Raw genomic sequence first — 229,361 nt, forward strand, 5'->3', positions numbered from 1 at the left:
GTTGCTCTTGGGCACCCGCTTCGGCCGGGGTTCCGCGCACGCGTCGGCGCCCGAGCAGTACTTGCGGGAGATCTCCGTGTCGGGATAGGAGGCCCGCAGCCATGCCTCCGTCTCCTCCCGGGGGGCGCGGAAGTCCAGCTCGTACGAGATGCTCATCCACTGACCCGTCGTACACCGCCGGTCGTGCGTCCCCGCGGGCAGCTCGGCGGCGCGGACGAACTTGGCCGCCTCGTCGCACGGCACGCCCAAGGTGCCGACGAAGGCCGCCGACACCTGGTACGCGTACCAGCCTCCGAAGGCCAGTACGGCTGTCGTGGCGGTGATCGCAAGCCATATCGTGATGCGCTTGCGTCGTACGGACGTCATTTGAGAACCCCCTGGTCACATTCACTTGAACATGTTCAAGGATGCGTTCGGGGGGGTCCCCGGTTCCCTACATGTCGATCTTCAAGGCCGCCACGGAACGCGGTGCTCGGCCAGGTGGGCGAGTACCGAATGGTTCGCTTCCCAACCATCTGGGAATTTGACCGTCACGCCCAGCTGGACCGGTTCCGTCGAGGGATGGTCGTCCAGCAGTTCCGCTATGCCCGCCCGGGCCACCACCACGCACGCGTGCCGGTGCCGAGAGGCCAGCACGCACAGGCGGCCCGTCTCCAGGTGGAAGGCCGTCGCGTCCGGGCGGCCCGACAGCGGGTGGAGGACCACCGTGAGGTCGTACTCGCGGCCCTGGAGCCGGTTCGCGGTGTCCACGGTTACCCCCGTGACCCCGAGCGAGGCCAGCGCCGCGCGGACCGCGGCCGCCTGGTCCCGGTGGGCCGTGCCGACCGCGATCCGGTCCGCCGTCAGCGGGGCCGGCTCCGGGGACTGCTCGTCCGAGGTCACCGCCCCGCGGTCCAGGGCCCGGCGGACCACCAGGGCCACCGCCCGCACCGCCTCCGGGTCCGTGCGCGGGGTGTGCCGCGCGGGCAGCTCCAGCAACCCCCAGCCCGCCTCGGCCGCCTCGTCCAGCACCCGGTCCGGGCCCGACCCGTCCGAGGGCACCCCGTACGACAGCCGCCGCTCGCCCGGGCCCGTACCGCTGCGGAACTGCGTGTACGGGTAGAAGGCGCGGGAGACCAGCGGCGCCGCCGACGCCGGGAGCCGCCAGGACACCGGCAGCCGGTGCTGCGGCAGTTGCGGGTTGTGCGCGAGCAGGGTGCTCACCGCCGAGGCGGAGGGGTCGTAGGACAGGCCCGCCCACTGCTCCGCGCCGACCACGCTGAACGGGTCCAACTGCCCCGGGTCGCCCACGAACAGCGCCCGCTCGAACAGTCCGGCCACGGCCAGCAGCGCGTCCGAGCGCATCTGGTACGCCTCGTCGACGATGGCGTGCTGCCAGGGCTCGACGTCCTTGACGAAGGCCCACTTGGCCGCCGTGGAGATGGTGATCGGCAGCTCCGCGAGGTCCTTCGGCTTGGCCGACAGGGTGACCGAGGGCAGCTCGCGCAGCGCCGGGTCGTAGGCGTCCGCGTCACTGCTGTGCAGCCGGCCCACCTTCAGCTCCGGGTCCTTGTCGGCGAGGCGCAGCACCAGGTCGTCGACCTGCGCGTTGGTCTGCGCCACCACCATCAGGCGGCGTCCGGCCGCGGCCAGCTCCCGCGCCGCGCGTACCACGAGCGTGGACTTGCCGGCTCCGGGCGGGGAGTCGACGACCACGCCCCGCTCGGTCCCGTGCAGGGTGTCGGCCAGGATCGCGGCGGTCGCCCGGGCGGCCGCCGCGCCCGGGTCGAAGGGGGCGGTCGTGGTCACAGCAGGTCCTCGTCGGTCACGGAGTCGGGCAGGGGAAGGGCGCCCGCCGATCCCGGCGGGCCGCCGTGCGTCCACGGGGTCTGCTCGGGCTCCGGGAGCTTCGGGCCGCCGCGCGCATCGTGCTCGAAGAGCGTCCAGCAGAGCTGGTCGCCCTTCTCCGGGACCGTCCCCGGCTCGGGGTCCCGGCCGCGGCCCATCTTGTCGAGGAGCCGCAGCACCAGCCGCCCGTCCTCCTCGAAGCGGACGAACTGTGCGCTCTGCGGGCGCCCGTCCAGCGAGCGGAACACCTTCCCGCCGCCCTCGTCGGCGAGCTGCGGGCGGTCCTCCGTCACCACGGTCACCAGCGGGCGCGGGCTCGGCCGCTTCGACTCCGTCCACTCCATCACCACCTCGGTGACCTCACCGGCGAAGGCCTCGCCCGCGAGCCGCCGGCCCGCCATCACCAGGGGGTCGTCCAGCGCCTCCTGGGCGTCGAGCCGCACCTGTTCGGTCTCCCGCGTGGCCAGCTTCTGGGCGGCCGTCACTGCGTCGTCGCGGCGCGGCTGCGGCGGCTCGCCCGCCCGTACGCGGTCCCGGTGGCCGGTGTAGGACCAGCGGTCGCGCGTCCAGCGTTCCTCCGCGCGCTCGCCCGGCGGCAGGGAGCGCAGCAGGTCGATCGCCTCCCAGGTCTTCCGCCAGGTGCCCGACATCTGGGACTCGACCAGCCGGTGCACCTCCTGCTCGGCCGCCCGGACGTGCCGGTCGTCGTCGCCGGGGCCGGCCGCCAGGGCCGTGCGCGCGGCGTCGTAGCGGGCGACGGCGGGCGCCAGCAGCTTGTTGTCGAAGGCCGGGTCGGTGGCCGGACCGGCGGGCGGGCACAGCAGCTGGCCGTCCTTGTCGCGGCCCAGCTCGGCCCGGTGGGCCTCCTCGGCGCCCGACCGGCCCTCGGGCGGGGCGATCCAGCCCAGGAGCGCGCCCAGGTGCTGGTCCTCCAGGTTGCTCTGGCCGGTGGCCCAGTGCCGGGACAGCAGGTCGGTGGCCGACAGCAGCATCGAGGAGCCGGGCACCCGCGAACGCTCGGCGAGGTGGGTGAACCAGCGACCGAGCATCGGCACCTGGGAGGGCGCCGGATACGGATTGTCCGGGTCCTCCTCGGCGGTGCGCCGGAACCGCATCGAGCGCCCCAGCAGGCGCACGTACTCGATGCCCGCCCGGCTCGGCACGATCAGCTGCGGCGCGTCCACGCACAGCTCGGTCTCGACCTTGACCCGCTTGCCCGTCTCCGGGTCGGTCTCGCTGCGCTCGGCCGGCTCCACGACGTCCGCGTACGCGTCGATGTGGGCCAGCACCTGCACGGCCAGCTCCGCGAGGAAGGCCCAGCGCCGGTCGCGGTCGCGCGGCTGAGGTATCACGAACACCCGCGGATCGTGCCGGTCGGTGCCGATCATGGCGCCGAGCGGGGCGCCCGCCTCACCGGCCGTGGTCAGCGGCACGAAGACCATCGGGCGCTCGCTCAGGTGGCGGTGCCGCACGGTCACGAGCGGCTGGGCGCGGCCCGCGCGTACGGCCTCCAGCCGGGCCAGGGTGCTCAGCAGGGACATGCGGGGGTCTCCGGGGCGTGGTGCGGCGGACGGGCGGCGGCCCGTTCCAGGGCCTCGGTGCGCAGCCGCGCGGCGCGGTGCAGCGCGGCGGCGGTCGGATCCTCGGCGCAGCCGGCCCCGGCGGCCGCCGCGAGGGCGGCCTCGACGGTGGTCAGCGCGCCCAGTTCGCCCCGTACCGACCGGCCGAGCGCGGTGACCTGGTCGGCTGCGCGGGCCCGGTCGCGGCAGTGGAAGGCGAGCTCGCAGGCGGCCAGGCACTCGGGGGCGTAGGCGGCGTCGACCGCGGAGACCGCCTCGATCAGCTCCTCGGGGGTCCGCGTCGCCGGGTCGAAGCTGAGGCCCTCGGGCAGGGCGGCGGCCAGCTCCTCGACGCGGGTCAGCCGGTCCAGCTGGCGGCGGGTCACGGAGCGCTCGCGGCGGATGTCGACGGGGGCGGCGGTGGGCAGGTTGGAGAAGTCCTTGGGGCAGACCAGCAGCACGGTGTGCCCGACCTCGGCGCCGGGCAGTTTCCCGGCGGTCTTCTCCAGGGCCAGGACGTACACGGCGGCCTGCCGGGCGGCGGCGCCCACCTTCGCGGCGTCGGCCGCGCCGTCGACCATCGGGAACGACTTGATCTCCACGACGGTCCACCGGCCGTCGGGGTGGACGACGACGGCGTCGGGCTCCAGGTAGGCGGGGGAGCCGGCCACCTCCAGGGCGAGCATCGGGTGGTCCAGCAGCGTCCAGGCCCCGCTGTCCCGGCCGGCGGCGGTCGCCTCGCGCAGGGCGAGCGCGGTCCGGGCAGCACGGCCCTCGGGGCCGGCGGCGGTCAGGTCGGGGACGCGGGCGGCGGCCCCGGGGGACCCGGGCGGCTCGGCGGTGGGCGCGAGGTGCGCGTGGACCAGCCGCAGCAGCTCGGCTCCGCCGTCGCCCTTGACCTTGGCCTCGAAGGAGTTCCCGCGGACTATGGCGAACTGCGACTGCCCGAAGGAGGCGGGGGAGCCGAGCGCCGTGGCCAGGGCGGTCTTGTCCACGCCGGCGCCGTCGAGCAGGGCGCGTCTGCCGCAGCCGGGATTGGCGGCGAGGGCCGCCAGTGCCCGGGCGTCGAGCGGACGGGGCGGCACGGCGGGGCCGCGCAGACCGGCGAGCCGCTGCCGCAGGGTCGTCGGCTGCGCGGGGCTGCTGGGCGGGTAAGAGCTCACCCGCGGAAGTGTCCCATCCGCCACTGACAATCGTGGAGCTAGTGCGGAAACCGGTGGTGGGGGCGGGTGATGGATGATGGACGGACCTCGAACGAACCGGGAGAATTCACATGGCCCCCCGCATCCTGCTGGCCCGCCACGGCCAGACGGCGTGGTCCCAGCTCGGCAAGCACACCGGACGCACGGACGTGCCGATGCTGGAGGAGGGCAAGCTGGGCGCGAAGCTGCTCGGCGAGCGGCTGGCGCGTGACCCGTGGCGGGGGCTGCCGGGCGTGGAGGTCCGCACCAGCCCGCTGGTCCGGGCGAGCGAGAGCTGCGACCTGGCGGGCTTCGGGGCCCGGGCCGAGCCGTGGGACGCGCTGATGGAGTGGGACTACGGCGACTACGAGGGCATGACCCCGGCCGAGATCCAGGCCGTCCGGCCGGGCTGGCTGATCTGGCGCGACGGCGTTCCGGGCGGCGAGTCCGTGGCGGACGTCGCGGCCCGCGCGGACGAGGTGGTCGCCTGGGCCCGTGCGGCGGAGCGCGACGTCCTGGTCTTCGCGCACGGGCACATCCTGCGCACGCTGGCCGCGCGCTGGCTGGGCTTCGAGGCGTCCTTCGGCGCCCGCATCCGGCTGGAGCCGACCTCGCTGTCGGTCCTGGGCTGGGCCTATGGCGCGCCGGCGCTGGAACGCTGGAACGACACGGGTCACCTGGACGCCTAGCCGTCTGCCCTGCGGGCTCGCTCGGCGTGTCTGGCGGGTCCGGCCCCGCGCCTCAATCGCCGGCGGGGCTGGAAGGTGGGTGCTGCTCGGTGGTGTGCGGCGGGGGCCGGATCCGTACCGGGCTCCGCCCGGACCCGCGCCTCAAACGCCGGCGAGGCTGAAAGGGCGGGTTCGTGCCTCAGTGGGCGGCGGGGCGGGGTGGCTCGGTGGTGTGCGGCGGGGCGGGATCCGTGCCGGGCTCCGCCCGGACCCGCGCCTCAATCGCCGGCGAGGCTGAACGGGCGGGCCCGTGCCTCGAATGTCGGTGGGGCTGAACGGGCGGGTCCGTGTCTCGATCGTTGGTGGGGCTGAGAGTGCGGGCTTGGGGAGAGCTGTAGGTGGATGGGTTGGGGTGTCGGAGCGCTGCCGTGGGGTGGGGACACGTGGGAGGGTCCCCGCAGGACGAGCGCGCAACCCAGGTCGTCTGGCAGGACCGCGGCCGTCTGGCGCGAGCCGAGGAGATCCTCGTGCGGGGCACCGCCCCACCCTTTGAAGCCCCGCCGGCGATTGAGGCGAACCACCACGGCAGAAGGATCCGCGCCACCGAGCCGCACACCACCGAGCCCCCCGCAGGGGACCCGGCCGGCGATTGAGGCGAACCACCTCGGCTCGAGGGAACGCGCCACCGAGCCGCACACCGCCGAGCCGCCCGCAGGGCACCCCGCAGGGCTACCGCCGCGTCAGGAACGCGGCCACGCGGGGCGAGCGTTGGTGGGGGATCAGGGCTTCGGCCGTTTGCGTGAGCATGGACCGGACCCGGGTGGACTGGACCTCGGTCAGCAGGTCCAGTACGCGGCCGCCCGCCCACGCGGCTTCGTCCGGGGCGCCCGCGCGGGCCAGGTCGCCGGCCAGCTCGGCCGTGTAGAGGGCCACGTTCCGCGCGAAGTGCGGGTCCTGGAGGTCCGCCGCCCGCCGCGCGTGCCGGGCCGCGCGGGCGTGCTCGCCCAGCGCCGACCAGCAGCGCGCCTCCAGGGACTCCAGCTCCGCCTGCCCGAAGAAGGACATCCATTCGGGGTCGGCGTCCGACGCGCCCCGGGCGAATTCCGTGTGCGCCCGGGTCAGCGCCTCCTCGCAGGCCCTGCGGTCGGCCAGCCCCGCCCAGCCGCCCGCCTCCCGCAGCGCGAGCAGGGACAGCAGCCGCGGGGAACCGAGGGAGCGGGCGGCGCGGCGGCCCGCCTGGGCGGCCCGTACCGCCTCCCGGGAGCGGCCGCAGTCCCGGGCCAGGAAGGCCATGTTGCTGAAGGCGTGCGCCTCCAGGCCCGCGTCCCGCGCGACCCGGGCCGTCGCCAGGGCCTCCGCGTAGTGCGAGCGGGCGTCGTCGAAGCGGCCCGAGTCGTGGGCCAGCCAGCCGACGGAGACGGCCAGTTCACCGGCGCCCGAGTGCAACCGGTCCTCGGTGGACTGCCGGGTGGCTCCCGCGTCGAGCAGCGCGTAGGCGGTGCGCAGGGGTTCGGCGGCCCGCCGGTACAGGGAGTCGGCGCCGTGCCGGTCGTCCAGGAGGCGGATCTGGCGTACCGCGTCCTCGACGGCGGCGGCCTCGGACTCGCCGGCGCGGGTGGGGAGCCGGCGGGCGTCGCCGAGCAGGGTGAGGCTGAGCGTCGCGGCCGCCACGGTCGCGGAGCCGCCAGCCATGAACGCGCGACGCAGCACGTCGCTCTCCTTGGCACTGGAAGGGGAACGGGGGACGGGGACGGAGGCGGAGAGGGGATCGCGCTGGGCCGAGCGGCCCCGGACGCTCTCGCGGGGGGAGAAGCCCAGATCGGCCAGGGTGCGGCCGGGGAACATGTGGAGGAAGACCCGCTCGTAGGCGTAGTTGGGGCAGCGGATCTCGCCGGACTCGACCCGGCCGATGTAGCGCGCGTCGCAGGAAACCGTTTCTCCGATCTCCTTCGCCGCCCGGCGTACCAGGGCCGCGAACTCGGCCGGGGAGTGCTGCCCGCGCAGCTGCCGGAACGTGGAGTTGGGTGAGTGGGGGGACGCCGCCATGGACGTGACCTCTCTGGCAAGGAACGCAGCACCGGTGGTGTGACGGGGGTCCGGCGCGCACGAAAGTACCGCCAGCGAGGGGGTGTTCATGCAATGTTTGGCTACAAAAGGGATATCTCACCCGCGATCCGCCATGAACTGCCATCCTTTGTGGCGTCTTGCCGCCGCACCCGTTGACGTTCCCGTGCGTTGAACCCATGCGGATCCGGATCGAGGAGGGGTTCCCTTGGTGGAGGGCGGCATGGAGAGCACTGGAACGAATACCGCGTCCGAGTCCGGCGCGGCCCCGGACGTGGACCTGGACCTGGTGACCGTTCCCACGCGGCAGGGGCTGGAGGCGGTGGACATCATCCGTCGCGCCGCCAGCCAGGCCGGCGGGGTCGGACCCGTCCTGCACGACGGATCCGGCGACACCCTCGGCTTCCTCGTGCCGCCCGGCACTGCCGATGCGTGGGACCTGCCGGGCAGCGCGTGTACGCAGACCAACGGGCGCGGCATGCGCTTCGGCGACGCCGCCTCGCCCACTGCGGACGTCGCGGACGTCACCGGCTGGCTGCTCCCGCCGGAGGCCGTCGGGCCGGTCACCGACCCGGACGTGTTGCGGGCGGCGCTCGGCGAGGCGGCCCGGCTGATCGAGGCCGCGGACAACTGCCGCTGAAGCGTCCGGGCCGGGTCCTGCGCCGCCGCCCGTCACAATGGGGTGGTGGCAGGCAAGGACAGGAACAAGGGCAAGCAGCGCGGCCGCGGCAGCGCCGAGGCGGTCGTCGGGCAGGTGGACGGCGGCCGGGCGGAGCTGGAGCCGGACCGGGAGCGGTCCGGGGCCTGGACCCTGCTGATCGACGGGGCCCCGCAGTCGCACGTGGACCTGGACGATCCCGGGTACTTGGACTTCGCGTACCAGCGGCGGATCGGTCACCTGATCGACCTCGTCGCGCCCGCCCGGCAGCCCCTGAACGTGGTGCACCTGGGCGGCGGCGCCTTCACCCTCGCCCGCTACACCGCCGCCTCCCGTCCCCGCTCCACCCAGCAGGTCGTGGAGATCGACGCCGCCCTGGTGGCCTTCGTACGGGAACACCTGCCGCTGGACCCGCAGGCGCGGGTCCGGGTCCGGGCGGTGGACGCGCGGGCGGGCCTGGCCAAGGTCCCGGACGGCTGGGCCGACCTGGTGATCGCGGATGTGTTCAGCGGCGCGCGCACCCCGGCGCACCTGACGAGCACCGAGTTCCTGGACGACGTACGCCGCGTCCTCGCGCCCACCGGGTGGTACGTGGCCAATCTGGCGGACGGTCCGCCGCTGACCCATCTGCGGGGCCAGATCGCGACGGCCGCGTCCCGCTTCACGGAGCTGGCGCTGGCCGCCGATCCGGTGGTGTGGCGGGGGAAACGGTTCGGCAACGCCGTCCTGGTGGCCGCCGACCGTGAGCTGCCCGTCGCGGAGTTCACCCGCCGGGTCGCGAGCGACCCGCACCCGGGCCGGGTCGAGCACGGCCGGGCCCTGGCCGACTTCGCGGGCGGCGCGACGCCGGTCGTGGACGCCTCGGCGGTGGCCTCTCCGCAGCCGCCGCCCTCGGTCTTCCGCTAGAGGACCGTCTACCAAAGGGTCGTCCGGCGCCTCAGGGGTCGACGATCTCGACCAGCGGCGGGTGGTCGTGCCACGTGCAGAACACCGACACCTCACGGCCGTCCCGGGTGAAGGTGACCCGGATCCAGAAGTCCGTCTTCCACACCTGCATCCGCCAATCGGTCGCCGGCGTCGCCGAGACCAGCTCGGCCGAGGAGGCGCCCAGGGAGAAGACGACCCGGCCGCCGGAGACCGGATAGGCCTGCACCTTCCCCGCGTCCTGGCCCGTCCGCTGGTTCGGGCCGGGGGCGGTCGACGGCTTCGGGGAGTTCTCCGGGGAGGCCCCGGCGCTCGCCGACGCGTCCGGGGTGGGCGACGCGGAGGGCGACGCGGACGCGGTCGGGGACCCGGTCGGGGAGGGGGACGGGGACGCCTGCGCGCCGTGCGTCGACGAGGACAGCGGACGGTTGGTCAGGGGTACCGCGAGCGGCGGATCGTAGGCCGTTCCCGACATGACGGTGTGCACGCCCCACCACGACAGCGTCACCGCCGCGCCGGTCGCCAGCATCCAGGCCATCGCATGAAGAAGTCCTCGTCGCATCAGGGCACATACTGCACCACCCGCCACAAGAGTGGCCCGACACCCCGCCGAGTCGCCCGGATGGACTACGGTGCGGGCCATGGCAAGTGTGCTCGTGGTCGAGGACGACCAGTTCGTACGTTCCGCCCTCATCCGGCACCTGACCGAGGCCTCGCACACCGTGCGGAGCGTCGGCACGGCCCTTGAGGCGCTGCGCGAGGTCGCGCACCACCGCTTCGACGTGGTCATCCTCGACCTCGGACTGCCCGACCTGGACGGGTCCGAGGCGCTCAAGATGCTGCGCGGCATCACCGACGTACCCGTGATCATCGCCACCGCGCGCGACGACGAGGCGGAGATCGTCCGGCTGCTCAACGACGGCGCCGACGATTACCTGACCAAACCTTTCTCCGTGGAGCACCTCTCCGCCCGGATGTCCGCCGTCCTGCGCCGCGCCCGGGCCGCCGCCGGGGCCGAACCGCCCTCGCGCGTCCTGCGCGTCGGCGGGCTCGCCATCGACCCGCTGCGCCGTCAGGCCGAGCTGGACGGGGCGGTACTGGACCTCACCCGCCGGGAGTTCGACCTGCTGGCCTTCCTCGCCGGCCGCCCCGGGGTGGTCGTGGCCCGGCGCGAACTGCTCGCCGAGGTCTGGCAGCAGTCGTACGGGGACGACCAGACCATCGATGTCCACCTGTCCTGGCTGCGCCGCAAACTCGGCGAGACCGCCGCCCGGCCGCGCTACCTGCACACGCTGCGGGGGGTCGGGGTCAAGCTGGAGCCGCCGCGGTGAGCGCGCGATGAGATGGGCGCTCGTCAAGGTGTGCCTCGCGGTCACGGCCATGGTGGTCGTGGCCTTCGCCGTACCGCTGGGCCTCGTCGTCCAGGAGATGGCCAGCGACCGGGCCTTCTCCAACGCCGAACGGCAGGCCGCCAGCATCGGGCCGACGCTGTCCATCACCACCGACCCCGTGCAGCTGCGCAAGGCGGTGGAGTCCACTCAGATGGGCGCCGCCCGGCGGATGGCCGTCCACGTGCCCGCGATCGGCGACAGCCCGCCGGTGGACATCGGCCGGGGGCGGGCCGGGGAGCGCGCCGTCGCGGAGACCCGGCGGATGGGCCGGGGCACGACGGCATCGGTGCCGGGCGGCGGCTCGGCGCTGCTCCAGCCGACCGCGCTCGGCTCCGGGGACATCGCCGTCGTGGAGATCTTCGTACCGGAGAGCGAGGTCAGCAATGGTGTCGCGACCGCCTGGCTGGTGCTCGCGGGCGTCGGGCTGGCCCTGATCGTCGGCTCGGTCGGGGTCGCCGACCGGCTCGGCGCCCGGCTGGTCCGGCCCGCCGAACGGCTCGCGGACGCGGCGCACCAGCTCGGTGAGGGCCGGCTCGGCGCCCGGGTGCCCGAGGACGGGCCGAAGGAACTCCGATCGGCCGCCTCCGCGTTCAACGCGATGGCGGACCAGGTCGTCGAACTCCTCGCCAACGAACGGGAACTGGCGGCAGACCTCTCGCACCGGCTGCGCACCCCGCTGACGGTGCTGCGGCTCAACACGGCCTCGCTCGGCGACGGCCCCGCCGCCGAACAGACCCGCGCCGCCGTGGAGCAGCTGGAGCGCGAGGTCGACACGATCATCCGTACCGCCCGGGAGCAGCGCCCGGCCACCGGCCCGGGAGCCGGGGCGGGCGCGGGCTGCGACGCCTCCGAGGTGATCCGCGACCGGATGGCCTTCTGGTCGGCGCTCGCGGAGGACGAGGGCCGCGAGGTGCGGCTCGCGGGCGTGGACCGTACCGTACGGATCCCCGTGGCGCGGCCCGAACTCGCGGCCGCCCTCGACGCCATGCTCGGCAACGTCTTCCGGCACACCCCCGAGGGCACTCCCTTCGCGGTGGACGTCCACGACGCGGGCGACGCCGTCATCGTGCTGGTCTCGGACGCGGGTCCCGGCATCGAGGACCCGGACGCGGCCCTGCGGCGCGGCAACGACGGCGGCCGCGACGGGTCGACGGGCCTCGGCCTGGACATCGTGCGCCGGGTCGCGGAGTCGACCGGCGGCGACGTGCGGCTGGGCCGCTCGGTGCTCGGCGGGACCGAGGTCCGGGTCTGGATCGGCCTGGACGGGCGGAGCCTCGGCGGCCCCGGCGCGGGGCGGGCCGGGCGCGGCCGACGCGGCAACCGACGTAACCGGGGGCGCGCCTCGCAGGCGTGATGTCGCCGTCTCGGTACGGTCCGCGGCATGGACACCCTGATCTTCGGCGGGCTCCTCGCCACGCTGATCGCCCTGTACCGGGGCGCGTCCCGGACGGTCGTGCTCGGCGCGTGGTGGGCGGTGCTGATCGCCGTCACCCTGCTGACGGCGCACCACATCACCAGCGGCCTCGCCCTGAAGCTGAGCTACTGACCGTGACCGCCACCATGCACAGCCTCGTGCCCGACGCCCCGCCGGAGAGCGGCCTGCTGGGCCGGGTCCAGTACTGGTTCGCCTGCTTCTTCGTCCTCGGCTGGGCGGCGGTGGTCTGCGCCGGCCTGTACCACCAGTTCGGTCGCGGGGAGATCCCGTGCCCGCTGTGCGTCGTCCAGCGGATGTTCATGCTGCTGGCCGCCCTGGGCGCGGCGTACGTCATCCGCGCGGCGCTGCTCAGCGGCACCGTGCCGGCCCGCGTCTACATGACGGGTTGGGGGATGTCCCTGGTAGCGGCGATCGGGGGCTCCTTCACGTCCTGGCGGCAGACCATGCTGTACGTCCTGCCGGGGAACAAGGAGGGCGGCGAGGTGCTCGGCCTGCACCTGTACCACTGGGCGTGGATCCTCTTCCAGCTCTCGGTGGTCGCCATCGGCGTCGTCCTGGCCTTCGCCCACATGACGGCCGACCGCGCCGTCCTGGCGGTCCGTCCGGGGCCGCTGCGCACGGCGGGCATGTGCGCGCTGTGGTTCCTGGGCATGGTCATCGCCGTGAGCATGCTGGCGGTCTTCCTCCAGGAGGGCTTCCACTGGTTCCTGCCGGACGGCCCGAACCGGTACCGGTTCTTCTACGATGTCCGGATCTTGGGCTGACCGGGCCCGGGGTGGGCCGGGGCGGCCCGGCCTCCGTTCGACGAATGGATCTCCGCAATGCGCTACGCAGTCCTCGGCACCGGGATCGTCGGCCGTACGGTGGCCGCCCGGCTCGACGGCCTGGGCCACCAGGTGGTCATCGGCACCAGGGAACCGGCAGCCACCCTCGGCCGCTCCGAGTACGCGCAGTGGCAGGAGGCCCACCCCACGATCGGGCTGGCCACGTTCGCGCGGGCGGCGCGGGACGGCGAGACCCTGGTCAACGCCACCGGCGGGCAGGCCAGCATCGCCGCGCTGACGGAGGCGGACGCCGCCCACCTCGACGGCAAGGTCCTCATCGACATCGCGAACCCGCTGGACTTCTCGGGGGGCTTCCCGCCGGTCCTGGACCCGGTCAACGTCGACAGCCTGGCCGAGCTGATCCAGCGCACCTTCCCGCGGCTGCGGGTGGTCAAGACGCTGAACACGATGAACTGCCAGATCATGGTGGACCCGGGGCGGGTCGCCGGCGAGCACCACGTCTTCCTCTCGGGCGAGGACGCGGACGCCAAGAAGTCCGTGCGCGAACTGCTGTACGCCTTCGGGTGGCCGGAGGCGAGCGTCCTCGACCTCGGGGGCATCGAGACGGCCCGGGGCACCGAGATGCTGCTGCCCATCTGGCTCCGCCTGATGGGTGCGCTCGGCCACGCGGACTTCAACTTCCACGTCCAGGGCGCCTAGCCAGGAGCCCGACCCGGACGGGGGCGCACATGTTGCTGCGCCCCCGGCCCCGGCCGAGGGTGGGCGTGACGGAAGGAGCCACGCATGAGAGTCATGCTCAGGGCGCACATGGACACGGCCGCCACCAACGAGGGCATCAAGACCGGCGCGCTGCCCCAGGCGATCAAGACCCTGATGGAGAAGGTGAAGCCGGAGGCGGCCTACTTCGGCCTGCACGAGGGCGTGCGCTCCTGTTGGATGGTCTTCGACCTGCAGGACAGCGCGCAGATGCCGCCGCTGATGGAGGACCTGTTCCTGCAGTTCCACGCCGAGGTCGACGTCGCTCCCGTGATGAACGCCGAGGAGCTGGCGAGGGGCCTGGCGGCGATGAAGGCCTCCTGAGCCGCCCCTGAGCCGCCTCTGAGCCGCTCCTGAGTCACTCCTGAGGGCTCACCTCCGCTTCCGTACGCCGCCGCGGCCAGCACCGCGGAGGCGCCCCCCCCCACAGGATTCGGCGAGCGCGATGCGGGCGGCGGAAGCCCCTCGGGCACCTCCCGGCGGCGGGGCCCTCAGCGGAGGGAGTCGATCCAGCGTTCCAGGCGGCGGACCTCGGTGGCCATCAGCTCCGGGTCGCGGAAGGTGTTGGTGAGCAGTGAGATGCCCTGGTAGGCGGCGATCAGGGCGACGGCGAGTTCGCGGGCGTCGGCCCGGTCCATCTGCGCGAACTGCCGCTCGGCCCAGTCGAGCAGGACCTGCATGACGGCGGCGATCGAGCGGTCGAGGCCGTCGGTGCGCTTGTCGAGCTCCGAGGCGAGGGTGCCGGTGGGGCAGCCGTACTGGGCGGTGAGCTCGCGCTGTTGGGCCCAGCCGGCCAGCAGGGCCTTCAACCGCTCCTCGGGGGTGGGGAGTTCGTCGAGGGCGGCGATCAGGCCCCGGAGGGTCTGGGCGTGCGCGTCGATCGCGGCCTCGACGAGCTCGTCCTTGGTCTTGAAGTAGTAGTAGACGTTGCCCACCGGGACCTCGGCCGCCCGGGCGATGTCCGCGAGCGTGGTCGGGGCGACGCCCTGCGCGTGCAGGACCTGTGCCGCGGCGGCCGCCAGCCGTTCCCGCTTGCCGGACGTCCGCCGGGCCTTCTTTGAGTCAGTCACCTGACTCACTCTAGACGAGCGATCGGGTGAGGGGCTATGGTCGCAACTAAGTCAGTCGACTAACTCACAGGGGGATCATCATGATCGTAGTGACGGGTGCGACCGGGAACGTGGGGCAGGAACTCGTACGGATCCTCGCCGACGCCGGCGTGCGCGTGACCGCCGTCTCCCGGCGGCCGGCGGAGCTGCCCGAAGGCGTCCGCCACCACCGGGGCGACCTCGCCGAACCGCAGGGCCTCGGCCCCGCGCTCGAAGGGGCCGAGGCGCTGTTCCTGCTCGTCGCCGGCGAGGACCCGCACGGCATCCTGGAGCGGGCCGCGGCCGCCGGGATCCGCCGGGTCGTCCTGCTCTCGTCCCAGGGCGTCGGAACCCGCCCCGAGGTGTACGCCCACCCCGCGCGGTTCGAGGACGCCGTCCGCAGCAGCGGCCTGGAGTGGACGGTCCTGCGCTCCGGCGGCCTCAACTCCAACGCCTACGCCTGGGCCGAGGGCATCCGCACCCGGCGCACGGTCGCAGCGCCCTTCGGTGACGTCGGGCTCCCGACCGTCGACCCGGCGGACGTCGCCGAGGTCGCGGCCGCGGTCCTGCGCGAGCCGGGCCACGCGGGCCGGACCTACGAGCTCACCGGGCCCGCCCCGGTCACCCCGAGGGAACGGGCCGGGGCGATCGGCGCGGCCCTGGGCGAGCCCGTCCGCTTCGTCGAGCAGACCCGGGAGGAGGCCCGCGCCCAGATGCTGACCTTCATGCCCGAGCCGGTCGTGGAGGGCACCCTCGGGATCCTCGGCGAACCCCTGCCCGCCGAACGGGAGCCGAGCCCCGCCGTGCGGGAGGTCCTCGGTCGGGCTCCCCGCCCGTTCGCGGACTGGGCGGCCCGCACGGCCCCGGCCTTCCGCTAGGCCTCGTCCCCGTAGGCGTAGAAGCTCCCCTTCCGGGCCAGGCGGGCGTACCAGTGGGCGCTGGAGCGGGGAGTGCGGGCCTGGGTCTCGTAGTCGACCTGCACGATCCCGAAGCGCTTGCTGTACCCGTAGGACCACTCGAAGTTGTCCATCAGCGACCAGAGGAAGTAGCCCTCCACCGGGGCGCCGTCCGCCAGGGCGCGGTGGACGGCGGCGAGGTGCGCCTCCAGGTAGCCGATGCGCTGCGGGTCGTGCAGGTCCGGGGCGTACGCCGCGCCGTTCTCGGTGACCAGCAGCGGCAGCCCGGGCGCCTCGCGGGTGAAGCGCATCAGCAGGTCGTACAGGCCGGTGGGGTCGATCGACCAGCCCATGTCGGTCCGCTCGCCCGGGGGTTGGTGGAAGGCGACCGACTCCGCCGCGGGCCAGGGGGAGTGCACCGCCGCCCCGTGCCCATCGGCGCGCGGGCCGTTCCCGACGGGGGCGGCCGAGACCACCGCCGGCGTGTAGTAGTTCACCCCGAGGTAGTCCAGCGGCTGGTGGATCAGCGCCTCGTCGCCGTGGCGGACGAAGGACCAGTCGGTCACCGCGGCGGTGTCCGCGAGCAGGTCCTGCGGGTAGGCCCCGTGCAGCAGCGGGCCGGTGAAGACCCGGTTGGCCAGGGCGTCGATCCGGCGGGCCGCGTCCAGGTCGGCCGCCGAACCGGTCAGCGGCCGTACCGCGCTGGGGTTGAGCGCGATACCGGCCCGGGCCCCGGCCGGCAGGGCCGCCGCGGCCAGCCCGTGGGCCAGGTTGAGGTGGTGGGCGGCGCGCAGCGAGTCGGCGGGGGAGGTGCGGCCGGGGGCGTGGACCCCCGAGGCGTAGCCGAGGAAGGCGCTGCACCAGGGCTCGTTGAGGGTGGTCCAGAGCTCCACCCGGTCGGCGAGCGCCGCCGTGACCTGCTCGGCGTACCGGGCGAAGGCGTAGGCCGTCTCGCGCTCGGGCCAGCCGCCCGCGCTCTCCAACTCCTGCGGCAGGTCCCAGTGGTACAGGGTCACGCAAGGCCGGATGCCGTACGAGAGCAGCTCGTCGACGAGCGCGTCGTAGAAGCCGATCCCGCCGGCGAGGACCCGCGGCCAGGACACGGAGAACCGGTAGGCGCCGAGCCCGAGCGAGGCCATCAGCCGCACGTCCTCCCGCCACAGCCGGTGGTGGTCGACGGCCACGTCGCCCGTGTCGCCGCCGTGCACCTTGCCCGGCGTACGGCAGAAGGTGTCCCAGATGGACGGCCCGCGCAGGGCCCGGGCGCCCTCGATCTGGAAGGCCGCCGTGGCCGTTCCCCACAGGAACCCGTCGGGGAAGCGCAGTTCCCGCCCGCCGGTGTCCGCAGCCGTGTGCGCGGCCGTGCCCGTGTCCGCTTTCGCTTCCGCGTTCGTGTGCGTGTCCGTGTGCGTGTTGGTCGGGAGTTGGGTCATCCCTTCACCGCTCCTTGCATGATGCCGCCGACGATCTGCCGGCCGAAGAGGAGGAACACCAGCAGCAGCGGGAGCGTGCCCAGCAGCGCGCCCGCCATGATCACCGACTGGTCGGGGATGTAGCCCCGGCCCAGCCCGGTCAGGGCCACCTGCACCGTCGGGCTGCCGTTCTGGGTCAGCGCGACGATCGGCCAGAAGAAGTCGTTCCAGGCCATGACGAAGGTCAGCATCCCCAGCACCGCCATCGCGGGCCGGGCGGCGGGGAACACCACGTGCCACAGCACCCGCAGCGAACTCGCCCCGTCCGTGCGGGCCGCCTCCACCAGCTCCATCGGCAGCGCGTGCACCAGGTACTGGCGCATGAAGAACACCCCGAAGGCGCCCACCAGGGTCGGCAGGATCACCGCCTGCAGCCGGTCGGTCCACGACAGCTTCGCGATCAGCATGTAGAGCGGCACCACGCTCAGCTGCGGCGGGATCAGCATCGTCCCGATCACCAGCGCCAGCAGCGGCCGGCTCCCGCGGAAGCGGAGCTTGGCGAAGGCGAAGCCGGCGAGCGTGGAGAAGAACACGGTGCCGGCGGCGACCGTGCCCGCCACGATCACCGTGTTCAGCAGGGCGGTGCCCATGTTGGCGTCGGTCCACGCGAGCTGGAGGTTGCGCCCCAGGTTCCCGCCGAACCAGAACGGCGGCGGGGTCTGGGCCAGGCGCGTGTTGCTCCGGGACGCCGCGATCGCCGTCCACACGAGCGGGAAGAGCGAGCCGGCCGTGAACAGGGCCAGCACCACGTACGTGAACCGGCCCGCGCGCAGTGACCTCATCGGGAGTCCTTCCGTCCGCGCAGCAGCCGCGCCGCCCCGGCGATCAGCAGCAGGATCAGGAACATCGCCCACGCGATCGCCGAGGCCCGCCCGAGGTGCAGGTTCACCCAGCCCTGCTCGTACAGGTACAGCCCGAGCGTCTGGAACTGGTGGTCCGAGCCGCCCGTCGCGCCCGCCCCGCCGTTGAACAGCAGCGGTTCGCCGAACAGCTGGGTCGCCCCGATCGTCGACACCACACAGGTGAAGAAGATCGTCGGCCGCAGCGAGGGCACCGTGACGTGCAGGAACTGCTGGAAGCGCGAGGCCCCGTCCAGCGCGGCGGACTCGTACAGCTCGCCCGGTACGGCCTGCATGGCCGCCAGGTAGATCAGCGCGTTGTAGCCGGTCCACCGCCAGATCACGATGGTGGAGACGGCGAGTTGGGAGGCGAACGTGCCGTTCTGCCAGTCGACCGCCTCGAAACCGACCGCCGACAGCGCCCAGTTGACCATCCCGTAGTCCCGGCCGAAGAGCAGGACGAAGACGAGCGTGGCCGCCGCGACCGAGGTCGCGTACGGGGTGAGCACCGCGACCCGGAAGAAGGCGGAGCCCCGCAGCCGGTAGTTGAGCAGATGGGCCAGCCCCAGCGCGATCGCCAACTGCGGCACCGTGGACAGCAGCCCGATGGTCACCGTGTTGCGCAGCGCGTTCCAGAAGAACTCGTCGTCCCACAGCCGGGTGAAGTTCCGCAGCCCCACCCACGTCATGCTGTCGGGATCGGTCAGCTCCACCTGGTGCAGTGCCGCCCAGCCCGTGTAGAGCAGCGGGAACAGCCCGAAGGCGGCGAAGAAGAGGAAGAAGGGCGCCACGAAGGCGTACGGGCTCCAGCGCAGGTCCCAGCGGTAGCGGCGCGAGCGCCACGCCTGGCCCGGCCGGCTCCGGCCGCCCCCCTCCGCCGCCGGCCGCTCGGGGCCGACGGCGGAGGGGGACAGGAGTGCCGTCTCGTCCGTCACCGGTGCCTCACTGGTCCAGGGCGTTGTCGATCGCCTTCACCGCGGCCTCCCAGCCCTCCTGCGGGCTGCGGCCCTTCTGGTCGACCTGCAGCATCCCGATGTCCGCCAGGTTCTGCGCGATCACCAGGTCCTTCGGGCCGACCGCCGCCACCGGCACGCCCTCGGCGGCCTTCGCGAAGATCTCGCCGATCGGGGCGCCGCCGAAGTACGCGTGCTGCGCGCCCGACACCGTCGGCAGTTTGTACGCGGCGCTCGCGCTCGGGAAACTGCCGCGCTTCTCGAAGAGCTTCGCCTGCTGCGCCGGAGCCGTCAGCCAGGCCGCCAGCTTCGCGGCCTCCTCGGCGTGCTTGCCCGCCTTCGGCACCACCAGGAAGGAGCCGCCCCAGTTGCTGGGCTTCGGCGCCTGCGCCACGTCCCACTTGTCCTTGCCCGCCGGGCCGGCCTTGTCCTGGATGTAGCCGAGCATCCAGGCCGGGCAGGAGACCGTGGCGAAGGAGCCGTTGGAGAAGCCCTGGTCCCAGGCCGGGGTGAACTGCTGCAGCTTGGCGCTCAGCCCGTCGGTGGCGAAGGAGGCCGCCAGGTCGAAGGCGCCGCGCACCGCCGGGTTGGTCTTGTAGACGACCTTGCCCTGGTCGTCGTAGAAGCGCTGGGCGCTGCTCCCGGTCACCGCCGCCATCACGCCCGACGCCGAGTCCACGAAGGACTTCCCCTCGCCGGCCTTCGCCTCGTAGGTGCGGCCCGTCTCCAGGTACTTGTTCCAGTCGCCCGCCCACAGCGCCCCGACCGCCGTCCGGTCGGTGGGCAGCCCGGCCGCCTCGAAGAGGTCCTTGCGGTAGCAGATGCCCTGCGGGCCGATGTCCGTGCCGAGGCCGACCGTGGCCCCGCCCTTGGCCGCGGGCGCCGTGCCCTGGGCCCACTTCCAGGGCAGGTACGCGGCCTTGTCCACGCCGGGGGCCTTGGCCAGGTCCACCAGCTTGTCGGCCTGGGTGGCGGTGATCTCGGCGATGTTGTTGACCTCGACGGCCTGGACGTCGGCGAGCCCGCTGCCCGTGCCCAGGTGGGTGAGGAGCTGGGGGTAGTAGTTCTCGTTCCGCTCGATGGAGGTCTGCTCGATGCGGATCCCGGGATTCTGCGCCATGTACGCGTCGTAGAGTCCGGCCTCCTGGAGTCCGAAGGCCCCGAAGACCCCGACGGTGAGGGTGGTCTGTGCGCCGCCGCCGGAGGTGCCGGTGGAGGGGGAGCCCTGGTCGGGGCCCTCGTCGGGGTCCTGCGCGCACCCCGCGAGCAGCAGGGCCGCGGTTGCGACCGCGGCGACGGTCGTGACGAGGGTTCTTCGGACTCGGGCTCGGGCTCGGACGCGCATGTGCTTCCTCCCAGAAGGACGAAACGTGCCAGGTGTCGTGTGACACAGTGTGGGAGCGCTCCCACAGCCGTCAAGAGGTAGATTCACAACCGGGAGGAAGTCATGAACGGGCACGGGCGCAGTGGGGGACGACCGACCCTGGAGGAGGTCGCGGCGCGCGCCGGAGTCGGGCGCGGCACGGTCTCCCGGGTGATCAACGGATCCTCCAAGGTCAGCGAGCACACCAGGGTCGCCGTCGAGGCGGCCGTGGCCGAGCTGGGGTACGTACCGAACCGTGCCGCGCGCGCCCTCGCGGCCAACCGCACCGACGCCATAGCCCTCGTGATCCCCGAGCCCGAGGCCCGCTTCTTCGCCGAGCCCTACTTCTCCGAAGTGGTCCGCGGTGTCGGCGCCGAGCTCGCCGACACCGAGGTCCAGCTCGTCCTCACCCTGGCGGGCAGCGACCGCGAGCGCCGCCGGCTCGCGCAGTACCTGTCCGGGCACCGCGTCGACGGGGTGCTGCTCGTCTCCGTCCACGCCGGGGACCCGCTGCCGGAGCTGCTGGCCGAACTCGGCATCCCGACGGTGATCAGCGGCCGCCGCTCGGCCGCCGAGACCCTGCCCAGCGTGGACTCCGACAACCTGGCGGGCGCGGCCGAGGCCGTGAGCCACCTCCTCGACCGGGGCCGCCGCGCGATCGCCACGATCACCGGCCCGCTGGACGTGTACGGGGCCCAGTGCCGCCTCGACGGTTACCGGAAGGCCCTGGCCGCCGCCGGACGCCCCGTCGACGAGCGGATGATCGCGGTCGGTGACTTCACCGAGGAGGGCGGCCGGCGGGCCATGCGCGCACTGCTGGAGCGCCACCCCGGGCTCGACGCGGTCTTCGCCGCCTCGGACGTGATGGCGGCGGGCGCCCGGCGGGAGCTGCGCGCGGCCGGCCGGCGGATCCCGCGGGACGTGGCGCTGGTCGGCTTCGACGACTCGGTGGTGGCCCGGCACATGGACCCGCCGCTGACCAGCGTCCGGCAGCCGATCGAGGAGATGGGCCGGACCATGACGCGGATGCTGCTGGACCGGATCGCGGGGGAGGGGGGCGAGGCGGCCGCCGTGCTGCCGAACCGGCTGGTGGTCCGGGAGTCGTCCTGACGGCCCCGCCAAGGGGTCCCCGGTCATGCAGAAGGCCCCGGTCCGCTTCCGCGAACCGGGGCCTTCCCGCAGGGTGAGTGACGGGACTTGAACCCGCGGCCACCTGGACCACAACCAGGTGCTCTACCAACTGAGCTACACCCACCATGTCCGGTCGGAAAACCGACCGGCCGAAGAAAAGGGTACAGGGTCCGGGAGGGTGCTCGCTCCCCCCTTTCCCCGCGCCTCCCTCCGGAGGGGCCCGGCCGGAGCTACGCGCCCGGCACGACGTGCTTGGCGGCGATGCTGCGGGCCGTGTCCGAGTCGGGCCCGGGCTGCGGTACGAAGACCGCCTCCCGGTAGTAGCGCAGCTCGGTGATGGAGTCCTTGATGTCCGCCAGCGCCCGGTGGTTGCCGTTCTTCGGCGGGCTGTTGAAGTACGCCCGCGGGTACCAGCGGCGCGCCAGCTCCTTGACCGAGGACACGTCCACGATCCGGTAGTGCAGGTAGCTCTCCAGCGCGGCCATGTCGCGCAGCAGGAAGCCGCGGTCGGTGCCGACCGAGTTTCCGCAGAGCGGCGCCTTGCGGGGCTCCTTCACGTGCTCCCGCACGTAGGCCAGGACCTGCGCCTCGGCATCCGCGAGGGTGGTCCCGCCGGCCAGCTCGTCGAGCAGGCCGGAGGCGGTGTGCATCTCGCGCACCACGTCGGGCATGGTCTCCAGCGCGGCGTCCGGCGGGCGGATCACGATGTCCACGCCTTCGCCGAGCACATTGAGCTCCGAGTCGGTGACCAGTGCGGCCACCTCGATAAGTGCGTCGTCCGTCAACGAGAGCCCGGTCATCTCGCAGTCGATCCACACCATGCGATCGTTCATGTGTCCCACCTTATGCGGTCCCCCACGGCGCGGACCGCATATGCGGAAGGTCCCCCATCGGCGGTGACCGATGGAGGACCCTCGTGCGTCGTACTCAGCTCGCGGTCACGCGTGTTCCCGCAGGACCCGGCCCGGGGCGTACAGCTCCGTCACCGTGGGACCCGACGCGGCCAGGGCCGCCGCCGCCCGGTGGGGCTGCGGAGTGCGCTGGTGCGGAACCGGACCCGCGTTGATCTCGGCCACCTGCGCCACGTCGGCCTGCGGCCGGCGTGCCCGGTAGGCGGAGCGGTAGGCGGCCGGGGAGGACCCCAGCTGCCGGCGGAAGTGACCCCGCAGGGCGACCGGCGAGCGGAACCCGCAGCGTCCGGCGACCTCGTCGACCGAGTAGTCGGAGGTCTCGAGCAGCCGCTGTGCCTGGAGCACCCGCTGGGTGATCAGCCACTGGAGCGGAGCGCTGCCGGTGAGCGAGCGGAACCGCCGGTCGAAGGTGCGCCTGCTCATGTAGGCGCGGGCGGCCAGCGTCTCCACGTCGAACTGCTCGTGGAGGTGTTCCAGTGCCCAGGCGACGACCTCGGCCAGCGGGTCGGCGCCGATCTCCTCCGGCAGCGACCGGTCGAGATAGCGCTCCTGGCCGCCGGTGCGGCGCGGCGGTACGACGAGCCTGCGGGCCAGGGCCCCGGCCGCCTCGCTGCCGTGGTCCGTGCGCACGATGTGCAGGCACAGGTCGATTCCGGCCGCCGTGCCGGCGGACGTGAGCACGTCGCCGTCGTCGACGAAGAGTTCGCGCGGATCGACGTGGACGGACGGGTACCGCTTGGCCAGCGTCGGCGCGTACATCCAGTGCGTCGTCGCGGGCCGGCCGTCCAGCAGACCGGCGGCGGCGAGCACGAAGGCTCCCGTGCACAGTCCGACGATCCGGGCCCCCTCCTCGTGCGCCAGACGCAGTGCGTCGAGCGCCTCCGGCGGCGGCGGTGAAGTGATGGAGCGCCAGGCGGGAACGACGACCGTTCCTGCCCGGGCGATCGCCTCCAACCCGTACGGCGCGGTCAGTTCGAGCCCGCCGGTGGTCCTGAGCGGACCGTCCTCACCGGCGCACACGAGCAATCGGTAGCGTGGAACTCCCGCGTCCTGCCGGTCAATGCCGAACACGGAAAGTGGAATGGAGCTCTCGAAGATCGGTCCGCCGCTGAAGAGCAGCACCGCGACGATCTCCCTGCGGCGACGCCCCGCGAGCTTCCGGCCGGCGTCTGCTGTGACGACGGCGGTGGAATCCTGGCTCATGGCGCTAAGCCCCCCTTGGGTGTCGCGACTCCTTGGTCTGGTCGCACCTGCACGTTTCCCCTCGGCCTTGCACGTGGATCCCCCGCCGTAAATACATGATCGAATCTACTGCGTCCCGTGGTGTCGGCGTGACAAGTTCAGCACGCAGCGCTATGTCGACTTCTCAACTTGGCGAAAAGCATTCGATCAGTAAGCGTTCCACTCCGCTACCCGAACGGGAAGCGTGCCGCCCGGCCATGGCCAGTACCTGTAGGGCCGGAACGCCCCCCGAGGCCCGTCGTCGCTGGTGATGAGGGGGACGGGGGGACATTCCGGCAAGGAGGGCACCCTGCCGGGAAGTTGGCTGAAAACATGCGTGTGTGGGTGTGCGAATGAGTCAGTCGTGCGGGGAGACCGGGCCGGCACCCCGGCATCCGCGGTGCATCCCGCCGCCGGCGCGCGAGTGCCGGCCGCGGTGGGCGGGCGGAAGGGACTTCTCCATGGACACCCGGGCCGCGGCCCGCCGGTTCTTCTCCGAGTGGCGCAGCAGGACCCGGCAGGCGGCCGTGACGGCGAGCAGGCCGAGGGTGGCGACGGCGGCCCCGCCGAAGGAGGTTCCGTAGACGACGAGGACCACGGGGACGAGCAGGCAGCTGAAGGCGGCCCAGCGCACGACGTCACCCGCGGGGTCGTCGTGGGGGTGTCCGGCGGAACGCACGGACGGGTGAAGGGCCGAGCGGGGCGACGGGGTGAACTGCGGGGCGGGGTCGGCGTTCTGGCGGGACCGGGCGGACTGCGTCGGCTGAGCTGGCTGGACGGGGTGAACCGGATGACCGGGCACGGCGTGCTCCCTGCGGGCTCTTACCTGAAGGTCGGACGCATGTCCCAACGCCCGGCGGCGGGCTCGGTCACTGTGCCAACGGGTGGCGGTGGCGCGTCTCGTCACTGGCTGTAGGGGACAGCGGACATTGCCAAGGCGCGCTCGCTCCGGCATGCTCCCTGGGACGCTCTCCAAGGGCGGCATGCCCTGTGCAGGACAGGAGTGTCGCCGTACCCTGGTGGGTATGGGCTTGGGAAGATGCTTCCCGGACAGAGCTCCGTCACACTGCGTCGCCGATTTCGCCCCTGTTGCTTCCTCCAAGGACCTCTTCGCCGAGACACCCATGGCCGGTCACGAATTCTCCGAACCCGCGGACCGCAAGCGCAAACGCGTCGTCGACCCCGAGTCGGCCGCCGATCTGCGCGCGGTGGAACAGACACGTGTGCACTGCGATCCGGCCTTCCGGCACGGGGTCGTTGTGGGATTCGACGGATCCACGTCCAGTGAGCGCGCACTCGCCTATGCGATCGGCATGGCCCGCCGCTCCGGATCCGGTCTGATCATCGTCCATGTCGCCAACCGGCTGCCCACCACCGTGTGGGCCGGCTGCGAGCCCCCCGTCTTCGTCGACGTGCCGGACCACCGCACCGAGGTGCTCGGGCTGGAGCTCGCCTGCGCGGACTATCTGGCCGAAGTGCCGTGGATCCTGGTCGAGCGCGGTGGTGACATCTGCCACGAGCTGGAGGAAGTCGGCCGGGAGTATTCGGCCGACGCCATCGTCGTCGGATCCACGCACGGCATCGTGGGCCGCATCTTCGGTTCGGTCGCCGGCCGACTGGCCAAGCGCGCACAGCGACCGGTCGTCGTCATTCCTTGAGTGCTCCCCTCCCTCGGGTGGGCGATCGATCCGGTCGCCCACCGTTGTCGTTCCGTGACCGTTTGTTAAGTCGCTTGTGCGGTTGTGCCCCCGTGTAAAGGGTAGATAAGTGCTGCTGGGACGCAGCAAACAACTGCAGATCGAAGGGAGCCCGCCGTGGACAATGGTGTCTCTGCGGGAAGCACGGCCTCGACTTCGACCCTCGGGAACATCGCCCTGGGTCTCACCCTTCTCGCATTCGGTATCGGCCACACCGGTGTCATCGACGGCGTGTCCGCTGCCAACTCCGTGTCGCTCGCCATGTACGTCGGCGGCGCGGCCCTGTTCCTCCTCGGTCTCCTGGAGTACCGCGGCGGCAACGGGTTCAACGGCACCGCGTTCGCGGGCCTCGGCATCTTCTGGTTCACGTGGGCCAAGGGCGCGGGCGGTTCGGTCTCCGACGAAGCCGCCGGAACGTTTCTTGTCCTCTTCGCGATGCTCGCGCTGACCCTCACGGTCGCCGCCGCGAGCGGTCTGTTCAGCCAGGGCGTCTACGCCCTGCTGACCCTGTCGCTGCTCCTGCTGGCCATAGGCGCGTTCGTGGACAACGGCACGCTCGCGAAGGCGGGCGGCTGGGTCGCCGCCGTCTCCGGGCTGCTGGCCTGGTACGGCGCCACCGCGGCGCTGGCGCACTGGCCGATGGCCTTCGGCAAGGCCCGTAGCGGCGGCGCGGTCGCCGCGAGCTGACGGCCACCCCACCTGCGGCCCCCCGGACGATCCGGGGGGCCGTACGCGCGTGCCGGCGGGCGGCGCCGGCCCGTCAGGCGTCGAAGCGGCGCCGGGAGGCCTCGATGTCGCCGAGGAACCGGTGGGTCCAGTCGCACAGTCCCCCGATCGTCACGCGCAGCACCCGGCCCGGCTCGGTGAGGGTGTACTCGACCCGTGGCGGGACGACGGGGTGCACCGTCCGCTCCACCAGGCCGTTGCGTTCCAGCATGCGCAGGTTCTGGGTGAGCATCTTGTGGCTGATGCCCTCGATCGCGTCACGCACCTCGCCGAAGCGCAGGGTCTCGTCGCCCAGGGTCTCGATGATCAGCAGCGCCCATTTGTTGGCGACGTCCGAGAAGATCTCCCGCGCCAAGGAGTCGGCGCGCCTTAGATCGGCCTCGTCGGGCGAACCCGTGAACTGCTTGGTCACCATCAGGTTCCTCCGTCACCAAAAAGTGCGTTCTTCCATGTCAGAGCACACTCTCCTACGGTGCCTGAGTAACCACAAGAGAGCACCGGAGGCAGGAACATGGCCATCACCCTCGTGAACCCGACCGGCTTGCCGACGGTCGACGCCTACCGACAGGTGTCGATCGCCACCGGGTCGAAGCTGGTCTTCGTCGCCGGACAGGTCGCCTGGGACGCCGATGGGGCCACCGTCGGCGAGCGCGACCTCGCCGCTCAGGTCGAGCGGTGCTACCTCAACGTCTCCGCCGCGCTGGCCGCGGCCGGAGCCTCGTTCGACGACGTGGCGAAACTGACCGTGTACGTCGTCGACTGGACCCCCGACAAGATGCCGCTGCTGATGCGGGGCGTCGCCCGCGCCGCCGCGCAGCTGGGGACCACCCCGGCTCCGCCGGCCACCCTCATCGGCGTCGCGGCGCTGGACGTCCCCGAGCACCTGGTCGAGGTCGAAGCCACCGCCGTCGTCGACTGAACGCGGACGCCCCCGGGACCAATGGTCCCGGGGGCGTCCGCGTGCGGTGAGGGTGCGACTACTCGACCGTGACCGACTTCGCCAGGTTGCGCGGCTTGTCGATGTCCCGGCCCATGGCCAGGGCCGTGTGGTACGCCAGCAGCTGGAGCGGGATGCCCATCAGGATCGGGTCCAGCTCGTCCTCGTTCTTCGGCACCACGATGGTGTGGTCCGCCTTCTCCTGCTCGCGGTGGGCGACCGCCAGGATCCGGCCGCTGCGGGCCTTGATCTCCTCCAGCGCCGCGCGGTTCTTCTCCAGCAGGTCGTCGTCCGGGACGATCGCGACCGTCGGCAGCGAGGGCTCGATCAGCGCCAGCGGACCGTGCTTGAGCTCGGAGGCCGGGTAGGCCTCGGCGTGGATGTAGGAGATCTCCTTCAGCTTGAGGGAGGCCTCCAGGGCCACCGGGTAACCGCGCACCCGGCCGATGAACATCATCGACTTGGCCTCGGCGAACTCGGCCGCCAGCTTCTTGATGTCCTCTTCGCCCTCGAGGATCTCCTGGATCTGCGCGGGCAGCTTGCGCAGGCCCTCGATGATCCGCTTGCCGTCGGTGACCGAGAGGTCGCGGATGCGGCCGAGGTGCACGGCGAGCAGCGCGAAGGCCACGACCGTGTTGGTGAAGCACTTGGTGGAGACGACGCAGACCTCGGGGCCGGCGTGCACGTACACGCCGCCGTCGGCCTCGCGGGCGATCGCGGAACCGACCACGTTGACCACGCCGAGGACGCGGGCGCCCTTGCGCTTGAGCTCCTGCACGGCCGCGAGGACGTCGTACGTCTCACCGGACTGGGAGACCGCGATGTAGAGGGTGTCGGGGTCCACTACCGGGTTGCGGTAGCGGAACTCGGAGGCCGGCTCGGCGTCCGCGGGGATGCGGGCCATGCCCTCGATGAGGCCGGCGCCGATGAGGCCCGCGTGGTACGAGGTGCCGCAGCCCAGGATCTTGACCCGGCGGATGCCGCGCGCCTCGCGCGGGTCCAGGTTCAGGCCGCCCAGGTGCACGGTGTTGAAGCGGTCGTCGATCCGGCCGCGCAGCACGCGGTCGACCGCGTCGGGCTGCTCGGAGATCTCCTTGTGCATGTAGGTGTCGTGACCGCCCATGTCGTACGAGGCGGCCTCCCACTCCACGGTCTCCGGGGTGGCGTTGGTCGTCGTGCCGGAGGTCGTGTAGGTGCGGAAGTCGTCCGCCTTGATGGTGGCCATCTCGCCGTCGCCGAGGGTGACGACCTGGCGGGTGTGCGCGACCAGCGCGGCGACGTCCGAGGCGACGAACATCTCCTTCTCGCCGATGCCGAGGACCACGGGGGAGCCGTTGCGGGCGACGACGATGCGGTCGGCGAAGTCGGCGTGCATGACGGCGATGCCGTAGGTGCCGTCGATGACCTTCAGCGCCTCGCGGACCTTCTCCTCCAGGGAGTCGGCCTCGGAGCGGGCGATCAGGTGGACGATGACCTCGGTGTCGGTCTCCGAGATGAAGACGACGCCCTCGGCCTCGAGCTTGGCGCGCAGCTCGGAGCAGTTGTCGACGATGCCGTTGTGGACGACGGCGACCTTGTTCTCCGGGTCCAGGTGCGGGTGGGAGTTGATGTCGCTCGGGGCGCCGTGCGTGGCCCAGCGGGTGTGGGCGATGCCGGTGGTGCCGGCGAAGCGCTTGGGAACGCGGGACTCCAGCTCGCGGACGCGGCCCTTGGCCTTGACGACCTTCAGGGCCGGTGCCTTCGGGGTGTTGACCACGATGCCCGCGGAGTCGTACCCGCGGTACTCCAGCCGTGCCAGGCCCTCCAGCAGCAGCGGTGCCACGTCACGCTTGCCGATGTAACCGACGATTCCACACATACGGTTCTGCCCCTCCTGAAGTTCGGTTCTGTACTCGTCCGGAGCCGCGGGTGGCGGCGGCCGGCTCAGCCGTAGACGATGCGGCGCAACTGCCGGAGCGAGAGCTCCGGCGGCGCCACGGCGCGGTGCGGCAGCTCGGCCGCGATCCGCTCGAAGATCTCCGCGTTCACCGCTCCGCCGGACTGCAGTTCCCGGTGGCGGCGGCGGACGAACTCCTCGGTCGTCTCGTCGAAGTAGGCGAGCACGTCCAGTACCACCCGGGCCGCCTCGCCGCGCTGGAGCGCGGTGCTGCGCACCAGGTGGTCGACGAGGTCGTCATGCGACGGGCGGCGATCGAGCACTCGTAGATATTGGCGGCTAACAGCGACGAACGCAAAGATCCTGCCCGATTTCGGGCAGGATCTCTCTGGTCTGGACCAGTGAGGCGCTCGATGTGCCCTCCTTCGGATGATTTCCGCCCGCCCCGGATTCGCCCACCGGACGGGACGGCCCCCGTGGCCTATACCTGTGCGCATGAGAGTCCTGCGACGCACGCTCGGCACCCTCCTCGCCTTCGCCGCGGCCCCGGCCCTGGTCACGGCCTGCACCTCCGCCCACGGTGACGACGCCAGACCCGGGGACGACCCGCCGGTGGCCCTCGCCCCCTTCGAACGGCTGCTCCCCGTGCCCCTTTCCGCGCACGCCGAAGGCCCCGGGTACTCCTTCGGCGCGGGCACGGTCATCCGTACCGGCCGGGGCCCGGGCGAGGAGGTCCGCCGGGTGGGCGAGCTCCTCGCCGAGCAGTTGCGCGGCCCGAGCGGGCTGCCGCTGCCGGTGGTCGACGGGGCGCAGGGGGACGGGATCCGGCTCAGGATCGACGAGGGGGCGCAGGGGGTGGGCGAGGAGGGGTACCGGCTGGAGTCCGGCCCGACCGGGGTCACCCTCACCGCGCGGACCCCGGCCGGGCTCTTCCACGGGGGGCAGACGCTGCGCCAGCTGGTGCCGGTGGCGGGTCCCGGGACGGTGCCGGGCGGGACGGTCACCGACCGGCCGCGCTTCGCGTACCGGGGGGCCATGGTCGACATCGCGCGCCACCACTTCTCGGTGGACCAGGTGAAGCGGTACGTGGACCAGCTCGCCCAGTACAAGGTCAACACCCTGCACCTGCACCTGACCGACGACCAGGGGTGGCGCCTGGCGATCGACTCCTGGCCGCGACTGGCGGAGTACGGGGGCGCGAGCGAGGTCGGCGGCGGGCCCGGCGGCCACTGGACGAAGGCCGAGTACCGGGAGCTGGTGGCCTACGCGGGGCAGCGGTACGTGGACGTGGTCCCCGAGATCGACATGCCGGGGCACGTGAACGCGGCGCTCGCCTCCTACGCCGAGCTGAACTGCGACGGCAAGGCCCCGGAGCGGTACACCGGCGTCAAGGTGGGCTTCAGCTCCCTGTGCGTGGCCAAGGAGCGGACGTACGAGTTCATCGACGAGGTCCTCGGCGAGCTGGCGGAGCTCACCCCGGGCCGCTACCTGCACATCGGCGGCGACGAAGCGCACGCGACGCCCGCGGCGGACTACGCGGCCTTCATGGACCGGGCGCAGGCGGTGGTGGGGCGGTACGGCAAGACGGTGGTGGCCTGGCACCAGCTGGCGGCGGCCCGCCCGGCCCGGGGCGCGGTGCTCCAGTACTGGGGCCACGACAAGACCGCGGCCGCGGACAAGGCGGCCGTGGTGGCGGCGGCGAAGGCGGGACACCCGCTGATCCTGTCCCCGGCGGACCGGCTGTACCTGGACATGAAGTACGACCCGGCGACGAAGCCGGGCCTGGCCTGGGCGGGGTACGTCCCGGTGCGGCGCGCCTACTCCTGGGACCCGGGGGCGTACCTGGCCGGGGTGCCCGAGTCGGCGGTGCTGGGGGTGGAGGCCCCGCTGTGGACGGAGACCGTCGCGACGCGCGGCGACTGGGAACTGATGGCCTTCCCGCGGGTGTTGGGCCTGGCCGAGCTGGGCTGGTCGCCGGCGGTCGCGCTCGACTGGACCTCCTACAGCCGCCGCCTGGCCGCGCAGGCGCCCCGGCTGGAGGCGCAGGGCATCGCCTTCTTCCGGGCGCCGGACGTCCCCTGGCAGTGACCGGTGGGGGAGGGGGTCAGGGCGAGCAGGAGGTCTTGGCCCCGTCGGCCTCCGAGCCCACCGTTATCTCGAATCCGGCCCCCGTGGCGAACTCCGCGGCTGCCTCGGGACCGTAGAACTCGGTGAGGAAGCGGGCGGGCGGGAAGGAGAGGGCGAGCACCTTGGCCTGCCCGTCCTCGCCCTTCGTGAAGCACGATCCCCACGTTTCCTGACCGCGCACCGGTTCGGGCTCGAACCGCCAGCCGTCGGCCTCGGCAGCCTTGCGGTAGTGGTCGAGGACCTCCTGGCGGGTGCCGGGATACACGTAGGTGCGCCCTGCGGACAGCCAGGCGTCGCCGCTGTCGTCCGCGCACTCGGAGGAGACGCCGTCGAAGCTGCGGGGGGCGCTCGCGCCGGGCGGCGGCGAGGAGAGCAGGGGAAGCGACTCCAGTTCCTTCATCCGGGCCCCGGTCCCCTCGCAGGTCTTGAACGGGGACAGGAAGGAACAGCCGGACAGCCCCCCGGCCACGAACACGGCCGACAGGAGCAGGGCGGCCGTGCGGCCGGGGCGGATCCGGAACGGCATGGGGGCTCCCAGAGGCATGCGGGCCGCGCGCTCCGGCCACGGGAGCGGACACGCGAAGGCGTGACCGCGAAGAGGGCCATTGTGCTTCGCGGTCACGCCGTCGGGTCTTCGGGGGTGGGGAGAGGGAGGCATCGAGGGACCGTATCGATGCCTCCCCCGCCCCCGTGTGTCACCGCCGGGCGAAGGCCGCGACGGGGTTCTTGAGGTTGCCGATCAGCTGGAGGGCCGCCGCCGGGTCGGCGAGGTCGACCATCTGCTTGTTGTTGCGCAGCTGGAGGCGGTTCAGGCAGGACAGCTGGAACTCCTGCGCGAAGAGGTCGTACCGCTGGAAGCGCTCCGCGAGCTGCGGCATCGACTCCTGGTACTCGTGGCCGCAGTCCGCGACCGCCCGCCAGAAGGTGTCCTCGTCGCAGATGCCCTCGTCCGCCAGGATCGCGCCGAGGAAGCGGAAGAAGCAGTCGAAGACGTCGGTGAAGATCGACAGGAGCTTCATGTCCTCCGGGATGTCCGCCCGGACCCGCTCGACCGCGGGCGGCAGCACCGCGTCCGCGTCCATGATGACGATCTCCTCGGCGATGTCCTTGAAGATCGCCCGCTTCACCAGGCCGCCCTCGATGACGAGGATGGTGTTCTCGCCGTGCGGCATGTACGCGAGGTCGTACTGGTAGAAGCAGTGCAGCAGCGGCACCAGGTAGGCGCGCAGGTAGTGGCGCAGCCACTCGGCCGGGGTCAGGCCCGATTCCGCGATCAGCGCGCCGACGAAGGACTTGCCCTCGGCGTCCACGTGCAGGAGCGAGGCCATCGTGGCGAGGCGCTCGTCGCCCTCGATCGAGTTGACCGGGGACTCGCGCCACAGCGCGGCCAGCATCTTGCGGTACGGGGAGTACCGGTCGGTGGCGCGCTCGTACTGGCGGTGGTGGTAGCCGATCGCCGCGCGCTCGCGGATGATCGAGAAGTCGACCGACTTGAGGACCTCGTCGCCCTCGATCAGCTGGTGCAGCCAGTCGTTGATGGCCGGGGTGGCCTCCATGTACGCGGCCGACAGGCCCCGCATGAAGCCCATGTTCAGGACCGAGATGGCGGTCTTGACGTAGTGCTTGCGCGGCGCGCTCTGGTTGAAGAACGTGCGGATCGACTGCTGCGCGAGGTACGCGTCCGGGCCCTCGCCCAGCAGCACCAGGCGGCGGTTCGCGATCTCGGCCGCGAAGGTGACCGTGGTCTTGTTCCACCACTGCCAGGGGTGCACGGGGAAGAGGTGGAAGTCGGCCAGGTCCAGGCCCAGCGCGGTCATCCGCTCGGCGAAGACGCCGATGGTCTCGTCGCCGAGCTCCTCGCGCATGAAGGAGTCGTGGTCCAGGCCCGCGCCCGCCGTGAAGGTGGAGACGTCCTTGCGGGCGGCGACCCACACCAGGTGGACGGTGCTGGCGGTCTCCGGGGCGTAGGAGAGGTACTCGTGCACGCCGAAGCCGAGCCGGCCGTTGTTCGCGACGAAGCAGGGGTGGCCCTCGGTCATGCCCGTTTCGATGTCCTGGAAGGAGGACTTCGCGAGGACGTCGGAGGAGACCTGCGGCTTCGTGTACTTGTAGCCGGTGCCGGCCAGGGTGGAGGAGATCTCCTCCAGGTAGACGGGCAGCACCTCGGGGCTCAGGCCCAGGGCCCCGCGCAGCTCGATGTGGAAGTCGAGGGCGTCCAGCTCCAGCTCGGCTCCGCCCCGGTGGCGGGTGATGGCGTCCTCGTCGACCGACCAGTGGTCGAGGGCGTGCAGGACGGCCTTGAAGCGGTACTCCACGGTGGAGTCGTCGCTGAGGACCGAGTAGAAGCCCTCGCCCAGCGGCTTCGGGGTCAGCAGGCGCTCGTGGGAGAACTCCGCGAGGCCCTTGCGGACCAGGGCGCGGTTGGCGCGGGCCCACAGCTCGGGGGAGAGGTGGGCGACGGCGTCGGCGAGGCTCATATGGAGACCCCCTGGGCGGCCGTGGCGGCCTCGAACTGGGCGCGGGTGCAGAAGCTCAGCAGGGCTTCCTTCTCCGGCTTGGTGACCTGGCGCTCCGGCACGAAGCCGACGGCCTCGTTCAGGGCGTGCACGGCGGTGTTGGCGACGTCCGGCTCGACGACCACGCGCTCGGCGGCCGGGTCGGCGAAGATCGCGGCCATCACGGTGGTGATCACGGCGCGGGTGAAGCCGTGCAGCGGGGTGTCGCTCGGTGCGACGAGGAAGTGCATGCCGACGTCGCCGGGCTGGGCGTCGTAGAGGCCGACCAGCTCCAGCTCGGACGGGTCGTAGGTCTCCATCAGGAAGGCGGGACGACCCTCGTGCAGGCCGATGAAGGCCTGGTGGTGCTCGTGGGCGGCGATCCTCATGTACTCGCGCTCGACGTCCGGCAGGGACGCGTCCTGCATCATCCAGAACGAGGCCTTCGGGTGGGTGACCCAGCCGTGGAGCAGCTCCGCGTCGGCGAAGGGGTCCAGGGGGCGCACGGCGAAGGAACCGAGTTCTTTGTCGGTGCGGGAGAAGAGGAGTTCGGTGGTGCTCATCACAGGGTGCCTTCCGGGGCGGCGAACTGCTGGAACGCGATGGACTTCTCGACCTTGTAGTGCTCGCGGCCGAGGAGCTCACCGACGATGTACGCGTTCCGGTACGCCGCCATGCCCAGGTCGGGCGAGGTGAGGGAGTGGTTGTGGGTGGTGCCGTTCTGCAGGTAGACCCCGCGGCCCGTGGTGTCGATGCTGTAGTTGCGGGCGGCGTCGAGACGGCCGTGCCCGTCGAAGTTCAGGCGGTCGCGCACCGGGTTCAGGAACTCCGGGAACGTGTACTTGTAGCCGGTGGCCAGCACCAGGCCCTCGGAGGCGAGGGAGAAGTCCCGCTCCTGCTCCTCCTGGCGCAGCCCCAGCGTGTACGTGCCCGTGGTGGTGTCGTACGCGGTGCTGTTCAGGGAGGTGTTGGTCAGCAGGGTGGTCGGGACCTGGCCCGGCATGCTGATCTTCTTCTGGTAGAGCAGGTCGAAGATGGCGTTGATCAGGTCGCCGTCGATGCCCTTGAAGAGGTTCTTCTGCTGGGTCTCCAGCCGGTACCGGGTGTCCTCGGGGAGCGCGTGGAAGTAGTCCACGTACTCGGGGGAGGTCATCTCCAGGGTCAGCTTCGTGTACTCCAGCGGGAAGAACCGCGGCGAGCGGGTGACCCAGTTGAGCTGGTAGCCGTGGACGTCGATCTCGGCGAGGAGGTCGTAGTAGATCTCGGCCGCGCTCTGGCCGGAGCCGATGAGGGTGATCGACTTCTTCTTCTGCAGCTCCGCCTTGTTCTGCATGTAGGCGGAGTTGTGCAGGAAGTCGCCGCCCAGGCCCTCGCAGGACTGCGGGACGTGCGGCGGGGTGCCGGTGCCCAGGACCAGGCGGGGGGTCCGGTGGGTCTCGCCCTTGTCCGTGTGGACCTCGTACAGGCCGGCCTGCTCGTCGTAGGTGACCTCGGTGACCGAGGTGGACCACTGGACGTTGTCGAGGCGGTCGGCGGCCCAACGGCAGTAGTCGTTGTACTCGGCCCGCAGCGGGTAGAAGTTCTCCCGGATGTAGAAGGAGTACAGCCGGTCCTTGTCCTTCAGGTAGTTCAGGAAGGAGAAGGGCGAGGTCGGGTCGGCGAGCGTGACCAGGTCCGACATGAAGGGCGTCTGCAGGTGGGCGCCGTCCAGGAACATGCCGGCGTGCCACTCGAAGTGCGGCTTCGACTCGATGAAGAGACCGTCGATCTCGTCGAGCGGGGCGGTCAGGCAGGCGAGTCCGAGGTTGAACGGACCGACGCCGATGCCGATGAAGTCGTGGGTCTTAGCGGTGGAGGGCAAGGGATTCTCCCAGGAACTGCTCGGCATGTGCGGCGAGAAGGTCGAGGACGGCAGCGATGTCGGCCGTCGTGGTCTGCGGGTTGAGGAGGGTGAACTTCAGGTACTGCTTCCCGTCCACCTTGGTGCCGGCGACGACGGCCTCGCCGGAGGCGAACAGGGCCTTGCGGGCGTGCAGGTTGGCCTCGTCGACCAGGTCGCCGCGGACGTCCTCGCCCTGCGGTACGTAGCGGAAGACGAGGGTGGAGATCTGCGGCTTGACGACGACCTCGAAGCGCGGGTCGGCGTCGATGACGTCCCAGCCGGCCGCGGCCAGGTCGATGACCTCGTCGAAGAGCGAGCCGACACCGTCGGCGCCCATGACGCGCAGGGTCACCCAGAGCTTGAGCGCGTCGAACCGGCGCGTGGTCTGGATGGACTTGTCGACCTGGTTGGGGATGCGCTCTTCGGCCATGCGGCGCGGGTTGAGGTAGTCCGCGTGGTATGTGGCGTGCTTGAGGGTGTCGCGGTCGCGCACCAGCATGGCGCTGGAGCTGACCGGCTGGAAGAACGACTTGTGGTAGTCGACCGTGACCGAGTCGGCGCGCTCGATGCCGTCGAGGAGGTGGCGGCGGGTCGGGGAGGCCAGCAGTCCGCAGCCGTAGGCGGCGTCCACGTGCATCCACGCGGAGTGCTCGTCGGCCAGGCGGGCGATCTCGGGGAGCGGGTCGATGGACCCGAAGTCGGTGGTGCCGGCGGTGGCGACGACGGCCATCGGGAAGAGGCCCTCGGAGGCGCACTCCTCCAGTTCCAGGGCGAGTACCGCGGTGTCCATCCGGCGGTTGCGGTCGACCGGGACGGAGATGACGGCCTCGTAGCCGAGTCCGAGCATGGCGGCCGACTTCTGCACGCTGAAGTGGCTGGCCTCGGAGGTGAAGATGCGTAGCTTCGGCAGGAGTTCGGCCTTGGTGAGCTCGCGGCCCTCGTCGAGCGCCTTCTTCATGACCAGGCGGCAGGCCTCGTCACGGGCGAGGAGCAGCGCGTGGAAGTTGGACTGGCTGCCGCCGGAGGTGAAGATGCCGTCCGCGGCGGGGCCCAGGCCGATGCGCTCGGTGGTCCAGTCGATCAGGCGGCGCTCGATGAGCGTGCCGCCGATGGACTGGTCCCAGGTGTCGAGCGAGGAGTTGACGGCCGAGAGGATCGCCTCGCCGAGCACGGCGGGGATGACGACCGGGCAGTTGAGGTGGCCCAGGTAGCGCGGGTGGTGGAAGTACACCGCGTCGCGCAGGTAGACGTCCTCCAGCTCGTCCAGGACGGCGGTCGCGTCGGCGAGCGGCTTGTCCAGGTCGATCCCGTTGATGACCGGGGCGAGTTCGTCGACGGATATACCGGTGTGGGGCCGCTGCGTGGTCGCGAGTTTGGCGGCGACGCGGTCGACGCCCTCGGTGACGGAGCGCCGGTAGAGGTCCGCGGTCGTCTCGTTCAGCAGATGCGAGCGCATCAACTTTCCTCCGGGCAGGGGATGGAGAGGGGTGTGGGGTGTGGCGTGCGAGGATTAGGTTAGCCTAACCTTAGTATTTCGCCAAACGCAGATGGGCCCTGGCTGAAAAGCCAGGGCCCATCTCAAGTGCTCTACGGGGTAAGGAAGCTGACTACAGCTCGGACGCGGGGTCCTCGCTCGGAGCCTTGCCCGCGTACGCCTCGGCGAGGAGCTGCTCCTCGCTCGCGCCGAGCCGCCAGTAGCCGGTGAAGCGCACGGCGCGGCGGTCGACGGATCGTTCCTGCACGACGTGCCGGCGGACCGCGCGGATCGTGCCCGCCTCGCCCGCCAGCCAGGCGTACGGGGCGACGGCAGTGGTGGGGGCGGCTGCCCGCAGCGCGCCCAGCACCTGCTCGGTCCGCTCCCGGCCGCTGCTCTCGCGCACGATCCAGGTGATGTCCGCGTCGGCGGGCGCCCGGAGGTCGAGCCGGTCGTCCTCGTGCGGGACCTCGAACCAGGCCTTGACCCGGGTCCCGGCGGGGAGCCGGTCCAGGATCGCGCCCGCGGCCGGCAGCGCGGTCTCGTCCGCGTACATCCAGATCTCGTCGGTGTCGGCCGGCGGCTGGAAGCGTACGGACTTGTTCTCCGCGACGGCCGGTCCGATCGCCATGATCCGACGGCCGGTCACCGCCCGCCCCGCCCAGCGGGACGCGGGGCTGGAGTCCCCGTGGAGGACGAAGTCGATGTCGACCTCGTCCGCGCCCTCGGGCGTACGGCGCTGCTCGCGCACCGTGTAGGAGCGCATCACCGGCCGCTCCTCGTCCGGCATCGCGCGCCAGGCGGCGAACCAGGTGTCCTCGTCCGTGGACGGGAGCACCGTGTGCTCCTGGTCGGGCGCGGGCAGGAAGAGCGACAGGCTCTGGTCGAAGCCGCCCGAACGGAAGCCCGCGAGGGACTCCCCGCCGAACGTGACCCGCAGGAACGAGTGGCCCAGGCGGCGCGTGCGGAGCACTTCGAGCTCGAAGAACCGGAAGTGTGCGACGGCCGGGGCGTCGGATGCGGTGGCGGTCATGCGGAGAGGTCCCCCCTGGGAGTCGGTACGGCTTGCCTGGCGGCCGGGGTCACCGGGCGCCGAGGGTCAGCTGACCTTCTTGGCGTTCTGGATGGACTTCGCGAGGTCTTCCAGGATCTGCGCGCACTTGTCGTACGAGAAGATCGGCTCGGTCACGCGCGAGACGACCTGACCGGCCTTGACGGCGGGCAGCTCGTTCCAGGTCGGCTTGGCCTTCAGCTGCTCGGGCTGCAGGGTGCCGGTGCGGTTGTCGAGCAGGATGACGTCGGCCTTGTACTTGCCGGCGTTCTCCCAGCTGAGGCTCTCGAAGAAGCCGCCCTCTTCCAGCTTCTCGGGGGTGACGAACTCGACGCCGAGCTGCTTGAAGTACTTCAGGTCGGCAGCGGTGTCCGGGGAGGACGCGTAGAACAGGGCGTCCGCGCCGGAGCCCACGAGCACCTTGACGCCCGGGTTGGCCTTGGTGGTCTCGCGCAGCTTCGCGGTGGCGGCCTCGAAGCGGGCCTTGGAGTCCACGGTCTTCTTCGAGTTCAGGTCCGCGCCGAGGGACTTGGCGAGGTCCGCGGTGCGCTCCAGCGCCTTGTCGAGGGTGACGTCGCCGCCCACCTTGATCGCGGCGGCCGGGGCGAGCGAGAGGATCTTGTCCTTCGAGGCCTCGGGCAGGTACCAGTAGGTGCCGTCCCAGCTGTTGGTGACCAGCAGGTCGGGCTGGAGGGCCGCGTACTTCTCGACGTTGAACTCGTCGTAGACGTTGCCGAGGATCTCGACCTTGGAGATGTCCAGCGAGCCGGCCTGGACGTCGGCCTTGCCGTCGGCGGTCTTGGTCGGGCCGAACACGCCCTTGACCGGGACGCCGTAGTCGTAGAGCGCGGCGGCGGTGCCGGTGAAGGCGACGATGTTCTTCGGCTTGGCCTTCGTGGTGACGTCCTTGCCGAGGTCGTCCTTGAAGGTCCAGGCGGCGGACGCCGCGGCGCCGTTGTCCTTGCCGCCGTCACCCTTCGCCGAGTCGGTGCCGCCGCACGCGGCGAGGACCGCTACCAGGCCGAGGGCGCCACCTGCCGCGACGAAGCCGCGACGGGTGAAGGAGGAGGTTCGGGACTTGGGCATGTCGATGTCCGCTTTCGTGCGTGCAGGGTGGCCGCTGGGCCGTTCGGTGAGAAGGTTAGCCTAACCTAAGGGTTTGTCCAGGGGTCAACCAAGATCCGGTCGTGAGGTGGATCACCATCCTGGAATCCGGCCCGACGGGCCGGCACCCGTATCGCCCGCGGTGAGGGCCCGAGTTGGGGGACTTTGCGAACGGGTGAGGGGGACCGGCCAGGGTCGGGCTCCGTCCGCCCGAGGGTGCGACCGGGCCGCGCCCCGCCGTCCACCGATTTCGATCACGGGTGTGAATACTGAGCCGATGCGAAACAAATGGTGGATGGCCACAGGAGCGAACCTCGTGATGGGGGTCCCTGGCGTCGTGCCGGTCTGGCTCCTTTGGTACATCACCGTCAACGGGCCGCTCTCCGAACTCGGTTGGACCCAGCGGGAACCCACGGAGAACGACGGCATGCTGCTCTGGCTGGTGATCGTGGTACCGATCGTGACCGCGTTCGCACTGCTGTGGTGGCTCGTCAACCACTTCGTACGACGGTGGAACACGGCGGCCGCCCGGGTCTACTGGCCGGTGTGCGCCCTGGTGACCCTGGCTCCCACGGCCACGCTCGTGGTCTTCTCCTGACCGCCCGCCGACATGCCGAAGTCCGGCGCGGGCACGGGGCCCACGCCGGACGTCGTCATCGGGTGCCTCAGCCGGCGAAACCCAGCTCGCGCGCGATCAGCATGCGCTGGACCTCGCTCGTGCCCTCGCCGATCTCCAGGATCTTGGAGTCCCGCCACATCCGGGCCACCGGGTACTCGTTCATGAAGCCGTAGCCGCCGTGGATCTGGGTCGCCTCGCGCGCGTTGTCGACGGCGACCGTCGAGGAGTACAGCTTCGCGATCGCCGCCTCCTTCTTGAACGGCTCCCCGGACACCAGCCGCGACGCCGCGTCGCGCCAGCCGATGCGGGCCATGTGGGCGCGCATCTCCATGTCGGCCAGCTTGAACTGGATGGCCTGGTTGTCGCCGATCGCCTTGCCGAAGGCGTGCCGCTCCTTGGCGTACTTCACCGACTCGTCCACACAGCCCTGCGCGAGACCGGTCGCGAGCGCGGAGATGGCGATCCGGCCCTCGTCGAGGATCCGCAGGAACTGCGCGTAGCCGCGGCCCTCCTGGCCCACCAGGTTGGCCAGCGGGACCCGTACGCCGTCGAAGGACAGCTCACGGGTGTCCGAGGAGTTCCAGCCCACCTTGGAGTACGGCGCCGCCACCGTGAAGCCCGGGGTGCCGGACGGGACGATGATCGAGGAGATCTCCGGGCGGCCGTCCGCCTTGCGGCCCGTCACGGCGGTCACGGTGACCAGACCGGTGATGTCCGTACCGGAGTTGGTGATGAAGCACTTGGAGCCGTTGATGACCCACTCGTCGCCGTCCTTGACGGCGGTGGTGCGGGTGCCGCCCGCGTCGGAGCCGGCACCCGGCTCCGTCAGGCCGAAGGCGCCGAGGATCTCGCCGGAGCACATCTTCGGCAGCCACTGCTGCTTCTGCTCCTCGGAGCCGAAGAGGTAGATCGGCATGGCGCCGAGGGAGACCCCGGCCTCCAGGGTGATGGCGACCGAGGAGTCGACGCGGGCCAGCTCCTCCAGGGCGATGCCGAGGGCGAGGTAGTCCCCGCCCATGCCGCCGTACTCCTCCGGGAAGGGCAGGCCGAACAGGCCCATGCGGCCCATCTCGGCGACGATCTCGTAGGGGAACTCGTGCCGCTCGTACAGGTCACCGATCTTCGGGGCGACGACGTCGTGCGCGAACGCCTCCACGGTGCGGCGGAGTTCCTCGTGCTCAGGGGTGAGCCGGTGGTCGAGGGACATGGTGTGACTACTCCTTGTGGGAGAGGGCGCGGACGGTACGGGAGGGGCTGGGACGTCCCAGCCGTTCGGCCATCCACACGCTCGTGGCGGTGAGGGCGGACAGGTCGACCCCGGTTTCGATGCCGAGGCCGTCGAGCATCCACACCAGGTCCTCGGTCGCGAGGTTGCCGGTGGCGCTCTTCGCGTACGGGCAGCCGCCGAGGCCGCCCGCGGAGGCGTCGACGGTGCTCACGCCGTGCTGGAGCGCGGCGAGGGTGTTGGACAGGGCCTGGCCGTAGGTGTCGTGGAAGTGCACGCCGATGCGGTCGGTGGTGACGCCGGCCTCGTTCAACGCGGAGAGCAGGGCCTGGACGTGGCCCGGCGTCGCCACGCCGATCGTGTCGCCGAGGCTCAGCTCGTCACAGCCGAGGTCCAGCAGGGCCTTGGCGACGGAGACGACCTGGTGGACCGGGACGGCGCCCTCCCAGGGGTCGCCGAAGCACATCGAGAGGTAGCCGCGCACGTGCGCGCCACCCTCCTTGGCCCGGGCCACGACGGGCTCGAACATGGCGAGGGACTCGGCGACGGTGCGGTTGAGGTTGCGGGAGGCGAAGGTCTCGGTGGCCGAGCCGAAGACCGCGATGCGGGTGGCCCCGAGGGCGAGCGCGCGGTCGAGGCCGCGCTCGTTGGGGACGAGGACGGGCAGGTGCGCGTCGATGTCGGCGAGCTGCGGGAACAGCTCCTCCGCGTCGGCCAGTTGGGGCACCCACTTGGGGTGCACGAAGCTGGTCGCCTCGATGGTCGTCAGTCCGGCGGCGGCGAGGCGGCGGATGAACTCCGCCTTGACCTTCGTGGGTACGGCCGACTTCTCGTTCTGCAGGCCGTCGCGGGCGCCGACCTCGTGGATGCGGACCCGGGCCGGCAGGCCGGGGGCCGGGACGTTCATGGGCAGCCCGATCACGCGGCTCCCTCCTTGTCCTCGTTCGCGTCCTCGTCCGGGGTGACGACGGCCAGGATCTGGTCCATGGCGACCGTGGTGCCGGGGGTCACGTCCAGCTCGGTGACGGTGCCGGCGTGCGGGGCGGAGATGACGTGCTCCATCTTCATCGCCTCGACGACGAGGAGGCTCTGCCCGGCCGCGACCGTGTCACCGACGGCCACCTTCACCATGGTGACGGTGCCGGGCATGGGGGCGGCGAGGGTGTCGGCGCCGCCGCGTCCGGCTCCGCTGAGGTTGGCCACGACGGGGTCGTACGTCTGGACGTGCCAGCTGTCGCCGTCGCGCCCGAGCCAGGTCCCCTCCGGGGAGGCGGCGTGGCTGAACCGGTGCGTGACGCCGTCGAGTTCGATGGTGACGGTGTCGGGGGTGCGGGTGACGATCCGGCCGCGGGCCGGTGCGCCGGGGCTCTGCCCCGGACCCCGCGCCTCGAGCTCCCCCGGACTCCGTCCGGGGGTACCCCCTGGCGAGGCTGAGATTGGCGCGGCCGGGTCGGATACGAGCAGCTCGCAGTTCGTTCCGCGGAGGCGGGTGCGGACCTCGACCGGGTCCTGGCCGGGAAGGCGGAAGTGGTGCACCGTCCAGGCGGGTGTGCCGCCGAGGCGCCAGCCGTCGGCTGCGTCGAAGGGGTCGATCCACTTACCCAGCCCGTCCGGCGTTTGAGGACCGGGGTCCGGGGCGGAGCCCCGGTTTCGGGAAGGGGCGGGTCGGGGGACGTCCAGCAGCGCAGCCGCCGCGTACACCTCCGGCGGCACCCCCTCCGGCAGCAGCCCGGAAAGGTCGCGCTCGACCAGGCCGGTGTCCAGGTCGCCCGACACCACGTCCGGGTGCGCCAGCAGGCGACGCAGGAAACCGGTGTTGGTCTGCACGCCCAGGATCACCGTGTCGGCCAGGGCCCCGCGCAGCATGCGCAGGGCAGTGGCGCGGTCCGGGCCGTGGACGATGACCTTCGACAGCATCGGGTCGTACGTCGAGCCCACCGGCACGCCCGCCGTCAGCCCGGAGTCGGTGCGCACCGCACCGCCCGAGGGCTCGGACAGGGCCAGCACCGTGCCGCCGGACGGCAGGAACCCGCGCGCCGGGTCCTCCGCGCAGACGCGGGCCTCGATGGCGTGCCCGGTCAGCGTCACCTCGGACTGCGTGAAGTCGAGGGGGGTGCCCGCCGCGACCCGCAGCTGCTGTTCCACCAGGTCCAGCCCGGTGATCAGCTCCGTCACCGGGTGCTCGACCTGGAGGCGGGTGTTCATCTCCATGAAGTAGTAGGAGGAGGGGTCGCCGCCCGGCACGATGAACTCCACCGTGCCCGCGCCGACGTACCCGCAGGAGCGGGCCGCGTCGACGGCCGCGGCGCCCATCGCCGCCCGGGTCTTCTCGTCGAGCAGGACCGACGGGGCCTCCTCGATCACCTTCTGGTGCCGGCGCTGGAGCGAGCACTCGCGCTCGCCCAGGTGCACCACGTTCCCGTGGGCGTCCGCCAGCACCTGGATCTCGATGTGCCGCGGCCGGTCCACCCACCGCTCGACCAGCAGCGTGTCGTCGCCGAAGGAGGACCGCGCCTCGCGGCGGGCCGCCGCGATCTCCTCGGCCAGCACCGCCTCGTCGCGCACCAGCCGCATGCCCTTGCCGCCGCCGCCCGCCGAGGGCTTCAGCAGCACCGGCATGCCGATCTCCGCGGCCGCCGCGGCCAGTTCGGCGTCGGTCAGGCCGCTGCCCGAGGAACCCGGGACCACGGGCACGCCCGCCGCCTTCACGGTCTCCTTGGCCCGGATCTTGTCGCCCATCAGGTTGATGGCGCTCGCCGGGGGCCCGATGAAGGCGAGCCCCGCGTCGGCGCAGGCCTGCGCGAAGGCCGCGTTCTCGGCGAGGAAGCCGTAGCCGGGGTGGACGGCCTCGGCGCCGGTGCGCCGGGCGGCATCCAGCAGCCGCTCCACCGACAGGTAGCTCTCGGCGGCCGCGGCCGGGCCGATCCGGACGGCCGTGTCGGCCTCCCGTACGTGGCGGGCGTCCGCGTCGGCGTCGCTGAAGACGGCCACGGAGCGGATGCCGAGCTGCCGCAGGGTGCGGATGACCCGGACCGCGATCTCGCCCCGGTTCGCCACCAGAACAGTGCTGAACATCAGTGAGGTCCTCACGTCACATACGGAAGATGCCGAAGCCCGAGTCGCCCAGCGGGGCGTTCGCGCACGCGGTCAGGGCCAGTCCCAGCACCTGCCGGGTTTCCATCGGGTCGATGACCCCGTCGTCCCACAGCCGCGCCGTGGCGTAGTAGGCGTTGCCCTGTTCCTCGTACTGCGCGCGGACCGGGGCCTTGAAGGCCTCCTCGTCCTCGGCGGGCCACTCCTGGCCCGCGCCCTCGATCTGGTCGCGCTTGACCGTCGCGAGCACCGAGGCCGCCTGCTCCCCGCCCATCACGGAGATCTTGGCGTTGGGCCACATCCACAGGAAGCGGGGCGAGTACGCCCGACCGCACATCGAGTAGTTGCCGGCGCCGTACGAGCCGCCGACCACGACCGTCAGCTTCGGCACCCGGGTGCAGGCCACGGCCGTCACCATCTTGGCGCCGTGCTTGGCGATGCCGCCGGCCTCGTAGTCCTTGCCGACCATGAAGCCGGAGATGTTCTGGAGGAAGAGGAGCGGGATGCCGCGCTGGTCGCACAGCTCGATGAAGTGCGCGCCCTTCTGCGCGGACTCGGCGAACAGGATGCCGTTGTTGGCGATGATCCCGACCGGGTGTCCGTGGATCCGGGCGAAGCCGGTGACCAGCGTCTGGCCGAACTCGGACTTGAACTCCTGGAAGCGGGAGCCGTCCACGATGCGCGCGATGATCTCGCGGGCGTCGTACGGGGTGCGCGAGTCGACGGGGACCGCACCGTACAGCCCGTACGGGTCCACCTTGGGCTCTTCCGGCGCCTCGACCGACCAGGGCAGGGCCCCGCGCTCGGGCAGGGTCGCCACGATGTTCCGTACGATCCGCAGCGCGTGCGCGTCGTCCTCCGCGAGGTGGTCGGTCACGCCGGAGGTCCGGGAGTGGACCTCGCCGCCGCCGAGCTCCTCGGCCGTGACCACCTCACCGGTGGCGGCCTTCACCAGCGGCGGGCCGCCCAGGAAGATCGTGCCCTGGTTGCGGACGATGACGGCCTCGTCGCTCATGGCCGGTACGTACGCGCCGCCCGCGGTGCAGGAGCCGAGGACGGCGGCGATCTGCGGGATGCCGGCGCCCGACATGCGGGCCTGGTTGTAGAAGATGCGGCCGAAGTGCTCCCGGTCGGGGAAGACCTCGTCCTGCATCGGCAGGAAGGCACCGCCGGAGTCGACCAGGTAGAGGCAGGGGAGACGGTTCTCCAGGGCCACCTCCTGGGCGCGCAGGTGCTTCTTGACGGTCATCGGGTAGTACGTGCCGCCCTTGACGGTGGCGTCGTTCGCGACGATCACGCACTCGCGGCCACTGACCCGGCCGATGCCCGCGATGACCCCGGCGGCGGGGGCGGCGCCCCCGTACATGCCCTCGGCAGCCAGCGGGGCCAGCTCCAGGAAGGGCGATCCCGGGTCGAGGAGGGCGTCCACGCGGTCGCGCGGGAGGAGTTTCCCGCGGGCGGTGTGGCGGGCGCGGGCCTTCTCGCCGCCGCCGAGCCGGGCCGCGTCGAGCCGGGCGCGCAGGCCCTCGGTCAGCTCGCGGTGGGCGGCCTCGTTGGTCCGCCAGGCCTCGGACGCCGGGTCCGCGGCGCTCGTCAGCACTGGTGCCTGCTGCATCGGTCGAGCTCCCTTGCTCGTTCCACTTGCTCGGTGCACGCTGTTAGTGAGCGTTAACGTGTATGGGGCTTAGGTTAACGACCGCTAACGGCCCTGTCTAGAATGGTTTCCCATGAGCACCAGAGCGGCCGCACCCACCCGTCGCGAGCAGATCCTCAGTGAGGCCGCTCGTCTCTTCGCCGCGCGTGGATTCCACGGCGTGGGCGTCGACGAGATAGGGGCCGCCGTGGGCATCAGCGGACCCGGCCTGTACCGGCACTTCGCGGGCAAGGACGCCATGCTCGCCGAGCTGCTCGTCGGCATCAGCGAGCGGCTGCTGACCGGCGGCCGGCACCGCGTGGCGGAGGCGGCGGGCGACCCGGCCCGGGTGCTGTCCTCCCTCATCGACGGCCACATCGACTTCGCGCTCGACGACCGGGCGCTGATCACCCTGCACGACCGGGAGCTCGACCGGCTGCGGGAGGCCGACCGCAAGCTCGTACGGCAGCTCCAGCGCCAGTACGTGGAGCTGTGGGTGGAGGTCGTACGGGAACTGCACCCGGAGGTCGGCGAGGCGGAGGTACGGGTCGCCGTGCACGCGGTCTTCGGCCTGCTCAACTCCACCCCGCACCTGGCGGCCCTGGGGCGCGAGGCGGTGGAATCGCTCCTGCGGCGCCTCGCACACGGCGCGTTCGGGGCGCTGTCGGCGTGAGCCGGGGCGTCCGCCGACCGGAATGGACGCGCCGCCTCCGCCCCGGCGGCGGCAGAATGGCCCGTATGCCGAAGCCGATAGAGACGTCCGTACCTACCCGCGCCGAACTCATCGACCACCTGGTCCGCACGCGGATCGCGGGGCAGGTCGCCACGCCGCGCGACAACAACCTCAGTCACTACCGCAAGCTCGCCAACGGTGACCGGCACTACTGGCTCGGCCTGGAACTGGGCGACCGCTGGACGGACGAGCAGGACGTGCTCGCGGTGATGGCGGAGCGCTGCGGCGTCGTGGACGACCCCGAGTTCCGCTTCGGCCAGGACACCATCGACCCCGAACTGACCGTGGCCGGCCTGGACCGCCTGGCGGCGCGGCTGCGCAAGGCGGCGGCCGACCGGCAGAGCGTGCTCTTCGCCACCGGCCACCCGGGCGGCCTCCTGGACGTCCACCGCGCCACGGCGGCGGCCCTGCGGGCGGCGGGCTGCGAGATCGTCGTCATCCCGCGGGGGCTGGTGGCGGACGAGGGCTCGGTGTGGCAGTTCGCCGACGTCGCGGTGCTGGAGCGCGGGGCGACGCTGTGGCACACCCACTCGCCGGCGCCGATGGCCGCGATCCTGGACGGCCTGACCGCCGAGAACCGCCCGCTGCCGGACCTGGTCGTCGCCGACCACGGCTGGGCGGGCTGCGCGGCGCAGCGCGGCTTGGACGCGGTGGGCTACGCGGACTGCAACGACCCGGCCCTGTTCATCGGAGAGGCGGAAGGCACCCTCCAGGTGACGGTCCCCCTGGACGACCACGTCCGCGACCCGCGCTACTACGACCCGATGGTGGCGTACCTGCTGGACGCGGCGGGCCTGCGGGACGCGTAGCGCGACGGACGTGGACGGACGTGGAGGAGCCCGGCCGGTGCTCCTCCACGTCCGCGGTCGTGCCCCGCAGGCCCCGTGCCGATCAGCCCTGCGGCCCGGCCGAGCGCACGTACTGCCCGTGGACGTGGGGGAGGAAGCCCCTCTGCGAGCCGTCCTCGTGAGGGACGACCACGAGGTAGACCTTGCACGCCTCGCCGGTGGCGGGCCCCTGGTAGTCGAACCTGATCCCCGGCGTTTCGTCGGGGTAGGTGGCGAAGACCCACCGTGCCGCCCCGGTGTACGTACGGCCGTCCGCCCAGACGGACTTCCCGCAGTCCGGCCCGGGCTGCGTGACCCGTTCAAGGTCCGCCGAGCCGTCCGCCCGAACCGTCAGGCGACCGCCGTCCGCGCCCTGCCAGACCCCCTCCACGTCGGTGACCGCGAGCTCGACCTCGTGGTCACCGCCGAGGTCCGCCCGGAGGGCGGCCAGCACCGCAACGAAGAGCGCTGCCGCGCCCACGAACCACCAGACGGCCAGTAACAGGCGTCTCCTCACTGAGCAATCCCTTCTCTTGTCTGCTCCACGGGGACTCAGGTCGCGCAGTACATCCCCAGGTATACGCGCCCGTCCCAATCGGGAGAGTCTTGGATGAATGCCTTGTAGTCCACGAGACAGTGCCCGTTGTGCTCTCGCGACTTCCCGTTCTCCTTGTAGTCCAGCCCCTTGGTGAGCTTCCACCCTTCACGTTCTGGGCTTGCCAACCGGTCTACAGCGCTTGATTCGACGGGCATGAACCCTTCGGGGTGTATTTCGAGGCGTTCCAGGTACTCCTGAGAGTCTCCCGGGCTGCTCCGAAAGGTCAGGCGGGCCCAGTCCCCATCTGCGTCGGACCCTTCGCAGAACTGAATGTCGTCGGCCTTTGACAGCTCGGGGAGGGAGTATTTGTCGCGGATCGACGGTGAGAGGTCGGTGGCGGTGCAGCGCGTGTCCTGATCGAGGTCCAGCACGCATCCGACTGTGAGGAACGGCCCGGTCGAAAGGATCGCGACGGCCAAGATCCGGCGGTTTCGGGTGCGCATCGGAACTCTTTCGATTCGGTACTGCTCGTGCCGCGTGCAATTCAGTGGAGTGGACAGGGGGAAGGACCTTCGTACGAGGCTGGCGGCGGCCGACCCGGGCCGAGCGGTGAGGGCCGCCGGTTGTCAGTGGTGGTGGTTACGGTCGCTGCATGTCGAAGTCTCCGAAGGCGCGCAATCCGCTGTCCGTCCTGGCCGACGATCCTCAAGGGCGTTCCCTGGGGCTCGAGTTGCCGCCCGGTGCGCTCATCGAGAGGCCCGGTCGGCGGGGGTGGTGGAAGGCCCCCGATCCGTTGCTGTGGGTGTCCGACGAGGCCGTGGGGAGCGGTGCGCTCGCCGCGCACCGGACTCCCGCGCTCGCCGCCGCCGGGCTGCAGGCGGTGCTGTTCCAGGGGCGGCGCGGGCTGGAACGGTGGTGGCAGGAAAGGGAGTTCTCGCCGGAGCGGATGTCCGACCCCGACGACCACCACGTCGAGCCGGTGCTGCGCGAGTTCTGGAGCGCGGTGGTGCCCGACCCCGAGGAGGGGGCGGAGGGGGAGGAGCTCATCGCCCCCTTCGGCCGGGACTGGCCCGGGCTCGCGGAGGGCGGGACGGCTTCGGACGGTCCGGGCGGTCCGGACGCCGTGGCCTGTGGGCTCGCGGACGGGCTGATCGCGAGCGGCGTCCTGCCGAGCCCGCGGCTCGCCCTGGTCCCCGCGGCCCGAGGGGCCGACGTACCGACCGCGATGGGTTGGTGCGGTCCGACCAACCACGAGACCGACACCGCCCTCATCAGCACGGTCCTGCGCTCCTGGGAGGACCGCTTCGGTGCCCGCGTCGTCGCCCTCGGCTTCGACGAGCTCCACGTGTCCGTGGCGGCCCCGCCGCGTACGATCGCCCACGCGCTCCCCGTCGCGGCGGAGCACTTCGCCTTCTCGCCCGACAACGTCTGGCAGGGCTCCGGCAGCATCCGCGCCTACGCCGACGAGGCGGTCACCGGCAGCAACCACTGGGGATTCTGGTGGGACTGAGCGGACGTCACGCACGCGGGACGCGTACGACGCCCTCCTGGATGACCGTCACGGCCAGCCGGCCGTCCTGCGTCCAGATGCGGGCCTGGCCGAGGCCCCGGCCCGCGGCCGCCGAGGGCGACTCCTGGTCGTACAGCAGCCACTCGTCCGCGCGGAAGGGCCGGTGGAACCACATCGCGTGGTCCAGCGAGGCGCCGACCACGTCGCCCACCGCCCAGCCGCCCCGCCCGTGCGCGAGCAGCACCGAGTCCAGCAGGGTCATGTCGGAGACGTAGGTGGCCAGGCAGGTGTGCAGCAGCGGATCGTCGCTGTCCAGCTTGCCGGCCGTACGGAACCACACCTGCGAGCGCGGTTCCACCGGCTCGCCGATGCTGCCCCAGGGCGGGGTCGTGGCGTAGCGCAGGTCCACCGCCTCCCGCGTCTCGATCAGCCGCTCGACCGTGCCGGGGTCGCGGAAGATCTCGCGGTACGCGGGCAGCGACTCGGCCGCGGTGGGCAGGGACTCCGGGTCCGGGGCGGACGGCATGGCGACCTGGTGGTCGAGGCCGTCCTCGTACTTCTGGAAGGACGCGGAGAGGTGGAAGATCGGCTGGCCGTGCTGGACGGCGACGACCCGGCGCGTGGTGAAGGAGCGCCCGTCGCGGATCCGGTCCACCGAGTAGACGATGGGCGCGGAGGTGTCCCCGGTGCGCAGGAAGTAGGAGTGCAGCGAGTGCGCGGTGCGGTCCGCGGGGACGGTCCGGCCGGCCGCGACCAGGGCCTGGGCCGCGACCTGGCCGCCGAAGACGCGCGGTACCAGCGAAGGCCGGCTGGTACCGCGGAAGATGTTCTCCTCGATCTGCTCGAGGTCGAGCAGATCGAGGAGCGTCGTCAGTGCGTCGTTCATGGGGGAAGGGTAGGTGCCCGAAATCCTTACAGGCCCATGGACTTGGCGATGATGGACTTCATGATCTCGCTGGTGCCGCCGTAGATGCGGTTGACGCGGTTGTCGGCGTACAGGCGGGCGATCGGGTACTCGTTCATGTAGCCGTAGCCGCCGTGCAGCTGGAGGCAGCGGTCGATGACGCGGTGCGCGACCTCGGTGCAGAACAGCTTGGCGGAGGCGGCCTCGGCCGGGGTCAGCTCGCCGGCGTCCAGGGCCTCCAGGGCGCGGTCGGCGACGGCCTGCGCGGCGTCCACCTCGGCCTGGCAGGCGGCCAGCTCGAACTTGGTGTTCTGGAAGTGCGCGACGGGCTTGCCGAAGACGGTGCGCTCCGTGACGTACTGCTGGGCGAACCGGACGGCCGCGGCGGCCTGGGCGTACGCGCCGAAGGCGATGCCCCAGCGCTCGGAGGCCAGGTTGTGGCCGAGGTAGTAGAAGCCCTTGCCCTCCTCGCCGAGCAGGTCCTCGACCGGGACCTTCACGTCGACGAACGCCAGCTCGGCGGTGTCGGAGGTCTTCAGGCCCAGCTTGTCGAGCTTGCGGCCGATGGAGTAGCCCTCGGACTTGGTGTCCACGGCGAAGAGGGAGATGCCGAAGCGGCGGTCGTCCTCGCTCGGGGCGGAGGTGCGGGCGCAGACGATCACGCGGTCGGCGTGGACGCCACCGGTGATGAAGGTCTTGGAGCCGTTGAGGACGTAGTGGGTGCCGTCCTCGGAGAGCTTGGCGGTGGTCTTCATGCCCGCGACGTCGGAGCCGGTGCCCGGCTCGGTCATCGCCAGCGCCCACATCTCCTCGCCGGAGACGAACTTCGGCAGGAAGCGCTTCTTCTGCTCGATGTCGGCCAGCATCTTGATGTAGGGCAGGGCGAGCAGCACGTGCACGCCGGAGCCGCCGAAGTTGACGCCCGCGCGCGAGGTCTCTTCGTAGAGGACGGCCTCGAACTTGTGGGTGTCCAGGCCCGCGCCGCCGAACTCCTCGGGCACGTTGATGCCAAAGACGCCCAGCTCGCCGAGCTTGTAGTAGAAGTCGCGCGGCGCCTGACCGGCTGCGAACCACTCGTCGTAGACCGGGACGACCTCGGCCTCGACGAAGGCGCGGATGGTCTCGCGGAATGCCTCGTGGTCCTCGTTGAAAACGGTACGGCGCACAGCCGGCTCCCTTCGGTTGCGGCGGTCCGCCGCCATGCCTAAGCGCTTGCTCAGGCTAAGTTACCGGCCAGTCAAACTTGCTGTCCAGAGCGGAGGCGCCGGAGAAAGGGTGGGGTGGCTCACCCCCGGCCCTCCGTCGGCGACCCCGGTGGAGGGGATTCGTCCGCGCCGCGGTGGCCGGAATGTGCTCAAGAATGCCTTGTTCGTGGTCTCACGTACCGATTCGCGCTGCCCTAATCTGCCCGGCATGCCACTTTTCCGGAGAGCGAAAAAGGCCGGCGCGGGTGTGGGTGGGGGCGGGGGCGCTGGTCGGGGGCCGGGCGGGGCGGAGTCGTCCCCGGTACCGGCCTGGTGCGCGTGGTTCAGCCCCGCCGACTGGCACGCCTTTGAGGCGCTCCTCAACGACGTCTTCCTGGACGGGAACACGAGCGGGCCGCCCATGCGCTTCGGGGAACACCGCCACCTCTCGCTCGCCGCCGAGGGCCAGAGCGGCGCACCGCTGGACCTCGCGGAGATAGCCGAGCTGGTCCGCGCGCTGCCGCACGCGAACTGGCGGTCGGCCACCGTCTCCTTCCTGAACCAGAAGCAGCGGCTCGCCGAGCGCCGGCGCGAACTGGAGCGCGCGGGCTTCGCCGAGGTCCGCAACCGGCTCATGCCGCGGCTGGTGACCGTCGACGCGGTGACCGAGCGCCACGCGCTGGCGGTCGCCCTCACCGAGGAGCTCGCGGCCGTCGTGGTGATCCAGGTGGGCGGCTCCCTCTCCGCACCCGTCCCGCCGGAGCAGTTCGACTCCTGGCAGGTGGACGCCTCCGAGGTCTGGGCCGCGGCCATGGCCAACCTCGACGCCGCGCCGGTCTCGCTCCAGTACAACGACGACGAGAACCCGCTGGTGAACGTCGAGGCCGACGGCGGATGGACCTCCACCCACCTGCTGCGGGCCGCCGACCTGATCGACCGCCCGGCGCCGCTCGGCATCCTCGCGATGGTCCCCTTCCACGGTCACCTGATGCTGTGGGCCGTGGAAGGGCCGGAACTGCACACCTGCGTGATCGCCTACGGCCCGCTCGTACGGCAGATGTGGGAGGACGCCCCGGAGGAGTACCGACTGAGCTCGCGCCTGCTGTGGATCGGGGAGGACGGGATCGAGTCGATCGGGGTCGAGCCCGCTCCGCCCCGCACCAAGCAGCCCGGGGTGATCACCGGCTCCGCCCGCTTCCTGGAGATGCTCGCCTCCTTCCGCCCGCCGGACGACTACCCCGGCTGAGCGGTACCGGGGTCGGTGGTCCGCAGCGCGAACCACAGCTCCATCCGCACGTCCGGGTCGTCCAGGTCCCGGTCCAGCAGCTCTGCGGCGCGGCCGACGCGCTGGCGGACGGTGTTGCGGTGGACACCGAGGGCCGCGGCCGTGCGGTCCCAGTTGCCGTGGTGGGCCAGCCAGCCCCGCAGGGTCTGGCGCAGGGCGGGGGAGAGCGGTCCCAGCAGGGCCTCGGCATGGGCGCGCGCCTCGGCCTCACCGACCAGGCCCGCGAAGCCGGGGTCGGTGTGGTGGGCCAGCGGGGTACGGGCCGCCTCCGCCCGCCGCAGGGCCCGCGCGGCCTGGGCGTCGGCCGTGGCCAGGGAGGCGGGCGCGGCCGGTGCGCTCACCCCGAGCCGCCAGCCGGACTGCGCGGCGGGCTCCCGGTCCGTGAGCAGCCGTACGCCGTCCCCGGTCGGGTCCAGCAGTACGGTGCCCAGCGCGGCCGCGAGGGCCTGCGGATCCCCGGACCCGCGGGCGTGGACGGCGTACCAGGGCCCGGCCGCCAGGGCCGCGGCCGGATTCCCGTCGAGGAGCAGCCGGGTCAGGGCCGCCGCCTCCGCCCCGGCGGGCCGCTCGGCGGTGAGCAGGGTCAGGAGGACGGCGGCCACCGATGCCACGGTGTGGTCGCCGGGCGCGCGGGCCGGGGTCGCCGTGCCCAGTGCCGCCCGCCCGGCCAGGGCGTAGGCGGCCAGGTGGTGGCCGCCCGCCCGGTCGGTGGCGGTGGCGGGCCCGCCCTCGCGGCCGACCCGGGCCAGCAGCGCGGACAGGGCCTCCCACGCCGGGGCCGGCAGCTCCGGGCCCGCCGCCCGGCCGCCCGGCCACAGGGCCACCGACCCGCCCAGGCTCGCCGCGAGCCGGGCCAGCACCGCCGGGACCGGGTCGGGGCGGGCCGCAGCCGCCGCCAGCGCCTGCTGGGCCTCGGTGACCCGGCGCAGCTCCCGGGTCCGGGCCTCCGCCATCAGCCGCCCCACCGCGCGGGCGACCGCCGAGAAGGGGGTCCGCGGCGGGACCTCCAACAGCGGCAGCCCGTGCCGCGCACAGGCCTCGGCCAGTGCGGCCGGGACCTCCTCGTGCACCGGGGCCACGCCGAAGCCGAGGGCCGCCGCGCCCGCCCCGGCCAGCCGGGCCACGTACCCGTCGGGGTCGTCGGCGGGACCCGCCCCGGCGGTCAGCAGCAGCTCGCCGCCGAGCAGGTACGGGGAGGGGTCGGGCATCTCGGAGGCGTGCACCCCGTGCACCCCGGCGGTGGCCGGCCCGGCGAGGTGGCGCAGGCCGAGCTCCCGGTCGCCGAGCAGTGCGGCGAGGGGCACCGGCGGGGTGAGCGGCTCCCCGGCGGGGCCGTTGCCGTACTCCTGATCACGGGGAGGGCCGGGCATGGATACTCCGTATATTTCGGCTCTGCCAGATGGATGAAACGTACACTCCCCACCCCCAGGTGGCCCGCTTACGCTCGAAGTACCGCACACGTCAGGCCAGAGAAAGAGGCACAGCCATGAGCACGCAGCCGCGCGGCCCCGTCGACTCCTCCCGCATCCCGCGCTACGCGGGCCCGGCGACCTTCGCCCGTCTGCCCCGCCTCGACGAGGTCGGCTCCGCCGACGTCGCCGTCGTCGGCGTGCCCTTCGACTCCGGCGTGTCCTACCGCCCCGGTGCCCGCTTCGGCGGCAACGCCATCCGCGAGGCCTCGCGCCTGCTGCGCCCGTACAACCCGGCGCAGGACGCCTCCCCGTTCGCGCTCGCGCAGGTCGCCGACGCCGGTGACATCGCGGTGAACCCCTTCAACATCAACGAGGCCGTCGAGACGGTCGAGGCCGCCGCCGACGAGCTCCTCGGCGCCGGCTCCCGCCTGATGACCCTGGGCGGCGACCACACCATCGCCCTGCCGCTGCTCCGCTCCGTCGCGAAGAAGCACGGCCCGGTCGCGCTGCTCCACTTCGACGCGCACCTGGACACCTGGGACACCTACTTCGGCGCCGAGTACACCCACGGCACCCCGTTCCGCCGTGCCGTCGAGGAGGGCATCCTCGACACCGAGGCGCTCTCCCACGTCGGTACGCGCGGCCCGCTGTACGGCAAGCAGGACCTGGACGACGACGCCAAGATGGGCTTCGGCATCGTCACCTCGGCCGACGTCTACCGCCGCGGCGCCGACGAGGTCGCGGACCAGCTGCGCCAGCGCATCGGCGACCGCCCGCTGTACATCTCCATCGACATCGACGTGCTCGACCCGGCGCACGCGCCCGGCACCGGCACCCCGGAGGCGGGCGGCATGACCTCCCGCGAGCTGCTGGAGATCATCCGCGGCCTGTCCTCCTGCAACCTCGTTTCCGCCGACGTCGTCGAGGTCGCCCCGGCGTACGATCACGCCGAGATCACCTCGGTCGCGGCCTCGCACACCGCGTACGAGCTGACCACGATCATGTCGCGACAGATCGCGCAGGCGAAGGGCAAGTAAGCGAAGTGACGCACGACCACGACCTGGTACTCCGTCCCACCGAAGCCCAGAAGGCGGCCGCGCTCGCGCCGCCGCCGGGCCGGACGGGCGGGGACCTGGTCGTGGAAACGCTGCGCTCGCTCGGCGCGAACACCGTCTTCGGCCTGCCCGGCCAGCACGCGCTCGCCCTCTTCGACGCGGTCGGCCGCTCCGACCTGCGCTTCGTGGGGCTGCGCACGGAGAACAATGCGGGCTTCGCGGCCGACGCGTACGGCCGCATCACGGGCGAGGCGGTGCCGCTGCTGCTCTCCACCGGCCCGGGCGCGCTGATGGCGCTGCCCGCCCTGGCGGAGGCGGCGGCCGCCTCCGCCCCGGTCCTCGCGATCTCCTCCCAGGTCCCGGTGGCGGGCCTGGGCGGCGGGCGGCGCGGCCACCTGCACGAGCTGCGGGACCAGTCGGCGTCCTTCCGGGACGTGGTGAAGTCCGTCCACACGGTCCGCACCCCCTCCCAGATCCCCTCCGTGATCGCCGAGGCCTGGGAGTCGGCGCTCACCGCCCCGCACGGCCCGGTGTTCGTCGAGATCCCCGAGGACGTGCTGCGGGCCGAGACCGTCATCCCGCAGGTCACGGGCGTGGACGCGACCCCGCACGAGCTCGCGCCGCGCCCCGAGCTCACGGCGCTCGCCGCCCACTGGCTGGAGAACGCCACCCGCCCGGTGATCATCGCGGGCGGCGGGGTCGTCCGCTCGGACGCGGCGGGCAAGCTGAAGCAGCTCGCCGAGCGCCTGAACGCGCCCGTCGTCACCACCTTCGGCGGCAAGGGCGCCTTCCCGTGGACCCATCCGCTCTCCCTCCAGTCCTGGCTGGAGGACCGCCACACGACGGACTTCCTGGAGGACGCGGACGTCCTGCTGGTCGTCGGCTCGGGCCTCGGTGAGCTCTCGTCGAACTACCACACCTTCTTCCCGACGGGCCGGGTCATCCAGATCGAGGCGGACCTCGGCAAGCTGGAGTCCAACCACGCCGCCCTCGGCATCCACGCGGACGCCCGACTGGCGCTCCAGGCCCTCCTCGAGACGGTGTCCGAGCGCGCGGACCCGTCCGCCCCGGAGCGCGTGCGCCTGGTCCTCGCGGACATCGCGGCCCGCCTCGCCACCCAGGACGTGGCCCTCGAACAGGACCTCCTCCGCTCGATCCGGGCCGCGCTCCCGGCCCGCTCACCGTCCTTCTGGGACATGACGATCCTGTCCTACTGGGCCTGGTCCGCCTTCGATCCCAAGCACCCCAACACCATGCACTCGGCCCAGGGCGCGGGCGGCCTCGGCTACGCCTTCCCGGCGGCCCTCGGCGCGTGCGTCGCGGAACCGGACACCCCGGTACTGGCGGTGTCCGGCGACGGCGGCGCGATGTACTCCGTCGCGGACCTGGCCACGGCGAAGCAGCACGACCTCGACGTCACCTGGCTGATCGTGGACGACGGCGGCTACGGCATCCTGCGCGAGTACGGCTGCGACACCGGTACCCAGCTGGCCGGCCCCGACTTCGTGGCGCTGGCCGAGTCCTTCGGCGTCCCGGCCTCCACCACCACCCCGGAGTCCTTGAAGGACGACCTGAAGAACTCCCTCGGCACCCCTGGGCCTTCGGTGCTACTGCTTTCGGCCAACCTCAAGATGTTCGCCCCGACTCACCTTTAGGACGAACTGAACGGCGCAAGCGGTGTCACGAGCGGGTCCAACTCCACGCTGCTCGCCCGTCACGGCCCGGGCTGCTCGTCGTCGTTCTCGTAGGGGTGGAACAAGAGGCTGATCACGGCCACCCCGACCGCCGTCGCCAGCCGCGTCCACCCGTTGTCGGTCACCAGGCTCACGATCTTCGCCGCGAACAGCGCGACGAGGAAGGCGGTGACGAAGGGGACGACGGCACGGGCGGTCCGCTGCACGAAGGTGTGATCGCCCGGCTGCTCGTGAGTGGTCATGGCCCTGGTCCCTTCGGTCCCGCCGCCCCGGTCGGTGGTCGGCGGTCGGCGTCGGCTGTGCTTCCAGCATCGGGAGCACGGCCCGGGGGGCCCAGACCCGGAAAGTCGGGACTTGACAGGTCCCGGCGCCTCCCCCTCCCCGTCACTGCCCCGCCACCGCCTCGCCTTCCCGCCGCCTCCCGCCCCGTCCCCGACCCGGTCGGACGCGGTCCGCGCGCCCCCGCCGTACGGCAGTGCGATTGTTGCGGCGGGATGAAATCCGCCGGTCGGAGCGTTGGCGCTTCCGGCAGGACAGGACGAACGGGGAGGCCTCACGTGGCGGCGGCAGAGACAGCGGCTGGGGAGAAACAGGGCTGGGGCAGGCGGCTGGCGGCCTACACCTGGCGGTACAAGACCAATGTGCTGCTCGCGCTCGGCTCCTCGCTGGCCGGCATGGCCGTCATGGCGGTCGTCCCGCTGGTCACCAAGGTGATCATCGATGACGTCATCGGGGACGAGACCAAGCCCATGGCGCCCTGGGCCGGCATGCTCATAGCCGCGGCCCTGCTGGTGTACGTACTGACCTACATACGCAGGTACTACGGCGGGCGGCTCGCCCTCGACGTGCAGCACGACCTGCGCACCGACATGTACGGCACCATCGCCCGCCTCGACGGGCGGCGGCAGGACGAGCTGAACACCGGCCAGGTCGTCGGCCGCGCCACCAGTGACCTCCAGCTGATCCAGGGCCTGCTCTTCATGCTGCCCATGACGATCGGGAACTTCCTGCTCTTCGGGATGTCCCTCGGGATCATGCTCTGGCTCTCGCCGCTGCTGACCCTCGTCGCCCTGCTCATGGCCCCCGCCCTGTGGTTCATCGCCAAGCGCAGCCGCAAGAAGCTCTTCCCCGCCACCTGGTGGGCCCAGGGCCAGGCCGCGGCCGTGGCGACCGTCGTCGACGGGGCCGTGACCGGCGTCCGCGTCGTCAAGGGCTTCGGCCAGGAGGAGCAGGAGACCGGCAAGCTGCGCGAAGCCGGCCGCCGGCTGTTCGCCGGGCGGATGCGGACCATCCGGCTCAACTCGCGCTACACCCCCGCCCTCCAGGCCGTCCCCGCCCTCGCCCAGGTCGCCATGCTGGCCCTCGGTGGCTGGATGGCCACCAACGGCCAGGTCACCCTCGGCACCTTCGTCGCCTTCTCCACCTACCTCGCCCAGCTCGTCGGACCCGTCCGCATGCTCGCCATGGTCCTCACCGTCGGACAGCAGGCCCGGGCCGGCGTGGAGCGCGTGTTCGAGCTCATCGACACCGAGCCCGAGATCCAAGAGGGCACCCACGAGCTGCCCGCCGACGCGCCCGCCACCGTCGAGTTCGACGACGTCCGCTTCGGCTACGACCCCGAGCGGCCCGTCCTCGACGGGTTCTCGCTCTCCGTGGCGCAGGGCGAGACCGTCGCCGTCGTCGGGTCCTCGGGCAGCGGCAAGTCCACCGTCGCGCTCCTGCTGCCCCGGTTCTACGACGCCGACGGCGGCGCCGTCCGCGTCGGCGGCCACGACGTCCGCGAGCTGACGTACGACTCCCTGCGCGGCGCGATAGGCCTGGTCCCCGAGGACTCCTTCCTCTTCTCCGACACCATCCGCGCCAACATCGCCTACGGGCACCCCGGCGCCACCGAGGAACAGATCGAGGCCGCCGCCCGCGCCGCCCAGGCCGAGGGGTTCATCCGGGCGCTGCCCGCCGGGTACGACACCAAGGTCGGCGAGCAGGGGCTCACCCTCTCCGGCGGCCAGCGCCAGCGCATCGCCCTCGCCCGCGCCATCCTCACCGACCCCCGGCTGCTGCTCCTCGACGACGCCACCTCCGCCGTCGACGCCCGCGTCGAGCACGAGATCCACGAGGCCCTGCGCTCCGTGATGGCGGGCCGGACCACCCTGCTGATCGCCCACCGCCGCTCCACGCTCGCGCTGGCCGACCGGATCGCCGTACTCGACCGGGGGCGGCTCGCCGACATCGGCACGCACGAGCAGCTGGAGAACCGGTCCGCGCTCTACCGCCGGCTGCTCACCGACCCGGACGCGCTCGGCGCCGCCTCGCCGCGGACCCCGGACGCCCGGGTGATGACCGAGTTCGAGCGCGAGCTCGACCGGGACCTCGAACGCGGCATCGAGCTCGAGGCCGAGATCGACTCGGAGCCCGTCAACGCCAAGCGCCGGGTCGCCGGCGGGGTCACCCCCGAGCTCTGGCGCCGCCAGGACGAGCCCGACACGACCTCCGGCGCCGCCCCCGGCGCCGCCCTCGCGCCCGCTCCCGCCGGTGGCGCGCCCGGAGCCGGACATTCCATGGCCGGGTCCGTCTCCGGCATGCCCGCCACCCCCGAACTGCTCGCGCAGGTGGCCGCGCTGCCGCCCGCCGACGACCTGCCCGAGGTGGACGAGACCCGCGCCGCGGCCGCCGAGGAGAGCTACGGCCTGCGCCGCCTGCTCCGCGGGTTCTGGGCGCCGCTGGCCATCAGCCTCGGCCTCGTCGCCGCGGACGCGGGGGCCGGACTCCTGCTGCCGATCCTGATCCGGCACGGCATCGACCAGGGCGTCGAGCAGGCCGTGCTCGGCGCCGTCTGGGCGGCCGCCGGGCTCGCCCTCGCCGTCGTCGTCGCGCAGTGGGCCGCGCAGTTCGCCGAGACCCGCATGACGGGCCGTACCGGCGAGCGCGTGCTGTACGCCCTGCGCGTCAAGATCTTCGCCCAGCTCCAGCGACTCGGCCTCGACTACTACGAGCGCGAGCTGACCGGCAAGATCATGACCCGGATGACCACCGACGTGGACTCGCTGAGCTCCTTCCTGCAGACCGGGCTCGTCACCGCCGTGGTCTCCGTCTTCACCTTCTTCGGCATCCTGATCGCCCTGCTCGTCCTGGACGTCGAGCTCGCCCTGATCGTCTTCGCGACCCTGCCCGTCCTGGTCGTCGGCACGATCGTGTTCCGGCGCAGGTCCGTCGCCGCCTACGAGCTCGCCCGCGACCGGGTCAGCCTGGTCAACGCCGACCTCCAGGAGTCCGTCTCGGGCCTGCGCATCGTCCAGGCCTTCCGCCGCGAGGGCTCGGGCGCCAAGCGCTTCGCCGAGCGCAGCCACTCCTACCGTGAGGCCCGGGTCCGCGGCCAGTGGCTGATATCCGTCTACTTCCCCTTCGTGCAGCTGCTCTCCTCGGGCGCCGCGGCCGCCGTGCTGATCGTCGGGGCGGGCCGGGTGGAGGCCGGGACGCTCACCACCGGCGCGCTGGTCGCGTACCTGCTCTACATCGACCTGTTCTTCGCGCCCGTCCAGCAGCTCTCCCAGGTCTTCGACGGCTACCAGCAGGCCACGGTCGCCCTCGGCCGCATCCAGGGGCTGCTGCGCGAGCCCACCACCACCCCGCTGCCCGAGCGGCCGCGCGCACTGGAATCACTGGGCGGGGAGATCGCCTTCGAGGACGTCCGCTTCCAGTACGGGACGGCCGAGGAGCGGGGCGAGAAGGGCGAGGCCCTGGCCGGCATCAACCTGCGGATACCCGCCGGGCAGACCGTCGCCTTCGTCGGCGAGACCGGAGCCGGGAAGTCCACCCTGGTCAAGATGGTGGCCCGGTTCTACGATCCGACCTCAGGCCGGGTCACCGCCGACGGCACGGACATAAGGGAGCTGGACCTGACGGCGTACCGCCACCGGCTGGGTGTCGTCCCCCAGGAGGCCTACCTCTTCCCGGGGACCGTCCGTGACGCCATCGCCTACGGGAGCCCCGCGGCGAGCGACGCCGAGGTGGAGGCCGCCGCCCGCGCGGTCGGCGCACACGACATGATCGCCACCCTCGACGGCGGCTACCTGCACACCGTCGCCGAGCGCGGCCGCAACCTCTCCGCGGGCCAGCGCCAGCTGATCGCACTGGCCCGGGCCGAGCTGGTCGACCCGGACGTGCTGCTGCTCGACGAGGCCACCGCCGCCCTCGACCTGGCCACCGAGGCCCAGGTCAACCAGGCGACGGACCGGCTCGCGGGCAAGCGCACCACCCTGGTGGTCGCGCACCGGCTGACCACCGCGGCGCGCGCCGACCGGGTCGTGGTCATGGACCGCGGCCGGGTGGTGGAGGACGGCACCCACACCGAACTCCTGGCGCGCGGCGGCCGGTACGCCGAGCTGTGGCGCACCTTCGTCGGCGAGGACGAGCGCGCCGCGGCCTGAGCGGGCGGGCCCCGGGGGTCAGAACTCGCCGAAGAGCAGGTTCCCCGGGGCGTCCTCGTCGGTGCCGGTGTAGTACTCGCGTACCGCGGCGAGCAGTTCGTCGACGGTGAGGCGGCCGTCCCCGTTCGCGTCGATGCGGCGGAAGAGCGACTCGGTGTCGGCGGGGCTCAGCCGCGTGTCGAAGGCCTCCTGCGCCCGGTGGAACTCCTGCGGGCTGATGAGCCCGTCGCCGTCGGTGTCGACGATCGTCAGGATCGCGCTCATCATCGGGCGGAACGAGCGGTCGTAGGCGGGCCCGCCCTGCGCGTACAGGCGGGTCATGCCCTGCTTGTACTCCTCGGGCGTGACCTTGCCGTCCCGGTCGATGTCCAGCTCGGTGAACAGGTCCTGCCAGAAGTCCGCCAGGCCGCCCATCACCCGCTCCGCCTTGGGCGAGTCGGCCGGCTCCGCGAGGGCCGTCAGCAGCCGGGAGCCGAGCGCGATGATGTCGTCGGCGTCGATCGCGCCGCTCCTGTCGGCGTCCAGGTGCGTGAAGGCGCGCGCCAGCTTGCGGTCGAGCAGGTCGTTCGTCATCTCATGGCCTTTCACGGCTGCCGCCACCGGTGTGCTCACGGCGAGCGGGGTGCGGGTCACCTAGCGTAATCGCCCCCTCGGGTGCGAACTCCCGCTGTCCCGCCGGGGGATGGTGGATGCACCCGTACGGGGGAGGGTGGCCGGTGTTGATGGGTCGGGCCCTTGCGCGCGGCAACCATCCGGGGGGTTCGGGCGTCGTACGTGCGTGCGTGCACCGTACGTACGACCGATCGGGGGACAGGGTGTTGCAGGGGTGGAGGAGGCGGGGCCGCCGGGTCGCGTCCCTGGGGGTGTTCGCCGTGGCGCTGTGGCTCTGCGCGGGCGGGCTGGGTGCGCCACCGGCGGCGCAGGCCGCGACCGAGGGCTGCGGGGGCCGACTGGCCCGGACGGTGGTGTTCGAGACGGGCGAGGTGCGGGTCTACAAGAGCCGCAACCAGGCCTGCGCGATGACCGTGGCGCGGGTCTTCGGCGAGCGGCGCCGGATGGCGGTGAGCATTCAGCCGCGCGGCGGTGCCCCGGTGCGTGAGGTTGGGCGATTCACCCGATATGCCGGGCCCGTCACCGTGGGTGCGATCAACCGCTGCGTGTATGTAAAGGGGAGCGTGGGGGCCGGATCTGCGGATTCCGGCTGGATCCTGTGCTGACGGACAGGCCCAACTAGGTCTGGTCAGTGGAGCGTTGACCCGACTAGGTTCACGGCGACCGAAGTGAACTCAAGGGGAGGGTGAATGCGCAAGACGCTCGGATGGCTGCTGTCGCTCGTGGTGCTCATCGGCACTGCTGGTGCGGCCGGCTCCACGGCGCAAGCGGCCACCGCCGCACAGCCCGCGGCCGCCACGGACATCAAGGACCAGATCCTCGGCATTCCCGGGATGAGCCTGATCGAGGAGAAGCCGTACCCCGGCTACCGCTTCTTCGTACTGAACTACGAGCAGCCGGTGGACCACCGGCAGCCGTGGAAGGGCACCTTCAAGCAGCGCCTGACCCTGTTGCACAAGGACGTCTCGCGGCCGTCGGTGTTCTTCACCTCCGGCTACAACGTCAACACCAACCCGCGCCGCAGTGAGCCGACGACCATCATCGACGGCAACCAGGTGTCCATGGAGTATCGATTCTTCACTCCTTCCCGGCCCGACCCCGCCAACTGGTCCCACCTGGACATCTGGCAGGCCGCCAGTGACCAGCACCGCATCTTCACCGCCCTGAAGAAGATCTACAAGAAGAACTGGTTGGCCACGGGCGCCAGCAAGGGCGGCATGACGGCGACGTACTACGAGCGCTTCTACCCGCGCGACATGGACGGTGTCGTCGCGTACGTCGCGCCCAACGACGTCGTCAACCAAGAGGACTCGGCCTACGACCGGTTCTTCGCCAAGGTCGGCACCAAGGAGTGCCGCGACAAGCTGAACGCCGTCCAGCGCGAGGCGCTCGTGCGCCGCGAGCCGTTGGAGGCCAAGTACGCGGTCGCCGCCGCCGAGAACGGCTGGACCTTCACCACCATCGGCAACCTCGACAAGGCCTACGAGGCCGTCGTGCTCGACTACGCGTGGGCCTTCTGGCAGTACAGCCTGCTCGCCGACTGCGCCTCCGTCCCGGCTGCCGCCACCGCGAGCGACCAGCAGATCTGGGACACGATCGACACGATCTCCGGCTTCTCGGCCTACGCCGACCAGGGACTGGAGACGTACACGCCGTACTACTACCAGGCCGGTACGCAGCTCGGCTCCCCGGACATCAAGCAGCCGCACCTGAAGGGCCTGAGCCGCTACGGCTACCAGCCGCCGCGCAACTTCGTGCCCCGCGACATCCCCATGACCTTCCAGCCGGGGGCGATGGCGGACGTGGACAAGTGGGTGCGCGACAACGCCCACCAGATGCTCTTCGTGTACGGGCAGAACGACCCGTGGGGCGCCGAGCCGTTCCGCCTCGGCTACGGGGTGCGCGACAGCTACGTGATGATCGCGCCGGGCGCCAACCACGGGGCGAACGTCGCCAAGCTGATGGACGGCGAGAAGGCCCTCGCCACCTCGAAGATCCTGCAGTGGGCCGGGGTGGCCCCGGCCGCCGCGCTCGCCGACGCGGGGAAGGCGGCGCCGCTGGCGGTGCCGGACGCGCAGCTCGACCAGCGCGACCTGGAGCGCGAGCCGCAGCTGCGGCCGTAACCGGGAGGGACGCGCGGCCCGCGGACTGCGGGTCGCGGGTCGCGGGCCGCGGGGCGGCGCCTGAGGGATCAGCGCGTCAGCCCGTGGCCCAGTGGGTAGCGGCCCGGGACCGGGACGGGGAGGCGGCCGGCGGGCCGCAGCGCCCCCGTGAGCACCCGGGCCGCCGCCCGCATCTCCACGTCCGTCCAGGAGTACGTCGCCAGCTCCGCCGCGCATTCCGGCAGCCGGGCCGGGTCGTACGGGTTGCGGACCGCCAGCGAGACGACCGGCACGCCGGAGGCGACCAGGTCCGCCACCAGCGTGCGCTGCGGACTCATCCCCTCCGGGACGTTGTACGTGCACACCAGCACCGCCGCGTGACCGGCCGCGGCGGCCACGGCGCGGGCGGGCGGCACCGCCGTGGCCCGGCAGCCCAGGGCGGTCAGCTCCCGGGCCAGTACGGCCGTAGGGGGTCCGGTCGTACCCGTGGGGGAGACCGGGTCGGCCCCGGTGACCAGCAGGCGTGGTCCGGCCGTCGCATCGAAGGGCACCAGCCCGCGGGGATTGGCCAGCAGGGTCGTCGTGGCGGCCGCGATCGCGTCGGCGGCGTCGAGATGCTCCTGGACGCCCACGACGGCCCCCACCTCCCGAGCCGTGGTGTACGCCTCGTCCAACAGTCCCCGGCGGGCCTTCAGTTCCAGGATCCGCAGCACCGACTCCTCGATGCGCGCCTGCGTCAGCTCGCCCGACTCGACGGCCGCCCGCACGCTGCGGTGCGCGAGGCCCAGGTCCGGCGGGTTCAGCAGCTGGTCGCAGCCCGCCAGCAGGGCCAGGACCGGGACGCGGTCGTCCCCGTACTTCTGGCGGACCCCGGCCATGTCCAGGGCGTCGGTGACCACCACCCCCTCGAAGCCGAGGCGTTCGCGCAGCAGACCGGTGACGATCGGCCGGGAGAGGGTCGCCGGGTCCCCCGAGGGATCGAGCGCGGGAAAGACGATGTGCGCCGTCATGATGGCGTCCACGCCCGCCTCCACCGCGGCCCGGAAGGGCGGCTCGTCCAACTCCTCCCAGGCGGCCCGGGTGTGCCGCATCACCGGCAGCCCGACGTGGCTGTCGGTCTCGGTGTCCCCGTGGCCCGGGAAGTGCTTGGCGGTGGCGGCGACCCCGGCCCCCTGGTAGCCGCGGACCTGGGCGGCCACCAGGGCCGCCACGGCGTGCGGGTCGGAGCCGAAGGACCGGACGCCGATCACCGGATTGGCCGGGTTGACGTTCACGTCGGCCACCGGCGCGTAGTCCTGGCGGATGCCCATGGCGGCCAGCTCGGAACCCGCGATGCGCGCGGCCCGCAGGGCGTGGGCGGTGGAGCCGGCCGCACCGAGCGCCATGGCCCCCGGGAGCAGGGTCGCGGGCTTGCCGATCCGGGCGACGGCGCCGTGCTCCTGGTCGGTGGAGAGCAGCAGGGGGATCCGGGGACCGGTGGTGAGGGCGGCCTGCTGGAGGCCGACCGAGAGAGCGGCGATCTGCTGCGGGCCGCGGGTGTTGTGGGCCCAGGCGAAGTAGATGATCCCGCCGAGGTGGTAGCGGGAGACCAACTCGGCGGCGGTGCCCACCCCGAACGCCGCCAGGTTCTGCTCGGCGTCCGCCGGATCGGGGTCGGTCGCCGAATGCCCGTAGGCCCGCGAGACGAAGAGCTGCCCGACCTTCTCGTCGAGGCTCATCCGGTCCACGAGGGCGCGCAGTCGCGCCCGGCCGGGGCGGCGGCCCGGGGGCCGCGCGTCGTCGGGGGCGTGAGGGGGGCCCACCGCGGCGGAGGCCGCCCCGGCGGCCGTGACGGCGACCATGGCGGCTGCGGCGAGCAGGTTCCGGCGCGAGGCGTGGTACGGCACGCGCCGGACCCTACTGCCGCGGTACGCCCGGGGAGCGACGGACACTCGCAAGGTCCCCCGGACGAACCCCCGGGCCGACACCGGCTACGCCTCCTGCCGGTCCGCCCAGTGCTCCTGAAGGCTCCGCACGGCCTCGGTGATCGCGGGACGCCGGGCGGCCCCGGTCCGCCACAGGGCGTACAACCGGCGTACGGGGCCCGGCTCCAGCGGTACGGCCACGGCCCCCGGCGGCAGCGCGCCGGTGCCCAGCCGGGGTACGACGGCCACCCCGAGCCCGGCCGCGACCAGGGCGACGATGGTGTGGTTCTCCTCCGCGACGTGCGCGATGTCGGGCTCGAACCCGGCGGTGCGCAGGGTCCGTACCAGCCAGTCGTGGCAGACCCGGCCGGGCGGCTGGCAGACCCAGCGCTCGCCGCCGAGGTCGGAGCGCCGGATGATCCGGCGCGTGGTGAAGGGATGCCCGGCCGGTACGACCAGGTCGCAGAGGTCGTCCCCGATCACCGCCTGCTCGATCCCCTCCGGCGCGGGCAGCGGGGCGATGTCCCAGTCGTGGGCCACCGCCAGGTCGGTGACCCCGCGGGCCACCAGTTCCACGGACAGGTGCGGGTCCACCTCGGTGAGCCGGACGTCCAGCGCCGGATGCCGGCGGGCCAGATCGGCCAGCACCTGCGGCAGCAGCCCGCGCGCCGCCGAGGCGAACGCGGCCACCGTCAGCAGCCCGCCGGGCTGGCCGCGCCGCTCCTCCAGCGTGGTCTCGGTGCGCTCCACGATCGCCAGCAACTCCTGGGCGGCGTCGGCCAGATGGCGGGCCTCCTCGGTGAGGGCGACCCCGCGCCCGCGCCGCTCCAGCAGGGTGGTGCGGGTCTCCCGTTCCAGCTTGGAGATCTGTTGGGAGACCGCCGAGGGGGTGTAGCCGAGGGCGGCCGCCGCGCCGGCGACCGAGCCGTGGACGGAGACGGCGTGCAGGGCGCGCAGCCGGGCGAGATCGAGCATGTCTCCATCGTGGCACCGCGGACATACGTAAGCAACGCTTCATCCATCCCGGAAGACATCCGCGCTGGTGCTACATGGTCGGGCAGTCGATGCTCGAAGCATGCGTCCCGTACACACCGCCCTCGCCGTGCTCGTCGCCGCCGTCTGGGGCTTCAACTTCGTGGTCATCCAGATCGGCCTCGACCACTTCCCGCCCCTGCTCCTGTCCGCCCTGCGCTTCCTCGTCGCCGCCCTGCCCGCCGTGTTCTTCGTCGGGCGGCCCAAGGCCGCCTGGAAGTGGATCGTCGGCGTCGGGATCGCCCTCGGCGTGGCCAAGTTCGGCCTGCTCTTCACCGGCATGGACGCCGGCATGCCGGCCGGGCTGTCCTCGCTCGTACTGCAGGTCCAGTCCGTCTTCACCGCCGTCCTCGCCGCCTTCGTGCTGCGCGAGCGGCCGGGTCGGGTCCGCATGCTCGGGATGGCCGTGGCGCTCGCCGGGATCGCGGTCGCCGCCGTGGACGGCGGGACCTCCGGGCCGGTGCTCGGCTTCACGCTGGTCGTGGCGGCCGCCGCCTGCTGGGGCGTGTCCAACGTCCTGACCCGCAAGGCCGCCCCGCCCGACGCCCTGAACTTCATGGTGTGGGTGTGCACGGTCCCGGTCCTGCCGCTGCTCGCGCTCTCGCTCCTGCTGGAGGGCCCCGAGCGGGACCTGGCCGCGCTGCGGGCCCTGGACTGGTCCGGGGCGGCCGTCATCGGATACGTCGCCTGGGTGTCCACCGTCTTCGGGTTCGCCGCCTGGAGCTACCTGCTGCGGCGCTACCCGGCCTCCGCGGTGGCCCCGTTCTCGCTGCTGGTCCCGGTCTTCGGGATGTCCTCCGCGGCCCTGGTCCTCGGGGAGTCCGTCTCGGGGCTGCGCTGGCTGGCGGCCGTACTGCTGGTGGGCGGGGTGGCGCTGACCTCGCTGGCCCCGGGGCGCGCCGTGAACCGTACGGGGGTCGGTTCGGGCGTCAGCGCGGGGAGCCCTCCTGGAGCGGCAGCCGCCAGTCCTGTCCCGTCAGGCTCGCTCCGTACGAGCGGTGCGGCCGCTCCGCGATCAGGGTGAACCCGGCCTTCAGGTAGAGCTCGCGGGCGTCGGTCAGCACGTCGTTGGTCCACAGCACCAGTTCGCGGTAGCCGACCGAGCGGGCGAAGGCCACGACGGCGTCGACGAGCAGGGTGCCGATGCCGCGGCCGCGGCCCTGCGGGTCGACCAGGAGCAGCCGCAGCCGGGCGGTGCCGGGCGCGCCCTCCTCCCGTACGCACATCACCGAGCCGACGGGCCGGCCGTCCAGCTCCGCGATCCACACCCGTTCCAGGTGGGGGTCGTGGTCCTGGGCGAAGTCCGCGACGATCCGGGCGACCAGGCCCTCGAAGTCGCTGTTCCAGCCGTACTCGGCGGCGTACAGCGCGCCGTGGCGCTGCACGATCCACCCCAGGTCCCCCGGTTCCGGGTCGCGGAGCCGTACGCCTTCAGCCATGGGGCAACTCTAGGGGGAGGGTGCGCCGGTGGGGCCCTGAAGGGGCCATTTCTTGCCGCCTACTTCTTGCCACCGCCGAGGATCTCGCCGAGCAGGTCTCCGAGGCCGCCGGCCGTTCCTGCGCCCGCTCCTGCGCCCGCTCCTGCGCTCGTTGCGGGGGGACCGCCGGGGGCCGCGGCGGCCGCCCCGGTGCCCGCCGCCCCCGTGCCCGCCGCCCGGCCGGAGGCGCGCTTGGCGAGGACCGCCAGGACGACCGGGATCAGCATCTCGATGACCCGGCTGATGGTGGCGGCGGGGATGCCGGTCCGCTTCGAGACGGCGGCGGCCACGGGCTTGCCCACCTTGGCGAGCACCGCGGCCATCATTCCGCCGCTGAGCAGACCGCCGAGGCCGCCGAGCGTGGCCACGCCCTCCAGCGGCGGTTCGGCCTCGGCGACCTCGGCGATGGCCTGGCGCACCGCCACGCCGTCGGCGTCGTCGGCATCGGCCTTCTGCTGGAGGCCGCCGGTCATGGCGCCGACGGTCTCCGTGACGGCCTCCCGGGCGCCGGAGTCGTCCGTGCCGAGCAAGCCGGCGATCTCGGTCAGCTTGTCGTCGCCGAGTTCGCCCAGCACGTCGTCCTGGAATGAGGATTCGCTCATTCCTGAAACGCTACTTCTGTGTCGTTTTGCCGGCACCTTGAGTAGGCGCCGGGTAACGGAAACGTAAAGCTGTGGTTCCGGATGCAACCCTGCGGGCGCACCGCGGGTCGTATGTTGCGTCGGTGCTTCCGGGGAGGGATCTGGGGGGATCGGGAAGTCCGACACGGGAGGGGTAACCGTGAGGGGGTCCGGCCGCGAGGCGGGACCCCCTTTGCGTTGCCCCGTCGCACCGCTCCCTCGCACCGCTCCCTCGCACCGCCCCTTCGTCGTTGTCCACAGGCCTGACGCGCTGTCGGCGCCGCCCGGTAGTTTCGGGGCATGGCAGCAACAGACGGGGCGCCGCGGGCGGTCCAACTGGCGGTGGTCGACGGCGTGCTCGAACGCATCACCTACGCCAACGAGGAGAGCGGGTACACGGTCGCCCGCGTGGACACCGGCCGGGGCAGCGGCGATCTGCTGACGGTGGTCGGCTCGCTGCTGGGCGCCCAGCCCGGCGAGTCCCTGCGCATGGAGGGCCGCTGGGGCTCCCACCCGCAGTACGGCAAGCAGTTCACCGTGGAGAACTACCGGACCGTGCTCCCGGCGACCATCCAGGGCATCCGCCGCTACCTCGGCTCCGGCCTGATCAAGGGCATCGGCCCGAAGATCGCCGACCGGATCGTGGAGCACTTCGGCACCGACACCCTCGACGTCATCGAGGACGAGCCGAAGCGGCTGATCGAGGTACCCGGGCTCGGCCCCAAGCGGACGAAGCTGATCGGCGCGGCCTGGGAAGAGCAGAAGGCCATCAAGGAGGTCATGGTCTTCCTCCAGGGCGTCGGCGTCTCCACCTCCATCGCCGTGCGCATCTACAAGAAGTACGCCGACGCCTCCATCTCCGTGGTGAAGAACCAGCCCTACCGGCTCGCCGCCGACGTGTGGGGCATCGGCTTCCTCACCGCCGACCGCATCGCCCAGGCCGTCGGCATCCCGCACGACAGCCCCGAGCGGGTCAAGGCCGGCCTCCAGTACGCCCTGTCCCAATCCACCGACCAGGGACACTGCTTCCTGCCCGAGGACCGGCTCATCGCCGACGGGGTCAAGCTGCTCCAGGTGGACACGGGGCTGGTGATCGACTGCCTGGCCGAGCTCGCCGCCGACCCGGAAGGGGTCGTACGGGAGCCCGTACCGGATCCGCAGGGCGGGCCGGACCCGCTGACCGCCGTGTACCTGGTGCCCTTCCACCGGGCCGAGCTGTCGTTGGTGGGGCAGGTTCGCCGACTGCTGCACGCCGAGGACGACCGGATGCCCGGCTTCCGGGACGTGGACTGGGAGAAGGCACTGGGCTGGCTCGCCGGGCGGACGGGGGCCACGCTCGCCCCCGAGCAGCGGGACGCCGTGAAACTGGCGCTGACCCGCCGGGTCGCCGTCCTCACGGGCGGGCCCGGCTGCGGGAAGTCCTTCACCGTGCGCTCGATCGTCGAACTGGCCCGGGCGAAGAAGGCCAAGGTGGTGCTGGCCGCGCCCACCGGCCGCGCGGCGAAGCGGCTGGCCGAGCTCACCGGGGCCGAGGCCTCCACGGTGCACCGGCTGCTGGAGCTCAAACCGGGCGGGGACGCGGCGTACGACCGGGAGCGGCCGCTGGACGCGGACCTGGTCGTCGTCGACGAGGCCTCGATGCTGGACCTGCTGCTGGCCAACAAGCTGGTCAAGGCGGTGGCACCGGGGGCGCACCTGCTGCTGGTCGGGGATGTGGACCAGCTGCCGTCGGTCGGTGCCGGGGAGGTGCTGCGGGACCTGCTGGCCGAGGGCGGCCCGGTGCCCGCGGTGCGGCTGACCCGGATCTTCCGGCAGGCCCAGCAGTCCGGCGTGGTCACCAACGCCCACCGGATCAACACCGGCTTGCCGCCGATCACGGACGGGCTGCCGGACTTCTTCCTGTTCCCGGAGGAGGACACCGAAGCGGCCGGGGTGCTGGCCGTGGACGTGGCCGCCCGCAGGATTCCGGCCAGATTCGGGCTCGACCCGCGCCGGGACGTCCAGGTGCTCGCGCCGATGCACCGCGGCCCGGCCGGCGCCGGGAACCTCAACGGACTGCTCCAGCAAGCGATGACACCGGCCCGGCCGAACCTGCCGGAGAAGAGGTTCGGCGGCCGGGTCTTCCGGGTGGGCGACAAGGTGACCCAGATCCGGAACAACTACGAGAAGGGCGCCAACGGCGTCTTCAACGGCACGGTCGGCGTGGTCACCGGCCTCGACGTGGACGAACAGCGCCTGACGGTGCGGACGGAGGAGGATGAGGAGATCGTGTACGAGTTCGGTGAGCTCGACGAGCTGGCCCACGCGTACGCCGTCACCATTCACCGTTCACAGGGGAGTGAATATCCGGCGGTGGTGATCCCCGTCACCACCGGGGCCTGGATGATGCTCCAGCGCAACTTGCTCTACACGGCGGTGACCAGGGCGAAGAAACTGGTCGTCCTCGTCGGGTCCCGCAAGGCCCTCGGCCAGGCGGTGCGTACCGTTTCCGCAGGCAGGAGGTACACGGCGGTCGCTGCCAGGCTGTCCGGCCGGATACCGGTGGGAAACATCACCTAGATGATCGATCATTTGGGGTTCCGGCAACCGGCTCGGGGGGGCAGGATGAGCAGGTTGGCGGCACTCAGTGCCGTCAAAAGCACCAAAGGCCGACCCCGAGTGCACTCTCCTGCGCCAAATGGGGGAAGGTAGAGGAAGTCAGGGCACCTCGAAGAAGAGGCACTACGTCGGTGAGGGATGACGTGAGCGACAACTCTGTAGTACTCCGGTACGCGGACGGTGAATACACCTACCCGGTGGTCGAAAGCACCGTCGGTGACCAGGGCTTCGACATCTCGAAGCTGCGGGCCCAGACCGGGCTCGTCACCTTGGACAGCGGCTACGGCAACACCGCGGCCTACAAGTCCGCGATCACCTACCTCGACGGTGAGCAGGGCATCCTGCGCTACCGCGGTTACCCGATCGAGCAGCTGGCCGAGCGCTCGTCGTTCATCGAGGTTGCGTACCTGCTGATCAACGGGGAGCTGCCGACCGTCGACCAGCTCGCGTCGTTCCGCAACGAGATCACCCAGCACACGCTGCTCCACGAGGACGTGAAGCGCTTCTACGACGGCTTCCCGCGGGACGCGCACCCGATGGCGATGCTGTCCTCCGTGGTCAGCGCGCTGTCGACGTTCTACCAGGACAGCCACAACCCGTTCGACGAGAAGCAGCGCCACCTCTCGACGATCCGCCTGCTGGCCAAGCTCCCGACGATCGCGGCCTACGCGTACAAGAAGTCGGTCGGCCACCCGGTGGTCTACCCGCGCAACGACCTCGGCTACGTCGAGAACTTCCTGCGCATGACCTTCTCCGTGCCGGCCCAGGAGTACGACCTGGACCCGGTCGTGGTCTCCGCGCTCGACAAGCTGCTGATCCTGCACGCGGACCACGAGCAGAACTGCTCCACCTCCACCGTGCGCCTGGTCGGCTCCTCGCAGGCGAACATGTTCGCCTCGATCTCCGCCGGCATCTCGGCCCTGTGGGGTCCGCTGCACGGTGGCGCCAACCAGTCCGTCCTCGAGATGCTGGAAGGCATCAAGAACGACGGCGGCGACGTCGACGCCTTCATCCGCAAGGTGAAGAACAAGGAGGACGGCGTCCGCCTCATGGGCTTCGGACACCGTGTCTACAAGAGCTTCGACCCCCGGGCGAAGATCATCAAGGCGGCGGCGCACGACGTCCTCTCGGCGCTCGGCAAGAGCGACGAGCTGCTGGACATCGCGCTCAAGCTGGAAGAGCACGCGCTGGCCGACTCGTACTTCGTCGAGCGCAACCTCTACCCGAACGTGGACTTCTACACCGGTCTGATCTACCGGGCGATGGGCTTCCCCACCGAGATGTTCACCGTGCTCTTCGCGCTCGGCCGCCTCCCGGGCTGGATCGCCCAGTGGCAGGAAATGATCAAGGAGCCGGGTTCCCGCATCGGTCGCCCGCGCCAGATCTACACCGGCGAGGTCCTGCGCGACTTCGTCCCCGTAGAAGCCCGCTGACCCGAGGCTTCACTCCGTGCGGCGTGCGGCCGCGCGGAGCGCACCACAGGCAACCCTGAGCATGCGAGAAGCGCCCCGCCGTCGATCCCCCCACGGGTCGACGGTCGGGGCGCTTCCCTTTTCCCCGAAACGGATTCCCCCCACGGGACCCGAGTCGGGGCGTCGGTGTGCCGGGACCCGTTCGTCCGGGAGGGCCGCTCAAAGCCTCCCGCGGGTACGTGTCCCGGCCGGCTGATGCCCACGGAAACCTCCCCAGGTTTCCGAGAAACGTCCCCCAAGACGTTCTTGGCATCGCCCCATTAGACCCATGACGACCCCGGATGGTTACGTTGCGATCACTGTGATCTGCGTCTCCCGTGAAGGAAGTGTGGGGACCGTGAGGAGGAGGGGCACTAGCGGAAGGACCGCAACCGGAGGCTGTTGGTCACCACGAAGACCGAGGAGAAGGCCATGGCGGCCCCCGCGATCATCGGATTGAGCAGGCCGGCGGCCGCCAGGGGCAGGGCCGCCACGTTGTACCCGAAGGCCCAGAACAGGTTGCCCTTGATCGTGGCCAAGGTCCGGCGCGAGAGCCGGATCGCGTCCGCCGCGACCCGCAGGTCACCCCGTACGAGGGTCAGGTCTCCCGCCTCGATGGCCGCGTCCGTGCCGGTGCCCATGGCCAGCCCCAGGTCCGCCTGGGCCAGTGCGGCCGCGTCGTTGACCCCGTCGCCGACCATGGCGACCGTACGGCCCTGCGCCTGCAGGCGACGTACGACGTCCACCTTGTCCTGCGGGAGGACCTCGGCGATCACCTCGTCGATGCCCACCTCGCGGGCCACCGTCGCGGCGACGGCCTTGTTGTCTCCCGTCAGCAGGACCGGGGTGAGGCCCAGCGCCCGCAGCCGGGAGACCGCCTCGGCGCTGGTCTCCTTGACCGCGTCCGCCACGGTCAGGACCCCGCGCGCCGCGCCGTCCCAGGCCACCAGGACGGCGGTGCTGCCCGCGGCCTCGGCGGCCGCCTTGGCCCCGGCCAGTCCGGCCGGCAGCTCGATCGACCAGTCGGCCAGCAGCTGCTCGCGGCCCACCAGGACGGCGTGTCCGTCGACCACGCCCTGGACGCCGAGCCCCGCGACGTTCTCGAAGGACTCCGGAACGGGCAGGGAGCCGGCCCGCTCCGCCGCCCCGGCGGCGACGGCACGGGCGATCGGGTGCTCCGAGGCGTGCTCCAGGGACCCGGCGAGGCGCAGGAGTTCGCGCTCGTCGACGCCGGCGGCGGTGAAGACGCCGTCGAGGGTCATCCGGCCGGTGGTGACGGTGCCGGTCTTGTCCAGGACGACGGTGTCCACGCGGCGGGTGGACTCCAAGACCTCGGGGCCCTTGATCAGGATGCCGAGCTGCGCGCCCCGTCCGGTGCCGACCATCAGCGCGGTCGGGGTGGCCAGGCCCAGGGCGCACGGGCAGGCGATGATCAGGACGGCCACGGCGGCGGTGAAGGCGGCGGTGGGGTCGTCGGTGATCAGCAGCCAGGTGATCCAGGTGCCGATGGCGAGCACCAGGACGACGGGGACGAAGATCCCGGAGATCTGGTCGGCGAGGCGCTGCACCTCGGCCTTGCCGTTCTGCGCGTCCTCCACCATCTTCGCCATCCGGGCGAGTTGGGTGTCGGCGCCGATCCGGGTGGCCTCGACGACGAGGCGTCCGGAGGTGTTCACGGTGGCTCCGGTGACGGAGTCGCCCACGGCGACGTCGACCGGGACGGACTCGCCGGTCAGCATGGAGGCGTCCACGGCGGAGCTGCCCTCGACGACGGTGCCGTCGGTGGCGATCTTCTCGCCGGGGCGGACGACGAACCGGTCGCCGACCGCGAGCGCGCCCACCGGGATCCGGACCTCCTGGCCCGCGCGCAGGACGACGACGTCCTTGGCGCCCAGCTCCAGCAGGGCCTTGAGGGCCGCGCCCGCCTTCCGCTTGGAGCGGGCCTCCAGGTAGCGGCCCAGGAGGATGAAGGAGACGACGCCGGCCGCGACCTCCAGGTAGATGGCGGAGGAGCCGTCGGTGCGGGAGATCGAGAAGTCGAATCCGTGCCGCATGCCCGGCATGCCGGCGTGGCCGAAGAACAGGGCCCACAGCGACCACGTGAAGGCGGCCAGCGTGCCGACCGAGACGAGGGTGTCCATGGTGGCGGCGCCGTGCCGGGCGTTGGTCCAGGCGGCCTTGTGGAAGGGGTACCCGCCCCAGACGACGACGGGGGCCGCCAGGGTCAGCGAGAGCCACTGCCAGTTGTCGAACTGGAGGGCGGGGACCATCGCGAGCAGGACGACGGGCAGGGCGAGCGCGACGGAGACCAGCAGGCGCTGCCGCAGTGCGGCGAGAGCCGGGTCGGGGACCTCGGTCGCCCCGGGAGCCCCGGGCAGAGCCCCTTCGGTGGCGGCGGCGGGTTCCGGGGCGGGCGGCGGCGGGGGCTCCTCGGCGGTGTAGCCGGTCTTGACGACGGTCGCGATCAGATCGGCGACCTGCACGTCACCGGTGTAGGAGACGCGGGCCTTCTCGGTGGCGTAGTTCACCGTGGCCTCGACGCCGTCCATCCGGTTGAGCTTCTTCTCGATGCGGGCGGCGCAGGAGGCGCAGGTCATCCCGCCGATCGAGAGTTCGACCGCCGTTATCGGTCCGTCGTGCACTGTGCTGCTGCTCATGTTCCGGCTCCAGGGGGATGGCCGGGCCGTACGGGACCAGTATGAGCTGGCCGGCACGGCCCGGCAGGGTGCCGCGGGGCTGCCGCGGGTGCCGTGCGGGTCTTGCGGCCGCTCAGACCTGTCCGGCGAATTCGTAGCCGGCCTCGTCCACGGCGGCGCGGACGTCCTCGTCCGCGAGCGGGGCGGCGGAGACCACGGTGACCTCACCGGTCGCGGCGACGGCCTTGACCGTGCTGACGCCCGGCAGGGCGGAGATCTCGGTGGTCACCGCGCCCTCGCAGTGTCCGCAGGTCATGCCGGTCACCCGGTAGACGGTGGTGGTCTGGGTGTCCGTCTCGGCGGTCATGTCGTTCTCCTCTTCAGGGGCGTGTGCCGGTCACCGGGAGGGCGGCCGATGGCTCCACCGTGCTCCCGACAGTTCGAGACTATACCCCTGGGGGGTATCAAAGCGAGTATCGGCTCCCAGTTTTTCGATCCTCGTGGGAAAACTGGCCGGTATAGGCGAACTGTATGTAAATGGCTGATATGGATCACTCGGGAAGCCTCGTCCTGATCCCGGCCGCCGCGGCGCTGATCCCTGCTCGCGCGCGGAGTGGCGCCGTGGATCCCGGGCCCTCTGGTGACCATCGAAATCCCGCGCGGCACCCTGATCGGCGTCTGGATCGGACCGGACGTGCTCGACCGGGCCGCGACGGAGCTGGGCGCCACCTGCCCGACCGCAGGGATACCGGGGACCTTCAGGGCCGGTTCGGGTCCGTGACGATGGCGGTGGGCGCGGTGGGCGCGGTGGGCGCGGTGGGTGAGTTCGGGGCGGGGCGAAGGGTCGACTCCCGGCCCGCACGCGGGGCCCGGAGGGCGCCGAGGCGGTGCGGGCCGGGCCGGGCCGGCCGGGCGGGTCAGTGGGTGGGGGCCTCGGTGATCATCGGCTCCAGGTAGCGCAGCAGGACGGTCTTGAGCTCGGCGGTGTACGCGGCGCGCTCGTCGCCCTCGTGGGCCAGGATCAGGTCGAGGGACGACTTGAAGATGCCCAGGATCATGTTCGAGATGTGGGCGAGCTCGTGGGCCGGGGCCTCGGGGCAGAAGTCGCGCAGCACGGCCTCGATGCGGGCGAGCAGGCCGGCGTGCAGTTCCTCGTGCTCCTGGGCGATGCCGGGGACGCCGGTGCCGTGCATGAGCGCCCAGAAGGCCGGGTTCTCGCAGTTGAAGGCGATGACCGGGTCGAGGACGGCGTCGAGCAGCTCGGGCAGGGGGCGCTGGAGGTTCTCGGGGCGGAAGGCCTGTCCGTGCATTTCGTGCGCGCGCTGGAGCAGTTGGCCGCCGAGCTCGACCGCGATGGCTTCCTTGTTGGGGAAGTACTGGTAGAGGGTGCCCGGCGACACGCCCGCCTCGCGGGCGATGGCGTTGGTGCTGGCCGAGGCGTAGCCGGTACGGCAGAACACCCCGGCGGCGGCGGCCAGCAGCTGGGAGATCCGGCGTTCGCCGCGGGCCTGGCGGCGGCGCGGGGTGGCGGCAGTGGTGCCCGCGTCGGTGCTGGTTGTCGCAGCGGCGGCGCTGTCGGTCGTGTCAGCGGCGTCGACGGCGGATCCCTTGATCCCCTTTTCGGTGTTTTTGTCCATGCGTGTCCCCGGCATGTCCAATCCCCTGCTTCCCGTGGGCGATTGACAAACGCGAGTGATCGCTCGCATTCTTGGAGAATGCGAGCGACTGCTCGTGTTTGCCAGTCTATGTGGCCTGGCAATCACGGTGAAGGGGACACCGAGTCATGTCCGAAGTCAAGAAACCGCCGTCCTCCGGGGCGGAGGCGGGGTGGACCCGGTTCGTCACGGCCCGGCCGCGGCTCACGCTGCTGCTCGCCCTGCTGGTCACGGCCCTGGCCGTGGTCGCGGGCGGCGGCGTCGCCGACCGGCTGGGAAGTGGCGGCTGGGAGGACCCGGGCGCCCAGTCCACCTACGCAGCGCGGGCCCTGGAGCGGGAGTTCCCGCACTCCGAGCCCAATCTGCTCCTGCTCGTCGATGCCGCGCCGGGCACCACCGGGGTCGACGACCCCGCCGTGGCCGCCGAAGCCGAACGGCTCGCGACCGCACTCGCCGCCGAACGGGGGGTCGTCGGCGTCGGCTCGTACTGGCGCACCCAGCTGCCCACGCTGCGCTCCGAGAACGGTCGGCAGGCACTCATCGTCGGCCGCGTCCAGGGCGACGAGAAGGCGGCCACCGCGGCACTGGAACGCATGGCCCCGCGCTTCGAGGGCGAGCACGGCCCGGTGCGGGTGTCCCTCGGCGGTCCCGCGGCGGTCCAGCGCGAGGTCACCCGGACCATTCAGGAAGACCTGCTGCGCGCCGAGCTCATCGCCCTGCCGGTCACCCTCGTCCTGCTCGTCCTCGTCTTCGGCAGCGCGGTCGCCGCCCTGCTCCCCCTCGGCGTCGGCATCGTGGCCATCCTCGGCACCAATGCCGTACTGCGCGGACTCACCGAGGTCACGGACGTCTCCGTCTTCGCCCAGAACCTGACCACCGCGCTCGGCCTCGGCCTCGCCATCGACTACGCCCTGTTCATCGTCCGCCGGTTCCGCGAGGAACTCGCCGCCGGGCGGGATCCGGTCGCCGCGGTCGGGGCCACCCTGCGCACCGCCGGGCGCACCGTGCTCTTCTCGGCGCTCACCGTCGCGGTCTCGCTCTCGGCGATGCTCTTCTTCCCCATGTACTTCCTGCGCTCCTTCGCCTACGCCGGGGTCGCGGTCGTGCTGCTCGCGGCGGCGGCCGCGCTGATCCTGCTGCCGGCCGCCCTGGTGCTCCTCGGCGATCGGGTCAACGCCCTGGACCTGCGCCGGCTGTGGCGCCGCCGCCGGGCGGAGGGCGCCGAGGCCGGGCCCGTGGAGACGGGCCGGGGCTGGGGACGGGCGGCCGCCCTCGTGATGCGGCGCGCCCCCGTCTTCGCCGTGGTCACCACCGTGGGCCTGCTGCTGCTCGGTCTGCCCTTCGCGGGGGTCAAGTTCGGCACGGTCGACGACCGGCAGCTCCCGAAGGACGCCCCCTCCCACGTGGTGCAGGAGCAGATCCGCGACGGCTTCCCGAACAGCCCCGGCGGCGGTATCACCGTGCTCGCCGAGGGAGCCCCCGGCCCCGAGCGCCTCGCGGCCTACCGGGACCGGCTGGCCGCCCTGCCCGGGGTGACCCGGGTCGACGGGCCGATCGGCTCCGCGACGGGAAGCGAGTTCACCACCTTCTCCGTGTCCGTCGAGGGTGAGGCCGTGGGGCAGACGGCTCGGGACCTGGTCGACGAGGTCCGCGCCGTGGACGCCGGCTTCAAGACCTCGGTGACCGGACAGGCGGCCGTCCTCGTCGACGCACAGAAGGCCATCGCAGGCGCGCTGCCCGCGGCGGCGGCCCTGGTGGTCCTCGCTACGCTCCTGCTGGTGTTCCTGCTCACCGGGAGCCTGCTGATACCGCTGCAGGCGGTACTGCTCAATGCCCTCAGCCTGACCGCGATGTTCGGGGCGGTGGTGTGGGTGTTCCAGGACGGCAACCTTTCCGGGCTCCTCTCCTTCACCGCCACCGGCGACATCGAGACCACCCTGCCGGTGCTGATGTTCTGCATCGCCTTCGGGCTCTCCATGGACTACGGGGTGTTCCTCATATCCCGCATCAAGGAGGAGTACGACCGGACCGGGGACCACGAGAGTGCCGTCCGGACGGGGCTGGCCCGCACCGGCGGGCTGATCACCGCGGCGGCCGTGATCCTGGCGGTGGTGATGGTGGCCATCGGCACGTCCCGGGTGACCAACACCAAGATGCTGGGGCTCGGGATCGCGCTGGCGGTCCTCATGGACGCCATGGTCGTCCGCAGCCTCCTGGTCCCGGCGGTGATGAAGCTGACCGGACGGGCCACCTGGTGGGCCCCCGCCCCGCTGCGCCGCCTGCACGAGAGGTTCGGCCTGAGCGAAGGCGAGTCCGCGCCCCCGGCGCCGGAGCCGGAGCCGGACCGGATACCCGTGGGGGCCGGCGCCTAGCCGGGGGTGCACCTCGATCCCGGGTGAGGGGCGCGGGGGCGGGTGAGGGGACCCGGCGGGTCCCCTCACCCGCCCCGCCGGATTCAGTCCTCGCGGCGGCCCCGGTTCCCGGGCCGGCGGGCCACCCAGGCGCGCACGGTTTCGGCGTACCAGTAGGGCTTGCCCCCCTCCACATGGTCGGGTGTGGGCAGCAGCCCGTGTTTGCGATAGGAGCGCACGGTGTCAGGCTGGACCCGGATGTGGGCAGCGATCTCCTTGTATGACCACAGCTGTCGGTCACTCATGCTGGACACCTCCTTGTCCACGCCGCGGGGTCGGCCGGGAGGCCGTCGGGGGAGCCGACGCGTGGACGCTGACGATCACTCGGGTTGTGCCCGGGGAACGACGCTGAGTGACGATAGGGGAGGGGCTGTTGACTTCCTGTGACGGAAGACCCGCGTAATGCGGACATGTGTGACAGAAGGGGGACCCCTGTGACAAGAGGGCCACAGGGGTCGGGTGGGGAGCTGGCGGGGCGTCAGCGGTACAGGGCAGGGCGTTCCGCCAGCTCCACGACGGCCCGTACACCGCTGTGCGCCGCCGCGAGGCCCGCCTCGGAGACGGCGGCCGCCGCGTAGCCGTCCCACGCGTCGGGCCCCGCCACCCGGCCCTGCGCGGCCGCGGCCACCCAGCTCCGCAGCTGGCGGTCGTAGGCATCGGCGAAGCGCACCGTGAAGTCCTGGTCGATGGCGCCGCCCCAGCGGCCCGCCGACTGCACCACCATCGCGTGTCCGTCGCCGATCCGGGCACTGCCCGCCTCGCCGACCGCCTCGCACTGGACCTGGTAGCCGAAACCGCAGTTGACGAAGATCTCCACGTCGACGACGGCCCCGCCGGAGGTCTCGAGCAGCACCAGCCGGGGATCGCTCAGCCCCTCGGGAGCGGCTGCCGTGGGTCGCGGCGAGAGCACGCTGACGGCGGTGATCTCCTGACCCAGCAGCCAGCGGGCCGCGTCCACCTCGTGCACCACCGAGTCGCTGATCAGCATGTCGCTGGTGAAGAACGACGGCGAGGAGGCATTGCGGTGCCGGCAGTGCAGGAAGAGCGGGCGCCCGATCCCGCCCGCGTCCAGTAGCTCCTTCAGCCGGGCGTACTCGGCGTCGTACCGCCGCATGAACCCCACCTGCACCAGGCGTCGCCCCAGCCGCTGTTCGGCCTCCATGATGCGCAAGGCCCCCGCCGGGTCCGGGGTCAGCGGCTTCTCGCACAGCACCGGCAGCTCCCGCTCCAGCGCGTGCAGGATCGCCTCCTCGTGGGCGGGTCCGGGCGAGGCGATCAGCACGGCCTGGACCCCGGGCGCGGCTATCGCGGCCGCCGGGTCGGTGTGCGCCGTCGCCCCGTCCAGAGTGCCCGCGACCTCCTTGACCCGGTCCCCGTCCGGGTCGGCCAGGGCCACCACACGGGCCCCGCCCACCGTCCGCCCGATCCGGCGGACGTGGTCGGCGCCCATCTTCCCGGTGCCGATGACGGCGATGCCGAGCGTGCTCATGTCGTACTCCTCTTCCTTCCGAAGGGTCAGCGGGCGCCGCAGGAGCGGAGGTAGGCGCGGGTGCGCCGGGCGATCGGCAGCGGCCGGTCGGGCGAACACGGGTACATGTCCTGCTCCACGATGGCGAACAGGTCCACGTCCAGCCGCTGGGCCGCCGCGAGCACCGGTTCCAGCGCGGGCACCCCCGAGGGCGGTTCGCACATCACCCCACGGCCCACGGCCGGCCCGAAGGGCAGCCCCTCGGCGACGACTTCGGCCAGGATCCGCGGATCCACCTGCTTGAGGTGGAGGTAGCCGATCCGCTCGCCGAAGGTCTCCACGGCCTGCACGCTGTCCCCGCCGCAGTACGCGTAGTGCCCCGTGTCCAGGCAGAGGGAGACGAGCCCGGGGTCGGTGGCGTCCAGGAAGCGGGCCACGTTCTCCGGGGTGTCGATGTGGGTGTCGGCGTGCGGATGGACGACGATCCGCAGCCCGTACCGGTCCTGGACCTCCCGGCCGAGGCGCTCGGTCTGCGAGGTCAGTTCGCGCCACTGGGCGGGGGACAGGATGCGGTCCTCCAGCACCTCCCCGGTCTTGTCGTCCCGCCAGAAGGAGGGGATGACGACGAGATGGGCCGCGCCCATGGCCCGGGTCAGCGCCGCGATTTGCGACACGTGCGTCCAGGTGTCCTCCCACACGGCGGGCCCGTGATGGAGTCCGGTGAAGACGGTTCCGGCCGAGACGCGCAGCCCGCGCTTGGCCGTTTCCTCGGCGAGGCGGGCGGGATCGGTGGGCAGATAGCCGTACGGGCCGAGTTCGATCCACTCGTACCCGGCGTCGGCGACCTCGTCGAGGAAACGTTCCCAGGGCGTCTGTCGGGGGTCGTCGGGAAACCAGACACCCCAGGAGTCCGGAGCCGAACCGATGCGGATACGGGTCAACGCGGGCGGGGAGGACGTCATAACGGCCACCTTAGGGTGGAGGACCAATGGGAGGACTGACTGTGACCGGCACCGGCGATCCGTTCGCGTTCGACCTGATCACGATGGGCCGGATCGGGGTGGATCTCTACCCGTTGACGACGGGCGTACCACTGGCCGAGGCGGAGACGTTCGGCAAGTTCCTGGGCGGCTCCCCGACCAACGTGGCCGTCGCGGCGGCCCGGCTGGGACGCCGGGTGGCGGTGATCACCCGTACCGGCGCGGACCCCTTCGGCGGCTACCTGCGCTCCGAACTGCGGGGGTTCGGGGTGGACGACCGGTGGGTCGCCGAGGTCGCCGGGCTGCCGACCCCCGTCACCTTCTGCGAGATCTTCCCGCCGGACCACTTCCCGCTCTACTTCTACCGGCTGCCGAAGGCCCCGGACCTGGAGATCGCGGCGGACGAGGTGGACCTGGCGGCGGTACGGGCGGCCCGCGTGTTCTGGATGACGGGTACGGGCCTGAGCGAGGAGCCCTCACGGGCGGCGACGCTGGCGGCGCTGGAGGCCCGCGCGCGGACCGGGACGACGGTCTTCGACCTGGACTGGCGGCCGATGCTGTGGCGGGAGAAGCCGGGGCCGTACTACGAGCGGGCGCTGCGGTCGGCGACGGTGGCCGTGGGGAACGCGGAGGAGTGCGAGATCGCCACGGGCGCCTCGGATCCGCACGCGGCGGCGCGGGCGCTGCTCGCGGCGGGTGTGGAACTGGCGGTGGTCAAGCGCGGCCCGGAGGGCGTGCTAGCGGTCCACCGCGACGGCACGGTGGCGGAGGTCGCGCCGGTGCCGGTGGAGGTGGTCAACGGACTGGGCGCGGGAGACGCGTTCGGCGGGGCGCTGTGCCACGGACTGCTGGCGGGATGGGAACTGGAGCGAGTGGTGCGGTACGCGAACGCGGCCGGGGCGATCGTCGCCTCGCGGCTGGCGTGTTCGAGCGCGATGCCGTTCTCGCACGAGGTGGAGGAGGTGCTGGGACGTGCCGGTGGTGTCTGAGTGGGGGATGGAGTGGACGAGGCTGTTGGTCCTCGACCTGGCCCCGGGGGAGGCGTACGCGCACGCGTGCGGGGAGTGCGAGTGGATCGTGCTCCCACTGTCGGGCGCCTGCGAGGTCCGCTGCCGCGCCCTGCCGAACCCGGCCTCGCCGGCGTTTGAGGCGCGGGGTCCGGGGCAGAGCCCCGGGAACGGACCGGAGGTGTTCCAACTGCACGGGCGGACGGGGGTGTTCAGCGGCGTCACCGACTTCGCGTACCTGCCGCGGGACGCGGACGCGGAGATCCGGTCGGCTGCCGGCGGCCGGTTCGCCCTCGCCGGGGCCCGGTGCGAGACGCGGCTCCCCGCCCGGTACGGGCCCGCCGGCAAGGTCCCCGTAGAGCTCCGCGGCGCCGGCCAGTGCTCGCGGCAGATCAACAACTTCGCCACCGCCGGCCCGGACGGCTTCGACTGCGACCGCCTCATCGCCGTCGAGGTGCTCACCCCCGGCGGGAACTGGTCCTCGTACCCGCCCCACAAGCACGACGAGCACCACCCCGGCGAGGAGTCCCGCCTGGAGGAGATGTACTACTTCGAGATCGCCCCGCACGGCGACACCCCCGGGCTCGGCTACCAGCGCGTCACCCCCTCCCCGGCCGGGAAGACCGACATCCTCACCGAGGTGCGGACCGGGGACGCGGTGCTGATCCCCGACGGCTGGCACGGGCCGTCCGTGGCCGCCCCCGGGCACGACATGTACTACCTGAACGTGATGGCCGGACCGGGCCCGACCCGGGAGTGGCTGATCCGGGACCATCCCGACCACGGCTGGATCCGCGGCAGCTGGGACGGCCAGGACATCGACCCCCGGCTGCCCTTCTCCCGAACGGAGGACCACCGGTGAGGCTCACCGTCGCGCAGGCGCTCGTCCGTTTCCTGTCCCGCCAGTACACCGAGCGCGACGGACACCGCCGCCGGCTGATCGCCGCCACCTGGGGGATCTTCGGGCACGGGAACGTCGCCGGCATCGGCCAGGCCCTCCTGGAGACCGGGCCCGACGCCATGCCCTTCCTCCAGGGCCGCAACGAGCAGGCCATGGTCCACGCCGCCGTCGGATACGCCCGCCAGAGCGGCCGCCTCTCCGCGCACGCCGTCACCACCTCCATCGGGCCCGGCGCCACCAACCTCGTCACCGGCGCCGCCCTCGCCACCATCAACCGGATCCCGGTGCTCCTGCTGCCCGGCGACACGTTCGCCACCCGGCCCGCCGATCCCGTGCTCCAGCAGCTGGAGGTCCCCCACGCCGGGGACGTCTCCGTCAACGACACCCTGCGCCCCGTCTCCCGCCACTTCGACCGGATCACCCGCCCCGAGGCCCTGATCCCGGCCGCCCTCCAGGCCGTGCGGGTGCTCACCGACCCCGTGCAGACCGGCGCCGTCACCCTCGCGCTCCCGCAGGACGTGCAGGCGCAGGCGTACGACTGGCCGGAGGAGTTCTTCGCCGAGCGCGTGTGGGGCGTGCGCCGGCCCCGTCCCGACCGGCACGAGCTGGCCCGCGCCGCCGAGGCCGTACGGGGCTCCGCGCGCCCGCTGATCGTCGCCGGCGGCGGGATCCGGCACAGCGAGGCCGGCGCGGCCCTGGCCGCCTTCGCCGAGGCCACGGGGATCCCGGTCGCCGTCACCCAGGCGGGCAAGGGCGTCCTGCCGTACGGGCACCCCGCCGACGTGGGCGGGATCGGCTATACCGGCACCTCCACCGCCGCCGCGCTCGCCCGGGAGGCCGACCTCGTCATCGCCGCCGGGACCCGGCTGACCGACTTCACCACCGCCTCCGCAACCCTCTTCCAGCACCCCGCCGTCCGGTTCGTCGGCCTCAACCTGGACCCGTACGACGCCCACAAACTCGCCGCCCTGCCCCTGGTCACCGACGCCCGCGAGGGACTCGACGAGCTGCGGGTCGCCCTCGCCGGCCACCGGGCGGACCCGGCGTACGGGGCGGGGTACGCGGCGGAGCGGGCGCGCTGGGAGAGCCGCGTCGAGCGGGCCTACGCCGTCCCGGAGGCGGACGAGGACGCCCCGCCCACCCAGGCCCAGGTGCTCGGGCTGCTCGACGCCCTGGTCGACGGCACCGACATCCTGATCAACGCGGCCGGCTCCCTCCCCGGCGACCTGCACAAGCTGTGGCGGGCCCGGTCGCAGGACCAGTACCACGTGGAGTACGGGTACTCCTGCATGGGCTACGAGATCCCCGCGGCCATCGGCGTGGCGCTGGCCGCGCCCGGCCGGCCGGTGTGGGCGCTGGTCGGCGACGGGACGTACCTGATGAATCCGACCGAGATCGTCACGGCCGTCCAGGAGGGCCTCCCGATCAAGGTGGTCATCCTCGACAACCACGGCTACGCCTCCATCGGAGGCCTGTCGGGGGCGGTGGGCGGCGAGGGCTTCGGCACCGCGTACCGCTTCCGGGCGCCCGACTCCGGGTACACGGGGGACCCCCTTCCGGTGGACCTCGCGGCCAACGCGGGCTCCCTCGGGATGGCCGTGATCCGCGCCCGCACCACGCGTGACCTGCGCGAAGCCCTCGCCGAGGCCCGCATCGCGACCCGCCCCACATGTGTCTACGTACAGACCCGAACGCCCGACACTGTGTCGGGCCCGCCCCCGGCACAGGCGTGGTGGGATGTTCCTGTGGCCGAGACCGCGACCCGCAAGGCCGCTGCCACGGCCCGTGAAGAGTACGACCGGCAAGCCGCGCAGCGACGTCGCCATCTGTGAAGGAGCAAGGCAATGAAGACCGTCAACCACTGGATCGGTGGCAAGACCGTCGAGGGCGCGTCGGGCAACTACGGCCCGGTCACCGACCCGGCCACCGGCGAGGTCACCACGCAGGTCGCGCTCGCCTCGGCCGACGAGGTCGACGCGGCCGTACAGGTCGCCCGGGAGGCCTACCTCAGCTGGGGCCAGTCCTCGCTGGCCGCCCGCACCAAGGTGCTGTTCGCCTACCGCGCCCTGCTCGACGCCAACCGCGACGAGATCGCCGCGCTGATCACCGCCGAGCACGGCAAGGTCCACTCGGACGCGCTGGGTGAGGTCGCCCGTGGCCTGGAGATCGTCGAGCTGGCCTGCGGCATCACCACGCAGCTCAAGGGCGAGCTGTCCACCTCCGTCTCCAGCCGGGTGGACGTCTCCTCGATCCGCCAGCCGCTGGGCGTCGTCGCGGGCATCACCCCGTTCAACTTCCCGGCGATGGTCCCGATGTGGATGTTCCCGCTGGCCGTGGCCTGCGGAAACACCTTCATCCTCAAGCCGAGCGAGAAGGACCCGTCGGCCGCCAACAAGCTCGCCGAGCTGGCGACCGAGGCCGGTCTCCCGGCCGGCGTGCTGAACGTGGTCCACGGCGACAAGGTGGCCGTCGACGCGCTGCTCGCCCACCCCGGCATCGCGGCCGTCTCCTTCGTCGGCTCGACCCCGATCGCCCGCCACATCCACACCACCGCCTCGGCCAACGGCAAGCGCGTCCAGGCCCTGGGCGGCGCCAAGAACCACATGCTGGTGCTGCCGGACGCCGACCTGGACGCCGCCGCCGACGCGGCCGTGTCGGCCGCCTACGGCTCGGCCGGTGAGCGCTGCATGGCGATCTCCGCCGTCGTGGCCGTCGGCGCGATCGGCGACGAGCTCGTCGAGAAGATCCGCGAGCGCGCCGAGAAGATCAAGATCGGCCCCGGCAACGACCCGACCTCCGAGATGGGCCCGCTGATCACCGCCGCCCACCGCGACAAGGTCGCCTCGTACGTCAAGGGCGCGGCCGACCAGGGCGCGGAGGTCGTCCTCGACGGCACCGGCTTCACCGTTGAGGGCAACGAGAACGGCCACTGGATCGGCCTGTCCCTGCTGGACCGCGTGAAGACCGACTCCGACGCCTACCGCGACGAGATCTTCGGCCCGGTCCTGTGCGTGCTGCGCGCCGAGACCTACGAGGAGGGCGTGGCCCTCATCAACGCCTCGCCGTTCGGCAACGGCACCGCGATCTTCACCCGCGACGGCGGCGCCGCCCGCCGCTTCCAGCTGGAGATCGAGGCCGGCATGGTCGGCGTCAACGTCCCGATCCCGGTGCCGGTGGGCTACCACTCCTTCGGTGGCTGGAAGGACTCGCTCTTCGGCGACCACCACATCTACGGCAACGACGGCATCCACTTCTACACCCGCGGCAAGGTCGTCACGACCCGCTGGCCGGACCCCTCCGAGGGCCACATCGGCGTGGACCTGGGCTTCCCCCGCAACCACTGACACCCGTCCCACCGCCCCGCACCCGGCACCCCCAGCAGCCCCCGGCCACCTTCCTCCGGCCGGGGGCTGCTGCCGCGCCCTGCCGTCTACGCTCATCCGCATGACCGAACTCCCGCACTTCGACGTGCTGTTGACCAGGCTGGCGGAGCACCGCGGGCTGGGCGTCGACGGCCTGGCCCGCCTGTCCGCCGTCCCGGAGCCCGAGCTGCGGGCCGTGTGCGACGGCGCGGCGCCGGAGCCGTCGCTGCTGCGACGGCTCGCCCCCGTCCTCCAGCTGCACGCCGAAGACCTGTTCGTCATCGCCTCCGTGGCCCTGCCGCCGGAGATGACGCCCCTCGATCCGGACGCCGGGGGAGAAGCGGCCGTTCTCGCCCGGGACGCCATCGGCCTGCCGCGGCAGGATCTGGAGCGGTTGCGCCGGATCGCGGCGGCCCTGCCGCAGCAGGACCGCACCCGTCCGGCCCCGGAACCGCGCCCGTACCTGCAGTACCCGCCGGGCCCCGGCGGACTGCTCATGCGCCTGCTCGCCAACCGGAACCTGGGGTGGTCGGCCGGAGCGAGGGTGTTCCTGTCCCTGACCGGCCGGTACTGGTCCCCGGCCACGTACGGGCAGGTGGGCCGTGGCCTGAAGGAGCTGAGCCCCGATCTCCAGGCCGACTACGCGACCGTGCTCGGCATCCGCGCCGACGATCTCGCCGTACTGACCGGCATCGGCCTGCCCGACGGACACCGTCCGCCGCCCCTGGCCGCCGTCGAGGTGGCCGGCCTCGTCCGGGACGTCCGGCGCCTGAGCCGGGAGCAGGTGCGGGAGCTGCGCGACACCGTGGTGCAGGAGCTACGGGTGCCGTGACCGGCCGTCGTCGTCGTCCGCGGGCATCCGTACCGGTCAGGGCATCCGTCCGGTCAGGGCATCCGTACCGGTCAGGGCGTCCGGGCCAGGTCCGGTACGGGGTGCGGCTGCTCGCCCGCCGCGCGGCGACGTCGGCGCAGCACCCACACCGCGGCGCCCGCGCCCGCCAGCACCAGGAGCAGGCTCACGGCCGGCCAGGGCACGGCGATGAAGTCGGTCCCGGCCTCCGAGACCAGATCGGGGTGGGCCGCCGCGCCCGCCGTGACCTTGACGGTCACCCAGTCCGACTGGGGGGCGTCCGGCCACGGTTCGGTCAGCTCGATCCGCTGCCCGGGCAGCAGGGACAGCTTCAGCTCGCGGGCGGGCCGGTCCAGCACCTCGCGCCCGAACAGGCCCTCGGCGGACACCGCCACCTTGGGCTCCACGACCACGTTGCCCCGGTTGACCAGCGCGTACGAGACCGTGGCGCGGGCGTTGCGCACCCAGGGCAGCAGCGGCGCCGAGCGGCTGACCCGTACGTCCTCCACGCTCAGCCCCGCCGTGACCGGCCCCGGCACCCGGAAGTACAGCCGGGCGCCCACCGAGCGCTTCACCCCGACCTGGACCTTGCCCTCCTGCTGCACGCCCTCCACGGCGGTGCCCAGGGCGACGATCCCGCCGACGTGATCACCGGGCGTCGCGTCCGCCGGGACCTTCACGGTGAACGGGATGTCCTTGCGGCCCTTGGCGGGCACGGTGACGGTGCTCGCGGTCTCCGGTGCCAGTGCGACCCACGCGCCGACGTCCTTCGGCTTCGTCTCCACCGGCAGCAGCGCGAAGGCGCCGCCCTCCGGGGTGTTCACGGCGTCGGTGGCGAAGACCTGGAACGTCAGCTCCTTGTCGGAGGAGTTCACGATCGTCACGCTGTCGCTCAGCGTGCTCCCGGCCGCGCCCTGGTGGAAGAAGTACGCGCGGTCGGTCATCGCCGCACCGGCCGCGGGCGTCGGGAACACCCCCCACGTGCCGTTGTCCGCGGCGCGCGCAGCGGTGGCCGGCAGCAGGCCCGCGCCGCCGAGCAGCAGACCGAGGAGCAGGCCGTGCAGGAGGGTGCGGGTGCGGCCACGGGTGCGGCTGAGGCTGCGGGTGCGGGTGCGCATGGGCGGTCTCCAGTGGGCGCGGAAAAGGGGAAAGGGGTGGTGCGGCGCCGGAGCGCCGCACCACCCTGGGTCGAACGGCCGGACGGGTCAGCTGATCGAGAAGGTCACGACCGTCTGGTAGGTGTCCGCGAACATGAAGGGCGGGAGCTGGATCATCCCGGCGCCGCCGACGGCGAACTCACCGCCGGTCAGCTCGTCCCCGCCGGCGGCCTGGGAGGCCACCTTCATCGGGACGTCGGAGATCGCGCCGGGCGTGCCCGCGGTGCAGGTGCTCGGGCTGTCCGGGTTGGTGACGGTGCAGGACGGCTGGATGCCGATCTGCGCCTTCGCCATCGAGTGGCCGGTGGCCTGGTTCAGGAACGGCGTGCGCGTCGCCGTCACGTCCCAGCCGAGCGAACCGCCGCGGAAGTCCTGGACGGTCGCGGCGTTGAAGACGCCGACCACCGACTGGGCCTTTCCGTTGATGGTGACCGCGCCGAAGCTGACGGCCGGCTGGCCGTCCTTCGGACCGAGGCCCAGCGGGCCGGGCAGGACCTCGACGTCGACCGGGTTCTTCACGCCGGCCTGCTCCTCCAGGAACACGAAGGCCTTGTACGGGGTGATCGAACCGTCGATCCTGATCGCGTCGGCCTTCTTGGTGACCGTGATGTTGCAGGTGGCAGCGCCTGACGCGTCGGCCGTGCCCGCACCGGTGTCACCGGTCACCGCGCCTGCGAGCAGGGCGGAGCAGGTGACGGCGCCCGCCGGGAAGTTGGCGCCGGTCACGGTGACGGCGGTGCCCGCCGGGCCGCTGTTGGGCGTCAGCTTCGTGGTGATCGGGTCCTTGGGGAGGGCTTCGACCGCGACCGAGCCGAGCGAGGCGCTCGGGCGCGGCGCCGGGGTGCAGGTGGTGGTGAAGACCGAACCGGAAAGGTCCGCGTCGGTCACCGCGAGGTCCAGGGCCACCTGGACCGTGGTGCCCTCGCTGCCGTCCGGGATCTTGATCGTTCCGGAGAACGCCTTGGGGTCGAGCGGCTGTCCGGCGATGACCGAGACGGTCTCCGGCGGGCTGGTGACCACCTGGGTGGTGGAGCCGACCTTGAGGGTGATCTTGGAGGTGTTCACCGTGGTGACGGAGAACCCGGGGATCAGCGGGCTCGCGCCCGGGTCGATCGTGATCGGAACGACGTCACCGGCCTTGGCACCGTCGGGCAGGGTGACCGTCCAGTTCTGGTTGCCCGAGCCGTCGGGCTGCGGCGCCGGGGCGTCGCAGTTCTCGAAGACGGCCGTGGTCTTGGTCGCGGCCTGCGCGGAGCCCGCCAGACCCACCACCGTGCCCGTCAGGGCCAGGGACAGGGCAGCCGTCCCGGCCAGCACTCTTCGTCGATGCGTTCTCGTACTCACTGGGTCGCGACTCCTTCGTCATGACGAACCCCTCCCCCCACCCGCTGTGTGGGGGAGGCCGAGCCGGTGCGGTGGCCGATATTGACGCGTCACCGTGATGAGAAGTCAATGACTTGCTTTGCCCCGAAGCACACAGAAATTGATGGCCCATCAGAGGAGGTCTGATGGGCCATCGGATTCCGACCGGTCGGGGTGGGCGGGGACCTAGCGCCGGGTGGGCGTGTGGAGCAGCAGGTTCGGGGTGCCGGTCGGGAGCCCGGTGATCCGGTCGGACACGGCGCTGTGCAGCAGTTCCTCCGACACCTGCGCCGGGGTGCGCGCCGTACCGCGCGCCAGGATGAGGGCGGCGACCCCGGCCACGTGCGGGGCGGCCATCGAGGTGCCGGAGGCGCGGGCCGTGGCGGTGGTGGAGTCCTTCCAGGCCGAGGTGATGCCCACGCCCGGAGCCGAGAGGTCCACGCAGGGACCGTAGTTGGAGAACCGCGCCCGCCGGTCCTCGGAGTCGGTCGCGCCGACCGTGATGGCCTGGGGGACGGAGGCCGGGGATCCGCCGCAGGCGTCCTTGCCGTCGTTGCCGGCGGCCGCGGTGACGGTGATCCCGGAGGCCACGGCCCGGACCACGGCCGTTTCGAGGGCGTGGCTTCGGCTGCCGCCGATGCTCATGTTGGCCACGGCCGGGGTGGCGGGGGCCTTGGCGGCGTCCTTCACCACCCAGTCGAGACCCTTGAGGATCGCCGACAGGCTCGCGGCACCACGGCAGTCGGCCACCTTCACCCCGACGAGCGAGACCCCCTTGGCCACCCCGTACGTCTCCCCGCCCACGGTCGCCGCAACGTGCGTGCCGTGGCCGCTGCAGTCGCGGGAGCTGCTGAGGAACAGCGCGTTGTAGCCGGTGCGGGCGCGGCCGCCGAACTCCACGTGGCTGGTGTTGATGCCGGAGTCGATGACGTAGACGGTGACGCCCTCGGCCCTGCTGGGGTACGTGTACGAGCCGTCGAGCGGGAGTTCGCGCTGGTCGATGCGGTCCAGGGGCCAGGGCGCGGGAGCCTGCGGGCCCCGCTGCTGTTCGGGTGCGGCGACGGCGTCCGGGGTGTCGGTGGTGTGGAACTCCGCGTCCGGCTCGACCGAGGCCACCCGCGGGTCGGCGGCCAGGGCGGCGGCCCGGGCGGCCGTGGTGCGGACGGCGAAGCCGTTCAGGGCGGCCTCGTAGACGGGTCCGACGTCGTCGCCGGCGTGCACGGCCTCGGCGGCCAGGGCGCGGGTCGGGGTGCGGGAGGCGGTGTCCTTGAGGACGACGACGTAGGGGGCGGTGGCGGAGCGGGGAGCCGGAGGGGCCCCCGTGACGGGGACGGTGGCCGTGGCGGCCGTCGTGGCCGTGGTGGCCACCGCGAGGAGGGCGGCGGCGGGGAGGAGCGCGGCGAATGCGGTCATGCGGCCGATGCTCGGCGAGCGGCGGCGCGGGCGCGCGGAGGGTGCGCCGGGTGGGCGCACGACACGCCGCCGCACGGGCGGATCCGGGCCGGGCCCGGCCCTCGCTGTCGCAGGCCGGGCCGGCGCGGGCGACCGCTGCGTCAGGCCGCGCGCCAGACCGTCATGTCCGCGTTCAGGGAGCTCGGTAGGTCCCCCAACCACGGAGTCGACTTGAGCGTGAGCACGAGCAGTGCGATGTCCCCCGACGGGTGCTTGATGCAGAACTCGCTGCCGGCTGCCGCCTGTCCCAAGCTCTGGGTTCTCTTGGCCCCCTTCTCGAGGGCGGTCCGGCAGGTGTCGAGGGAGCCGTTCGGTCCGCCCGACAGGAGGGTGATCGCACTCGTGTCGCTCTCCAGCGTGCAGCCCACCTGTTCGCAGTTGAGGCGCAGGTCCCCGCCACGAGTGGCGCGCTTGACCGGTTCCTTGATGCTGATCGAGTTCTCTTCGTCCAGCGTCAACGAGGGGTAGGGAACGGCCTTCGGGGGTGCGCTCACGGACGGGCTCGGGCTCGGATTCGGAGCGGATTCGGCGGCCGGGCGGGTCGGGTCGCCGCTCGCCGAGCGGGTCCCGCCCGCCGGTGTCCCCTTGGCCGTCGGTGTCCTCTCGGCCGTCGGGGACTTCGCCCGGTCGCGCAGACCGTCGGCCGCCTGGTCGATGACCACCCACAGCGTGCCCAGCAGCATTGCGGACGCCGCCACCGACGCGGCGGTGACCAGCGCGTTGCGCCGCCGGCGCCGCCGCCGCTGCTCCGGTCCTTCGGGAGCCTCCGGATGCGCGGGCTGCGGCGGCTGCCACACCTGGCGCATCGTGTGCGGGGAGCCGGGAGCCGGGGCGTGCGACGCAGTGGATCCCGGTGCCGGTCCCGGTCCCGGTGCCGGCGCCGACTCGGGTACGGGCTCGGGTACGGGCTCCGGGACCGTCAGCTCCGGTCCGGTCACCTCGCGCCAGAGCGCCGGGCCGCCGTCCGCGTCGGCGTCCTCGCCCAGCTCCGTCCGGCACCACGCCACGATCTCCGCGGGGGTGGCCCGGTCCTGCGGATCGGCGGCCAGGCACCGGGCGATCAGCGGACGCAGCTCCTGCGGCAGTCGGGACAGGTCGGGCGCGGAGTGCACGATCCGGTACAGCACGGTCGCGGAGGGGCCGGTGCCGTAGAGGGGCTCGCCCAGCGCGGCGTACGCCGCCGTCTGGCCCAGCGCGAAGACGTCGGCGGCTGCCGTGACCTCACCCGCCGACGCCTGCTCGGGGGACATGTACTGGGGCGTGCCGATGGCGGCGCCCGTGGCGGTGTGCGCGGTGGTGTCGGACGCCAGCGAGATGCCGAAGTCGATGACACGGGGCCCGTCGGCGGCGAGGAGCACGTTCGACGGCTTCAAGTCGCGGTGCACGATGCCCGCGTCGTGGATGGCCTGCAGGGCCTCGGCCACGCCCGCGAGCAGCCACAGCACGGCGGGCAGGGGCAGCGGTCCGCGGCGGGCCACGGCCTGCGACAGCGAGGGCCCGGGCACGTAGAGGGTGGCCAGCCAGGGGGGTGTCCCGTCCGCGTCGGCGTCGATCAGCTCGGCGGTGTACGCGCCCCGGACCCGCCGGGCGGCCTCCACCTCGCGGCGGAACCGCCGCCGGAACGCCGGGTCCTCGGCCAGTTCCGGACGTACGACCTTGATCGCCACCGGTCGTCCGCCCTGGGTGTGCGACAGGTAGACCCGGCCCATGCCGCCCGCGCCGAGCCGGGCCGCGATGCGGTATCCGGCCACGGTGGACGGATCGTCCGCCCGCAGCGGTTCGAACACCTCGGTCGCGCTGTTCATCGGCCTCCCCCGATCCCCTGGTCAACCGACGGGCCGACCAGCGAACACCCTAAGCGCCGCGCAGCGGCCGGAGGTTGCCGGGGAGGCGGCGCGAGGGGCGGCCGGGCCGAGCGGCCGAGCCGAGCGGCCGGGTGGGGCGACGTGCGGCCGGGTGGGTCGACGTGCGGGCGGGGTGCGGGCGGGCTGCCCCGGCTACGGGGCGAGGGGCCAGCCGCGCATCGCGAAGACGCCCTCGTCGCGGGCGCCGGCAGCTTCGTAGGTGGCCAGGGCGGCCTCGTTGTCGGTGTCGACCCCCACCCACATGCCGTAGCAGCCGCGCGCCTTCGCCTCCTCGGCGAGGGCCAGGGTCAGGTCCCGTCCGATGCCCCGACGGCGGTACCCCTCGTCCACGGAGAGCTCGTACAGGCACATCTCGGTGCCCTTGTCGGGGTGGCTCATCTCGATGCCGGAGACCATTCCGGCGGGGACGCCGTCGACGTAGGCGATGAGCATCAGGTGTCCCGGGGCGGCGAGGAAGCGCTCGGACCACTCCTTGCGGGCAGGCCCGTCGAAGAGGGATTCGGCGGCTGCGAGCTCGGCGGGGGTGAGGGCCCGGCGAATGTCCATGCCGGCCACGATAGTGCGCGCATGACGGATGGTCAGCCGATGCGCAGCACGGCGTGGCGGCCTCGGCGCCCCCTGATCCGGCCCGATCGACACGACACCCCCTAGCCTGTTGCGCCTGTCGAAGACTTGAGGGGGAACATCGTGAAGAACGCCGTGGTCACGCCCGAGGGCGACCGGATCCGCTGGGTCGAACTGGCGGGGGAGGAGCCGGCCCGGGTGTACGTGCACGGGCTCGGGGCCACCTCGCCCGCCTACTTCACGGCGAGCGCCACCCATCCGCTCCTGGCCGGGCGGCGTTCGCTGCTGGTCGATCTGCTGGGCCACGGGCACAGCGACCGGCCCGAGGGGTTCGACTACACCCTCGAAGCGCATGCCGACGCGCTGGCGGCCGCCCTCAACGAGGCCGGTGTGGAGGGCGCCGAGCTGATCGCCCACAGCATGGGCGGGGCCGTGGCCATCGTGCTCGCGGACCGGCACCCCCGCCTGGTGTCCCGGCTGGTGCTCGTCGACGCCAACCTGGATCCGCAGCAGCCCGTTCCCGCCGCGCCCGGCAGCAGCGGGATCGCCTCCTACACCGAAGAGGAGTTCCTGGCCGGGGGCTGGGCCGAGGTACGGGACAGGGTCGGCGCGCACTGGTGGTCCACGATGCGGCTGGCCGGCCGAACCGCCCTCTACCGCACGGCCGTCCACCTGGCCGCCGGCACCACGCCCACCATGCGCGAGCTGTTGCAGGAGTCGAAGATCCCGCGCACCTACCTGCTGCCCGAGGCGGACGGCCCGCTCCCGGGCGCAGAAGCCCTCCGGGCCTCGGGCGTGGCCGTCGTGTCCGTCCCCGACTGCGGGCACAACATCATGCTCGACAACCCGGACGGCTTCGCCCGGGCCACCGCGGCGGCGCTGGCCCGCGACTGAGCGGTCCGGGGCCGGCCTGATCCGGCCGCGGGGCCTGATCTACCGGACCTGCCTGCCGTGCCTGCCGTGCCTGCGATGGCTGCCGGGCGTACAGCGTGGGTCAGCCGTGGGGCCGGGTCGTGGAGGCGGCAGCGCCGTCCCGGGGCCCCATGGAGCCCGGGGACGGGGTGCCGTCCGTCCAGGCATAGACCCGCTTGCCGCGCACCGCGACCTGGTACTGGTGGGGACCCCGACACTCGGACCGCACACCGTCCCGCAGGCTGCCCGGCCACCACCTGGCGTGCAGATCCGGGGTGCCCACCGGCTTCGGCGTGCCCGTGCCGCACTCGGGGCCGTCCAGCGGGGTCGCGCCGAGGGTGAACCGGATCAGCCTGGCCTCGCCGCTCGTGCGCACCCGTATGCGGACGTCGGTGGCGTCCTTGGGTATCCAAGAGGGCAGGGCGAACGGCGCCTTCTCGCGGGTGGGGGCATCGGCGGCGCTCGCGAAGCGCTTGCCCTTCTCCTTGTACACCTTGCTGTCGATCGTGTCGGTCACGGGGTTGGGCGGCAGATTGGGCAGCGCGAAGGCGGCAGTGGCGAGGACTCCCACGGTGGCTGCTGCGACGACGAGCGGGCGGCGGTTCATGCTTCCAGTGTCGGCGGGCGGCCCCCGCCGCGCGTCCCTCCTCAGGACGAACCGGGACTGCGCCGCAGGTCCCATACGGACTCATACCTGGGAGGGTGTCGGGTCCGGTTGCATCGACGCGCAGTAACCGAGGCGTGCCCGCGGGAGTTGGCCGGAGGTGACCCGTCCGCCCAGGCTCCGAGGAACCCCCATGCGCCGTCACCGCCTCGTCCCCGCCCTCGCCACCGCCGCCGTCACCGCGGTGCTCGCCCTCGCCCCGGCGGCCTGGTCCGCACCGCAGGTCCCGGCCGACAAGCCGCAGGTGCTGAGCCGTTGGACGCAGACCAGCGCCGCCAGCTACCAGGCATGGGCCGACGCCCGCGAGCACCGGGCGGCCTGGGCAGCGTACGGCTTCGACTGGTCGACGGACCACTGCACCTCGTCCCCCGACAATCCCCTCGGCTTCCCCTTCGCGGACGCCTGCGCGCGCCACGACTTCGGTTACCGCAACCACCGTGCGGCAGGGCTGTTCCCGGCCGCCAAAGCACGGCTGGACCTGGCGTTCCACGCGGACCTGAAGCGGGTCTGCGCGCAGTACTCGGGCCCCCGCAGGAACTCGTGCGAGGGCACCGCCTGGACCTACTACCAAGCCGTGCGGCTCCTCGGTATCTCCTAGGGATCACAGGGCGCACACCCCTCCTCCCGTTCGCACGTTCGTCACTGCTTCACCCGTCCGCGTGCCGAACAGCGCGCGCCCGTGGATCGTCGTGCCCGCGGCCATGGACGGACGGCCGGTTTCAGACCACGCGCGGGTTGTGGTTCCCGTTCGTGTCGTGGGTGGACGTCGCACGACGCCAGGGGCCCGGGCGCGCCGCGGACCAGGGGGTACCGGCGGCTGTCCCGAGGCGGTGACCTGGCGCCTCGCCGGCGCCAACGACCACGCATTCGGGGCGCAGCTCGCCTCCGGCGTCACCTGCACCCGGCGGCTGCGCGGCCCGCGCCAGCCCCGGCGCGGGCGATGCGCCGGGGCTGGCCGTCCGCGGGGGAGGCCTGCCGTGACCACCGCGACCACGACGGGCCCGAACACCTTCCACACCTCCTCCACCTTCACCGCCGGCATGGTCGTGGCGCGGCGCTGAGGGGCACGCCCATCGCCGGCTCGGTGATCTGCGAGGTCTCGCCCGGGCCCCGCCGGGCGAACGCGAGGGAGCCTTCGCCCCCGGCGCCACCCCACGGGGTGCCATCCGCTCCGCTCAGCAGCACAGGACCGGGACGTGCTGGACCAGATTGTTGCCGAAACCGCCCCGGTTCCAGGGCTGTTCGAGGGGCTGCGTGCCGCCCTCGGAGTCCGTGGCGCGGACGGTGAGCGTGTGGCGGCCCGGCGCCGCCGCCCAGACACAGGACCAGGCCTGCCACGCCCACCGGTGCGGCCCCGGCGGTGCGACCTCGGCCCGTATCCAGGAGCCGCCCCCGTCGGCGCTCACCTCCACCCGGTCGACGGCCCCGTGGCCGGACCAGGCCCGCCCCTCCAGCGGTACGGGGCCGGGGTGCACGACACGGGTGCGGGACATGAAGTCGGGGAATCCGGGCGGGACCATCAGGGCGCGCGGCGCGATCCGGGTGACCGGCTCGCCGGGGTCGTCCGGATCGTCGGCGGCCCGCCGGTAGCGGTAGGCAACGGCCTGCTGGAACCCGGTGAACGGCGCGTCGACGAGGGTGATCTCGCGCAGCCACTTGACGTGCGCCATGCCGTACCAGCCGGGGACGACCAACCGCAGCGGACATCCGTGCTGCGGGGGCAGGGGCAGGCCGTTCATGGCGTAGGCGATCAGCACCTCGGGGTCGTCCCCGGTGGCCGCGGCCACCGGCAGGCTGCGCCGGTAGTCCTGCTCGACGCCGCGTTCGACCCCGTGGTCGGCGCCGGTGAACACGGCCTCGACGGCGTCCGCCCGCACCCCTGCCCCGGCGAGCACCAGACGCAGCGGTACGCCCGTCCAGTCGGCGGTGCCCACCGCCTCGACCAGCCACGGCTGGCTGACCGGCCGGGGCGTGAGGCGGGCCCGGCCGTTGCCCGCGCACTCCATGGTGACGCGGTGGGTGACCGCGGGGAACGCGCGCAGGGCGGCGAGGTCCAGGGCCAGCGGGGTGCGGACCCGGCCGCCGACGGTGAGGGTCCAGCCGGCCGGGTCGGCGGCGGGTATGTCGTAGTGGACCAGGACGTAGTGCAGTCCGGGCGGTGTGACCTCGTAGCGCAGGGCCTCCAGCGGAAGCCCGTGGTTGCGGGCCGCGAGCGCCAGCTCCTCCGGGCCGATGCCCTCACCGGGCGACGCGATCCGGCCCGGGGTGCTGACATCCTGCACCGACGCCTGCTCCATCTCCTCATCGTCGCGCGTGCCGCGGCTGCCGCGCCACCGCTGCCGTCACCTGTTGCCGCCGTAGAAGAGCCCGGCCGGCCGGGCTCTTCTACGGCGGCAACAGGTGACGGGTGAACCAGTCGCGGGCCAGGCCGGCCACCTCGTCCAGGGCTCCCGGCTCCTCGAAGAGGTGGGTGGCCCCCGGGACGACCTCCAGCCGGTTCTCGCAGCGCAGCTCGCGCTGGGCCCGCCGGTTGAGGTCGAGCACCGTCGAGTCCCGGCCCCCCACGATCAGCAGCGTGGGGGCCCGTACGGCGGCGAGCCGCGCACCGGCCAGGTCCGGGCGACCACCGCGGGACACCACGGCGCCGATCTCGGCGCCCGGCTCCCCGGCCGCCCACAGCGCCGCCGCGGCCCCGGTGCTCGCCCCGAACCAGCCCGTCGGGAGGAGCTCGCGGCGGCGCAGCCAGGCGGTGGCGGCCGCGAGCCGCCCGGCCAGGGTCTCTATGTCGAAGACGTTGGCCCGGTCGGCCTCCTCGTCGGGCGTGAGCAGGTCGAGGAGCAGGGTGGCGAGGCCCGCCCGGTTGAGGTCGGCAGCCACCGACCGGTTGCGCGGGCTGTGGCGGCTGCTTCCGGAGCCGTGCGCGAACACCACGACCGCCCCGACGCCCTCCGGCAGGGCGAGGTCCCCGGCCAGGACGAGGCCGCCGGCTTCCACCTCGACCTCGACGGCCCGGACGGGCGGGCGGTTGACGGGGTCGGCTGCCGCCCGCGCCAGCAGGAAGACGACCTCCTCGTCCTGGGTCTGGGAGAAGTCCTGGTACCACTCGCCGACGGCCCGGAAGGCCTGCGGCGTGGCCAGGCACACCACCTCGTCGGCCGCGGAGCCCAGCCGTGCGACCGCGTCCGGCGGGGCCACCGGAACGGCCAGCACCACGCGCGCCGCGCCCTGCGCCCGTGCGACCTCGCACGCGGCGACGGCCGTGGCCCCGGTCGCGATCCCGTCGTCCACGACGATCACGGTCCGACCCTTGACGGGCACCCGCGGCCGGTCCCCGCGGAACCTGGTGGCCTGCCGGGCGAGCTCCGCCGCCTCGGCGCGCTCGACCGCCTCGATGTCCTGCGGTCCCAGGCGGCTGCCGCGGACGATGTCCTCGCTGAGGACGCGTACGCCGCCCTCGCCGATGGCGCCGAAGCCCAGCTCGCGGTGGTAGGGGACGCCGAGCTTGCGCACCACGATCACATCGAGCGGGGCGCCGAGCGCGCGGGCCACCCGGTAGGCGACCGGGACCCCGCCGCGGGGCAGGCCCAGTACGACGGGATCCTCCCCCTTCAGGTACTGGAGCGCTTCGGCGAGCCGCTCGCCGGCCTCCGCGCGATGGGTGAACAGCACGACGGCTCACCCCCAACCCAGGGGAGACGGAAACCACGTACCCATCTCCTTCGACGCAACCGCATCCCAGGCCTTCCCGCAAGTCGGTCGGGGCGTGACGGAAGCCCGCCCGAAGACCCCGCCCGAAGACCCCGCCCGAAGAGCTCGGCCGGAGAACCGGCCCGCGAGGCCGACGCCCACGACCGTGCCCTCCGTACCGGTCGCCGGTCGCCGGTCGCCGGTCGCCGGTCCCGGACAGGAGGCCGATGGCGGCCGGCGACCTCGCGCTCCCGCGCCCGGTCGTACGCGACCGGCTCCGGGTCCCGCTCCACGGTGCCGCGGGCCGCCGTGCCGGGGAACACCGACGCCCCGCGGGCGAGGGCGCGCCCGGCCTCGCCCAGCAGCTCCCAACTCCGTTCGACGACCGGAAGCCGCCGCCCCGGTGCGGGCGGCCGGACCGTGGTCGAACTCATCGCGGAACGGCGTGACATGGGCGCTTCCCGGCACCTGGGGGTGAGGGTCGACGCCGATTTGCGGCGCCCGCCCCGCGCCGCAGCGGCTCGTGGACCGTCAGCGCCTCCGGCCGGCCGCGGCGGCCAACACGTCGGTGTGACCGCCCAGTCGGAGCTCCGCGTCGAACCGGCGCACGCCCACGCCCTCGGAGCGGACCGGCATCCTGGTAGCCCGCTGCGGTCAGTCCTTACCGCAGCGCTACGAAGCGCTCCCTAGGCTGCTCCGACCTACACGAAAGCCCTCCGCGGAGGGAGGGCTTCGAGTGGTGCGGAAGTGGTGCCCCCGGCAGGACTCGAACCTGCGGCCAAGTGCTTAGAAGGCACCTGCTCTATCCACTGAGCTACGGGGGCCGGAAGGCGGCCTTGGTGGGCCTGGAGCCCCCGGTGGGGGTGGGGCTGCGGTCCATGCCGGATCAAGGATAGGGCTCCGGTTGCCTTGTCCCGGTTGCTTCACTCGCGAGCCACGATGTGGAGGTTCGGTGAAGCGGTCCCGATAATCGCAGGCAGGTGCGATTCTCGCATCGCTTTTGCGCCGCGACGCCCCTGGTGTTGTGCACTCGTTATGCCTGCGCCCCACTCGTCCGTCGTGCCCAGAATGTCTCACTGGAGTCGCCGTCGGCGCGCAGAGGACGTATAAGCTTCAAAAATGGTCCTAAATTGGGCATTCTTCGCATGTGGTGACCTTGGATGTTCGGCCTCAGCTGCTCGATGCCCTGTCCGCCCTGCGCGACCGGGTCGCGTCCGTGCGTCTGCCGCTGCCCCTGCCCGGCGCTCCACGCGCCCGCCAAACCAGAGCCGAGCTGCTCGCGCAGCTCGACGACTACCTCGTACCCCGGCTGAAGGCGCCCGAGGCGCCGATGCTCGCCGTCGTCGGCGGATCCACCGGGGCCGGTAAGTCCACCCTCGTCAACTCCCTCGTCGGCCGACAGGTCAGCGAAGCCGGGGTGCTGCGCCCGACCACGCGTACACCGGTGCTCGTCTGTCATCCGGACGACCACCACTGGTTCGCCGGCATGCGCGTACTGCCCGACCTGATGCGGGTCTGGGTGCCGCACGGGGAAGAAGAGGTGACTCCCGCCGCCAGATCCCGGGCCCGCGACCGCGGACCGGCCGACAGCCACGCGACCCGCGAGATGCGGATCGAGACGGTTTCCAGCCTGCCGCGCGGGCTCGCCATCCTCGACGCCCCCGACATCGACTCCCTCGTGGTCGAGAACCGGACCCTCGCCGCCCAACTCATCTGCGCCGCCGACGTCTGGGTGATGGTCACCACCGCCTCGCGGTACGCCGACGCCGTCCCCTGGCACCTGCTGCGCACCGCCAAGCAGTACAGGGCCACCCTCATCACCGTCCTCGACCGGGTCCCGCACCAGGTGCTCGCCGAGGTCTCGCGGCAGTACGGGGCCCTGCTCACCAAGGCCGGGCTGGGCGACGTACCGCGGTTCACCGTCCCGGAGCTGCCCGAGTCCACCGGCGGGGGCGGGCTGCTGCCGGCCAGCGCCGTCGCCCCGCTGTTCGCCTGGCTCGCCCACCACGCGCAGGACCCGGCCGCCCGGCAGTACGCCGTCGGGCGCACCGCGCTCGGCGCGCTGGACTCGCTGAAGCGCCGGATGCCGGAGCTCGCCTCCGCCGTCGCCGCCCAGCACGCCGCCGCCGTACGGCTGACCTCGGCCGTCGAGGACGCGTACAAACGGGAGGGCAAGCGGGTCCGGGGTCGCCTCGACCACGGCGCCGTACTGGCCGGGGACGCCCTGACCCGGTGGCGCGGCTACCCGCTCGACACGAGCGCCGACGAACTGCTGGAGTCGCTCTCCGAATCCCTCGCCGCGCTCCTCCAGTGCGCCGTCGCCGCCGCCGACGAGCGCATCGCCGAGGCCTGGCGGCGCGAGCCGGCCGCCGGCGCGCTCTCGCTGCCCGCGCCCGACCGGGAGGCGGGCGAGCGCATCGGCATGGCCGTACGCCGCTGGCGGCGGGTCCTGGAGGAACTCGCCGAAGAGGAGGTGGCCAAGAGCGACAGGCAGCCCGCACCCGAACCCGACGGCGTGGCCGCCCTGCTCGTCGCCGCCCTGCTCGGCGGCAAACGGGCCCGGCCCGCGGGGGAGAAGCTCGCCGAACGGATCGGCGCTCAGGCCGCCCTGCGGCTGCGCGACCGGGGCGGGGAGCTGGTCGGCGACCACCTCGACCAGGTGCTGCGTGCCGAACGCGACCGCCGGCTCGCCCCGCTGGAGGCGCTCGAAGTGACCCCGGAACCACAGGCCGAGCTGATTGCCGCGCTGTCCGTACTGCAGAAGGAGAGGTGACGCGGTGACCGCCCTGACCGACCGTACCGACGACCGCTGGGACGACGGACTCATCGCGCGCTCGCGCCCCCGGGCCCTCGACGGCGACCAGGACGAGGAGGGGTACGAGGGCGATGAGCGCGACGAGGCCCTCGTGCGGGCCGTCTCCGGCGCCGGCAGCGACGGCGGCAAGTCGACCGCGCCCCCGCTCAGCCCCGAGGGACAGGCCCTGAGGCTGCGCCTCGACGCACTGCGCCAGTTGGTCGGGCTCTCCCGGACCAGGCTCGACGGAAAGACCCTCGCCGAGGCCGGTCGGGTCCTGGACGAGGCGGCCGCGCGCCGCGGGCTGTCACCCCAGCACACGGTCGTCGCGATCGCCGGAGCCACTGGAAGCGGCAAGTCCACTCTCTTCAATTCACTCGCCGGTGTGCAGATCTCCGAGATGGGGCTGCGCCGCCCGACCACCGCCGCGCCCATCGCGTGCAGCTGGTCGGACGGAGCCGCCGGCCTGCTGGACCGGTTGGAGATCCCTGGGCGGCTGCGGCGCCGGCCCCGCGAGACCTCGGAGGCGGAGGCGCTGCGCGGGATGGTCCTCGTCGACCTGCCCGACCTGGACTCGGCGGTCGGCGCGCACCGGGACCACGTGGACCGGGTGCTGGCACTGGTCGACGCCGTGGTGTGGGTGGTGGATCCGGAGAAGTACGCGGACGCCGTGCTGCACGAGCGGTACCTGAGACCGCTCGCCGGGCACGCGGAGGTGACCTTCGTCGTCCTCAACCAGGTGGACCGGCTGCCCGGGGAGGCCGCCGACCTCGTACTGGACGACCTGCGCCGGCTCCTCGACGAGGACGGCATCGCCCTCGGCGAGCACGGCGAGCCCGGTGCCACCGTCCTCGGGCTGTCCGCACTCACCGGGGAGGGCGTGGGGGAACTGCGAGAGCTCCTCGGACAGTTCACCCAGGAGAAGGGTGCGGCCACCCGGCGGATCTCCGCCGACGTCGACCGCGCGGCCGGGCGGCTGCGACCGCTGTACGTGGCGGACGGGCACACCGGGCCGGAGATCGGGGAGGCGGCGCGCGCCGAGTTCGAGGACCGGCTCGCCGAGGCGGTCGGGGCGTACGCGGCCGGGCTCGCCGCCGAACGTGCGTGGCGGCGCAATGCCGGAAAGGCGTGCGGGACGCCGTGGCTGCGGCTGTGGCGCTGGTACGAGGGCCGCCGCGCGCCGCGCACCCTGGCGGGCTTGGCCGCCCTCGCGGTGATCGGCGGGCGCGGCCAGGTCATCGCCGAGGCCCCGGTCGAGCAGGAGGTGACCGCACGTCAGCGGGTGGAGCAGGCCGTGCGGGCGGTCGCCGACGAGGCGGTGTCCGGGCTGCCCGAGCCGTGGGCGCAGGCGGTCCGGGAGACCGCGGTGCGCGGCGCCGACGGGCTGCCGGAGGCGCTGGACGAGATCGCGGTGACCCTCGGGGCGGCGGTGGCGGTACCGAGCGTCAAACCGCCGCGGCCCACGTGGTGGCCGGCGGCCGTGCTGGGGCAGGCGGCGATGACCCTGCTGCAGATCTTCGGCGGGCTGTGGTTGGTCGGGCAGATCGTCGGGGTCCTGGAGCCGCGGCTGATGCCGCCGGTGCTGCTGATGGTGGCGGGCATCATCGGCGGGCCGCTCGTGGAGTGGTCCTGCTCGATCGCGGCCCGGGGTCCGGCGCGCAGGTACGGGCAGGACGCGGAGCGCCGACTGCGGCAGGCGGCGGCCGGGTGCGGCAGGGCCCGGGTGTTGGAGCCGGTCGCGGCGGAGCTGCTGCGCTACCGGGAGGTGCGGGAGCAGTACGCCACGGTGGCCGCAGGGGGGAGCAGGTTGTCCACAACCCGGCAGTAATCCACAGGCCGGAGCGGGGATCGGCGGCCTGCCCCAGCATGGTTCGTACCGCGTACGGATGGCCCGTACGGCTGGTCCGTGCGGATCCGCACGGACCGCGACCATGGGGGAGGGCGGCCGGGATGTACGACACCCAGGTGACGCTGGTGGGTTATGTGGCGACGCAGATCGACTACAAGGAGACGGTGAACGGGCCGGCGGCGCGGTTCCGCTTCGCGGTGACGCCGAGGTACTTCGACCGGCGCAAGGACGCTTGGACGGACGGGACCACCAGCTTCTACACGGTGTGGGCGCGGCGGGCGCTCGCCGTGAACCTCGCCGGTTCCGTATCCGTCGGCGAGCCGTTGGTGGTGCACGGGCGGCTGCGGGTGCGGGACGACCCGCCCGACGGAGAGGGCAACCGGTGGTTCTCCGCGGAGATCGACGCGACGGCCATCGGTCACGACCTGAACCGCGGGACCGCCGCCTTCCGGCGGGTGGTGCGGACGGACACGCCGCTGATGGGCACTCAGAAGGCGGCGGTGGTATGAGTGTTCGAGGCGGATAGGATTCCCCGGTACTCACGGGCACCTGGGTCATTGGCCCGAAGGGGAAGACTGTGTCGATTGCCGTTCCCGCATCCTCCGCTCCCGATTCCACTCCTGCGTCTGGGCTTGAGCCCGTTCCGGCTCCAGCTCCGGCCCCGGTTCCTCTCGAACCTCCCGCCGCGGTACGGGGCTCCGCGCGCCGGCCGCTGGCGGTGGCCCTGCTGGCGGCGGCCCTCGCCACCGCTCCCGCGGCGCGGGCGGCCGCCGACTCCGGCCCGGTGGCCCCCAGGTCAGCCGAGGGTGCGAGCGCCGTGCTGGACGGGCTGAAGACGTTCGGGCTGGCGGTCCTGCGGTCCGGTGACGGCTCGGTCCGGCAGATCCCGGCCGGGCTGTTCGAGATGCGGGTCGACGGCGGCGGGATGCTCCAGACGTACGGGGTCGGCGTGACGGGCAACGCCCAGCCCCAGGCCCGGTACACCGAGAGCGCCTGGAGCGTCAGCCCGCTCGCCGGCAACCGGGAGGCGGGCCGGATCCGCTGGGTCCTGGAACACTCCTACCCGCAGCACAACGATCTGGCCGGGCTCGCCAAGGCGGCCGGGGCCGGGGCCCTCACGGCGCAGAGCGCGGCCGCCGGGACCCAGGTGGCGATCTGGCGGCTGGCGGACGGAGCGCAGGTCGAGGCCGCGGACCCGGCGGCCGAGAAACTGGCCGACTACCTACAGCGGGCCGCCGGGCAGCTGCCGGAGCCGCCGGCCTCGCTCGGGCTGGACCCCGGCGACGTGTCGGGAGCGGTGGGCACCCGGCTCGGCCCGGTGACCGTGCGGACCGGGGCGCCGAGCGTGTCGGTCATCCCGGACGCGGCGGCCGTCGCGATGGGGGTGCGGGTGGTGGACGCCGAGGGGCAGCCGCTGACCACCGCCGCCAACGGGAGCCGGCTGTACTTCGAGGTGCCCGCGGGCACCCCCGACGGGACGGCCTCGGTCACCGTCCAGGGCACGACCAAGGTGCCGGTCGGGCGGGTCTTCACCGGCGAGCTGCTGGCCCACGCCCAGATCGTGGCCGGATCCAGCGAGTCCGCGGCCACCGCCACGGCCACGGCGGTCTGGCCGCAGCCCCCGGCGACGGCGGTGGAAGCCACCCCGGGCGATGCCCCGGGGGCCGGTTCCGGCTCGGCGGCCGAGGTACTGGGCGAGCGGTCCGCAGCCGTTGCGACGACCTCCCCGGACGAGGAGCGGCTGGCGACCAGCGGCAGCTCGGCGGCCACTCCGGTCATCGCCTCCCTGGCGGTGGGCCTGGTGGTCCTGGGCGGCCTGGTGGTGCTGCTGCTCCGCAAGCGCCCGCAGGACGAAGAGGACACGCCCTGAGGCACCGGAGGAGACGAGGGCACGAGGGCGCGAGGAAACGAGGGCACGACGACACGCCCTGAGGGACCGAGGGAACGGGTCCGATGGGCCGGGTGGGCGCGCGGACCGGTTCGGATCCGCCGCCCGGGGTAGGGGCAGAAGATGGCTGATCAAGAACTGACCTGGTCCGGCACCTTCGCCCGGTGGGACCGCCGGGTGTTCGACGCGGTGGCCCGGCGGCACTGGCCCGGGGCCGACCGGGTGCTGCCGCGGCTCGGCCGGGCCGCGAACCACGGGGTGCTGTGGGGCGGGGCCGCCGCGGCGATCGCGGTCTTCGGGTCGGCCGGCGCCCGCAAGGCCGCCGTGCGCGGGGTCGCCTCGCTGGCACTGGCCTCCGCGACCATCAACACCGTCGGCAAGTGGTCCGTACGCCGGCCGCGGCCGCTGCTGCAAGGCGTGCCCCTGAACCGGCAGCTGGCCACGCAGCCGCAGACCACATCCTTCCCGTCCGGGCACTCCGCGTCGGCCTTCGCCTTCGCCACCGGGGTGGCGCTGGCCTCCCCGGGCTGGGGAGCCGTCATGGCCCCGGTCGCCGCGTCCGTGGCGTTCTCCCGCGTCTACACCGGGGTGCACTACCCCTCCGACGTACTGGTGGGCGCGTCACTGGGGGTGGCCGCCGGGTTCGTCGTGCGCCGCCTCGCGCGCGACGCGCAGGAGGCCCGGGTCGTGCCGGGCGATGAGCGGACGGCCGCCGGGGCCCCCGCGCTGCCCGACGGGGCCGGGCTCACCGTGGTGGTCAACACCGGGTCCGGGACGGCCGCAGAGGGCCTCGACGCGCTGCGCACCCGCCTGCCCGCGGCCGAGGTGATCGAGTGCGAGGGCCCGGAACTGCCCGCCACGCTCGCGAAGGCGGCCTCGCGGGCCACCGTGCTCGGGGTCTGCGGTGGCGACGGCACGGTCAACGCGGCCGCCACCGCCGCACTGGGAGCCGGGGTGCCGCTGGCCGTGTTCCCCGGCGGCACCCTCAACCACTTCGCGCTGGACCTCGGCCTCGCCGGAGCCGAGGCGACGTGCGAGGCCGTGGCGCAGGGCCAGGCCGTCCGCGTCGGCGTGGGCCGCTTCTCCCCGGGGCCCGGCGGCGAGAGCGGCTACTTCCTGAACAACTTCAGCATCGGCGCCTATCCGGAACTGCTGGGCCACCGACTGCGCTGGGCCCCGCGCATCGGCGGCGGCCCGGCCGCGCTGCTGGCGGCCTGGCGGGTCCTGCGCTCCCAGCGGCCCGTGCGGCTGAGGCTGGCCGGGCGGCCCCGGAGCGTATGGCTGCTCTTCGCGGGCAACGGCACCTACCACGGCACCGGCCCCACCCCCCGCCGCCGCGACAGTCTCGGCGAGGGCCTGCTGGACCTGCGGCTCGTCCACGGCGGCGGCCGCCCCGGCCCCCGGCTCCTGGCCGCCGCCTTCACGGGCCCGCTGAGCCGCTCGCCCGTCCACGTGGCCACCCGCCTGCGCAGCCTGCGCATCGGGGACATCCCCGCGGGCACCCCGCTCGCCTACGACGGCGAGTACGCCGAGGCCCCCACCGCCCTCGTCCTCGACCAGCTCCCCGACGCCCTGACCGTCTACCGCCCCCGCTGACCGTCCACCGCCCCGCTGACCGGGTCCGGCCGCCGCGCCCCGGTCACGAGCCGGCCGGCCCCGGATCCACGCCCAGGTCGGCCCGCATGATGCCGCGCATGTCCTTCCAGCGGTCCCCCAGCTGAAGCAGCTCGGCCTGTATCTCCTCGAACGACCAGCCGGGGTGCGGGTCGCCGTCCTCCAGGAGCAGGGTGCGGCTGTACGCGCCGGCCAGGGTCACCGTCATCGCGTCCAGCTCCCGCAGCACCGCGTCCGAAGCGACCATCTGGGCCTCCGCGAAGGCGGTGTGCATGGCGTGCCGCGTCTCCTCCAGATCGGCCCGCGCCTGCGCGGTGACCTCTCCCTTGTGGACGAGCCACAGGTACTTCATGAGCTCGATCCGGTGGCGGCGGTAGCCGGAGTTCGCCGTGACGTAGCACGCCCGCCGCTTCTCCACCTCCGCCACGCGCTGCTCGCGCAGCCACTGGGCGTCGGCCGCCCGCTGCTGCCGTTCGAACTGCTCCGTCTGTACGCGTGCGAGCACGCGCTGCGAGAGGATCGGCGCGAGCAGGGTGCCGGTCACGGCGACGATCGCGCCGGCGAGCGCCAGCAGCGCGTTGTTCACATGTACCTCCGTACGGCCGACGGAGGCCGCGCCCCCGCACTCCCCACCATCCTGCCCGGCCCGGCACCGGCCCCGGGGCTGCGCGGAGGTCGTGAGGGCGCCTCATGCCCCCGGGCGGCCGCCCCGGGGGCAGAGGTGCCGTCGGGCCGGCACCGGAAGGCGGTCTCGATGACGGCGGGGTACTCCCGGCGCAGTCCGACCTCGTACGGGACGGTGAGGGACGACCCACCTGAACGGAAACGCACGACCGGCTCCCGCCGCGGGTCTTCCTCGGGCACGACCGCCGATCTCCCCGAAGGCGATGACCGACAGTGACCGCGGGCCGAGGTTCAGCCTCCGATCGCGCCCCAGGCCAAGGGCGCCTGGCCTACCCATTCGCCCGCGGGTATGGACGTACGGCAAGATGGGGTGTATCTGCCCACCATCGATCTGCCGGACGGTTTCTCTTGGCTGAGTTCATCTACACCATGCGCAAGACGCGCAAGGCGCACGGCGACAAGGTGATTCTTGACGACGTCTTCCTGAACTTCCTGCCCGGCGCGAAGATCGGTGTGGTCGGCCCGAACGGCGCCGGTAAGTCCACCGTTCTCAAGATCATGGCGGGTCTGGAGCAGCCGTCGAACGGTGACGCCTTCCTCTCTCCCGGCTACTCCGTCGGCATCCTCATGCAGGAGCCCAAGCTCGACGAGTCCAAGACCGTGCTCGAGAACGTCGAGGACGGCGTCGGCGAGATCAAGACCAAGCTCAACCGGTTCAACGCGATCGCCGAGGAAATGGCGACGAACTACACCGACGAGCTGATGGAGGAGATGGGCAAGCTCCAGGACGACCTGGACCACGCCAACGCGTGGGACCTGGACGCCCAGCTGGAGCAGGCCATGGACGCCCTGGGCTGCCCGCCCGGCGACTGGCCGGTCACCACCCTCTCCGGTGGTGAGAAGCGCCGCGTGGCCCTCTGCAAGCTGCTGCTGGAGGCCCCCGACCTGCTGCTCCTCGACGAGCCCACCAACCACCTCGACGCCGAGTCCGTGAACTGGCTGGAGCAGCACCTGGCCCAGTACAAGGGCGCCGTCGTGGCCGTCACCCACGACCGGTACTTCCTGAACAACGTCGCCGAGTGGATCCTCGAGCTCGACCGCGGCCGCGCCCACCCGTACGAGGGCAACTACTCCACCTACCTGGAGAAGAAGGCCACCCGCCTCAAGGTCGAGGGCCGCAAGGACGAGAAGCGCCAGAAGCGCCTCAAGGAAGAGCTGGAGTGGGTCCGCTCCAACGCCAAGGGCCGCCAGACCAAGTCCAAGGCCCGCCTCGCCCGCTACGAGGAGATGGCAGCCGAGGCGGACAAGATGCGGAAGCTGGACTTCGAGGAGATCCAGATCCCGCCGGGCCCGCGTCTGGGCTCGATCGTGGTCGAGGTCAACAACCTCACCAAGGCGTTCGGCGACAAGGTCCTCATCGACGACCTGTCCTTCACGCTGCCGCGCAACGGCATCGTCGGCATCATCGGCCCGAACGGCGCCGGCAAGACCACGCTCTTCAAGATGTTCCAGGGCCTGGAGACGCCGGACTCCGGTGCCATCAAGGTCGGCGAGACCGTCAAGATCAGCTACGTCGACCAGTCCCGCGCCAACATCGACCCCAAGAAGACCCTCTGGGCGGTCGTGTCGGACGAGCTGGACTACATCAACGTGGGCCAGGTCGAGATGCCGTCCCGCGCGTACGTCAGCGCCTTCGGCTTCAAGGGCCCGGACCAGCAGAAGCCGGCCGGCGTCCTGTCCGGTGGTGAGCGCAACCGCCTCAACCTGGCGCTGACGCTCAAGGAGGGCGGCAACCTGCTGCTCCTCGACGAGCCCACCAACGACCTCGACGTCGAGACCCTGTCCTCGCTCGAGAACGCGCTCCTGGAGTTCCCCGGTGCGGCCGTGGTCATCTCCCACGACCGTTGGTTCCTGGACCGGGTCGCCACGCACATCCTGGCGTACGAGGGCGAGTCCAAGTGGTACTGGTTCGAGGGCAACTTCGAGTCGTACGAGAAGAACAAGATCGAGCGGCTGGGCCCGGACGCGGCTCGTCCGCACCGTGCCACCTACAAGAAGCTCACCCGAGGCTGAGGTCGCCGTCATGGCCAGACACCACTACCGGTGCCCCTTGCGCTGGGCGGACATGGATGCCTTCGGGCACGTCAACAACGTCGTCTTCCTCCGCTATCTGGAGGAGGCGCGGATCGACTTCATGTTCCGCCTCGCGCCGGGGGAGGGCAGTGAGTCCTTCACGGGCGGGTCCGTCGTGGCCCGTCACGAGATCGACTACAAGCTGCCCCTCGTGCACCGCCACGAGCCCGTCCTCATCGAGTCCTGGGTGACCCGGATAGGCGCCGCGTCCCTGACCATCCGCTACGAGGTCAAGGACGAGGCGACCGAGGACGCGCCCGAGACGGTCTACGTGCGGGCCGAGACGGTGGTCGTGCCCTACAACCTCGCCGCGGGGCGGCCCCGCCGCATCACGGCCGAGGAGAGGCACTTCCTCGAGGAGTACCTCGACGAGCCCGCGACCGGGTCCGCGACCACGGCCGGGTCCGAGACCGGGTCCGAGACCGGCACCGGCCGGGAAGGGCCCCTCGCGGCATGAGCGACCAGTTGCGCTTCGCCGATTCCGGGGAGGCGGCGGACCTCGCCGCCTTCCTGGGCCGGCTGGTGCACTACGACCGCGCCGCCGCCGTACGCCTCCAGGCCGGCGGCGGCGCGCTCGCCGTCTTCGGACGGCCGCCGTCCTTCGACGTCCTGGCCATCCGTACGGTGCGGCTCGCCGCACCCGTCGCCGTGCCGCTGGACTTGACGGTGTCCGCCGGTGAGCTGCTGGAGTCCGTGGACGAAGCCTCGGCCGAGGCCACCGTGCCCGGGCCGGTCACCGGACCGCCCTGGGCCGGCGTGCTCCCGCCCCGCGGCGGCTGGCGACAGGTTCCGGGGCTGCCCGGCCCCGAGGCGATGGGAGCGGCCGTGGCCGCCGCCGTCGCCGAGTTCCGGGCCCGGGACGAGGCCCTGCCCGTGCAGCACCGCACCCGGTCCGAGCGCGACCGCATAGGCCGCGAGATCTGGTCCCGCACCCTGGGTGACACCGAGCTCCCGCTGCGCGCCGTGCACGCCGCGCAGTCCCTGGGCTTCCTGCGGCCGGTACGGGCCGTCGTGCCCGCCCCCGCCCCCCGTCCCGACGCCCCCGCCCCCGTGGCGCTCCTCGCCGCCGGGACCTGGCTGCGGCTGCGCACCCCGTACGGATCCGTCGCCATGCGCCGCCCCGGCGTGACCGGCGGCCTGGGCGCCCTCCAGGTCCGGCCCGTCTGATCGGTCCGGCCTGCCTACCGGTCTGCCCCCGGAAAGTCCGCTGGTCCGCTAGCCCGCCGTGTTGATCATCGAGGCGGCGGCGTACGTCAGGTACTTCCACAGCTGCGCCTCGTGCTCCGGCGCCAGGCCCAGCTCGTCCAGCGCGACCCGCATGTGCCGCAGCCACGCGTCGTGAGCCGCCGCGTCGACCTGGAACGGCGCGTGCCGCATCCGCAGGCGCGGGTGGCCGCGGTGCTGGCTGTAGGTGGTCGGACCACCCCAGTACTGCATCAAGAACAGCGCGAACCGCTCCTCGGCGGGGCCCAGGTCCTCCTCCGGGTACATCGGGCGCAGCAGCGGGTCCTCCGCGACCCCCTCGTAGAAGCGCCGGACGAGGCGGCGGAAGGTGTCCTCGCCGCCCACCTGCTCGTAGAAGGTCTGCTCCTGAAGCGTGCCCCGCGGAATCTCATTCACCCGACCATCGTCTCAGACGCCCGGATCCAGGACCGAGGTCCTAGGACCGTCCCCCGGGCCCGCGCGCGCTCGCACGCGGCGGCCCGGCGCAGGACAGTGGAGGCATGGCCGCACACACCGCGCACACCGAGACCCGGGACCTGCGGGAGACCGCGCACGCCGCCCAGGTGCGGGAGCTGACCGCCGCCGGGGTGCTGGAGGATCCGCGCTGGCGGGCGGCCTTCGCCGCCGTGCCCCGGCACGTGTTCGTCCCGTACTTCTGGACCGGCCGCGGCGCCGGTCACGAGCGGCTGTGGGCCGAGGACCCCGACCCCGAACGCCGGGCCCGCTGGCTCCGCGGGGTCTACGTCGACACCCCGCTGGCGACGCGGATGCGCGACGGCCTGCAGGTCTCCTCCAGCAGTCAGCCGTCCCTGATGGCGAAGATGCTGGCCGCCCTGGACGTGCGCGACGGCGACGACGTCCTGGAGATCGGCGCGGGCACCGGCTACAACGCGGCCCTGCTCTGCCACCGGCTCGGCGAGGAGCACGTCACCACCGTGGACCTGGACGAGGAGATCACCGAGTCCGCGCGGACGCACCTGGCCGAGCTCGGCTACCACCCGGTGGTGGTCACCGGGGACGGGGCGCGCGGCTGCCCCGCCCGTGCCCCCTTCGACCGGATCATGGTGACCTGCACGCTGCCGCTGGTCCCGCACGCCTGGCTCGGCCAGTGCCGGCCGGGGGCGCGCATCCTGGCGCCGCTGTCGACCGGTCTGATCGCGCTGACCGTCCGGGACGCCGGTTTCGCCGAGGGCAACTTCCTGCACACGTCGGCGTACTTCGTCCCGCTGCGCGGGTCCACGGCCGCCCGGCCGCCCGACCTGGCCGGCACGGAGTACGGGCTTCCGTACGAGCTGGTGGAGAACGAGCGCTTCCAGTTCATGCTCGTGCTGACCGCGGGCGCACTGCACCCCCGCGAGGCCCTGGACCTGTGGCGCCGCGAGGGCCGCCCGGCCCGGGAACGCTTCGGAGTCTCGGTCAGCACCGAGGGCCAATGGTCATGGCTGGACGATCCCCAGGGGCCGTACGTGTGGCCCCTGGGGGAGGGATGAATCAGCCGGGGAGCGGACGATGCCCGGTGTCGGTCACGTTTGGCCACGGATAATGAACTCCGGGGTGATGTTGATCAGTTGGCGCTAGAGTTCCGAAGATGGAACGCTCGCGTCACGCCCCGGGGGAGCATCGTTGAGTATCGGTTCGGAGCCCGACGAGCACGGACTCGCGCTCGTCCTCGTCGCTGGATATGCCGGATCCGGCAAATCCGAGGCGGGGAAGATGATGTCGCAGGCGACCGGTTGGCCGCTGTTGGACAAGGACACATTGACGAGGCCGCTCACGGAGTCTTTGTTGTCCCATCTCAACGGTGACCCCGATGACCGGCAGAGCAGCGTCTACGCCGAGAACGTGCGCCCGTTGGAATATGAGTCCCTGATGAAGGCGTGCTGGGAGAACCTCGAGTGCGGGGTGCCGGTGGTCGCCGTGGCGCCTTTCCTCGCCGAGGTCGTCGACGACCAGTGGTACGCCCGGACACGTCGCCACTGTTCGCGTTTGGGTGCCGGCTTGGAGGTGGTGTGGGTGGACAGCGACGCGTCGTCGATGCGTGAGAGGCTCACTTCGCGCAACGCGGCACGGGACACGTGGAAGCTCGCGAACTGGCGGCAGTATCTCGCCTCGATCTCCCTGGAGCGGCGCCCGGTCGGGGAGTTCCACTTCGTCGACAACCGGATCACCGCGATGACACCGCTCGCCGAGCAGGTGGAATCGGTGGCCATGGTCCTTTCCCGTCGATACGGCGAGGCGCTGGCGTGAACGCGAACACGGGGGCGAACGCGCAGGGTGAAGGGAGCCTGGGAGGGGTCGTCCTTTTCGGCCCTCCTACGGCGGGCAAGGACACGGTCAGTGCCGCGCTGACCGACCTGGACGCGCGATACGGCCAGCTGACCAAGATCAAGGTGGGCTCCGGGCGCACCACCGGCTATCGCATGGCCGACAGCGAGGAGCTGGCCGCCCTGCGCGCCGCAGGTCGTGTGGTGCTGGAGACCCGGAGGTACGGCAACACGTACGCCATCGACCGTGACGACCTGGACACGATGACCAGGGCCGGTCGCATTCCGCTCGTGCACATCGGCAGCATGGGGCACCTGCGGAGCTTCACCGGCGCCGTTCGACAGCCGTGGCTGCACGTGCTCCTGTGGGTGCCCCGCGACGTGTGCAAGCAGCGGTCCCGAGGCAGGGGCGACCGGGACACCGGGGACCGGCTCGCCGCATGGGACGAAGCGCTGGCCGATCTGGGCACGGTGCCCGACGGCGAGGAGCCTTTCGATCTCCTGATGCGCACCGACCACACCGACCCGGCCGGGGCCGCCGAGAGCATCGCCCGGGCCCACGCGCACCATCGCGGGGAGCGATACGGGGACGCGAGCCTGGCCGCCTTCCTCGGAGCGGCCGCGACCGCCGAACGGTGAGGTCGCGGGTGCGACGTTGCGCGGCGGCTCGTACATCACGGTGGGGAGGGAGCACACATGGCGACGATCAGCACGCTCGATGCGCTGGCACGTGCGGCGGACCCGGACGCGTCGACAGGTCGGGAGAGGGACCTGACGATCCGGCAGAGGGACATCGACGACCCCCTGGTACTGGATTCGCTCACCGCCGGCAGGCTGGCCCTCCACCGAGTGAACGTGGCGGGGGCGGTCACCCTGCGCTCGTGCGTCATCGAGGAGCTGGTCGTCGACCACTGCACCGCCGATGCCCTACTGGTGAGCAACTCTCGGATCGGCCGGCTTGTCGTTCGCAACACCCCCCGCAACACCGAGGTCGATGTGAGCGAGACGGCCCTCGAGGCTTTAGACGTCCACTCCTGCGGGCCGACGCGCTTCGAGGGCGTGCGCGTGACCGACTCGGTGCAGATCTCGGCGATGCGCGGGCCGGTCCAGCTCAAACGATTGCGGGCGGCCACGCTGGCCCTGCGCAGCCAAGCTGCCGTGGGGCGGCAGCGCCGGCCTCAGGTGTCCCTGGAGAACGTGCACGTCACCGAAACCATCACCCTCGACGACCTGTGGTTGGCCTCCCTCACCCTCGACGAGGTCGACGTCGCCGCCCTGCTGCTGCGACGGGTCCGCGTGGACGCACCCTTCCGCGGTACCGGGGTGCGTTGCCGGGACGGTCTGCGCATCAACGGCATGGTGGTGCCCGCCGAGGCCAGCGCGCTGCTCGACAGCGAGGTCCGGGGTCCGGTGGTGGTCCGGGGCTTGCGCCATGCGGAGACCGTGCCCGCGCAGCGGCGGCAGTCGGCGCCGGACACCGCACCCACCACCGGCGCCGCCGCGGAACTGGTCTTCCGGTCGTCCAGCATCTCCAGCCTCGCCGCCAGCGCCGACGAATCGTCTCCAGTGGTGGTGGAACTCGCGGACACCTCGGTCCGGGCGCTCGCAGTGCCCGTGGGGCCGGCCCGGTACCGGCTGGCGGGGACGAGCAGCGTTCAGGAGGTGGACCTCGGCGATGTGGTCTTCCGGAACGACGAGCACGTCACCGGTTTCCTCGACCGGGTGTTCACCCGGGTGAGCCCCGGGGCCCTGGAGGCGGTGCGGTCCACGCTGACCGGGCGTCGCCGCATGTCGGAGGGCGACCAGTTGTACTACTTCACCCGGCAGCGGGAGGCGGCCGAGGGGCCCCTGCTCCGGCGTCTCGCGGGCCGTGCCCTGCTCGGTGGCGTCCTCGGGTGGGGTGTGAGAGCGCGGAATCCGGCGCGAACCCTGGGCGCCGCCATGCTGTCCACGGCTGTTGCCCTGCATCTCTCCGGTGCGGCACGGGACCCACAGGGTGGCGGCCTCCTCGACCTGGTGGCCGCGGGGAGGGCGCTCGTCCTGGCCTGCGCCCTGTGGCTGAACGTCGGCGTGGGCGCCCCGTCCGAGCTGAAGACGCACGCCTGGACGGCGCTCGCCGTTGGCTGTACCGGCGGTGGCCTGCTCTTCACGACCCTGACCGTGGGCATCGTGATCCGCAAACTGGTGCGCTGACGCCCGCCCTCCTCAGGGGAGCGCGAGCGTCAGCTACGGCCCGGATCGCCGCGCAGCAGCTCCAGGGCTTCCTCAACGGTGAGGGTGGCGTCGCGCGCGCCGTCCCAATGGTCGAGCGTCGAGGCGGCCGCCAGCATCAGCTCGTCGGGGAGGCCCGCATCGGTGAGCAGCGCGGCCGCGTCTGCGAGCTCGGGGCCCCAACGCCACGCACGGGCCGCAGTCTTGGGGATGTAGCTCGTCTCGGTCAGGTAGCTGCCCGTCCGCTTCGCCGCGATGGCCAGGAGCTCATCGCCGACACCGTGCGCCTGCGCGGCGCCGTAGGCCAAGGCGGCCAGGACACGTGACGCCTTCTGGTAGCTGGAGTAGGAGAGTTTGAGGGCGGACGCCGCTCCCACCTCGGTGCCCAGGTCGTGCGTACGGATGTCGGTACCGGCGAAGAGCCGCTCGACCTCGCTCGTACGACCACGTTCCCCGGCGAGGTAGAGCGTCGGACTCTTGCCACCGACGGGCGGGGAGCCGACCACGGCGGCGTCGATCGTCTCCGCGCGCGGCAGGAGGGCGGCGATGCGCCCCGTGCGGCCCGGGGAGATCGCGTTCGCTTCCACGTACGTGCGCCCTGCGAAGCCGTGTGCGGCGACCTGTGCGGCGAGCTCTTCGGCGGCGGCCGGAGGGCAGAGGGACAGGACCACGTCCGCTCGGTCCAAGAGGCCAGAGAAGTCCGCAGGCTCCAGGCCAGCCTGCTCGGCACGCCTTCGCGTCGCGATACTCCGGCCGTTGGGGCACCACAGGACGGTGACCCCCCGTGCGCGCAGTTGTGCGCCGAAAGCGGCCCCCATGCTGCCCGGGTGCAGCAGTCCGACCGTAACGGCTGTTCCTGTCATCGTGTATCCCCTTCAGGCAGTGTGTTCCAGGAGCAGGCGGATGGCCGACAGCGCCGTGGGGGCCGTCAGGTCGGGGACGTGCAGATCCCCCTGCCAGCGGTCGGGGGTGCCGATCCACAAGGTGGCGAGCCCGGCGGAACGCCCGCCCGCGATGTCCTTGACGGGGTCGTTGCCCACCATCCAGCCACCGTCGTGCAGGGTCGCGCCGCAGAGCTCCACAGCGGTGGCGAACAGCCGGGGATCGGGTTTGCGGAGCCCTAGATCCGCCGAGATGCACACGGCGTCGACCCGCTGCGCGATGCCGGTGGCCTCCAGCTTGGCCCGCTGGATGTCGGCGGAGCCGTTCGTTGCGATGCCGATCCGCCAGCCGTGCCCCTTCAGGTCGTCCAGACCGTCCAGCACCTCGTCCGGGCACACGGAGAAGGCCGCCATGTCCGCCAGGTACTCCTGCCACAACGTTCGGGCCGAGGAGGACAGGTCGTGGAGCTCGCGGATCACCGAGAAGTCTGCGGCGCCGGCACGCTCGTCCAGCCGGACGAGGAGCGCGTCCCGCTCATCCGCCGTGAGGCCATGACGGGAGGCGAATCGCGTCAGCGTCGCCTCGAGCGCGCGACGGCGGTCGATGAGCGTGTCGTCGAGGTCGAAGAGGGCGAGGCGCTGCACCCGCGCAGACTAGTACGCGCATCCGGGCCGTTCGCCCGGCGGGGACCGCCGGGCCCCGGTGGAGGCCCGGCGGTCGTGGATCGCAGGAGCGGGATCAGCCGCGGCGGATCGTGATCGTTGTCCAGGCGCCCACGTGGACGCGGTCGCCGTCGGTGAGGGGGATCGGGACGTAGGGCTGGATCGGCTCTTCGCCGCCGTTGATGGTGGTGCCGTTGGTGGAGTTCTGGTCCACCACCGCCCAGCTGAGGTCGGGCTGCTGGACGAGCACCGCGTGCTGGTGGGAGACGCCCGGGTCCTCCGGCGGCACCGACAGGTCGATGTCGGGGGACTCGCCCGTGGAGGCGCGGCGGCGGCCGATGGTGATCTGGCTGCCGGACAGCGGAAGGTGCTGCTCCGGGGAGTAGGCGGGCAGGTTGAGCCCGGCGGCCTCGGGGCCGCTGCGCTGCATCATCGCCATGAAGTACGAGCGGTCGGGGCCGACCGTCGCGCTCCAGGCGCCCCCGCCCTGGGGCGGGAAGGGCTGGTGCTGCGGCGGAGGCTGCTGCTGGTACTGCTGCTGGGGCGGCGGTCCCGGCTGCTGGTACTCCTGCTGGTACTCCCGCTGCTGCTGCGGCGGGGGCTGCTGCTGGTACTGGGGCTGCGGGGCCTGCTGGTACTCCAGCGGCGCCTCGTGCGCGGGCGGCGGCAGCAGCCAGTCGTCCTCGCGCTGGAGCGGCTCGGCCGGCCGGTTGACCCGGGACGGCCGCGAGCCCTGGTACTCGAAGTGGTCCTGGGAGTAGGTCCCGGGAGCGGGCACGGGCGGCGGAGGCGTACCGCGGCCTCCGGCACCGCCACCGACGCCGGCCCCCGTCGCCTGGGGTCCCGGTTCCGGGGCCGGCGGCGCGTACGAAGTCGGAGTACGGGTGAGGAAGTTGTAGCGGCATTCCTCGCAGAACGGGGCCATGGCCTCGCGCGGGGTCCGGCACTGCGGGCAGAGCTCGGCCTGGGCGGTCGGTTCACCGGCGGTCGGGGGGAAGCCGTAGCCGTAGGAGGGCACCGGCGGCGGTCCCTCCGAGGCGGACATGCGGTGGCCGCAGACCTCGCACCAGTCGTCGGACGCGGACTGGTGCCCGTTCGGGCAGGTCGGCATGGCGGCGCTTCCCCCTTCTTCTCCCTGCGTCATCACGTCAGGTCTTCTCAGGTCTTCTTCACTCGGACGGTCTGCGTCGAACGCGTGTCAAGAGTCATCTCGTCGGCATCGGCGACCTTCGCTTTCAGCCGCACAGTACCCGCCACTGCGTCCACCACATCCACCACCTTCGCCAGGAGTCGTGCTGTGTCGGCGTTCCCGGACGAACTCGCCAGTTGTACCGCACGCCCCAGCTTGGCCGTGGCACCACCCACATCGCCCATTTTGCGGGCTTCCAAACCTTGCTGGATAGCCTCTGCCAGCTCCGCCTGTCCGGTGTAGTGGGCGACCTGCGCGTTGATGGCGGTGGACGCCGCCAGATCGTTCGTCCACACCGCGCGCACCAGGCCCTGGGCCAGGACGGTCGGCTTCTCGGCCGGCCCGCCCGCCGCGGCCGGCAGCACGAGCGTGGCGCGGGCGGCGAGCATCTCCTGGCCCACCGTGGCCGTAGGGACGCGGACGCACACGTGGTACTCGCGGGACTCGTCGCCCCACGACCCCGTCGGGTAGTCGCCGGCGCGCGGGCCCGCCTCGGTGCGGCGGTCGGTCAGGTCCTGGAGGACGGGAGCCACCTGCTTGACGTACTGGATCTCCACGCCGACCGGGGTCCACAGGCGCAGCGCGACGTCCGCGACCTCCTTGCCCATGACGTTCTCCATCATGCGCGTGAAGTCCTCGGCGAGGTGGGCCGGGTCGGCCACGATGTCGGCGGAGCCGAGCAGCGCGTGCGCGATCCCGGTGACCTCCTTGACGTCCCAGTCGGTGCCCACCCCGCGGGCGTCGCAGGTGAAGCGGCCCGCGCACGCGTCGAGGGTGGCGCGGAGCACGGCCGGCTCCTCGTGCTCGTTGCGGCCGTCGGTGAGCAGGATGCCGTGCCGGATGGCAGCGGTGGAGCCGCGCAGCAGGCCGTCGGCGAGGCGCAGCCAGGTGCCGATGGCGGTGCCGCCGCCGGAGCTCAGCCCGCGCAGGGCCTCCTTGGCCTGGGCGCGGGTGCTCGCGTCCGCGATCGCGAGGCGGCCCTGGCCGGGGTAGACCTCCTTGGCCACGTGCGTACCGGCGATCACGGCGAAGGCGGTGCCGTCGCGCAGGGTGTCGATGGCGGCGGCCGTGGCTTCACGGGCGCCGCGCATCTTCTCGGGCGGGTACTCCATGGACCCCGAGCAGTCGACCATGAGCACCACGGCCGCCGTGCCGTCCGAGACCGGCGCGCGCGTGGCGGTGGCACCGCCGGAGGCGGTGACCGTGACGATGGCGTGGACGTCCCGTCCGCCCTCGGGGAGGAACTCGTTCTGGTACACCTCCACGCTGAACCGTGGGGCACTCGGCTTGGCGAAATTCGCCATCGGTTGGACTCCTAGGGGGCTCGGGCAGGCGGGTCAGACCTGCGGGCGCGCTTCCACTTCCTATTCCGGTCCTGCCGCCGGGCCCGGCTCCGCATCCGGTCCCGGTTCCTGCTCGGGGTGCGTGGCGAACGGCACGACCGCCACGGTGACGTTGTCGTGGCCGCCGCCGTCGAGTGCGTACCCCACCAGTACCTGGGCGCTGTGCAGCGGGCGGGTCGCGGCGTCGGCGGGTACCACCTGGGCCATTTCCCGCGCGGATTCCGCGTAGTTCCACAGTCCGTCGGTGCAGACCACCACCACACCGGGGTGGTCGGGCTTGAAGGTCGCGGTGTGCGGGTCGAGGTCGTACGCGTCGGCCCCCAGCCAGCCGGTGATGGCGTGCGCGCGGACGTCCGCGTAGGCCTCGGCCTCGCCCATCAGACCGGCGGCGACCATCTGGGCGGCCCAGGAGTCGTCCTCGGTGAGGCGGCGGGGCAGGGCGGCGCGGTCGTCGGGAACCCAGTAGGCACGGCTGTCGCCCACCCAGCCGATGGTCAGCAGGCCGCCGCCGACGACGGCGCCGACCAGGGTGCAGGCGGGGGCGTTCTGCGCGCCGGGGGTCTCCGGGGCCAGGGCGTTCACCGCTCGGGCGGCCGCCAGGATCGCCTCGTGCATGGCCTCCTGGGGATGGGCGCCGCGCGGCAGCGCTTCGAGCAGCGCCTCGTTGGCGGCGACGGCCGCGGCGGCCGACGCCTCGTCGGGGCGGCTGGCGGAGGAGACGCCGTCGCAGACGATGGCGACGGTGGCGGCGGAACCGTCGGGCAGGGCGGTGGCCGACACGGCGAACGAGTCCTCGTTGCGGTGGTGGCGCAGACCCCGGTCGGTGACGGCGGCGACGCTCCCGAGCTCCTCCTCGATGTGGTCGCGCTCGCGGGGCTGCGCGTGCCCGCAGTGCTCGCAGTACCCGTCGGTGTCGACGTGCCCGGCGCGGCAGGCGACGCAGGTCTTCCCGCCGGCCGGCCCGCCGGGCTGGAGCGGATTCTCGTACGGGGCTTCGCCCGCGCCCCAGGGCATCCCCTCCGGAGGCGTGGCGTCGGGCCGGTCGTGGCGGGTCTCGGGGCCGTCCGCGGCGCCGTACGGGTGCTCCGCCGCGCCCCACGGGGTGCCGTCCGGCGGGGTGCCGGTGCCGTACGGGTTCCCGTGGCCGGAGGTCGCATAGGTGACCCCCGTCGGGCCCTGCCGAGGCTCCGGTTCGGGCTCCGGTTCAGCCGGGGTGGCGGTCCAGGCGGCCGGGTCGCCGACCAACGTCGGCGCGGCCGCGGCCACGCTGCCCCAGCCGGGGGCGGGCTCGGCCGCGGCGTGCGCAACGCCGGGAGCCGGGCTGCCGTAACCGCCCGCCGCGGCGCTCGCGGCGGCCGGCCGGGCCGGTGGTACCGGTGGCGCCGGGGGTGCCGGTGGGATGGGGATGGTCGGATGGTCCACGGCGGCCGGGGGAGGAGCGCTCACGGCGTAGCCGCAGACGCCGCAGAAACGGTCACCCTCCTCCAGGGGTTCCGCGCAGCTGGGGCAGCCCGACAGCCGATGCATCGACATCACTCACACCCACGTCCGGGGACGGAAACGGTTTGCCCGCTCCACCAGTTCGATCCTCTCCTCGCCACGCCGCGCCAGCCGTGCGAGGACGCGGTACGAGCGCTCCAGTCCGAAGCGCAGGCCCCGCTCGTCCAGTTGACTGCCGAGCAGCGAGGTCCGGCCGGGGTCGGAACCCCGGCTACCCGACAGTACCCAGTCCAGGGCCGAGCCCAGAACCTCCGTCGCGAGCCGCTCTTGCCGTTCCGGGTCCAGTCCGAACCGCCGCAGGGCCTCCACCTGGTCCGCTGCGGCCGCCAGGTCGGCCAACAGCGGCTCCTGCGGGGACCGGTCGCGCAGACGTGCCCGTACGGCAGCCACCCGCGCGGCGGTGTAGTGGATGGACGCTTCCGGTACGGATTCCAGTGTGCGCACGGCTGCGTCCCGGTCCCCGGCGGCCAGTTGGACGCGGGCCAGCCCGAAGGCCGCGCTCACGAATCCCGGGTCGGTGATCCACACGAGGCGGTAGTACTCGGCGGCGTTGTCCAGTTGGCCCAGCACCTCCGCGCACAGCCCGAGGGCCAGCTTCGGGGCGGGCTCGCCCGGGAAGGCGTCGTAGATCGCGTCGAAGGACAGGGCCGCTATCTCGTCGTCACCGGTGGCCAGCGAGGCGATGCCACGGGCCCACACCACCCGCCAGTCGTCCGGATGCCGGGCCTCCAGCTCCGCCAGGGTGTGCCCGGCCTCGGGCAGTTCGCCCAGCTCCAGGCGGGCCCGCAGCTCCCGCAGCCGCAACTCGGCCGAGTCGGCCGGCGCCGCGCTCAGGGCGCCCAACAGGTCGCCCGGCGCGGAGGCCAGCAGACCCGTCAGGAAACCGGCGTTCGGGTCGGCCGCGTCCACCAGCGGTACGGGCAGGGCCAGCGCGGTGTCGCGCGCGTCGAGCGGCGTCGCTCTCGCCGAAGCCGGCTCCAAGGGCAGGAGTACGGGTGCGGGTGCGGCCCCGGTTCCCGCCCAAGCTCCGGCCCCCGCGCCCTGGACCGCAGCCGGCGGCGCGGGTCGCGGACCCGGCACCGGCGCACCGGTCACATGCGTGGCGGTGGTTCCGAGGCCGGCCACGCCCGCCCCAACCACGCCCGCCCCAACCGCGCCCGCCCCGGCCGACGGTGCCGGTCCGCCGGTCGCGGGTCCCCACGGACCCGCCGCGCCGCCGCCGGCCGCCCCGGGCACGGGCGTGCCACCGGGCGGGGTCCCACCGGCGGCCGTCGCCCCGGCCACGGCGGTGCCGCCCGGCGCGTGCGCTCCGGCCGCGGCCCGGCCGCGGCCGGCGAGCCCGAACAGCCGGCCACCGCGCCGGGAGGCGATCGGCCGGTAGCCCAGCCGGGAGACGGCGGTGTCGGCCGCGTCGGCGAACAGTTCGGTGTCCGGAACCCGCAGCTCCGGGCCGAAGAGGGTCGACAGCTGCGGCCGCGGCCGACCCGTCTGCAGGGCGACCACCTCCCGCAGCACGCCCGTCAGCTGGTCCGCCATCTCCTGCGCGGACGAGAACCGCCGCCCCGGGTCCGGATCGGTGGCCCGGACCAGCAGCCGGTAGAAGGACTCGTACCGCCGGAACACCTCGATGTGCTCCGGATCCGGCAGCGAATCCACGAACACATTGGTGTAGCCCTGGAAGTCGAAGGTCAGCACGGCCAGCGTCCGCGCCACCGTGTAGAGGTCGGAGGCGACCGAGGGGCCCAGCTCCGCGACCTCGGGGGCCTGGTAGCCCACCGTGCCGTAGATGGCCGACTCGGCGTCGTCCATCCGCCGTACCGCGCCCATGTCGATCAGCTTCAGCTGGTCCTGCTGCTGGATCGCGTTGTCGACCTTGAAGTCGCAGTACAGGAGGTTCCTGCTGTGCAGGTGGCCGAGCGCCTCCAGCGCCTCGATGCCGTAGGCGCACGCCTGCTCCACCGGCAGCGGGTCGCGCCGTCCGTCCGGCCGGCGCCGCTCGTTCGCGATCTCCTTCAGCGATTTGCCGCCGACGTACTCCATGACGATGTACCCGTCCAGCGAACCGGTCCGCTGGTCCAGGTGCTCCACGAAGTTGTAGATCCGCACGATGTTGGAGTGCTCGATCTCCGCGAGGAAGCGCCGCTCCGAGATCGCGGCCTCCATCGCGTCCTGGTCCCCGGTGTCCAGCAGGCCCTTGAGGACCACCCACCGGTCCGCGACCGCCCGGTCCACCGCCAGGTACACCCAGCCGAGGCCGCCGTGCGCGAGGCAGCCCAGCACCTCGTACTGGCCGCGCACCACATCACCGGAGCGCAGCTTGGGCACGAAGGAGTACGGGTGCCCGCACTTGGTGCAGAACCCTTCCGTCCGGCCCGGACGGTCGCCCCGGGAGCGGCCCACCGGGGCCCCGCAGTCCGAGCGCGAGCAGAACCGCTTGCGCTCCGGCACCTCCGGGTTCTCCAGGACCGCGGTCGAAGGATTCGGACGCGGCACCTCCGGCACGTTGACCAGCCCGGCGCCCAGCCGGCTGCGGCCCGAGGCCGCCGACCCCGAACTGCGCACCGACACCGAACGGGTGGACGTCGTCCCCGACACCGAGCGCGACAGCCGCCCGGACACCGAGCGGCGCGAGGAGGAGGACCGGGAGGAGCGCGCCGAGGCCGAGGACCGCGCCGAGCCGTGGGAGCCCTGCGAGCCCATCGAGCCGCGGGACCCGCCGGAGCCCAGGGAGCCCCGGGCCGCGCTCGTCATCCCCGTCGGCGGCGACACCAGCTCGTCCGCGCCCGCCGCGACCGAGCCGATCGGCGCCAGCCCGCACGTGTCGCAGTAGACCTCGCCGCCGCCCATGTCCTCGTAGGTCCCGGGGCAGCCGGGACGAACGCACGCGGTTCCGATCAGGCTCATGCGTCTTCCTCCCCCGGCCCGTCGGGCCGCTGTTCCTGGTGTCGCGGTTGCTCGGGCCGGTCCTGGGGCGGGGCCAACGACTCCGCCGTCGCCTGCTGGTAGCGCAGGACGGCCTGCTCGGCGGCCAGCAGGTCGCAGGGCGCGCTCCACAACATCCGCCGGGCGGCGTCGTACCGCTCGATCAGCAGGGGGTCCTCCGCCATTCCGTGGCGGGCCACCTTCGCCTTGTACGCGTCGAGCCGCCCGCGCAGCTCGGCCCGTACGGCCAGGGGTGCCGTCACCGCGGTCAACGATTCACGGGCCCGCCGGAGTTCCTCCTCGGCGCGCTCCTCCAGCGATTCCAACAGGGGCGAGAGCCGGTGCCAGCGGGCCTGGCGCCGGTGCTCGGCCGCCGCCGCGAGCTGTTCCTGGAGGGCCGTGGGCGGGCCGCTCACCGCGGGCACCTCGGACGCGGCGATCTTCGCCAGTACCTCGCCGCGCGCGGTCCGCGCCTCCGCCAGGGTCCGGTCGGCCCGCGAGAGCACGTCCCGCAGGGCGATCAGCCGCTGCTCGGCGTCCTGCCGTACGTCCAGCACCGCCTCGATCTCGCGGCGTACGTCCTCCAGCGCGAGCGCGGCCCGGTCGTAGCGCCCGGTGTCCGGACGGCCGCCGCCGGGCGCCGAGCTGCCCGTCGCCGGCAGCCAGAAGGCCAGCGGGTCCGCGATCACCTGGGTGCGCAGCTCCGTCAGCTCGGCGGTGATGTCCTGCAGGTCGTCGCCGGAGGGGTGCTCGCCCGGCCGCACGCCCACCGAGTGGGCCAGCGAGCGGGTGCGGTGCAGCTCGGCGGCGAGCAGGTCGATCCGGGCGGGCAGCGCCGACCAGACGGCGTCGGCGGCGACCACCACGTCCAGCGAGCGCGCGTACAGGCCGTTCATCCGGGCCACCAGCTCGGCGAGCGAGAGCCGCTCCGCCAGCGCGGCGCCCTCGGTGGCGGCCCCGGCGATCAGCACTCCGGGCCCGCGCAGCCGCTCGGTCAGCTCGATCAGGTCCTCGCGGTTCGGCCAGCGGCGCCGCTCCCGTACCTCCCGGGCGGCGGTCAGGGCCCCGCTGTAGGCGTCGAAGTACGTCCACAGCCGGGTGATGTCCGCGTCGGCGGTCGTCCACCGCTCCTTGGTGGTCCCGCTCAGCGCGGCGCCCTCCAGCAGCCGGCGTCCGGCGTGGTCCTGGAGGGCGAGCAACGAGGTCTCGACCGCCTCGTGCTCGGCGCCCAACCGGGCCAGGGCGCGGTCGACGTCGTCCCGGTCCATCACTGCAGACCCCGCCTCCACCGACTGTGCCTCCGCTTCCGCTGCCGCCTCCGTGTCCGTCCTCGTATCCTGCCCCGCGCCCGGTCCCGTGCCCGAAACCGTCACGGGGCTCAGCCGTCCCGGTACTTGGGTGCGGGGGGCGCCGTCACGCCGGGCAGCACGGGCTGCAGGTGCTTGAGGTACGCCTTCATCCACGGGCTGTCACCGCCGCCCGCGCGGTAGTTCTCCAGCACCCTGTTGACCCGGCGGACCAGGTCCGAGGCGTCCTTGTTCATCGCCACCCCGTAGAACTCACGGGTGAAGGGTGAACCCACCAGCTGTACCGACGGGTCCTGGGCGGCCTGACCGGCCGCGAGGGCGTTGTCCGTGATGATGCCGTCGACCTCGCCCAGCTGCAGCCGGACCAGGCAGTCCAGCTGGTTGGCGACGGTGACCGGCACCGAGCCGTACGACTGGGACTTCAGGGCCGCCTCCGCCGTGGAACCGGCCGCGAAACAGATCCGCCGGTCCTTCAGCGAGGGGTCGTACCCGGTGATCGGCGAGCCCTTGGGCGCCAGCACCTGCTGCCCGGCCTCGAAGTAGGCCGTCGAGAAGGCGACGTCCTCCAGCCGCTTGCAGTTGATGGTCATGGTCCGTACGACGATGTCGACGCGCCCCTCCTGGAGGGCGGGGATGCGCTGACTGGTGGGGATGGCCCGGTAGATGACCGCGTTCTCGTCGCCCAGGATGTCCTTGGCGATGGCCTTGACCAGGTCGATGTCGAAGCCGTCGAGGTGGCTGCCCTCGGCGGTCTGGTTGCGGTAGCCCCAGCGGAAGCTGTTCTGGTCCACGCCGGCGACGAGCTTGCCGGCCGCCTTGATCCGCGCGATGGTCGCCCCGTCCACGTCGGAGGGGCGCAGGCTGGCCTCGGGGTCCTGGCAGGTGTCGGCGAGGACCCAGGGCGCGGCCGGGGCCGCCGCCATCGTGGCGGGCCGGTGCACCGGCCGGCCGGTGTCGGGCGTCGCGTGGGCCAGCGGCAGCAGGGTGACGGCGGCGGTCGTCGCGCAGGCGACCGCCATCGCGCTCACCCCGCCCCAGCCGCGCAGCCGGCCCGCCGCGCGGCGGAGGCCGGACGCCGCGCCGGCGGTCGCCGCCCGCCTAGCCCGGCCCGTCCGGCTCTCCGGAGCCTCGTGGTTCCCGTGGTTCCCGTGGTTCTCGTGACCTTCGGCGGCCCGCTCCGGTCGTATCCGCATCGCGCTCACCTGTACTCCGAAAGCCGGCGTCCGATGCCGAGCAGGGCTGCTGCCGCACCGATGACCACCAGGGCCGCGGCGCCCGTCACCAGTCCGCCCAGCGCGCCGATCCCGTCCTGGGCGGCCCGGGTGAACTCCTGCTGTTCGTGGGCGACGGCCTGTTCCAGGGAGGCGTCCACCGTGTCGAAGGCGGCGCCGCTGCTCTCCTTGTGCTTCTCGTCCCCGACGACCTGGGGCAGAGCGGCCTCGTAGTCCCCCTTCAAGTCCGCCTCCCGGGCCGCCGTGTGCCGCTGCTTCCACTGCTTCACGCCGTCCTCGGCCCGGCTGACGGGGTCCCGGCCGGCCGCGTCGTCGGCGAGCCGCAGCGCGGTCGCCAGCCCGGCGTCCAACTGCTTCATGTTGTTCGTGAAGTCCACGTCGTACTTGTCGGACTTCTTGTCCTCGGCCAGTACGGCGCCCCGCGCGATCAGGGTCAGGTTCTCGCCGGCCCGCGCCTGCAGGGAGGCGATCCGCGCGTCGTTGAGCACCTTCATCGATTCCTGCCCGTCCGCCCGGGCCTCGCTCAACGAGGACCGTGCCACCGTGTGCCCCACGGCGAGCCACAGCAGGACCACCACCGACGCGGCCGTCGCGGCCACCAGTCCGTGGTTGAGCACCCGGTTCGTGTGCAGGTAGTTGCGCCGCTGCGCCCAGACCAGGGCGGCGACCGCGAGCAGGCCCAGACCGATCGAGGCCAGTGGCCAGGACCGGGCGTCGTCGTGGTCCGTGTAGAGCCGCTTCGTCTCCGACTCGTACAGCCGCTGGGCGGCCGGCAGCAGCTGGGTGGTCATCTGCTCGTTGGCGTAACGGAGGTAGGCGCCGCCCAGCGGCAGGCCCTGCCGGTTGGTGGCCCGGGCCTGCTCGATCAGGCCGGTGTAGCGCGGGAGCTGCTCGCTCAGCACGGTGATCTGCCGGCGGGAGTCCTCGTTGCCGCCGGTGTTGGCGGCGGCGCTCACCAGCAGCTTGGAGGCGTTGGCGATGTCCTTCTCGTACCGCTGACGGACCTCGCGCGGCTCCTGGGCCCCCAGCAGGAACCCGCTGGAGGAGGTCGTGTCGGCGTCCGCCAGGGAGCGGTAGATGCTCGCCGCGTCCGCGCTCAGCGGCTGGCTGCGGCCCACCACGTCGTCGGCGGCCGCGGCCCGGTCGGAGATCTCCCAGACGCTCACGGTGCCGAACAGCATGATCAGGGCGGCCAGTACCGCGCCGATGATCCGCAGCCGGCCCGGCTCGGTGGTCGCCGCCTCGCGCAGCCGCTCCACGCCCTCGGCCCAAGCGGTCCGCCCGGGCGGACCGTCGGGCGGTGGTGCCGTCGGCCCGGCCGACGGCACGGAAGCACCGCCCCCGGGCGCGGGCGCGCGTGATGTGATCGCCACCGTGACCTCCCCCTCGGTCCTGTCGTCCTCCAGCCGACGCTGGGAGGTACCCCCTGCGCAGCAGTATGGCCGTAGTGCCGGTCGACCACAGCACCCGGTGCTGGATCCAGGGCGATCCGTCCCCGAGGGCCCCCTTCGTCGCCCCTTCACCGTCAATACGTCCGTATGGGCGCCACGGTTCCAGACCGGACGATTTCCGGGGCGGGTTCACCCGAAATGGGCACGGAGTTTTTCGTATGCCCCGGGCGGGGCGCCGAGTGCGTCCAGGCCCAGCAGCCCGGCACCGAGCACCGGCGGTGCCGTGATCACGCGGATCCGGGCGCGCGGGGCCCGTTCGGCGAGGCCCGCCGCGATCCGGTCGTTGAGCTGCGGGTGCCCGGCGGCCAGCACACTGCCGCCCAGCACCACCGGCACCTCCTGCTCCAGCAGACCCAGGCGACCCAGCGCCACCGATGCCATGGCCACCACCTCGTCCGCCTGCCGGTGCACCAGCGACAGCGCCACCGGGTCCCCGGCGGCCGCCACCGCGAACAGCACCGGCGTCAGCTCGTGCCGCCGCGCGTGCTCCACCCGGCCCAGGTGCATGGCCTCGATCAGCGAGGCCATCGACGCGTGGCCGAGGTGCGCGGGCAGCGCCCGGGCCAGCTCCGTCGGCCCGCCCCGCCCGTCCTCGGCCCGGGCCGCGAACCACAGGGCCTCCTCGGCCAGTCCGCCCCCGCCGCCCCAGTCGCCGGAGATCCGCCCGACCGCGGGGAAGCGGGCGGTCCGCCCGTCCGGGGTCATCCCGACGCAGTTGATGCCCGCCCCGCACACCACAGCGACCCCGCACGGGTCGGCGCCCGTCGGCAGCCCGGAGCGCAGCAGCGCGAAGGTGTCGTTGTGCACCGCCGTCGCACGGCCCCAACCGCGGCGCTCGATCTCCCGCGCCAGCTGCTGCTCCTCCACCGCGAAGTCGGCGTTGGCCAGGCACGCCGACACCCGCTCGGCCCACGGCCCGGCCGCGGGGCCGGCGCGCAGCCCGGCGTCGGCCATCGCCCCGGCCAGCACGTCGACGGCCGCGGCCACGCCCGTGCGCGGCGGCTGGAAGCCCCCGGCCTGGCCGGAGCACAGCACCGAGCCGTCCGGGGCGAGGAGCGCCACGTCCGTCTTGCTGTTGCCCGCGTCGATCGCCAGCACCGAGGGGAGGGTCACGCCCATGGCAGGTGCTCCTTGTTGTGCGCGAGGAGCCGGTCGGTCAGCCCTTCGGCCAGGTCGAACTGTCCGATGAGCGGGTGCGCCAGCAGTGCCTTGAAGACCCGATCGCGCCCGCCGCGCAGGGCCGCGTCCAGCGCGAGGTCCTCGTACGCGCTCACGTGCGAGATCAGCCCGGAGAACAGCGGGTCCAGCCGGGGCACCGCCAGCGCAGCGGCGCCGGATCCGTCGACGCGGGCCTGCACCTCGATCACCGCGTCGTCCGGCAGGAACGGCAGCGTGCCGTTGTTGTACGTGTTGACCACCTGCACGGCCGGCCCGCCGTCGCCCAGCAGGGATGCGGCCAGGTCCACGGCGGCCTCGGAGTAGAAGGCGCCGCCGCGTTTCGCCAGCAGCGCCGGCTTCTCGTCGAGCGCGGGATCCCCGTACAGGGCGAGCAGTTCGCGTTCCATCGCGGCGACCTCGGCGGCCCGCGAGGGCTTGGTCCCGAGCTCCCGGACGACCTCGTCGTGGGCGTAGAAGTAGCGCAGGTAGTACGAGGGCACGACGCCGAGCCGGTCCAGCACCGTCCGCGGCAGCCCCAGGTCCCCGGCGACGGCCTCGCCGTGCGTGGCGAGCAGGGTCGCCAGCAGGTCCTCGCCGTCCGGGCCGCCGCGGCGCACGCCGAGCTCCCAGGTGAGGTGGTTGAGGCCCACGTGGTCCAGGTGGATGTCGGCCGGCGCCAGGTCCAGCAGCGCCGCGAACTTCCGCTGGAGGCCGATGGCGACGTTGCAGAGCCCGACTGCCTTGTGCCCGGCCTGCAAGAGAGCCCGGGTGACGATCCCGACCGGGTTGGTGAAGTCGATGATCCATGCGTCCGGGTTGGTCCGCCGGACCCGCTCGGCGATGTCGAGGACCACCGGGACCGTGCGCAGTGCCTTGGCGAGCCCGCCCGCGCCCGTGGTCTCCTGGCCGACGCAGCCGCACTCCAGCGGCCAGGTCTCGTCCTGGAGCCGGGCGGCCTGCCCGCCGATGCGCAGCTGGAGCAGGACCGCGTCGGCCCCGGCGATGCCCGCGTCGAGGTCGGAAGTGGTGGTGATGCGTCCGGGGTGGCCCTGCCGGGCGAAGATCCGCCGGGCCAGGCCGCCGATCAGCTCCAGTCGATCGGCGGCCGGGTCGATCAGCACGAGCTCGCTGACGGGCAGGGTGTCGCGCAGCCGCGCGAAGCCGTCGACCAGTTCGGGGGTGTAGGTGGAACCGCCGCCCACCACTGCGAGTTTCATCGTCAGCCTTTCACGCCGGTCAGGGTGACTCCCTCGACGAACGCCTTCTGGGCGAAGAAGAAGAGGACGATCACCGGGGCCATGACCAGTACGGTCGCGGCCATGGTCAGGTTCCAGTTGGTGTGGTGCGCACCCTTGAAGGACTCCAGTCCGTAGCTGAGGGTCCAGGCGGCCGGGTTGTCGGAGGCGTAGATCTGCGGGCCGAAGTAGTCGTTCCAGGCGCAGAAGAACTGGAAGAGCGCGACGGCGGCGATCCCGGGCCGGGCCATCGGCAGGACGACGCGCAGCAGGGTGCGCACCTCGCCGCATCCGTCGACGCGGGCCGCGTCCAGGTACTCGTCGGGGATGGTCAGCAGGAACTGGCGGAGCAGGAAGATGGAGAAGGCGTCGCCGAAGGCCATCGGGACGATCAGCGGCCACAGGGTGCCCGACAGGTCGAGCTGCTTCGCCCAGAAGAGGTACATGGGGATGACCACCACCTGCGGCGGCAGCATCATCATGGCGATCACGAGGAGCAGCGCGAGCCGCCGCCCGCGGAAGCGGAACTTGGCGAGCGCGTATGCGACGGGCACGGAGGAGACCACGGTCAACAGGGTGCCGAGTCCGGCGTACAAGAGCGTGTTGCGCCACCAGGTCAGGAAGCCCGGGGTGTGCCACACCTTGGCGTAGTTGCCCCATTCCCAGGTATCGGGCCACAGGTCGCGGGTCAGGGCCTGCCGGTCGCCCATCAGGGAGGTGAGGAGGAGGAAGACGAAGGGGAGGACGAAGAACAGGGCGGCGGCCACGCCGAGCGAGTGCACCCCGACCCAGTGCAGTACCGCCTTGGAGGATCTCCGTCCGGTGTGCGCGCCGCTCATTCACCTGCTCCGATCAGACCGCCACGGCGCCGCATCAGGAGCGCGGTGAAGGCCATGGAGAGGGCGAACAGGACGAGCGCGACGACGCACGCGGTGCCGTAGTCGAAGCGCTGGAAGCCGAGGTTGTAGACGAGTTGGGGCAGCGTCAGGGTGGACTTGTCGGGATAGCCCGGCTCGAACTGCTGGCCCGAGCCGCCGATCACCCCGGCCGCGACCTTCCCCGCCACCAGCGGCTGGGCGTAGTACTGCATGGCCTGGATGACCCCGGTGACCACCGCGAACATGATGATCGGCGAGATGTTGGGCAGGGTGATGTGCCGGAACCGCGCCCAGGCGCCGGCCCCGTCCAGCTCCGCGGCCTCGTACTGCTCCTTGGGTACGTCGAGCAGCGCGGCCATGAAGATGACCATCAGGTCGCCGACCCCCCACAGGGCGAGGGCGGTCAGGGCCGGCTTGGACCAGTCGGCGTCGGTGAACCAGCCGGGGGTGGGCAGCCCCACCGCGTCCAGCAGGGTGTTGGCGGGGCCGGTGCCGGGGTTGAGCAGGAAGACGAAGGCCAGCGTCGCGGCGACCGGCGGGGCCAGGTAGGGCAGGTAGAACAGGGTCCGGAAGATCCCGGTCCCCGTCTTGATCTTCGTGATGAGCAGGCCGATGCCGAGGCCGAAGGCGACCCGGCAGGTCACCATCACCAGGACCAGCCACAGCGTGTTGCGCATGGCCGGCCAGAAGAGCGGATAGTCCGTGAAGACGTAGCTCCAGTTGTCCAGGCCGTTGAAGGCGGGCTGCCGGAAGCCGTCGTACCGCGTGAAGGAGAAGTACAGGGTGGACAGCAGCGGGTAGAGGAAGAAGACGGCGAAGCCGATCAGCCAGGGGGACAGGAAGGCCGCGGTCCGCAGGGCGGAGCGCCGCCGCTTCGCGCGCAGGGGGTGGGCGCCGGTCATCGGGCTACTTCGCCTTCGCGATGTCCGTGTCGATCTGTTGGTCGGTCTTGGCGAGACCGGCCGGGATGTCGCCGACGTCGCCCTTCTCCACGGCGTACGCGAAGTCCGTGAAGGTCAGCTGGTAGGTGCCGCCGTCGGCCTTGGCCGGGGTGGTGCTGGACTTCGGGTGCCGGGCGATGTCGAGGAAGGTCTTGAACTCCGGGGTCACCTGGAGGGCCGGGGACTGAAGGGCGGCGAACGTGGACGGGACGTTGTGGATGGCGTTGGCGAAGGCCACCACCGCCTCGGTGTCCGTCGTCATGTACTTGACCAGCTCCCAGGCGGCGTTCTGCTTCTTGCTGCCCGCGGCGATGCCCATGATCGTGCCGGAGAGGTAGCCCTTGCCGTAGTCGTCGGCCTGTTCGTCGGGGACGGGCATCGGCGCGGTGCCGATCTCGAAGGCGACGCCGGCTTCCTTGGCCATCGGGGCGCGCCACTCGCCGTCGATCTGCATGGCCACCTGGCCGGTGTGGAAGGGGTGTTCGGCGCTCCACTCGTCCCCGAAGGTGTTGCGGAACCGCTCCAGCTTCTCGTAGCCGCCGAGCTTCGCCACCAGGTCCTTCTGCGCGGTCAGCATCTTCACGAAGGCCGGGTCCACGGCGAGGCCGGACCTGCCGTCGGCGGTGAAGTAGGTGGGGCTCCACTGGGCGGCGAGCCGCATGGGTTTGGTCTCGTAGCCGTGGAAGGTGGGCATCAGGCCGACCTGCTCGTACGAGTCGCCCTTGGGTTTCGTCAGCTTCTGCGCGACCTCGGTGAACTGGCTCCAGGTCTTCGGGGGTTCGGTGATGCCGGCGGCCGCGAAGGCGGTCTTGTTGTAGACGAGGCCGTACGCGTCGTGCAGCAGCGGCAGCGTGCACTGGTTGCCCTCGAACTGCGTGTACTCCAGCAGGGTCTTGGGGAAGACCTTCGTCTTGTCCACCCCGGACTTGGTGAGGAAGGGGTTCAGGTCGGCGAAGGCGCGGGAGTTGCAGAACTTGCCCACGCTGTCGGTGGTGAAGGAGGAGACCACGTCGGGGGCCTTGTCCCCGCCCGCCCGCAGCGCCTGGTTGACCTTGTCGTCGGTCATGTCGCCGGTGACCCGGACCTTGATGTTCGGGTGCGCCTTCTCGAAGCGGGCGATGTTCTCCTCGATCGCCTTGACCTCGCTCGGCGCGGACCAGCCGTGCCAGAAGTTGAGGGTGACGTCCGCCTTCGGATCGTCGGAGGCGGTGTCCGCGCCCTGGCCCGTACAGGCCGTGGCGAGGGCGGATATCACCGCGAGGACGGCGGTCGCGGTGGTCAGGCGTCCGGTTCTGGGCATGGCGGGGCTCGCTCTCTGCAGGAGGAACTTCCGTGGGGGGTGCCGGGTGGGGGTGGCGGTGGGCCGTGCGGACGTGCAGGGGTGCAGGGGGTGCAGGGGGTGCAGGGGGTGCAGGAATTCGGGGTGCGCGGTGCGGGGGAGGGTGCGGACGGCGGGCGCCGGGCGGTTCAGCCCGAGGTGTCGAACACTTCGTCCCGGGTGGCGGCCAGCGCGCTCTCCAGCGCGCCGTGCAGGACGGGCCGCTCCCGTACCTCGCCGGGGACCAGCCGGGGCCGGGAGGGGGCCAGTTCGGCGAGTTCGACCTCCAGCAGCGCGCGCAGCGGCTCGCCTCCCGCACTGATCGCCGCTCCGGACAGGACCACGATCTCCGGGTCCAGCACGGCGACGACCGAGGCGAGGCCGGTGGCCAGCGCGGTGGCGTACGACTGGAGGAACTGCAGGTGAGCCCCCTCGGGAGCGGCGGCGGCCCGTGCGAGCAGGGCGACGGCGGCGGCGACTTCCGGTCCGTGCGGTGCTCCGGGGGCCCCGGCGGCCCCGGGCGCACCGGGGGCATCCGCGGGCTCGACGCCCAGTTCCGCGGCGAGCCGGGGCAGTCCCTCCACGCCGGCCAGCTCCTGGTACCCGCCGGAGTTGGCCCGGGTGACCTGCCGGACCAGGGGTCGGCCCGGCACCGGCAGGAAGCCCACCTCGCCGGCGCCGCCGGTCCAGCCGCGGTGCAGCCGGCCGCCCAGGACCAGTGCGGCGCCGAGGCCCTCCTCGTTCCACAGCAGGACGAAGTCCTCGTGGCCGCGGGCGGCCCCGAGGCGCTGTTCGGCGACGGCGACGAGATTGACGTCGTTCTCGTATTCGACGGGCATCGGCAGGGCGGCCGCCAGCTCCTCCAGGAGGGTGGGGGAGTGCCAGCCCGGGAGGTGGCTTGCGTAGCGCAGGCGGCCGGTCTGGGGGTCGAAGGCGCCCGGCGTCCCGATGACCACCCGGCGCAGGTCGGTGCGGTGCAGTCCGGCTGCCTCGATGGCGCCGCCGAGGGCCTCGGTCACCTGGGTGACGGCCTCCGCGCCCTCGGTGTAGGGGACCTCGTGGGTGGCGACCACGGTGCCGGTGATGTCGGCGACGGCCGCCAGCACCCGTTCCGGGGTGACGTCGAGACCGCCGACGTGGGCGGCCCGCGGGTTGATCGCGTAGAGCTGGGCGCTGGGGCCGGGCCGTCCGGCGTCCGTGCCGGTGGCCACGACGAGCCCGACCGCTTCGAGGCGGGCGAGCAGCTGCGATGCGGTGGGCTTGGACAGTCCGGTCAGGTGCCCGATGCGGGTCCGGGACAGCGGGCCGTGCGTCAGCAGGAGTTCGAGTGCGGCCCGGTCGTTCATGGCGCGCAACAGGCTGGGCGTTCCGGGCGTGGCGGCGGGCATCGAGCGGCTCTCCCTCACCGAGGTGATCTGTTAGGTAAGTTTCCTATCACTTGTTGAAGTGTGTCAATGCCGCTGCCCCGCAGGCCGTGTCCTTTTACGGATGACCTGCGGGGCAGCGGGGCGAGCGGGGCTCGTGCGACGTGCGGTTAGCCGGTTGCGCGGCCGAGCGGCTACTTCGTGATCCGAGGCCCGGCCGGCGGCGGGATCGGGGCCGTGGCCAGCGACTGCGGGGAGGTCGGGTTCGCGAGGGCGGACGGCGCGGCGACCGAGGCGGACGGGTCCGCCGGGGCCTCCTCGTCCTCGTCGGGGGCCGGCATGCCGCCGATGATCCGGATGCCCGCGGCGTCGAAGGCCTCCTTGATCCGCCAGCGCAGCTCCCGCTCCACCGCGAACTGTTGGCCGGGCATGGTCTTGGCGGACACCTTCACGGTCATCGAGGCGAGCAGCACCTCGTCCAGGCCCAGGACCTCCACCGGACCCCACAGGCGCTCGTCCCACGGGGACTCCTTGGCCATGGCGTCGGCGACCTCCTTGACCACCTCGCGGATCCGGGACAGGTTCTCCGAAGGCTTGACCTGGACGTCCACGCCCGCGGTCGCCCAGCCCTGGCTGAGGTTGCCGATCCGCTTGATCTCGCCGTTGCGCACGTACCAGATCTCGCCGTTGTCCCCGCGGAGCTTGGTCACGCGCAGTCCGACCTCGATGACCTCGCCCGAGGCCACGCCCGCGTCGATCTTGTCGCCGACGCCGTACTGGTCCTCCATGATCATGAAGACGCCGGACAGGAAGTCCGTCACCAGGTTCCGGGCGCCGAAACCGATCGCCACACCGGCCACACCGGCACTCGCGAGCAGCGGGGCCAGATCGATCTTCAGTGCGGCCAGCACCATCAGCGCGGCCGTACCGAGGATCAGGAACGAGGCCACCGACCGGAGCACCGAGCCGATCGCCTCCGAACGCTGGCGCCGCCGCTCCGCATTGACCAGCAGTCCGCCCAGAGCGGTGCCCTCCACCGCCTCGGCGCTGGTGTTCATCCGGGTTATGAGCTTGGTCAGCGCCTTGCGGACCGCCGAGCGGATCACCGCCGCTATCACGACGATCAGCAGGATCCGCAGGCCGATGCTCAGCCAGGTGGCCCAGTTCTGCTCGATGAAGCTGGCGGCCTCGGTGACGCTCTCCTGCGCCTCCTTGACCGATGCGGGCGCGTCCGGAACGTCGGCTGCCAGCGGCAGCAGGGCGGCGGGCCAGGGCACGACGGGAACCTCCAGGTGTAGCGGTCTGCCCGCGGAACCGGGGGACCCCCGGACGGATCCGGGGACATGCGGGGCAGACCAACCACACTAACGGGGCAATCCCTTCACCTTGGTGCCGTGTTCGAGGGAGAGACCAGACTCACCTGGGGATGACTGACTGTGGTTGAAAACACCTCGGACCCGTTACGGGCGAGTGGTGGCGTTTCGACCAGCCGTAAGGAGAGACTGGAGAGCAGATCGTCCCGGCGCGAGCCACGCGCCGCCGGCGTACAAGGAGGCAGTCCGTGCCGCACGTCCTGGTCCTCAACGCGTCGTACGAGCCCCTCGGCGTCGTACCGCTCCGCCGCGCGCTCGTCCTCGTCCTGGAGAACAAAGCGGTCTCCCTGGAGGAATCCGGCGCCTATCTGCACAGCGCGACAAGGGTCGTCCCCGCGCCCAGCGTGGTACGGCTCAAGCGCTTCGTGCGGGTCCCCTACCGGGGGCCCGTTCCACTCACCCGGCGCGCACTGTTCGCGCGGGACGGCGGTCGCTGCATGTACTGCGGCGCCGTCGCCACCAGCGTCGACCACGTCATTCCGCGCAGCCGGGGCGGCCAGCACGTTTGGGACAACGTCGTCGCCGCGTGCCGCCGGTGCAACCACGTCAAGGCCGACCGGCACCTGCTGGAGCTCGGCTGGCGGTTGCGCCACCAGCCGGCGCCGCCGTCCGGGCTGGCGTGGCGGATCATCGGCACGGGGCACCGGGATCCGCGGTGGATGCCGTACCTCCAGCCGTACGGGGCCGAGGACGCGCTGGAGCGGATCGGGGTCGCGGCCGGGTAGCTCCGCAGGGCCGCCGGTTCCGCGAGGGGTTGCGCCCGTCGGGGACCTGCGGCCCGGCCTCCCGGGGCGCCGCCCCGGACCCCGCGCCTCAAACGCCGGCGGGGCTGAAAGATCGGGGCTCCGCCCCCGGCCCCGCGCCTCAAACGCCGGCGGGGCTGGGTTGTGCCGGCGGGGCTGGTGTGCGGGGCCGGGAGGGCCGGGCTACGGGGTGACCGCGTAGGCCTCCGCCGACCAGAGCGAGCAGCCGTACCGCGTGGCGCGGGTCTCGCACGTGATCCGCAGGAAACGGGTGTCCGGGGCGTCCATCCGGAGCGACTCGCGGCCGCCCCGCGAGGCCGTTACGGCCACCGCCGGGCGCCAGGTCACCCCGTCCGCGGAGGTCTCCACCCGGTACGCCGACGGGTACGCGTCCTGCCAGTGCAGTTCCAGCCGCCCCACCCGCGCCGGCGCGGGCAGTTCCGCCCGCCACCACGCGCCGTCCACCGCCGGCGACGACCAGCGGGTGGCCGCGGAGCCGTCCACGGCCGCCGAGGCCGGGAAGGCGGGGGTCTCGTTCGCCGAGGAGGTCGCCCGCGCGGTCCGCAGCAGATCGGGGCCGCCGGTACGGACCACCGCACGCACCGTCAGGGTGCGTGACTCCCCGTCGAAGGTCACCGGCACCTGGTAGCTGCCCGCCGGGGTGCCCGCGGCGACTGTGACCTCCAGCGGGATCGAGACCTGGCTGCCCCGCGGGGCCACCGCGACCTGCGGGAGGCGGACCTCGATGCCCGCCGGCGGCCGCGCCACCAGCGGGCCGCGGACCTCGCCCGGACCCAGCGCGGACAGCGTCGCCGAGACCCGCTGCGCGGCGCCGCCGATCTCGGCGTCGACCGCGGCCCCGTCCGCCAGCTCGAACCGGGCCCGCGGGCCGTCCCCGAACCACGGCACCACCTGGTGCACCACGGGCGCGGACCCGGCCCAGGTCAGGCGCACCGCGTCCGCGCGTAGCCCCGTCGTCTCCACCTGGGTCCAGCCCGAGGCCGAGGCGTCGGCGACCTTGCGCCAGCCCTCTCCGGGTACGTGCGCCTCCACCGCGGCGCCCCGCGCCCCCGCGGGGAACGGGTCGGTCATCACGGTCACCGCCGACACCGGGCGCGGTGCGTCCAGCCGCACGGTCCAGGCCTCGGCCTCCTTCGTCACCGTGCCGGTCTGGCGGGCGACGCCGGTCCAGGCGTCGGCCTCGGCCACCGCCTTCGTCAGGAAGGGGTCCAGGACGGCCTTGTCCACCCGGGCCGATCCCGGCTGCGCCAGTGTCGCCCGGACCTCGGCCAGGGCCCGGGAGGCCTTCCACGCGGCCGTCCCGTCCCCGCGGGCCTGGGCCTGCAGGACGTCCACCGCCAGCTCGCCCGCCGTCCCGTAGCGCGCCAGGCGCTCCAGCCAGGGACCCGCCTCGCCCGACAGGGCCGGCAGTCGGTCCTTGGCCTCGCGCAGGACCGTGAACGCCTTGCGCAGCTCGGTCCCGGCCGCCGGATCGCCCGCGGCGCGGGCCTTCCAGAACTGCTCGACCAGCGGCTTCAGGTACGCCGACTCCTCCTGCTTGAGCCCGGACGACGCGGTGTTCCCGGCGAGCGCCGCCACCGCCTGGCGCGCGCCCGGGTCGGCGCCGGTCAGTTCCCGCACCGCCGCCGCCCAGGACTCGCCGGGCCGGTAGCCGCGCGGGTTCCACGCGAAGTCCGCCGCCGTGAAGAGCGGGATCCGCGACAGGGTGCCCTGCGGCATCGCGTTGGCCAGCAGCGCGGCCGAACCGCCCGCGACCGCCGGCTCGCGGCCCGCGTACGGGCCGAGGAAGATCCGGCCCGGATCCCAGTCGTTCACCGGGTAGTTGTCCATGGTGATCAGCGGGTGCCCCAGGGCGGCGCGCGCGCCGGCCAGCTCCTTGCCCGTGATCGTGCGCGGCACCACGCCCACGCCGGTCCAGGCCACCTCCACCCGCGGGTCCAGCGCGCCCGCCAGGGCCGTGCGGTAGGTGGTGGCGCCTTCCTGGTAGTACTCCGTCGGCAGCAGCGACAGCGCGGGCGCTCCCGGGTAGCGTGCGGCCAGGTGCGCCGCCAGTCCGCCCGCGACCTCGGCGTGCGCCTTCGCGGCCGCCGCCGGGCCCTTCCCGTACCGCTCCCGGTCGGCCTTGCAGCCCCACTCGGAGTAGCTGACGTCCTGGAACTGCACCTGGAAGGCGCGGAAGCCCAGGTCCCACATCGCGTCCAGTTTGCGCGCGAGCGCCGCCCGGTCGGCCTCCGAGGACAGGCACATCGACTGCCCGGGGGTCACCGCCCAGGCCAGGACGACCTGGTTGGCGCGGGCCCGTTCGGCCAGCGCGCGGAATTCCGCCTGCTGCTCCTGCGGGTAGTCCTGGCGCCAGCCCGTCGTGCGGTACGGGTCGTCGCCGGGGGCGACGAGCAGCCGGTTCTGCTTGGTGCGGCCCATGAAGTCGAGCTGGGCGAGGCGCTGTTCCTGGGTCCACGGCTGCCCGTAGAAGCCCTCGGTTATCCCGCGCACCGGCGCGGCCGGCCAGTCCCGCACCAGTACGCCGGGCATCTTCCCGCCGCCCGCCGCGAGCAGTTGGCGCAGCGTCTGCGCCGCGTGGAAGAGTCCTTCCGCGCCTATGCCGGCCAGCGCGATCGTGTCCCGCCCGGCGTGGCGGCCCGCGGCCAGCCGGTAACCCCCGGCCGGCAGGTCCGACGGCGCGGCCGCGCCCAGCGCCCGCAGCGCCTGCTCCGCGTCCGCGTCCTGGAGGCGTACGACGGTGCCCCGTGCGGGCAGCGGAGCGCCGGGGGCCGACTCGTGGACGGTCCGTACGCCCGCTGCGCGCAGGGCGTCCCGCACCACCTTGACGGCGTACGGGTCGGCGCCGGCCCCCGTGACCAGTACGGCCTCGGTGCCCAGCGGCAGCTCGCGCGCCGGGTCGGCGGTCATCGACTGCGGCCGCGGCCACACGGCGGGCCCCTCGGTGGCGGCCCTGGGGGTGTCGGCTCCCGGGTCGAGGACCGGCCCGGCGGCAGCGGACACGGGGGTCGCTCCGGGGCCCGCTCCGGGCGCCGGTTTGTCCGGTGCGGTGGGCGCCGCGAAGGTCCCGGGTGGCGCGGAAGACACGGCACCGCCCAGCAGCGTACCGATCACCGCCATGGCGGCGGCGGTGTTCCGCCCCTTACCCCTGAGCTGCACAGAGCCTCCTTGTCCCGAGTCGTCCCCCACTCGTACGAATGAGCCTGAGCCCACCATCCGTGCGGCTGGAGTGTCAATGCGGGTGGGTGATCTGCCCCGTATGCGGCAGGAATGCGGTGCCTCCGAGTGGGTATGGACGCGGTGTTCCCCGGCGGCGTCCCACCCTCCTGAACCACCCTTGTGCCCCCATCATCTGACACATCCTCATGCCCTGAGGTCCGCACGTACGAAGGAGCGCCCGCAGATGGACGACCTGGCCCGGCTCGCTGCCCAGTACGGAGTCGCCACCGACTACCGGCCCGCCGCGGACGTCACCGTCCCGGTACCGGAGGCCACCGTCAAGGCGGTCCTCGCACTGCTGGGGGCGGTCACCGACGACGCGGCGAGCATCCGGGTGTTCGCCGAGTCCGCCGCGCAGGAGGCGGCCGGGCGGCTGCTGCCGCCCACGGTGGTGCTCTGGCAGGGGGACCGGGTGGCTCCGGAGCCCGCCGCGCTGCCCCCCGGCAGCCGGGTGCGGGTGCTGGCCGAGGAGACGGGGGAGGTGCTCGCATGGGGCCCCGCACTGCCGCTGGGCGTCCACCGGCTCATCGCCGAGGCGCCCGACGGGCGCAGCGCCGAGGCCACCTTGGTCGTGGCCCCGCAACGGGCCCCGGCGGCGCCCGAGCGGGCCCACGGGCTGCTCGTCCAGCTCTACTCCCTGCTCTCCGAGCGCTCCTGGGGCATGGGCGACCTCGGCGACCTCGCGGAGCTCGCCCGTTGGGCGGGCCGTACGCATGGCGCCGGGTTCATCCAGGTCAACCCGCTGCACGCGGCCGTTCCCGGGTCCCCGACCGACCCCTCCCCGTACCGGCCGTCCTCGCGGCGCTTCCCGGACCCCGTCCACCTACGGATCGAGGACGTCCCCGAATACGCCGACTGCCCCGACCGCCGGGCCCTCGACGCGCTCGCCGCCCGCGGTGGGGAGCTGCGCCGCCAGGTCCTGGAGAAGGGCGCGCTGATCGACCGGGACGCCGTTTGGGAGCTCAAGCGGTCCGCCCTGGAGCTGCTGTACGCCGTCCCGCGCACCCCCGAGCGCGAAGCCGCCTACCGGGCGTTCTGCGCCGAACAGGGAGCTCCGCTGGACGTGCACGCCACCTGGTGCGCCGGGCACGCGGGGGAGGAGGACCCGAAGGAGCGGGCCGATTTCCACCGCTGGCTGGTCTGGCTGACGGACGGCCAGCTCGCCGCCGCCCAGCGGGCCGCCCGCGGGGCCGGCATGACCGTCGGCATCGTCCACGACCTCGCCGTCGGGGTGCACCCGCAGGGTTCCGACGTCTTCGGGTCGCCCTGCTACGCACGGCACATCTCGGTCGGGGCCCCGCCGGACGCCTTCAACGCCCGCGGCCAGGACTGGGGGTTGCCGCCGTGGCGCCCGGACGTACTGGCCGCCACCGGCTACGCCCCCTTCCGGTCCCTGCTGCGCGGGGTGTTCCGCTACGCGGGCGCCCTGCGGATCGACCACGTGATGGGTCTGTTCCGGCTCTGGTGGATCCCGGAGGGGACCCCGCCCGCGGAGGGGGCGTACGTCAGCTACGACGGCGAGGCCATGCTGGCGATCCTGGTCCTGGAGGCCCACCGGGCGGGCGCCCTGGTCATCGGCGAGGACCTCGGGACGGTGGAGCCGCGGGTCCGTCAGGAGCTGGCCCGGCGCGGGGTGCTCGGCACCTCGGTGCTCTGGTTCGAGCGGGACTGGGACGGCGCCGGGGAGCCGCTGGCCGCGCAGGCCTGGCGGGCCGACTGCCTGGCCACCGTCACCACGCACGACCTGCCGCCCACGGCCGCCAAGCTCGCCGGGGGCCATGTGGAACTGCGCGACCGGCTCGGTCTGCTGACCCGCCCGGCCGAGCTGGAGCGCGCCGAGGACGCCGCGGACACCGCCGAGTGGCTGGAGCTGCTGGACGGGCTCGGGCTGGACACCAAGGGCGAGGAGGCCGCCGTACGGGCCCTGTACGCCTTCCTGCTGCGCACCCCCGCGCGGCTGGTCGGCGTATGGCTGCCGGACGCGGTGGGGGACCGGCGGCCGCAGAACCTGCCGGGCACCTGGGACCAGTACCCCAATTGGCGGCTGCCGGTCGCCGATGCCGCGGGGCGGCCGCTGACCCTGGAGGAGCTCGTGTCCTCGCCCCGGGCGAACGCGCTGCTGAGCGCGGTGGGGGAGGGCGTACGGCCTCGTACGGCACCCCCGGGCGCGCGCCCCGTTTAGGTGTTCGCTACGTTTGCACCGTGGACAAGAAGAACGCTCTGCGCGCCGGCGCCGTCACGGCCGGAACCGCGCTGATGATGCTGCTGATGACGTCTCCCGCCCTCGCGCTCACCCGCGACGACGGTGACGACCCGGGTCCGGGCCTGAGCGTCGGTGAGACGATCGGCCTGTACGTGGCCCTGCCCCTCGTGATCTTCTTCGGCATCATCGGTCTCGTGATGGTCCTCGACAAGTCGTCGGACCGGAAGCCGAAGCAGGCCTGAGCCGGTCCGGCCCCGCGGGGCCGGGACCAGCAGACCTTTCCGGGCGCCGGGGGTCCGCACCGCCGATTCGTTTCGGCCGTGCGACGACCCCCGGCGCCTTGTCGTACCCTCAGACGCCGGCCAGGAGCCGGCGGAGCAGACCGGTGAGCACGGCGACCTCGTCGTCGGTCAGCCCGGTGAGCGCGGCGCGCTGAACTTCCAGGCCGGCGCCGACGGCCTCGTCGATGAGCGCGAGGCCGCGGTCGGTGATCGTCACCTGGAGCCCCCGCCGGTCGTGCGGATCGGGCTTGCGGCAGAGCAGCCCGGCCTTCTCCAGCTTGTCCAGACGCCCGGTCATGCCGCCCGTGGTGAGCATGAGGGTGGCCGAGAGCTGCCGGGGCGAGAGCGTGTAGGGCTCGCCCGACCGGCGCAGCGTGGCCACGACGTCGAACTCGCCGCGCGAGATGCCGAAGCGCGAGTAGCACTGCTCCATCGCGTCGCCCATGGCCTTGGCGATCCGGTAGATGCGTCCGAAGACGGCCATGGGAGCCGTTTCCAGGTCGGGGCGCACGGCGAACCACTGGGCAGTGATCGCATCCACTGCGTCCTTGTCGTCACTCATGCGTGCAGTATCCGGCTTCCCCGAGATCGTTCGCAAGAAAGTTGCTTGACGATAAGTAGCTTAGCGGTAAGCTACTTACCAGCAACCAAGTCCGGGGGAGGGGTCATGGCCGTGTTCATGAGGAAGACAGCCGCGTCAGAGGGGGCGAAGGTCGCGGGGGAGCGGTCGCTGCTCCTCGGAATCGGCATCAGCTCGATCGGGATCGGCATGTACGTCCCCTTCTCGCTGGTCTTCTTCCACCACGTCACCGGCCTCTCCCTCACCCTCGTCGGCCTGGTCATGACGGTCACCGGGCTGGCCGGGCTGGCGTTCATGCCGCTGGCCGGCACGGCCGTCGACCGGTTCGGCGCCAAGCGGGTCAACCTGGTGCTCTACGGGATGCGGGCGCTCGGCTTCGCCCTCTACCCCTTCGCGAGCTCCCTGCCCGCCTTCGCGGCCGTCGCCCTCGTCACCGCGTTCGCCGACCGCTCCTTCGGCGTCGTCCAGCAGTCCCTGATCGGCGAGGTGGCACGGGGCGCGGCCCGCGACCGGCTCCAGGCGTCCACCCGGGCCCTGCAGAACGCCGGGATGGGCGCGGGCGCCCTGCTCGTCTCCGGAGTGCTGGCCCTGTGGGGCACCGGCGGGTTCGCGTACACCGCCTGGGGCAACTCCTTGGCCTTCGCCCTCGCCGGACTGCTCGTCAGCCGGGTCCGGGCGGTCCGGGCGGCCGGTGCGGCCGGTGCGGCCGGCGCGGCCGGTGCTGCGGAAGCCGGGTCCGCCGGATACCGCACCGTCCTGCGCGACCGCCCCTTCCTCGGGCTCACCGCCGCCAACTTCCTGACCGCTCTCGGCTACTCCGCCCTCTCCGTCCTCTTCCCCCTCTACCTCTCGACCTGGCTGACGGCCCCCGACTCCCTGACCGGAGCCGCCTTCACCGTCAACACCGTGCTGTGCGCCGGGATCGGCGTACTGATCGCGGGCCGGGTCCGCCGCTCCGGCGCCCGCCGCACCCGCTCGGCCGCCCTCGGCGCCCTGCTCTTCGCCGCCGCCTTCGTCGGGCAGATCGTGCTCGGCACCCTGCGGCCCGGCCAGGGCGTCACCCTGGTCGCCCTGCTGGTCATCGTCGTCGTCTACACCCTCGGCGAGCTCGTCCACAGCCCCTCCGGCGGCGCCCTGTCGGTCTCCGCCGCCCCCGAGGCCGTCCGTGGCCGCTACCTGGCCACCTACCAGCTGTCCTACTCGCTGGCCGGTGCGCTCGCCCCCTCCCTCTTCACCGCCCTGCTCGCCGTCGACGGCCGCCTGCCCTGGGCCGTCCTGGCCGTCGCCGCCCTCGGCGCCGCCCTGGCGCTGCTCCGGCTGGAGCGGCACCTGCCGGCCGAGGCCGTGCACGCCGAGCCCCCGGTGGTCCGCGAGGCCCCCGCCGTCGCGCCGGTCCCCGTGACCGCCGCCGCCTGAGCCCCGCCGGCCCTCCCCTCCCCGCTTCCTCCGTCCGATCCAGGAGCCACCCGCCATGAAGCGTTTAGCCACCGTCGCCCTGACCGCACTCGCCCCCATCTCCTGGGGTTCCACCTACGCCGTGGCCACCGAGCTGCTGCCGCCCGACCGGCCGCTGTTCACCGGGGTCATGCGGGCCCTGCCCGCGGGACTCCTGCTGACCGCCCTGGCCCGCACCCTGCCCAAGGGCCAGTGGTGGTGGAAGTCCGCCGTCCTCGGCATCCTCAACATCGGCGCCTTCTTCCCGCTGCTGTTCCTCTCCGCCTACCGGCTCCCCGGCGGGGTCGCGGCCGTACTGGGCGCCGCCGGCCCGCTGTTCGTCGTGGGGCTGGCCGCGCTCGTCCTCGGGGAGCGGGCGAGCCTGCGTACCGTGCTCGCCGCCGTCGTCGGGGCGTTCGGCGTGAGCATGGTCGTCCTGACCGCAGAGGCCCGACTCGACGCGGTCGGCATCGTCGCCGGTGTGATCTCCTCCGCCTCCATGGGCGCCGGCACCGTGATGACCAAGCGTTGGGGCCGCCCCGAGGGCGTGGGCCCGCTGGCGATGACCGGCTGGCAGCTCACCGCGGGCGGACTGTTCATCATTCCCGTCGCCGCCCTCGTCGAGGGCGCCCCGCCCGCGCTCGACGGCAAGGCCTTCCTCGGCTACGGCTACATGATGCTGATCAACACGGGGATCGCGTACTGGCTCTGGTTCCGCGGCATCGGAGCCCTCAGCGCCACCTCGGTCACCCTGCTCGGCCCGCTCTCCCCGCTCACCGCCGCCGTCATCGGCTGGGCCGCCCTCGGGCAGGCGCTCTCGCCCGTACAGCTCGTCGGGATGGCGATCGCCTTCGGAGCCACCGTCGCCGGTCAGCTGGCGGCCGCCCGCAAGCCCCAATCGTTCAGTTCTACTGAAAAGAATGATCAGAACATTTCGATGGACCTGACGGATGAGGCGGTGCGACGGTAGTCCACACACACCACCAGCCCACCCCGAGGAGCAGACCCACAGTGGCCGTCATGGACCGCGTCCGTACCGTCTCGCAAGCCAAGCCCGGCAGCACGGGGAAGAAAGGTGCTGCCGGGCTCGGCGTGCTCCTCGCCCTGCTCGCGACGGTCGTCTGGTCCGGCAGCTTCGTCGCCACCCGGGGCATGGCCGAGACCGTCCCGCCCGTCCAGGCGGTCTTCTGGCGCTGGATCATCGCCCTGCTCGCCGTCGCCCCCTTCGCCGCCCGCCAGGCCTGGCAGCAGCGGGCCCTGATCCGGCGGCACTTCGGCTTCGTCGCCCTCGCCTCGCTGTTCGGCGTCACCCTCTACAACACGCTCGTGCACCAGGCCGGACTGACCACCTCCGCCTCCAACATGGGCATGATCATGGCCGCCTCGCCCGTCATCATGGCGCTCTACGCCCGCCTCGGCGGCGAACGCCTCGGCAAGCGGCGGACCTTCGGCATCCTGCTCGCCGCCTTCGGGGTGCTGCTGCTCGTCGGCGACGGCTCGCTCGGCTTCGACTTCGGCGCCGGGGACCTGTGGATGTTCGCCGCCGCCCTCTCCTTCGCCACGTACAGCGCCCTGCTCAAGCGCAAGCCCGCCGAACTCGGCGGACTGGCCTTCCTGATCACCACCTTCGTGCTCGGCGCGCTGATGCTGGCACCCGCCTACGCCGTCTCCGTCGCCGTCCAGGGCGGCTTCGAGGTCACCACCGGGACGGTCGGACCGCTGCTGTACGTCGGCGTGTTCTCCTCGGCCGTCGCCTTCTTCGCCTGGAACAAGGCCGTCTCGATGATCGGCGCGGCCCGCGCGGGAGTCGTCTACTACCTCCAGCCGGTGTGCGTGGCCGGGCTCGGCCTCCTGCTGCTGGGCGAACGGACCGGGCCGGCGCAGCTGCTCTGCATGGCGCTCATCCTCGGAGGGGTCGGGCTGGGGAGTGCCCGGCGGTAGGTTCGGGCCCATGACCGAGTGGGACATCAAGAAGCTGCGGATCCTGCGGACCCTCGCCGAACAGGGGACCGTGACCCGGGCGGCCGAGGCGCTCCACATGACGCCCTCGGCCGTTTCGCAGCAACTGACGAACCTCGCCCGGCAACTGGGCGTGGTCCTGCTGGAGGCCGAGGGCCGCCGGGTGCGGCTCACGGACGCGGCCCACCTCGTCCTGCGGCACACGGAAGCGGTGTTCGCGCAGCTGGAACGGGCCGACGCGGAACTGGCCGGATACCTCGCCGGGGAGACGGGCGAGGTACGGGTCGGAGCCTTCTCCACCGCCGTACCGGCGCTCGTGGTCCCGGCGGTGGCCGCGCTGCGGCGGACCCGACCCGGAGTGGAGGTCCGGGTCCGGGAGACGGAGGCCGCGGAGGCCTACGAGCTCCTGTCGGCCGGGGACGTGGACCTGGCGCTGTCCCTCACGGCCCATGCGCCCACCGCGCGCGATCCCCGGTTCACCCGGGTCGTGCTCCTGGAGGACCCGCTGGACGTGGCGCTCCCGCCGGGCCACCCGCTGGCGGCCGCGCCCGACCTGCGGCTGGCGGACCTGTCCGGCGACCCGTGGATCTACGGGGGCAGCGGCCCCTGGTCGGAGATCGCCCGGTCCGCGTGCGAGGCGGCGGGATTCGTCCCGGAACAGGCGCACTCGGCGTCCGGCTGGACCGCGATCCTGGCCATGGTCGAGGCGGGGATGGGGGTGGCGCTGGTCCCCCGGATGGTGTCGAGCCGCGCCTCGGGCGTGGCCGTCCGGGTGCTGTCGCGGGACCGGCCGACGCGGCACGTGCTCGCCGCGGTCCGCCGCGGGGCCGAATCCGCGCCCGCGCTGTCCCACGTCCTGGCGGCCCTGCGCGCCGTCGCCGCCGCTCGCTGACCGCGGGGCTTCGCCCCGGACCCCGTACGTGCGCTGCGCGCCCGTGCCCTCAAACGCCGGGCGGGCTGAAATTCAGCCCGCCCGGGGGCCCCTCCCAGCGGTAGCTGGGGGAGTTTGAGGCGCGGGGTCTGGGGCGGAGCCCCGGCTACGGCGCGAGCCGTCAGGCCTGAGCGGCAGCGGCAGCCGCGTCCGCGGACTGGGCCTTCAGGGCGCGCTCGACGCCCGCGCGGGACTCCGAGATCAGACGGCGCAGGGCCGCGTTCGGCTCGGCCGAGGCCAACCATGCGTCCGTCGCGTCCAGCGTCCCCTGCGAGATCTGGAGCGTCGGGTAGAGGCCCACCGCGATCTGCTGGGCGATCTCGTGGCTGCGGGTCTCCCAGACCTCCTTGACCGCCGAGAAGAACTTCTCGGTGTACGGGGCCAGCAGCTCGCGCTGGTCGGTCTGGACGAAGCCGCCGATCACCGCCTCCTGCACCGCGTTCGGCAGGTCGCCGGACTCCACGACCGAGGCCCACGCCTCGGCCTTGGCCTCCGCCGTCGGGCGCGCCGCCCGGGCGGTCGCCGCGTGGCGCTCGCCGGCCGCCGTGGCGTCCCGCTCCAGCTCCGCGGCGATGGCCGGCTCCTCGGCGACGCCCGTCGCGGCGAGCCGCTCCAGGAACGTCCAGCGCAGCTCGGTGTCGACGGCCAGGCCCTCGATCTCCGCCGCGCCGTCCAGCAGCGCCGACAGGTAGGTCAGCTGCCCCTCGGTGCGGGCACTGGCCGCGAAGGCCCGCGCCCACGCCAGCTGGTGGTCGCTCGCCGGCTCGGCCCCGCGCAGGTGCTCCAGGGTGGCCTCGGTCCAGGCCGCCAGGCCCTGCTCGCGCCACGCCGGGTCGGCGTACAGGTCGATGGCCAGCTTCACCTGGCGGTGCAGCGACTGGACCACGCCGATGTCGGACTCCTTGCCGATGCCCGAGAGGACCAGCGCGAGGTAGTCGCGGGTGGCGAGCTCGCCGTCGCGCGTCATGTCCCAGGCCGAGGCCCAGCACAGGGCGCGCGGCAGGGACTCGGTGAAGTCGCCGATGTGCGCGGTGACGGTGGCGAGGGACTCCTCGTCGAGACGGACCTTCGCGTAGGACAGGTCGTCGTCGTTCAGCAGGAAGACCGCCGGACGGGTGCGGCCGACCAGCTCCGGCACCGTGGTGAGCGCGCCGTCGATGTCCAGCTCGATCCGGTCGGTGCGCACGAGGGCGCCGTCCTGGAGCTCGTACAGGCCGACCGCAATGCGGTGCGGGCGCAGGGTGGACTCGCCCTTGGCGCCGGCGGGCAGCGCGGGCGCCTCCTGGCGGATGCCGAAGGCGGTGATCACACCGTTCGCGTCGGTGGTGACCTCCGGGCGCAGGATGTTGATGCCGGCCGTCTCCAGCCACGCCTTCGACCAGGCGGTCAGGTCGCGGCCCGAGGTCTCCTCCAGGGCGCCCAGCAGGTCGGACAGGCGCGTGTTCCCGAACGCGTGCGCCTTGAAGTACGCCTGCACGCCCTTGAAGAAGGCGTCCGTGCCGACGTAGGCGACGAGCTGCTTGAGCACCGAGGCGCCCTTGGCGTACGTGATGCCGTCGAAGTTGACCATGACGTCGTCGAGGTCACGGATGTCGGCCATGATCGGGTGCGTGGAGGGCAGCTGGTCCTGCCGGTACGCCCAGGTCTTCATGGAGTTGGCGAAGGTGGTCCACGCGTGCGGCCACTTCGAGCCCTCGGCGTACGCCTGGCAGGCGATCGACGTGTACGTTGCGAAGGACTCGTTCAGCCACAGGTCGTTCCACCACTCCATGGTGACCAGGTCGCCGAACCACATGTGCGCGAGCTCGTGGAGGATCGTCTCCGCGCGCACCTCGTACGCCGCGTCCGTCACCTTGGAGCGGAAGACGTACTGGTCGCGGATGGTGACCGCGCCCGCGTTCTCCATGGCGCCCGCGTTGAACTCCGGGACGAAGAGCTGGTCGTACTTGGCGAAGGGGTAGTCGTAGGCGAACTTCTCCTGGAACCAGTCGAAGCCCTGCCGGGTGACGTCGAAGATCGCGTCCGCGTCGAGGAACTCGGCGAGCGAGGGGCGGCAGTAGATGCCGAGCGGGACGGACTGGCCGTCCGGGCCCTCGTAGGAGCTGTGCACGGAGTGGTACGGGCCGACGATCAGCGCGGTGATGTACGAGGAGATGCGCGGGGTCGGCTCGAAGCGCCAGACGTTGTCCTTGACGTCCGCGGCCTCGGCCCCCTCAGGGACGTCCCGTGGCGAGTTCGAGATGACCGTCCAGCCCTCGGGGGCCGTCACGGTGAACTGGAACGTGGCCTTCAGGTCGGGCTGCTCGAAGCTGGCGAAGACCCGCCGCGCGTCCGGTACCTCGAACTGGGTGTAGAGGTAGGCCTGCTGGTCGACCGGGTCGACGAAGCGGTGGAGGCCCTCACCGGTGTTCGTGTACGCGCAGTCCGCGACGACGCGGAGCTCGTTGGCCCCGGCCGCCAGGTGGCGCAGGGCGATCCGGGAGTCGTGGAAGACCGCCGCGACGTCCAGTGACTTGCCGTTGAGGACGACCTCGTGCACGGCCGGTGCGACCAGGTCGATGAAGGTCTCGCCCCCGGCCTCGGCCGACTGGAAGCGCACGGTGGTCACGGACGGGTAGGTGCCACCCTCCTGCGCGCCGCTGAGATCGAGTTCGATCTCGTAGGAGTCGACGGTCAGCAGCTTGGCCCGCTGCTGAGCCTCTTCACGGGTGAGATTCGTGCCTGGCACGCGTTCATCTCCTTCGATGGTGACGTTGCCCGGCCATCCTGCCATCCGGACAGCGCTGCCGCCTCGGACTAATCCACGGGCGAAAAAACGCACGCGGGGGCGGCACCGTGACGGTGCCGCCCCCGCGTCCAACGAGCGGGATCAGCCGCGCAGCTCCTCGGCCACGAGCTCGGCGATCTGCACCGCGTTCAGGGCCGCGCCCTTGCGCAGGTTGTCGTTGGAGAGGAACAGCGCGAGGCCGTTCTCCACCGTCTCGTCGGAGCGGATGCGGCCCACGTACGAGGCGTCCTTGCCCGCCGCCTGCAGGGGGGTCGGGATCTCCGAGAGCTCGACGCCCGGGGCGTCCTTCAGCAGCTCGTAAGCGCGCTCGACGCTGATCGGGTGCGCGAAGCGGGCGTTGACCTGCAGGGAGTGGCCGGCGAAGACCGGCACGCGCACACAGGTGCCGGAGACCTTGAGCTCCGGGATCTCCAGGATCTTGCGGGACTCGTTGCGGAGCTTCTGCTCCTCGTCGGTCTCGAAGGAGCCGTCGTCGACCAGGTTGCCCGCGAGCGGGACCACGTTGTAGGCGATCGGGCGCTTGTAGACGGCGGGCTCGGGGAACTCCACCGCGCCGCCGTCGAAGGTCAGCTGGTCGGCGTTCTCGGAGACCGCGCAGGCCTGGCCCTTGAGCTCGGCCACACCGGCCAGGCCCGAGCCGGAGACGGCCTGGTAGGTGGTGGCGACCAGCGCGGTCAGGCCGGCCTCGTCGTGCAGCGGGCGCAGCACCGGCATCGCGGCCATGGTGGTGCAGTTCGGGTTCGCGATGATGCCCTTGGGGCGGTTCTTGATCGCGTGCGGGTTGACCTCGGAGACCACGAGGGGGACCGCCGGGTCGCCGCGCCAGGCGGAGGAGTTGTCGATCACGACGGCGCCCTGGGAGGCGACCTTCTCGGCCAGCGCCCGGGAGGTGGCGCCGCCCGCGGAGAAGAGCACGATGTCCAGGCCCGCGTAGTCGGCGGCGGACGCGTCCTCGATGGTGATCTCCCGGCCTTCCCACTCGATCGTCGAGCCGGCGGACCGGGCCGAGGCGAACAGGCGCAGCTCGTCCACCGGGAACTTGCGCTCGGCGAGGATGCTGCGCATGACTCCGCCGACCTGACCGGTGGCTCCGACGATTCCGACCCTCACGGTGACTCCTTTTGCTCCGTACGACGCGGGCGCGCGTGGAGCCATCATGCGTTCGACCCCACGAGCCTTGTCCAATCCATTGTCCGAGGTTCGGACGGTGTCCCGAATGTGAACCCCTGTGGCGAGTTCGTGGCGGGCCTGTTGCAGGGCCCCCGAACACCCGTTTTGCCTGGTCGGAGCCGGTTAACGTCCGGTCTGTCGTGACCGCTATCCGGACATGACCGACCGCAGAACGAACCACCGATTCGGGGAGATCCACCGTGCGCGCCATCCGCCACCGCCGCCGGTCCATACCGGCGCTCGCCGCCCTCGCGGCCGCCGCCGTCGCCGCGCCCGTCCTGCTGACCGCCACGCCGGCGGCCGCCCACCCGCGCGAGGGCCGGCTGGCCAAGGAGCTGGTGGAGGAGGTCACCGCCAAGGGCGCCTGGCGCCACCTGAAGAAGTTCCAGCAGATCGCCGACGCCAACGGCGGCAACCGTGCCGCCGGTACGCCGGGCCACGCGGCCTCCGCCGCCTACGTGTACGACACGCTGAAGAAGGCCGGGTACCAGGTCTCGTACCAGGACTTCGACATCTACGAGGCGCACACCAAGGCGGAGAAGACCACCGTCCTCGGCCCGGACTCCCGCGAGCTGGCCACCGCCGCCTTCACCTTCACCAAGTCCACCCCGGCCGGCGGCCTGGCCGCGCCGCTGGCCCTGGCCCGGGTCGACGAGACCCCCGGCTGCACGGCCGACGACTACCCGGCCGGTGCCTTCGCCGGGAAGATCGCCCTGGTCAAGCGGGGTGCGTGCACCTTCGTGGAGAAGCAGCGGGCCGCCGCCGCGGCCGGCGCGCTCGGCGTCATCGTCTACAACCACAGCGGAACCACCCCGGTGCGCGGCGGGTTCTCCTCGCCCGCCGAGGGGATCATCCCGAGCGCCGGCATCACACTGGCCGACGGCGAGGCGCTGGCCGCGGCCGCCGCGAAGGGCGAGGTGAGCGTGCGGCTGGAGCTGGACCAGGAGCACGTGAAGAAGACCACCCGCAACGTGATCGCCGAGACCCGGGGCGGTCGCTCCGACCGCGTGGTGACCGTGGGCGCCCACCTGGACTCGGTACCCGAGGGCCCGGGCATCAACGACAACGGCTCCGGTTCGGCCGGGCTGCTGGAGGTGGCCCTGAAGCTCGCGGACGAGGGCGCCAACAAGAAGGGCAAGGGGCCTGCCAACAAGGTGCGCTTCGGCTGGTGGTCGGCGGAGGAGCTGGGCCTGCTGGGCTCGGAGCACTACGTCGCGCAGCTGTCCGAGAAGCAGAAGAAGGACATCGCGCTCTACCTCAACTTCGACATGATCGCCTCGCCGAACCCGGTGCAGTTCGTCTACGACGGGGACGACTCGGACAGGACGGGCGCGGGTGCGGGGCCGGCGGGCTCGGCCGAGATCGAGGCGCTGATCAACGGCTTCCTCGACAAGAAGGGCAAGCCGCACGAGGGCAGTGACTTCGACGGCCGCTCCGACTACGGCCCGTTCATCGCGAACGGCATCCCGGCGGGCGGCACCTTCACCGGCGCCGAGGGCATCAAGACCGTCGAGCAGGCCGGGCGCTACGGCGGTACGGCCGGGGCCCCGTACGACCCGAACTACCACGGGAAGGGGGACGACCTGAAGAACCTGGACCTGAAGGTCTTCGACACCAACCTGGACGTGATCGCGCACGCGGTCGGCACCTACGCCGAGTCGCTGCGCTCGCTCGGCAAGTAGCAGGACCGCAAGGAGCAGGACCGGGGGAACGGCCCGAGGGGGCGGTGCTCGTCAGAGCGCCGCCCCCTCGGGGTCTTCCGTACTGCGGGGTCCTACGGGAGGACCTTCTCGATCTGCACGCTGCCGGTGCCGGCGGCGGTGCCGCGGGCGTTGAGCAGCTGGACCTGGCCGAAGAACTGTCGGCCCTCGGGGGCCGCGCTGCTGACCAGGACGTTCGCCGAGACCTGCGCGGTGGCGCCGGTGGCGAGGTTCACCGCGGCGGCCTCGTCGACCTGGACGGAGCCCAGGGCGGCCGAGAAGAACACGTCACGGTAGTCGTACGTGGTGGAGCCGGACGGGATCGCGTAGCCGATCACCTTGACGGTGTAGGTGCCCGCGGCCGGGTTCACCAGGCTCACGGCCTCTTCGGAGTCGCCGTCGGCGGCCGAGCCGACCTTGACGCCGTCCTTGTAGACCTCCAGGTCGAGGTCGGCGGCGGTGTCGGACACCTTGCCGATCGCGACGTCGAGGCGCGAGGTGCCCGCGGGGACCACGATCTCGGTGGAGTGGGTCTGACCGGGCGCGATGGTCGGCTTGGCGACCTTCGCGGAACCGAGCGGACCGCCGGCGAGCTTGCCGCCGGAGATGGCCGCGCCGGCGTTCTTGACGCTCCACTGGACCGGGGCGGGGGTGCCCTGCTTCACCTCGGGCAGGACCTTGACCGCGGGGTCGAAGGCCGCGCCGAGCACGGAGACGTCCAGCTTGAACGGGTTGTCGAGCACCGGCGACGTACGACGGGCCTCGACCTCGATCTCCCAGACACCCGGGGTCGGCTCGGGGTACGAGCGGACGTCGGGGCGGCAGGTGTTGGCCGGGTTGTCGTAGTTCGGGTAGCAGTTGGTCGTGGCCGTCGGGTCGACCGGCACGCCGTGCGGGTGGATCGCGATGAAGCGCGTCTGGGCGCCCGCCGCGAGACCGCCGAGGGCGACCTCCAGGCTCTTGGCGCCCGGCGGGACCGTCACGAAGTACGACTTGTGGCTGTTGCGCTGCACCGAGGAGGTCTCAGACAGGGCGAACGACGGCGCGGCCAGGGGGGCGGCGGCCACGACGGTCGTCAGGATCTGCTTGTCGATGCCCTCGGTGGTCTCGTCGTCCAGCTGCAGGATGCCGCTGTGGACGCCGGCGGTCTTGGCGTTGGCCTCGACCTTGATGGTGACGGGCTTGTTCAGCGGCAGGGTGACGTAGTCGTAGCCGCCGATGACCTTGAAGGTGCCGTCGTTGTTGCGCCAGCTCAGGTCGTGCCGGGTGCCGTACTTGACGCCCGTGGTGCGGGTGACGACGACGTTGTAGACCTTCTTCTGGCCGACCTTGAGGCCGCCCTCGCGGTCGTACAGGCCGGTGCCGAAGCCCGGGGTCTTCAGGAACTGGTCGATCGCGGTGTCGACCGGCGCCTTGACGGTGAACTCGTTGGCCTTCGCGTCGCGCTGGATGGACTCCCACGCGCCGGGGATGTCGATCAGACCCGAACCCTGCGCGTGCGCGGGGACGTTGTCGATCTTCTTGGCGGCCGTGGTGAGCGCGACCCGCAGGGAGGCCGGCGTCAGCTTGATGTTGTTCTGCTTGGCGGCCGAGATCAGCAGGGCGCTGGCGCCCGCGGCCTGCGGCGAGGCCATCGAGGTGCCCTGGAGCATGCCGTAACCGGCCGGCAGGGTGTAGCCGGCCTCCTTCACCGGGGCGCCGGGCAGCCAGGTCTGGATGGTGTTGATGGCTGCGCCGGGGGCGCTGATGGTCGGCGTGAAGCCGCCGTCCTCACGCGGACCGCGCGAGGAGAAGGGGAACATGTTGTACTTCGTGCTCACACCGGAGCCGTAGTTGGCGGCCCAGGTCTCCTTGGAGACCGACGCGCCCACGGAGATGACCTTGTCCGCGAGGGCGGGGTCGCCGATGGTGTTGACGCCCGGGCCCGAGTTGCCGGCCGAGATGACCAGCTGGACGCCGTAGGTGTCGATGAGGTTCTTGTAGAGCTCGGAGCGCGCGTTGTTGCCGTCGTTCAGCGCCGGCAGACCACCGATGGACATGTTGACGATGTCCACGCCGCGGTTGACGACGAGGTCGATCATGCCCTCGGTCAGCGCGACGTTGGTGCAGCCGCCGGACCACGAGCAGGCGCGCGAGGAGACGAGCTTGGCGCCGGGCGCCTCACCGTTCATCTGGCCGCCGAAGAGGCTGTTGGCGGCGGTGATGCCGGCGACGTGCGTGCCGTGCTCGGACTCGATGATGCCGACGTTGACGAAGTCGGCCTTCTTGCCGACCCAGTCGCCGCCCAGCGGGTCCATCGGGACGTTCTTGCGGATCTCGATCACGAACGGGATGCGCTCGGCGACGTCGGTCGCCGGGTTGTCCGTGCCGAAGTAGCCGATCTGGTAGCCGTCCTTGTACGGCTTCATCGGCTCGTTGTTCGTGAAGTCGCCGTCCTGGTCGGTGTCGACGCGGACGGTGCCGGCGGCGGCGTCGTAGAGCAGGCCGAACCGGTCGGTGGTGTCCCCGTCGCGGTTGACGTCGCCCTTCATGTCACCGGTGGCGGTGATCGACTCGCTGAAGCGGCTCCACTGGAAGCTGCCCTCCGGGGCCTTCCAGCTCTGGCCGCCCGCGGTGAAGCTGCCGCCGCTGGAGGTGACCGGGGTGATCTGCGGGCGCCAGGTGGCGTCGTTGTCGGTGATCGGGTCGGTGGCCGTCACCCAGTCGACGATCTTGCGCTCGCCGGTGGTGGTCTTCTGCAGGGCCGGGTGACCGAGGTCGATGCCCGAGTCCATGATGCCGATGGTCACTCCGCGGCCGTCGGCCTGCGGGTTGTCCTTCACGAAGTCGACCGCACCCGTCTCGAAGGACGGGTTGTACGGGTTCTTCGCGGGGGTGTTCTTGTCCGGCGCCGCGTAGGTCTCGGCGGCGGTCTTCTTCACCGTGCCGCTCTCGCGGTCCGCGTCGGGGCGCGGGTCCGGCAGCTGGATCTCGTGCCGCAGGTCGATGCCGTGCACCGAGGACAGCTTGGTGGCCGCCTTCAGCGCGGCGTCGGCCTTGTCGGTGGGCAGGGTGGCGCGCACGTAACCGAGGTTGTCGTACGTCTGGCCCACCGAGGCACCCTGGACCGAGCCGAGCTGGTCCGCCACCTGCTTGGTCTGGCCGGGGGCGGTCGCGACCATGACGGTGACGTTCGCGTCGCCCTTGGCCTTGGCCTGCTGAAGGAGTTCGGCGTCGGCCGAACCGAGCTTCTGGTCTGCGGACTTGACCGCGGGCGAGGTGCCCGGGGTGTCCGCGCCGGTCGCCGCGAAGACGGGCCCGGCGCCGGTGGCCGCGAGTGCGGCGACCAGACCGGCCGCGGCCGCGACGCGCGCGACGCGTCTGGCCCCGGATATGGAACTGGGGGATTCGAGGGTCATCAGCATCCCTGGTAAGTGAAAGATACGGTCCGGATTTCGGTGCCGGATGACCGGTCAGCTTGGCCTAAGCGACAGCTCTTTGGGGAGAGTTGTCATTGACCGAGACCTGTCATGGCGGAACCTCGCCAGCGCGAAGAATGCGCCAGCACGGCCTTACCGGGGCACAGTGGTGCGAACCGCAGGGGCTGATCGGTCGATTTATCGACTTGGCGGCCATGCATCAGCACCGGGACGCGATCGCGCCCCGGTGCAGGTGTGACAGATTTCGCGCGCTCAGCGCTCGCGCGTGCGCGCGTAGTGGCGCGAGGCTTTCGCCCGGTTTCCGCAGGCGGCCATCGAGCACCAGCGCCGCGTGCCGTTGCGCGAGACGTCGAAGAAGCGCAGGACGCAGGTCTCGGACGCGCACGTGCGGATCCGGTCGGGCGCGGATCCCAGTAGGTCGAGGTAGTCGCGCGCCGCGGTCCAGGCGGGCCCCCAGGTCGGATCGGCGAACTCGGCGCGCTCGCCCGGGCCTTCGGCGGTGAGGGTGGCGCGGATGCGGCCGTGCTCCAGTACGGCGTCGACCAGGGTGCGGGCGCTCTCGTCGGTCGGGTCCGCGACCGCGCGGGCCAGGGCCTCGCGCGCGGTCAGTAGGTGGACGAGGGTGGCCGCGTCCGCGCGGAAGCGGTCGGCCAGGCCGGTGCTCTCCAGCCAGACCGCCAGCCCCTGTACCCGGGTGAGCCCGGCCGCACCGGCGAAGAGGTCCAGTGGTTCGCCGTCTGCGACCCAGCGGGTGTTGAGCAGGTCGAGGGCGACCGGCTCCCCGGTCAGGGGTCGTGGATCCGCCGCCGTCATGTCGCTGGAGCCCTTCTCGCCGGGTGACTAACCCTTCAAGGGTACGTGAGCGGTTGACGCCTGCCTGCCTAACCTTTAACCTCAGGGTGAAAGGTTAGATTCGATCGTGGGAAGGTTCCTCCGATGTCCGGGGCATACCACTGGGGCGCGCTGGCCGTGCAGGAGCGGGTCGGCGTACGGGACCTCGCCGAACACGTCGGCCGCTCGATCGGCACGGGCGTCCGGGACGTCGCCGCGGCCTTCCTCGGGCTCCAGCCGCACCTGGTCGTCGGCGCCGCCGACGGCGCGGGGCGGGTGTGGGCCTCCCTGCTCACCGGTGCGCCCGGTTTCGTACGGGCCACCGGGCCGGACCGGATCGCCGTCGCCGGCGGTCCACCGGCGGGAGATCCGCTCGCCGGGGCGCTGGCCACGGCCGGGACCCGGGTCGGGACCATCGCGCTCGACCCGCGCACCCGGCGCCGGATGCGGCTGAACGGGACCCTGGAGGTGACGCGGGGAGGCTTCGCCGTCGAGGTCGAACAGGTCTTCGCCAACTGCCCGAAGTACCTGCAGAAGAGGCAGCCGCTGGAACTCGTCCGGGAGGGGGCGGGCGTGGTGCGGCGCGGGGAGGCGCTGACCCCGGGCCAGCAGCGGACCGTGCGCGGCGCCGACACCTTCTTCGTCGCCACCACGGCGGAGGCGGACGGGGCCGACGTCAGCCACCGGGGCGGGCTGCCCGGCTTCGTCGAGGTGCTCTCGCCGGTCGAACTGGCCTGGCCGGACTATTCGGGCAACGCCATGTTCCTGACGCTGGGGAACCTGACGGCCGATCCGCGGGCCGGGCTGCTCTTCCCGGACTGGGAGAGCGGGGCGGTCCTGCAACTCAGCGGCCGGGCCCGGACGGAGTTCGGGGCCGACGGGAGCCGGCGCACCCGCTTCCGGGTGGAGTCGGTGGTGGAGGGCGTGCATCCCGGGCGGCTGCTCTGGAGCACCCCGGAGTACTCGCCTCACCTGGGCAGCACCACCAGGTAGGCGGCGGGTTCCCGGTCATCGGCGGCCGTCAGGGCGGTCCGGATGACCGCGGCCTGCTGCTCGGGCCAGTCGCGGAGCTTGCGCGGGGTGATGTGGATGACGGTCACCCCGAGCCGCTCCAGGGTCTCGCGCTTGCGCACGGACTCGGACCACTGCTCGTCCTCGCCCTGGCGCGGGGCGCGGGTGTCGATCTCCACGGCGACGGAGAGCTCGGGCCAGTACGCGTCGACCCCGCCGAGGTGCGGGCCGCCGGGCAGGCGCAGGTCGACGTTCCAGACCGGGTCGGGGAGCTCGCAGCCGCGTACGAGGTGGTACAGCCGGTCCTCGGCGAGGGCCCGGCCCTCCGCGAGCAGCGACTCGACCGCGTCGACCACGTGCGGCCGGTTCAGCAGCCGGGCCACCGTCAGCTCCCGCACGACGGCGGCCGGTTCGCAGTGCCCGCCGCGAACGGCCTCGCTCAGCAGGCGGCGTACGGTGACGGCGTCGGAGAGCTGGGTGACGGCGTCGGCGACGGCCCGGGCGACGGGCGCCACCGGCAGTCCGGTCACCTCCTGGGACCGCGGCGGGGTGTGCGTCCGTACGATCCGCACGTCCCCGGTGGAGCGCAGCCGCCGGGTGCCGGGCACCAGGACGTCGATGTGCGAGAGGGCGAGCAGCGGGGGCGCGGAGCTGAACCGGTACAGGGCGAGCGCCGCCAGCCCGGTGATCATGACCTCGCCGCCGCGCCGCCCCGCGTACAGCAGCGCCGCGTGCAGCCGCTCCTCGCTGGTCGCCGGGCCGGAGTGGAGCAGGAACACCCCGGGCAGGATCTGCTGCCAGGGTCGCTCGGCCGCGTCGGAGGCGGTGACGCCGTGCTCGCGCAGCTGGGCGAGGGTCAGCACGCGGGGGCGGCTGCCGGTGAGGTGGGCGAGGGGGAGGGGCGCGTTGTGGTTCATGAGGCGGTGATTCCCTCGGGCCGCGGCCCTGCTAACCCCTGTTACACGCTCGTCGACAAATCCGGACAAGGTAGGGCTAAAGTACGGGCGTTCGACTGCCGATGGAGTGCGCCCGTCCGGGGGACCCCGCCCGGCGCTGTTTCCCGGGGCTCCGCCCCGGGAAACGGCGCCGCAGGCTAGTGGCCCGCCGTCGCGTCGCACCGCTGCGCGGCAAGGGCGCGGGCCAGGTCGTCGCGGGACTCCAGGACCAGCCGGCGCAGGGCCGGCGGAGCCGAGGGGTGGGCCGACAGCCACGCGTCGGTGGCGTCCAGCGTGGCGGAGTCGCTCTGCAGCGACGGGTACAGCCCCTTCACCACGTCCATGCCGATCTGGATCGACCGGTCCGCCCACACCCGTTCGATCACCTCGAAGTAGCGCCCCGCGTAGCCCGCCAGCAGGCCCCGCTGAGAGGGCTGCTGCATGCCCGCGATCGTCGCCTCGACCAGCGCGTTGGACAGCGCGTCCGATTCGACCACCGCCGCCCACGCCTGGTCCTTCACCGCCGGCGAGGGCCGCGCCGCCAGGCACCGCACCTGGTGCCGCTTGCCCGAGGCCGTGTCGTCGCGCGCCAGTTCGGCGGCGAGCACGGCCTCGTCCACCGCCCCGTGCGCGGTCAGCGGCAGCAGGAAGTCCCAGCGCAGTTCCTGGTCCACGTCCAGCCCGTCGATCCGCGCCGACCCCTCCAGCAGCCCCAGCAGCAGCTGGAAGTCGCCCTCCGTCGCCGCGCTCGCCGCGAAGAAACGGGCCCACGTCAGCTGGTGCTCCGATCCCGGCGCCGCGACCCGCAGCTCGTGCAGCGCGCCCGCCGCGAGCTCCCGGCCGCCCTGCTCGCGCCAGGCGGGCGCCGCGTAGTGGGTGACCGAGGTCAGGGCCTGCGCGTGCAGCATCTGCAGGACGCCGACGTCGCTCTCGCGGCCCGCGTGCGCGAGGACCAGCGAGATGAAGTCGCGGGCGGGCAGCAGGCCGTCGCGCGTCAGGTTCCACAGCGCCGACCAGCTCAGCGCCCGGGCGAGCGGGTCCGTGAGGTCGCCGAGGTGCGCCCGCAGCGTGGCCATCGAGCCCTCGTCGAAGCGGATCTTGCAGTAGGTGAGGTCCTCGTCGTTGACCAGGACCAGGTCGGGCCGCTCCGCGCCCGCCAGCTCCGTGACGACCGTCCGCACTCCCGACACGTCCGCGTCGGCCCGCGCGTAGCGGACCAGCGTCCCGTCGGGATCCAGCCGGTACAGGCCCACCGCGACCCGGTGCGGGCGCAGCTCGTCGCCCTCCTGCACGACCGCCAGTTCCGTCACCCGACCGCCCGCGTCGTAGGTGACCACCGGGGTCAGCGCGTTCACGCCGGCGGTCTGCAGCCAGGCCCGCGACCACTGCGCCATGTCCCGCCCGGAGACCTCCGCGAGCACGGACAGCAGGTCGTCGAGCGTGGTGTTCCCGTACGCGTTGGCCTTGAAGTAGCGCCGCGCGCCCTCCAGGAAGGCCTCCCGCCCCACGTAGGCGACCAGCTGCTTGAGCACCGCCGCGCCCTTGGCGTAGGTGATGCCGTCGAAGTTCAGCTTGGCGTCCTCCAGGTCACGGATGTCGGCCGTGATCGGGTGCGTGGACGGCAGCTGGTCGGCCCGGTAGGCCCACGCCTTGCGGTTGTTGGCGAAGGTGACCCACGCCTGGTCGAAGCGGGTGGCCTCCACCAGCGCGAAGGAGCCCATGAAGTCCGCGAAGGACTCCTTCAGCCACAGGTCGTCCCACCACTTCATGGTGACCAGGTCGCCGAACCACATGTGCGCCATCTCGTGCAGGATCGTGTTCGAGCGGCGCTCGTAGGAGGCCTTCGTGACCTTGCCGCGGAAGATGTACTCCTCGCGGAAGGTCACCATCCCCGGGTTCTCCATCGCGCCCAGGTTGTACTCCGGCACGAAGGCCTGGTCGTACTTACCGAAGGGGTACGGGTAGTCGAAGATCTCGTGGAAGAGGTCGAAGCCCTGCTTGGTGATCAGGAAGACGTCATCGGCGTCGAAGTGCTTCGCCAGCCCCTTGCGGCACATCGCGCCCAGCGGGATGGTCAGGTCCCCGCGCGTGTAGGAGTCCGTCACGTAGTGGTAGGGGCCCGCGACCACGCACGTGATGTACGTGGAGATCGGCGCGGTCTCCGCGAACCGCCAGACGCCCGCCCCGCGGGACTCCTCGGCGCCGTTGCTCCACACCTGCCAGCCCGCAGGAGCCGTCACCTCGAAGCGGTACGGGGCCTTGAGGTCGGGCTGTTCGAAGTTCGCGTACACCCGCCGCGCGTCGGCCGGTTCGTACTGGGTGTAGAGGTAGACCTCGCCGTCCTCCGGGTCCACGAAGCGGTGCAGGCCCTCGCCCGTCCGGCTGTACGCGCAGTTCGCGTCCACCACGAGGACGTTCTCGGCGGCCAGGCCGTCGAGGGAGATCCGGGCGCCGTCGAAGACGGCGGCCACGTCCAGCGAGCGCCCGTTCAGGGTCACGGCGTTCACCGAGGGCGCGATCAGGTCCGCGAAGGTGGAGGCGCCGGTGCCCGCCGCCCGGAAGCGGATCGTCGTCACCGAGCGGAAGGTCCGCGGACCCTCGGCCGGTTCGGCCTCGTCCACCGCGGACCGGATGTCGAGGACCACCTCGTACCCGTCGACGGACAGCAGCTCGGCCCGCTCGCGGGCCTCGTCGCGGGACAGATTCTCTCCGGGCACGTGCACTCCTTCGTGCGTGATCGCGTTCTTGCGTCGAATCCTCGCACGAGGGAATGCGCGCCACCCGGTACTCGTTGGTGACGGGGAACGTGAGCCCAGTGATGCCCTGGTGCGACCGACCCACGCCAAGACTGAGGAGAGACATGACCGACACCCAGGTGCGCGAGAAGACCCCGGTCGACTTCTGGTTCGACCCGCTCTGCCCTTGGGCCTGGATGACGTCCCGCTGGATGGTCGAGGTCGAGAAGGTCCGCGACGTCGAGGTCCGCTGGCACGTGATGAGCCTCGCGGTGCTCAACGAGAACAAGCTCGACGAGCTGCCCGAGACCTACCGCGAGCTGCTCGGCCCCAAGGGCTGGGCTCCGGTGCGCGTGGTGATAGCGGCCCAGCAGAAGCACGGTGAGGAAGTCACCGGCAAGCTCTACACCGCGCTCGGCACCCGCATCCACAACGATGAGAAGGGCCCGACCCGCGAGGTGCTCGCCGAGGCGCTGGCCGAGGTCGGCCTGCCGGCCGAGTTGCTCGCGTACGCCGACTCGGACGAGTACGACGAGGTGCTGCGGGCCTCGCACAACGACGGGATCGACCGGGTGGGCCAGGAGGTCGGCACTCCGGTGATCTCCGTGCCGGGTGCCGAGGGCGACGTGGCCTTCTTCGGTCCGGTCGTCACCCCGACCCCGCGCGGCGACGCGGCCGCCCGGCTCTGGGACGGCACCCTGCTCGTCGCCTCGACCCCGGGCTTCTACGAGATCAAGCGCACCCGCACCAAGGGCCCGTCCTTCGAGTAGGCCCGGCGGGCACACCACACAGAAGACCCCCGTGAGTCACGTCCTCACGGGGGTCTTCCGTTCGACACGCCCGCCGGTGAAGGTTGAGAAGACGATCACGAGGCGGACGGGTTCGTGGTGCTGCGGTCAGCCCTTGGCGGGGATCAGCAGCGGGGTGTTCGCCTTGGCGTCGGCGTAGCGCTTGGACACGTCCTGCCAGTTGACGACGTTCCACATCGCCTCGATGAAGTCCACCTTCTGGTTCTTGTACTGAAGGTAGAAGGCGTGCTCCCAGGCGTCGAAGACCAGGATCGGCGTGCTCGCGACGCCCACGTTGCCCTGGTGGTCGTAGACCTGCTCGACGACCAGGCGGCCGCTGACGGGCTCGTACGCGAGCACGCCCCAGCCGGAGCCCTGGGTGGCGGAGGACGCGAAGGTCAGCTGCTTCTTGAACTTCGCGAAGGAGCCGAAGGACTCGGTGATCGCGTCGGCCAGGTCGCCCAGGCCGTCGGCCGCGGTGGGCTCGCCGCCGCCCTCGCCGGTCTTCGGGCTGGCCATGTTGTGCCAGTAGATGCTGTGCAGGATGTGGCCGGAGAGGTGGAACGCGAGGTTCTTCTCCAGGCCGTTGAGGGCGCCCCAGTTCTCCTTGTCGCGCGCCTCCGCCAGCTGCTCCAGCGTGTTGTTGGCGCCCGTGACGTAGGCCGCGTGGTGCTTGTCGTGGTGCAGCTCGATGATCTGCGGGTTGATCACCGGCTCCAGCGCCGCGTAGTCGTACGGAAGCTCAGGAAGCGTGTAGATGGCCATGCGTGTTATCCGGTCCCCTCAGCGTGCCAATCGCTTATTGCAATTAATGCGCAACTGCACGCTAGCAGCATCTATTCCACCCCACACGTAAGGGTTACCTCTGTAAAACACGGGTGGGCCCCGTGCGTTCGCACGGGGCCCACCTGCGGTTGAGGGACTGTCAGCGGGCGGTGGCCGCCCGGCGCTGCACGGCCCAGCCGGTCGCCGCGAGGGCGACGGTGAGCCCGCCGGTGAAGACCACCTGGACGCGCGTGTCCTCGCCCAGGGCCATCAGCACCAGGACCCCGGCCACCCCGGCCAGCGCCACCCAGGTCAGGTACGGGAAGCCCCACATCTTCACGACCAGCTTTTCGGGGGCCTCGCGTTCCAGCCGGCGGCGCAGCACGAACTGCGAGACGGCGATGAAGCCCCAGACGATCAGGATGACCCCGCCCACCATGTTCAGCAGCCAGGCGAACAGGGTGTCCGGGTACCAGTAGGACAGCAGCACGGTGACGAAGCCGAAGCCGCAGGAGGCGAGGACCGCCCGGCGCGGCACCCCGCCGCTGACCTTGCCCAGCGCCTTCGGGCCCTGGCCGCGGGAGACGAGGGAGTAGGCCATGCGCGAGGAACCGTAGATGTTGGCGTTCATCGCGGACATCAGGGCGATCAGGATGACCACGTTCATGATCTCGCCGGCGGCCGGGATGCCCAGGCGGTCCAAGGTCGCGGCGTAGGGGCCGTCCGCCGTGACGGCCGGGTCGTTCCACGGCAGGAGGGTGACGATGACCAGCATGGAGCCCACGTAGACGATCGCGATCCGCCACATGGTGGTCCGCACGGCCGTGGCCACGCCCTTGACCGGGTCCTCGGACTCGGCGGCCGCGATGGTCACCGTCTCCAGCCCGCCGTACGCGACGACGGAGGCCAGCAGTCCGACCAGCAGGCCGTCCACACCGTGGGGCAGAAGGCCGCCGTCGTGCAGCAGGTTGGTGGAGCCGGGGGAGTCGGTGCCGGGCAGCAGGCCGAGCACGGCCAGCACGCCCAGGCCCAGGAAGAGCGCGATCGCGCCGATCTTGAGGGCGGCGAACCAGAACTCGAACTCGCCGAAGTTCGAGACGGCGGCGAGGTTGGAGCCGCAGAACACGGCCATGAAGACCAGCACCCACATCCAGGAGGGGGTGCCCGGGAACCAGCCGGTCATGATGTGCGCCGCGCCGATGGCCTCGATGGCCACGCCCACGCAGAGCAGGATCCAGAACATCCAGCCGGCGGTGAATCCGGCCCAGGGCCCGATCGCCCGCTCGGCGTGCACGGAGAAGGAGCCCGAGGCGGGGTTGGCGGCGGACATCTCGCCGAGCATCCGCATCACGAACATCACGAGCAGCCCGGACGCGGCGTACGCGAGCACGATCGAGGGACCTGCGGCGGCGATGCCGGCGCCGGAGCCGACGAAGAGTCCGGCGCCGATGACACCGCCGAGGGCGATCATCGAGAGGTGGCGCTGCTTGAGTCCGTTGCCGAGGGGTGAACCGGCGCCGGTCTGCGGTGCTTCGGGGGGTGTCAGGGTGCTCTGGCTCATTGGGGTGTGCCTGTCCGGTTGTGCGGGGGGACGTGGTGAGGTGCGCCAGTCTGCCGAGCGTCCGATCACCGGACGTTTCCAGTCCGATATTCGGACTTCCGGCTCACGGTTCGTGATCATCCCCGTACGCTCGTGCCGAAGCCGCAGACACCCGACCCGAGGGAGCCATCGATGGACCGGACCGTGACCGCGCTGCCCGGCACCGGCCGGGGCGTACTCGTCACCGGAGCCTCACGGGGCATCGGCCGGGCGATCGCGACCGCCTTCGCCCGGCAGGGCGACCGGGTCGCCGTGCACTGCTCGGCCCGGCGGGCCGACGCGGAGGAGACCCTCGCCTCGCTGGAGGGCGAGGGACACGTACTGGTTGCCGCCGACCTCGCCGACCCCGCCGGTGTCGAGGCCCTGGCGGCCGCGGCGGACGAGGCGCTCGGCGGGGTGGACGTCCTGGTCAACAACGCCGCCGTGATGCTGGCCCACCCGCTGCCCGAGACCTCCTACGAGGACTGGCAGCAGGCCTGGCGGCGGACCGTCGACGTGAACCTCTTCGGCTCCGCCAACCTGAGCCACTGCGTCGCGCGCCGCATGATCGCAGCGGGACGCGAGGGACGCATCGTCAACGTCGGCTCGCGCGGCGCCTTCCGGGGCGAACCCGACCACCCCGCCTACGGCGCGACCAAGGCCGCGGTCCACGCCCTGGGCCAGTCCCTCGCCGTGTCCCTCGCCCCGCACGGCATCGCCGTCGCCTCCGTGGCGCCCGGCTTCGTCGCCACCGAGCGGGTCGCCGGCCGGCTGGAGGGGCCCGAGGGCGCCGGCATCCGGGCGCAGAGCCCCTTCGGCCGCGTCGCGGCCCCGGAAGAGATCGCCTCCGCCGTGCTCTACCTGGCCTCGCCCGCGGCGGCCTGGAGCTCGGGCACGGTCCTCGACGTCAACGGGGCCTCCTACCTGCGCACCTGAGAACGACAGGACCCCCGCGCCGGCGGCACGGGGGTCCTGTTCGTCCGGCTGGGCGTCAGGCCCTGCGGGCCCGCAGCTCCCGGATGCCCGCCACGGCGAGCACCAGCGCGGCCGCACCCGAGGACCACAGCAACTGGGGCCGCGCGGAATCGTCGAACAGCATCAGGACCAGCACCGCCGCCATTCCGAGCAGCGCCGCCCAGGTCGCGTACGGGAAGAGCCACATCGGCAGGGTCAGCCGCTCGGGCATGTCCCGCTCGATCCGGCGGCGCAGCTTCAGCTGCGAGACGGCGATCAGCGCCCACACGAACAGCAGCACCGCGCCGACCGCGTTGAGCATGTAGAGGAAGATCGTGTCCGGCCACAGCAGGTTGAGCACCACGGACACGAAGCCGAAGGCCACCGAGGCGAACACCGCCCGGCGCGGCACCCCGCCGCCGGAGACCTTCAGCAGTGCCTGCGGCGCCTCACGGCGTTCGGCCAGTGAGAAGACCATGCGCGAGGACCCGTACAGGTTCGCGTTCAGCGCCGACAGCAGGGCCACGAACACCACGATGTTCATGATCTGGCCGGCTCCCGGGATGCCGATGGAGTCGAGGACGGCGACGTACGGGCTCTCGCCCGGCTTCAGCGAGTTCCACGGCAGCAGGGTCACGATGACCACCATCGAGCCGACGTAGAAGAAGAGGATGCGCCACACCGCGCTGCGCACCGCCCGGGACACCGACCGCGCCGGGTCGTCCGACTCGGCGGCGGCGATGGTGACGACCTCCAGGCCGCCGAAGGCGAAGATGACGGCGAGCATGCCCGCGACCACGCCGCCGAAGCCCTCGGGGAAGAAACCGCCCTGGCCGGTGAGGTTGGCCGTGCCGACCGGTTCCGTGTCCGGGAGCAGTCCGAAGACCGCGAGGGTGCCGAGGACCAGGAAGAGCACGATCGCGCCGACCTTGAGCGCGGCGAACCAGAACTCGAACTCGCCGAAGTTCTTCACGGCCGCCAGGTTGCTCACGGTGAAGACCACCATGAACAGCAGCACCCAGACCCACTGGTCGACCGAGGGCACCCAGCCGTTCGCGATCTTGGCCGCGCCGGTGGCCTCCACGGCCAGCACCACCACCAGCAGGAACCAGTACAGCCAGCCCGCCGAGAAGCCGGCCCAGCGCCCGAGCGCCCGCTCCGCGTAGACGGAGAACGAGCCCGAGGCGGGCATCGCGGCCGACATCTCGCCCAGCGCCCGCATCACCAGCATCGCGAGCAGGCCCGCGAGCAGATAGGAGCAGATGATCGCGGGACCGGCGATGCCGATGCCGGCGCCGGAGCCGACGAAGAGCCCGGCGCCGATGACGCCGCCGAGGCCCAGCATGGTCAGGTGGCGCTGCTTGAGGCTGTGGCTGAGGGGTTCCGCAGGCAGGTCGCCCGTGGGGGGAGGTGCTTCTTCCAGGCGCTCACGCATGAAGGGTGCTCGTACTCTCGTTCGGGCCCAGTGGCGGTGGGAGCCCCGCGTCAGATTGGCGGGATCCTACAGTCTCGCTGAGCGGCGGTCTTCCGTGCAAAACGGACGTGCTGTCTGATGTTCCTCGTGACGAGGATCACGCCGACTCGGGTGTGGGGCGTTGAGTTTGTGAAGTCCCCACCAAAGCGGGGAGTGCGGCTTTGTCCCGGGCGGCGGTGGGGCGGCGGCGGAGCGCGCACTAGCGTCGGTGATCGTCCTGCCACCCCCACCCCGTGGAGCCTCCCGATGAGCACTGCCTCCGTCTCCCTCCGGCCCGGCGCCGTCCTCGCCGACCTGCTGCCCGCGAGCCGCGTCCGCGACATCGCGCTCGTCGTCGGCGGCGCCGCGCTCACGGGGCTGGCCGCCCAGATCGCGGTTCCCGTTCCCGGCTCCCCGGTCCCCGTCACCGGCCAGACCTTCGCCGCGCTGCTCGTCGGTACCGCGTTCGGCGCCCGCCGCGGCTTCCTCGCGCTGGCCCTGTACGCCCTCGTCGGCATGGCCGGCGTGCCGTGGTTCGCGGGCGGGACCTCCGGCGCGGGCGGGGCTTCCTTCGGCTACGTGCTCGGCATGCTGCTCGCCGCCACCGTCGTCGGCGCCCTCGCGCGGCGCGGCGGCGACCGCTCGGTGCTGCGCACGGCCGGCCTGATGGTGCTGGGTTCGGCCGTGATCTACGCGGTGGGCGTGCCGTACCTGATGGCCGCCACCGGGATGTCCCTCGGCGTGGCCGTCGCGAAGGGCGTGGTCCCGTTCCTGATCGGCGACGCCCTCAAGGCCGCGCTGGCCATGGGCGCCCTGCCGGCCGCCTGGAAGCTGGTCGGCCGCCGCGGCTGAGCCGCCCCCGCTACGCACCGGAGCCCGGCCCGCCTCCACGAGGCGGGCCGGGCTCCGGCGTACGTGCACGTGCGATCAGCCCTGCAGGGCCTTCTTGCGGCGGACGTCCAGGACCACACCGACCAGCACGACCACACCGGCGACCAGGGTGGACAGCGTGACGACCTCGCGGTTGGCGTCGTCCACGAACATGTAGCCGATCACGAACATGATCAGTGCGGCGGTGGCCCAGGTCAGCCACGGGAACAGCCACATCTTCACGGTCAGCTTCTCCGGGGCCTCGCGGACCAGGATCCCGCGCATCTTCAGCTGGGTGAAGCAGATCACCAGCCAGACGAAGAGCGCGATGGCACCCGAGGAGTTGAGGAGGAAGTTGAAGACCGTGTCCTTGAAGGCGTAGTTGAAGTAGACGGCGACGAAGCCGAAGACCGTGGAGCCCAGGATCGCGGCGACCGGCACACCGTTCTTGTTGACCTTGGCGAACGCCTTGGGGGCGTCGCCGCGCTCACCGAGCGAGAAGGCCATGCGGGAGGCGGTGTAGAGGCCCGAGTTCAGGCAGGACAGCACGGCGGTCAGGACGATGACCTCCATGATCGTGCCGGCGTGCGCGATGCCGATCGAGTCCAGGGCGGCGACGTACGAGCCCTTCTCGGTGATCGACTTGTCGTTCCACGGGAGCAGGGTCAGCACGATGAAGATCGAGCCCAGGTAGAAGACGCCGATCCGCCAGATGACGGAGTTGGTGGCCCGGGTGACCGCCTTGCGGGGGTCCTCCGACTCGCCGGCCGCCAGGGTGACGATCTCGCTGCCCATGAAGGAGAAGACGACCATCAGCACACCGGTGAGGACGGCGCCGTAGCCGTTGGGGAAGAACCCGCCGGCGTCGGTGAGGTGCGCGAAGCCCGCGCCCGGGTTGTCGGAGCCGGGCAGGACGCCGAAGACGGCGAGCATGCCGACGATCACGAACGCGCCGATGGCGACGACCTTGATGCCCGCGAACCAGAACTCGAACTCACCGTAGGAGGCGACCGAGCCGAGGTTGGTGGCGGTCAGCACCGCCATCACGATGAGCGCCCAGGCCCACTGCGGGACGGCCGGGATCCAGCTCTCCAGGATGGCGGCGCCGGCGGTGGCCTCCACGGCGAGCACGACGACCCAGAAGAACCAGTAGAGCCAGCCGATGGAGAAGCCCGCCCAGCGGCCGAGGGCGCGGTCGGCGTAGGCCGAGAAGGAGCCCGAGTTCGGGCTGGCAGCGGCCATCTCGCCGAGCATCCGCATCACGAAGACCACCATCGCGCCGACCAGCGCGTAGGAGATCAGGATGGCAGGGCCGGCCTTGGCGATGCCGCCGCCGGAACCGACGAAGAGGCCGGCGCCGATGACGCCGCCGATGGCGATCATGGACAGGTGGCGGTTCTTGAGACCGGCCTTCAGACCGTCGGAGGGCTGGCCGTCACCGGGGTTGCCGATGGGGCCGCCTTCCTTCTGAAGGGTCGTCGTGGAGCTCATGGACGGATCCTTAGGTTCTCGGGTTGCGAGCCCCGGCATTCAAACCTGAGATGAACGCGAGACGGAAGACCCCAATCCGGATCGTTGCCTTGGTGTGAACGTCCAGGACGCGCCGCCGCCCTGTCCCATCTGCGTTCTTTGGGTTTACTTGAGCTTTAGAAGTGACTTACGCGACACCCGCTGCGGGCTGTCGGGCCTCCTCGTGCCACACTCGACCCATGCGCGTGTACCTCGGATCCGACCATGCCGGCTTTGAGCTCAAGAACCACCTGGTGGACTGGCTCAAGAACAACGGCCACGAGCCCGTCGACTGTGGGCCCCACATCTACGACGCGGTGGACGACTACCCGCCGTTCTGCCTCCGCGCAGCGGAGAAGACCGCCGCCGACGCCGGCAGCCTCGGCATCGTGATCGGCGGCTCCGGCAACGGCGAGCAGATCGCCGCCAACAAGGTCAAGGGCGTCCGCGCCATCCTGGCCTGGAGCGTCCAGACCGCCCAGCTCGGCCGTGAGCACAACAACGCCAACGTCATCTCCGTCGGCGGCCGGATGCACACGCAGGACGAGGCCGTCAGCTTCATCGAGGCCTTCCTGGCGACCCCGTACTCCGACGAGGAGCGCCACACCCGCCGCATCGACATGCTCTCCGCCTACGAGACCACCGGCGAGCTCCCCCCGATCCCGGCCCACCACCCGCAGCAGGGCTGATCCCGCTTCCGGCCGTGCCGCCCCCTCCCGGGGCGGTGCGGCCGGTTTCTCTTTCCGAGGAGCTCCGCCGTGCCCGAGGGGCATACGATCCACCGCCTCGCCCAGGACCACCTGACCCGGTTCGCCGGATGGGAGGTGGCCGTCAGCAGCCCCCAGGGGCGGTTCGCCGAGAGCGCGGCCCTGCTCGACGGCCGGATCCTGGACGGCGTCGACGCCCACGGCAAGCACCTCTTCCTCGGCTTCAAGGAGAACGGGTGGATCCACATCCACCTCGGACTCTTCGGCAAGTACGCGATCGGCGCCGCGCCCGCCCCGCCGGCCACTGACACCGTCCGGCTGCGACTGGCCAACGACGCGTACTACTCCGACCTACGCGGCCCGACCACCTGCGCGTGGATCACCGACGAGGAGAAGGCCGCGATAAGCGCCCGCCTCGGCCCGGACCCGCTGCGCGCCGACGACGACCCCGACCGCGCCTGGGCCCGGATCTCCCGCTCCCGCACCACCGTCGCCGCCCTGCTCATGGACCAGAAGATCGTCGCCGGCATCGGCAACGTCTACCGCGCCGAGGTCCTCTTCCGGCACGGCATCGACCCGTACCGCCCGGGCAAGGACCTCACCCGCGGCGAGTGGGACGCCATGTGGGCCGACCTGGTCGCGCTGATGCGCGAGGGCGTGCGCAACAACCGCATCGACACCGTCCGCGACGAGCACCTGCCCGAGGCCATGGGCCGGCCGCCGCGCGTCGACGACCACGGCGGCGAGGTGTACGTCTACCGGCGGGCGAACATGCCCTGCCACATCTGCGGCGGCGAGATCCGCACCGCCGACCTCGCCGCCCGCAACCTCTTCTGGTGCCCCGGCTGCCAGCCCCGCTGACGCGGTCGCGGTCGCTCCGACGCGGCGAGGCTCTGACGCGGCGCGGCTCTGACGCGGCGCGGTCGCGGTCGCCGCGTCGCTAGAAGCCGTGCGGCAGCCAGGGCGCCACGTCCCCGGAGAAGGCGCGCGAGGCCTCCGTCAGGGCGCCCGGGCGCAGCTCGCGCACCAGGCCGGCCGCGGCCAGCGAGGTGAGGGTGATTCCGCCCAGGTACGCCGATCCCAGCTCCCGGACCGACAACTCCAGGTCCGCCGGCTCCGCGGTGCGGGTGCAGCGGGCCGCGCCCTTGGCGTCCACGACCAGCCGCCACCGCCCCTCGTTCCAGGGGCAGAAGTGGTCCGCCACCGACATGACCACGTCCGCCGGCGCCCCGTACGTCCGCGCCTCCAGCGCCGCCGCCAGATCCACCAGCCGTACGTGCAGCGCGTCCCGCGTGCGCGGCCGCGACCGCCGGACGTCGCTCACCATGTGCAGGAGCGGATCGTCCACCGGCCGCCGCGGCGCCCGTACCGTCCAGGTCAGGTCGATCGAGAACAAGTAGCGCCACAGGGCCGCGCACGCCGCCGGGTCCAGCGCGTCGAGGTCGTTCACCTCGACCTTGCCGTCCGAACCCGTCTGGTCCCAGTCCGGCTTGACCCGGTAGCGGGCGTACCCGACCACCTCGCCGTCCTCCCGCTCGGCGACCACGCACTTCAGCGCCGACGCGCCGCCGCGCGCCGAGGGCGCGTCCAGTACCGGCAGCGCCTCCCAGCCCGGCTGCCGGGCGAGCATGCCCGGCCGGGTGGGGGCCAGCGCCGCGTAGACCCGCTCGCAGTCGGCCAGCGCCTGCTGCGGGTCCACGAGCCGCAGCCGTACCGCGTCCGTCCCCTCCGGCACGGACAGCCGTACGCGGGTCGTGTCGACCTCCAGCGCCAGGGCGTAGGTGGCCGGGCCGTAACCGAAGCGCCCGTAGATCGCCGGATCCGAGGCCGTCAGCACGGCGAGCGGTTCGCCGCCCGCCCGGATGTCGTCGAGCTGGCGCCGCATCAAAGAGGTGAGCACTCCGCGCCGGCGATGGGTGGGGGAGACGCCCACCGCCGTGACACCGGCCGCCGGGACCGTCGCCCCGCCCGGTACGGACAGCCGGAAGGTGAAGGCGCCGGCCGAGCCGACGCACGCGTCACCGTCCCAGACGCCGAGCGAGCGATCGGTGTCCGTCAGCGACTTCCACAGGTCCCGCTCCTCGGGAGAATCCGGCACACCGCCGAACGCCAGTTCCAGGTGGTCGTACCAGACATCCCACTCATCAGCCTGTATTACGCGCATCTCCAGAGTCATGTGGCCATCCCTATCAGGGCATTACGGTCCAGTCGACCTTTTTTCGGGCGCCCTCGGACCCCCGGTCCTGGGGTACCCCTGCGCATCCACAGCCAGGATGGATAAGGTCCCGAAGCAATGGCCGGAGCACGCGTGGAATCCCTCATGGCCCGGATGCGCATGCTGTCGCACCGGGGCCGCACAGCCCTGCGCAAATCAGCCGTCGACTACTTCCGCGGCGACGCCTCCGACTGGCTCGCCTTCGGCGGCCTCCTGCTCACCATTCCCGCCATCGCCTGCGGCACGCTGATGCTGCCCGTCTGGTTCTCGCCGTCGGCGCTCGTCCTGCCGATCGTGGCCGGCGGCCTCCTGCTGCGCCCCGCCAGCCTCCTCGCCCTGTACGCCGCCTCCGCGACCGCACTGATCGTCGAGGCCCTCGTGCTCGGCCCCTACACCCAGGGTCCGGCCAGAGTCACCCCCGGCACCGTGCTGGTGGTCGCGGCCTGCGGGTTCTTCGGCCTCGTCATCGCCCAGTTCCGCAGCCGCGTCGGCGTGCCCTGGCGGCGCGGCGGCACCATGCTCTTCGACCTGCGCGAACGCATCCGGGTGCAGAGCAAACTGCCCGCCCTGCCGCGCGGCTGGCACCGCGAGATGGCCCTGCGCCCGGCCGGCGGCCAGTCCTTCTCCGGCGACTTCGTGGTCGCGGCCCGCACCAACGGCGGCCGGACCCTGGAGATCGTCCTGACCGACGTCTCCGGCAAGGGCATGGAGGCCGGCTCCCGGGCCCTGCTGCTCTCCGGCGCCTTCGGCGGACTGCTCGGCGCGCTGCCCGCCCACGGCTTCCTGCCCGCCGCCAACGGCTACCTGCTCCGCCAGGACTGGGACGAGGGCTTCGCCACCTCCATCCACCTCGTCCTGGACCTGGAGACCGGCGACTACGAGCTCCTCTCGGCCGGCCACCTCCCCGCCCTCCAGCTCTCGGCGGGTACCGGCCGCTGGCAGGAGAAGTCCGGCGAGGGCCCGCTCCTCGGCGTCTACGACGGCGCCGAATTCATCCCCGCCCGCGGCAACCTGCGCCCCGGCGACGTCCTGATGCTCTTCACCGACGGCCTCGTCGAGACCTCCGACCGGGAGATCAGCGAGGGCATCGACCGCCTCACCGGCGAGGCCGACCGCTACGTCGCCGCCGGATGGGACGGCGCGGCCTGGCACCTGATCGAGAAGGTCGCCAAGGACGTCAACGACGACCGCGCGCTGCTGCTCATCCGTCGCTCCGCCTGACCACGGGGTGGGGTTTGCCCCACCAACGGTCCGCCGGGCGGCGTCATGGCCGCCGGCCCACCGTGATCCGTAGCGTCGGAGCCACGATCAGGGCGGCGGCGAGAGGCGGCACACCATGGGGCTCCGACGGAGCAAGCGGCAGCACGAGCAGCACGAGCAGCACGAGCAGGACGGGCAGGACGGGCAGGACGGGCAGGACGGGCAGGCCGCACAGGAGCCGTACGACAGCACGGCCGCCGTCGAGCTGCGCGGCGTACGGCGGGCCTACGGACGCGGGGGTTCCGCCGTGCACGCGCTGCGCGGGATCGACCTCAGCCTGCCGCGCGGCAGCTTCACCGCCGTCATGGGACCCTCCGGCTCCGGCAAATCGACCTTCTTGCAGTGCGCCGCCGGACTCGACCTGCCCACCGAGGGATCCGTCCGGCTCGGCGGAACCGAGATCACCGCGATGAACGAGAACGAGCTCACCGAACTCCGCCGCAGCCGCCTCGGCTTCGTCTTCCAGGCGTTCAACCTGCTGCCGTCCCTCACCGTCGAGCAGAACGTACTGCTCCCGATGCGGCTCGCCGGCGGCCGCCGCGCGCACGAGGGCCGGGCCCGCGCCGCCGAGCTGCTCGCCCGCGTCGGCCTGGAGGGCAAGGGCGGCCGCCGCCCGGCCGAGCTGTCCGGCGGCCAGCAACAGCGCGTCGCCATCGCCCGGGCCCTCGTCACCCGGCCCGACGTGGTCTTCGCCGACGAACCCACCGGCGCGCTCGACACCACCACCGCGGCGGAGGTCCTCGGGCTGCTCCGGGACGCCGTCGACTCCCTGCGCGCCACCGTCGTCATGGTCACCCACGACCCGGCCGCCGCCGCCCACGCCGACCAGGTGCTCTTCCTCGCCGACGGCCTGATCGCGGACCGGCTGCCGCGCAGCTCCGCGGCGATCGTCGCGGCCCGGATGACCGCACTCACCGCCCGCCGCGTTCCGGCCGCCGCCGGTGGTGTCGCCGCCCCTGCCGTCGCCGCCGCCTGAGGCTCAGCGGGCCAGCGGCTGCCACGGCCCGAGCCCGAGCTTCCCGGTGTTCCCGAGGTCCACCGGTGCGGCGAGCCGCAGCCACAGCCGGGGGGCGCCGGGCCGGGGCTCGACCTCCACGATCCGCGCCGTCACGGCCGGCGTCGCCGACTCGGTGACGAGGTTGCGCCACACGATCCCGAAGACCGCCGCCTGTCCCGGGGCCAGCGTCACCGGGCGCGGCGCCTCGTCCAGGTTCGGCGTGCCCGTGGTGATCCCCGCCGACCCGTGCTCCACCGCGACCTCCAGCGGATCGTTGCGGTCGTCGCGCAGCGACAGCTGCGGGTAGCCCTCCAGTACGTACGGCTGCGTACCGCAGTTGACCAGCTGGAAGTCCGCCACCCGCAGCCCCATGGCCGCGTTGCCCTCCATCTCGACGAGCCGGACCCCGCCCTCGGGGCAGGGTTCCACGGTGCCCGGCGGCGCCGAGGGCGCACTCCGGACGGGCGCGGGCTTCGCCGGCACGCTCACCGCGGTCGGCCCCGGAGCCGCCCTCGGGGCCGGTGGCGTAGAGCATCCGGCCGCCCCTGCCAGCACCCCCGCCAGCGCCCCCGCCGTGACCAGGCCCGGTATCCCTCGCCCCATCCACCGTTTCGCGATCATCCGGCGAGCCTACGACGCCACGCGGGCCAGTTCCCGTGGATTGGCCCGCCCCCTCGGCCCCGGCCGCGCCTAACGTGCCCCCATGGACCGCACGCTCGCCGCCGACCTCGCCCGGCTCCCCGAACTCCTCGACGCCACCCGCGGCGCCGCCGCCGACGCGCTCGCCACCCTGGACGCGCGTCCCGTCGTACCGCCCGCCGGAAAGCCGCACGACCCCGAGCCCCTCCCGGAGCACGCCACCGGCACGGACGCCGCGCTCGCCGCCTTCCGCGACCGCTGGGAGCCGCGGCTGTCGGCCTCCGCGGGACCGCGCTACCTCGGCTTCGTCACGGGAGGCGCCACCCCCGCCGCCCTCGCCGGGGACTGGCTCACCGCCGTCCACGACCAGAACTCCAACTCCGCCCTCGACGGCGGCGGACAGGACCTCGAACGCGAGACCGTCGGCTGGCTCCGCGACCTCTTCGGCCTGACGGCCGCCCACTCCGGCACCTTCGTCTCCGGCGCCACCATGTCCAACACCACCGGCCTCGCCATCGCCCGCGAATGGCTCGGCGAACGCCTCGGCGTGTCCCCGGCCGAGGACGGCGCGGCCGCCCTCGGCCCGGTCCGCGTGCTCTCCGGCGCCCCGCACTCCTCGATCGCCAAGGCCCTCTCGGTCCTGGGCCTCGGCCGCAACTCCCTGGTCCGGGTGCCCACCCTGCCCGGCCGCGAGGCCGTCGACCCCGCCGCCCTGGAGCGGGCGTTGGCCGACACCCCCGGACCGGCCGTGGTCGTCGCCAACGCGGGCACCGTCAACACCGTCGACTTCGACGACCTCCGGGCGATCGAAACCCTGCGCGAGCGCCACGACTTCTGGCTGCACACCGACGCCGCGTTCGGGGCCTTCGCCGCCCTCTCCCCGGAGCACGCGCACCTCGCCGACGGCCTCGACGCCTCCGACTCCGTCTGCGTCGACCTGCACAAATGGCTCAACGTCCCCTACGACAGCGCCGTCCAGTTCACCCGCCGGCGCGACTTGCAAGCCCGCGTCTTCCAGAACTCCGCCGCCTACCTCGGCCCCCTCGGCGAACACCCCGACCTCGTCCACCTCACCCCCGAGAACTCCCACCGGCTGCGCGCCCTCGCCGCCTGGTTCACGCTCCGCGCGTACGGCCGCCAGGGCCACCGGGAGATCGTCGAACGCGACATCGCCTGCGCCCGCGAGCTGGGCGCCGCCCTGGAGGCGGACCCAGCCTTCACCCTCCTCGCCCCGGTCCGCCTGAACGTCGTCTGCTTCACCCTCGCCGAGGCCCCCACCCCGGAGCGCCTCACCGCCCTGCGCGAGGCGGTGGCCGCCGAGGTGTTCGTCACTCCCACCGTCTACGGGGGAACCGCCGCCCTGCGCGCCGCGTTCTCCAACTGGCGTACCACGCAAGCGGACGTACGCCGGGCAGCGGCGGCCCTCGGCGCAGCGGCAAGGGAGATCGCATGACCAACAGCCCCCTCACTCTGATCGAGGTCGAGTCCCTGGCGCGCAGCGCGCACGAGGGCCAGACCGACAAGGCCGGCCGGCCGTACGCCGAACACCTCGCGGCCGTGGCCGAGGGCGTGCGGCTGCGCGGCGGCAACGCCGAACAGCAGGCGGCGGCCTGGCTCCACGACGCCATCGAGGACGAGGCCCTCAGCCTCACCTGGCTGGATGCCGCGGCCCTCCCGCAGGCGGTGAAGGACATGGTCCTCGCGGTCACCAAACGCCCGGGCGAACCGGTCGAGCAGTACGCGGCCCGCATCCTGGCCACCCCGGGCGCCCTGCTCGTCAAGGAGGCCGACCTCGCGCACAACGCGGACCCCGTACGCCTCTCCGTGCTGGACGGTCCCACGCGCGAGAGGCTGTCCGCAAAGTATGCGAATATCCGTTCCCTCCTCGGTCTCACCACCCCGTGACCCGTGCCCCGCGCCCGAAATAATCCTGTCGCACATGTGGTTGGCGGAAACGGAACCACGGCTGTTCGGCACGGGGCGTATAGCCGGGGCCCGTTGGTGGGAGGATGGTCCATGTGGGGGTGTGCCTGGCCGTGCGCCCCGGGCCGACCAGGGGACGACCGAAGGTGTGATCAGTAGTGGCCATTTCGCTGTCAGTGGTGGTTCTGTTGGCGGTCATCCTGGTGGTGCTGATCCGCGGCAACCACATCAAGACGGGCCCCGCCATCGTCGCGGCGCTCTTCGGCTTCTTCCTCGCGTCCAGCTCGATCGCGGACGACGTGAATCGTTTCTTGAACTCCCTCGCGACGATGATCGCGAACATCAAGCTCTGAACCCCCGCGCACGGCGTCGTCAGGCGCCGTCCCGGGACCGCTCCAGACCCTCCACGGCCGCGTTGTGGAAGTCACGCTCAGCGGCCCGGCAGGGGGCGGCGAAGAACATCGCCCGTTCCGCGTCCCTCCCGGCCCCCTCCGCCGGAACACGCCAGGCGCACACCCTCCCCTGAACGACACCGTACTGCGGCCCTGCAGGCAGCCCCCGAGGCCGCAAAAGCTCAGGAGAAGCTCTGAGTACGGCTGAAGGCGGGCCAGAGCCGCCAACCCCGGGACACCATGCGGCACAGGGGTCCAGAAGGGGGAGACGGTATGGCAAGGGAGCACCACCAGACGGGAGCGGGCAGCGGGGGAGAGGCACTCGATCCGTACGAGTACGCCTACCTCGCCGGTGGCGAGCGGCGGGTCGTGGAGAGCGCGATCATCTCGCTCGTCGAGCGCGGGACGCTGTCCCTGCGGGCCGCCCGGCTACGCACCATCGGGGCAGAACTTCCGCAGCATCCGGTCGAACGCGCGGTGATCGCCGCCTGCCCGCGGAGCAAGCGCGTCCAGGAGGTGTTCGAGGCGCTCGAGCACTGCGACGAGGTCGACGAACTCGCCCGCCGGCTCGTCCTCCTCGGCCTCGTGCGCAACTGGCGACGACGGACCACCCGGGCGGGGCGCCGCCGCCTGGCGGCCGCAGCAGCGGAGGGAAGCCTTCCCCCGTACGTACTGGAAGGCCCGGCACGCCTCGACCCGGGCCCCGTCCGGTACGGACTGCTCGTCGACACCGGCCCCGACGGCCTCGGACGCACCCTGCGCCGCATGGGCAAAGCCCTCGACAACGAGTCCGATCATCATGCCGCGGACGGCGGCTTCAGCTGTGGAGGGGGTGGCGGCGGTGCGGACTAGGCCGTGCACCGAGCCCGCTGCTCGGCGCGGGTGAAGAGGGGGTGGGGGGAGGGGGGAACGGCATGAGCTGATGCGGCTGCTGGCCGGCGACGACGCGGTATCCAAGGCCGCTCCGGCGGCCCTTGCCGGCGGGGACGAGCACGACGTCGTGGAAGGCGAGTGCTGCGGCCGGCAGGGCGGTGGTGAACCTCCTCTGCACTGCGCCGAGATCGCCCCCACCGCCAGCGTGGTCACCAGGGAGCCGCCTCGATCCGCACGTCAAAGGACCCTCCCTCACCGGCGGCCTGGGGCGTGTCAGTGGTTGGTGACAGCATCCGGGGGTGCTGCTCAAGGGATACGACGACGGTCCGCTGGTTGCGGGCGAGCCACTGCTGGCCCGCCCGGGCTTCTGGTCGAACTACCTCATGGAGATGTGTGGCGAGGGGGCGAGCGCTGAACGTCCCCTTCCGGAGTGGTTCGGCGATGACGGCGCCGATACGGATGCCCTGTCCGAGGTCCTCTTCGATCCCGAAGGCTGGCCGGTGTTCCGGGTACCGGCTGAAAACGGTCCCGGAGTCGTGGTGATCTACCGCAACTTGGTCGGCGACTACGGCACCGACTACCTCCTCACCCGTCCGGGCCGGACCCACGCCCAGCAGATCGCCACCCGGGAAGGAGACCTTTCGGGGACCGGGCTGACGTGGCACGAACTGGTCCGCCTCGCCGACAGCCCGTCCTCCACGGCCGAAGGCGTCGAGGACACGGCCGCCCGCCTCCTGCTGCTCCTTCCCCTCCTCACCGACTCCGACGTGTCAGAGTCGGTGCCGGCAAGGCTCAGTACCGCCCTGACGTCTGTGGGAGCGCCGCAAGAGACCGCCGTCAGTACGGCGAAGCATCTGCTCACCCACCTGACGAGGAGATCGCGCCACGATCCCGCGTGGGCTTCGCCACTGAGCGGCAGCTGAAGGACCGGGATGAAAGCAGCCGCTCATCCATGGGGAGGATCTTGGGACGGCCGGCGTGTCTCTCCCTCAACGCGAGCGCTGCGCCCCGCTACGGCGGCGCAAGCGCCCTTGACGCAGCAGCCCGGCACAGCGCCCGACAGGTTCGCCACCCGTCGTCCTCACGTTGGAAGCGGGCGAGACCGCGGCTCCTCATCGGCTGATGGCACTGCGGGCATCTGGGAGGGCCGCTAGACATGCCCGGCACCCCATCCCGGGCGCCGGCTCGTGGCGCCATGAGCTCGGGGATCACCGACCTCGCCCGCAGCATCCGGTCCCTGAGCTGCGCAAACGGGGGTCAGCGAACACCTGGAGGATCGCTCCGACAGCCGTCGTTGACCGCTGCTCCCGCTCCTCAGCCCGATGCCCGTCGATGCACTTTCATGATCTTCGGCACACGGGCAACACGCTCACCGCGTCAACGGGCGTCAGCACACGGGAGTTGATGACGCGCACGGCCGCAGCACCGCCCGCGCGGAGCTGATCACGGCCCCGGGAACGACGGAGGGCCAGGTTGAGGAAACCTCCTCTGACCTGGCCCTTCGTACTTCTGAGCGGGTGACGGGAATCGAACCCGCGTAGCTAGTTTGGAAGACTAGTGCTCTACCATTGAGCTACACCCGCAATGCACGCGCCGCAGGTCCGGGGACCTCGGCACGGACAGCATCCTAGCGGGTCGCTCCCGGTCGGTGCACACCACATTCGGCGTCGTGGCGGAGGTCCGCCCCAAACGCCTCCGGAAACCCCGCGCATCAGAGTGTCTCCGGGCATGTACCCTACGTGTCGCACCGACGGGGTGTGGCGCAGCTTGGTAGCGCGTCCGCTTTGGGAGCGGAAGGTCGTCGGTTCGAATCCGGCCACCCCGACCAGCAGCAGTGTCTCCGCAAGATCGCGTTGTGGGCAGATTGCCGCTTGCGGTTACTATGCAAGCTGCGTGCCCGTGTGTCTGATGTACCGGGCCGAAGTCCGCCGAACCGCTGAATCACAGCGCGACGGCAGAATCCCCAGCAGTCAGCCACAAGGAGACCGAACCGTGAAGAGCGCCGTGGAGACCCTGAACCCGACTCGGGTTCGGCTCACTGTTGAGGTGCCCTTCGAGGAGCTCAAGGACAGCCTCGACGCGGCGTACAAGAAGATCAACCAGCAGGTCACGGTGAAGGGCTTCCGCAAGGGCAAGATCCCGGCCCGCGTCATCGACCAGCGCTTCGGCCGCGGTGCGGTGCTGGAGGAGGCCGTCAACGACGCGCTCCCGAAGTTCTACACCGAGGCCGTCAACGAGGCCGACCTGAACCCGCTGGGCCAGCCGGACGTGGACATCACCGAGCTGAAGGACGGCGAGGTCCTCGCCTTCACCGCCGAGGTCGACGTCCGTCCCGAGATCGAGATCCCGGACTTCTCCGGCATCGAGGTCGAGGTCGACGCCATCGAGGTCTCCGACGAGGACGTCGAGAAGTCCGTCGAGCAGCTGCGCGGCCGCTTCGCGTCCACCACGGACGTCGAGCGCGCCGCCGCCGAGGGTGACGTCGTCACCATCGACCTCGAGGCCAAGGTCGACGGCGAGGTGCTGCCCGACGGCGTCGCCTCCGACGTCTCCTACACCATCGGCTCGGGCGAGCTCCTCGAGGGCATCGACGAGGCCGTCACCGGCCTGGAGGCCGGCGCCGAGGCCACCTTCACCTCGCAGCTGAAGGGCGGCTCCGCCGAGGGCAAGGACGCCGAGGTCACCGTCAAGGTCACCAAGGTCTCCGCCAAGGAGCTCCCGGCGCTGGACGACGAGTTCGCGCAGCTCGCGAGCGAGTTCGACACCATCGAGGACCTCAAGGCCGACAGCCGCAAGCGCCTCGAGAACATGAAGCAGTACGACCAGGCCACGCAGGCCCAGGAGCGCGTCCTGGAGAAGCTGCTGGAGCTCGTCGAGGTCCCGATCCCCGAGAAGCTCCTCGCGGACGAGGTCCAGACCCGCAAGCACAACCTGGAGCACCACCAGCTCGGCCAGATGGGTCTGACCATCGAGAAGTACCTGGAGTTCCAGGGCAAGACGGTCGAGGAGTTCGACGCCGAGACCTCCGAGCAGGCGATCAAGGGCATCAAGACCCAGTTCGTCCTCGACGCGCTGGTCAACAAGGAGAAGCTGGGCGTCAACCAGGAGGAGCTCACCGAGCACCTCATGCGCCGCGCCGCTTCCTCCGGCATGTCCCCCGACCAGTTCGCCCAGGCCGTGGTCGAGGGCGGCCAGGTTCCGATGCTGGTCGGCGAGGTCGCCCGCGGCAAGGCCCTCGCGGTCGTCGTCGAGGCCGCCAAGGTCGTCGACACCAACGGTGAGGTCGTGGACCTGTCCGACGAGGACGAGGAGCAGGCCGCCGAGACCGTCGAGGCCGCCGTTGACGGCGACGACGAGGTCAAGGCCGAAGAGGCCAAGTAACACCCCGGGCGAAGCCCACTGAGCAGTGCCCCAAGGGCCCGGACGCAGTCGTGTCCGGGCCCTTCGGTATGGGCCCCGTAAGGCCCCGGGAGCTTGCGCTCCGAGCGAACAGTTCAGGAAGCGGGATGGCGTTGTCCTACCTGCGCGTTAGGGTCCATGAATACGAGGGCACGTGAGTACCCGGGCGCCGGCGGACCCGTCCGCTCCGGCCGGACCGGACCGGACCCCAGAACGAGACGCTGAGACGGCACATGGCCGTCGGAGACGAGCAGGTGGATACGTGACGAATCTGAAGCCTTACGCCGCGGGTGAGCCGTCCATCGGTGGCGGCCTCGGCGACCATGTCTACAACCGGCTCCTCGGCGAGCGCATCATCTTCCTCGGCCAGCAGGTCGACGACGACATCGCCAACAAGATCACCGCGCAGCTCCTGCTCCTGGCCGCCGAGCCGGAGAAGGACATCTACCTCTACATCAACAGCCCCGGTGGCTCCGTGACGGCCGGCATGGCCGTCTACGACACCATGCAGTTCATCCCGAACGACGTCGTCACCATCGGCATGGGCATGGCCGCCTCGATGGGGCAGTTCCTGCTCACCGGTGGCGCCAAGGGCAAGCGCTTCGCCCTGCCGAACACCGACATCCTGATGCACCAGGGCTCCGCCGGCATCGGCGGCACCGCGTCGGACATCAAGATCCAGGCCCAGTACCTGCTGCGCACCAAGCAGCGGATGGCCGAGATCACCGCGTTCCACTCGGGCCAGACCGTGGAGGCGATCATCCGCGACGGTGACCGCGACCGCTGGTTCACCGCCGAGGAGGCCAAGGACTACGGCCTCATCGACGAGATCATCTCGGCCGCGTCCAACGCGCCGGGCGGCGGCGGCACCGGGGCCTGATCCAGGCTCCACCGTCAGTACCCGTCAGCCGACAGCCCGCAGAACGCCACCAGGATGGTGAACACCCAGATGCAGAACAACTTCTCCGCGAGCGGCCTCTACACCGGCCCGCAGGTGGACAACCGCTACGTCATCCCGCGCTTCGTCGAGCGCACCTCGCAGGGCGTGCGCGAGTACGACCCGTACGCGAAGCTCTTCGAGGAGCGCGTGATCTTCCTCGGCGTGCAGATCGACGACGCGTCCGCCAACGACGTCATGGCGCAGCTGCTGTGCCTGGAGTCGATGGACCCGGACCGCGACATCTCCATCTACATCAACAGCCCTGGTGGCTCCTTCACCGCGCTGACGGCGATCTACGACACGATGCAGTTCGTGAAGCCGGACATCCAGACGGTCTGCATGGGCCAGGCGGCCTCTGCCGCCGCGGTCCTGCTGGCTGCCGGTACCCCCGGCAAGCGCATGGCCCTGCCGAACGCCCGCGTGCTGATCCACCAGCCCTCGGGTGGCACCGGCCGCGAGCAGCTCTCCGACCTGGAGATCGCGGCCAACGAGATCCTGCGCATGCGTGACCAGCTGGAGACCATGCTGGCCAAGCACTCGACGACGCCGATCGAGAAGATCCGCGACGACATCGAGCGCGACAAGATCCTGACGGCCGAGGACGCCCTCGCGTACGGCCTGATCGACCAGATCGTCTCGACCCGCAAGAACTCCCACTGATCCTTGCCGCCAGTTGACGCGGGCACATCGTCGGATTCGGCGATGTGAACCACGTCAAGGGGGCCCCGCACGGGGCCCCCGGCAAGGTACCGTCGGATATGAGGCACCAGGAGCGCTGAACCAGGCGTCTCCCAGGCGAAGGGGAAGCACCTCGTGGCACGCATCGGTGACGGCGGCGATCTGCTCAAGTGCTCGTTCTGCGGAAAGAGCCAGAAGCAGGTGAAGAAGCTCATCGCAGGACCCGGTGTTTACATCTGCGACGAGTGCATCGACCTCTGCAACGAGATCATCGAAGAGGAACTCGCGGAGACCTCCGAGGTCCGGTGGGAGGAACTCCCCAAGCCCCGTGAGATCTACGAGTTCCTGGAGAGCTACGTCGTCGGCCAGGAGCCGGCGAAGAAGGCGCTCTCCGTAGCGGTCTACAACCACTACAAGCGCGTGCAGGCCGGCGAGAACGGCGGCGCGCAGGGCCGGGACGACGCGATCGAGCTCGCCAAGTCCAACATCCTGCTGCTGGGCCCCACGGGCTCGGGCAAGACGCTGCTCGCGCAGACCCTCGCCCGCATGCTGAACGTCCCCTTCGCCATCGCCGACGCGACGGCGCTGACGGAGGCCGGGTACGTCGGCGAGGACGTCGAGAACATCCTGCTGAAGCTGATCCAGGCCGCCGACTACGACGTCAAGAAGGCCGAGACCGGGATCATCTACATCGACGAGATCGACAAGGTGGCCCGCAAGAGCGAGAACCCGTCGATCACGCGCGACGTGAGCGGCGAGGGCGTGCAGCAGGCCCTCCTGAAGATCCTGGAAGGCACGACCGCCTCCGTACCGCCGCAGGGCGGCCGGAAGCACCCGCACCAGGAGTTCATCCAGATCGACACGACGAACGTGCTCTTCATCGTGGGCGGCGCCTTCGCCGGCCTGGAGAAGATCATCGAGTCGCGTGCGGGCGCCAAGGGCATCGGCTTCGGGGCGACGATCCGCTCGAAGCGCGAGATCGAGGCCAGCGACCAGTTCCAGGAGGTCATGCCGGAGGACCTGGTGAAGTTCGGGATGATCCCCGAGTTCATCGGCCGCCTCCCCGTGCTGACCTCCGTGCACAACCTGGACCGTGAGGCCCTGCTCCAGATCCTGATCGAGCCGCGCAACGCGCTGGTCAAGCAGTACCAGCGGCTGTTCGAACTCGACGGTGTGGAGCTGGACTTCGAGCGCGAGGCGCTGGAGGCCATCGCGGACCAGGCGATCCTCCGCCAGACGGGCGCGCGCGGCCTGCGCGCCATCATGGAAGAGGTCCTGATGTCGGTGATGTACGAGGTCCCGTCCCGCAAGGACGTGGCCCGCGTGGTCATCACCTCGGAGGTGGTCCGCTCCAACGTCAACCCGACGCTGGTCCCCCGGATCGTCCCGAAGGACCAGGGCCCGCACGAGAAGTCGGCGTAGCCGCAGGACAGTACGCAGAAGGGGCGCCCCGATCGGGGGCGCCCCTTCTGCATGTCCTGCTGTGTCCCGCTGTCCTGCTACTTCTTGACGCGGGACGTGTTGTAGAGCTTCGCGGCGAGTTCCGCGGTCTGATCCAGGGTGTAGCCCGACTTGCCACTGAGCAGGGAGGCCACTTCCATGGAGGTCACCTTGCCCACGGTGCTGAAGTCACCCCAGATGCAGATCGGGAGGGTGAACTCCTTGGGTCCCTTGACCGTCGTGTCCTTCTTGACGAACTTGGCTTCCTGGCACTTCATCACGGCGCCCTTGAAGTTGGCCGGACTCATCGTCTTGGGGCTGCCGATGAGCTCGACCGACATCTTGCTGTCCTCCTTGGCAGCCTCCAGCTTGGCCGTGGCGAAGTAGTCGTCCACGGCCTTCTCCGGGGTTGCCACCTCGCCGTAGAGGCCCGAGAAGTTGAGGAGTTTGCCGGCCAGCGGGTTCGACGGGTCCTTGGCGGTCTCGTAGACCATGCCCACCTTGGTGGGGTTCTTGATGCCCACCGCCTCGGCTTCCTTGCGGTCCTCGTCGGAGAAGCTCTTCTCCTTGTACTTCGGGTCCTTCTTGAAGTCGTCCACCGACTCCGGGGCGACCAGCTTGTAGCCCTTGGTGTCCGCGGAGATGTTGCCGCCCCCGCCGCCGCCCAGGAAGTACCAGCCGCCGCCCGCGATCAGCGCGACCGCGACGACCGCGCCGATGATCACGCCGGCCTTGGACTTCTTCGGGGGCTGGCCGCCGTACGGGGCCTGCTGCTGCGGGTGGCCGTACGCCGGTGTCGGGGGCTGCTGGGGGTAGCCCTGCGGGGGGACGCCCGGCTGCTGCGGGTAGCCGTAGCCCGGCTGCGGGGCCGCGGGCTGGCCGTACGGGTTGGGCTGGGGGGCGGGCTGGCCGTACGGGCCGGGCGGCGGCGGGGGCTGCTGCCCGTACGGTCCCGGCTGCTGGGGCTGCTGCCCGTAGGGCCCTGGCTGGTTGTAGCTCATCCCGCGTCCCCCAATGAGGTTGCTTATACGTTTCACACATCCTGACGGAAGCCAGCCGCGGGAAGGGCGCCGGGCCCGGGGAATACCGGTTTCATGACTGGACTGTTACCGCTCTAAACTGTGCCCCGTGACCGAGAACACGCAGACACCCAGCAGCCCCACCTCCGAACTGCCGACCACGTACGCGCCGGCCGAGGTAGAAGGGAAGCTCTACGAGCGCTGGGTAGAGCGCGGTTACTTCGAGGCGGACGCCAAGAGCGAGAAGCCTCCGTACGCGATCGTCATTCCGCCGCCCAACGTCACCGGCAGCCTGCACCTGGGCCACGCCTTCGAGCACACGCTGATCGACGCCCTCACCCGCCGCAAGCGCATGCAGGGCTACGAGACGCTGTGGCAGCCCGGCATGGACCACGCCGGCATCGCCACCCAGAACGTCGTCGAGCGCGAACTCGCCAAGGAGGGCAAGTCCCGCCACGACCTCGGCCGGGAGGCCTTCGTCGAGCGCGTCTGGCAGTGGAAGGGCGAGTCCGGCGGTCAGATCTCCGGCCAGATGCGCCGCCTCGGCGACGGCGTCGACTGGTCCCGTGAGCGCTTCACCATGGACGAGGGCCTCTCCGAAGCCGTCCAGACCATCTTCAAGAAGCTCTACGACGACGAGCTGATCTACCGCGCCGAGCGCATCATCAACTGGTGCCCCCGCTGCCTGACCGCGATCTCCGACATCGAGGTCGAGTACCAGGACGACGAGGGCGAGCTCGTCTCGATCCGCTACGGCGAGGGCGACGCGTCCATCGTCGTCGCGACCACCCGCGCCGAGACGATGCTGGGTGACACGGCCGTCGCCGTCCACCCCGAGGACGAGCGCTACAAGCACCTCGTCGGCACCGAGATCGAGCTGCCGCTCACCGGCCGGCGCATCCCGGTCGTCGCGGACGAGCACGTCGACCCGGAGTTCGGCACCGGCGCCGTCAAGGTGACCCCGGCGCACGACCCGAACGACTTCGAGATCGGCCAGCGCCACAACCTGCCGAACCTCGCCGTCATGGACGAGCACGCGATCATCACCGCCCACGGCCCCTTCCAGGGCCTGGACCGGCTGGAGGCCCGCTCCGCCATCGTCGGCGCGCTGCGCGCCGAGGGCCGGATCGTCGCCGAGAAGCGCCCGTACACGCACTCCGTCGGCCACTGCTCGCGCTGCAAGACCACCATCGAGCCGCGTCTGTCGATGCAGTGGTGGGTCAAGGTCGGCCCGCTCGCCAAGGCCGCCGGTGACGCGGTCCGCAACGGCGAGGTCAAGATCCACCCGCAGGAGATGGAGAAGCGGTACTTCGACTGGGTCGACAACCTCCACGACTGGTGCATCTCGCGCCAGCTGTGGTGGGGGCACCGCATCCCGGTCTGGTACGGCCCGAACGGCGAGGTCGTCTGCGTCGGACCGGACGAGCAGCCGCCCACCGGCGAGGGCTGGACCCAGGACACCGACGTCCTGGACACCTGGTTCTCCTCGGGCCTGTGGCCGTTCTCCACGCTCGGCTGGCCGCAGCAGACCGACAGCCTGGCGAAGTTCTACCCGAACGCCGTCCTGGTCACCGGTTACGACATCCTCTTCTTCTGGGTCGCCCGGATGATGATGTTCGGCCTCTACGCGATGGACGGCACCCCGCCGTTCCACACCATCGCCCTGCACGGCATGGTCCGTGACGAGCGCGGCAAGAAGATGTCGAAGTCCTTCGGCAACGTGGTCAACCCGCTGGACTGGATGGACAAGTACGGCTCCGACGCCGTCCGCTTCACCCTGGCCCGCGGCGCCAACCCGGGCATCGACGTCCCGATCGGCGAGGACTGGGTCCAGGCCTCCAGCAAGTTCGCCAACAAGATCTGGAACGCCACCCGTTTCGCGATGATGAACGGCGCCACGATCGAGGGCGAACTGCCGCCCGTCGAGCAGCTGTCGGCCACCGACCGCTGGATCCTGTCCCGGCTGAACGAGACGGTCGCGCAGGTCGACGCGTACTACGAGGACTACCAGTTCTCGAAGCTCAGCGAGGCGCTCTACCACTTCGCGTGGGACGAGGTCTTCGACTGGTACGTCGAGCTGTCGAAGACGACCTTCTTCGCGGGCGGCGAGCAGGCCAAGGTCTCCGGCCGCGTCCTCGGCGAGGTCATCGACGTCATGCTGCGGCTGCTGCACCCGGTCGTCCCCTTCGTCACCGAAACGCTGTGGACCACGCTGACCGGCGGCGAGTCCCTCGTCATCGCCGACTGGCCCAAGAGCGTGTCCGTTCCTGGGGCTGACGCCCCGGGCGGCTTCCGCGACGAGACCGCCGAGGCGGAGATCGCTTCCGTCCAGTCGGTGATCACCGAGGTCCGCCGCTTCCGCAAGGAGCAGGGGCTGCAGGACGGCCAGAAGGTTCCGGCCCGTCTGGAGCTGGGCGCCACCGGGCTGGGCGCCCACGAGGCGGCCATCCGGCAGCTGCTGCGCCTCCAGCCGGAGGGTGACTCCTTCAGCGCCACCGCGACCCTCCCGGTCGCCGGCGGCACCGTCGCGCTCGACCTGTCGGGCACCATCGACGTGGCGGCCGAGCGCAAGCGCCTGACGAAGGACCTGGGCGCCGCGGAGAAGGAGAAGCAGCAGGCCGAGGCGAAGCTCGGGAACGAGGCGTTCATCGCCAAGGCTCCGGACAACGTCGTGGACAAGATCAAGGGCCGGCTCGCCAAGGCCGAGGCGGACATCGCCCGACTCCAGGCGCAGCTGGACGGCCTGCCGGCCGCCTAGCACCCGGTACGCACGTACAGGAGAAGGCCCCCGCGCCGTCGGTCGCCGCGGGGGCCTTCGCCGTGCCCCTTCCCCGTGCGGGAGCCGGCGTCACGGCGGAGACTGTCCGAAGTGCCCTAAATCACTACTTTTTCGGTTCCCGGTGATCCGAACCGAAGCGCTGACCACGGATGATGGAGGGCATGCGCGTCAAGCCCGTCGTCCCGGCCTTCGACCGGCTGGTGGCTTCCGGCCGCCGGCACACCGAGAGCTGGGCCGGGTCGCCGCGGGCCGTGGACGCGCTCACCGCGCTCGGCTGCCTCGGCCTGATGGCCCTCGACCTTCCGGGTCTGGCCGCCGCCGACAACTCGCTGACCGGGCCGACCGCCGCCGTCGTGCTCGCCCTGGGGTGCACCACCTTGCTGGTGCGCCGCCGACAGCCCTGGATCTCGTACCTGGCGGCGCTGCTGTTCATCGGGTGGCTGCACGAGCTCACCCTGATCCAGTTCGCCCTCTACTCGGTCGGCCGCTACCGCGGGCGCCGGGCCGGGATCCTCGCCACACTCGGCTACGTCGCCTTCGCGCTGGTCATGTTCGTCCTCCCGGGCTGGCCCGAGCCCGCGGGGCAGACCCTCAGCGGGTTCCTCAGCGTGGTCGTGCCCATCGGGGTGCTCGCCTCCGCGGTGGGCATCGCCGCCTACCGGCACGACCTGGTGGGGGAGCTGACCGCCCGGCGGGCCGAGTCGGCCGTGCTCCACGCCGTCCAGCAGGAGCGCACCTCCGTGGCCCGTGACGTCCACGACTTCGTCGGGCGCGAGCTGACCCTGCTCACGGTCCGCTCCGAGGTGCTGTCGATGCGGGCGCGCGAGACGGCGTACGGGCCGGACTTCGAGGAGTTGGCCGACACCGCCCGGCGGGCCCATCTGGTGCTCAACGAGATCATCGTGCAGCGCGGGGAGCGGGCCTCGACGCCGGGTGTGGACGGGCTGCCGGCGCTCGCCGAGGAGAGCGGGCGGGCCGGTTCGCCCGTCCGGCTCGCGATGGACCAGGACGTGCACGGGCTCTCCCCGCTGCGGCAGGCGGCGGTCTACCGGGTGGTGCAGGAGTGCCTGACCAATGCCGCCAAGCACGCGCACGGGGAGACCATCGACGTGTCGATCACGGCGGACGGCCCGCGGCTGCGGATAGCCGTCAGCAACGCCCTGCCGGCCCGGACCCCGGGCCGGGCCCCCGTCTCGGCGGGCTCGGGCACGGCGAGCATGTCCGAGCGCGTGCGCAGCCTCGGCGGGACCCTGACGACGACGCGCACGCGGAACTCGTACGAGGTCGTCGCCACCCTCCCGCGCGGCTAGGTCATCGCTCGACGACCTAGCCCCGCGCCGGGGCGAGCAGGCCGCCCAGGGTGTCCAGGTCCTCCACGCAGCGGCCGGAGCCCAGCGCCACGCAGTCCAGCGGGTCGTCCGCGACGAAGACCGGGATGCCCGTTGCGGAAGCCATCCGCAGGTCCAGGCCGGGCAGCAGGGCGCCGCCGCCGGTCAGCACGATGCCGTGTTCCATCACGTCACCGGAGAGTTCCGGCGGGCACTCCTCCAGGGTGGTGCGGACGGCGGCGATGATCGCCTCGATCGGTTCGTCGAGCGCGGCCCGGACGTCCTGGACGGTCAGCCGGAGGGTCTTGGGCATGCCGCCGACCTTCTCGCGGCCGCGCACGGTGAAGGTGCGCGTCTCCAGCTCCGGCCGGTCCGGGACCGGCCAGGCCGATCCGACGGCGACCTTGACGTCCTCGGCGGTGCGCTCCCCGATGAGCAGCCCGTGTTCCTTGCGCACGTGGTCCATGACCGCCGCGTCGAGCCGGTCCCCGCCGACGCGCAGCGACCGGGACGTGACGATGCCGCCCAGGGAGATGACGGCGACCTCGGAGGTGCCGCCGCCGATGTCCACGACCATGGAGCCGCGGGGTTCGGCCACGGGCAGCCCGGCTCCGATCGCCGCGGCCATCGGCTCCTCGATCAGGTGCACGACCCTGGCTCCCGCCCGGGTGGACGCCTGGACGATGGCCCGCCGCTCGACCGGGGTGACGCCGGAGGGCACGCAGATCACCATCCGGGTGCGGGGCCGCCGGCCCGGGACGACCTTGCGGACGAAGTGCCGGATCATCTCCTCCGCGGCCTCGTAGTCGCAGATCACGCCGCCCCTGAGCGGGCGGATCGCGGTGATGGAGCCGGGGGTGCGGCCGATGGTCTCCTTGGCGTCCGTACCGACGGCCAGGGCGGTGGTGGTGCCGGCCCGCACGGCGACCACGGACGGCTCATTGAGGACGATCCCGTGCCCCCGTGCGTAGACGAGGGTGTTGGCGGTGCCCAGGTCGATCCCTATGTCGCGGCTGGATGTCGTCTTGTTGCTGCTGGCCTGCGGCATTTGTTCCCCTATCTCCTGCCGCAAGGCTTGCATAACGATCCGGTCGCTCCTGGCGCCGGAGGTCCCGAAACGGCCGGGCCGAAAGTCCCCCGGGTCCCCGTCCGTAGACTGGCCCTGTGAGTGACCAGCAGCCCGAGAGCCACGACCGCGACGACAACGACGACCTCGCCGCCTCCTTCGACGAGTTCGACCAGATCGTGGCGGAAGAGTCCGACCGCGACCCCGACCTGGCGGTGATCGAGGCCGGTAGCCGCACCCTGCGCGCCCAGGCCGGACCGCCCCAGGGCGACCCGGTACCCGCCCGGCCCGTCGACCCCGAGGTCGCCAAGGCGCTGCTGGAGGTGGAGCAGGAGCTCGCCACCCGTTGGGGCGAGACCAAGCTGGAGCCCTCGGTGTCGCGGATCGCGGCGCTGATGGACGTGCTGGGCGAGCCGCAGCGCGCGTACCCGTCCATCCACGTCACCGGAACCAACGGCAAGACGAGCACGGCCCGCATGATCGAGGCCCTGCTCAACGCCTTCGAGCTGCGCACCGGGCGCTACACCAGCCCGCACGTGCAGTCGATCACCGAACGGATCAGCCTCGACGGGGCGCCGATCACCGCCGAGCGGTTCGTCGAGACCTACCACGACATCAAGCCGTACGTGGAGATGGTCGACGCCGCCGAGGAGTACCGGCTGTCCTTCTTCGAGGTGCTCACCGGAATGGCCTACGCGGCCTTCGCGGACACCCCGGTGGACGTGGCCGTCGTCGAGGTCGGCATGGGCGGCAGCTGGGACGCGACCAACGTCATCGACGCGTCCGTCGCGGTGGTCACCCCGATCAGCCTGGACCACACCGACCGGCTCGGTTCCACGCCCGGTGAGATCGCCGTGGAGAAGGGCGGCATCGTCAAGCAGGACGCGACCGTGATCCTGGCCCAGCAGCCGGTGGACGCGGCGCAGGTGCTGCTGAAGAAGGCCGTCGAGGTGGACGCGACCGTGGCCCGCGAGGGCATGGAGTTCGGCGTCGTTTCGCGCGAGGTCGCGGTCGGCGGCCAGCAGCTGACGCTGCGCGGTGTGGGCGGCGAGTACGACGGCATCTTCCTGCCGCTGTACGGCGCGCACATGGCGCACAACGCGGCGGTGGCGCTGGCCGCCGTCGAGGCCTTCTTCGGGATCGGCCAGGAGCACGCCCGGGTCCTGGACCTGGACACCGTGCGCAAGGCCTTCGCCTCGGTGTCCTCGCCGGGCCGCATGGAGGTCGTGCGGCGCAGCCCGACGGTGGTCCTGGACGCGGCGCACAACCCGGCGGGTGCGGCGGCCACCGCGGAGGCGGTCACCGAGTCCTTCGGCTTCAGCCGGCTGATCGGGGTCGTCGCCGCGAGCGAGGGCAAGGACGTGCGCGGGGTGCTGGAGGCCTTCGAGCCGATCTTCGCGGAGGTGGTGGTGACGGAGAACTCCAGTCACCGCTCGATGGGCGCGGACGAGCTGGCGGCCGTCGCGGTCGAGGTCTTCGGTGCGGACCGGGTGCAGGTGGAGCCGCGACTGGACGACGCCCTGGAGGCGGCGATCACCCTGGCGGAGGAAGAGGCCGAATACGGAGGGGCCGGGGTCCTGGTGACCGGTTCCGTGATCACGGTGGGCGAGGCCCGCCTGCTGCTGAAGAGGGGCTGAGGGATGCGCACGCTGTGTGCGAGCACGCTGATCGGCGAGTTCTTCGTGATCGGCTTCGCGGGGCTGGTGGCGATGAAGGACCCCGATCTGACCCAGGCCACGGTCTGGACGGTGTGCGGGATCACCATGCTGCTGTCGGTGCTGCTGTGCGGGATGCTGTCGCGTCCCGGGGCGGTCCAGCTGGGCTGGGCCCTGCAGATCGGCCTGATCGTGAGCGGGTTCGTCGTGCCGACGATGTTCTTCCTTGGCGCGGTGTTCGCCGGGCTGTGGTGGTGCTCCGTGCACTACGGCCGCAAGATCGACACGATCAAGGCGCGCTGGGCGGCCGCCCAGGAGGCGCAGGGGGCACCCGGGGCGCCTGACGCTGCGTGACGGGTCCCCTGATCGGCCCTGTAGATTCGCCCTACCGCACCCGTTTGCCGCAAGGAGCCGCAACATGACCCAGCGCACCCTCGTCCTGCTCAAGCCCGACGCCGTCCGTCGTGGTCTGGTCGGCGAGATCATCGGCCGCATCGAGCGGAAGGCCGGCTGGACCATCCCCGCACTGGAGCTGCGTACGCTGGACCAGGAGACCCTGGAGGCGCACTACGGCGAGCACAAGGGCAAGCCGTTCTACGAGCCCCTCATGGGCTTCATGGCGAGCGGCCCGATCGTCGCCCTGGTGGTCGAAGGCGAGCGGGTCATCGAGGGTGTCCGCCAGTTGGCCGGACCCACTGACCCGATCGCGGCGGCGCCGGGCTCCATCCGGGGTGATTTCGGCACGATCACGCGTGAGAACCTGATCCACGCCTCGGACTCGGAGGAGTCCGCCGAGCGTGAGCTGAAGCTGTTCTTCCCGGCGCTCTGAGCACTCTTTCCTGACGGAACATCAGCCGAATAGCGCTCACGACCTGGGGCGACCGAAGTAATTTCGGTCGCCCTACGGTATTTCCGGGTCGCAGCGGGAACGCCTGGGCAGGACACGTCGTCACCACTAAGGGGGCGGGGATCCATTCCGGCGGGATTGCCGGAGTCCCGTCGCGCGGTCTTCGTACTTGCGGCACTACGATGGGGCCTCCACCCACACACCCACCTCGCCGACCTGACAGCAGCCGCTATCAACTGGAAGGCCAGACGCTCCTCATGGGGAACAAGGGGAACAAAATGTCGTTCATCGGCCGTGACATGGCGATCGACCTCGGGACCGCCAACACGCTGGTGTACGTGAGGGGCCGGGGGATCGTCCTGAACGAGCCGTCCGTGGTCGCCATCAACACGAACACCGGTGGCATCCTGGCGGTCGGCTCGGAAGCGAAGAAGATGATCGGGCGCACGCCCGGCAACATCGTCGCCGTACGGCCCCTCAAGGACGGCGTCATCGCCGACTTCGAGATCACCGAGCGCATGCTCCGGTACTTCATCCTCAAGATCCACAAGCGCCGCTACCTGGCCCGCCCGCGCGTGGTGGTATGCGTTCCCTCCGGCATCACGGGAGTGGAGCGACGCGCCGTCATCGAGGCGTCCACGCAGGCCGGCGCCCGCCAGGTGCACATCATCGAAGAGCCCATGGCCGCCGCCATCGGCTCGGGCCTGCCCGTCCACGAGGCCACCGGCAACATGGTCGTGGACATCGGCGGCGGCACCACGGAGGTCGCCGTCATCTCCCTCGGCGGAATCGTCACGGCACAGTCCATCCGGGTGGCCGGCGACGAGCTCGACAACGCGATCATCCAGCACATCAAGAAGGAGTACTCGCTCCTCCTCGGTGAGCGCACGGCCGAGCAGATCAAGATCACCATCGGGTCGGCGTACGACCTCGACAAGGACGAGCACACCGAGATCCGCGGTCGTGACCTCGTCTCCGGCCTGCCCAAGACGGTCGTCATCTCGGCCGCCGAGGTGCGCAAGGCCATCGAGGAGCCGGTCAACTCCATCGTCGACGCGGTCAAGACCACGCTCGACAAGTGCCCGCCGGAGCTCTCCGGCGACATCATGGACCGCGGCATCGTCCTGACCGGCGGCGGCGCCCTGCTGCGCGGCCTCGACGAGCGGCTGCGCCGGGAGACCGGCATGCCGATCCACATCGCGGAGGACCCGCTCGACTCGGTCGCGCTCGGCTCCGGCAAGTGCGTCGAGGAGTTCGAGGCCCTCCAGCAGGTCCTGGACGCCCAGCCCCGTCGCTGACAGATGCCCCTCCCTGCCGGAGGGGCCATGCGGAACACAAGGATCCGCCGTACGGGTGCTACCGGGCCCGTGCGGCGGATCGTTGATATACAGGCAAAAGAGAAATCCGACGAGGAAGGCACGGCCGCCGCACGTGAGGGACACACGAGAAAGCCGGCTGCTCCTGGTGCTTCTGATCGCCATCGCGTTCGCACTGATCACGGTGGACATCAGGGCAGGCGAGGAGTCGCCGGTCGACGGTGCCCGGCAGGCCGCCGCAGCGGTCTTCGGCCCGGTCGAGGAAGGTGTGGCGACCGCGGTCGACCCGGTCGCCAACGCCATAGGGGCGGTAAGGGAGTCCGGCGAGCGCCACAACCGCGTCGCCACCCTGGAACGCGAGAACGCGGCGCTGAAGGCCAAGCTGGGCAGCGAGGACCAGACCCGCAGCCGCATCCACGAGCTCGACGAGATGCTCAAGCGGGCCGGTGCCGGGCAGTACGGCATCAAGGGCGCCGAGGTCATCGCCATAGGAGCGGCCCAGGGCTTCTCCTGGACCGTCACCATCGACGCCGGCAGCAAGGACGGCATCGAACGCGACATGACCGTCCTCAACGGGGACGGACTCGTCGGACGGGTCAGCACCGTCGGACCCGACACCGCCACCGTCGTCCTCGCCAACGACCCCGACTTCACCGTCGGCACCCGTCTGGAGAAGACCGGTGAACTGGGCTTCGCCACCGGCCAGGGCGACCGCGCCCTGTCCGTCCAGATGCTCAACGGCAAGGCCAAGGTCAGCCCCGGCGACCGGCTCGTCACCTTCGGCTCGCGCGGCAACAAGCCCTTCGTGCCCGGCGTGCCGATCGGCGAGGTGGTCAAGGTCGACCCCTCGCGCGGCGACCTGACCCGCACCGTCTGGGTGCGTCCGTTCGTCGGCTTCTCGCGCCTGGACATCGTCGGCGTCGTGGTGATGCCGCCGCGCGAGGACCCCCGCGACGCGGTCCTGCCGCCCAAGCCCGAGGCCCCCAAGCCCACCCCGACGGTCACCGTCACGGTCACCCCGTCCGGGTCCGCCCCCGCCAAGCCGGCCGACGACTAGGAGCAGACCACGCATGCGCTTCAACCGGATCCTGCTCTCGGCCACCCTCATCGTGGTCGCCCTCGTCATCCAGGTCACCGTCCTGGGCCGACTCCAACTGCCGGGCGCCGTGCCCGACCTGCTGCTCCTCACGGTCGTCTCGCTCGCACTCGTGTACGGGCACGTCAGCGGTGCGCTCATCGGCTTCGCCGCCGGTCTCCTCGCCGACCTGGCCCCGCCCGCCGACCACGCCGCCGGGCGGTACGCGCTGGTGCTGTGCGTCATCGGCTACGTCGCCGGGCTGACCCGCCCCGACGGCGGCCGGTACCGCTCCGCCTGGGGCCCGATGCTCACCGTCGTCGCCGCCGCGATCGGCTCCACCCTGCTCTACGCGGGCGTGGGCGCCCTCGTCGGCGACACCGCCGCCCGCCACGTAGGCCTGACCGGGCTGCTGTTCACCGCGACCCTCTACGACCTGCTCCTCGCGCCGTTCACCGTGCCGTTCATCATGGCCCTGGCCCGGCGCGCCGAGAACGACCCGATGGCCGTCGAGGCCGGCGGCGGCCCCGCCAACAAGGCCGCCGACGTCTCCGCCGGCTGGCTCGCCGGCGGAACGGGCCTGCGCATCGGCAGCCAGCGCGGCGGCCTGCGCCTGAAGACCGCGCGCTCGCGGGCCAACAAAGCCGTCCGTATAAAGGGGGTCAAGGCGGTCAAGGGTGTGAAGAGCGTCAAAAAGCTGTGAGGGAGGAGGAGTCGTGACCAACGTTCCGGAGACCGGCCGAACCTCCCGGGTGCAGATCAGGCTCGTCATGATCCAGGTGCTCGTGCTCTCGATGCTGCTCACCCTCGGCGGGCGGCTCTGGTACCTCCAGATCCGCAACGGCGACGAGTACTACCACGAGGCGAAGAGCAACCACGTCCAGCGGGTCGTCCAGCCCGCCGTGCGCGGCTCCATCCTCGACGCCCGCGGGGTCCCGCTCGCCGACAACGAGACCCGCCTCGTCGTCTCCGCCAGCCGCACCGCGCTGATGAAGATGAAGGACAAGGGCAAGGGCGTCATGACCCGCCTCGCCGACGTCCTGGACATGACCCCCAAGGAGGTCATGGACAAGGTCCGGCTCTGCGACTCCCAGACCCCCGCGCCCTGCTGGAACGGCTCCCCCTACCAGCCGATCCCGGTCACCCTCGAAGCCACCACGCAGCAGGCGTTGCAGCTGCGCGAACGCCCGGAGGACTTCCCCGGCATCACCGCCGAACCCACCGCCGTCCGCCGCTACCCGGCCCCCGGCGGGGCCCGTACCGCGCAGGTGCTCGGCTACCTCTCGCCGGTCACCGACGAGGAGATCCAGAAGGCCAAGGACTCCGACTCGCCGCACCTGCGTTCCGACCAGGTCGGGCGCTCCGGCATCGAACGCACCTACGACAGGCAGCTGCGCGGCAAGGCGGAGGTCACCTCGTACGAGGTCGACAACCTCGGCCGGGTCATGGGCCAGACCAAGTCCGACCCGGGCGTGGCCGGATCCACCCTCGTCACCAGCATCGACGCCCGGGTCCAAGCCGTCGCCGAGTACGAGCTCCAGGACGCGATGAAGGTCGTCCGCAACGAGACCGACAACATCACCGGCCGCAAGTACGAAGCCGACTCCGGAGCCGTCGTCGTCATGGAGGCCAAGACCGGCCGCATCGTCGCGATGGCCTCCCAGCCCGACTACGACCCCAACACCTGGGTCGGCGGCATCTCCGGCAAGGACTACGCGAAGCTCACCAGCAAGGGCTCCAACTACCCGCTGCTCAACCGGGGCATCCAGGGCATGGCCCCCGCGGGCTCCATCTTCAAGGTGGTCTCCGCGAGCGCCGCCGTCCGGGCCGGCTACAAGTTCGACGACAAGTACAACTGCAGCAGCTCCTACAGCCTCGGCGGCCGGAGCTTCGCGAACTTCGAGTCCAAGGGGCACGGCCCGATCACCCTCGGGGACGCCCTCAAGTTCTCCTGCAACACCGTCTTCTACGCCCTGGGCCACAAGGAGTGGCAGCGCGACGGCGGCCTCAGCCCCAAGAAGGACGCCCACGACTGGTTCTACCGGACCGCCCGCGAGTTCGGACTCGGCTCCGAGACCGGGATCGACCTGCCGAACGAGGTCACCGGCCGGATCCCCGACCGGAAGTGGAAGCAGAACTTCTGGAAGGCCAACAAGAACGCCTGGTGCAAGCAGGGCAAGCGCGGCGGCACCTACGTCGAGCAGATCGCCTACGAGAGCTGCCTCGAAGGCAACCAGCTGAAGGCCTACGACAGCATCAACTTCGCCATCGGCCAGGGCGACGTCCTCGTCACCCCCATCCAGATGGCCACCGCGTACTCCGCCATCAGCAACGGGGGCACCCTCTACAACCCCACCGTCGGCAAGGCCGTGATCAGCCCCGACGGCAAGCACATCGAGATGATCAAGCCCCAGTCACACGGCAGGCTGCCGATCAACGCCAAGACCATCCGCGACCTCGACGGGGGCCTGCGCTCGGTCGTCGAGCCCGGCGGCACCGCCGCCTGGCGGTTCGGCGGCTGGCCGATGGACAAGATCCCGATGCACGCCAAGACCGGCACCGCCCAGGTCTACGGCAAGCAGACCACGTCATGGCTGGCGACCTACACCAAGGACTTCACGATCGTCATGACGATCTCCCAGGGCGGCACCGGCTCCGGCGCCTCCGGCCCCGCCGTCCGCAACCTCTACAACGCCATCTACGGTCTGACCATGGACGGGAAGCAGGACCTCAAGAAGGCCCTGCTGCTGGGCCCCGAGGCGAAGCTGCCCCGGATCGAGCCCGACGGCTCCATCATCCCCCCGGAGATCCGGCCGTACGTGCCGGCGTCCCCGGAGGATCTGGAGCCGGCCGTGCTCGCCGGGCCGCCCGCACCGCCCGCGGCTCGCCAGGACTAAGGGAAGACATGCAGACCGCCAACAAGTTCTCCGTCTCCCGGTACGCGCCCGAGCGCGGGGCGATGGCCAAGCTCACCGCCCGCGACTCGGTGGTGCGCCGGCTCGACTGGCCGATACTCCTCTCCGCGACCGCCCTCTCCTGCATCGGCGCCCTGCTGGTGTGGTCGGCGACCCGCAACAGGACCACGCTGAACCAGGGGGACCCGTACTACTTCCTGGCCCGGCACGCCCTGAACACCGGCATCGGCCTCGTACTGATGATCGGCACGATCTGGCTCGGCCACCGCACCCTGCGCGGCGCCGTGCCGATCCTCTACGGGCTCTCCCTGGTGCTGATCCTCGCCGTACTGACCCCGCTCGGCGCCACCATCAACGGCGCCCACGCGTGGATCGTCATCGGCGGCGGATTCTCCCTCCAGCCGTCCGAGTTCGTGAAGATCACGATCATCCTGGTGATGGCGATGCTGCTGGCCACCCGGGTGGACGCGGGTGACCTCGCCCATCCCGACAACCGCACGGTCGTCAAGGCGCTCTGCCTGGCCGCGGCCCCGATGGGCATCGTCATGCTGATGCCCGACCTCGGCTCCGTGATGGTCATGATCGTGATCGTGCTCGGCGTGCTGCTGGCCTCCGGCGCCTCCAACCGCTGGGTGGTCGGCCTGCTCGGAGCCGGCGCGAGCGGTGCCGTCCTGATATGGCAGCTCGGCGTCCTCGACGAATACCAGATCAACCGCTTCGCGGCCTTCGCCAACCCCGAGCTCGACCCGGCGGGCGTCGGCTACAACACCAACCAGGCGCGCATCGCGATCGGCTCCGGCGGTCTGACCGGCTCCGGGCTCTTCAAGGGCTCGCAGACCACCGGCCAGTTCGTGCCCGAGCAGCAGACCGACTTCGTCTTCACCGTGGCGGGGGAGGAGCTCGGCTTCGTCGGAGCCGGGCTGATCCTGCTGCTGCTCGGCGTCATCCTGTGGCGGGCCTGCATGATCGCCCGGGAGACCACCGAGCTGTACGGGACGATCGTGTGCGCCGGGATCATCGCCTGGTTCGCCTTCCAGTCCTTCGAGAACATCGGGATGACCCTCGGGATCATGCCGGTGGCCGGGCTCCCACTGCCGTTCGTCTCGTACGGAGGATCATCGATGTTCGCGGTGTGGGTGGCGATCGGCCTCCTACAGTCGATCAAGGTGCAACGGCCATTGTCAGCCTGATGTTCCGTTCACCCTGCCGACGTGATCCGTTCAGGACTAAGTTCGGTCTATGGCGGACACCAAGCGCGAAATCGAGCGGAAATTCGAGTTCTCCAAGGCCAAATCTGCCCGGCGCGGGGTGCCGGACCTGACGGGCACGGCCGCCATCGCGGCCGTCTCCGACCAGGGCACCATCGACCTCGACGCCGTCTACTACGACACCCCCGACCAGCGGCTCGCCGCCGACGGCCTCACCCTGAGGCGCAGAACCGGCGGCGCGGACGAGGGCTGGCACCTCAAACTGCCCGTCTCCCCGGGAGTGCGCGACGAGATCGGGGCCGCGCTCAGCGACACGGTCCCGCCCTCCCTCGCCGCCCTCGTCCGCTCCCGCGTCCGAGGCGCCGGACTCCAGCCACAGGTCAGGCTCCTCTCCTCGCGCAAGGTCAGCCACCTCCTCGACGCGGGCGGCGCCCTGCTCGCGGAACTGAGCACCGACGCCGTCGTCGCCGAGCGCGGCGAGACCACCGCCACCTGGACCGAGGTCGAGGTGGAACTCGCCGACGGCGTCGACCCCGAACTGCTCGACGCCGTGGAGAAGACCTTCCGCAAGGCGGGACTCCGGGTCTCCGACGCCCCCTCGAAGCTCGCCCGGGCCCTCGCCGAAACCGCGGGCGAGCCCCCGGCCCGGCCCGCGGGCGGCGGCCCCGAAGGCACCACGGGCGCGCACGTGCTCGCGTACCTGCGCGAACAGCGCGACGCGCTCGTCGCCCAGGACCCGGCCGTGCGCCGCGGGCTGCCGGACTCCGTCCACCAGATGCGGGTCGCCAGCCGCCGGATCCGCAGCGCCTTCAAGACGTACCGCAAGGTGATCGACCGGGCCGCCACCGACCCGATCGGCGAGGAGCTGCGCTGGCTCGCCGCCGAGCTCGGCGTCGACCGCGACCAGGAGGTCCTGCTGGAGCGGATCCAGAGCCACCTCGGCGAGCTGCCCCGCACCCTGATGATCGGGCCGGTCCGCAGCAGGCTGCGCGTGTGGAACACCGCCCGCCGCTCCGGCTCGCGGCGCCGGGCCCTGGCCGTGCTCGACAGCGCGCGCTACGTGGACCTGCTGGACTCCCTCGACGCCGTGCTGGACGCGCCGTCCCTGCTGAAGGGCGCCGACAAGCCCCCGGAGGCGGTCCTGCCGAAGGCGGTGCTCCGCGACTACGCGCGCCTCGCCGTCCGCGTCGAGAGCGCCCTCTCGCTCGCCGAGGGCGAGCAGCGCGACCTGGCCCTGCACGACGCCCGCAAGGCGGCCAAGCGCGTCCGGTACGCGGCCGAGTCGGCCGTGCCCGTACTCGGCGAACCGGCGAAGAACCTGGCCAAGGCGGGGAAAGCGGTGCAGAACCTGCTCGGCGACCACCAGGACAGCGTGGTGGCCCGCGGCGCCCTGCGCGGCCTCGCCGTCCAGGCGACGGCCGCGGGGGAGTCCGCCTTCACCTGGGGCGTGCTCTACGCACGCGAGGAGGCCCTGGCGGAGCGGCGCGAGAGGGAGCTTCCCGAGGTCTGGGCGAAGTTCTCCGACCCGGCGCTGCGGGCCGGCCTGGGATGATCATGTGGGTGGGGGCGGCTGAGCATCGAGGTACGCTTGAGAGCTGCCCCCTGCCCGCTTCACGAAAGTCGCGTGATGACCGAGTCGGTCTTCCCTCAGCTTGAGGCCCTGCTTCCGCATGTGCAGAAGCCCATCCAGTACGTCGGCGGTGAACTCAACTCCACGGTCAAGGAGTGGGAGAGCTGTGACGTCCGCTGGGCGCTCATGTACCCGGACGCGTACGAAGTCGGGCTGCCCAACCAGGGCGTCATGATCCTGTACGAGGTGCTCAACGAGCGCGAGGGCGTCCTCGCCGAGCGCACCTACAGCGTGTGGCCCGACCTCGAAGAACTGATGCGCGAGCACAAGGTGCCGCAGTTCACCGTGGACAGCCACCGCCCGGTCTCCGCCTTCGACGTGTTCGGCCTGTCCTTCTCCACGGAGCTGGGCTACACCAACATGCTCACGGCCCTGGACCTCGCCGGCATCCCGCTGGAGGCCCGCAACCGTACCGTCGACCACCCGATCGTCCTCGCGGGCGGCCACGCGGCCTTCAACCCCGAGCCGATCGCGGAGTTCATCGACTGCGCGGTCATCGGCGACGGCGAGCAGGCCGTCCTCGACATGACCGAGATCATCCGCACCTGGAAGGCCGAGGGGCGGCCGGGCGGGCGCGAAGAGGTCCTCCTCCGTCTCGCCAAGACCGGCAACGTCTACGTGCCGGGCTTCTACGACGTCGAGTACCTGCCGGACGGCCGCATCGGCCGTGTCGTGCCCAACCGCTCCGGCGTGCCGTGGCGCGTGTCCAAGCACACGGTCATGGACCTCGACGAGTGGCCGTACCCCAAGCAGCCCCTGGTCCCGCTCGCCGAGACCGTCCACGAGCGCATGTCCGTGGAGATCTTCCGCGGCTGCACCCGCGGCTGCCGTTTCTGCCAGGCCGGCATGATCACGCGCCCCGTGCGGGAGCGAAGCATCACCGGCATCGGCGAGATGGTGGAGAAGGGTCTGAAGGCCACCGGCTTCGAGGAGGTCGGCCTCCTCTCCCTGTCCTCCGCGGACCACACCGAGATCGCCGACATCGCCAAGGGCCTCGCCGACCGCTACACGGACGACAAGGTGGGCCTGTCCCTGCCGTCGACCCGTGTGGACGCGTTCAACGTGGACCTGGCCAACGAGCTGACCCGCAACGGTCGCCGCTCCGGCCTGACCTTCGCCCCCGAGGGCGGCTCCGAGCGCATGCGCAAGGTCATCAACAAGATGGTCTCGGAAGAGGACCTGATCCGGACCGTCGCCACCGCGTACGGCAACGGCTGGCGCCAGGTGAAGCTGTACTTCATGTGCGGCCTGCCCACCGAGACCGACGAGGACGTGCTCCAGATCGGCGACATGGCGGTCAACGTCATCGCCAAGGGGCGCGAGGTCTCCGGCCAGAACGACATCCGCTGCACGGTGTCCATCGGCGGGTTCGTGCCCAAGCCGCACACCCCGTTCCAGTGGGCGCCGCAGCTGTCGGCCGAGGAGACGGACGCCCGCCTGGGCAAGCTCCGCGACAAGATCCGCGGCGACAAGAAGTACGGCCGCTCCATCGGCTTCCGCTACCACGACGGCAAGCCGGGCATCGTCGAGGGCCTCCTCTCGCGCGGCGACCGCCGCATCGGCGACGTCATCCGCGCCGTGTACGAGTCGGGCGGCCGCTTCGACGGCTGGCGCGAGCACTTCAGCTACGACCGCTGGATGGAGGCGGCCGAGAAGACGCTGCCCGCCTACGGCGTGGACGTGGCCTGGTACACGACCCGCGAGCGCACCTACGAGGAGGTCCTGCCCTGGGACCACCTGGACTCCGGTCTCGACAAGGACTGGCTCTGGGAGGACTGGCAGGACGCCCTCGACGAGACCGAGGTCGACGACTGCCGCTGGACCCCGTGCTTCGACTGTGGGGTGTGTCCTCAGTTCGACACATGGCCACAAGTGGGACCGACGGGTAAGAAGCTGCTCCCGCTTGAGGTCAAGAAGTAGCCGTGACCAGCGGTGACGCCGTCCAGAGGATGGCTGAGACGCTCGCTGGCATGAGCGAGGCGGAGCGTACCGAGATCCTTCGAGGGCTCGGGACGAAGGAGCGCGAGCAGGCTGCCCGCTCTGTGCGGCGTACGCCGCTCCCTGCTCCTCGGCAAGATCCGGGCATTGTCTCGGCGGTCGAGTGGGTGTAGCTGAAGAGAGGCGTCCGGGCAGTCACAGCCGGGCGCCTCTCGCCTGTCCTGAGTGAGGCGGGCTCACCGGCTGCGAGAGGGGCTGTACGCCCCCACTGGGTCGGATGCCACCCTCGGGGGCTGTTCGCCCGGCACGCGCCCGCGTGGCGGTCCTGGGCAGGCTCAGCCCCCGGCCCGGCGGGTATGCACCGCTCGCTCCGGGGGCTGTCTCAAGCGGCCAGGATCAGGAGGCAGCCTTCTCGATGGCCTCGAAGATGTCGGCGTCAGTCTCCTGCTGCCACTTCGGGAGGTCCGGCCAGTCGGCGACGTAGCCGGGCTTCGGGTCCTCGAAGTGCTTGAACATCTGAGCGGTCCAGCAGGTCGCGACGAACCGGCCCTTCTGCTCCCGGGACAACCGGGAAGCGTGGCCACTGCTGATCTCGATGAACTGGCGGACCTGCTCGTAGACGGAGCCTGCGGCCTCGCGCTCCCACTGGGGAGTGTCGTCCCACGGGGTCACGTAGCCGGGCTTCGGCTCGCCTGGGAAGTGCTGGTGGACGCCCGTGATCCACGCTTCCCGGAACAGTCGTGCACCTTCGATCTGCGACATGCCATCCCCTCTCGTCACTGCGTGCTCAGCATGGCGATCTCTGCCCCCAACTCCGCTACGCGGTGGTCCCCGGCCAGGGGGCCGAACTCGCTGCACAGGGCTTGGAGTCTACGGGCGACGTAGCCCGAGGCTGAGGCTTGCGCCAACTGGATGGCTTCCCGCCCGTACAGGACGACTTGCTCGGGGTCACGTCGCTTGGCACCGATGGCGGCGAGATCAGCCAGCACGGCACCCCTGCGCCGGTAGGACTGCCCAGACGCAAGCACGGTCTGTTGCAGCGCTTCGGTCAAGGTCTCCTCCGCCAGGTCAAGGCGACCGAGCTGCACGTAGCGCGCGCCCCTCTCCTCCGCCAACCGGGTGCCATCGAAGCGCAGCCATCCACCGTTGGTGCTGTCCGGGGTCAGGTCCCTGACCCGCTCGGCCTGGTCGAGCGCCTGCTCACACCCGGCCAGGTCTCCGAGGCCGGCGTACGCCTCGGCCTGGACTGAGGCGACCCAGTGCCGCGTGGCGAGGGTGCTGTCTCCTCTCCCTGCCAGCCTCTTGGCCAGTGACAGGAGCTGCGCAGCCTGGCGGTATCGCTGCTCCGACATGTCCACGTAGGCGTGCCGCACCAGGGCGCAGGCCCACAGGTCGAAGGCTCCGGCGTCCTTGCTGACGGAAGCTGCCAGGGCGTAAGACGCCGCCGCGTCGGTGTATCGGTTGGCATCGAAGGCGACTTCTCCGGCGAGTTGGAAGAGGTCGGCTGCCGCGTTCAGGAGCGGCCGGGAGTTGCCTCGGGTGTCCGTTGCCAGGGCTTCGTTCAGCGTGGCGAGCTGGTCTCGGACGATGGGGTAGACAGAGCCCTTGGAGCGGGCCAGTTGGTAGACCTGCCACAGGTGGCTGTTCATCCGCGCGAAGTCGGATGGTGCGCCCCTGCGCACCCCGTCCGTGAGGGCTTCGGCCTCATCCAGAGGCAGGGCGGTGAGTGCTCCGCTGACTGTGAGGATGCGGAGGAATTCGCGGCGGATCATTTCGTCGGGGTCTCCCGCGCCTGGGTGGTCACTGGACTGCTGCCCTGTGGCCTCCTGGCTGGCGGCTCGGGGCTGCGGCAGGAGGGCGTCAAGCTCGATGAGAGTGACTTCGAGGGCACTGGCCAAGCCCCGTCGCTGGGGTGGCTGGGGTTCGATCCTGCCGCTCTCCCAGCGTCCAACCGTTGTCCGGTCTACCCCGAGTAACTGAGCCAATTTCTCCTGACTGTAGCCCAGGGTCCTGCGCCGTTCCGCCAGTCCCATGACGGCCCCCTCCCATGACCTGAACCTACGTCGCTGCCGTGCACGGATCTGCGTCAAGACTGCCGCATCGATGCCGTAGAGAGTCCGGACTCCCGGCGGTTTCCTTGGGGTTGTCGCAAACGGCACGGGCGAGAACCTGCGGAAGGGCGCGGACATGGCAACGCAGAACGGCATGGCGAACGATGGCATCGGCTCCACTCGGGCCGTGGACCTCGGTACTGACCGCCGCGTTCTCATGAGCCTTCGGGTATCCCGCGACTCGGGTCGCACCTGGGAGCAGAGCACCAGGGTCCGGGAGGGTGATCCGTTCGTCATCCTGTCCGACCCGGGCCGATACCCGCCCTGCGCGTGTGCCCGCTGCACGGGGCACGACTCGCTGTCCGCCACTTCGCTGCGCCCGGCTGACATCGAGCCGAGGACGGCGTGAGGTCTGGCTTACAGAACTGGGTGCTGCGCCGCTTCGGCCGGTACGCAGGTCCGCTCTACCTGGCCATGATCCTCGGCGGCTCGGCCATGTTCCTGGCCGGAGCCCTTGCGACGCGGTAGCTGCCGTGAAGGCTGCTGCCCTCCCGTTCCCCCCGCCGGATTCCCGGCGGGTATTTCCGAGTAGAGAGGTAAGTCCGATGGTGGAAGAGAACACCGGATCGGCGGCCCCCGAGGGGGGTGGCCTGCTCGTCGCGAAGCGCAAGATCGTGGCCGCGCGGACGCGTGCCGAGCAGGAGTCGGACGTCAGTAGCGGGCGTTCTGACGGCAACGACTGACGGGGCTGCCCACGATGCTTGATGCCGCCTCGTGGGCGGGGCGTCTGGGCGGGGACACGTTCCTCGCCCAGACGTACCACCGCTCCTACGCGCACTTCCCCGGCACCGCCGACACGGCGGGCCTGTTCTCCTGGGACGACCTGAATCGGATCATCGCCACGCAACGACTGGAGCCGCCTCGGCTGCGCCTGTCGGTGGATGGCGAGATGGTCCCCCTTCACCGCTACGCGATCCCGACCACGAACCGCCGCGCGGTCACCTGGTCGCGCATCCAGCCGGCCGACTTCCACGCCCAGCTCAAGGACGGGGCGTCGCTGGTCCTCGATGCGGTCGAGAAGATCCACCCGGTAGTGGGTGCGGCTGCCGAAGGTCTTGAACGGTTCCTCGGCACGTCCGTGCAAGCCAACGCGTACGCGTCCTGGACGGACCGGGAGGGCTTCGGCCTTCACTGGGACGACCACGATGTCGTGGTGGTGCAGGTCCACGGCTCGAAGCGGTGGCGCTTGTACGGCTCCACACGTGAGGCTCCGACCTTCCGGGACGTGGAGTCGCCAGAGAGGCCCCAGGGCGACCCGGTGGCGGACATCGTTCTCGCCCCCGGTGATGTGCTCTACCTGCCGCGCGGCTGGTGGCACGCGGTCACGGCTGACCAGGGGACGGAGTCGCTTCACCTGACGTTCGGCATGGTCCCGCACACGGGTGCGGACCTCATGCTCTGGGTCGTGGATCAGCTTCGGTCGTCCCTCGCTCTGCGCAGGGACATCCCGCGGTTTGCCTCACTGAGTGAGCACTCCGACTTCATCGCCGCGCTACGGGGTGAGGTGCTGGACGAACTGGCCGATCCCCGGTTGGTGGAGCGGTGGGCGGAGTCCATCGACACGACCGACCTGGGGCACGCCATCCCCTCACTGCCCTACGTGGACGGGCTGCCCGCACGCCCTGAGATCACGGTCAAGCTGACCGCCCCTCGGGGCCGTCTGACGGCGAACCCCGCCCACAGCACGGTCACGTTCTCGGCGGCCGGTACCGCCTGGGACTTCGCCGAGTCGGCCCTTCCCGTCCTGGGCACGCTGCTGACCGGTCAGCCGACCACGCTCGGGGAGATGGCCGACTCCGCCGGATTGGAGATCAAGGACGTGGCCGAGCTGGTCTCCGCCCTCATCGAGGGCCACGCCGTTGCGGTCGTGGGGACCGCGCTGTGACTGCCGCTCTCTCCCTGGGGACATACCGCGTGCGTGCCGTCAGTCAGGCAGCACGCACCGCCCTGGCTGCCGGTAGCCCCTGGCTGGATACGGCACCCAACTACGCCCACGGTGGAGCACACGAGGAGCTGCGCCCGGTTCTCGCGGAGTACCCCACCGCTCGGGTGGCCACGAAGACCGGGTTCTTCACGGAGGAGCAAGGCCGCACCGCCCTGGTTGAAGGCGTGCTCACCCGGGAAGAGACGGACAGTCGGCACAGCCTTGAACCGGGCTTCGTTCGCTGGCAGACGGAGCGGTCGTTGGCCACACTCGGCCGCGTGGACTTGGTGTTCGTGCACAACCCCGAGCACCACGGGCACGGCCTCGACCGTGCCGCTCTGCACTGGCGTGTGCGGGAAGCCTTTACTGCGCTGGAAGAGTTCGCTCATGCGGGCAGGATCGACGGGTACGGCGTCGCCACCTGGACGGGCCTGACCTCCGAAGCGTTCACGGTTCCCGAGTTGCTTGGGCTCGCCCGACAGGCGGCGGGTTCCACCGAGCACCACCTCACGGGGTTGCAGATGCCCGTCAGTCTGATCATGGATGACCTGATCAGGCAGGCACTCAACGGCGGTGGACCGCTGGTGCAGGCGAAGGACGCGGGGCTGATCACGTTCGGCTCCGCCCCTCTGCACGGTGGCGAACTGCTGGAGGCCATGACACCCGAACTGGTGAACTTCATCCGTCCCGGCCTGTCGGCCGCAGCCGCTGCCATGCTGGCTGCTGGATCGTGCCCCGGCCTCGATGTCGTCCTGACTTCCGCGAGCACGCGCGAACACTGGGACGATGCGGCGAAGGCTCTGGCTGCGCCCCTGACGGCCGAGGAACTGAGGAGACTGACCGATGAACTCGCCGCCGAGTGAGGACGTACAGACCCTGATGGAGGCCGCCCACGACAGGGCGGCGAAGGCTCTGGGTCTCACGTGTACGGGTCCGCTGGCCTGGGGGTTCCAAGGCGTGACCCTCGGTCGGCAGGCGGGGGAGCGGTGGCTACGGGTAGGCCGGACGGCCAGGAGGAACGCGGGCAGGAAGCAGGGGGAGGGCATCGTGGGGGCTTCCCTGCTGGTGCCTGACGCGGTCCCGCGCCCCCGCTTGTACGAGGTGCACGACTGGACTGACGGCGAGTGGGCCTTCGAGGCCGAAGTCCTCGACTACGTGACGCACCCAGTCGTGTCGCCAGAGCGGGCCGACCTGGACCACGACCCCGGCTTGCCTGCCGGGTGGTGGGCCGACCTGCGCCAAGCCCTGGCCCTGCTCGCTGGGGTGGAGGGAGTGAAGGTCACTGTGCGTGACGGGTGGATCGAACGCGCCTTCCCCCAGTTCCTCGGCATCCCGGCCCCTGCCAAGGTGGAGCGGGTGACCGGTCACGGTGACCTGCACTGGGGCAACCTCACGACCACGCCCTTGACCCTCCTGGACTGGGAGCGGTGGGGCCTGGTCCCCTACGGCTACGACGTGGGTCTTCTCCATGCCAACAGCCTGCTCGTTCCCGACGTGGCGGACTGCATCCGGCAGGAGTTCGCTTCGGTCCTGGACACCCCAGCCGGCCGAGTCGGCGAGCTCGCCGCACTGGCGGAGATGCTGCAAGCGGTAGCCCGTGGCTGGTACCCGGACCTGGCCCTGCGCCTACTCGCTCGGGCGGAGTCACTCACGGGCGTTCGGCCACCGGTCCCCCTTCACTCAGAGGTCAGCGGCTGACAGGCCCGTGCATGACGGCGGCCCCCCACGTGATGCCGGGGGCCTGCCTGTGTCCGTGTGCGCCTGTCTCAGGCGCTCTCTCCGAGGTGGCGGTACAACGTGGCACGGCCGATTCCCAGGGCCTTGGCGATGGCTGTGACGCTGTCTCCCTTGGCGTGTCGGGCACGGGCTACGGCCAAGGTGTCATCGTCCACGACGGACGGACGCCCCCCGACGTTGCCCTTACGGGCCGCAGCCTCCAACCCTTCCAACGTCTTCTCCCGGATGCCTTCCCGCTCCACCTCTGCACTGACGGCGAGGACGGCGAACACGATGGCACCTGCCCCGTTCGGGTCGTACACACCCTGAAGCGGACCGGACAGGAGTTCCAGTTGGATGCCGTCCGCCTGAAGGGTGGAAGACAGCGTCATCAGCTCTGCCGCACTGCGGGCAAGCCGCTTCATCTCGACCACGGTCAGGATGACCGGCTGATTCGGTGCGGCTGCCTTGATCTCCCGTGCCAGGGTGAGTGCCTTCTCCAGTTCCGGCCGCTCCTTCACGCGGGTGCTGATCTTCTCCGAGAAGACGCGGGTGCAGTCGGCACGGGCAAGCATGTCCAACTGGGACTGAAGTTCCTGTCCAACGGTTGAGCATCGGGCGTAGCCCAGTCGGATCGCTGCGCCCAGTATCGCGTCGGACACCTGTGTGACAGGAGCGCCCTGTGTCCACGCCTTACCGGGGTTGCGGTCGGTCGGAGTCTTCACGGTCAGCTCCGCCTTGAGCGCGGGCACCAGGGCGAAGCGGCCCGTGTGGTAGTTCGCTGCCACCTTGCCCGTGGTCGTGCGGCAGGGGCTACCGGCGGAGGCTTCGCACTTCGGGCAGGCGTGGCGTTCGACCTGTGCGGCCGGGGTGTTCGTGGTCATGACGAGACCGTCTCACAAACGTGTCCCGAAAGCCAGTGGTGAGGGTGATGTTTCGGGACGGGTTACGAGACATCTGAGCGTGGGTGAAACGGACACGCCCCGAGCCTGGCCCGTCCGTCCCGAAAACGAAGGTTTACGAGACGGCCTCTGCGGGCGAGACAGACACGAGCACCGGACCGGCCGCCTTGCTCCATGCTGCGCCTCGCGACATGGCTGCCTGTCCCTCGGTGCGTACAGCCTCGACCACGGGGGCGAGGAACGTGGACCGCCAGTGCTGCACCGTCTCGGCTGTCATGCCGCTGTCCTCGACCACGGTCGTAAGCCTGGCTTCCAGTACAGCCGCGCCCTCTTGCGTGTCGGCCCCGGTCCACTCGTCTGCGTGCTCACCCATCAGCGCCCAAGACATCTTGATCATGCCGGGCATCGTAGGGCGACGGCGGTGGGATGCGAAGGCCCAAGGGGTGGGGGTATGACCCCCGAAGGGGGCCTTGCCCGACCGCCATGTCTTGGCGGCTCAAATCCTGCCACGGTTTCAGACCCCGTCAGGGCGGCGGCGGGGTGAGGCAACGGCGGAAAAGATGCAGGTAGGAGAGCTGTGCCGGGCGTGGCCGGCGCTCAGAGACTGCACAAGAGTGAGCCTCATCGAGGCTTGTCGTCTGTTGCTTCCCGTTGTGGCCGCGTAGCGGCCCCTTGCCCGAGCGCCTTGCCTTGAAGCCTTGGGGTAGTGGGGCGCGGTAGCGCCCCCACTTGGCCAGCTCTCTGGTCTTCCTGATGTCGGCCCCTTCGGGGCCGCTTACGTAAAGCCTGCTTCCGCCTGTGCGGCCGGAGGCCGCGTCTGCCCTTCCTCTTCGCCGATGCGCTTGCGGTTGGGGCGCTGCGCGCCCGCTTCCCTTCGCTGCTGACATGTAAGTACGTACGTGCCTTCCTTCCTTCGGCACTGTGAGGCCAAAAAGAAAAGAGAGGGTGCGAACGTTTCCGCAGGTGAGATGCCGACTCGGTACATGCGAGGCGTGTGCTGGCTACACGTGAGCGATGTAGCTGTCACCGGTCAAGGTGAAGGCGGCACGGTACGGGTGCGCCCTTCCTCTTCTGGAACAAGTAGTAGGGGAGGAGCAGACAAGCAGCCCCTGACCGGGGAGAGACGAGATCGAGTTGCTTGGCGCGGGCCAGAGCGTTGTTCGTGCTCTGATCGGACAGGGGCTTGCCCTCCTTGCCCAACAGTGCGGCGAGCTTGCCGGGACCGAAGCTGGCGTGCCCGTGGCGGTCGGCCCACCCGAGGGCCGCGAAGTGGATGCGGTAGGCAAGCGGGTGTCGGGCGTCTCGGGCCATTCGCTGGTACTCCTGCTGGGAGACACCGCCCCACGTGCGGCCCTGTCCGAAGTCGATGCTGCTCGAAGTCATCGGCCGGTCGCTTCGATGCCGGCGCAGTCGTCGTGGGCCTCTCCGTCCACGAGCGGTGATGCGCAGACCTCACAGGTCCAGACGATCTCGATGGTGATGTTCAAGGGCGGCGACCTCCTGGCGGCGGCCAAGGCAGCGCGTAGCTGTACCTCGGCGGGTGAGTGGAAGTCGCGCAGTACCGTCCTGCGCTTCGGGGTGCCCTTGGCTTCCCCTGCCAGCCCCTTGGGATGGCGGCCCCTTCGCGGAGTGGCCAGCTCTACCGCCGTCACACGGCGGGAGCTACGGTGTCCGCTCCTCGAAGGAGCGGGAGGATCTTCTTACACGGCAGGTTGTTCGGTCGTCAACCTGATCGGAGGAGCCCCCGCCCTTCGCGCGGCGGGCGAGACAGGGCAGGGGCATGGGTCCGTCAGAGCTTGGCGGCGAACTCGTCGCTCTTGATGACGAGACGCTCGCTCACATCGCGAGGGATCTTCAGCCGCAGGTGCACGGAGGGAGCGCGCACGCCCTTGACCTTGGTTCGAGTCACCTCGCACGTGACGCCGACGCGGCGCAGATCCTCGGCCATGGCTTCCATGCCTCCCGACTCCCACACTTCGCGGAACGTCTTCCCGTTGTGGACGAGCGTCCAGCGGTCCTGCGTGGTCTCGGGGTCGATCGCGCTCAGCTCGTCGGTCAGCTTGTCGAGCGTCTTCTCCGCCTGCTCCTGAGTGAACCGCGTCTTCGTGTAGCGGCCTCCCGGCTCAAGGCCCGTCATGTAGTAGGCGATGGCCTCTTCGAGTCGCTTCACCTCGGCCCGAGCCTCTGCCCCCTGCGCGTACTCCCGAACCTGTACGGGGAAGTCGCCGAGGACTCTCAGTACGTCGTTCACGAGCACGTCGTACACACCCTGTGGATCGGGTGCGCCGAGTCCCCCGCTCTTGCACTTCTGGCACCGGAGGTACTGGTACTGGCCGAACTTGTTGGTCGTGACATGCACGGTCATGTTCGACGTGCAGTCGACACAGGTGAGGACTCCCAGGAACTGCGTCGCGCCGTGCGTCTGGCGCTGGGGTTGGTTCTTGCCGCGCCGGTCGATGGCCTCCTGGAGTTCGTCGTACTCCTCCTTGGTGAAGATGGGATCGGCCACCCTGATCGGCTTGCCATCGTGTCCGAGTATCAGCTTCGAGCGGCGCACGCCGCCGTTCTTGTTCTCCTCCACCCGGTAGCCCATGAGCGCCGGATTACGGAGGCGCCGGAGGAGAGTCGAGGTAGTGAGCCCTGGGGACATGAGCCCGGAGCGGACGAGGCACAGAGCCATGCGCCGGGCAGACACTCCCCGAAGTGCCATGCGGCGAGCCCAGTGCAGTGCCTTGTGTGCGTTCGGCTCGATGGCAAGGGAGGGCTTTCCGTTCGCCTTCGTGGTGACGAAACCGTACGCAGGCTTGCCGACGAACCACGCGTCCTGAGTCCGCGTGTAGTCCCACAGCGACGCGACCCGTGTCGACGTGTTCGCCGCCTCGATCTCGGCGATACCACCGATGAGCGTGACCATCATCCGGCCGACAGTCGATTCGAGATCGATGCTGTCGTTCTTCGACACAAGGTTCTTCCCGTACCGCTCGCACCACTCGATCATGGTCGAGAGATCCGACATGCGGCGGATGAACCTGTCGAGCTTCCAGAAGAGCAGGACATCGAACTCCGGGGCCCGGTTGTTGAGCCACTCGCCCAGCTCCTTCCGCTTCCACGGCGGAACCTTCGTTGCCGACACGTTGAGATCAGAGGCGATGCCGACGACGCGGCACCCCTTCTCTCTGGCCAGGAGGCGGAGGTCCAGCTCCTGCCGTACCGGCGACGTCGTGTCCTCTGTAAGAACGGACAGGCGGATGGACAGCAGGGCGCGCGGAGCGTCCGCAGGGAGTAGAGCCTCCGCCTTCTTCAGGTCCTCCAAGAGGGCCAGGTCTGAGGCAGTCCACTCGGTCTCGACGGCATACGTCTTCATGGGCCGGAGCGTATGTATGGATGTAGCCCTGTGTCCATCTGCCCTCAGCTCGACACGCACATCCAGATCGGCCCCACCGGCAAGAAGCTGCTGCCGCTGTCGGTCGTCAACAAGTAGGCATGCGGCTGTCGGCCCTGTCCTCGACAGGGCCGACAGCGTCTCATGAGGATCCGCTGGTGAAGGCGTCCCTCTTGATGACCAGGCGTTCCCTCGCATCCGCGGGAATGATCAGCTTCAGGCCTACCTCCGGCGCCCGGACACCGGGGACCTTGTGCCTGCTGACCGAGCAGGTGACCCCCGCTCGCCGCAAGTCGCTGGCCATGGTTTCTCTGTCTTCCTGTTCCCAGCGCTCGCGGAAGGTGCCGCCGCTGGACGTCTGCAGCCAGCGGTCCTGCGCAGTCTGCGCGGCCAGCCCCTCCAGCTCGGTGATCAGCCCTTCCAGCGATTGCTCCGCCTGCTGGCGCGTGAAGGGGGCCCGGGAGTATCGCCCGCCGGGCTCCAGACCGGTCATGTAGTGGGCGATGCTGTTCTCGACTGTCCTCCGCCGATCGCGGCTGTCCGTGCCCGGTGCGTACTCCCTGACTCTGACCGGCTCCGAGCCCAACGCGCTCATGACTTCATCGGTCAGTCGGCTGTAGACGGATTCCGGATCTGGAGCCCCCAAACCACCGCTGGGACACCTACGGCACCGCAGGTACTCGTACGTGCGGACCTTCCCCTTGCTCCTGTGCGCCGTCATGTGCGTGCCGCAATCCGAGCACACCAGAACACCCAGGAACTCGGTTGCGCCGCCCTTGCGTCTGGTCGGCTGCGCTTTCGCCCGTTCGTCCAACGCGGCTTGGAGGGATAGCCACTCTGCTTCCGTGACGATGGGATCGGCCACCCTGATCGGATTGCCGTCCAGGCCCAGGACGGTCTCCGAGCGCCTCGCGCCACCGTTCTTGTATTCGCTGACTCGAAGGCCCATGAGTGACGGATTTCGCAGTCTTCGCAGCAGGGTGCTGACGCTCCACTGCCCGCCTCCACCGGTCGGGACCCGTGCCCGGATGAGGACGGTGGTCATCCGCCGAGCCGAGACCCCGCGCAATGCGGCGCCCAGACACCAGCGCAGCACGCGCTGCTCCTGCGGATCGATGACCAGCCTGCCGCGATCGTCAATCGTGTAGCCGTAGGGCGGTTTGCCGACGAGCCAGTCTGACTGCGTCCTCGCGTAGTCCCAGAGGCTTGTCACACGAGTGCTGATGGCCGTTGCCTCGATTTCGGCAATGCCACCGATGATCTCTGTCATCACCTTTCCGGCAGGACTGGACAGGTCGATGGCGTCGTGTTTGGAAACAAGGTTCTTTCCGTGCCGGAGACACCACTCGATCATGGTGCTGAGATCTGTGAGCCGGCGGACGAGGCGGTCCAGCTTCCAGAAGAGCAGCACGTCGAATTCCGGTACCCGGTCGTTCAACCAGTGCCCCAGCTCTCTGCGTCGCCAGGGCGGAACGCGGGTTGCGGAGACGTTCAGATCGCTTGCGACACCGACGACCCGGTACCCCCGCTCCTGGGCAAGACGGCGCAGGTCGAGTTCTTGCCGGACGGGGGACGTGGTCTCAGTGGTGAGTGTCGAGAGCCTCACGGAGAGAAGTGCCCGTGGTGCGTCGGAAGGCAGGCATGCCCCCGCCGATATGAGCTCCTCCAGCAGGGTCAGATCGGTCTCGCGCCAATGGGAGTCTGTCGTGTGGGGTCTCTGCCGGTTTCCCGAGGCCTTCTTCATGGCCTGCCCAACGACATGGTCGCGTCGCTGGATGTGGGCGTGTGGGCGTGTGTCCTCAGATGCAGACCGAGATCCAGATCGGCCCCACCGGCAAGAAGCTGCTGCCGCTGTCCGTCGTGAAGTAACCCTTGGGTCACGAGAGGCCCCCGCCCGCAACGGGTGGGGGCCTCTTTCGTGTCCTCACCTGCATGGAAACGGACAAGCGGCCTCCGGCCGGCGGTGGCGACGGGTGTCTGGTGGGCGTCATCAGGATCCCCGTGAAGATCGTCGCCGTACTCGTCGTACTGCCCGTACGAGTGGTTTGGGAACTGCTGGTCGCCGCGGGCCGGGCGGTGCACCGGCACGTCCTGCGGCCGCTGTACGTCCATGTCCTCGAGCCGCTGCTCCGGGCGCTGGGCTGGCTGCTGACCACCCTGCTCAAGCTGGTCTTCGTGTGGCCGTGGGTCGGGCTGTGGCGGTACGTGGTCGTTCCGGTCGGGCAGGGGCTGGCATGGGCGTGGCGGGGTCTGTACGACCAGGTGCTGGCGCCGGCCGGGCGGTTCCTGACCGCCTACGTGCTGCGTCCGCTCGGGGAAGCACTGGCCTGGATCGGCCGGGGCGGCATGCGCTACCTGCTCGCGCCCCTCGCCAAGGGCATCGGCTGGATCGGATGGGCCCTCGGCATGACGCTGTTCGTGTGGCCGTGGATCGGGCTGTGGCGCTACGTGCTCGCGCCCGTCGGCCGCGGGATCGCGTGGCTGGCCGCGGTGGTCCACCGGTACGTGCTGCGGCCGGTCGGGCTGGGCTTCGTGTGGCTGGTGGTCGCCGTGTACCGGTACGTGCTGCGGCCGGTCGGGCTGGGCTTCGTGTGGCTGGTGGTCGCCGTGTACCGGTACCTGCTGCGGCCCCTCGGGCTGGGCCTCGCGTGGCTGGCCGGCGCCCTGTACCGGTACGTGCTCGCGCCGGTCGGGCAGGTCCTCGTATGGGCCTGGCACGTGGCCGGGCGGATCGTCGGCGCCCTGTGGCGGGGGCTCAAGCGGGTCGGCTGGGTGCTGGTCGGATGGCCCGCCTCCCGGGTGTACCGGCACGTGCTCACCCCCGTCGGGCACGCCGTGCGCGAAGTCTGGCGGACCGGCCGCGCCGCGGTCCGCGAGGCGCGCGCCACCGTACGCCGTGCGCTGTTCGGTGCTCCTCCCGTGGAACCGTCGAGGTCACGGGCGCGTACTCTGGGTAGTACGACAGCCGCCGACGCGGCACCCGCTGACGAGATCTCCCTGCCCCGACGGCAGGGGTGAGCCGGAGCGGGTCGACAGACCTCAGGGCGACGCGCGAGCCGCGGAGCCCCGCACAAGGAGAAGAACCACTGGGCAAGCGACAGCCCGAAGGCCCGCCTCCCGCACCGGTGGTGCAGCGCATCCGACTGCGCTACACCAAGCGCGGCCGCCTCCGGTTCACCAGCCACCGTGACTTCCAGCGCGCCTTCGAGCGGGCCCTGCGCCGCGCCGAAGTGCCGATGGCGTACTCGGCCGGGTTCACCCCGCACCCGCGCGTCTCGTACGCGAACGCCGCCCCGACCGGCACCGGCAGCGAGGCCGAGTACCTGGAGATCGCCCTCGCGGCGCCCCGCGACCCGCAGAAGCTCCGCGAGCTGCTCGACGAGTCGATGCCCACCGGACTCGACATCATCGACGCCGTCGAGGCCCGCACCTCGGGCCTCGCGGACCGGCTGACCGCCTCCGTGTGGGAGCTGCGCCTGGACGGAGTGGAGCTCGCCGAGGCCGAGCGGGCCGTGTCGGCCTTCCTCGCCGCCGAGAACGTGGAGGTGCAGCGCCGGACCAAGAACGGAATGCGGACCTTCGACACGCGTGGCGCGGTCGTCAGTCTCGAAGCGCTTCCCGCCCCGGCTGATAGGCCGCTGGACAATGCCTGTGCGATACTGCGGCTGGTTGTTCGGCATCTGACACCTGCCGTGCGACCCGACGACGTCCTGTCCGGTCTCCGAGCTGTGGCCGACCTGGCGCCGCCGGTCCCCTCAGCGGTGACCAGGCTGGCGCAGGGGCTCTTCGACGAGGAGTCCGGCACGGTGACCGACCCGCTCGCGCCCGACCGCGAGGCTGACACGGCCGCTCCACCCACGGCCGCCGTAGCAGCCGACGCGAAGGCGCCGGAAGGTCCCGCCGCGTAAGGAACGCCGTCGTCGCGCAGCCCTGGTACTCGGGAGCCACCTGGGTCGGGCCGCGCACAGACCTGAAGACTTCCGCCAGGCCGTACGGACAAGACGTACGGAACCGGCGGCCATGGACTACAGCTCCCGTGTGGCGAACGCGCCCCGGAGGCCGGTTCCGCGCTCATTACGCGAAGCCGTGCCGGACCGGAAGTCAGCCGCGGCGCCCGGGAGCGTGACGGGAGAACCGCCCGCAATGCTCAACAACGAAAACGACATCACTCCTGCTGGTAGCGCCGACAACGGCAGCCCCAGCGACAATCTGCCGCCGCGCCGTCGCCGCCGTGCCGCCTCCCGGCCTGCGGGCCCGCCCGGTGGCGCCGTCGCCGAGACGGCCCCGGTGACCGAAGTCGCCCCGGCCGCCCCCGCCGAAGAGGCCGCTCCGGCCGCCGCCCCCGCTCGTCCCCGCCGCCGCGCGACCCGCGCCGTGGCCGCCCCGGCGACCCCGGCCGCCGAGGCCGTCGTCGTCGAGACCCCGGCCGCCGAGCCCGTGGCCGCCGCCCCCGTCGCCGAGGAGCCCGCCGCTCCCGCTCCGCGGACCCGTCGCCGCGCGACCCGCGCCGTCGCCGCCCCGGAGGCTCCGGCCGCCGAGGCCGCTGCCGTGGTCGAGGCCGCGCCCGTGGTCGAGGAGGAGGCTCCGGCCGCTCCGGCGCCGCGTGCCCGTCGTCGTGCCACCCGTGCCGTCGCGGCTCCGGCCGCCGAGGCCGCCGCCGTGGTTGAGGCTCCGGCTGCCGAGGCTCCGGCGCCCGTGGTCGAGGAGGAGGTCCCGGCCGCTCCGGCGCCGCGTGCCCGTCGTCGTGCCACCCGCGCCGTGACCGCCCCGGCCACCGAGGCCGCCGCTGTGGTCGAGGCTCCGGCTGCCGTGGTCGAGGCCGCGCCCGTGGTCGAGGAGGAGGCTCCGGCCGCTCCGGCGCCGCGTGCCCGTCGTCGTGCCACCCGCGCCGTCGCGGCTCCGGCCGCCGAGGCCGCTGCCGTGGTCGAGGCTCCCGCCGCCGAGCCGGCGCCCGTCGTGGAGGAGGCCCCCAAGGCCGCCCGCGCCGTGACCGTCGCCGACGCCGTGGACTCGCCCAAGCGCGGCGGCCGCCGCCGCGCCACCCGCTCCGCCGCTCCGGCCGCCGCCCCGCAGCCCGTCGCCGAGAGCGCCGAGCCGGCCGCCCCGGCCCGCGCCCGCCGCGCTGCGCGCCCCGCCGTGGCCGTCTTCCAGGCCCCGGTCTTCGCCGAGCCGATGTTCCAGACCCCCGAGACCGCTGCCATGGCCGCCGCGGCCGCTCGCGCCGCCGCCCCGGCCGAAGAGGTCGAGGAGGAAGAGGAGACCGAGTTCGAGGCCGAGGTCACCGCGGCCCCCGCCGCGCAGCCCGCCGGTCGCCGTCGTCGCCGCGGTCGCGGCGCCGCCGAGGCCGCTCCGGTCGCCGAGCCCGCCCCGGTCTCCCTTCCCGAGGTGCTCGCGGAGGAGCCGGAGGCCGAGGCCGCCGAGCTGGACGAGGAGTCCGCCGAGTTCGAAGAGGGCGACGAGTCGGGCGAGCGCCCGTCGCGCCGCCGCCGTCGCGGTGGTCGTCGCCGCCGCCGTGGTGAGGCCGCCGACCTCGACGAGTCCGCCGAGGACGAGGCCGAGGGCGCCGAGCAGGAGACCGCCGAGCGGGACGCCGAGGAGGAAGAGGACGAGGAGGCCGACGAGGCCCTCGGCTCCAGCTCCAGCCGTCGTCGTCGCCGTCGCCGTCGCCGTAGTGGCGAGGGCCCGGCCGAGACCGCCGAAGCGGGCGACGAGGACGGCGTGCGCACCGTCGTCAAGGTCCGCGAGCCGCGCCCCGCGCGGGAGAAGGCCGAGTCCTCCGACGAGGTCCAGTCCATCAAGGGCTCGACCCGCCTGGAGGCGAAGAAGCAGCGCCGCCGCGAGGGCCGCGAGCAGGGCCGCCGCCGCGTCCCGATCATCACCGAGGCCGAGTTCCTGGCCCGCCGCGAGGCCGTCGAGCGCGTCATGGTCGTCCGCCAGGCCGGCGAGCGCACCCAGATCGGCGTCCTCGAGGACAACGTGCTCGTCGAGCACTACGTCAACAAGGAAGAAGCCACCTCGTACGTCGGCAACGTCTACCTGGGCAAGGTCCAGAACGTGCTGCCGTCGATGGAGGCCGCCTTCATCGACATCGGCAAGGGCCGCAACGCCGTCCTGTACGCCGGTGAGGTCAACTTCGAGGCGCTCGGCATGGCCAACGGGCCGCGCCGCATCGAGTCCGCCCTCAAGTCCGGCCAGTCGGTCCTGGTGCAGGTCACCAAGGACCCGATCGGCCACAAGGGTGCCCGCCTGACCAGCCAGGTCTCGCTGCCCGGCCGCTACCTGGTCTACGTGCCCGAGGGCTCGATGACCGGCATCAGCCGCAAGCTGCCCGACACCGAGCGCGCGCGTCTGAAGACCATCCTCAAGAAGATCGTCCCCGAGGACGCGGGCGTCATCGTGCGCACCGCCGCCGAGGGTGCGAGCGAGGACGAGCTGCGCCGCGACGTCGAGCGTCTGCAGGCCCAGTGGGAGGACATCCAGAAGAAGTCGAAGCAGATCTCGACCTCTTCGCCGAGCCTGCTGTACGGCGAGCCGGACATGACCGTCCGCGTCGTGCGCGACATCTTCAACGAGGACTTCTCGAAGGTCATCGTCAGCGGCGACGGCGCCTGGGAGACCATCCACGGCTACGTGAACCACGTGGCCCCGGACCTGGCCGACCGGCTGTCCCGCTGGACCTCCGAGGTCGACGTCTTCGCCACGTACCGGATCGACGAGCAGCTCGCCAAGGCGCTCGACCGCAAGGTGTGGCTGCCCTCGGGCGGCTCGCTTGTGATCGACAAGACCGAGGCGATGATCGTCATCGACGTCAACACCGGCAAGTTCACCGGTCAGGGCGGCAACCTCGAAGAGACCGTCACCAGGAACAACCTGGAGGCGGCCGAGGAGATCGTGCGCCAGCTGCGGCTGCGCGACCTGGGCGGCATCGTCGTCATCGACTTCATCGACATGGTCCTGGAGTCCAACCGCGACCTGGTCCTGCGGCGCATGCTGGAGTGCCTGGGTCGCGACCGTACGAAGCACCAGGTGGCCGAGGTCACCTCGCTGGGCCTGGTCCAGATGACCCGCAAGCGGGTCGGCCAGGGTCTGCTGGAGTCCTTCTCCGAGACCTGCGTCCACTGCAACGGCCGCGGTGTCATCGTGCACATGGAGCAGCCGACCGCGATCGGCGGCGGTGGCAACGGCAAGCGCTCCAAGCGCCGCGGTGGTCGCGCCGAGTTCGACCAGCACGACCACGAGGTCGAGACGGTCGAGACGGTCGAGCCCGAGGCCTTCGAGTCCGAGGCGGAGGTGGCTGCCGAGGCGGCCGCGCCGCGCGCCCTGCCCGAGCCGGAGTTCGTCGCGGACGAGGAGCTCTACAGCAGCCCGGCCGAGGCCGAGGCCGCCGCGGGCATCAGCGGTCGCCGCAACCGGCGCCGCGCCACCCGCAAGGCCACCGCTCCGGCGGGCGCCCCGCGCGGTGCGGTCGCTCCGGCCCAGGCCCCGGCCCCCGTGGTCGTGGACGAGCCGGTGACCGAGCCGGCCGAGACGGTGCTGGAGCCCGCTCCCGAGTTCGTCGCCGAGACCGCCCCGGTCGTCGAGACCGCGGAGGTCGTGGAGGCGGTCGAGGAGGCCGCGCCGAAGGGCCGTACGCGTCGCCGTGCGACCCGTAAGGCCACCGCCCCGGCGGGCGCCCCGGCCCCCGCGGTCGAGGTGGCCCCGGAGCCGGAGCCGGTCGTCGTGCCGGAGCCGGAGCCCGTCGCCCTGCCCGAGCCCGAGGTCGTCGCCGAGGTCGAGGAGGCCCCCGTCGAGGAGGCCCCCGTCGTGGAGGCCGCTCCGGCCCGTCCGCGTCGCCGTGCCACCCGCAAGGCCACCGCACCCGCCGGTTCCCCGGCCGGTGCTGCAGAGGCCGCAGTGGTGGTCGTCGAGGCCCCGTCGCCCGCCGAGGAAGCTCCCGCGGCTCCGGCCGAGGAAGCCGCACCGGTGGTCGAGGAGGCCGCACCGGCCAAGAAGGCCGCCAAGAAGGCCCCGGCCAAGAAGGCGACCGCGGCGAAGAAGGCCCCGGCCAAGAAGGCGGCGGCCGCCAAGAAGACCGTGGCCAAGAAGGCGGCCACGACCAAGAAGACCGCGGTGAAGCGGGCGACGAAGAAGACCGCGGCGGCGGAGCAGCAGACGCCTCCGTCCGTCTCGGCTCCGACCGAAGCCTGATCCACCGCTGAGTGACACAGCGTTCGTGGGCCCCGCCGAGTGGCGGGGCCCACGGCCGTACGGGCCCGGTTTGACCCTCTGGAACCGGCCCCGTAACCTAGACCGTCGGCGTGTCTTAGAGAGCGCCGCGCTCCTGAGCACCTTCCTCACGTTCCGTACGCGCAAGCGTCGGGCGCGAGAGGCCGCTCGTCCAATCCGGATCGGTGCGGTTCCGTCTTCTCGGCGGAGCTTGCCTGAGCGGCTGGCTTCAGGAGCATCCGTCCCGAGTGAGAGAGAGATCCGCGTGTACGCCATCGTGCGCAGCGGTGGTCGCCAGCACAAGGTTGCTGTCGGCGACATCGTTGAGGTTGACAAGATTTCCACTGCCAAGGTTGGCGACACGGTCGAGCTCTCGACCCTGCTCGTTGTCGACGGCGAAGCCGTGACCAGCGACCCGTGGGTCCTGGCCGGCATCAAGGTCACGGCCGAGGTTGTGGACCACCACAAGGGCGCCAAGATCGACATCCTGCGCTACAAGAACAAGACCGGCTACCGCCGTCGCCAGGGTCACCGCCAGCAGTACACGGCGATCAAGGTCACCGGTATCCCCGCGGCTGCGAAGTAAGAGGGACTGAGACATGGCACACAAGAAGGGCGCATCGTCCACCCGGAACGGGCGCGACTCCAATGCCCAGCGGCTCGGCGTGAAGCGCTTCGGCGGTCAGGTCGTTTCCGCTGGTGAGATCCTCGTCCGCCAGCGCGGCACCCACTTCCACCCGGGTTCGGGTGTCGGTCGTGGTGGCGACGACACGCTGTTCGCGCTGCAGGCCGGTTCGGTCCAGTTCGGCACGCACCGTGGCCGCAAGGTCGTCAACATCGTTCCGGCCGCCTGATCCAGCTCCTGCTGATCTAGCGCGTTCGTAACCTCCCGAGGGCGGATCTCAGCTCTTCCCGGCGCAAGCCGGGAAGAGAGGTCCGCCCTCGGCGCGTTGTCATACAGACCACGTTTTAATGGGCAGTGGTAGTCATACGACCTGCCCGGGACATTCCCGTATGTATCTGGAGGAACACCCATGACCACCTTCGTGGACCGCGTCGAGCTGCACGTCGCCGCGGGTAACGGGGGCCACGGCTGCGCCTCCGTTCACCGGGAGAAGTTCAAGCCGCTCGGCGGCCCCGACGGCGGCAACGGCGGCCGTGGCGGCGACGTCATCCTGGTGGTGGAGCAGGCGATCACCACCCTGCTGGACTACCACCACAGCCCGCACCGCAAGGCCACGAACGGCAAGCCCGGCGAGGGCGGCAACCGCTCCGGCAAGGACGGCCAGGACCTGATCCTGCCCGTGCCGGACGGCACCGTCGTCCTCGACAAGGAGGGCAACGTCCTCGCCGACCTGGTCGGTCAGGGCACCACCTACGTGGCTGCCGAGGGCGGCCGCGGCGGTCTCGGCAACGCCGCGCTCTCCTCCGCCCGCCGCAAGGCCCCCGGCTTCGCGCTCCTCGGCGTCCCCGGCACCACCGGCGACATCGTCCTGGAGCTCAAGACCGTCGCCGACGTGGCGCTGGTCGGCTTCCCGAGCGCCGGCAAGTCCTCGCTGATCTCGGTGCTCTCCTCCGCCAAGCCGAAGATCGCGGACTATCCCTTCACCACCCTCGTCCCGAACCTGGGCGTCGTCACGGCCGGGTCCACGGTCTACACGATCGCCGACGTCCCGGGTCTGATCCCCGGCGCCAGCCAGGGCCGTGGCCTGGGCCTGGAGTTCCTGCGTCACGTCGAGCGCTGCTCGGTGCTGGTGCACGTCCTGGACACCGCCACGCTGGAGTCCGACCGCGACCCGATCGCCGACCTCGACGTCATCGAGGAGGAGCTCAAGCTCTACGGCGGCGGCCTGGAGAAGCGTCCGCGCCTCGTCGTCCTCAACAAGGTCGACATCCCGGACGGCCAGGAGCTCGCCGACATGGTCCGCCCGGACCTGGAGGCCCGCGGCTACAAGGTCTTCGAGGTCTCCGCGGTCGCCCGTACGGGTCTGAAGGAGCTCTCCTACTTCCTCGCCGAGGTCATCGCCAAGGCCCGCGCCCGCAAGCCGAAGGAGGAGGCGACCCGTATCGTCATCCGCCCGAAGGCCGTGGACGACAGCGGCTTCACCGTCACCTACGACGAGGTCGAGGACGTCTACAACGTGCGCGGCGAGAAGCCCGAGCGTTGGGTCCGCCAGACCGACTTCAACAACGACGAGGCCGTCGGCTACCTGGCCGACCGCCTCAACCGCCTCGGCGTCGAGGACGCGCTCAAGAAGGCCGGCGCCCGCGCCGGTGACGGCGTGGCCATCGGCTCCGACGAGAACGCGGTCGTCTTCGACTGGGAGCCGACCATGATGGCCGGTGCCGAGATGCTGGGCCGCCGCGGCGAGGACCACCGCATGGACGCGCCGCGTCCGGCCACCACGCGCCGCAAGGAGAAAGAGGCCAAGCGCGGCGACTCGGCCCAGCAGGAGTACGACGAATTCCGGCCGTTCTGAGCCCCTCCCGAGGGACTTGCGCCCGGAAGGTTTGAAGGCCCCTTTACATGGGTCGCCTAGGATCTTCCGGGTGAACAGCAGCAACCTACCCACCGTGTCCGTCGTGGTCATCGCGTACAACGACGCCGGGCTCGTGGGCGAGGCCGTTTCCTCGGCCCTCGCCCAGGGCCCGGTGGTCGCCGAGGTCATCGCGGTCAACGACGCCTCGTCCGACGGCACCGCGCGGGTGCTGGACGAACTGGCCGCGGTCCACCCCCGCCTCAAGGTCGTGCACCGGACGGAGAACAGCGGGGGGTGCGGCACCCCGCGCAACGACGGGATCGCGGCTGCTTCCGGCCGGTACGTGCTCTTCCTCGACAGCGACGACGTGCTGCCGCCGGGAGCCGCCGACGCCCTCGTGCGCACCGCCGAGGAGCACCGCGCCCCGGTCACCGTCGGCGCGGCGGTACGGCGCGAGCTGCCCCAGCACCACGACGTCCCGTGGATGCCCGGACTGCACGTACCGGGCGAGGTGATCGAGCGGCCGGTGGACCGGCCCGAGCTCGTCCGCGACACGCTCTGCGTCAACAAGCTGTACGAGCGCGCCTTCCTCCAGGAACACGGCCTGCGCTTCCCCGACGGCCGGTTCATCTACGAGGACTTCGTCTTCACCGCCCGCGTGCTCGCGGCGGCCCCCCGCATCGCCGTCACCGGCGACCTCGTCTACGTCTGGCACGTGCGCCGCAGCTCCGCCCAGGTGTCGATCTCCCTGGACCGCAAGGACGTCGGGAACTGGCGTTCCCGCATCGAGGCCCACCGCACGGCCGCCCGGATCCTCACCGAGGCCTCCCCGGTGCTGGGCAGCGCCTGCCGGGTGAAGTTCCTCGAGTACGACCTGCGCATGTACCTGCGCGAGCTCGGCCGGGACCCCGAGTACCAGGCCGCCTGGTGGACCCTGACCCGCAGTTACGTCGACACCTTCCCCGAGGCCGACATCGAGTCCGCTGCGGCCCACGCCCGCTGGATCGTTTCCGTGCTGCGCGCCACCGCGACCCCGCCCGCCGATGTCGAGCGGCTCACCCGGCTGGCCGCCGAACCGCCGCGGCTGCTGCCCCCGTACGCGACCGGTCCCACCGGGGTTCCGGTGTGGAGCGAGGACCTCCCGGTCGAGCTGGTGGGTCTGCCCGTGCTGCCGGTCGGCGAGCTGCCCGTCACCGTCGACGCCGAACCGGCCGGCCGCGCCGCCGTCCGGATCCACGTGCACGACCTGTACGGGCGCCTGGCCGAGGCCGGGCCCGTCACCGCGCAGCTGAGCTTCATGCCCCGTGCGGGCGGCGAGGCGGTCCTCGCGCAGCCGGTCGAGCTGTCCCCCGACCGCAGCGGCGGCTGGGTCGCCGTGCTGCCGTTCCGCCTCGCCGACCTGGCCGTCACGGGCCGCCGCCAGGGGCTGCGCAGGATGCAGGCGTGGAACGTCGGGGTGGGCGTGCAGTGTGCCGACGGGAGCTCGGTGTTCACCTCCTTGCGCCCCCGGGGCCGACTGCTTCGCCGTCGGGCGCTGCCCAGCAGCCGGTACGGTGTGCTGCTGGCGCAGCCCTACCGGACGGGGGCCGGCGCCCTCGCGCTGCGCCTCGCGCCCGGCGCCGAGGGCGCGCTGTACCTCGTGCGCAACCGCCTCCACCGGGCCCGGGCGGGCCGTGGGGCGGGCTGAGGCCCCGTAGGCGGTCCCGGCCGCAGACCTGCGCACCGCCGCGCCCTCCATCCCGAAGTCGGACAGGACCAAGGAGACACACATGACGTTTCTGATCACCGGTGGCGCCGGATACATCGGCGCGCACGTCGTCCGCGCGATGCGGCTCGCGGGGGAGGAGGTCGTCGTCTTCGACGACCTCTCCACGGGCGACGAGGACCGCGTACCGGAAGGCGTCCCGCTGGTGGTCGGCTCCGTCCTCGACCGGCTGGCGGTGGAGGAGGTCATCCGCAAGCACAAGATCACCGGCGTGGTGCACCTGGCGGGCAAGAAGCAGGTCGGTGAGTCCGTCGAGAAGCCGATGTACTACTACCACGAGAACGTGCAGGGCCTTGCCGTCCTGCTCCAGGCCGTGGCCGACGCGGGCATCCGCAACTTCCTCTTCTCCTCCTCCGCCTCCGTCTACGGCATGCCCGACGTGGACCTGGTCACCGAGGACACCCCGTGCAAGCCGCTGAGCCCCTACGGCGAGACCAAGCTGGCCGGCGAGTGGCTGGTGCGCGCCGCGGGCAGGGCGCACGGCATTTCCACCGCCTGCCTGCGCTACTTCAACGTGGCGGGCGCCGCGGCCCCCGAGCTCGCCGACACCGGGGTCTTCAACCTGGTCCCGATGGTCTTCGAGCGCTACGACGCCGGCCAGGGCGCCAAGATCTTCGGTGACGACTACCCGACCCCCGACGGCACCTGCATCCGCGACTACATCCACGTCGAGGACCTCGCGGAGGCCCACGTGGCGGCCGCCCGCAAGCTCGCCGAGTGGGCCGTGGCCGGCGACTACAAGGACCTCACCGTCAACATCGGGCGCGGCGAGGGCGTCTCCGTCGCCGAGATGGTCGCGCTCATGAACGAGAGCACCGGGCACGACATCGCCCCCGTGATCAGCCCGCGCCGCCCCGGCGACCCGGCGAAGGTCGTGGCCTCTGCCGACAAGATCACCGGGGAGCTGGGCTGGAAGGCCCGGCACGACGTCCGCGAGATGGTCACCTCCGCCTGGGCGGGCTGGGAGGCCAACAAGGTGGCCCGCAAGGACGTCCACCGGGACGTCCACAAGCCCTGACCGGCCGGAAGCCGAACCCGCCGCACGTGAAGCAGCCCGCCCCGGACGCGTCCGGGGCGGGCTGCTTCACGTGCGTGCCGTGGAGGGGGCGGCGGTCAGCGTTCCAGGAAGGAGAACAGCTCTTCCCACCGGTCGGTGATCTCGGGGCTGGAGTAACGCTTGACCGAACGGAAGGCGTTGTCCCCGAGCCGGTCGCGCAGCTCACGGTCGGACATCAGCTCGCGCAGGTGCCCGGCCAGCTCCATCGTGTTGCCCAGCCGGGCCAGCAGCCCGTCCTCGCCGTGCTCGACGATCTCCCGTACGCCCGGCGCGCAGTCGAAGGCGGCCGGCGGCACGCCCGCCGCCATCGCTTCCAGCAGCGTGATCGGGAAGCCCTCGGCCCGTGAGGCCTGGGCGAAGACCGAGGCTCCGCGCAGGGCGCCCAGCACGTCGGCGGTGCTTCCCATCCACTCCACGGAGTCGTCCAGGCCCAGCGAGGTGCAGTACGCCTTCAGCGTCGCCTCCTCCGCGCCGGCCCCGTAGATCCGCAGGGTCCAGTCGGGGTGGTGCGGTGCGACGTCCGCCCAGGTGTCGAGCAGCAGGTCGACGCCCTTCTCGAAGCCGAGGCGGCCGACGCACGCCACGACCTTCTCCGTGCGCGGCGCGGGGGAGTCGGGCATGAAGGGCAGCGGGTTCGGCATGCTCCCCACGTTCTCCATGCCCGCCCGGATCCACAGGTCCGCGTCCTCGGCGGTCAGCACCAGCAGCCGGTCGACCTGCGGGTAGAAGCGGCGGACCCGCTCCCCGCGGGTGGACTTCTGGCTGGCTTCGAACGACTCGTGGCTCATCCCGATGACGGTGAGCCCCTTGGTGTCGGCGAGCGCCACCCACTCCATCGCCCAGACCTGGGTGACGATGACGACACCGCCCGGACGGGCTGCCCGCAGCAGCTCGCTCAGCCGCTCCGCCTTGACCCGCATCTGCGCCCGCCGGGCCGCCTGGCGGCGCCGCTCGGGCGCGTTCAGCCGGCCCTTGATCCCGCGCAG

195 protein-coding genes, 4 tRNA genes and 1 pseudogene (2 of these 200 running past the window's edge) are annotated in these 229,361 nt (G+C 71.9%); 102 read left to right on the forward strand and 98 right to left on the reverse strand.

Annotation, left to right across the window (positions count from 1 at the left end; all coding sequences use genetic code 11):
- The 4 genes from OG386_RS27430 to OG386_RS27445 all read right to left on the reverse strand — a co-directional run.
- On the reverse strand, window positions 1-366 hold the 5' portion of the coding sequence (locus OG386_RS27430) for a hypothetical protein (RefSeq protein ID WP_328790316.1). 96 nt of this gene lie to the left of the window's left edge; 366 of the gene's 462 nt are visible here — the first part of the coding sequence; it begins with the start codon at window positions 364-366; its stop codon lies off the left edge, out of view.
- Between the two features lie 81 nt (window positions 367-447).
- Window positions 448-1,788, reverse strand: a complete 1,341-nt coding sequence (locus OG386_RS27435) for an AAA domain-containing protein (protein ID WP_328790317.1) — start codon at window positions 1,786-1,788, stop codon at window positions 448-450.
- Entirely contained in the window at window positions 1,785-3,368 is a 1,584-nt protein-coding gene (locus OG386_RS27440; protein ID WP_328790318.1) for a hypothetical protein, read from the reverse strand. The genes OG386_RS27435 and OG386_RS27440 overlap by 4 nt, the downstream gene beginning before the upstream one ends.
- Window positions 3,356-4,549, reverse strand: a complete 1,194-nt coding sequence (locus tag OG386_RS27445) for a hypothetical protein (RefSeq protein WP_328790319.1) — start codon at window positions 4,547-4,549, stop codon at window positions 3,356-3,358. Before OG386_RS27445 ends, OG386_RS27440 begins: the two co-directional genes overlap by 13 nt.
- Before the next feature lie 110 nt (window positions 4,550-4,659).
- On the opposite strand from OG386_RS27445, the gene OG386_RS27450 reads away from it, so the two are divergent.
- Window positions 4,660-5,256: a histidine phosphatase family protein gene (locus OG386_RS27450; protein ID WP_328790320.1), complete on the forward strand. Its 597-nt coding sequence runs from the start codon at window positions 4,660-4,662 to the stop codon at window positions 5,254-5,256.
- A gap of 708 nt (window positions 5,257-5,964) precedes the next feature.
- Here OG386_RS27450 and OG386_RS27455 read toward each other — a convergent pair.
- A complete protein-coding gene (locus tag OG386_RS27455) occupies window positions 5,965-7,281 on the reverse strand; it encodes a tetratricopeptide repeat protein (RefSeq protein WP_328790321.1) in 1,317 nt (438 codons plus the stop codon).
- Between the two features lie 241 nt (window positions 7,282-7,522).
- Here OG386_RS27455 and OG386_RS27460 point away from each other — a divergent pair, with 241 nt between their 5' ends.
- Window positions 7,523-7,939: a hypothetical protein gene (locus tag OG386_RS27460; protein WP_328790322.1), complete on the forward strand. Its 417-nt coding sequence runs from the start codon at window positions 7,523-7,525 to the stop codon at window positions 7,937-7,939.
- Between the two features lie 45 nt (window positions 7,940-7,984).
- The gene (locus OG386_RS27465) at window positions 7,985-8,863 is read left to right on the forward strand and encodes a spermidine synthase (RefSeq protein WP_328790323.1); all 879 of its coding nucleotides are present in this window, start codon (window positions 7,985-7,987) and stop codon (window positions 8,861-8,863) included.
- A gap of 31 nt (window positions 8,864-8,894) precedes the next feature.
- Here the strand turns inward: OG386_RS27465 and OG386_RS27470 are convergent, their stop codons facing one another.
- The gene (locus OG386_RS27470) at window positions 8,895-9,443 is read right to left on the reverse strand and encodes a hypothetical protein (protein ID WP_328790324.1); all 549 of its coding nucleotides are present in this window, start codon (window positions 9,441-9,443) and stop codon (window positions 8,895-8,897) included.
- Between the two features lie 79 nt (window positions 9,444-9,522).
- On the opposite strand from OG386_RS27470, the gene OG386_RS27475 reads away from it, so the two are divergent.
- From OG386_RS27475 to OG386_RS27500, 6 genes are all read left to right on the forward strand, one after another.
- On the forward strand, window positions 9,523-10,212 hold the full coding sequence (locus tag OG386_RS27475) for a response regulator transcription factor (RefSeq protein ID WP_030010722.1): 690 nt from the start codon (window positions 9,523-9,525) through the stop codon (window positions 10,210-10,212).
- Window positions 10,213-10,219: 7 nt separating this feature from the next.
- Window positions 10,220-11,626 carry a sensor histidine kinase gene (locus OG386_RS27480; RefSeq protein ID WP_327385275.1) on the forward strand — a complete coding sequence of 469 codons (1,407 nt, stop codon included), beginning with the start codon at window positions 10,220-10,222 and terminating at the stop codon, window positions 11,624-11,626.
- Between the two features lie 27 nt (window positions 11,627-11,653).
- Window positions 11,654-11,818, forward strand: a complete 165-nt coding sequence (locus OG386_RS27485; RefSeq protein WP_189737231.1) for a DUF5993 family protein — start codon at window positions 11,654-11,656, stop codon at window positions 11,816-11,818.
- A 2-nt stretch (window positions 11,819-11,820) separates the two neighbouring features.
- Window positions 11,821-12,471, forward strand: a complete 651-nt coding sequence (locus OG386_RS27490; protein WP_328790325.1) for a disulfide bond formation protein B — start codon at window positions 11,821-11,823, stop codon at window positions 12,469-12,471.
- 57 nt (window positions 12,472-12,528) lie between these two features.
- Window positions 12,529-13,191: an NADPH-dependent F420 reductase gene (locus tag OG386_RS27495; RefSeq protein WP_328790326.1), complete on the forward strand. Its 663-nt coding sequence runs from the start codon at window positions 12,529-12,531 to the stop codon at window positions 13,189-13,191.
- Between the two features lie 84 nt (window positions 13,192-13,275).
- Window positions 13,276-13,572 carry a hypothetical protein gene (locus tag OG386_RS27500; RefSeq protein ID WP_266596174.1) on the forward strand — a complete coding sequence of 99 codons (297 nt, stop codon included), beginning with the start codon at window positions 13,276-13,278 and terminating at the stop codon, window positions 13,570-13,572.
- 167 nt (window positions 13,573-13,739) lie between these two features.
- On the opposite strand, the gene OG386_RS27505 is transcribed toward OG386_RS27500, so the two are convergent.
- Window positions 13,740-14,318, reverse strand: coding sequence for a TetR/AcrR family transcriptional regulator (locus tag OG386_RS27505; RefSeq protein ID WP_328790327.1), 579 nt, complete (start codon window positions 14,316-14,318; stop codon window positions 13,740-13,742).
- 80 nt (window positions 14,319-14,398) lie between these two features.
- Between OG386_RS27505 and OG386_RS27510 the strand changes: the two genes are divergently transcribed.
- Window positions 14,399-15,214: an SDR family oxidoreductase gene (locus tag OG386_RS27510; protein WP_328790328.1), complete on the forward strand. Its 816-nt coding sequence runs from the start codon at window positions 14,399-14,401 to the stop codon at window positions 15,212-15,214.
- Here the strand turns inward: OG386_RS27510 and OG386_RS27515 are convergent.
- From OG386_RS27515 to OG386_RS27530, 4 genes are read right to left on the reverse strand one after another with little or no spacing between them, the layout of a single operon-like run.
- On the reverse strand, window positions 15,211-16,665 hold the full coding sequence (locus tag OG386_RS27515) for a GH1 family beta-glucosidase (RefSeq protein ID WP_328790329.1): 1,455 nt from the start codon (window positions 16,663-16,665) through the stop codon (window positions 15,211-15,213). The two genes, OG386_RS27510 and OG386_RS27515, sit on opposite strands and share 4 nt — an antisense overlap.
- Window positions 16,662-17,486, reverse strand: a complete 825-nt coding sequence (locus OG386_RS27520; protein ID WP_328790330.1) for a carbohydrate ABC transporter permease — start codon at window positions 17,484-17,486, stop codon at window positions 16,662-16,664. The genes OG386_RS27515 and OG386_RS27520 overlap by 4 nt, the downstream gene beginning before the upstream one ends.
- Window positions 17,483-18,478 carry a carbohydrate ABC transporter permease gene (locus tag OG386_RS27525; protein ID WP_328790331.1) on the reverse strand — a complete coding sequence of 332 codons (996 nt, stop codon included), beginning with the start codon at window positions 18,476-18,478 and terminating at the stop codon, window positions 17,483-17,485. The genes OG386_RS27520 and OG386_RS27525 overlap by 4 nt, the downstream gene beginning before the upstream one ends.
- 7 nt (window positions 18,479-18,485) lie before the next feature.
- On the reverse strand, window positions 18,486-19,841 hold the full coding sequence (locus OG386_RS27530; RefSeq protein ID WP_328790332.1) for an ABC transporter substrate-binding protein: 1,356 nt from the start codon (window positions 19,839-19,841) through the stop codon (window positions 18,486-18,488).
- Window positions 19,842-19,943: 102 nt separating this feature from the next.
- On the opposite strand from OG386_RS27530, the gene OG386_RS27535 reads away from it, so the two are divergent.
- A complete protein-coding gene (locus OG386_RS27535; RefSeq protein WP_328790333.1) occupies window positions 19,944-20,969 on the forward strand; it encodes a LacI family DNA-binding transcriptional regulator in 1,026 nt (341 codons plus the stop codon).
- Between the two features lie 72 nt (window positions 20,970-21,041).
- Here the strand turns inward: OG386_RS27535 and OG386_RS27540 are convergent.
- From OG386_RS27540 to OG386_RS27555, 4 genes are all read right to left on the reverse strand, one after another.
- Window positions 21,042-21,114 (reverse strand) — tRNA-His (locus OG386_RS27540).
- A 106-nt stretch (window positions 21,115-21,220) separates the two neighbouring features.
- Window positions 21,221-21,823 (reverse strand): oligoribonuclease, encoded by a 603-nt coding sequence (orn, locus tag OG386_RS27545; RefSeq protein ID WP_030008729.1) that lies wholly within the window; start codon window positions 21,821-21,823, stop codon window positions 21,221-21,223.
- 105 nt (window positions 21,824-21,928) lie between these two features.
- On the reverse strand, window positions 21,929-23,104 hold the full coding sequence (locus OG386_RS27550) for a helix-turn-helix domain-containing protein (protein ID WP_150257537.1): 1,176 nt from the start codon (window positions 23,102-23,104) through the stop codon (window positions 21,929-21,931).
- Window positions 23,105-23,480: 376 nt separating this feature from the next.
- Complete coding sequence (locus OG386_RS27555) at window positions 23,481-23,924, reverse strand: hypothetical protein (protein WP_405787321.1); 444 nt, start codon at window positions 23,922-23,924, stop codon at window positions 23,481-23,483.
- A 322-nt stretch (window positions 23,925-24,246) separates the two neighbouring features.
- Between OG386_RS27555 and OG386_RS27560 the strand changes: the two genes are divergently transcribed.
- Together OG386_RS27560 and OG386_RS27565 are read left to right on the forward strand one after the other, a co-directional pair.
- On the forward strand, window positions 24,247-24,780 hold the full coding sequence (locus tag OG386_RS27560) for a universal stress protein (RefSeq protein ID WP_266596220.1): 534 nt from the start codon (window positions 24,247-24,249) through the stop codon (window positions 24,778-24,780).
- A 156-nt stretch (window positions 24,781-24,936) separates the two neighbouring features.
- Window positions 24,937-25,506 (forward strand): acetate uptake transporter, encoded by a 570-nt coding sequence (locus tag OG386_RS27565; RefSeq protein WP_030008733.1) that lies wholly within the window; start codon window positions 24,937-24,939, stop codon window positions 25,504-25,506.
- 73 nt (window positions 25,507-25,579) lie between these two features.
- Here the strand turns inward: OG386_RS27565 and OG386_RS27570 are convergent, their stop codons facing one another.
- A complete protein-coding gene (locus OG386_RS27570) occupies window positions 25,580-25,960 on the reverse strand; it encodes a winged helix-turn-helix transcriptional regulator (RefSeq protein WP_328790335.1) in 381 nt (126 codons plus the stop codon).
- Between the two features lie 96 nt (window positions 25,961-26,056).
- Between OG386_RS27570 and OG386_RS27575 the strand changes: the two genes are divergently transcribed.
- Window positions 26,057-26,464 carry a RidA family protein gene (locus OG386_RS27575; protein WP_328790337.1) on the forward strand — a complete coding sequence of 136 codons (408 nt, stop codon included), beginning with the start codon at window positions 26,057-26,059 and terminating at the stop codon, window positions 26,462-26,464.
- Window positions 26,465-26,522: 58 nt separating this feature from the next.
- On the opposite strand, the gene glmS is transcribed toward OG386_RS27575, so the two are convergent.
- Together glmS and OG386_RS27585 are read right to left on the reverse strand one after the other, a co-directional pair.
- Window positions 26,523-28,340 (reverse strand): glutamine--fructose-6-phosphate transaminase (isomerizing), encoded by a 1,818-nt coding sequence (glmS, locus tag OG386_RS27580; RefSeq protein ID WP_328790338.1) that lies wholly within the window; start codon window positions 28,338-28,340, stop codon window positions 26,523-26,525.
- Window positions 28,341-28,405: 65 nt separating this feature from the next.
- On the reverse strand, window positions 28,406-28,681 hold the full coding sequence (locus OG386_RS27585) for a hypothetical protein (RefSeq protein ID WP_030008735.1): 276 nt from the start codon (window positions 28,679-28,681) through the stop codon (window positions 28,406-28,408).
- A 172-nt stretch (window positions 28,682-28,853) separates the two neighbouring features.
- Between OG386_RS27585 and OG386_RS27590 the strand changes: the two genes are divergently transcribed.
- A complete protein-coding gene (locus tag OG386_RS27590) occupies window positions 28,854-30,446 on the forward strand; it encodes a beta-N-acetylhexosaminidase (RefSeq protein ID WP_328790339.1) in 1,593 nt (530 codons plus the stop codon).
- Between the two features lie 16 nt (window positions 30,447-30,462).
- On the opposite strand, the gene OG386_RS27595 is transcribed toward OG386_RS27590, so the two are convergent.
- The 7 genes from OG386_RS27595 to OG386_RS27625 all read right to left on the reverse strand — a co-directional run bounded on the left by OG386_RS27595 (window position 30,463) and on the right by OG386_RS27625 (window position 38,473).
- Complete coding sequence (locus OG386_RS27595) at window positions 30,463-31,011, reverse strand: hypothetical protein (protein ID WP_328790340.1); 549 nt, start codon at window positions 31,009-31,011, stop codon at window positions 30,463-30,465.
- Between the two features lie 169 nt (window positions 31,012-31,180).
- Entirely contained in the window at window positions 31,181-32,962 is a 1,782-nt protein-coding gene (locus OG386_RS27600) for an IucA/IucC family protein (protein ID WP_328790341.1), read from the reverse strand.
- A complete protein-coding gene (locus OG386_RS27605; protein WP_328790342.1) occupies window positions 32,959-33,543 on the reverse strand; it encodes a GNAT family N-acetyltransferase in 585 nt (194 codons plus the stop codon). Before OG386_RS27605 ends, OG386_RS27600 begins: the two co-directional genes overlap by 4 nt.
- Window positions 33,543-34,868 (reverse strand): lysine N(6)-hydroxylase/L-ornithine N(5)-oxygenase family protein, encoded by a 1,326-nt coding sequence (locus OG386_RS27610; protein WP_443053205.1) that lies wholly within the window; start codon window positions 34,866-34,868, stop codon window positions 33,543-33,545. Before OG386_RS27610 ends, OG386_RS27605 begins: the two co-directional genes overlap by 1 nt.
- Complete coding sequence (locus OG386_RS27615; RefSeq protein WP_328790344.1) at window positions 34,825-36,318, reverse strand: pyridoxal phosphate-dependent decarboxylase family protein; 1,494 nt, start codon at window positions 36,316-36,318, stop codon at window positions 34,825-34,827. Before OG386_RS27615 ends, OG386_RS27610 begins: the two co-directional genes overlap by 44 nt.
- Window positions 36,319-36,469: 151 nt before the next feature.
- A complete protein-coding gene (locus tag OG386_RS27620) occupies window positions 36,470-37,369 on the reverse strand; it encodes a siderophore-interacting protein (protein WP_328790345.1) in 900 nt (299 codons plus the stop codon).
- A 66-nt stretch (window positions 37,370-37,435) separates the two neighbouring features.
- The gene (locus OG386_RS27625; protein WP_328790346.1) at window positions 37,436-38,473 is read right to left on the reverse strand and encodes an ABC transporter substrate-binding protein; all 1,038 of its coding nucleotides are present in this window, start codon (window positions 38,471-38,473) and stop codon (window positions 37,436-37,438) included.
- Between the two features lie 337 nt (window positions 38,474-38,810).
- Here OG386_RS27625 and OG386_RS27630 point away from each other — a divergent pair, with 337 nt between their 5' ends.
- Window positions 38,811-39,089 carry a hypothetical protein gene (locus OG386_RS27630; RefSeq protein ID WP_328793380.1) on the forward strand — a complete coding sequence of 93 codons (279 nt, stop codon included), beginning with the start codon at window positions 38,811-38,813 and terminating at the stop codon, window positions 39,087-39,089.
- A 67-nt stretch (window positions 39,090-39,156) separates the two neighbouring features.
- Here the strand turns inward: OG386_RS27630 and OG386_RS27635 are convergent, their stop codons facing one another.
- Genes OG386_RS27635 through OG386_RS27650 form a run of 4 tightly spaced genes read right to left on the reverse strand, consistent with a single transcriptional unit; the run spans window position 39,157 to window position 45,043 of the window.
- Complete coding sequence (locus tag OG386_RS27635; protein WP_328790347.1) at window positions 39,157-40,317, reverse strand: acyl-CoA dehydrogenase family protein; 1,161 nt, start codon at window positions 40,315-40,317, stop codon at window positions 39,157-39,159.
- Between the two features lie 7 nt (window positions 40,318-40,324).
- Entirely contained in the window at window positions 40,325-41,242 is a 918-nt protein-coding gene (locus tag OG386_RS27640; protein WP_328793381.1) for a hydroxymethylglutaryl-CoA lyase, read from the reverse strand.
- Window positions 41,243-41,253: 11 nt separating this feature from the next.
- The gene (locus tag OG386_RS27645; RefSeq protein ID WP_328790348.1) at window positions 41,254-43,410 is read right to left on the reverse strand and encodes an acetyl-CoA carboxylase biotin carboxylase subunit; all 2,157 of its coding nucleotides are present in this window, start codon (window positions 43,408-43,410) and stop codon (window positions 41,254-41,256) included.
- 16 nt (window positions 43,411-43,426) lie between these two features.
- Window positions 43,427-45,043, reverse strand: coding sequence for a carboxyl transferase domain-containing protein (locus OG386_RS27650; protein WP_327385301.1), 1,617 nt, complete (start codon window positions 45,041-45,043; stop codon window positions 43,427-43,429).
- Between the two features lie 112 nt (window positions 45,044-45,155).
- On the opposite strand from OG386_RS27650, the gene OG386_RS27655 reads away from it, so the two are divergent.
- Window positions 45,156-45,734 carry an SACE_7040 family transcriptional regulator gene (locus OG386_RS27655; protein ID WP_189737178.1) on the forward strand — a complete coding sequence of 193 codons (579 nt, stop codon included), beginning with the start codon at window positions 45,156-45,158 and terminating at the stop codon, window positions 45,732-45,734.
- 56 nt (window positions 45,735-45,790) lie between these two features.
- Window positions 45,791-46,603, forward strand: a complete 813-nt coding sequence (locus OG386_RS27660; protein WP_328790349.1) for a phosphatase — start codon at window positions 45,791-45,793, stop codon at window positions 46,601-46,603.
- 82 nt (window positions 46,604-46,685) lie between these two features.
- Here OG386_RS27660 and OG386_RS27665 read toward each other — a convergent pair whose 3' ends face one another.
- Both OG386_RS27665 and OG386_RS27670 read right to left on the reverse strand, forming a co-directional pair.
- Window positions 46,686-47,138, reverse strand: a complete 453-nt coding sequence (locus tag OG386_RS27665) for a hypothetical protein (RefSeq protein ID WP_328790350.1) — start codon at window positions 47,136-47,138, stop codon at window positions 46,686-46,688.
- Window positions 47,139-47,173: 35 nt separating this feature from the next.
- Window positions 47,174-47,662, reverse strand: coding sequence for a hypothetical protein (locus OG386_RS27670; RefSeq protein ID WP_328790351.1), 489 nt, complete (start codon window positions 47,660-47,662; stop codon window positions 47,174-47,176).
- Between the two features lie 149 nt (window positions 47,663-47,811).
- Between OG386_RS27670 and OG386_RS27675 the strand changes: the two genes are divergently transcribed.
- Window positions 47,812-48,669 carry a DUF4253 domain-containing protein gene (locus OG386_RS27675; protein WP_328790352.1) on the forward strand — a complete coding sequence of 286 codons (858 nt, stop codon included), beginning with the start codon at window positions 47,812-47,814 and terminating at the stop codon, window positions 48,667-48,669.
- Window positions 48,670-48,676: 7 nt separating this feature from the next.
- Here the strand turns inward: OG386_RS27675 and tesB are convergent, their stop codons facing one another.
- Entirely contained in the window at window positions 48,677-49,555 is an 879-nt protein-coding gene (gene tesB, locus OG386_RS27680; RefSeq protein WP_030009022.1) for an acyl-CoA thioesterase II, read from the reverse strand.
- A gap of 26 nt (window positions 49,556-49,581) precedes the next feature.
- Window positions 49,582-50,739 (reverse strand): acyl-CoA dehydrogenase family protein, encoded by a 1,158-nt coding sequence (locus tag OG386_RS27685; RefSeq protein WP_327385310.1) that lies wholly within the window; start codon window positions 50,737-50,739, stop codon window positions 49,582-49,584.
- Between the two features lie 247 nt (window positions 50,740-50,986).
- Between OG386_RS27685 and OG386_RS27690 the strand changes: the two genes are divergently transcribed.
- The gene (locus OG386_RS27690; protein ID WP_328790353.1) at window positions 50,987-52,003 is read left to right on the forward strand and encodes a hypothetical protein; all 1,017 of its coding nucleotides are present in this window, start codon (window positions 50,987-50,989) and stop codon (window positions 52,001-52,003) included.
- Here OG386_RS27690 and OG386_RS27695 read toward each other — a convergent pair.
- Window positions 51,991-53,412: a helix-turn-helix domain-containing protein gene (locus OG386_RS27695; protein ID WP_328790354.1), complete on the reverse strand. Its 1,422-nt coding sequence runs from the start codon at window positions 53,410-53,412 to the stop codon at window positions 51,991-51,993. The two genes, OG386_RS27690 and OG386_RS27695, sit on opposite strands and share 13 nt — an antisense overlap.
- 116 nt (window positions 53,413-53,528) lie before the next feature.
- Between OG386_RS27695 and speB the strand changes: the two genes are divergently transcribed.
- Entirely contained in the window at window positions 53,529-54,491 is a 963-nt protein-coding gene (gene speB / locus OG386_RS27700) for an agmatinase (protein WP_030013156.1), read from the forward strand.
- 5 nt (window positions 54,492-54,496) lie between these two features.
- Complete coding sequence (locus OG386_RS27705) at window positions 54,497-56,164, forward strand: thiamine pyrophosphate-binding protein (RefSeq protein ID WP_328790355.1); 1,668 nt, start codon at window positions 54,497-54,499, stop codon at window positions 56,162-56,164.
- 59 nt (window positions 56,165-56,223) lie between these two features.
- Here OG386_RS27705 and OG386_RS27710 read toward each other — a convergent pair whose 3' ends face one another.
- On the reverse strand, window positions 56,224-56,445 hold the full coding sequence (locus OG386_RS27710; RefSeq protein WP_328790356.1) for a hypothetical protein: 222 nt from the start codon (window positions 56,443-56,445) through the stop codon (window positions 56,224-56,226).
- 315 nt (window positions 56,446-56,760) lie between these two features.
- Between OG386_RS27710 and OG386_RS27715 the strand changes: the two genes are divergently transcribed.
- Window positions 56,761-60,630 carry an ABC transporter ATP-binding protein gene (locus tag OG386_RS27715; RefSeq protein WP_328790357.1) on the forward strand — a complete coding sequence of 1,290 codons (3,870 nt, stop codon included), beginning with the start codon at window positions 56,761-56,763 and terminating at the stop codon, window positions 60,628-60,630.
- A gap of 18 nt (window positions 60,631-60,648) precedes the next feature.
- On the opposite strand, the gene OG386_RS27720 is transcribed toward OG386_RS27715, so the two are convergent.
- On the reverse strand, window positions 60,649-61,203 hold the full coding sequence (locus OG386_RS27720) for an EF-hand domain-containing protein (RefSeq protein ID WP_328790358.1): 555 nt from the start codon (window positions 61,201-61,203) through the stop codon (window positions 60,649-60,651).
- A 299-nt stretch (window positions 61,204-61,502) separates the two neighbouring features.
- On the opposite strand from OG386_RS27720, the gene OG386_RS27725 reads away from it, so the two are divergent.
- Window positions 61,503-61,847, forward strand: a complete 345-nt coding sequence (locus OG386_RS27725) for a hypothetical protein (RefSeq protein ID WP_328790359.1) — start codon at window positions 61,503-61,505, stop codon at window positions 61,845-61,847.
- Window positions 61,848-61,931: 84 nt separating this feature from the next.
- The gene (locus tag OG386_RS27730; protein WP_328790360.1) at window positions 61,932-63,365 is read left to right on the forward strand and encodes an aminopeptidase; all 1,434 of its coding nucleotides are present in this window, start codon (window positions 61,932-61,934) and stop codon (window positions 63,363-63,365) included.
- A 68-nt stretch (window positions 63,366-63,433) separates the two neighbouring features.
- On the opposite strand, the gene OG386_RS27735 is transcribed toward OG386_RS27730, so the two are convergent.
- Both OG386_RS27735 and OG386_RS27740 read right to left on the reverse strand, forming a co-directional pair.
- Complete coding sequence (locus tag OG386_RS27735; RefSeq protein WP_328793382.1) at window positions 63,434-65,185, reverse strand: glycoside hydrolase family 3 protein; 1,752 nt, start codon at window positions 65,183-65,185, stop codon at window positions 63,434-63,436.
- A 129-nt stretch (window positions 65,186-65,314) separates the two neighbouring features.
- On the reverse strand, window positions 65,315-66,223 hold the full coding sequence (locus OG386_RS27740; protein ID WP_328790361.1) for a LysR family transcriptional regulator: 909 nt from the start codon (window positions 66,221-66,223) through the stop codon (window positions 65,315-65,317).
- Window positions 66,224-66,323: 100 nt separating this feature from the next.
- Between OG386_RS27740 and OG386_RS27745 the strand changes: the two genes are divergently transcribed.
- Window positions 66,324-67,304 carry an EamA family transporter gene (locus tag OG386_RS27745; protein ID WP_328790362.1) on the forward strand — a complete coding sequence of 327 codons (981 nt, stop codon included), beginning with the start codon at window positions 66,324-66,326 and terminating at the stop codon, window positions 67,302-67,304.
- On the opposite strand, the pseudogene OG386_RS27750 reads toward OG386_RS27745, so the two are convergent.
- Together OG386_RS27750 and OG386_RS27755 are read right to left on the reverse strand one after the other, a co-directional pair.
- A pseudogene (locus OG386_RS27750) lies at window positions 67,210-67,722 on the reverse strand (GNAT family N-acetyltransferase); the annotation flags it as partial. The gene OG386_RS27745 and the pseudogene OG386_RS27750 sit on opposite strands and share 95 nt — an antisense overlap.
- A 56-nt stretch (window positions 67,723-67,778) precedes the next feature.
- Entirely contained in the window at window positions 67,779-68,360 is a 582-nt protein-coding gene (locus tag OG386_RS27755) for a DUF937 domain-containing protein (RefSeq protein ID WP_328790363.1), read from the reverse strand.
- A 318-nt stretch (window positions 68,361-68,678) separates the two neighbouring features.
- Between OG386_RS27755 and recD2 the strand changes: the two genes are divergently transcribed.
- Complete coding sequence (gene recD2 / locus OG386_RS27760) at window positions 68,679-70,937, forward strand: SF1B family DNA helicase RecD2 (protein ID WP_327385322.1); 2,259 nt, start codon at window positions 68,679-68,681, stop codon at window positions 70,935-70,937.
- 182 nt (window positions 70,938-71,119) lie between these two features.
- Window positions 71,120-72,409, forward strand: a complete 1,290-nt coding sequence (locus OG386_RS27765) for a citrate synthase (protein ID WP_328790364.1) — start codon at window positions 71,120-71,122, stop codon at window positions 72,407-72,409.
- Window positions 72,410-72,801: 392 nt separating this feature from the next.
- Here the strand turns inward: OG386_RS27765 and OG386_RS27770 are convergent, their stop codons facing one another.
- Window positions 72,802-75,084: a heavy metal translocating P-type ATPase gene (locus tag OG386_RS27770; RefSeq protein WP_328790365.1), complete on the reverse strand. Its 2,283-nt coding sequence runs from the start codon at window positions 75,082-75,084 to the stop codon at window positions 72,802-72,804.
- A 112-nt stretch (window positions 75,085-75,196) separates the two neighbouring features.
- Window positions 75,197-75,430, reverse strand: coding sequence for a heavy-metal-associated domain-containing protein (locus OG386_RS27775; protein WP_030384770.1), 234 nt, complete (start codon window positions 75,428-75,430; stop codon window positions 75,197-75,199).
- A gap of 273 nt (window positions 75,431-75,703) precedes the next feature.
- On the opposite strand from OG386_RS27775, the gene OG386_RS27780 reads away from it, so the two are divergent.
- Entirely contained in the window at window positions 75,704-75,844 is a 141-nt protein-coding gene (locus OG386_RS27780; RefSeq protein WP_328790366.1) for a hypothetical protein, read from the forward strand.
- A 136-nt stretch (window positions 75,845-75,980) separates the two neighbouring features.
- Here OG386_RS27780 and OG386_RS27785 read toward each other — a convergent pair whose 3' ends face one another.
- Window positions 75,981-76,700 carry a TetR/AcrR family transcriptional regulator gene (locus tag OG386_RS27785; protein ID WP_328790367.1) on the reverse strand — a complete coding sequence of 240 codons (720 nt, stop codon included), beginning with the start codon at window positions 76,698-76,700 and terminating at the stop codon, window positions 75,981-75,983.
- A 146-nt stretch (window positions 76,701-76,846) separates the two neighbouring features.
- Between OG386_RS27785 and OG386_RS27790 the strand changes: the two genes are divergently transcribed.
- Window positions 76,847-79,090, forward strand: coding sequence for an MMPL family transporter (locus OG386_RS27790; RefSeq protein ID WP_328790368.1), 2,244 nt, complete (start codon window positions 76,847-76,849; stop codon window positions 79,088-79,090).
- A gap of 83 nt (window positions 79,091-79,173) precedes the next feature.
- Here the strand turns inward: OG386_RS27790 and OG386_RS27795 are convergent, their stop codons facing one another.
- The 3 genes from OG386_RS27795 to OG386_RS27805 form a co-directional block, all read right to left on the reverse strand.
- Entirely contained in the window at window positions 79,174-79,374 is a 201-nt protein-coding gene (locus tag OG386_RS27795) for a helix-turn-helix transcriptional regulator (protein WP_327385327.1), read from the reverse strand.
- A gap of 233 nt (window positions 79,375-79,607) precedes the next feature.
- Window positions 79,608-80,618 carry a Gfo/Idh/MocA family protein gene (locus tag OG386_RS27800; RefSeq protein WP_328790369.1) on the reverse strand — a complete coding sequence of 337 codons (1,011 nt, stop codon included), beginning with the start codon at window positions 80,616-80,618 and terminating at the stop codon, window positions 79,608-79,610.
- Window positions 80,619-80,644: 26 nt separating this feature from the next.
- The gene (locus OG386_RS27805) at window positions 80,645-81,559 is read right to left on the reverse strand and encodes a sugar phosphate isomerase/epimerase family protein (protein WP_328790370.1); all 915 of its coding nucleotides are present in this window, start codon (window positions 81,557-81,559) and stop codon (window positions 80,645-80,647) included.
- A 26-nt stretch (window positions 81,560-81,585) separates the two neighbouring features.
- Between OG386_RS27805 and iolC the strand changes: the two genes are divergently transcribed.
- The 5 genes from iolC (at window position 81,586) to OG386_RS27830 (ending at window position 87,679) form a co-directional block, all read left to right on the forward strand.
- A complete protein-coding gene (gene iolC, locus OG386_RS27810) occupies window positions 81,586-82,566 on the forward strand; it encodes a 5-dehydro-2-deoxygluconokinase (RefSeq protein WP_328790371.1) in 981 nt (326 codons plus the stop codon).
- Window positions 82,567-82,573: 7 nt separating this feature from the next.
- On the forward strand, window positions 82,574-83,446 hold the full coding sequence (gene iolB, locus OG386_RS27815) for a 5-deoxy-glucuronate isomerase (protein ID WP_328793383.1): 873 nt from the start codon (window positions 82,574-82,576) through the stop codon (window positions 83,444-83,446).
- The gene (gene iolD / locus OG386_RS27820; protein ID WP_328790372.1) at window positions 83,443-85,317 is read left to right on the forward strand and encodes a 3D-(3,5/4)-trihydroxycyclohexane-1,2-dione acylhydrolase (decyclizing); all 1,875 of its coding nucleotides are present in this window, start codon (window positions 83,443-83,445) and stop codon (window positions 85,315-85,317) included. Before iolB ends, iolD begins: the two co-directional genes overlap by 4 nt.
- A gap of 12 nt (window positions 85,318-85,329) precedes the next feature.
- A complete protein-coding gene (locus OG386_RS27825) occupies window positions 85,330-86,829 on the forward strand; it encodes a CoA-acylating methylmalonate-semialdehyde dehydrogenase (RefSeq protein WP_328790373.1) in 1,500 nt (499 codons plus the stop codon).
- Window positions 86,830-86,929: 100 nt separating this feature from the next.
- Window positions 86,930-87,679 (forward strand): hypothetical protein, encoded by a 750-nt coding sequence (locus OG386_RS27830; protein WP_328790374.1) that lies wholly within the window; start codon window positions 86,930-86,932, stop codon window positions 87,677-87,679.
- A 71-nt stretch (window positions 87,680-87,750) separates the two neighbouring features.
- Here OG386_RS27830 and OG386_RS27835 read toward each other — a convergent pair whose 3' ends face one another.
- The 5 genes from OG386_RS27835 to OG386_RS27855 all read right to left on the reverse strand — a co-directional run bounded on the left by OG386_RS27835 (window position 87,751) and on the right by OG386_RS27855 (window position 94,079).
- The gene (locus OG386_RS27835) at window positions 87,751-88,815 is read right to left on the reverse strand and encodes a WxL protein peptidoglycan domain-containing protein (RefSeq protein ID WP_328790375.1); all 1,065 of its coding nucleotides are present in this window, start codon (window positions 88,813-88,815) and stop codon (window positions 87,751-87,753) included.
- Between the two features lie 87 nt (window positions 88,816-88,902).
- A complete protein-coding gene (locus OG386_RS27840; protein WP_328790376.1) occupies window positions 88,903-90,198 on the reverse strand; it encodes a hypothetical protein in 1,296 nt (431 codons plus the stop codon).
- Between the two features lie 204 nt (window positions 90,199-90,402).
- Window positions 90,403-91,629 (reverse strand): S8 family peptidase, encoded by a 1,227-nt coding sequence (locus OG386_RS27845; RefSeq protein WP_328790377.1) that lies wholly within the window; start codon window positions 91,627-91,629, stop codon window positions 90,403-90,405.
- Window positions 91,630-91,769: 140 nt separating this feature from the next.
- On the reverse strand, window positions 91,770-93,473 hold the full coding sequence (locus OG386_RS27850) for a serine/threonine-protein kinase (protein ID WP_328790378.1): 1,704 nt from the start codon (window positions 93,471-93,473) through the stop codon (window positions 91,770-91,772).
- A 192-nt stretch (window positions 93,474-93,665) separates the two neighbouring features.
- The gene (locus OG386_RS27855; protein WP_328790379.1) at window positions 93,666-94,079 is read right to left on the reverse strand and encodes a GNAT family N-acetyltransferase; all 414 of its coding nucleotides are present in this window, start codon (window positions 94,077-94,079) and stop codon (window positions 93,666-93,668) included.
- Between the two features lie 141 nt (window positions 94,080-94,220).
- On the opposite strand from OG386_RS27855, the gene OG386_RS27860 reads away from it, so the two are divergent.
- Entirely contained in the window at window positions 94,221-94,991 is a 771-nt protein-coding gene (locus OG386_RS27860; RefSeq protein ID WP_328790380.1) for an alpha/beta fold hydrolase, read from the forward strand.
- A 100-nt stretch (window positions 94,992-95,091) separates the two neighbouring features.
- Here the strand turns inward: OG386_RS27860 and OG386_RS27865 are convergent, their stop codons facing one another.
- Window positions 95,092-95,616, reverse strand: coding sequence for a hypothetical protein (locus OG386_RS27865; protein ID WP_328790381.1), 525 nt, complete (start codon window positions 95,614-95,616; stop codon window positions 95,092-95,094).
- 190 nt (window positions 95,617-95,806) lie between these two features.
- Between OG386_RS27865 and OG386_RS27870 the strand changes: the two genes are divergently transcribed.
- Window positions 95,807-96,271 (forward strand): phospholipase, encoded by a 465-nt coding sequence (locus OG386_RS27870; RefSeq protein ID WP_328790382.1) that lies wholly within the window; start codon window positions 95,807-95,809, stop codon window positions 96,269-96,271.
- Between the two features lie 232 nt (window positions 96,272-96,503).
- The gene (locus OG386_RS27875) at window positions 96,504-96,734 is read left to right on the forward strand and encodes a hypothetical protein (RefSeq protein ID WP_328790383.1); all 231 of its coding nucleotides are present in this window, start codon (window positions 96,504-96,506) and stop codon (window positions 96,732-96,734) included.
- Window positions 96,735-96,848: 114 nt separating this feature from the next.
- Here OG386_RS27875 and OG386_RS27880 read toward each other — a convergent pair whose 3' ends face one another.
- From OG386_RS27880 to OG386_RS27890, 3 genes are all read right to left on the reverse strand, one after another.
- Window positions 96,849-97,970 (reverse strand): sulfite oxidase, encoded by a 1,122-nt coding sequence (locus tag OG386_RS27880; protein WP_328790384.1) that lies wholly within the window; start codon window positions 97,968-97,970, stop codon window positions 96,849-96,851.
- Between the two features lie 88 nt (window positions 97,971-98,058).
- Entirely contained in the window at window positions 98,059-99,342 is a 1,284-nt protein-coding gene (locus OG386_RS27885; protein ID WP_328790385.1) for a phosphoribosyltransferase, read from the reverse strand.
- Between the two features lie 766 nt (window positions 99,343-100,108).
- Window positions 100,109-100,184, reverse strand: a tRNA-Arg gene (locus tag OG386_RS27890).
- 332 nt (window positions 100,185-100,516) lie between these two features.
- On the opposite strand from OG386_RS27890, the gene OG386_RS27895 reads away from it, so the two are divergent.
- The 5 genes from OG386_RS27895 (at window position 100,517) to OG386_RS27915 (ending at window position 107,487) form a co-directional block, all read left to right on the forward strand.
- Window positions 100,517-102,133 (forward strand): dynamin family protein, encoded by a 1,617-nt coding sequence (locus tag OG386_RS27895; protein WP_328790386.1) that lies wholly within the window; start codon window positions 100,517-100,519, stop codon window positions 102,131-102,133.
- 4 nt (window positions 102,134-102,137) lie between these two features.
- Window positions 102,138-103,982 (forward strand): GTPase, encoded by a 1,845-nt coding sequence (locus OG386_RS27900; RefSeq protein WP_328790387.1) that lies wholly within the window; start codon window positions 102,138-102,140, stop codon window positions 103,980-103,982.
- 122 nt (window positions 103,983-104,104) lie between these two features.
- Window positions 104,105-104,512 (forward strand): single-stranded DNA-binding protein, encoded by a 408-nt coding sequence (locus tag OG386_RS27905; RefSeq protein WP_328790388.1) that lies wholly within the window; start codon window positions 104,105-104,107, stop codon window positions 104,510-104,512.
- A 203-nt stretch (window positions 104,513-104,715) separates the two neighbouring features.
- Complete coding sequence (locus OG386_RS27910) at window positions 104,716-105,873, forward strand: thioester domain-containing protein (RefSeq protein ID WP_405790717.1); 1,158 nt, start codon at window positions 104,716-104,718, stop codon at window positions 105,871-105,873.
- A gap of 141 nt (window positions 105,874-106,014) precedes the next feature.
- A complete protein-coding gene (locus OG386_RS27915; RefSeq protein WP_328790390.1) occupies window positions 106,015-107,487 on the forward strand; it encodes a bifunctional phosphatase PAP2/diacylglycerol kinase family protein in 1,473 nt (490 codons plus the stop codon).
- 43 nt (window positions 107,488-107,530) lie between these two features.
- Here OG386_RS27915 and OG386_RS27920 read toward each other — a convergent pair whose 3' ends face one another.
- Window positions 107,531-108,091 carry a hypothetical protein gene (locus tag OG386_RS27920; RefSeq protein ID WP_328790391.1) on the reverse strand — a complete coding sequence of 187 codons (561 nt, stop codon included), beginning with the start codon at window positions 108,089-108,091 and terminating at the stop codon, window positions 107,531-107,533.
- Window positions 108,092-108,537: 446 nt separating this feature from the next.
- Between OG386_RS27920 and ettA the strand changes: the two genes are divergently transcribed.
- The 3 genes from ettA to OG386_RS27935 are packed head-to-tail and all read left to right on the forward strand — an operon-like array spanning window position 108,538 to window position 111,429.
- Window positions 108,538-110,202: an energy-dependent translational throttle protein EttA gene (gene ettA, locus OG386_RS27925; protein WP_328790392.1), complete on the forward strand. Its 1,665-nt coding sequence runs from the start codon at window positions 108,538-108,540 to the stop codon at window positions 110,200-110,202.
- Between the two features lie 10 nt (window positions 110,203-110,212).
- A complete protein-coding gene (locus OG386_RS27930; RefSeq protein ID WP_328790393.1) occupies window positions 110,213-110,719 on the forward strand; it encodes an acyl-CoA thioesterase in 507 nt (168 codons plus the stop codon).
- Window positions 110,716-111,429 (forward strand): hypothetical protein, encoded by a 714-nt coding sequence (locus OG386_RS27935; protein ID WP_328790394.1) that lies wholly within the window; start codon window positions 110,716-110,718, stop codon window positions 111,427-111,429. Before OG386_RS27930 ends, OG386_RS27935 begins: the two co-directional genes overlap by 4 nt.
- Window positions 111,430-111,477: 48 nt before the next feature.
- Here OG386_RS27935 and OG386_RS27940 read toward each other — a convergent pair whose 3' ends face one another.
- On the reverse strand, window positions 111,478-111,882 hold the full coding sequence (locus OG386_RS27940) for a globin (protein WP_030715938.1): 405 nt from the start codon (window positions 111,880-111,882) through the stop codon (window positions 111,478-111,480).
- 104 nt (window positions 111,883-111,986) lie between these two features.
- Between OG386_RS27940 and OG386_RS27945 the strand changes: the two genes are divergently transcribed.
- From OG386_RS27945 to OG386_RS27960, 4 genes are all read left to right on the forward strand, one after another.
- Window positions 111,987-112,976: a methyltransferase domain-containing protein gene (locus tag OG386_RS27945; protein ID WP_328790395.1), complete on the forward strand. Its 990-nt coding sequence runs from the start codon at window positions 111,987-111,989 to the stop codon at window positions 112,974-112,976.
- A 133-nt stretch (window positions 112,977-113,109) separates the two neighbouring features.
- Complete coding sequence (locus tag OG386_RS27950; protein WP_328790396.1) at window positions 113,110-113,733, forward strand: AAA family ATPase; 624 nt, start codon at window positions 113,110-113,112, stop codon at window positions 113,731-113,733.
- Complete coding sequence (locus OG386_RS27955; protein ID WP_328790397.1) at window positions 113,730-114,389, forward strand: guanylate kinase; 660 nt, start codon at window positions 113,730-113,732, stop codon at window positions 114,387-114,389. The genes OG386_RS27950 and OG386_RS27955 overlap by 4 nt, the downstream gene beginning before the upstream one ends.
- 57 nt (window positions 114,390-114,446) lie before the next feature.
- The gene (locus tag OG386_RS27960; RefSeq protein ID WP_328790398.1) at window positions 114,447-115,943 is read left to right on the forward strand and encodes a hypothetical protein; all 1,497 of its coding nucleotides are present in this window, start codon (window positions 114,447-114,449) and stop codon (window positions 115,941-115,943) included.
- A gap of 29 nt (window positions 115,944-115,972) precedes the next feature.
- Here OG386_RS27960 and OG386_RS27965 read toward each other — a convergent pair whose 3' ends face one another.
- The 6 genes from OG386_RS27965 to OG386_RS27990 all read right to left on the reverse strand — a co-directional run bounded on the left by OG386_RS27965 (window position 115,973) and on the right by OG386_RS27990 (window position 124,030).
- Window positions 115,973-116,647, reverse strand: coding sequence for a DUF1932 domain-containing protein (locus OG386_RS27965; RefSeq protein ID WP_328790399.1), 675 nt, complete (start codon window positions 116,645-116,647; stop codon window positions 115,973-115,975).
- Between the two features lie 189 nt (window positions 116,648-116,836).
- On the reverse strand, window positions 116,837-117,487 hold the full coding sequence (locus OG386_RS27970; protein ID WP_328790400.1) for an HAD family hydrolase: 651 nt from the start codon (window positions 117,485-117,487) through the stop codon (window positions 116,837-116,839).
- Window positions 117,488-117,581: 94 nt separating this feature from the next.
- A complete protein-coding gene (locus OG386_RS27975; RefSeq protein ID WP_384843157.1) occupies window positions 117,582-118,649 on the reverse strand; it encodes an FHA domain-containing protein in 1,068 nt (355 codons plus the stop codon).
- A 14-nt stretch (window positions 118,650-118,663) separates the two neighbouring features.
- Complete coding sequence (locus OG386_RS27980) at window positions 118,664-119,998, reverse strand: VWA domain-containing protein (RefSeq protein ID WP_328790401.1); 1,335 nt, start codon at window positions 119,996-119,998, stop codon at window positions 118,664-118,666.
- Window positions 119,999-120,058: 60 nt separating this feature from the next.
- Entirely contained in the window at window positions 120,059-121,570 is a 1,512-nt protein-coding gene (locus OG386_RS27985; RefSeq protein WP_328790402.1) for a protein phosphatase 2C domain-containing protein, read from the reverse strand.
- 3 nt (window positions 121,571-121,573) lie between these two features.
- Window positions 121,574-124,030: a tetratricopeptide repeat protein gene (locus OG386_RS27990; protein WP_443053212.1), complete on the reverse strand. Its 2,457-nt coding sequence runs from the start codon at window positions 124,028-124,030 to the stop codon at window positions 121,574-121,576.
- A gap of 10 nt (window positions 124,031-124,040) precedes the next feature.
- Here OG386_RS27990 and OG386_RS46985 point away from each other — a divergent pair, with 10 nt between their 5' ends.
- Window positions 124,041-124,367, forward strand: a complete 327-nt coding sequence (locus tag OG386_RS46985; RefSeq protein WP_443053213.1) for a hypothetical protein — start codon at window positions 124,041-124,043, stop codon at window positions 124,365-124,367.
- A 70-nt stretch (window positions 124,368-124,437) separates the two neighbouring features.
- Here OG386_RS46985 and OG386_RS27995 read toward each other — a convergent pair whose 3' ends face one another.
- The 10 genes from OG386_RS27995 to OG386_RS28040 all read right to left on the reverse strand — a co-directional run bounded on the left by OG386_RS27995 (window position 124,438) and on the right by OG386_RS28040 (window position 136,620).
- Complete coding sequence (locus tag OG386_RS27995; RefSeq protein WP_327385367.1) at window positions 124,438-125,727, reverse strand: hypothetical protein; 1,290 nt, start codon at window positions 125,725-125,727, stop codon at window positions 124,438-124,440.
- 110 nt (window positions 125,728-125,837) lie between these two features.
- Complete coding sequence (locus tag OG386_RS28000; RefSeq protein ID WP_405787278.1) at window positions 125,838-126,959, reverse strand: glutamate ABC transporter substrate-binding protein; 1,122 nt, start codon at window positions 126,957-126,959, stop codon at window positions 125,838-125,840.
- A 5-nt stretch (window positions 126,960-126,964) separates the two neighbouring features.
- Complete coding sequence (locus OG386_RS28005; protein WP_405787276.1) at window positions 126,965-128,371, reverse strand: hypothetical protein; 1,407 nt, start codon at window positions 128,369-128,371, stop codon at window positions 126,965-126,967.
- Window positions 128,372-128,578: 207 nt separating this feature from the next.
- Window positions 128,579-129,568: an N-acetylglucosamine kinase gene (locus OG386_RS28010; protein WP_328790404.1), complete on the reverse strand. Its 990-nt coding sequence runs from the start codon at window positions 129,566-129,568 to the stop codon at window positions 128,579-128,581.
- Window positions 129,559-130,824, reverse strand: a complete 1,266-nt coding sequence (locus OG386_RS28015) for a 6-phospho-beta-glucosidase (RefSeq protein ID WP_328790405.1) — start codon at window positions 130,822-130,824, stop codon at window positions 129,559-129,561. Before OG386_RS28015 ends, OG386_RS28010 begins: the two co-directional genes overlap by 10 nt.
- A 2-nt stretch (window positions 130,825-130,826) precedes the next feature.
- On the reverse strand, window positions 130,827-131,681 hold the full coding sequence (locus OG386_RS28020) for a carbohydrate ABC transporter permease (RefSeq protein ID WP_328790406.1): 855 nt from the start codon (window positions 131,679-131,681) through the stop codon (window positions 130,827-130,829).
- Window positions 131,678-132,622, reverse strand: coding sequence for a carbohydrate ABC transporter permease (locus OG386_RS28025; protein WP_328790407.1), 945 nt, complete (start codon window positions 132,620-132,622; stop codon window positions 131,678-131,680). Before OG386_RS28025 ends, OG386_RS28020 begins: the two co-directional genes overlap by 4 nt.
- A 4-nt stretch (window positions 132,623-132,626) precedes the next feature.
- Window positions 132,627-133,961, reverse strand: coding sequence for an ABC transporter substrate-binding protein (locus tag OG386_RS28030; RefSeq protein ID WP_328790408.1), 1,335 nt, complete (start codon window positions 133,959-133,961; stop codon window positions 132,627-132,629).
- A 167-nt stretch (window positions 133,962-134,128) separates the two neighbouring features.
- Window positions 134,129-135,367, reverse strand: coding sequence for an ROK family transcriptional regulator (locus OG386_RS28035; RefSeq protein ID WP_328790409.1), 1,239 nt, complete (start codon window positions 135,365-135,367; stop codon window positions 134,129-134,131).
- A gap of 170 nt (window positions 135,368-135,537) precedes the next feature.
- Window positions 135,538-136,620, reverse strand: coding sequence for a mechanosensitive ion channel family protein (locus OG386_RS28040; protein WP_327385375.1), 1,083 nt, complete (start codon window positions 136,618-136,620; stop codon window positions 135,538-135,540).
- 284 nt (window positions 136,621-136,904) lie between these two features.
- On the opposite strand from OG386_RS28040, the gene OG386_RS28045 reads away from it, so the two are divergent.
- Window positions 136,905-137,441, forward strand: coding sequence for an HNH endonuclease (locus OG386_RS28045; protein ID WP_327385376.1), 537 nt, complete (start codon window positions 136,905-136,907; stop codon window positions 137,439-137,441).
- Window positions 137,442-137,642: 201 nt separating this feature from the next.
- Here OG386_RS28045 and OG386_RS28050 read toward each other — a convergent pair whose 3' ends face one another.
- Window positions 137,643-140,600 carry a beta-N-acetylglucosaminidase domain-containing protein gene (locus OG386_RS28050; protein ID WP_443053320.1) on the reverse strand — a complete coding sequence of 986 codons (2,958 nt, stop codon included), beginning with the start codon at window positions 140,598-140,600 and terminating at the stop codon, window positions 137,643-137,645.
- 283 nt (window positions 140,601-140,883) lie between these two features.
- Here OG386_RS28050 and OG386_RS28055 point away from each other — a divergent pair, with 283 nt between their 5' ends.
- Together OG386_RS28055 and OG386_RS28060 are read left to right on the forward strand one after the other, a co-directional pair.
- Window positions 140,884-142,881 (forward strand): 4-alpha-glucanotransferase, encoded by a 1,998-nt coding sequence (locus OG386_RS28055; protein WP_328790411.1) that lies wholly within the window; start codon window positions 140,884-140,886, stop codon window positions 142,879-142,881.
- 20 nt (window positions 142,882-142,901) lie between these two features.
- Window positions 142,902-143,144, forward strand: a complete 243-nt coding sequence (locus OG386_RS28060; RefSeq protein ID WP_328790412.1) for a hypothetical protein — start codon at window positions 142,902-142,904, stop codon at window positions 143,142-143,144.
- 109 nt (window positions 143,145-143,253) lie between these two features.
- On the opposite strand, the gene OG386_RS28065 is transcribed toward OG386_RS28060, so the two are convergent.
- A complete protein-coding gene (locus tag OG386_RS28065; protein WP_328790413.1) occupies window positions 143,254-143,745 on the reverse strand; it encodes a MarR family winged helix-turn-helix transcriptional regulator in 492 nt (163 codons plus the stop codon).
- Between the two features lie 105 nt (window positions 143,746-143,850).
- Between OG386_RS28065 and OG386_RS28070 the strand changes: the two genes are divergently transcribed.
- The 4 genes from OG386_RS28070 to OG386_RS28085 are packed head-to-tail and all read left to right on the forward strand — an operon-like array spanning window position 143,851 to window position 148,048.
- A complete protein-coding gene (locus OG386_RS28070) occupies window positions 143,851-145,179 on the forward strand; it encodes an MFS transporter (protein ID WP_328790414.1) in 1,329 nt (442 codons plus the stop codon).
- A gap of 55 nt (window positions 145,180-145,234) precedes the next feature.
- On the forward strand, window positions 145,235-146,167 hold the full coding sequence (locus OG386_RS28075) for an EamA family transporter (protein ID WP_327385382.1): 933 nt from the start codon (window positions 145,235-145,237) through the stop codon (window positions 146,165-146,167).
- A gap of 50 nt (window positions 146,168-146,217) precedes the next feature.
- The gene (locus OG386_RS28080) at window positions 146,218-147,138 is read left to right on the forward strand and encodes a DMT family transporter (RefSeq protein ID WP_328790415.1); all 921 of its coding nucleotides are present in this window, start codon (window positions 146,218-146,220) and stop codon (window positions 147,136-147,138) included.
- Window positions 147,139-147,148: 10 nt separating this feature from the next.
- On the forward strand, window positions 147,149-148,048 hold the full coding sequence (locus OG386_RS28085; RefSeq protein ID WP_328790416.1) for a LysR family transcriptional regulator: 900 nt from the start codon (window positions 147,149-147,151) through the stop codon (window positions 148,046-148,048).
- Between the two features lie 160 nt (window positions 148,049-148,208).
- Here OG386_RS28085 and pepN (OG386_RS28090) read toward each other — a convergent pair whose 3' ends face one another.
- On the reverse strand, window positions 148,209-150,815 hold the full coding sequence (gene pepN, locus OG386_RS28090; RefSeq protein ID WP_328790417.1) for an aminopeptidase N: 2,607 nt from the start codon (window positions 150,813-150,815) through the stop codon (window positions 148,209-148,211).
- Between the two features lie 141 nt (window positions 150,816-150,956).
- Window positions 150,957-151,985, reverse strand: coding sequence for an aspartate-semialdehyde dehydrogenase (locus OG386_RS28095; RefSeq protein WP_328790418.1), 1,029 nt, complete (start codon window positions 151,983-151,985; stop codon window positions 150,957-150,959).
- 260 nt (window positions 151,986-152,245) lie between these two features.
- On the opposite strand from OG386_RS28095, the gene OG386_RS28100 reads away from it, so the two are divergent.
- On the forward strand, window positions 152,246-153,727 hold the full coding sequence (locus OG386_RS28100; protein WP_328790419.1) for a M28 family metallopeptidase: 1,482 nt from the start codon (window positions 152,246-152,248) through the stop codon (window positions 153,725-153,727).
- Window positions 153,728-153,819: 92 nt separating this feature from the next.
- On the opposite strand, the gene OG386_RS28105 is transcribed toward OG386_RS28100, so the two are convergent.
- Both OG386_RS28105 and OG386_RS28110 read right to left on the reverse strand, forming a co-directional pair.
- The gene (locus OG386_RS28105; protein ID WP_328790420.1) at window positions 153,820-157,143 is read right to left on the reverse strand and encodes a S8 family serine peptidase; all 3,324 of its coding nucleotides are present in this window, start codon (window positions 157,141-157,143) and stop codon (window positions 153,820-153,822) included.
- Between the two features lie 273 nt (window positions 157,144-157,416).
- Window positions 157,417-157,977 (reverse strand): CGNR zinc finger domain-containing protein, encoded by a 561-nt coding sequence (locus OG386_RS28110; RefSeq protein ID WP_328790421.1) that lies wholly within the window; start codon window positions 157,975-157,977, stop codon window positions 157,417-157,419.
- A 123-nt stretch (window positions 157,978-158,100) separates the two neighbouring features.
- Between OG386_RS28110 and OG386_RS28115 the strand changes: the two genes are divergently transcribed.
- Window positions 158,101-158,988 (forward strand): pyridoxamine 5'-phosphate oxidase family protein, encoded by an 888-nt coding sequence (locus OG386_RS28115; protein WP_328790422.1) that lies wholly within the window; start codon window positions 158,101-158,103, stop codon window positions 158,986-158,988.
- Here the strand turns inward: OG386_RS28115 and OG386_RS28120 are convergent.
- On the reverse strand, window positions 158,964-159,923 hold the full coding sequence (locus tag OG386_RS28120) for a hypothetical protein (RefSeq protein ID WP_328790423.1): 960 nt from the start codon (window positions 159,921-159,923) through the stop codon (window positions 158,964-158,966). The two genes, OG386_RS28115 and OG386_RS28120, sit on opposite strands and share 25 nt — an antisense overlap.
- 176 nt (window positions 159,924-160,099) lie before the next feature.
- Window positions 160,100-162,658: an aminopeptidase N gene (gene pepN, locus OG386_RS28125; protein WP_328790424.1), complete on the reverse strand. Its 2,559-nt coding sequence runs from the start codon at window positions 162,656-162,658 to the stop codon at window positions 160,100-160,102.
- Between the two features lie 143 nt (window positions 162,659-162,801).
- On the opposite strand from pepN (OG386_RS28125), the gene OG386_RS28130 reads away from it, so the two are divergent.
- Entirely contained in the window at window positions 162,802-163,446 is a 645-nt protein-coding gene (locus OG386_RS28130; RefSeq protein ID WP_328790425.1) for a mycothiol-dependent nitroreductase Rv2466c family protein, read from the forward strand.
- 126 nt (window positions 163,447-163,572) lie between these two features.
- On the opposite strand, the gene OG386_RS28135 is transcribed toward OG386_RS28130, so the two are convergent.
- Both OG386_RS28135 and OG386_RS28140 read right to left on the reverse strand, forming a co-directional pair.
- Complete coding sequence (locus OG386_RS28135) at window positions 163,573-164,229, reverse strand: superoxide dismutase (RefSeq protein ID WP_030016698.1); 657 nt, start codon at window positions 164,227-164,229, stop codon at window positions 163,573-163,575.
- A 160-nt stretch (window positions 164,230-164,389) separates the two neighbouring features.
- Window positions 164,390-165,790, reverse strand: a complete 1,401-nt coding sequence (locus OG386_RS28140) for an amino acid permease (protein ID WP_328790426.1) — start codon at window positions 165,788-165,790, stop codon at window positions 164,390-164,392.
- 171 nt (window positions 165,791-165,961) lie between these two features.
- Between OG386_RS28140 and OG386_RS28145 the strand changes: the two genes are divergently transcribed.
- The gene (locus OG386_RS28145; RefSeq protein ID WP_328790427.1) at window positions 165,962-166,744 is read left to right on the forward strand and encodes an SDR family NAD(P)-dependent oxidoreductase; all 783 of its coding nucleotides are present in this window, start codon (window positions 165,962-165,964) and stop codon (window positions 166,742-166,744) included.
- 55 nt (window positions 166,745-166,799) lie between these two features.
- Here OG386_RS28145 and OG386_RS28150 read toward each other — a convergent pair whose 3' ends face one another.
- The gene (locus OG386_RS28150) at window positions 166,800-168,197 is read right to left on the reverse strand and encodes an amino acid permease (RefSeq protein WP_328790428.1); all 1,398 of its coding nucleotides are present in this window, start codon (window positions 168,195-168,197) and stop codon (window positions 166,800-166,802) included.
- Between the two features lie 285 nt (window positions 168,198-168,482).
- Between OG386_RS28150 and OG386_RS28155 the strand changes: the two genes are divergently transcribed.
- Window positions 168,483-169,067: a biotin transporter BioY gene (locus OG386_RS28155; protein ID WP_266596466.1), complete on the forward strand. Its 585-nt coding sequence runs from the start codon at window positions 168,483-168,485 to the stop codon at window positions 169,065-169,067.
- Between the two features lie 75 nt (window positions 169,068-169,142).
- Here OG386_RS28155 and OG386_RS28160 read toward each other — a convergent pair whose 3' ends face one another.
- Window positions 169,143-170,576, reverse strand: a complete 1,434-nt coding sequence (locus tag OG386_RS28160; RefSeq protein WP_328790429.1) for an amino acid permease — start codon at window positions 170,574-170,576, stop codon at window positions 169,143-169,145.
- Window positions 170,577-170,794: 218 nt separating this feature from the next.
- Between OG386_RS28160 and OG386_RS28165 the strand changes: the two genes are divergently transcribed.
- Together OG386_RS28165 and OG386_RS28170 are read left to right on the forward strand one after the other, a co-directional pair.
- Window positions 170,795-171,283: a ribose-5-phosphate isomerase gene (locus tag OG386_RS28165; RefSeq protein ID WP_266596470.1), complete on the forward strand. Its 489-nt coding sequence runs from the start codon at window positions 170,795-170,797 to the stop codon at window positions 171,281-171,283.
- Between the two features lie 69 nt (window positions 171,284-171,352).
- A complete protein-coding gene (locus OG386_RS28170; protein ID WP_328790430.1) occupies window positions 171,353-172,162 on the forward strand; it encodes an Fpg/Nei family DNA glycosylase in 810 nt (269 codons plus the stop codon).
- Between the two features lie 79 nt (window positions 172,163-172,241).
- On the opposite strand, the gene OG386_RS28175 is transcribed toward OG386_RS28170, so the two are convergent.
- Window positions 172,242-173,477: a GNAT family N-acetyltransferase gene (locus tag OG386_RS28175; RefSeq protein WP_328790431.1), complete on the reverse strand. Its 1,236-nt coding sequence runs from the start codon at window positions 173,475-173,477 to the stop codon at window positions 172,242-172,244.
- A gap of 117 nt (window positions 173,478-173,594) precedes the next feature.
- Between OG386_RS28175 and OG386_RS28180 the strand changes: the two genes are divergently transcribed.
- Window positions 173,595-174,737 (forward strand): PP2C family protein-serine/threonine phosphatase, encoded by a 1,143-nt coding sequence (locus OG386_RS28180; RefSeq protein ID WP_328790432.1) that lies wholly within the window; start codon window positions 173,595-173,597, stop codon window positions 174,735-174,737.
- Between the two features lie 115 nt (window positions 174,738-174,852).
- A complete protein-coding gene (locus OG386_RS28185) occupies window positions 174,853-175,752 on the forward strand; it encodes an ABC transporter ATP-binding protein (protein ID WP_328790433.1) in 900 nt (299 codons plus the stop codon).
- A 3-nt stretch (window positions 175,753-175,755) separates the two neighbouring features.
- On the opposite strand, the gene OG386_RS28190 is transcribed toward OG386_RS28185, so the two are convergent.
- Complete coding sequence (locus OG386_RS28190; protein WP_328790434.1) at window positions 175,756-176,394, reverse strand: DUF4232 domain-containing protein; 639 nt, start codon at window positions 176,392-176,394, stop codon at window positions 175,756-175,758.
- 82 nt (window positions 176,395-176,476) lie between these two features.
- Here OG386_RS28190 and OG386_RS28195 point away from each other — a divergent pair, with 82 nt between their 5' ends.
- The 5 genes from OG386_RS28195 (at window position 176,477) to OG386_RS28215 (ending at window position 180,523) form a co-directional block, all read left to right on the forward strand.
- Window positions 176,477-177,865, forward strand: coding sequence for a pyridoxal phosphate-dependent decarboxylase family protein (locus tag OG386_RS28195; RefSeq protein ID WP_328790435.1), 1,389 nt, complete (start codon window positions 176,477-176,479; stop codon window positions 177,863-177,865).
- The gene (locus OG386_RS28200; protein ID WP_328790436.1) at window positions 177,862-178,317 is read left to right on the forward strand and encodes an HD domain-containing protein; all 456 of its coding nucleotides are present in this window, start codon (window positions 177,862-177,864) and stop codon (window positions 178,315-178,317) included. Before OG386_RS28195 ends, OG386_RS28200 begins: the two co-directional genes overlap by 4 nt.
- Window positions 178,318-178,493: 176 nt before the next feature.
- A complete protein-coding gene (locus OG386_RS28205) occupies window positions 178,494-178,688 on the forward strand; it encodes a membrane protein (RefSeq protein WP_030008564.1) in 195 nt (64 codons plus the stop codon).
- 312 nt (window positions 178,689-179,000) lie between these two features.
- Window positions 179,001-179,579, forward strand: coding sequence for a TIGR04222 domain-containing membrane protein (locus tag OG386_RS28210; protein WP_328790437.1), 579 nt, complete (start codon window positions 179,001-179,003; stop codon window positions 179,577-179,579).
- 320 nt (window positions 179,580-179,899) lie between these two features.
- Window positions 179,900-180,523: a hypothetical protein gene (locus OG386_RS28215; RefSeq protein ID WP_328790438.1), complete on the forward strand. Its 624-nt coding sequence runs from the start codon at window positions 179,900-179,902 to the stop codon at window positions 180,521-180,523.
- A 589-nt stretch (window positions 180,524-181,112) separates the two neighbouring features.
- Here the strand turns inward: OG386_RS28215 and OG386_RS28220 are convergent.
- Window positions 181,113-181,183 (reverse strand) — tRNA-Gly (locus OG386_RS28220).
- Window positions 181,184-181,351: 168 nt separating this feature from the next.
- On the opposite strand from OG386_RS28220, the gene OG386_RS28225 reads away from it, so the two are divergent.
- From OG386_RS28225 to clpX, 5 genes are all read left to right on the forward strand, one after another.
- Window positions 181,352-181,428, forward strand: a tRNA-Pro gene (locus OG386_RS28225).
- Between the two features lie 164 nt (window positions 181,429-181,592).
- The gene (gene tig, locus OG386_RS28230) at window positions 181,593-182,981 is read left to right on the forward strand and encodes a trigger factor (protein ID WP_328790439.1); all 1,389 of its coding nucleotides are present in this window, start codon (window positions 181,593-181,595) and stop codon (window positions 182,979-182,981) included.
- A 280-nt stretch (window positions 182,982-183,261) separates the two neighbouring features.
- A complete protein-coding gene (locus tag OG386_RS28235) occupies window positions 183,262-183,879 on the forward strand; it encodes an ATP-dependent Clp protease proteolytic subunit (protein ID WP_030008567.1) in 618 nt (205 codons plus the stop codon).
- A 54-nt stretch (window positions 183,880-183,933) separates the two neighbouring features.
- A complete protein-coding gene (locus OG386_RS28240; RefSeq protein WP_150257432.1) occupies window positions 183,934-184,599 on the forward strand; it encodes an ATP-dependent Clp protease proteolytic subunit in 666 nt (221 codons plus the stop codon).
- Window positions 184,600-184,752: 153 nt separating this feature from the next.
- Window positions 184,753-186,039 (forward strand): ATP-dependent Clp protease ATP-binding subunit ClpX, encoded by a 1,287-nt coding sequence (gene clpX / locus OG386_RS28245; protein WP_030008569.1) that lies wholly within the window; start codon window positions 184,753-184,755, stop codon window positions 186,037-186,039.
- Between the two features lie 77 nt (window positions 186,040-186,116).
- Here clpX and OG386_RS28250 read toward each other — a convergent pair whose 3' ends face one another.
- On the reverse strand, window positions 186,117-187,058 hold the full coding sequence (locus OG386_RS28250; RefSeq protein ID WP_328790440.1) for a hypothetical protein: 942 nt from the start codon (window positions 187,056-187,058) through the stop codon (window positions 186,117-186,119).
- A 127-nt stretch (window positions 187,059-187,185) separates the two neighbouring features.
- Between OG386_RS28250 and OG386_RS28255 the strand changes: the two genes are divergently transcribed.
- Window positions 187,186-189,834: a valine--tRNA ligase gene (locus OG386_RS28255; RefSeq protein ID WP_328790441.1), complete on the forward strand. Its 2,649-nt coding sequence runs from the start codon at window positions 187,186-187,188 to the stop codon at window positions 189,832-189,834.
- 182 nt (window positions 189,835-190,016) lie between these two features.
- Window positions 190,017-191,165: a sensor histidine kinase gene (locus tag OG386_RS28260; RefSeq protein ID WP_328790442.1), complete on the forward strand. Its 1,149-nt coding sequence runs from the start codon at window positions 190,017-190,019 to the stop codon at window positions 191,163-191,165.
- A 16-nt stretch (window positions 191,166-191,181) separates the two neighbouring features.
- Here OG386_RS28260 and OG386_RS28265 read toward each other — a convergent pair whose 3' ends face one another.
- Window positions 191,182-192,231, reverse strand: a complete 1,050-nt coding sequence (locus tag OG386_RS28265; RefSeq protein ID WP_328790443.1) for a rod shape-determining protein — start codon at window positions 192,229-192,231, stop codon at window positions 191,182-191,184.
- Window positions 192,232-192,347: 116 nt separating this feature from the next.
- Here OG386_RS28265 and folC point away from each other — a divergent pair, with 116 nt between their 5' ends.
- The 10 genes from folC (at window position 192,348) to OG386_RS28315 (ending at window position 204,815) form a co-directional block, all read left to right on the forward strand.
- Window positions 192,348-193,886: a bifunctional tetrahydrofolate synthase/dihydrofolate synthase gene (gene folC / locus OG386_RS28270; RefSeq protein ID WP_405787229.1), complete on the forward strand. Its 1,539-nt coding sequence runs from the start codon at window positions 192,348-192,350 to the stop codon at window positions 193,884-193,886.
- Window positions 193,887-193,889: 3 nt separating this feature from the next.
- Window positions 193,890-194,258 carry a DUF4233 domain-containing protein gene (locus OG386_RS28275; protein ID WP_030008576.1) on the forward strand — a complete coding sequence of 123 codons (369 nt, stop codon included), beginning with the start codon at window positions 193,890-193,892 and terminating at the stop codon, window positions 194,256-194,258.
- Between the two features lie 64 nt (window positions 194,259-194,322).
- The gene (gene ndk, locus OG386_RS28280; RefSeq protein ID WP_030008577.1) at window positions 194,323-194,733 is read left to right on the forward strand and encodes a nucleoside-diphosphate kinase; all 411 of its coding nucleotides are present in this window, start codon (window positions 194,323-194,325) and stop codon (window positions 194,731-194,733) included.
- 296 nt (window positions 194,734-195,029) lie between these two features.
- Window positions 195,030-196,049 (forward strand): rod shape-determining protein, encoded by a 1,020-nt coding sequence (locus tag OG386_RS28285; RefSeq protein ID WP_030008578.1) that lies wholly within the window; start codon window positions 195,030-195,032, stop codon window positions 196,047-196,049.
- Window positions 196,050-196,182: 133 nt separating this feature from the next.
- Complete coding sequence (gene mreC, locus OG386_RS28290) at window positions 196,183-197,124, forward strand: rod shape-determining protein MreC (RefSeq protein WP_328790444.1); 942 nt, start codon at window positions 196,183-196,185, stop codon at window positions 197,122-197,124.
- A 13-nt stretch (window positions 197,125-197,137) separates the two neighbouring features.
- On the forward strand, window positions 197,138-197,845 hold the full coding sequence (mreD, locus tag OG386_RS28295) for a rod shape-determining protein MreD (RefSeq protein WP_327385418.1): 708 nt from the start codon (window positions 197,138-197,140) through the stop codon (window positions 197,843-197,845).
- A gap of 13 nt (window positions 197,846-197,858) precedes the next feature.
- The gene (gene mrdA, locus OG386_RS28300) at window positions 197,859-200,039 is read left to right on the forward strand and encodes a penicillin-binding protein 2 (protein WP_328790445.1); all 2,181 of its coding nucleotides are present in this window, start codon (window positions 197,859-197,861) and stop codon (window positions 200,037-200,039) included.
- An 8-nt stretch (window positions 200,040-200,047) separates the two neighbouring features.
- A complete protein-coding gene (rodA, locus tag OG386_RS28305) occupies window positions 200,048-201,247 on the forward strand; it encodes a rod shape-determining protein RodA (RefSeq protein WP_328790446.1) in 1,200 nt (399 codons plus the stop codon).
- Between the two features lie 49 nt (window positions 201,248-201,296).
- Window positions 201,297-202,817: a CYTH and CHAD domain-containing protein gene (locus tag OG386_RS28310; protein ID WP_328790447.1), complete on the forward strand. Its 1,521-nt coding sequence runs from the start codon at window positions 201,297-201,299 to the stop codon at window positions 202,815-202,817.
- Window positions 202,818-202,889: 72 nt separating this feature from the next.
- Window positions 202,890-204,815 carry a TIGR03960 family B12-binding radical SAM protein gene (locus OG386_RS28315; RefSeq protein ID WP_328790448.1) on the forward strand — a complete coding sequence of 642 codons (1,926 nt, stop codon included), beginning with the start codon at window positions 202,890-202,892 and terminating at the stop codon, window positions 204,813-204,815.
- 414 nt (window positions 204,816-205,229) lie between these two features.
- Here OG386_RS28315 and OG386_RS28320 read toward each other — a convergent pair whose 3' ends face one another.
- Window positions 205,230-205,595: a hypothetical protein gene (locus tag OG386_RS28320; protein WP_328790449.1), complete on the reverse strand. Its 366-nt coding sequence runs from the start codon at window positions 205,593-205,595 to the stop codon at window positions 205,230-205,232.
- A 14-nt stretch (window positions 205,596-205,609) separates the two neighbouring features.
- Entirely contained in the window at window positions 205,610-206,866 is a 1,257-nt protein-coding gene (locus OG386_RS28325) for a helix-turn-helix domain-containing protein (RefSeq protein ID WP_328790450.1), read from the reverse strand.
- 423 nt (window positions 206,867-207,289) lie between these two features.
- Here OG386_RS28325 and OG386_RS28330 point away from each other — a divergent pair, with 423 nt between their 5' ends.
- The 5 genes from OG386_RS28330 to OG386_RS28350 all read left to right on the forward strand — a co-directional run bounded on the left by OG386_RS28330 (window position 207,290) and on the right by OG386_RS28350 (window position 210,566).
- Window positions 207,290-207,412, forward strand: coding sequence for a hypothetical protein (locus OG386_RS28330; protein ID WP_328790451.1), 123 nt, complete (start codon window positions 207,290-207,292; stop codon window positions 207,410-207,412).
- Between the two features lie 77 nt (window positions 207,413-207,489).
- Window positions 207,490-207,627 carry a hypothetical protein gene (locus OG386_RS28335; protein WP_165289379.1) on the forward strand — a complete coding sequence of 46 codons (138 nt, stop codon included), beginning with the start codon at window positions 207,490-207,492 and terminating at the stop codon, window positions 207,625-207,627.
- A gap of 14 nt (window positions 207,628-207,641) precedes the next feature.
- Entirely contained in the window at window positions 207,642-208,829 is a 1,188-nt protein-coding gene (locus OG386_RS28340; RefSeq protein ID WP_328790452.1) for a JmjC domain-containing protein, read from the forward strand.
- 29 nt (window positions 208,830-208,858) lie between these two features.
- Window positions 208,859-209,731 carry an aldo/keto reductase gene (locus tag OG386_RS28345; protein ID WP_328790453.1) on the forward strand — a complete coding sequence of 291 codons (873 nt, stop codon included), beginning with the start codon at window positions 208,859-208,861 and terminating at the stop codon, window positions 209,729-209,731.
- Complete coding sequence (locus OG386_RS28350) at window positions 209,712-210,566, forward strand: hypothetical protein (protein ID WP_328790454.1); 855 nt, start codon at window positions 209,712-209,714, stop codon at window positions 210,564-210,566. Before OG386_RS28345 ends, OG386_RS28350 begins: the two co-directional genes overlap by 20 nt.
- A 68-nt stretch (window positions 210,567-210,634) precedes the next feature.
- Here the strand turns inward: OG386_RS28350 and OG386_RS28355 are convergent, their stop codons facing one another.
- The 5 genes from OG386_RS28355 to OG386_RS28375 form a co-directional block, all read right to left on the reverse strand.
- Complete coding sequence (locus OG386_RS28355; protein WP_328790455.1) at window positions 210,635-211,468, reverse strand: recombinase family protein; 834 nt, start codon at window positions 211,466-211,468, stop codon at window positions 210,635-210,637.
- Between the two features lie 133 nt (window positions 211,469-211,601).
- On the reverse strand, window positions 211,602-211,883 hold the full coding sequence (locus OG386_RS28360; protein ID WP_328790456.1) for a hypothetical protein: 282 nt from the start codon (window positions 211,881-211,883) through the stop codon (window positions 211,602-211,604).
- A gap of 626 nt (window positions 211,884-212,509) precedes the next feature.
- Entirely contained in the window at window positions 212,510-212,869 is a 360-nt protein-coding gene (locus tag OG386_RS28365; protein ID WP_328790457.1) for a hypothetical protein, read from the reverse strand.
- A 406-nt stretch (window positions 212,870-213,275) separates the two neighbouring features.
- The gene (locus tag OG386_RS28370) at window positions 213,276-214,850 is read right to left on the reverse strand and encodes a recombinase family protein (protein ID WP_328790458.1); all 1,575 of its coding nucleotides are present in this window, start codon (window positions 214,848-214,850) and stop codon (window positions 213,276-213,278) included.
- A 160-nt stretch (window positions 214,851-215,010) separates the two neighbouring features.
- Window positions 215,011-216,612: a recombinase family protein gene (locus OG386_RS28375; RefSeq protein ID WP_443053214.1), complete on the reverse strand. Its 1,602-nt coding sequence runs from the start codon at window positions 216,610-216,612 to the stop codon at window positions 215,011-215,013.
- 188 nt (window positions 216,613-216,800) lie between these two features.
- Here OG386_RS28375 and OG386_RS28380 point away from each other — a divergent pair, with 188 nt between their 5' ends.
- From OG386_RS28380 to galE, 8 genes are all read left to right on the forward strand, one after another.
- The gene (locus OG386_RS28380) at window positions 216,801-217,886 is read left to right on the forward strand and encodes a hypothetical protein (RefSeq protein WP_328790460.1); all 1,086 of its coding nucleotides are present in this window, start codon (window positions 216,801-216,803) and stop codon (window positions 217,884-217,886) included.
- Between the two features lie 110 nt (window positions 217,887-217,996).
- Window positions 217,997-218,776: a TIGR03936 family radical SAM-associated protein gene (locus tag OG386_RS28385; protein ID WP_327388620.1), complete on the forward strand. Its 780-nt coding sequence runs from the start codon at window positions 217,997-217,999 to the stop codon at window positions 218,774-218,776.
- A 235-nt stretch (window positions 218,777-219,011) separates the two neighbouring features.
- Window positions 219,012-223,055 (forward strand): Rne/Rng family ribonuclease, encoded by a 4,044-nt coding sequence (locus tag OG386_RS28390; RefSeq protein WP_328790461.1) that lies wholly within the window; start codon window positions 219,012-219,014, stop codon window positions 223,053-223,055.
- Between the two features lie 283 nt (window positions 223,056-223,338).
- Entirely contained in the window at window positions 223,339-223,659 is a 321-nt protein-coding gene (gene rplU / locus OG386_RS28395) for a 50S ribosomal protein L21 (protein ID WP_030013082.1), read from the forward strand.
- Between the two features lie 13 nt (window positions 223,660-223,672).
- Window positions 223,673-223,927, forward strand: a complete 255-nt coding sequence (gene rpmA / locus OG386_RS28400) for a 50S ribosomal protein L27 (RefSeq protein WP_030840805.1) — start codon at window positions 223,673-223,675, stop codon at window positions 223,925-223,927.
- Between the two features lie 180 nt (window positions 223,928-224,107).
- Window positions 224,108-225,553 (forward strand): GTPase ObgE, encoded by a 1,446-nt coding sequence (gene obgE, locus OG386_RS28405; protein WP_328790462.1) that lies wholly within the window; start codon window positions 224,108-224,110, stop codon window positions 225,551-225,553.
- Window positions 225,554-225,623: 70 nt separating this feature from the next.
- Complete coding sequence (locus OG386_RS28410; protein ID WP_328790463.1) at window positions 225,624-227,240, forward strand: glycosyltransferase family 2 protein; 1,617 nt, start codon at window positions 225,624-225,626, stop codon at window positions 227,238-227,240.
- Between the two features lie 82 nt (window positions 227,241-227,322).
- The gene (gene galE, locus OG386_RS28415; RefSeq protein ID WP_328790464.1) at window positions 227,323-228,336 is read left to right on the forward strand and encodes a UDP-glucose 4-epimerase GalE; all 1,014 of its coding nucleotides are present in this window, start codon (window positions 227,323-227,325) and stop codon (window positions 228,334-228,336) included.
- A 95-nt stretch (window positions 228,337-228,431) separates the two neighbouring features.
- Here the strand turns inward: galE and OG386_RS28420 are convergent, their stop codons facing one another.
- Window positions 228,432-229,361, reverse strand: the 3' portion of a protein-coding gene (locus tag OG386_RS28420; protein ID WP_327385427.1) for a glycosyltransferase. It continues 243 nt past the right edge of the window; the window shows 930 of its 1,173 coding nt (coding positions 244-1,173); its start codon lies beyond the right edge, outside the window; the stop codon is at window positions 228,432-228,434.

Origin of the sequence: Streptomyces sp. NBC_00273 (genome assembly GCF_036178145.1) — a bacterium.
Taxonomy (GTDB): Bacteria; Actinomycetota; Actinomycetes; order Streptomycetales; family Streptomycetaceae; genus Streptomyces.

Bases quoted from the DNA above. Each gene is read 5' to 3' on its own strand.
- OG386_RS27440 (WP_328790318.1), bottom strand. From the start codon at position 3,368: ATGTCCCTGCTGAGCACCCTGGCCCGGCTGGAGGCCGTACGCGCGGGC.
- OG386_RS27450 (WP_328790320.1), top strand. From the start codon at position 4,660: ATGGCCCCCCGCATCCTGCTGGCCCGCCACGGCCAGACGGCGTGGTCC.
- OG386_RS27455 (WP_328790321.1), bottom strand. From the start codon at position 7,281: ATGGCGGCGTCCCCCCACTCACCCAACTCCACGTTCCGGCAGCTGCGC.
- OG386_RS27460 (WP_328790322.1), top strand. From the start codon at position 7,523: ATGGAGAGCACTGGAACGAATACCGCGTCCGAGTCCGGCGCGGCCCCG.
- OG386_RS27470 (WP_328790324.1), bottom strand. From the start codon at position 9,443: ATGCGACGAGGACTTCTTCATGCGATGGCCTGGATGCTGGCGACCGGC.
- OG386_RS27475 (WP_030010722.1), top strand. From the start codon at position 9,523: ATGGCAAGTGTGCTCGTGGTCGAGGACGACCAGTTCGTACGTTCCGCC.
- OG386_RS27480 (WP_327385275.1), top strand. From the start codon at position 10,220: ATGAGATGGGCGCTCGTCAAGGTGTGCCTCGCGGTCACGGCCATGGTG.
- OG386_RS27485 (WP_189737231.1), top strand. From the start codon at position 11,654: ATGGACACCCTGATCTTCGGCGGGCTCCTCGCCACGCTGATCGCCCTG.
- OG386_RS27495 (WP_328790326.1), top strand. From the start codon at position 12,529: ATGCGCTACGCAGTCCTCGGCACCGGGATCGTCGGCCGTACGGTGGCC.
- OG386_RS27500 (WP_266596174.1), top strand. From the start codon at position 13,276: ATGAGAGTCATGCTCAGGGCGCACATGGACACGGCCGCCACCAACGAG.
- OG386_RS27510 (WP_328790328.1), top strand. From the start codon at position 14,399: ATGATCGTAGTGACGGGTGCGACCGGGAACGTGGGGCAGGAACTCGTA.
- OG386_RS27515 (WP_328790329.1), bottom strand. From the start codon at position 16,665: ATGACCCAACTCCCGACCAACACGCACACGGACACGCACACGAACGCG.
- OG386_RS27520 (WP_328790330.1), bottom strand. From the start codon at position 17,486: ATGAGGTCACTGCGCGCGGGCCGGTTCACGTACGTGGTGCTGGCCCTG.
- OG386_RS27530 (WP_328790332.1), bottom strand. From the start codon at position 19,841: ATGCGCGTCCGAGCCCGAGCCCGAGTCCGAAGAACCCTCGTCACGACC.
- OG386_RS27535 (WP_328790333.1), top strand. From the start codon at position 19,944: ATGAACGGGCACGGGCGCAGTGGGGGACGACCGACCCTGGAGGAGGTC.
- orn (WP_030008729.1), bottom strand. From the start codon at position 21,823: ATGAACGATCGCATGGTGTGGATCGACTGCGAGATGACCGGGCTCTCG.
- OG386_RS27550 (WP_150257537.1), bottom strand. From the start codon at position 23,104: ATGAGCCAGGATTCCACCGCCGTCGTCACAGCAGACGCCGGCCGGAAG.
- OG386_RS27560 (WP_266596220.1), top strand. From the start codon at position 24,247: ATGGCCGGTCACGAATTCTCCGAACCCGCGGACCGCAAGCGCAAACGC.
- OG386_RS27570 (WP_328790335.1), bottom strand. From the start codon at position 25,960: ATGGTGACCAAGCAGTTCACGGGTTCGCCCGACGAGGCCGATCTAAGG.
- OG386_RS27575 (WP_328790337.1), top strand. From the start codon at position 26,057: ATGGCCATCACCCTCGTGAACCCGACCGGCTTGCCGACGGTCGACGCC.
- glmS (WP_328790338.1), bottom strand. From the start codon at position 28,340: ATGTGTGGAATCGTCGGTTACATCGGCAAGCGTGACGTGGCACCGCTG.
- OG386_RS27590 (WP_328790339.1), top strand. From the start codon at position 28,854: ATGAGAGTCCTGCGACGCACGCTCGGCACCCTCCTCGCCTTCGCCGCG.
- OG386_RS27595 (WP_328790340.1), bottom strand. From the start codon at position 31,011: ATGCCGTTCCGGATCCGCCCCGGCCGCACGGCCGCCCTGCTCCTGTCG.
- OG386_RS27600 (WP_328790341.1), bottom strand. From the start codon at position 32,962: ATGAGCCTCGCCGACGCCGTCGCCCACCTCTCCCCCGAGCTGTGGGCC.
- OG386_RS27605 (WP_328790342.1), bottom strand. From the start codon at position 33,543: ATGAGCACCACCGAACTCCTCTTCTCCCGCACCGACAAAGAACTCGGT.
- OG386_RS27610 (WP_443053205.1), bottom strand. From the start codon at position 34,868: ATGCCGAGCAGTTCCTGGGAGAATCCCTTGCCCTCCACCGCTAAGACC.
- OG386_RS27615 (WP_328790344.1), bottom strand. From the start codon at position 36,318: ATGCGCTCGCATCTGCTGAACGAGACGACCGCGGACCTCTACCGGCGC.
- OG386_RS27620 (WP_328790345.1), bottom strand. From the start codon at position 37,369: ATGACCGCCACCGCATCCGACGCCCCGGCCGTCGCACACTTCCGGTTC.
- OG386_RS27625 (WP_328790346.1), bottom strand. From the start codon at position 38,473: ATGCCCAAGTCCCGAACCTCCTCCTTCACCCGTCGCGGCTTCGTCGCG.
- OG386_RS27630 (WP_328793380.1), top strand. From the start codon at position 38,811: ATGGGGGTCCCTGGCGTCGTGCCGGTCTGGCTCCTTTGGTACATCACC.
- OG386_RS27635 (WP_328790347.1), bottom strand. From the start codon at position 40,317: ATGTCCCTCGACCACCGGCTCACCCCTGAGCACGAGGAACTCCGCCGC.
- OG386_RS27640 (WP_328793381.1), bottom strand. From the start codon at position 41,242: ATGAACGTCCCGGCCCCCGGCCTGCCGGCCCGGGTCCGCATCCACGAG.
- OG386_RS27645 (WP_328790348.1), bottom strand. From the start codon at position 43,410: ATGTTCAGCACTGTTCTGGTGGCGAACCGGGGCGAGATCGCGGTCCGG.
- OG386_RS27650 (WP_327385301.1), bottom strand. From the start codon at position 45,043: ATGCAGCAGGCACCAGTGCTGACGAGCGCCGCGGACCCGGCGTCCGAG.
- OG386_RS27655 (WP_189737178.1), top strand. From the start codon at position 45,156: ATGAGCACCAGAGCGGCCGCACCCACCCGTCGCGAGCAGATCCTCAGT.
- OG386_RS27660 (WP_328790349.1), top strand. From the start codon at position 45,791: ATGGCCCGTATGCCGAAGCCGATAGAGACGTCCGTACCTACCCGCGCC.
- OG386_RS27670 (WP_328790351.1), bottom strand. From the start codon at position 47,662: ATGCGCACCCGAAACCGCCGGATCTTGGCCGTCGCGATCCTTTCGACC.
- OG386_RS27675 (WP_328790352.1), top strand. From the start codon at position 47,812: ATGTCGAAGTCTCCGAAGGCGCGCAATCCGCTGTCCGTCCTGGCCGAC.
- tesB (WP_030009022.1), bottom strand. From the start codon at position 49,555: ATGAACGACGCACTGACGACGCTCCTCGATCTGCTCGACCTCGAGCAG.
- OG386_RS27690 (WP_328790353.1), top strand. From the start codon at position 50,987: ATGCCACTTTTCCGGAGAGCGAAAAAGGCCGGCGCGGGTGTGGGTGGG.
- OG386_RS27695 (WP_328790354.1), bottom strand. From the start codon at position 53,412: ATGCCCGGCCCTCCCCGTGATCAGGAGTACGGCAACGGCCCCGCCGGG.
- speB (WP_030013156.1), top strand. From the start codon at position 53,529: ATGAGCACGCAGCCGCGCGGCCCCGTCGACTCCTCCCGCATCCCGCGC.
- OG386_RS27710 (WP_328790356.1), bottom strand. From the start codon at position 56,445: ATGACCACTCACGAGCAGCCGGGCGATCACACCTTCGTGCAGCGGACC.
- OG386_RS27720 (WP_328790358.1), bottom strand. From the start codon at position 61,203: ATGACGAACGACCTGCTCGACCGCAAGCTGGCGCGCGCCTTCACGCAC.
- OG386_RS27730 (WP_328790360.1), top strand. From the start codon at position 61,932: ATGCGCAAGACGCTCGGATGGCTGCTGTCGCTCGTGGTGCTCATCGGC.
- OG386_RS27735 (WP_328793382.1), bottom strand. From the start codon at position 65,185: ATGGTCGCCGTCACGGCCGCCGGGGCGGCCTCCGCCGCGGTGGGCCCC.
- OG386_RS27740 (WP_328790361.1), bottom strand. From the start codon at position 66,223: ATGCTCGATCTCGCCCGGCTGCGCGCCCTGCACGCCGTCTCCGTCCAC.
- OG386_RS27745 (WP_328790362.1), top strand. From the start codon at position 66,324: ATGCGTCCCGTACACACCGCCCTCGCCGTGCTCGTCGCCGCCGTCTGG.
- OG386_RS27755 (WP_328790363.1), bottom strand. From the start codon at position 68,360: ATGAGCGAATCCTCATTCCAGGACGACGTGCTGGGCGAACTCGGCGAC.
- recD2 (WP_327385322.1), top strand. From the start codon at position 68,679: ATGGCAGCAACAGACGGGGCGCCGCGGGCGGTCCAACTGGCGGTGGTC.
- OG386_RS27770 (WP_328790365.1), bottom strand. From the start codon at position 75,084: ATGAGCAGCAGCACAGTGCACGACGGACCGATAACGGCGGTCGAACTC.
- OG386_RS27775 (WP_030384770.1), bottom strand. From the start codon at position 75,430: ATGACCGCCGAGACGGACACCCAGACCACCACCGTCTACCGGGTGACC.
- OG386_RS27785 (WP_328790367.1), bottom strand. From the start codon at position 76,700: ATGGACAAAAACACCGAAAAGGGGATCAAGGGATCCGCCGTCGACGCC.
- OG386_RS27790 (WP_328790368.1), top strand. From the start codon at position 76,847: ATGTCCGAAGTCAAGAAACCGCCGTCCTCCGGGGCGGAGGCGGGGTGG.
- OG386_RS27795 (WP_327385327.1), bottom strand. From the start codon at position 79,374: ATGAGTGACCGACAGCTGTGGTCATACAAGGAGATCGCTGCCCACATC.
- OG386_RS27800 (WP_328790369.1), bottom strand. From the start codon at position 80,618: ATGAGCACGCTCGGCATCGCCGTCATCGGCACCGGGAAGATGGGCGCC.
- OG386_RS27805 (WP_328790370.1), bottom strand. From the start codon at position 81,559: ATGACGTCCTCCCCGCCCGCGTTGACCCGTATCCGCATCGGTTCGGCT.
- iolC (WP_328790371.1), top strand. From the start codon at position 81,586: ATGGGAGGACTGACTGTGACCGGCACCGGCGATCCGTTCGCGTTCGAC.
- iolB (WP_328793383.1), top strand. From the start codon at position 82,574: ATGGAGTGGACGAGGCTGTTGGTCCTCGACCTGGCCCCGGGGGAGGCG.
- OG386_RS27825 (WP_328790373.1), top strand. From the start codon at position 85,330: ATGAAGACCGTCAACCACTGGATCGGTGGCAAGACCGTCGAGGGCGCG.
- OG386_RS27830 (WP_328790374.1), top strand. From the start codon at position 86,930: ATGACCGAACTCCCGCACTTCGACGTGCTGTTGACCAGGCTGGCGGAG.
- OG386_RS27835 (WP_328790375.1), bottom strand. From the start codon at position 88,815: ATGCGCACCCGCACCCGCAGCCTCAGCCGCACCCGTGGCCGCACCCGC.
- OG386_RS27845 (WP_328790377.1), bottom strand. From the start codon at position 91,629: ATGACCGCATTCGCCGCGCTCCTCCCCGCCGCCGCCCTCCTCGCGGTG.
- OG386_RS27850 (WP_328790378.1), bottom strand. From the start codon at position 93,473: ATGAACAGCGCGACCGAGGTGTTCGAACCGCTGCGGGCGGACGATCCG.
- OG386_RS27855 (WP_328790379.1), bottom strand. From the start codon at position 94,079: ATGGACATTCGCCGGGCCCTCACCCCCGCCGAGCTCGCAGCCGCCGAA.
- OG386_RS27865 (WP_328790381.1), bottom strand. From the start codon at position 95,616: ATGAACCGCCGCCCGCTCGTCGTCGCAGCAGCCACCGTGGGAGTCCTC.
- OG386_RS27870 (WP_328790382.1), top strand. From the start codon at position 95,807: ATGCGCCGTCACCGCCTCGTCCCCGCCCTCGCCACCGCCGCCGTCACC.
- OG386_RS27880 (WP_328790384.1), bottom strand. From the start codon at position 97,970: ATGGAGCAGGCGTCGGTGCAGGATGTCAGCACCCCGGGCCGGATCGCG.
- OG386_RS27905 (WP_328790388.1), top strand. From the start codon at position 104,105: ATGTACGACACCCAGGTGACGCTGGTGGGTTATGTGGCGACGCAGATC.
- OG386_RS27915 (WP_328790390.1), top strand. From the start codon at position 106,015: ATGGCTGATCAAGAACTGACCTGGTCCGGCACCTTCGCCCGGTGGGAC.
- OG386_RS27930 (WP_328790393.1), top strand. From the start codon at position 110,213: ATGGCCAGACACCACTACCGGTGCCCCTTGCGCTGGGCGGACATGGAT.
- OG386_RS27935 (WP_328790394.1), top strand. From the start codon at position 110,716: ATGAGCGACCAGTTGCGCTTCGCCGATTCCGGGGAGGCGGCGGACCTC.
- OG386_RS27945 (WP_328790395.1), top strand. From the start codon at position 111,987: ATGGCCGCACACACCGCGCACACCGAGACCCGGGACCTGCGGGAGACC.
- OG386_RS27960 (WP_328790398.1), top strand. From the start codon at position 114,447: ATGGCGACGATCAGCACGCTCGATGCGCTGGCACGTGCGGCGGACCCG.
- OG386_RS27975 (WP_384843157.1), bottom strand. From the start codon at position 118,649: ATGACGCAGGGAGAAGAAGGGGGAAGCGCCGCCATGCCGACCTGCCCG.
- OG386_RS27980 (WP_328790401.1), bottom strand. From the start codon at position 119,998: ATGGCGAATTTCGCCAAGCCGAGTGCCCCACGGTTCAGCGTGGAGGTG.
- OG386_RS27985 (WP_328790402.1), bottom strand. From the start codon at position 121,570: ATGTCGATGCATCGGCTGTCGGGCTGCCCCAGCTGCGCGGAACCCCTG.
- OG386_RS27995 (WP_327385367.1), bottom strand. From the start codon at position 125,727: ATGGACCGGGACGACGTCGACCGCGCCCTGGCCCGGTTGGGCGCCGAG.
- OG386_RS28000 (WP_405787278.1), bottom strand. From the start codon at position 126,959: ATGCGGATACGACCGGAGCGGGCCGCCGAAGGTCACGAGAACCACGGG.
- OG386_RS28010 (WP_328790404.1), bottom strand. From the start codon at position 129,568: ATGGGCGTGACCCTCCCCTCGGTGCTGGCGATCGACGCGGGCAACAGC.
- OG386_RS28015 (WP_328790405.1), bottom strand. From the start codon at position 130,824: ATGAAACTCGCAGTGGTGGGCGGCGGTTCCACCTACACCCCCGAACTG.
- OG386_RS28020 (WP_328790406.1), bottom strand. From the start codon at position 131,681: ATGAGCGGCGCGCACACCGGACGGAGATCCTCCAAGGCGGTACTGCAC.
- OG386_RS28025 (WP_328790407.1), bottom strand. From the start codon at position 132,622: ATGACCGGCGCCCACCCCCTGCGCGCGAAGCGGCGGCGCTCCGCCCTG.
- OG386_RS28030 (WP_328790408.1), bottom strand. From the start codon at position 133,961: ATGCCCAGAACCGGACGCCTGACCACCGCGACCGCCGTCCTCGCGGTG.
- OG386_RS28035 (WP_328790409.1), bottom strand. From the start codon at position 135,367: ATGCCCGCCGCCACGCCCGGAACGCCCAGCCTGTTGCGCGCCATGAAC.
- OG386_RS28050 (WP_443053320.1), bottom strand. From the start codon at position 140,600: ATGGCGGTGATCGGTACGCTGCTGGGCGGTGCCGTGTCTTCCGCGCCA.
- OG386_RS28055 (WP_328790411.1), top strand. From the start codon at position 140,884: ATGGACGACCTGGCCCGGCTCGCTGCCCAGTACGGAGTCGCCACCGAC.
- OG386_RS28065 (WP_328790413.1), bottom strand. From the start codon at position 143,745: ATGAGTGACGACAAGGACGCAGTGGATGCGATCACTGCCCAGTGGTTC.
- OG386_RS28070 (WP_328790414.1), top strand. From the start codon at position 143,851: ATGGCCGTGTTCATGAGGAAGACAGCCGCGTCAGAGGGGGCGAAGGTC.
- OG386_RS28075 (WP_327385382.1), top strand. From the start codon at position 145,235: ATGAAGCGTTTAGCCACCGTCGCCCTGACCGCACTCGCCCCCATCTCC.
- OG386_RS28080 (WP_328790415.1), top strand. From the start codon at position 146,218: ATGGACCGCGTCCGTACCGTCTCGCAAGCCAAGCCCGGCAGCACGGGG.
- OG386_RS28085 (WP_328790416.1), top strand. From the start codon at position 147,149: ATGACCGAGTGGGACATCAAGAAGCTGCGGATCCTGCGGACCCTCGCC.
- OG386_RS28105 (WP_328790420.1), bottom strand. From the start codon at position 157,143: ATGACCCTCGAATCCCCCAGTTCCATATCCGGGGCCAGACGCGTCGCG.
- OG386_RS28110 (WP_328790421.1), bottom strand. From the start codon at position 157,977: ATGACGGCGGCGGATCCACGACCCCTGACCGGGGAGCCGGTCGCCCTC.
- OG386_RS28115 (WP_328790422.1), top strand. From the start codon at position 158,101: ATGTCCGGGGCATACCACTGGGGCGCGCTGGCCGTGCAGGAGCGGGTC.
- OG386_RS28120 (WP_328790423.1), bottom strand. From the start codon at position 159,923: ATGAACCACAACGCGCCCCTCCCCCTCGCCCACCTCACCGGCAGCCGC.
- OG386_RS28130 (WP_328790425.1), top strand. From the start codon at position 162,802: ATGACCGACACCCAGGTGCGCGAGAAGACCCCGGTCGACTTCTGGTTC.
- OG386_RS28135 (WP_030016698.1), bottom strand. From the start codon at position 164,229: ATGGCCATCTACACGCTTCCTGAGCTTCCGTACGACTACGCGGCGCTG.
- OG386_RS28140 (WP_328790426.1), bottom strand. From the start codon at position 165,790: ATGAGCCAGAGCACCCTGACACCCCCCGAAGCACCGCAGACCGGCGCC.
- OG386_RS28145 (WP_328790427.1), top strand. From the start codon at position 165,962: ATGGACCGGACCGTGACCGCGCTGCCCGGCACCGGCCGGGGCGTACTC.
- OG386_RS28150 (WP_328790428.1), bottom strand. From the start codon at position 168,197: ATGCGTGAGCGCCTGGAAGAAGCACCTCCCCCCACGGGCGACCTGCCT.
- OG386_RS28155 (WP_266596466.1), top strand. From the start codon at position 168,483: ATGAGCACTGCCTCCGTCTCCCTCCGGCCCGGCGCCGTCCTCGCCGAC.
- OG386_RS28160 (WP_328790429.1), bottom strand. From the start codon at position 170,576: ATGAGCTCCACGACGACCCTTCAGAAGGAAGGCGGCCCCATCGGCAAC.
- OG386_RS28165 (WP_266596470.1), top strand. From the start codon at position 170,795: ATGCGCGTGTACCTCGGATCCGACCATGCCGGCTTTGAGCTCAAGAAC.
- OG386_RS28175 (WP_328790431.1), bottom strand. From the start codon at position 173,477: ATGACTCTGGAGATGCGCGTAATACAGGCTGATGAGTGGGATGTCTGG.
- OG386_RS28180 (WP_328790432.1), top strand. From the start codon at position 173,595: ATGGCCGGAGCACGCGTGGAATCCCTCATGGCCCGGATGCGCATGCTG.
- OG386_RS28185 (WP_328790433.1), top strand. From the start codon at position 174,853: ATGGGGCTCCGACGGAGCAAGCGGCAGCACGAGCAGCACGAGCAGCAC.
- OG386_RS28190 (WP_328790434.1), bottom strand. From the start codon at position 176,394: ATGATCGCGAAACGGTGGATGGGGCGAGGGATACCGGGCCTGGTCACG.
- OG386_RS28195 (WP_328790435.1), top strand. From the start codon at position 176,477: ATGGACCGCACGCTCGCCGCCGACCTCGCCCGGCTCCCCGAACTCCTC.
- OG386_RS28200 (WP_328790436.1), top strand. From the start codon at position 177,862: ATGACCAACAGCCCCCTCACTCTGATCGAGGTCGAGTCCCTGGCGCGC.
- OG386_RS28210 (WP_328790437.1), top strand. From the start codon at position 179,001: ATGGCAAGGGAGCACCACCAGACGGGAGCGGGCAGCGGGGGAGAGGCA.
- OG386_RS28240 (WP_150257432.1), top strand. From the start codon at position 183,934: ATGGTGAACACCCAGATGCAGAACAACTTCTCCGCGAGCGGCCTCTAC.
- OG386_RS28250 (WP_328790440.1), bottom strand. From the start codon at position 187,058: ATGAGCTACAACCAGCCAGGGCCCTACGGGCAGCAGCCCCAGCAGCCG.
- OG386_RS28260 (WP_328790442.1), top strand. From the start codon at position 190,017: ATGCGCGTCAAGCCCGTCGTCCCGGCCTTCGACCGGCTGGTGGCTTCC.
- OG386_RS28265 (WP_328790443.1), bottom strand. From the start codon at position 192,231: ATGCCGCAGGCCAGCAGCAACAAGACGACATCCAGCCGCGACATAGGG.
- OG386_RS28275 (WP_030008576.1), top strand. From the start codon at position 193,890: ATGCGCACGCTGTGTGCGAGCACGCTGATCGGCGAGTTCTTCGTGATC.
- ndk (WP_030008577.1), top strand. From the start codon at position 194,323: ATGACCCAGCGCACCCTCGTCCTGCTCAAGCCCGACGCCGTCCGTCGT.
- OG386_RS28285 (WP_030008578.1), top strand. From the start codon at position 195,030: ATGTCGTTCATCGGCCGTGACATGGCGATCGACCTCGGGACCGCCAAC.
- mreD (WP_327385418.1), top strand. From the start codon at position 197,138: ATGCGCTTCAACCGGATCCTGCTCTCGGCCACCCTCATCGTGGTCGCC.
- rodA (WP_328790446.1), top strand. From the start codon at position 200,048: ATGCAGACCGCCAACAAGTTCTCCGTCTCCCGGTACGCGCCCGAGCGC.
- OG386_RS28310 (WP_328790447.1), top strand. From the start codon at position 201,297: ATGGCGGACACCAAGCGCGAAATCGAGCGGAAATTCGAGTTCTCCAAG.
- OG386_RS28320 (WP_328790449.1), bottom strand. From the start codon at position 205,595: ATGTCGCAGATCGAAGGTGCACGACTGTTCCGGGAAGCGTGGATCACG.
- OG386_RS28325 (WP_328790450.1), bottom strand. From the start codon at position 206,866: ATGGGACTGGCGGAACGGCGCAGGACCCTGGGCTACAGTCAGGAGAAA.
- OG386_RS28335 (WP_165289379.1), top strand. From the start codon at position 207,490: ATGGTGGAAGAGAACACCGGATCGGCGGCCCCCGAGGGGGGTGGCCTG.
- OG386_RS28340 (WP_328790452.1), top strand. From the start codon at position 207,642: ATGCTTGATGCCGCCTCGTGGGCGGGGCGTCTGGGCGGGGACACGTTC.
- OG386_RS28350 (WP_328790454.1), top strand. From the start codon at position 209,712: ATGAACTCGCCGCCGAGTGAGGACGTACAGACCCTGATGGAGGCCGCC.
- OG386_RS28355 (WP_328790455.1), bottom strand. From the start codon at position 211,468: ATGACCACGAACACCCCGGCCGCACAGGTCGAACGCCACGCCTGCCCG.
- OG386_RS28360 (WP_328790456.1), bottom strand. From the start codon at position 211,883: ATGATCAAGATGTCTTGGGCGCTGATGGGTGAGCACGCAGACGAGTGG.
- OG386_RS28365 (WP_328790457.1), bottom strand. From the start codon at position 212,869: ATGACTTCGAGCAGCATCGACTTCGGACAGGGCCGCACGTGGGGCGGT.
- OG386_RS28370 (WP_328790458.1), bottom strand. From the start codon at position 214,850: ATGAAGACGTATGCCGTCGAGACCGAGTGGACTGCCTCAGACCTGGCC.
- OG386_RS28375 (WP_443053214.1), bottom strand. From the start codon at position 216,612: ATGAAGAAGGCCTCGGGAAACCGGCAGAGACCCCACACGACAGACTCC.
- OG386_RS28380 (WP_328790460.1), top strand. From the start codon at position 216,801: ATGGAAACGGACAAGCGGCCTCCGGCCGGCGGTGGCGACGGGTGTCTG.
- OG386_RS28390 (WP_328790461.1), top strand. From the start codon at position 219,012: ATGCTCAACAACGAAAACGACATCACTCCTGCTGGTAGCGCCGACAAC.
- rpmA (WP_030840805.1), top strand. From the start codon at position 223,673: ATGGCACACAAGAAGGGCGCATCGTCCACCCGGAACGGGCGCGACTCC.
- obgE (WP_328790462.1), top strand. From the start codon at position 224,108: ATGACCACCTTCGTGGACCGCGTCGAGCTGCACGTCGCCGCGGGTAAC.
- galE (WP_328790464.1), top strand. From the start codon at position 227,323: ATGACGTTTCTGATCACCGGTGGCGCCGGATACATCGGCGCGCACGTC.